Source organism: Faecalimonas nexilis, from assembly GCF_059731825.1.
The window spans coordinates 2,998,918-3,229,603 of the sequence record NZ_AP029189.1 but is presented as its reverse complement, the minus strand read 5'-3'; the positions used below and the strand labels follow the sequence as shown (position 1 = coordinate 3,229,603).

194 protein-coding genes, 1 tRNA gene, 8 pseudogenes, 1 CRISPR repeat array and 3 riboswitches (2 of these 207 running past the window's edge) are annotated in these 230,686 nt (G+C 41.0%); of the genes and pseudogenes, 175 read left to right on the top strand and 28 right to left on the bottom strand.

Annotation, left to right across the window (positions count from 1 at the left end; genetic code table 11):
• From AC6I5B_RS16070 to AC6I5B_RS16015, 12 genes and pseudogenes are all read left to right on the top strand, one after another.
• Positions 1-59, top strand: the end of a protein-coding gene (locus AC6I5B_RS16070) for a S1C family serine protease (protein WP_044987253.1). The gene continues 1,195 nt to the left of window position 1, outside the view; only the last 59 of its 1,254 coding nucleotides appear in the window; its start codon lies beyond the left edge, outside the window; the stop codon is at positions 57-59.
• A gap of 13 nt (positions 60-72) precedes the next feature.
• The gene (locus AC6I5B_RS16065) at positions 73-1,017 is read left to right on the top strand and encodes a 3'-5' exoribonuclease YhaM family protein (protein WP_004612808.1); all 945 of its coding nucleotides are present in this window, start codon (positions 73-75) and stop codon (positions 1,015-1,017) included.
• Positions 1,018-1,087: 70 nt separating this feature from the next.
• A complete protein-coding gene (rlmD, locus tag AC6I5B_RS16060; protein ID WP_497773454.1) occupies positions 1,088-2,482 on the top strand; it encodes a 23S rRNA (uracil(1939)-C(5))-methyltransferase RlmD in 1,395 nt (464 codons plus the stop codon).
• A 377-nt stretch (positions 2,483-2,859) separates the two neighbouring features.
• Positions 2,860-3,634: a CRISPR direct-repeat array (repeat unit 34 nt; unit sequence TGTCGCTCCCTTCACGGGGAGCGTGGATTGAAAT).
• A 54-nt stretch (positions 3,635-3,688) separates the two neighbouring features.
• Positions 3,689-4,174 (top strand): annotated as a pseudogene (locus AC6I5B_RS16055) (ISLre2 family transposase); the annotation flags it as partial.
• 406 nt (positions 4,175-4,580) lie between these two features.
• On the top strand, positions 4,581-5,534 hold the full coding sequence (locus AC6I5B_RS16050; RefSeq protein WP_004613400.1) for an Abi family protein: 954 nt from the start codon (positions 4,581-4,583) through the stop codon (positions 5,532-5,534).
• Positions 5,535-5,901: 367 nt separating this feature from the next.
• A complete protein-coding gene (gene cas6 / locus AC6I5B_RS16045) occupies positions 5,902-6,807 on the top strand; it encodes a CRISPR system precrRNA processing endoribonuclease RAMP protein Cas6 (protein ID WP_497773453.1) in 906 nt (301 codons plus the stop codon).
• 23 nt (positions 6,808-6,830) lie between these two features.
• Positions 6,831-7,703: a DUF6602 domain-containing protein gene (locus AC6I5B_RS16040; protein WP_022250244.1), complete on the top strand. Its 873-nt coding sequence runs from the start codon at positions 6,831-6,833 to the stop codon at positions 7,701-7,703.
• 1 nt (position 7,704) lies between these two features.
• Positions 7,705-9,612: a Cas10/Cmr2 second palm domain-containing protein gene (locus AC6I5B_RS16035; RefSeq protein ID WP_497773452.1), complete on the top strand. Its 1,908-nt coding sequence runs from the start codon at positions 7,705-7,707 to the stop codon at positions 9,610-9,612.
• Position 9,613: 1 nt separating this feature from the next.
• Positions 9,614-10,345: an RAMP superfamily CRISPR-associated protein gene (locus tag AC6I5B_RS16030; RefSeq protein WP_497773451.1), complete on the top strand. Its 732-nt coding sequence runs from the start codon at positions 9,614-9,616 to the stop codon at positions 10,343-10,345.
• Positions 10,332-11,291: a hypothetical protein gene (locus AC6I5B_RS16025; protein ID WP_497773450.1), complete on the top strand. Its 960-nt coding sequence runs from the start codon at positions 10,332-10,334 to the stop codon at positions 11,289-11,291. Before AC6I5B_RS16030 ends, AC6I5B_RS16025 begins: the two co-directional genes overlap by 14 nt.
• Positions 11,288-12,034: a hypothetical protein gene (locus AC6I5B_RS16020; protein WP_004613411.1), complete on the top strand. Its 747-nt coding sequence runs from the start codon at positions 11,288-11,290 to the stop codon at positions 12,032-12,034. The genes AC6I5B_RS16025 and AC6I5B_RS16020 overlap by 4 nt, the downstream gene beginning before the upstream one ends.
• Before the next feature lie 618 nt (positions 12,035-12,652).
• Positions 12,653-12,937 (top strand): annotated as a pseudogene (locus AC6I5B_RS16015) (hypothetical protein); the annotation flags it as partial.
• Positions 12,938-13,156: 219 nt separating this feature from the next.
• Here the strand turns inward: AC6I5B_RS16015 and AC6I5B_RS16010 are convergent.
• A complete protein-coding gene (locus AC6I5B_RS16010; protein WP_004613416.1) occupies positions 13,157-13,555 on the bottom strand; it encodes a MerR family transcriptional regulator in 399 nt (132 codons plus the stop codon).
• Between the two features lie 171 nt (positions 13,556-13,726).
• Between AC6I5B_RS16010 and AC6I5B_RS16005 the strand changes: the two genes are divergently transcribed.
• The 6 genes from AC6I5B_RS16005 (at position 13,727) to AC6I5B_RS15980 (ending at position 17,623) form a co-directional block, all read left to right on the top strand.
• A complete protein-coding gene (locus AC6I5B_RS16005) occupies positions 13,727-14,272 on the top strand; it encodes a flavodoxin family protein (RefSeq protein WP_044987532.1) in 546 nt (181 codons plus the stop codon).
• A 21-nt stretch (positions 14,273-14,293) separates the two neighbouring features.
• Positions 14,294-14,521, top strand: a complete 228-nt coding sequence (locus tag AC6I5B_RS16000; protein ID WP_147611271.1) for an iron-containing alcohol dehydrogenase — start codon at positions 14,294-14,296, stop codon at positions 14,519-14,521.
• Positions 14,522-14,525: 4 nt separating this feature from the next.
• Complete coding sequence (locus AC6I5B_RS15995; protein WP_147611270.1) at positions 14,526-14,945, top strand: iron-containing alcohol dehydrogenase; 420 nt, start codon at positions 14,526-14,528, stop codon at positions 14,943-14,945.
• A gap of 68 nt (positions 14,946-15,013) precedes the next feature.
• Positions 15,014-15,253 (top strand): hypothetical protein, encoded by a 240-nt coding sequence (locus AC6I5B_RS15990; protein ID WP_497773449.1) that lies wholly within the window; start codon positions 15,014-15,016, stop codon positions 15,251-15,253.
• An 8-nt stretch (positions 15,254-15,261) separates the two neighbouring features.
• Complete coding sequence (locus AC6I5B_RS15985) at positions 15,262-15,453, top strand: iron-containing alcohol dehydrogenase (protein ID WP_147611269.1); 192 nt, start codon at positions 15,262-15,264, stop codon at positions 15,451-15,453.
• 208 nt (positions 15,454-15,661) lie between these two features.
• Positions 15,662-17,623: a discoidin domain-containing protein gene (locus AC6I5B_RS15980; protein ID WP_497773448.1), complete on the top strand. Its 1,962-nt coding sequence runs from the start codon at positions 15,662-15,664 to the stop codon at positions 17,621-17,623.
• A 73-nt stretch (positions 17,624-17,696) separates the two neighbouring features.
• Here the strand turns inward: AC6I5B_RS15980 and AC6I5B_RS15975 are convergent, their stop codons facing one another.
• The 6 genes from AC6I5B_RS15975 to malQ all read right to left on the bottom strand — a co-directional run bounded on the left by AC6I5B_RS15975 (position 17,697) and on the right by malQ (position 24,901).
• Positions 17,697-18,503: a Cof-type HAD-IIB family hydrolase gene (locus tag AC6I5B_RS15975; RefSeq protein WP_022250235.1), complete on the bottom strand. Its 807-nt coding sequence runs from the start codon at positions 18,501-18,503 to the stop codon at positions 17,697-17,699.
• 27 nt (positions 18,504-18,530) lie between these two features.
• Positions 18,531-19,910 (bottom strand): UDP-N-acetylmuramoyl-tripeptide--D-alanyl-D-alanine ligase, encoded by a 1,380-nt coding sequence (locus AC6I5B_RS15970; RefSeq protein ID WP_004613423.1) that lies wholly within the window; start codon positions 19,908-19,910, stop codon positions 18,531-18,533.
• Positions 19,911-19,925: 15 nt separating this feature from the next.
• Positions 19,926-20,981: a D-alanine--D-alanine ligase family protein gene (locus tag AC6I5B_RS15965; RefSeq protein WP_004613424.1), complete on the bottom strand. Its 1,056-nt coding sequence runs from the start codon at positions 20,979-20,981 to the stop codon at positions 19,926-19,928.
• A 25-nt stretch (positions 20,982-21,006) separates the two neighbouring features.
• Positions 21,007-22,461 (bottom strand): nicotinate phosphoribosyltransferase, encoded by a 1,455-nt coding sequence (locus AC6I5B_RS15960; protein WP_022250234.1) that lies wholly within the window; start codon positions 22,459-22,461, stop codon positions 21,007-21,009.
• Between the two features lie 154 nt (positions 22,462-22,615).
• Positions 22,616-23,353, bottom strand: coding sequence for a lysophospholipid acyltransferase family protein (locus tag AC6I5B_RS15955; RefSeq protein ID WP_022250233.1), 738 nt, complete (start codon positions 23,351-23,353; stop codon positions 22,616-22,618).
• A 24-nt stretch (positions 23,354-23,377) separates the two neighbouring features.
• On the bottom strand, positions 23,378-24,901 hold the full coding sequence (malQ, locus tag AC6I5B_RS15950) for a 4-alpha-glucanotransferase (protein ID WP_022250232.1): 1,524 nt from the start codon (positions 24,899-24,901) through the stop codon (positions 23,378-23,380).
• A gap of 142 nt (positions 24,902-25,043) precedes the next feature.
• Between malQ and AC6I5B_RS15945 the strand changes: the two genes are divergently transcribed.
• The 9 genes from AC6I5B_RS15945 (at position 25,044) to AC6I5B_RS15905 (ending at position 32,389) form a co-directional block, all read left to right on the top strand.
• Complete coding sequence (locus tag AC6I5B_RS15945; RefSeq protein ID WP_022250231.1) at positions 25,044-25,451, top strand: protease complex subunit PrcB family protein; 408 nt, start codon at positions 25,044-25,046, stop codon at positions 25,449-25,451.
• 12 nt (positions 25,452-25,463) lie between these two features.
• On the top strand, positions 25,464-27,023 hold the full coding sequence (locus AC6I5B_RS15940) for a DUF3794 and LysM peptidoglycan-binding domain-containing protein (protein WP_004613429.1): 1,560 nt from the start codon (positions 25,464-25,466) through the stop codon (positions 27,021-27,023).
• A 76-nt stretch (positions 27,024-27,099) separates the two neighbouring features.
• Positions 27,100-27,978: a 4-(cytidine 5'-diphospho)-2-C-methyl-D-erythritol kinase gene (gene ispE, locus AC6I5B_RS15935; RefSeq protein WP_071144495.1), complete on the top strand. Its 879-nt coding sequence runs from the start codon at positions 27,100-27,102 to the stop codon at positions 27,976-27,978.
• A gap of 4 nt (positions 27,979-27,982) precedes the next feature.
• Positions 27,983-28,657, top strand: a complete 675-nt coding sequence (locus AC6I5B_RS15930; RefSeq protein ID WP_022250230.1) for a GntR family transcriptional regulator — start codon at positions 27,983-27,985, stop codon at positions 28,655-28,657.
• 64 nt (positions 28,658-28,721) lie between these two features.
• The gene (gene spoIIR / locus AC6I5B_RS15925) at positions 28,722-29,357 is read left to right on the top strand and encodes a stage II sporulation protein R (RefSeq protein WP_004613432.1); all 636 of its coding nucleotides are present in this window, start codon (positions 28,722-28,724) and stop codon (positions 29,355-29,357) included.
• Between the two features lie 27 nt (positions 29,358-29,384).
• Entirely contained in the window at positions 29,385-30,566 is a 1,182-nt protein-coding gene (locus tag AC6I5B_RS15920; protein WP_004613433.1) for a cation diffusion facilitator family transporter, read from the top strand.
• Positions 30,567-31,280, top strand: a complete 714-nt coding sequence (locus AC6I5B_RS15915; protein WP_071144494.1) for an acyl-[acyl-carrier-protein] thioesterase — start codon at positions 30,567-30,569, stop codon at positions 31,278-31,280.
• Between the two features lie 3 nt (positions 31,281-31,283).
• Positions 31,284-32,111 (top strand): CvfB family protein, encoded by an 828-nt coding sequence (locus tag AC6I5B_RS15910; protein ID WP_044987575.1) that lies wholly within the window; start codon positions 31,284-31,286, stop codon positions 32,109-32,111.
• A gap of 41 nt (positions 32,112-32,152) precedes the next feature.
• Positions 32,153-32,389, top strand: a complete 237-nt coding sequence (locus tag AC6I5B_RS15905) for a hypothetical protein (protein ID WP_004613436.1) — start codon at positions 32,153-32,155, stop codon at positions 32,387-32,389.
• Between the two features lie 38 nt (positions 32,390-32,427).
• Here AC6I5B_RS15905 and AC6I5B_RS15900 read toward each other — a convergent pair whose 3' ends face one another.
• From AC6I5B_RS15900 to AC6I5B_RS15890, 3 genes are all read right to left on the bottom strand, one after another.
• Complete coding sequence (locus tag AC6I5B_RS15900) at positions 32,428-33,288, bottom strand: AraC family transcriptional regulator (RefSeq protein WP_022250228.1); 861 nt, start codon at positions 33,286-33,288, stop codon at positions 32,428-32,430.
• A 120-nt stretch (positions 33,289-33,408) separates the two neighbouring features.
• Positions 33,409-36,642, bottom strand: coding sequence for a discoidin domain-containing protein (locus tag AC6I5B_RS15895; protein WP_497773447.1), 3,234 nt, complete (start codon positions 36,640-36,642; stop codon positions 33,409-33,411).
• Positions 36,643-36,671: 29 nt separating this feature from the next.
• A complete protein-coding gene (locus AC6I5B_RS15890) occupies positions 36,672-37,415 on the bottom strand; it encodes a hypothetical protein (protein WP_004613440.1) in 744 nt (247 codons plus the stop codon).
• Positions 37,416-37,676: 261 nt separating this feature from the next.
• On the opposite strand from AC6I5B_RS15890, the gene AC6I5B_RS15885 reads away from it, so the two are divergent.
• The 4 genes from AC6I5B_RS15885 to AC6I5B_RS15870 all read left to right on the top strand — a co-directional run bounded on the left by AC6I5B_RS15885 (position 37,677) and on the right by AC6I5B_RS15870 (position 43,622).
• Entirely contained in the window at positions 37,677-41,147 is a 3,471-nt protein-coding gene (locus AC6I5B_RS15885; RefSeq protein ID WP_004613441.1) for a DNA polymerase III subunit alpha, read from the top strand.
• Positions 41,148-41,219: 72 nt separating this feature from the next.
• Positions 41,220-42,194, top strand: coding sequence for a 6-phosphofructokinase (pfkA, locus tag AC6I5B_RS15880; RefSeq protein WP_022250226.1), 975 nt, complete (start codon positions 41,220-41,222; stop codon positions 42,192-42,194).
• A 118-nt stretch (positions 42,195-42,312) separates the two neighbouring features.
• On the top strand, positions 42,313-43,140 hold the full coding sequence (gene murI / locus AC6I5B_RS15875) for a glutamate racemase (RefSeq protein WP_004613443.1): 828 nt from the start codon (positions 42,313-42,315) through the stop codon (positions 43,138-43,140).
• 8 nt (positions 43,141-43,148) lie between these two features.
• Positions 43,149-43,622: a YwiB family protein gene (locus AC6I5B_RS15870; RefSeq protein ID WP_004613444.1), complete on the top strand. Its 474-nt coding sequence runs from the start codon at positions 43,149-43,151 to the stop codon at positions 43,620-43,622.
• A 31-nt stretch (positions 43,623-43,653) separates the two neighbouring features.
• Here AC6I5B_RS15870 and AC6I5B_RS15865 read toward each other — a convergent pair whose 3' ends face one another.
• On the bottom strand, positions 43,654-44,094 hold the full coding sequence (locus AC6I5B_RS15865) for a hypothetical protein (RefSeq protein ID WP_004613445.1): 441 nt from the start codon (positions 44,092-44,094) through the stop codon (positions 43,654-43,656).
• 245 nt (positions 44,095-44,339) lie between these two features.
• Here AC6I5B_RS15865 and tig point away from each other — a divergent pair, with 245 nt between their 5' ends.
• The 11 genes and pseudogenes from tig (at position 44,340) to AC6I5B_RS15810 (ending at position 50,760) form a co-directional block, all read left to right on the top strand.
• Positions 44,340-45,380: a trigger factor gene (tig, locus tag AC6I5B_RS15860; RefSeq protein WP_004613446.1), complete on the top strand. Its 1,041-nt coding sequence runs from the start codon at positions 44,340-44,342 to the stop codon at positions 45,378-45,380.
• A 222-nt stretch (positions 45,381-45,602) separates the two neighbouring features.
• A complete protein-coding gene (gene gloA2 / locus AC6I5B_RS15855) occupies positions 45,603-45,983 on the top strand; it encodes an SMU1112c/YaeR family gloxylase I-like metalloprotein (protein WP_044987542.1) in 381 nt (126 codons plus the stop codon).
• Between the two features lie 148 nt (positions 45,984-46,131).
• Positions 46,132-46,260, top strand: a pseudogene (locus AC6I5B_RS15850) (sporulation transcriptional regulator SpoIIID); the annotation flags it as partial.
• A 157-nt stretch (positions 46,261-46,417) separates the two neighbouring features.
• Positions 46,418-46,726, top strand: a complete 309-nt coding sequence (locus AC6I5B_RS15845) for a hypothetical protein (RefSeq protein ID WP_412364169.1) — start codon at positions 46,418-46,420, stop codon at positions 46,724-46,726.
• Between the two features lie 28 nt (positions 46,727-46,754).
• Complete coding sequence (locus AC6I5B_RS15840) at positions 46,755-47,123, top strand: hypothetical protein (RefSeq protein ID WP_412364168.1); 369 nt, start codon at positions 46,755-46,757, stop codon at positions 47,121-47,123.
• Positions 47,120-47,563 carry a DUF4869 domain-containing protein gene (locus AC6I5B_RS15835; protein WP_004613450.1) on the top strand — a complete coding sequence of 148 codons (444 nt, stop codon included), beginning with the start codon at positions 47,120-47,122 and terminating at the stop codon, positions 47,561-47,563. The genes AC6I5B_RS15840 and AC6I5B_RS15835 overlap by 4 nt, the downstream gene beginning before the upstream one ends.
• Positions 47,553-47,981 (top strand): hypothetical protein, encoded by a 429-nt coding sequence (locus AC6I5B_RS15830; RefSeq protein WP_022250213.1) that lies wholly within the window; start codon positions 47,553-47,555, stop codon positions 47,979-47,981. The genes AC6I5B_RS15835 and AC6I5B_RS15830 overlap by 11 nt, the downstream gene beginning before the upstream one ends.
• A gap of 42 nt (positions 47,982-48,023) precedes the next feature.
• Entirely contained in the window at positions 48,024-49,703 is a 1,680-nt protein-coding gene (locus tag AC6I5B_RS15825; protein ID WP_235837175.1) for an SWIM zinc finger family protein, read from the top strand.
• Between the two features lie 106 nt (positions 49,704-49,809).
• The gene (locus AC6I5B_RS15820; RefSeq protein ID WP_004221472.1) at positions 49,810-50,028 is read left to right on the top strand and encodes a DUF3791 domain-containing protein; all 219 of its coding nucleotides are present in this window, start codon (positions 49,810-49,812) and stop codon (positions 50,026-50,028) included.
• Positions 50,025-50,528, top strand: a complete 504-nt coding sequence (locus AC6I5B_RS15815) for a DUF3990 domain-containing protein (RefSeq protein WP_004613454.1) — start codon at positions 50,025-50,027, stop codon at positions 50,526-50,528. The genes AC6I5B_RS15820 and AC6I5B_RS15815 overlap by 4 nt, the downstream gene beginning before the upstream one ends.
• 1 nt (position 50,529) lies before the next feature.
• Positions 50,530-50,760, top strand: a complete 231-nt coding sequence (locus AC6I5B_RS15810; protein WP_004613455.1) for a hypothetical protein — start codon at positions 50,530-50,532, stop codon at positions 50,758-50,760.
• A 142-nt stretch (positions 50,761-50,902) separates the two neighbouring features.
• Here the strand turns inward: AC6I5B_RS15810 and mcrC are convergent, their stop codons facing one another.
• The 3 genes from mcrC to AC6I5B_RS15795 all read right to left on the bottom strand — a co-directional run bounded on the left by mcrC (position 50,903) and on the right by AC6I5B_RS15795 (position 54,044).
• Entirely contained in the window at positions 50,903-51,931 is a 1,029-nt protein-coding gene (gene mcrC, locus AC6I5B_RS15805; RefSeq protein ID WP_004613457.1) for a 5-methylcytosine-specific restriction endonuclease system specificity protein McrC, read from the bottom strand.
• Positions 51,928-53,523 carry an AAA family ATPase gene (locus AC6I5B_RS15800; RefSeq protein ID WP_412364165.1) on the bottom strand — a complete coding sequence of 532 codons (1,596 nt, stop codon included), beginning with the start codon at positions 53,521-53,523 and terminating at the stop codon, positions 51,928-51,930. The genes mcrC and AC6I5B_RS15800 overlap by 4 nt, the downstream gene beginning before the upstream one ends.
• Before the next feature lie 173 nt (positions 53,524-53,696).
• Positions 53,697-54,044 (bottom strand): hypothetical protein, encoded by a 348-nt coding sequence (locus AC6I5B_RS15795; RefSeq protein ID WP_412364163.1) that lies wholly within the window; start codon positions 54,042-54,044, stop codon positions 53,697-53,699.
• A 462-nt stretch (positions 54,045-54,506) separates the two neighbouring features.
• Here AC6I5B_RS15795 and AC6I5B_RS15790 point away from each other — a divergent pair, with 462 nt between their 5' ends.
• From AC6I5B_RS15790 to AC6I5B_RS15745, 10 genes are all read left to right on the top strand, one after another.
• On the top strand, positions 54,507-54,776 hold the full coding sequence (locus tag AC6I5B_RS15790; protein WP_004613460.1) for an AlbA family DNA-binding domain-containing protein: 270 nt from the start codon (positions 54,507-54,509) through the stop codon (positions 54,774-54,776).
• Complete coding sequence (locus tag AC6I5B_RS15785; RefSeq protein WP_235837174.1) at positions 54,731-54,931, top strand: ATP-binding protein; 201 nt, start codon at positions 54,731-54,733, stop codon at positions 54,929-54,931. The genes AC6I5B_RS15790 and AC6I5B_RS15785 overlap by 46 nt, the downstream gene beginning before the upstream one ends.
• A 77-nt stretch (positions 54,932-55,008) precedes the next feature.
• The gene (locus AC6I5B_RS15780; protein WP_270608203.1) at positions 55,009-55,134 is read left to right on the top strand and encodes a hypothetical protein; all 126 of its coding nucleotides are present in this window, start codon (positions 55,009-55,011) and stop codon (positions 55,132-55,134) included.
• Between the two features lie 144 nt (positions 55,135-55,278).
• Complete coding sequence (spoIIID, locus tag AC6I5B_RS15775; protein ID WP_022250990.1) at positions 55,279-55,530, top strand: sporulation transcriptional regulator SpoIIID; 252 nt, start codon at positions 55,279-55,281, stop codon at positions 55,528-55,530.
• Positions 55,531-55,583: 53 nt separating this feature from the next.
• Positions 55,584-57,008 carry a hypothetical protein gene (locus tag AC6I5B_RS15770; protein WP_022250991.1) on the top strand — a complete coding sequence of 475 codons (1,425 nt, stop codon included), beginning with the start codon at positions 55,584-55,586 and terminating at the stop codon, positions 57,006-57,008.
• A complete protein-coding gene (locus AC6I5B_RS15765; protein WP_004613465.1) occupies positions 56,992-57,657 on the top strand; it encodes an NUDIX hydrolase in 666 nt (221 codons plus the stop codon). Before AC6I5B_RS15770 ends, AC6I5B_RS15765 begins: the two co-directional genes overlap by 17 nt.
• A gap of 223 nt (positions 57,658-57,880) precedes the next feature.
• Positions 57,881-63,118 (top strand): glycoside hydrolase family 84 protein, encoded by a 5,238-nt coding sequence (locus AC6I5B_RS15760; protein ID WP_004613466.1) that lies wholly within the window; start codon positions 57,881-57,883, stop codon positions 63,116-63,118.
• Between the two features lie 100 nt (positions 63,119-63,218).
• Positions 63,219-64,082 (top strand): magnesium transporter CorA family protein, encoded by an 864-nt coding sequence (locus tag AC6I5B_RS15755; RefSeq protein ID WP_044987548.1) that lies wholly within the window; start codon positions 63,219-63,221, stop codon positions 64,080-64,082.
• A gap of 17 nt (positions 64,083-64,099) precedes the next feature.
• Entirely contained in the window at positions 64,100-64,654 is a 555-nt protein-coding gene (locus AC6I5B_RS15750; RefSeq protein WP_071144488.1) for a phosphatase PAP2 family protein, read from the top strand.
• A complete protein-coding gene (locus tag AC6I5B_RS15745) occupies positions 64,635-64,814 on the top strand; it encodes a DUF6472 family protein (RefSeq protein WP_022250995.1) in 180 nt (59 codons plus the stop codon). The genes AC6I5B_RS15750 and AC6I5B_RS15745 overlap by 20 nt, the downstream gene beginning before the upstream one ends.
• 41 nt (positions 64,815-64,855) lie before the next feature.
• On the opposite strand, the gene AC6I5B_RS15740 is transcribed toward AC6I5B_RS15745, so the two are convergent.
• Positions 64,856-65,416, bottom strand: a complete 561-nt coding sequence (locus AC6I5B_RS15740) for a CatA-like O-acetyltransferase (protein ID WP_497773446.1) — start codon at positions 65,414-65,416, stop codon at positions 64,856-64,858.
• Positions 65,417-65,629: 213 nt separating this feature from the next.
• Here AC6I5B_RS15740 and AC6I5B_RS15735 point away from each other — a divergent pair, with 213 nt between their 5' ends.
• The gene (locus tag AC6I5B_RS15735) at positions 65,630-71,023 is read left to right on the top strand and encodes a glycosyl hydrolase family 95 catalytic domain-containing protein (RefSeq protein ID WP_497773445.1); all 5,394 of its coding nucleotides are present in this window, start codon (positions 65,630-65,632) and stop codon (positions 71,021-71,023) included.
• A 47-nt stretch (positions 71,024-71,070) separates the two neighbouring features.
• Here the strand turns inward: AC6I5B_RS15735 and AC6I5B_RS15730 are convergent, their stop codons facing one another.
• From AC6I5B_RS15730 to AC6I5B_RS15710, 5 genes are all read right to left on the bottom strand, one after another.
• Positions 71,071-72,294, bottom strand: coding sequence for an NAD(P)/FAD-dependent oxidoreductase (locus AC6I5B_RS15730; RefSeq protein ID WP_004613472.1), 1,224 nt, complete (start codon positions 72,292-72,294; stop codon positions 71,071-71,073).
• Positions 72,291-72,743, bottom strand: coding sequence for a 4Fe-4S dicluster domain-containing protein (locus AC6I5B_RS15725; protein WP_022250998.1), 453 nt, complete (start codon positions 72,741-72,743; stop codon positions 72,291-72,293). The genes AC6I5B_RS15730 and AC6I5B_RS15725 overlap by 4 nt, the downstream gene beginning before the upstream one ends.
• 11 nt (positions 72,744-72,754) lie before the next feature.
• Positions 72,755-74,638, bottom strand: coding sequence for an anaerobic carbon-monoxide dehydrogenase catalytic subunit (cooS, locus tag AC6I5B_RS15720; RefSeq protein WP_004613474.1), 1,884 nt, complete (start codon positions 74,636-74,638; stop codon positions 72,755-72,757).
• Between the two features lie 84 nt (positions 74,639-74,722).
• Complete coding sequence (locus AC6I5B_RS15715; RefSeq protein ID WP_022251000.1) at positions 74,723-75,124, bottom strand: RrF2 family transcriptional regulator; 402 nt, start codon at positions 75,122-75,124, stop codon at positions 74,723-74,725.
• A gap of 191 nt (positions 75,125-75,315) precedes the next feature.
• The gene (locus AC6I5B_RS15710) at positions 75,316-76,740 is read right to left on the bottom strand and encodes a phospholipase D family protein (protein ID WP_117787077.1); all 1,425 of its coding nucleotides are present in this window, start codon (positions 76,738-76,740) and stop codon (positions 75,316-75,318) included.
• A gap of 318 nt (positions 76,741-77,058) precedes the next feature.
• On the opposite strand from AC6I5B_RS15710, the gene AC6I5B_RS15705 reads away from it, so the two are divergent.
• The 34 genes and pseudogenes from AC6I5B_RS15705 (at position 77,059) to AC6I5B_RS15540 (ending at position 117,105) form a co-directional block, all read left to right on the top strand.
• A complete protein-coding gene (locus tag AC6I5B_RS15705; protein ID WP_004613477.1) occupies positions 77,059-79,245 on the top strand; it encodes a PTS sugar transporter subunit IIABC in 2,187 nt (728 codons plus the stop codon).
• 108 nt (positions 79,246-79,353) lie between these two features.
• Complete coding sequence (locus AC6I5B_RS15700; RefSeq protein ID WP_022251003.1) at positions 79,354-80,187, top strand: PRD domain-containing protein; 834 nt, start codon at positions 79,354-79,356, stop codon at positions 80,185-80,187.
• Positions 80,188-80,213: 26 nt separating this feature from the next.
• Positions 80,214-80,888: a response regulator transcription factor gene (locus AC6I5B_RS15695; RefSeq protein WP_004613479.1), complete on the top strand. Its 675-nt coding sequence runs from the start codon at positions 80,214-80,216 to the stop codon at positions 80,886-80,888.
• Positions 80,885-82,249 (top strand): sensor histidine kinase, encoded by a 1,365-nt coding sequence (locus tag AC6I5B_RS15690; RefSeq protein ID WP_004613480.1) that lies wholly within the window; start codon positions 80,885-80,887, stop codon positions 82,247-82,249. The genes AC6I5B_RS15695 and AC6I5B_RS15690 overlap by 4 nt, the downstream gene beginning before the upstream one ends.
• A gap of 110 nt (positions 82,250-82,359) precedes the next feature.
• Positions 82,360-82,941 carry a PepSY domain-containing protein gene (locus AC6I5B_RS15685; protein ID WP_004613481.1) on the top strand — a complete coding sequence of 194 codons (582 nt, stop codon included), beginning with the start codon at positions 82,360-82,362 and terminating at the stop codon, positions 82,939-82,941.
• Positions 82,942-83,031: 90 nt separating this feature from the next.
• The gene (locus tag AC6I5B_RS15680; RefSeq protein ID WP_004613482.1) at positions 83,032-83,427 is read left to right on the top strand and encodes a YbaN family protein; all 396 of its coding nucleotides are present in this window, start codon (positions 83,032-83,034) and stop codon (positions 83,425-83,427) included.
• A gap of 4 nt (positions 83,428-83,431) precedes the next feature.
• Complete coding sequence (locus AC6I5B_RS15675; protein WP_004613483.1) at positions 83,432-84,202, top strand: MarR family transcriptional regulator; 771 nt, start codon at positions 83,432-83,434, stop codon at positions 84,200-84,202.
• Positions 84,203-84,424: 222 nt separating this feature from the next.
• Entirely contained in the window at positions 84,425-86,074 is a 1,650-nt protein-coding gene (locus tag AC6I5B_RS15670) for an NEAT domain-containing protein (RefSeq protein ID WP_497773444.1), read from the top strand.
• A 1-nt stretch (position 86,075) separates the two neighbouring features.
• Entirely contained in the window at positions 86,076-86,795 is a 720-nt protein-coding gene (locus AC6I5B_RS15665) for a heme-binding Shp domain-containing protein (RefSeq protein WP_497773443.1), read from the top strand.
• A gap of 3 nt (positions 86,796-86,798) precedes the next feature.
• A complete protein-coding gene (gene isdE, locus AC6I5B_RS15660; RefSeq protein WP_004613486.1) occupies positions 86,799-87,689 on the top strand; it encodes a heme ABC transporter substrate-binding protein IsdE in 891 nt (296 codons plus the stop codon).
• Positions 87,686-88,672: a FecCD family ABC transporter permease gene (locus AC6I5B_RS15655; protein ID WP_022251006.1), complete on the top strand. Its 987-nt coding sequence runs from the start codon at positions 87,686-87,688 to the stop codon at positions 88,670-88,672. The genes isdE and AC6I5B_RS15655 overlap by 4 nt, the downstream gene beginning before the upstream one ends.
• Positions 88,669-89,451: an ABC transporter ATP-binding protein gene (locus AC6I5B_RS15650; RefSeq protein ID WP_004613488.1), complete on the top strand. Its 783-nt coding sequence runs from the start codon at positions 88,669-88,671 to the stop codon at positions 89,449-89,451. The genes AC6I5B_RS15655 and AC6I5B_RS15650 overlap by 4 nt, the downstream gene beginning before the upstream one ends.
• 68 nt (positions 89,452-89,519) lie before the next feature.
• Positions 89,520-90,263 (top strand): glycerophosphodiester phosphodiesterase, encoded by a 744-nt coding sequence (locus AC6I5B_RS15645; RefSeq protein ID WP_044987585.1) that lies wholly within the window; start codon positions 89,520-89,522, stop codon positions 90,261-90,263.
• Between the two features lie 68 nt (positions 90,264-90,331).
• Positions 90,332-90,523: riboswitch (cobalamin riboswitch) on the top strand.
• 202 nt (positions 90,524-90,725) lie between these two features.
• Positions 90,726-94,208, top strand: coding sequence for a DUF4430 domain-containing protein (locus tag AC6I5B_RS15640; RefSeq protein ID WP_004613490.1), 3,483 nt, complete (start codon positions 90,726-90,728; stop codon positions 94,206-94,208).
• 2 nt (positions 94,209-94,210) lie between these two features.
• The gene (locus AC6I5B_RS15635) at positions 94,211-96,874 is read left to right on the top strand and encodes a prenyltransferase/squalene oxidase repeat-containing protein (protein ID WP_004613491.1); all 2,664 of its coding nucleotides are present in this window, start codon (positions 94,211-94,213) and stop codon (positions 96,872-96,874) included.
• Positions 96,858-97,700, top strand: coding sequence for a DUF4430 domain-containing protein (locus tag AC6I5B_RS15630; protein WP_004613492.1), 843 nt, complete (start codon positions 96,858-96,860; stop codon positions 97,698-97,700). Before AC6I5B_RS15635 ends, AC6I5B_RS15630 begins: the two co-directional genes overlap by 17 nt.
• A gap of 100 nt (positions 97,701-97,800) precedes the next feature.
• The gene (locus tag AC6I5B_RS15625) at positions 97,801-98,580 is read left to right on the top strand and encodes an energy-coupling factor transporter transmembrane component T (protein ID WP_497773442.1); all 780 of its coding nucleotides are present in this window, start codon (positions 97,801-97,803) and stop codon (positions 98,578-98,580) included.
• Entirely contained in the window at positions 98,553-100,232 is a 1,680-nt protein-coding gene (locus tag AC6I5B_RS15620; RefSeq protein ID WP_004613494.1) for an ABC transporter ATP-binding protein, read from the top strand. Before AC6I5B_RS15625 ends, AC6I5B_RS15620 begins: the two co-directional genes overlap by 28 nt.
• Positions 100,205-101,524: an ECF transporter S component gene (locus tag AC6I5B_RS15615; RefSeq protein WP_004613495.1), complete on the top strand. Its 1,320-nt coding sequence runs from the start codon at positions 100,205-100,207 to the stop codon at positions 101,522-101,524. The genes AC6I5B_RS15620 and AC6I5B_RS15615 overlap by 28 nt, the downstream gene beginning before the upstream one ends.
• Before the next feature lie 115 nt (positions 101,525-101,639).
• Positions 101,640-103,178 (top strand): asparagine synthase (glutamine-hydrolyzing), encoded by a 1,539-nt coding sequence (gene asnB, locus AC6I5B_RS15610; RefSeq protein ID WP_044987555.1) that lies wholly within the window; start codon positions 101,640-101,642, stop codon positions 103,176-103,178.
• 468 nt (positions 103,179-103,646) lie between these two features.
• Positions 103,647-103,766 (top strand): annotated as a pseudogene (locus tag AC6I5B_RS15605) (helix-turn-helix domain-containing protein); the annotation flags it as partial.
• Between the two features lie 127 nt (positions 103,767-103,893).
• A riboswitch (FMN riboswitch) is annotated at positions 103,894-104,008 on the top strand.
• Positions 104,009-104,144: 136 nt separating this feature from the next.
• Complete coding sequence (gene ribD, locus AC6I5B_RS15600) at positions 104,145-105,245, top strand: bifunctional diaminohydroxyphosphoribosylaminopyrimidine deaminase/5-amino-6-(5-phosphoribosylamino)uracil reductase RibD (protein ID WP_008690020.1); 1,101 nt, start codon at positions 104,145-104,147, stop codon at positions 105,243-105,245.
• The gene (gene ribE / locus AC6I5B_RS15595) at positions 105,230-105,865 is read left to right on the top strand and encodes a riboflavin synthase (RefSeq protein WP_008394622.1); all 636 of its coding nucleotides are present in this window, start codon (positions 105,230-105,232) and stop codon (positions 105,863-105,865) included. The genes ribD and ribE overlap by 16 nt, the downstream gene beginning before the upstream one ends.
• A gap of 19 nt (positions 105,866-105,884) precedes the next feature.
• Positions 105,885-107,090: a bifunctional 3,4-dihydroxy-2-butanone-4-phosphate synthase/GTP cyclohydrolase II gene (locus tag AC6I5B_RS15590; protein WP_008394621.1), complete on the top strand. Its 1,206-nt coding sequence runs from the start codon at positions 105,885-105,887 to the stop codon at positions 107,088-107,090.
• Positions 107,091-107,558 (top strand): 6,7-dimethyl-8-ribityllumazine synthase, encoded by a 468-nt coding sequence (ribH, locus tag AC6I5B_RS15585; RefSeq protein WP_008394619.1) that lies wholly within the window; start codon positions 107,091-107,093, stop codon positions 107,556-107,558.
• Positions 107,559-107,966: 408 nt separating this feature from the next.
• Entirely contained in the window at positions 107,967-109,181 is a 1,215-nt protein-coding gene (locus tag AC6I5B_RS15580; protein ID WP_008394618.1) for a replication initiation factor domain-containing protein, read from the top strand.
• 784 nt (positions 109,182-109,965) lie between these two features.
• Positions 109,966-110,175 (top strand): hypothetical protein, encoded by a 210-nt coding sequence (locus tag AC6I5B_RS15575; protein WP_008394616.1) that lies wholly within the window; start codon positions 109,966-109,968, stop codon positions 110,173-110,175.
• Between the two features lie 111 nt (positions 110,176-110,286).
• Positions 110,287-111,900, top strand: coding sequence for a recombinase family protein (locus tag AC6I5B_RS15570; RefSeq protein ID WP_008394611.1), 1,614 nt, complete (start codon positions 110,287-110,289; stop codon positions 111,898-111,900).
• Between the two features lie 55 nt (positions 111,901-111,955).
• The gene (locus AC6I5B_RS15565; protein WP_270608151.1) at positions 111,956-112,858 is read left to right on the top strand and encodes a hypothetical protein; all 903 of its coding nucleotides are present in this window, start codon (positions 111,956-111,958) and stop codon (positions 112,856-112,858) included.
• A gap of 103 nt (positions 112,859-112,961) precedes the next feature.
• Positions 112,962-114,281: a branched-chain amino acid transport system II carrier protein gene (gene brnQ / locus AC6I5B_RS15560; RefSeq protein ID WP_071144481.1), complete on the top strand. Its 1,320-nt coding sequence runs from the start codon at positions 112,962-112,964 to the stop codon at positions 114,279-114,281.
• The gene (locus AC6I5B_RS15555; protein ID WP_004613577.1) at positions 114,278-114,865 is read left to right on the top strand and encodes a Maf family protein; all 588 of its coding nucleotides are present in this window, start codon (positions 114,278-114,280) and stop codon (positions 114,863-114,865) included. The genes brnQ and AC6I5B_RS15555 overlap by 4 nt, the downstream gene beginning before the upstream one ends.
• Positions 114,862-116,211 (top strand): MATE family efflux transporter, encoded by a 1,350-nt coding sequence (locus tag AC6I5B_RS15550; protein WP_004613578.1) that lies wholly within the window; start codon positions 114,862-114,864, stop codon positions 116,209-116,211. The genes AC6I5B_RS15555 and AC6I5B_RS15550 overlap by 4 nt, the downstream gene beginning before the upstream one ends.
• Positions 116,212-116,267: 56 nt before the next feature.
• Positions 116,268-116,435, top strand: coding sequence for a hypothetical protein (locus AC6I5B_RS15545; RefSeq protein ID WP_022251013.1), 168 nt, complete (start codon positions 116,268-116,270; stop codon positions 116,433-116,435).
• 16 nt (positions 116,436-116,451) lie between these two features.
• On the top strand, positions 116,452-117,105 hold the full coding sequence (locus tag AC6I5B_RS15540) for an HAD family hydrolase (RefSeq protein WP_044987649.1): 654 nt from the start codon (positions 116,452-116,454) through the stop codon (positions 117,103-117,105).
• Between the two features lie 31 nt (positions 117,106-117,136).
• Here AC6I5B_RS15540 and AC6I5B_RS15535 read toward each other — a convergent pair whose 3' ends face one another.
• The gene (locus tag AC6I5B_RS15535) at positions 117,137-117,997 is read right to left on the bottom strand and encodes a class I SAM-dependent methyltransferase (protein WP_004613581.1); all 861 of its coding nucleotides are present in this window, start codon (positions 117,995-117,997) and stop codon (positions 117,137-117,139) included.
• Positions 117,998-118,271: 274 nt separating this feature from the next.
• Here AC6I5B_RS15535 and yedF point away from each other — a divergent pair, with 274 nt between their 5' ends.
• The 7 genes from yedF to AC6I5B_RS15500 are packed head-to-tail and all read left to right on the top strand — an operon-like array spanning position 118,272 to position 125,590.
• A complete protein-coding gene (yedF, locus tag AC6I5B_RS15530; protein ID WP_044987650.1) occupies positions 118,272-118,871 on the top strand; it encodes a sulfurtransferase-like selenium metabolism protein YedF in 600 nt (199 codons plus the stop codon).
• A gap of 30 nt (positions 118,872-118,901) precedes the next feature.
• A complete protein-coding gene (gene selD, locus AC6I5B_RS15525; protein WP_083382863.1) occupies positions 118,902-119,942 on the top strand; it encodes a selenide, water dikinase SelD in 1,041 nt (346 codons plus the stop codon).
• 13 nt (positions 119,943-119,955) lie between these two features.
• On the top strand, positions 119,956-121,359 hold the full coding sequence (gene selA, locus AC6I5B_RS15520) for an L-seryl-tRNA(Sec) selenium transferase (RefSeq protein ID WP_004613584.1): 1,404 nt from the start codon (positions 119,956-119,958) through the stop codon (positions 121,357-121,359).
• Between the two features lie 2 nt (positions 121,360-121,361).
• Positions 121,362-123,278 (top strand): selenocysteine-specific translation elongation factor, encoded by a 1,917-nt coding sequence (gene selB / locus AC6I5B_RS15515; RefSeq protein ID WP_071144479.1) that lies wholly within the window; start codon positions 121,362-121,364, stop codon positions 123,276-123,278.
• Entirely contained in the window at positions 123,275-124,207 is a 933-nt protein-coding gene (locus AC6I5B_RS15510) for a selenium metabolism-associated LysR family transcriptional regulator (protein WP_004613587.1), read from the top strand. The genes selB and AC6I5B_RS15510 overlap by 4 nt, the downstream gene beginning before the upstream one ends.
• Positions 124,208-124,209: 2 nt before the next feature.
• Complete coding sequence (locus tag AC6I5B_RS15505) at positions 124,210-125,349, top strand: aminotransferase class V-fold PLP-dependent enzyme (protein ID WP_044987652.1); 1,140 nt, start codon at positions 124,210-124,212, stop codon at positions 125,347-125,349.
• Positions 125,350-125,353: 4 nt separating this feature from the next.
• Complete coding sequence (locus AC6I5B_RS15500; protein ID WP_004613590.1) at positions 125,354-125,590, top strand: putative Se/S carrier protein; 237 nt, start codon at positions 125,354-125,356, stop codon at positions 125,588-125,590.
• 30 nt (positions 125,591-125,620) lie between these two features.
• Here AC6I5B_RS15500 and AC6I5B_RS15495 read toward each other — a convergent pair whose 3' ends face one another.
• Both AC6I5B_RS15495 and AC6I5B_RS15490 read right to left on the bottom strand, forming a co-directional pair.
• Positions 125,621-126,217 (bottom strand): TetR/AcrR family transcriptional regulator, encoded by a 597-nt coding sequence (locus tag AC6I5B_RS15495; protein ID WP_004613591.1) that lies wholly within the window; start codon positions 126,215-126,217, stop codon positions 125,621-125,623.
• 121 nt (positions 126,218-126,338) lie between these two features.
• The gene (locus AC6I5B_RS15490; RefSeq protein WP_004613592.1) at positions 126,339-127,373 is read right to left on the bottom strand and encodes a proline racemase family protein; all 1,035 of its coding nucleotides are present in this window, start codon (positions 127,371-127,373) and stop codon (positions 126,339-126,341) included.
• A gap of 385 nt (positions 127,374-127,758) precedes the next feature.
• On the opposite strand from AC6I5B_RS15490, the gene AC6I5B_RS15485 reads away from it, so the two are divergent.
• From AC6I5B_RS15485 to glmM, 18 genes are all read left to right on the top strand, one after another.
• Positions 127,759-127,856, top strand: a tRNA-Sec gene (locus AC6I5B_RS15485).
• Between the two features lie 126 nt (positions 127,857-127,982).
• The gene (gene prdC / locus AC6I5B_RS15480; RefSeq protein WP_318253558.1) at positions 127,983-129,305 is read left to right on the top strand and encodes a proline reductase-associated electron transfer protein PrdC; all 1,323 of its coding nucleotides are present in this window, start codon (positions 127,983-127,985) and stop codon (positions 129,303-129,305) included.
• A 149-nt stretch (positions 129,306-129,454) separates the two neighbouring features.
• Positions 129,455-131,305 carry a D-proline reductase (dithiol) proprotein PrdA gene (prdA, locus tag AC6I5B_RS15475; protein ID WP_022251020.1) on the top strand — a complete coding sequence of 617 codons (1,851 nt, stop codon included), beginning with the start codon at positions 129,455-129,457 and terminating at the stop codon, positions 131,303-131,305.
• A gap of 17 nt (positions 131,306-131,322) precedes the next feature.
• A complete protein-coding gene (locus AC6I5B_RS15470) occupies positions 131,323-131,610 on the top strand; it encodes a CBO2463/CBO2479 domain-containing protein (RefSeq protein WP_004615227.1) in 288 nt (95 codons plus the stop codon).
• 3 nt (positions 131,611-131,613) lie between these two features.
• On the top strand, positions 131,614-132,066 hold the full coding sequence (locus AC6I5B_RS15465; protein ID WP_022251021.1) for a glycine/sarcosine/betaine reductase selenoprotein B family protein: 453 nt from the start codon (positions 131,614-131,616) through the stop codon (positions 132,064-132,066).
• A 27-nt stretch (positions 132,067-132,093) separates the two neighbouring features.
• On the top strand, positions 132,094-132,339 hold the full coding sequence (locus AC6I5B_RS15460; protein WP_004613597.1) for a proline reductase: 246 nt from the start codon (positions 132,094-132,096) through the stop codon (positions 132,337-132,339).
• Between the two features lie 126 nt (positions 132,340-132,465).
• Complete coding sequence (gene prdD, locus AC6I5B_RS15455; protein ID WP_071144477.1) at positions 132,466-133,233, top strand: proline reductase cluster protein PrdD; 768 nt, start codon at positions 132,466-132,468, stop codon at positions 133,231-133,233.
• Between the two features lie 12 nt (positions 133,234-133,245).
• Positions 133,246-133,722 (top strand): glycine/sarcosine/betaine reductase component B subunit, encoded by a 477-nt coding sequence (locus AC6I5B_RS15450; protein WP_071144476.1) that lies wholly within the window; start codon positions 133,246-133,248, stop codon positions 133,720-133,722.
• Between the two features lie 7 nt (positions 133,723-133,729).
• Positions 133,730-134,380 carry a YcxB family protein gene (locus AC6I5B_RS15445; RefSeq protein ID WP_071144475.1) on the top strand — a complete coding sequence of 217 codons (651 nt, stop codon included), beginning with the start codon at positions 133,730-133,732 and terminating at the stop codon, positions 134,378-134,380.
• A 162-nt stretch (positions 134,381-134,542) separates the two neighbouring features.
• Positions 134,543-138,883: an alpha-L-fucosidase gene (locus AC6I5B_RS15440; RefSeq protein WP_118208271.1), complete on the top strand. Its 4,341-nt coding sequence runs from the start codon at positions 134,543-134,545 to the stop codon at positions 138,881-138,883.
• A gap of 253 nt (positions 138,884-139,136) precedes the next feature.
• Positions 139,137-142,892 carry an alpha-L-fucosidase gene (locus AC6I5B_RS15435; protein ID WP_004614906.1) on the top strand — a complete coding sequence of 1,252 codons (3,756 nt, stop codon included), beginning with the start codon at positions 139,137-139,139 and terminating at the stop codon, positions 142,890-142,892.
• Between the two features lie 80 nt (positions 142,893-142,972).
• Positions 142,973-144,256, top strand: coding sequence for an L-cysteine desulfidase family protein (locus AC6I5B_RS15430; RefSeq protein WP_044988322.1), 1,284 nt, complete (start codon positions 142,973-142,975; stop codon positions 144,254-144,256).
• 5 nt (positions 144,257-144,261) lie between these two features.
• Entirely contained in the window at positions 144,262-145,257 is a 996-nt protein-coding gene (locus AC6I5B_RS15425; RefSeq protein ID WP_044988346.1) for an aldo/keto reductase, read from the top strand.
• Position 145,258: 1 nt separating this feature from the next.
• Positions 145,259-147,040, top strand: coding sequence for a 1,4-alpha-glucan branching protein GlgB (gene glgB, locus AC6I5B_RS15420; protein WP_004614903.1), 1,782 nt, complete (start codon positions 145,259-145,261; stop codon positions 147,038-147,040).
• Between the two features lie 120 nt (positions 147,041-147,160).
• Positions 147,161-147,874: an IMP cyclohydrolase gene (locus tag AC6I5B_RS15415; RefSeq protein ID WP_044988320.1), complete on the top strand. Its 714-nt coding sequence runs from the start codon at positions 147,161-147,163 to the stop codon at positions 147,872-147,874.
• An 11-nt stretch (positions 147,875-147,885) separates the two neighbouring features.
• Positions 147,886-149,061, top strand: a complete 1,176-nt coding sequence (locus AC6I5B_RS15410) for a phosphoribosylaminoimidazolecarboxamide formyltransferase (protein ID WP_004614901.1) — start codon at positions 147,886-147,888, stop codon at positions 149,059-149,061.
• Between the two features lie 193 nt (positions 149,062-149,254).
• Complete coding sequence (locus AC6I5B_RS15405) at positions 149,255-157,075, top strand: glycoside hydrolase family 2 TIM barrel-domain containing protein (protein ID WP_497773441.1); 7,821 nt, start codon at positions 149,255-149,257, stop codon at positions 157,073-157,075.
• A 179-nt stretch (positions 157,076-157,254) separates the two neighbouring features.
• Complete coding sequence (glmM, locus tag AC6I5B_RS15400; RefSeq protein WP_022251031.1) at positions 157,255-158,601, top strand: phosphoglucosamine mutase; 1,347 nt, start codon at positions 157,255-157,257, stop codon at positions 158,599-158,601.
• Between the two features lie 424 nt (positions 158,602-159,025).
• On the opposite strand, the gene AC6I5B_RS15395 is transcribed toward glmM, so the two are convergent.
• A complete protein-coding gene (locus AC6I5B_RS15395) occupies positions 159,026-159,868 on the bottom strand; it encodes a YitT family protein (protein WP_004614896.1) in 843 nt (280 codons plus the stop codon).
• A gap of 121 nt (positions 159,869-159,989) precedes the next feature.
• Here AC6I5B_RS15395 and eno point away from each other — a divergent pair, with 121 nt between their 5' ends.
• From eno to AC6I5B_RS15365, 6 genes are all read left to right on the top strand, one after another.
• The gene (eno, locus tag AC6I5B_RS15390) at positions 159,990-161,294 is read left to right on the top strand and encodes a phosphopyruvate hydratase (protein ID WP_004614895.1); all 1,305 of its coding nucleotides are present in this window, start codon (positions 159,990-159,992) and stop codon (positions 161,292-161,294) included.
• Between the two features lie 114 nt (positions 161,295-161,408).
• On the top strand, positions 161,409-161,651 hold the full coding sequence (gene secG, locus AC6I5B_RS15385) for a preprotein translocase subunit SecG (RefSeq protein WP_022251032.1): 243 nt from the start codon (positions 161,409-161,411) through the stop codon (positions 161,649-161,651).
• Positions 161,652-161,763: 112 nt separating this feature from the next.
• Complete coding sequence (rnr, locus tag AC6I5B_RS15380; protein ID WP_497773440.1) at positions 161,764-163,932, top strand: ribonuclease R; 2,169 nt, start codon at positions 161,764-161,766, stop codon at positions 163,930-163,932.
• The gene (smpB, locus tag AC6I5B_RS15375) at positions 163,898-164,365 is read left to right on the top strand and encodes an SsrA-binding protein SmpB (RefSeq protein WP_004614892.1); all 468 of its coding nucleotides are present in this window, start codon (positions 163,898-163,900) and stop codon (positions 164,363-164,365) included. Before rnr ends, smpB begins: the two co-directional genes overlap by 35 nt.
• 12 nt (positions 164,366-164,377) lie before the next feature.
• Entirely contained in the window at positions 164,378-164,611 is a 234-nt protein-coding gene (locus AC6I5B_RS15370; RefSeq protein ID WP_004614891.1) for a hypothetical protein, read from the top strand.
• Positions 164,612-164,624: 13 nt separating this feature from the next.
• Positions 164,625-165,125 (top strand): zinc-ribbon domain-containing protein, encoded by a 501-nt coding sequence (locus AC6I5B_RS15365; RefSeq protein ID WP_022251033.1) that lies wholly within the window; start codon positions 164,625-164,627, stop codon positions 165,123-165,125.
• Positions 165,126-165,156: 31 nt separating this feature from the next.
• Here AC6I5B_RS15365 and AC6I5B_RS15360 read toward each other — a convergent pair whose 3' ends face one another.
• Positions 165,157-165,624 carry an NUDIX hydrolase gene (locus AC6I5B_RS15360; RefSeq protein ID WP_022251034.1) on the bottom strand — a complete coding sequence of 156 codons (468 nt, stop codon included), beginning with the start codon at positions 165,622-165,624 and terminating at the stop codon, positions 165,157-165,159.
• Positions 165,625-165,782: 158 nt separating this feature from the next.
• On the opposite strand from AC6I5B_RS15360, the gene AC6I5B_RS15355 reads away from it, so the two are divergent.
• Positions 165,783-166,688: a DMT family transporter gene (locus AC6I5B_RS15355; protein ID WP_004614888.1), complete on the top strand. Its 906-nt coding sequence runs from the start codon at positions 165,783-165,785 to the stop codon at positions 166,686-166,688.
• A 9-nt stretch (positions 166,689-166,697) separates the two neighbouring features.
• Here the strand turns inward: AC6I5B_RS15355 and AC6I5B_RS15350 are convergent, their stop codons facing one another.
• Positions 166,698-166,847, bottom strand: coding sequence for a hypothetical protein (locus tag AC6I5B_RS15350; RefSeq protein WP_459632946.1), 150 nt, complete (start codon positions 166,845-166,847; stop codon positions 166,698-166,700).
• 134 nt (positions 166,848-166,981) lie between these two features.
• Positions 166,982-167,080: riboswitch (glycine riboswitch) on the top strand.
• An 87-nt stretch (positions 167,081-167,167) separates the two neighbouring features.
• Here AC6I5B_RS15350 and AC6I5B_RS15345 point away from each other — a divergent pair.
• From AC6I5B_RS15345 to AC6I5B_RS15330, 4 genes are all read left to right on the top strand, one after another.
• A complete protein-coding gene (locus tag AC6I5B_RS15345; protein WP_004614886.1) occupies positions 167,168-168,529 on the top strand; it encodes an alanine/glycine:cation symporter family protein in 1,362 nt (453 codons plus the stop codon).
• 92 nt (positions 168,530-168,621) lie between these two features.
• Complete coding sequence (locus tag AC6I5B_RS15340) at positions 168,622-169,233, top strand: aryl-sulfate sulfotransferase N-terminal domain-containing protein (protein WP_004614885.1); 612 nt, start codon at positions 168,622-168,624, stop codon at positions 169,231-169,233.
• Positions 169,208-170,107, top strand: coding sequence for an ABC transporter ATP-binding protein (locus AC6I5B_RS15335; RefSeq protein ID WP_004614884.1), 900 nt, complete (start codon positions 169,208-169,210; stop codon positions 170,105-170,107). Before AC6I5B_RS15340 ends, AC6I5B_RS15335 begins: the two co-directional genes overlap by 26 nt.
• Positions 170,082-172,022: a DUF6449 domain-containing protein gene (locus AC6I5B_RS15330; RefSeq protein ID WP_071144467.1), complete on the top strand. Its 1,941-nt coding sequence runs from the start codon at positions 170,082-170,084 to the stop codon at positions 172,020-172,022. The genes AC6I5B_RS15335 and AC6I5B_RS15330 overlap by 26 nt, the downstream gene beginning before the upstream one ends.
• Positions 172,023-172,075: 53 nt before the next feature.
• Here AC6I5B_RS15330 and AC6I5B_RS15325 read toward each other — a convergent pair whose 3' ends face one another.
• Positions 172,076-172,594, bottom strand: a complete 519-nt coding sequence (locus AC6I5B_RS15325) for a peptidylprolyl isomerase (RefSeq protein ID WP_004614882.1) — start codon at positions 172,592-172,594, stop codon at positions 172,076-172,078.
• 94 nt (positions 172,595-172,688) lie between these two features.
• Positions 172,689-174,032: pseudogene (gene abc-f, locus AC6I5B_RS15320) on the bottom strand (ribosomal protection-like ABC-F family protein).
• A gap of 219 nt (positions 174,033-174,251) precedes the next feature.
• Between abc-f and AC6I5B_RS15315 the strand changes: the two are divergent.
• From AC6I5B_RS15315 to AC6I5B_RS15060, 52 genes and pseudogenes are all read left to right on the top strand, one after another.
• Positions 174,252-175,196, top strand: coding sequence for a DMT family transporter (locus tag AC6I5B_RS15315; protein WP_144167186.1), 945 nt, complete (start codon positions 174,252-174,254; stop codon positions 175,194-175,196).
• 38 nt (positions 175,197-175,234) lie between these two features.
• A complete protein-coding gene (locus AC6I5B_RS15310) occupies positions 175,235-177,001 on the top strand; it encodes an energy-coupling factor transporter ATPase (protein ID WP_044988309.1) in 1,767 nt (588 codons plus the stop codon).
• Positions 177,002-177,014: 13 nt separating this feature from the next.
• Positions 177,015-177,839, top strand: a complete 825-nt coding sequence (locus tag AC6I5B_RS15305; protein ID WP_144167185.1) for an energy-coupling factor transporter transmembrane component T family protein — start codon at positions 177,015-177,017, stop codon at positions 177,837-177,839.
• Positions 177,840-177,842: 3 nt separating this feature from the next.
• Positions 177,843-178,580, top strand: a complete 738-nt coding sequence (gene truA, locus AC6I5B_RS15300; protein ID WP_004614874.1) for a tRNA pseudouridine(38-40) synthase TruA — start codon at positions 177,843-177,845, stop codon at positions 178,578-178,580.
• A gap of 25 nt (positions 178,581-178,605) precedes the next feature.
• Positions 178,606-179,364 (top strand): acyl-CoA dehydratase activase, encoded by a 759-nt coding sequence (locus tag AC6I5B_RS15295; RefSeq protein WP_117787703.1) that lies wholly within the window; start codon positions 178,606-178,608, stop codon positions 179,362-179,364.
• A gap of 233 nt (positions 179,365-179,597) precedes the next feature.
• Positions 179,598-180,083 carry a DUF3990 domain-containing protein gene (locus AC6I5B_RS15290; protein ID WP_497773439.1) on the top strand — a complete coding sequence of 162 codons (486 nt, stop codon included), beginning with the start codon at positions 179,598-179,600 and terminating at the stop codon, positions 180,081-180,083.
• Positions 180,080-180,325 (top strand): hypothetical protein, encoded by a 246-nt coding sequence (locus AC6I5B_RS15285; protein ID WP_441658460.1) that lies wholly within the window; start codon positions 180,080-180,082, stop codon positions 180,323-180,325. Before AC6I5B_RS15290 ends, AC6I5B_RS15285 begins: the two co-directional genes overlap by 4 nt.
• Positions 180,326-180,327: 2 nt before the next feature.
• The gene (locus AC6I5B_RS15280; RefSeq protein ID WP_441658459.1) at positions 180,328-180,531 is read left to right on the top strand and encodes a DUF3791 domain-containing protein; all 204 of its coding nucleotides are present in this window, start codon (positions 180,328-180,330) and stop codon (positions 180,529-180,531) included.
• Positions 180,532-180,534: 3 nt separating this feature from the next.
• Entirely contained in the window at positions 180,535-181,536 is a 1,002-nt protein-coding gene (locus AC6I5B_RS15275; protein WP_497773438.1) for a reverse transcriptase family protein, read from the top strand.
• A gap of 46 nt (positions 181,537-181,582) precedes the next feature.
• A complete protein-coding gene (locus AC6I5B_RS15270) occupies positions 181,583-182,272 on the top strand; it encodes a response regulator transcription factor (protein ID WP_459632950.1) in 690 nt (229 codons plus the stop codon).
• On the top strand, positions 182,273-183,262 hold the full coding sequence (locus AC6I5B_RS15265; protein ID WP_497773437.1) for a sensor histidine kinase: 990 nt from the start codon (positions 182,273-182,275) through the stop codon (positions 183,260-183,262).
• A 55-nt stretch (positions 183,263-183,317) separates the two neighbouring features.
• Positions 183,318-183,455, top strand: a pseudogene (locus AC6I5B_RS15260) (ABC transporter ATP-binding protein); the annotation flags it as partial.
• Positions 183,456-183,780: 325 nt separating this feature from the next.
• A complete protein-coding gene (locus AC6I5B_RS15255) occupies positions 183,781-183,924 on the top strand; it encodes a hypothetical protein (protein WP_195956114.1) in 144 nt (47 codons plus the stop codon).
• Positions 183,921-185,036, top strand: a complete 1,116-nt coding sequence (locus AC6I5B_RS15250) for a DUF6017 domain-containing protein (protein ID WP_287643025.1) — start codon at positions 183,921-183,923, stop codon at positions 185,034-185,036. The genes AC6I5B_RS15255 and AC6I5B_RS15250 overlap by 4 nt, the downstream gene beginning before the upstream one ends.
• Positions 185,037-185,069: 33 nt before the next feature.
• Positions 185,070-185,249: pseudogene (locus AC6I5B_RS15245) on the top strand (helix-turn-helix transcriptional regulator); the annotation flags it as partial.
• A 4-nt stretch (positions 185,250-185,253) separates the two neighbouring features.
• Positions 185,254-186,228: a ParM/StbA family protein gene (locus AC6I5B_RS15240; RefSeq protein ID WP_349162100.1), complete on the top strand. Its 975-nt coding sequence runs from the start codon at positions 185,254-185,256 to the stop codon at positions 186,226-186,228.
• 16 nt (positions 186,229-186,244) lie between these two features.
• A complete protein-coding gene (locus tag AC6I5B_RS15235; RefSeq protein WP_287643026.1) occupies positions 186,245-186,661 on the top strand; it encodes a hypothetical protein in 417 nt (138 codons plus the stop codon).
• A gap of 15 nt (positions 186,662-186,676) precedes the next feature.
• Complete coding sequence (locus tag AC6I5B_RS15230) at positions 186,677-186,829, top strand: hypothetical protein (protein ID WP_287643027.1); 153 nt, start codon at positions 186,677-186,679, stop codon at positions 186,827-186,829.
• A 131-nt stretch (positions 186,830-186,960) separates the two neighbouring features.
• Entirely contained in the window at positions 186,961-192,405 is a 5,445-nt protein-coding gene (locus AC6I5B_RS15225) for a SpaA isopeptide-forming pilin-related protein (RefSeq protein WP_287643028.1), read from the top strand.
• A 153-nt stretch (positions 192,406-192,558) separates the two neighbouring features.
• A complete protein-coding gene (locus AC6I5B_RS15220) occupies positions 192,559-193,683 on the top strand; it encodes a radical SAM protein (protein ID WP_287643029.1) in 1,125 nt (374 codons plus the stop codon).
• On the top strand, positions 193,664-194,725 hold the full coding sequence (locus AC6I5B_RS15215) for a DUF3991 domain-containing protein (RefSeq protein ID WP_287643030.1): 1,062 nt from the start codon (positions 193,664-193,666) through the stop codon (positions 194,723-194,725). Before AC6I5B_RS15220 ends, AC6I5B_RS15215 begins: the two co-directional genes overlap by 20 nt.
• A gap of 12 nt (positions 194,726-194,737) precedes the next feature.
• The gene (locus tag AC6I5B_RS15210; protein WP_116441964.1) at positions 194,738-194,986 is read left to right on the top strand and encodes a hypothetical protein; all 249 of its coding nucleotides are present in this window, start codon (positions 194,738-194,740) and stop codon (positions 194,984-194,986) included.
• Positions 194,976-195,893 (top strand): DUF5688 family protein, encoded by a 918-nt coding sequence (locus AC6I5B_RS15205; RefSeq protein ID WP_287643031.1) that lies wholly within the window; start codon positions 194,976-194,978, stop codon positions 195,891-195,893. The genes AC6I5B_RS15210 and AC6I5B_RS15205 overlap by 11 nt, the downstream gene beginning before the upstream one ends.
• 232 nt (positions 195,894-196,125) lie before the next feature.
• On the top strand, positions 196,126-197,649 hold the full coding sequence (gene dcm / locus AC6I5B_RS15200) for a DNA (cytosine-5-)-methyltransferase (RefSeq protein ID WP_287643032.1): 1,524 nt from the start codon (positions 196,126-196,128) through the stop codon (positions 197,647-197,649).
• A 27-nt stretch (positions 197,650-197,676) separates the two neighbouring features.
• Positions 197,677-197,961 (top strand): hypothetical protein, encoded by a 285-nt coding sequence (locus AC6I5B_RS15195; RefSeq protein WP_497773436.1) that lies wholly within the window; start codon positions 197,677-197,679, stop codon positions 197,959-197,961.
• Between the two features lie 200 nt (positions 197,962-198,161).
• Positions 198,162-198,485 (top strand): plasmid mobilization protein, encoded by a 324-nt coding sequence (locus tag AC6I5B_RS15190; protein WP_025577448.1) that lies wholly within the window; start codon positions 198,162-198,164, stop codon positions 198,483-198,485.
• A gap of 3 nt (positions 198,486-198,488) precedes the next feature.
• The gene (locus AC6I5B_RS15185) at positions 198,489-199,904 is read left to right on the top strand and encodes a relaxase/mobilization nuclease domain-containing protein (RefSeq protein WP_287643033.1); all 1,416 of its coding nucleotides are present in this window, start codon (positions 198,489-198,491) and stop codon (positions 199,902-199,904) included.
• Positions 199,905-200,858: a hypothetical protein gene (locus tag AC6I5B_RS15180; RefSeq protein ID WP_116441969.1), complete on the top strand. Its 954-nt coding sequence runs from the start codon at positions 199,905-199,907 to the stop codon at positions 200,856-200,858.
• A complete protein-coding gene (locus AC6I5B_RS15175) occupies positions 200,859-201,278 on the top strand; it encodes a hypothetical protein (protein ID WP_117854510.1) in 420 nt (139 codons plus the stop codon).
• Between the two features lie 10 nt (positions 201,279-201,288).
• Positions 201,289-202,452 carry a PcfB family protein gene (locus AC6I5B_RS15170; RefSeq protein WP_195956100.1) on the top strand — a complete coding sequence of 388 codons (1,164 nt, stop codon included), beginning with the start codon at positions 201,289-201,291 and terminating at the stop codon, positions 202,450-202,452.
• Between the two features lie 93 nt (positions 202,453-202,545).
• Complete coding sequence (locus AC6I5B_RS15165; RefSeq protein ID WP_233435079.1) at positions 202,546-203,034, top strand: type IV secretory system conjugative DNA transfer family protein; 489 nt, start codon at positions 202,546-202,548, stop codon at positions 203,032-203,034.
• Positions 203,035-203,730: 696 nt separating this feature from the next.
• The gene (gene ltrA / locus AC6I5B_RS15160) at positions 203,731-205,578 is read left to right on the top strand and encodes a group II intron reverse transcriptase/maturase (protein WP_062807359.1); all 1,848 of its coding nucleotides are present in this window, start codon (positions 203,731-203,733) and stop codon (positions 205,576-205,578) included.
• A 112-nt stretch (positions 205,579-205,690) separates the two neighbouring features.
• A pseudogene (locus tag AC6I5B_RS15155) lies at positions 205,691-206,416 on the top strand (type IV secretory system conjugative DNA transfer family protein); the annotation flags it as partial.
• A gap of 814 nt (positions 206,417-207,230) precedes the next feature.
• Positions 207,231-207,956 (top strand): reverse transcriptase domain-containing protein, encoded by a 726-nt coding sequence (locus AC6I5B_RS15150; protein ID WP_201885414.1) that lies wholly within the window; start codon positions 207,231-207,233, stop codon positions 207,954-207,956.
• The gene (locus AC6I5B_RS15145) at positions 207,953-209,140 is read left to right on the top strand and encodes an RNA-dependent RNA polymerase family protein (RefSeq protein ID WP_243097876.1); all 1,188 of its coding nucleotides are present in this window, start codon (positions 207,953-207,955) and stop codon (positions 209,138-209,140) included. Before AC6I5B_RS15150 ends, AC6I5B_RS15145 begins: the two co-directional genes overlap by 4 nt.
• A gap of 24 nt (positions 209,141-209,164) precedes the next feature.
• Positions 209,165-210,115, top strand: a complete 951-nt coding sequence (locus AC6I5B_RS15140; RefSeq protein ID WP_330060501.1) for a type IV secretory system conjugative DNA transfer family protein — start codon at positions 209,165-209,167, stop codon at positions 210,113-210,115.
• A gap of 111 nt (positions 210,116-210,226) precedes the next feature.
• On the top strand, positions 210,227-210,565 hold the full coding sequence (locus tag AC6I5B_RS15135; protein ID WP_021651237.1) for a hypothetical protein: 339 nt from the start codon (positions 210,227-210,229) through the stop codon (positions 210,563-210,565).
• A gap of 47 nt (positions 210,566-210,612) precedes the next feature.
• Positions 210,613-211,449 (top strand): VirB6/TrbL-like conjugal transfer protein, CD1112 family, encoded by an 837-nt coding sequence (locus tag AC6I5B_RS15130; protein ID WP_025577460.1) that lies wholly within the window; start codon positions 210,613-210,615, stop codon positions 211,447-211,449.
• A gap of 12 nt (positions 211,450-211,461) precedes the next feature.
• Positions 211,462-212,406, top strand: a complete 945-nt coding sequence (locus AC6I5B_RS15125) for a DNA-methyltransferase (protein WP_287643034.1) — start codon at positions 211,462-211,464, stop codon at positions 212,404-212,406.
• A 17-nt stretch (positions 212,407-212,423) separates the two neighbouring features.
• Entirely contained in the window at positions 212,424-213,236 is an 813-nt protein-coding gene (locus AC6I5B_RS15120; RefSeq protein WP_195956098.1) for a DUF4313 domain-containing protein, read from the top strand.
• 23 nt (positions 213,237-213,259) lie between these two features.
• Entirely contained in the window at positions 213,260-213,760 is a 501-nt protein-coding gene (locus AC6I5B_RS15115) for a PrgI family protein (protein ID WP_055056111.1), read from the top strand.
• Positions 213,761-213,890: 130 nt separating this feature from the next.
• Positions 213,891-216,257: a VirB4-like conjugal transfer ATPase, CD1110 family gene (locus AC6I5B_RS15110; RefSeq protein ID WP_195956097.1), complete on the top strand. Its 2,367-nt coding sequence runs from the start codon at positions 213,891-213,893 to the stop codon at positions 216,255-216,257.
• A gap of 173 nt (positions 216,258-216,430) precedes the next feature.
• Positions 216,431-216,553, top strand: a complete 123-nt coding sequence (locus AC6I5B_RS15105; protein ID WP_255610470.1) for a hypothetical protein — start codon at positions 216,431-216,433, stop codon at positions 216,551-216,553.
• Positions 216,537-217,058: a JAB domain-containing protein gene (locus tag AC6I5B_RS15100; RefSeq protein WP_055173282.1), complete on the top strand. Its 522-nt coding sequence runs from the start codon at positions 216,537-216,539 to the stop codon at positions 217,056-217,058. The genes AC6I5B_RS15105 and AC6I5B_RS15100 overlap by 17 nt, the downstream gene beginning before the upstream one ends.
• A 168-nt stretch (positions 217,059-217,226) precedes the next feature.
• Positions 217,227-218,666, top strand: coding sequence for a ribonuclease H1 domain-containing protein (locus AC6I5B_RS15095; RefSeq protein WP_021650937.1), 1,440 nt, complete (start codon positions 217,227-217,229; stop codon positions 218,664-218,666).
• 25 nt (positions 218,667-218,691) lie between these two features.
• Positions 218,692-219,057, top strand: a complete 366-nt coding sequence (locus AC6I5B_RS15090) for a type II toxin-antitoxin system RnlB family antitoxin (protein WP_021650936.1) — start codon at positions 218,692-218,694, stop codon at positions 219,055-219,057.
• Between the two features lie 83 nt (positions 219,058-219,140).
• Positions 219,141-220,481 carry an LPD25 domain-containing protein gene (locus AC6I5B_RS15085; protein ID WP_117467690.1) on the top strand — a complete coding sequence of 447 codons (1,341 nt, stop codon included), beginning with the start codon at positions 219,141-219,143 and terminating at the stop codon, positions 220,479-220,481.
• A 107-nt stretch (positions 220,482-220,588) separates the two neighbouring features.
• Positions 220,589-221,446, top strand: a complete 858-nt coding sequence (locus tag AC6I5B_RS15080; RefSeq protein ID WP_173725036.1) for a phosphoadenosine phosphosulfate reductase family protein — start codon at positions 220,589-220,591, stop codon at positions 221,444-221,446.
• Between the two features lie 63 nt (positions 221,447-221,509).
• On the top strand, positions 221,510-221,971 hold the full coding sequence (locus AC6I5B_RS15075) for a hypothetical protein (protein ID WP_025577477.1): 462 nt from the start codon (positions 221,510-221,512) through the stop codon (positions 221,969-221,971).
• The gene (locus tag AC6I5B_RS15070; protein WP_118340002.1) at positions 221,961-224,057 is read left to right on the top strand and encodes a C40 family peptidase; all 2,097 of its coding nucleotides are present in this window, start codon (positions 221,961-221,963) and stop codon (positions 224,055-224,057) included. The genes AC6I5B_RS15075 and AC6I5B_RS15070 overlap by 11 nt, the downstream gene beginning before the upstream one ends.
• Positions 224,058-224,069: 12 nt before the next feature.
• Positions 224,070-224,276, top strand: coding sequence for a DpnD/PcfM family protein (locus AC6I5B_RS15065; protein ID WP_055056107.1), 207 nt, complete (start codon positions 224,070-224,072; stop codon positions 224,274-224,276).
• Positions 224,273-230,686: the 5' portion of a helicase-like domain-containing protein gene (locus tag AC6I5B_RS15060; protein WP_287643036.1), read on the top strand. It continues 474 nt past the right edge of the window; 6,414 of the gene's 6,888 nt are visible here — the first part of the coding sequence; the start codon lies at positions 224,273-224,275; the stop codon falls past the right edge of the window. Before AC6I5B_RS15065 ends, AC6I5B_RS15060 begins: the two co-directional genes overlap by 4 nt.

Sequence of the window (230,686 nt, the reverse complement as noted above, 5' to 3'; positions counted from 1 at the left end):
GAGGTGCTGAAGAATATGTGGAGATTCATTTTACTGTTACAATCGGAATAAAAGAATAGAAAGAGGAAAGATATGAGATTTATTAATACATTACATGAGGGAGAGACAATCAGAGGAATCTATTTGTGCAAGACAAAACGTACAGCGGAGACAAGAAATGGGAAACCATATGATAATCTGCTGCTTCAGGATAAGACAGGAACTTTAGATGGGAAGATTTGGGATCCGAATTCAGGTGGGATCGCTGACTATGATGAGATGGATTTTGTGGAAGTGCTCGGTGAGGTAATCAGTTATAACAATAATTTACAGTTGAACATCAAGCAGCTTCGTAAACCATATGAAGATGAGTACAATCCAGCAGACTATATGCCGACGACGGAAAAAAGCGTAGATGGCATGTATGAAGAACTGTTATCTTATATTGGGAAAGTAGAGAATACATACCTGCATCAATTGCTTGAATATTATTTTGTAAAAGATGAGGCGTTTATCAAACGTTTCAAAAATCACTCGGCAGCAAAGAGCGTGCATCATGGATTTGCAGGCGGACTTTTGGAGCATACGCTGAGCATCCTGAAAATGTGTGAGTATTATGTCAGCGCATACGAGATTTTGAATAAGGATTTATTATATACGGCAGCAATTTTTCACGATATTGGGAAGACAAAAGAGCTGTCAACATTTCCGGAGAATGATTATACAGACGACGGGCAGTTGCTGGGACACATTGTGATCGGTGTTGAGATGATCGGCGAAGGTGTGCGTACGATTGAGGGATTTCCGGAGAAACTTGCGAGCGAGTTGAAACATTGTGTAATTGCACATCATGGCGAACTGGAATACGGTTCTCCGAAAAAACCGGCGCTTGCCGAGGCGGTTGCATTGCACTATGCAGATGCGACAGATGCGAAATTGCAGACATTGACGGAGATCTTTAAAGAAAAAGAAGGAAATAAAGATTGGCTTGGATATAATCGGTTGTTTGAGTCAAATTTAAGACGGAGTAGTATTTAATTTATTTATTTGGGGACGTAGTAAAATTCAATTTTACTACGTCCCCAAATTGAAGTTGAAGGGAGAAAATATGAAGAAAAACGAGCTGATAACGTTGAAAATAGAGGATATTGGAGTAAATGGTGAGGGAATTGGAAAAGTAGATGGCTACACTTTATTTGTCAAAGATGCGTTGATTGGGGACAGGGCTGAACTGAAGATTACGAAAGCGAAAAAGAACTATGGTTATGCGAGGTTGATGCAGGTGTTGGAGCCGTCTTGTGACCGTGTGGAGGCGAAATGTCCGGTTGCAAGGCAGTGTGGTGGATGCCAGATTCAGGAACTTTCTTATGAAAAGCAATTGGAGTTCAAGGAAAAGAAGGTGCGTGGCAATCTGGAGCGAATTGGAGGATTTGCACCAGAAGAATTAGATGAGGTGATGGAGCCAATTTGCGGAATGGAAGAGCCGTTCTATTATCGTAACAAGGCGCAGTTTCCGTTTGGAACAGACAAACAAGGGCATATTGTGACAGGATTCTATGCAGGACGGACCCATCAGATTATTCCAAACACAGAGTGTGCTCTTGGCGTAAAACAGAACAGAGAAATTTTGGAAATGATTGTGGATTTCATGAACATACATCACATTACAACATATGACGAGACTACCGGAGAAGGACTTCTTCGCCATGTGCTGATCCGCTATGGATTTCGGACTGGGGAAATCATGGTCTGCCTCATCATAAATGGGGATAACTTCCCAAAATCAGAAAAATTGGTGGATAATTTGCGTGAGATTCCGGGCATGACAAGTATCACATTAAATGTGAACCGCGAGCGCACGAATGTGATTCTTGGGCGGGAGATAAAGGTGCTTTGGGGACAGGCGTATATTACCGATTACATCGGCAATGTAAAATACCAGATTTCGCCGCTTTCATTTTATCAGGTCAACCCGGTACAGACAGAAAATTTATATGGACAGGCTTTGGAGTACGCAGGACTTCACGGAAATGAGACTGTCTGGGATTTATATTGTGGAATCGGCACGATTTCCCTCTTCCTCGCACAGAAAGCAAAACAGGTGTATGGCGTGGAGATTATCCCGCAGGCAATAGAGGATGCAAAAAGAAATGCAGCGTTGAATGGTATTGAAAACGCGCAATTTTTTGTAGGGAAATCAGAAGAAGTGCTTCCGCAGTATTATGAAAACTATGCAAAAGAGCATGGTGGTGAGAAGGCTTATGCAGATGTGATTGTTGTGGATCCACCGCGAAAAGGATGCGACGAGACGCTGCTTGAGACGATGATACAGATGCAGCCTGAACGGATCGTGTATGTGAGCTGCGATTCAGCGACATTGGCAAGAGATCTGAAGTATCTGTGTGAGAATGGGTATGAGCTGAAGAGAGTCAGGGCGGTGGATATGTTTGCGAATACGGTACACGTCGAGACTTGTGTGTTGCTACAACGAAGAGCTATGTAGAAATCCTTAATTTTAGGCACTTTGCGAAGCATTTCCTGTTTTCACCAGAGGGGAAAAATAGTCGCGATAAACACCTCAAAAACTATTTTGATGTTTCGGTGGTTGTTGCTATAGGGTGTGGGAACACAACAAATTAAATACTAATTTCAGGGATACTTGTTAAATATCCTACAGAATTTAATTGTCGAAAATATAGAGAGAATATTAAGTGCGAATGTCTAGTAAACATAGATTTTCTATGGGATTCGCACCAAAAAATAGTTCATATTTAGGTTGAATATGAAATTGATAGTGTGATAGACTTGTAATTATAGAGAAAAATTAGTAGAATTAGCAGAAAGTTGAACGATTGTAACAGAAAAATTAGTCAACATTGCTGTCGCTCCCTTCACGGGGAGCGTGGATTGAAATCAGTATGGAACACACAATTTCCTCGCTTGTCTTGTCGCTCCCTTCACGGGGAGCGTGGATTGAAATTCCTTCTTCTCCGGCTCTAGTTTCTACCGTAGTGTCGCTCCCTTCACGGGGAGCGTGGATTGAAATATTTTAACAAACATAATATCCTCCTATCCTACCTGTCGCTCCCTTCACGGGGAGCGTGGATTGAAATCTGTAGGAGCAAAATGTATCGGTGCGCAGGAGTGGTCGCTCCCTTCACGGGGAGCGTGGATTGAAATATAGGATAGTCGTCTCCTTTACCGCCCCAATCTTGTCGCTCCCTTCACGGGGAGCGTGGATTGAAATACATAAGAATATATGTCAAGCAACTGTTGCATACTGTCGCTCCCTTCACGGGGAGCGTGGATTGAAATTTGGGTAGGCTTGTATGTATAGTCGTTATGCAGTGCGTCGCTCCCTTCACGGGGAGCGTGGATTGAAATCAATCTAAAACAATGAAACAGGCATATTTGGATTGGTCGCTCCCTTCACGGGGAGCGTGGATTGAAATTCGTCTTTATCCTTTATTTCCTCCAAATTTATCCCTGTCGCTCCCTTCACGGGGAGCGTGGATTGAAATTTCGGTAGCCTTATCTTTGTTATCGGTAGTTTGGTCGCTCCCTTCACGGGGAGCGTGGATTGAAATTAATACCAAAATATCAACCGTCTCCTCCAAATCGGGTCGCTCCCTTCACGGGGAGCGTGGATTGAAATGTAGGTGTCGCTCCACTTGTAAACCAAAACGGATGTCGCTCCCTTCACGGGGATGAGGTGTTTAAATATTTGAAGATATATAGAGACAGTCTGTCAGACGAAACGGAGATCAAAGACGTAGAAGAATTGTTAAAGTATTATATCAATAATAGAGAAGGTCTGATAGCGTATCAGTCACAAGGATTAAACTTACCGGAACATCCGGATGGATTGGAATACAGAAACATGGGAACTATGGAAAACCACATCTGGAGCGTGATTGCAAAACGAATGAAGCACAGTCATACCTGCTGGAGTAAACGGGAAAATCATCTGGCAAAGATTCTTGCAAAGAAATGCGGTGGAAAGTTATACGAAGTAACAGAAAAGTCAAAGCATGCCATATTCAAGGAAGAGACCGTGGAAGAAATTCTGATGGCAGAGGAAGTGGCTAAAAAAGTAGGAAAAGGATACGAATACCCTACCATAGGTCACATGGTAGGATTAGAGGGTAAAATAATAGGTGAACGCAAGAAACTGTTTGCAATGTCAGGATTTTAGTAAACAACTGTCAGAGAGAATGATAAGAATAAAGTGACAATTGCGAGGCTTTCGTAAGGCGGTTGGTGCTAATTTCTGCCACCAAGCGAAGTGTTTGATCTGAAGGTGAGATTTCGCGAATGGTGGATAAGAGATGTACGAACCGCGTATAAAACGTAGTGTGTCGCAAATGTTGTCATTCATGCTGACAGTGTAAAGAGAATCTGTATGAAAAAAAGTGCCAACGATTACTTGACAGTAACACTTATGTGTTAAAATTGTAAAAAGAATTGACTTTTTGTAGAGGAGATGCTAAAGTTTAAGTAGGCCGTAGGGAGGCAAGGGTAATGCCCTAATCCAAATATCCTATTAGCGGGATTAAGAATGGTATATCCATTCTTTTTTTTTACCGAAAAGAGGTGATTTGATGGCAAATATAGAACCGCCAATAACACTTGAAGAACAAGTAATGCAAATGAAAAAATATGTTTCGTTTAGACAGCGTAAGAAAATGAGAGAGTTTCTTGAGTATGTAGGTTATTTTCGTGCGAGTAGATATGGAAAGTTTTTGCTGTCAAGAGTTGGTGTGACAGGTGCCAAATCAAAAGAGGATGCATTATTTGCTTTGTATAAGTTCGATGTGGAGCTTAGAAGAATATTGAATTTTTATTGTAATAGGACAGAGGTACGCTTTAAAAGTGCATTATCTAATGCCTGTTCAATAAAACTGAATAGTGGAACTTTTTATTTGGATAAACAGTCATATACTCCTTCACAAGGTGAAAAGGATGCGAAGAAAAGAAAGCAAAATATAGCGTTTTTTAATAATTATTTCTATAAAGATATTCTTGATAAAGAGAAAAAACTGCGCAAGGATGTACGAAAATATCTTGAATTGAAAGAATATAGAAAAGGTGGAAATAGACAAAATAATAAATTGCCAGTGTGGGTTGCGTTTAGTTATTTTGAATTGGGAACAGTAACGATGATGTATAATTACTTGCGTGGTGATTTTCGAAAAGCAATTTTAGCATATTCTTTTGCTAAAACAGATTATGCAAAGAGAGATACAGAAGTTACGGATACATGGTTGGATGCCGTAAGAAATCTTAGAAATTACTGTGCTCATAATTCTATGTTAGTAGGTATGACTTCGTCGGTTGTATTATTAGACTCAAATGATGATACAACTTTATTACAGGCAGACAATGACTTATTTTCGAGAATCTATGCATTAAAGAAATTGGTTCCAACTGCTGATGTTGATAATATGAAGAATGATATTAAAAAATTGATTAAGGAAACTCCGGTAGATGTATATTTATTGGGAATTCTTCCGAGTAATTGGGAAGAAATTTATGACAAAATAGTTGAATTTTAAAATAGCATAAATCATATACTATTTATGGCCGTAGAGAGGCATGGGTAATGCCCGAAACCAAATATCTCATTAGCGGGTAGGCAGTCAGAGTGGTGGCTGCCTATTTTTGTAGGAATAATGTTGGAACAAGAGTATAATTATATTGGGACAATTATTGGATGAGTTGCTATAAAATTTAAAAAGAAGTTTGTTAGATATAAGGAATTAGGAAAAGAAGTAAATTAATAGGATTTTAAAAGAAACATGTTGTTGTGTCGGTGGCACTTGTACAATTAGTATTAGACAAGGAGAAAATTTGGCTTAGTGCTATTAATCATGTGGATTACGATATAGATGAAAAGAAAGGATTGGGGGCAAGAGGTATATTATGAAAGAACGAGAATTATTTGAAATTACGTATTTACCACTTCACATTTCTTTATTAGCGTTGGAAGATGCAAAGTTGCCGAAATACCTTGGTTCCACATTAAGAGGAATTTTAGGACAGGCATTATATAAAACAAATCGAGAAGTTTATAAATTTTTGTATAAGAACGGGAAGCAATGTAAGGATAAGCAGGATATTGTAAAGCCATATATCATAATTCCACCAGTAGTTTGTGGAACAGAGTTATTCGTGAAAAAAGGCGAAGAATTAAATTTTGAGATTTTGCTTTTAGGAGATGCGATACAATATGCTTCCGCATTGATAGCTGCATTACAGAAAGCAGAACAGTTCGGAATGGGAGCGCAGAGATACTCGTTTCGTTTATTTAGAATTATCAATATTTTGGAACAAAGGGTTCTCTGGCAGACGAAAATGTATTCTATGGCAGAAATAAATGCAAAGAAACTCTCATGTCTAAAGTTAGAAACTGTTACCGGAGTAGTTGTGAAATTGCAGACACCACTTCGAATTCGGCGAGGTGGGAAATTGTTAATGCATATTTCATTTGAGACGTTGATCCGAAATATTACGAAGCGAATTGTGATGATTGTAGAACGATATGGCGGATGGGTAGATTATGATGAAGTTAAAAATATTCAAATGCTCGCGGCAGAAGTGCAGACAGTAAGAGAAGAATTAGAGTTAGAGGTTCTGGAGCGCTATTCCAACCGGTTGCATGGGAAAATGGATTTTAGTGGTTTGATTGGAGAACTAGAATATGCGGGAGAACTAGAATATGCGGGAGAACTGACGCCGTTTGTTCCGTGGCTTGCGACGGCAGAAGTGTTGCATATTGGGCGTAATACGACATTTGGAATGGGAAATATTCAAGTGTATTTTATATGATAATGAGAAAAGGAGTAGATGTGATGGATTCGAAAACAATTGAAAAAATCAAAGAGAACTATAAGAAAATGGAAAAGAATTATGTAAACCAGTTGTTTTTTCAGACAACACATGGAAGTACGATTGGACGCTATAGGGAAAAGATTTGGGAAGAAATGTTCGAGTCAATTGTACCTAAAAAATTTGTGATTGAACAATCGGTTTTTATCATTGATTCCAAGGGAAATGTATCCAATGAGGTTGACTTAGCCATTTTTGATGAGATGTATACACCGTATGTTTTCCGATATGGAGAAATTAAGTTTATCCCGATTGAGGCAGTGGTGGCAGTAGTGGAATGCAAGAGCACTTCTATGGATGAAAAGTTGTTGGAAAATTGGATAAATAGTATAGAGCAATTAAAAACTTCCAATAGATCCGTTGTTCGGACTATTAATAGAATTGTGTGTGGAGAGAAGGAACCAGTATCGACACAAACTGCGACTCGGCCGTTACGTATTTTATGTTGCTTAAATCAAGAATATAAGAATTTACAAGAAATAGTTGATTTTGATGTGGTTATAAGGGCGGGAGAAGAAAAATTAGACATCGAATGGTCTTCAAAAGCAGAAAATCTGTATGAGTGGTATACAGAACTAAATCATGCACAAGAAGAGAAAACTCTTAAGGAAGAAGAAAAGCAAGAATCAGTTTCTTTGCAAAAGGCAAAAGACCAAAAGTTGGATGATTACGAAGTGAAGTTTGGAGAAGAAAAGTTATCTTTAATGACATTTAATTTCCAATTCAATCAAGTCTTGATGCTGATTAACAATCCAATGCTATTTCCACATATCGCATATGCCGAGATGTTTAACGGGAAAATTGGCGAGGAGGCTAAAAAGGAAGGGGAATCATAACATGAAAAAACAAGTTGTTGCGTTATCTGTAGAAAAGGTACAGACATTTTTGACGGAAGTAATCCGCTCGCATGTGCAGGAAAAGCAGACAGAAGACGCTACTTTAAAAGGAATTGTAAATTCTTCTAATCAGATTTCGAAAGATTTTTTTGAGTCGATTGAAAAGAAGTTTTTGAATGTTGAGAAAAAAATATTATTGAAATGTTCGGGCGTATACATTTTTAAATGTGATTTGCCGGAAAACGAGCTGGAAAACAGATTGAATGAGTTATTTCGAGAATATTACATAGTATCTCAGGGACAAAAATTACTTCGTTGGTATTATTTTCCTTCTGGAAATTGTAATAATCTTAAGTCAATTGAGAAATCGAAGGCAGCTTTGAAACAGACCCAAAACTGGGGATACATTATAGAAAAAAATCAGCATATTCTGTTTCAATGCAATCAAGTGCTGGAAGCAAAAGAAAAGGGCTATGAAAAGGAATTCTTAGACGTATTTTCAGAGGATATAAATGCACTGAAAACTGAAAAAAATACGGAAGGAAAAAGATTTCGGATTGCCGTTATCAAAGCGGATTTGGATGGAATGGGGGCAATGTTCAAGAACATTAAAGAGTATCATACATACCAAAAGGTTAGTGAAATTCTCAACGAACATGTTTCTTTAGAAGGACTTTATAAAGCGGCGAGTAACGATAAGCAAAAGCGGAAACAGAGATGGCTTTTTCCGTTTTATATTGCAGGAGATGATATTTTCTTTGCGGTAGCCGTAGAAGATTTGATTTCAGGTATTAACATATGCAAAAAATTGATGCAAACAATTAATGAAAAGCTGCAAACGAGTGGTATTTCGATACCATTGAGTCTAAGCATTGGAGTGACGATTACCTTTAATAAAGAGCCGATTCGTTATTACATGCAAATGGCAGAAAATCAGTTAAAGACTGCAAAATCAAAAGAGATCTCAGGGCACTTTAAAGGTTCTTCAGTAATGAAAATTTCTATTGGAGATCTGGTATTTATCAGTGTAGATAAGAAGAAAGAAGAATTTTCTCAAAAGCAGCCGTTTCCTAGTTGGGAGGAATTTTTAGAAGATTTGCGACTTTTGAATGAGATAAGAGATGATAAAGGTAAATGCAGTGAAATACTCGGAAAGACAAATTATTTTTATACGCTATTGGAGGATATTTCAAATGAAGCGGTGCGAGAGAATGATGTAACTTATATCAATCATGTTTTGTATCATTTACTGCCGGATTATTTGGAATGTTCTGACAAGAAACTCCGGGAAATGGAGACTCGGCTGAATTATAACTTGATAAAGCAATTGTATGATGGAAAGAAAGTATTGGATATTGCAGGAAGAAAACAACATTTTGAAAAATATTTGCGGTTGATGATTTTGTTTAGCGATGTACGTTTCAGTATTTTCAAGAAAAAAGCGAAGAAGGAATGGAAACCAAGGGAAGAAAGGTTATATAAATATTTATTTAAGAAACCGAGGACATATTTATATCAAAAATGTTTGAATGGGAAAAATCCTGAACTGACAGAGATTTTTGTAAGGGAAGTATCTCTAAAAAGGAGAAAAGGATATCAATACCTTGTGCTGGAAACGTCAATGTTTTATCGATTGAGAAATGTGGAATCCATACCAGTAGAAAAAGTAGCGAATATGATAGAATTGCGTAATTCATTCACAGAGAAGGAAATTCAGCAGGCAAATAATACAAGGATAGAAAAGAAAAAACTTCCAAGGCGCTTGTATTTTGATAAGGAGAAATTTAAGGATCTTGCGAATGAAGAGAATTGGACTCCTGAATTTGTGGATTCTTTGATGTTATTTTATCGATATAATGAATTGGTTATGGAAACGAGTAAAGTGGAACAAGAGAAGGAGGAACATTGACATGGGAAATGCGATAAAAATAAGAGTAAAGACACTGGCAAATCTGTTCGTAGGAGGAAATCTGAGACCGTTCGAAATCGGAGGAATTGATCAGTGGACGGCAGTGGATGAGGAAGGATTTCCATGTATTCCGGCATCTTCATGGAAAGGCGCAATTCGTGCAATTGTGCAGGCGGATGATAGTGATGTGGCAAAAGAGATTGCTCAGTGGTATGAAGAGATGTTGGAAGCAGAAAAACAGGAAGCCCAAAAGTGGATTGAAAAGTTATGTTCGGAAGAAAGACAAAGAGATTATCAAGAAGAGAAGGAACGGATTGAAAAGCGTTATACTGAGGCAATAGATGCGGCATCGGCATGTTATCTTTTTGGAATCAGAGAGTTTAATAATACACCGAAATTGCTATTTAATGATTTGAGATTGCGGGAAGAGTGCCGTGACTTGAAAAAATGTTTTTCAATTGATGCAAAAACATCTATTGATTGTAGTGGAACAGAACCGAAATCCAACCCTAGAATTTACAAAGCAGTCAGAAAAGGCATGGAATTTGAAGGGGAAATTGAATTCTATCATTTTGATGAAGAAATATGTCAAAAGTGTAAAAGATATTTGATTCAAAATTTGGAAAAGTTTAATGATGGTATTTATCGACTTGGCGGCTCCAAAAGCCGTGGTTATGGAAAAATTCATGTATCGATTTTAGAAGATGGGAGAGAGGACAGTGAAGAATTATAAAGTGACATTAAAATCTGTTGGACGGATTACGCAATTACCGGACTCTCAAAAGATTTTTGGAGCATTGATTACAGCGCTTTCAAGATTTTGTGGTGCGGAAGAAGCAACAACATTGGTAAACGCTGTTTTTGAGAAAAAGAGTCATATCGCAGTTTCTAATTTACTTCCGTTAGACTATTTTCCCGTTCCTCAAGATTATATTGTGGACAGACTGGCTGAACAAACATCAAAACAGGAATCTTTAAAAGAGAAACGGGCAGAAGTAAAAGCAAGGGATTTTGTAAAACTGAATGATTTAAATAGAATCTTGAAAAATCCGGAAAAGTGTAAAAAAATATTTCCGTATGTGAAAGTATTAGATAGTTATCAACAGAGAGCGTCTGTGGAAAGCACTTTCTATGGAATTGAGGGACTGGAAACGAAGCTATATACGGTTCCAGTTGTAACAATAGAAGAAGTTGTTAAACAAAATAAGGGAACGAATATCGTTTCGGAATTCTGCTTTTATTTGCAGGGAGATGAATCCGTGGTTTCTGTAAAAGAGGTCATAGAGAAATTTATACAGAGTGAAGAATCTATTATTTTAGGGAAAAGAGCATCCCAAGGATTAAATAAGTATAAGATTATTTCTATAGAGGAAATAGAGATTCAAGAATCGGACTACTATTTGAACTTGGGGATGTTACTGCCTGAGAAAATTGACTTTCGGAAATCTACATTGAGGTTATTTACTTCTGAGCGCCGACCATTTACAATGCCGGGAGGCTGGAAAAAAGACAGTAAATATTTTATTAGTTTTATTGACAGTGGAAGCATAATTGCATTGAAAGATAAAATGGAACAGGCTGGTAAGTGTGTGCGCTCACCATTTAACCAAGAAAGGGATATTATTTTTGGAAATGCTTTTTTGTATCCGGTTATATTAGGAAAAGGGGAAAGTAAATGAAAGAAATAAAATATGAAATGCAAACATTATCAAGTCTGATTTTGTCGCCAAGATCCGGACAGGCTTTATATAAAGATGTAGATGAGTTTGAAACAGCATCTGAGGTGTCGAATAACAAAGGAAAAGAGGTAAATTGCATCTATCCTTTTTACCAATATGGCGAATATAAAAAATATCATCCCAAGGACGCAGAGTATTATATTCCGGGGAGTTCTGTAAAAGGTGCATTACTGAAAGATAATAATCGAAATATTTTGATGGCAGATGATATACAAGTAAAGAATTCGGATATTGTGCTTCGCAATTTATATAAAGCACAGCATATTCAAGAAAAAGCTACGGCGGAATTTTCAGTTTTCTTTGAGAATGTTGGTGTGGAAATGATAAAAGCAGGGGCAAACTTGCAAGGGAGTTTATATTTGAAAGATGATGTGGAGTTTTCGACAATTTTAAAGTCAGCAAATGAAGATACCAGGAGAAAGATGAAACAGATGCAGGCATATCTTCAGGAAGTTTTAAAGAGACAATATAGTACAGAAGGATTTAAGGATATACTTAGAAAAATAAATACAGGATTATCTTGTGTGTTAAAGTGTGATAATGTGATTTTACTAGGTGGTTATAAAGGATTACTTCATTCGATATTATTGGATGCGAAGCAAGAAGAGTATTCTAACGGAATATACATAGACAATGAGAAAAATTTGCCACATGGGATTGTTTGCCTGACATATAAGAGATAATACGGAGGGTTCTGTAAGAATAGAAAAATGTAGTGAAAATATACACAGAAAATGTTGAGTGCGAATACCTGGTAAACAGAAATTTCCTAGGGGATTCGCACCGAAAAACATGTCGTATTTGGGTTAAATATGAAATTGATTGTGTGATAGTCTTGTAATGTTGGGAAAAAATTAGTATAATTAACAAAAGATTGACTGATTATAAAAGAAAAAATTAGTCAATGTTGCAGTCGCTCCCCTCGTGGGAGCGTGGATTGAAATCCACCCGTTTACAAACACATGGATAACAGGGATGTCGCTCCCCTCGTGGGAGCGTGGATTGAAATTGTCTACGCCTGCCGAAATAATCAATTCCCATTTGTCGCTCCCCTCGTGGGAGCGTGGATTGAAATCAAGATATTCCAGTTATTTCTAAGACAAAATTGTCTCCGTCGCTCCCCTCGTGGGAGCGTGGATTGAAATCACGAGAAACTTTGTGGGAATGAGTGGGGAGTGTGGTAACACAAACAATTAAATATTGAATTTGAGGGGGACTTGGAAAAAAGTATCCCTTTTCAACGTAAGGCGTTCAGAAATGAGCGTCTATTTTTTACCCAAAATGAAATGAGCATTAAATTTATGAAAAAGATATTGAAACGATTGTGTACGGGGGCTTTGCCTTTTGCGACTGTATTTACTGATTTGTCGGCTATACCCGTTTTTGTGGAACACAAGTAATACTGTACTGGACGAAGTCAGAAGAGCGTGTCGGTATCGTTGAAAAAGTGATGAATGACGGTTCAATTGGTTCTACCTTTAATGAGGGATACATAAGCCGAGGGTGAAACTGCCTGTTGTATTGACATGAATACCGCCTTTCAGAACGGCTGCAAGACCAAAGCCGACGCAAGCGCACGTAAGAGTGGCGCAAAGCAGCCGGCTAAAAATGTCAAGGTACTCTCTATTTTGCGTTCAAGAATATCTAGTGTGCTGTATCATTCATATTTCGCATAATGACTTGCCTGAATTCCACTCTACTGCGTTGTCGTCAATCGACGATGCCACTGCATCGCCTCACTCCGCCGCCTTGCAGACTGAAAATTCATTCTGTGTCATTATGCTGAAAGTGAATGAGACAGTACACTAGTCCCAGTTGATTGGATTGCAATCGTCTGGAATTTCACCAGAGAGAGCCCGTTTACATTGAATCACTTTTGACTGGATACATTTTGTACGTTTTTGAATCATCTCCAATTCTCGTTTTGACTGTTCTAATAATGCTTCTAAAATCTCATATCGCTCCGGCAAAGTTTTGCTGCCGGCAAGACAAAGTTCAAAATAATGTTTGATATCAGAAAGAGACATTCCACTTTCTCTTAAAAAACGAATGCAAATCAGCCAATTCAAGGATTCATCGTCAAATACACGATTCCCATGTTTGTCATGTTTCAGAGATGGGACGAGTTCTAAATTTGTATAGTAACGAATATTGTGAACTGACATTTGGATTTTCTTAGATGCTTCTTTAACGTTGTATGTCATAGTTTTCTCCTCTTCTTTATAAATGATTTATTTACTTTAGAGATTTTTAATATATTACTCGTTGACTTAGAGTTACTCTAATGCTGTGTGATCAGTTTATCATCTAACAGAAAAAGATGCAATGGCAATGTTGATGATAAAGAAAGTGTACGAGAAGAAAGGGGTTTAGCAATGAGCAAAAAAATATTGATTTTAGAAGGAAGCCCGAGAAAAAACGGCAACACAGATTTGATGGCACAAGAGTTTGCTGTCGGAGCAACTGAGGCAGGTCACAAAGTAGAAAAAATCTATATCAAAGATAAAACAATCAAAGGTTGTCTTGGCTGTGGTGCCTGTCAGAGAAATGGAGGAAGCTGCGTACAGAAAGATGATATGACAGAAATCTACGAAAAGATTGCTGCAGCAGATGCAGTTGTATTCGCATCCCCTGTGTATTTCTATTCATGGACATCTCAGATAAAAACGGTTATTGACCGCACTTTTGCAATAGAGCCAACGTTGACCGATACCAAATTTTATATGCTGAGTGCAGGTGCGGCGCCAGAACTAAAGTATATGGAAAATATGACAAAAACTTTTGAATTATATATTAGTTGTTTCCGTGCCGGAGGTGTTGAAAATGCAGGCGTTGTTTATGGACTTGGAGCAAATGCACCTGGAGATGTGAAAAACACAGAAGCAATGACAGCAGCATATGAATTAGGAAAAACGGTTTAAAAGGAAAAGAGGAAAAGAAAGATGGAATTTACATATTATAACCCTGTGAAATTATTTCATGGTGCAACAAAAATTGGAGAGGTAGCAGAAGAAGTAAAGAGCTTTGGAGACAAGGTACTACTTATCACAGGTGGTGAAAGCTTTCATAAAAACGGATACTTTGATAAGTTAAAAACGGAATTAGAAGAAAAAATGTACAGATATATGAAATCAGCGGAAACAGAAAACACTCCTTTCCACTGTTCGTAAGGGCATGGAGCTGGTAAAGGCAGAAAACATTTCATCAATTCTGGGAATTGGTGGAGGGGTCTGCATGGATTTGGCTAAGACAATCGCCTTTGGGGTAAAGCAGACAACAGATATTTGGGACATTTTATCCTATGCAAAGAGTCCGGATACAATGGAACACTTGCCTGTTGGTACAATCGTAACCTTCCCATCATCCGGTTCTGATATGAATGGCAGCACACAGATTACAAACGATGAGACAGAGGAAAATGCCGGGCTGGCAGAGGTATACCCTAATTTTTCATGGCAAAATCCAGAGTATATGCTTTCTATTGGAAATGAAGCTCTTATTTCCGCACAAATGACGGCTTATGTACAGTTAGCACTAGGGTATATTGGACTTGGAAAATCAGATATGCCGAAAATACATCTTTGGCACTTATGAATACCTTATTGGATAATCTGGATAAAGCCATTGCTGACTCAAATGATGTTGATGCAAGAAGTATTCTCATGGCAACAAGTGCATTAACTGTGAATGGTCTTACAACGCTTGGAAAAGCGGGAGACTGGGTACTTTATCCGTTAAATGCTATTGTTATGGATTACTGCAATGTTGCATACAAGCCATGTATTACTGTGATTTTTCCTTACTGGATTAAGATGATTTATGATGGTCAGGAAGAAATCAATTCCTATTTTAACAAGGCATTTGATGTTGTAATAGATGGCCGAGAAAAAAGGATATTTTAAAAGATGGCTTGAAAGCGATTTTTAAACTTTACAGAAAGTACAATCTTCCAATCAATTACAGCGAAATTCATGAGGTAAAAGAAAATAGCAAGGCATTACAAGAATCACTGGAAATGCTTGGTGGAATGCAGTCGATTTATACAGAATTGACAACAGAAAAGGTTATGCAGATGATAAATGAAGCAATTCATGGAATTTAAGAAGTCATAAATGAGCAAAAAGGATTTTATTAATTTTTGTATGTTTTCAGTTACTCAACACAAAATAAATCAAGTGTCTATATAATATAAAGATTGTAAAAAAATTGACAAAAGCAAGGAAAAAACTGTTGACAAAGCACAAAAATAGTCATACTATTTCCATATAAATACTGCATAGTGCACAATGCAAAAGACAAGGAGGGCTTCAATGAGGAGAAAAGTTGTAGCAGGGATGTTGACATTTGCAATGTTTGGAATGTCACTAAGTAGTTTTTCGCCGACACAGGTATGTGCGGCAGATGATTTGGGAAAAGTAGAAGTGCATGTATCTGCAAAAGAAGGAGGATATGATCAGACACTTCCTGATCTGCAGTTTGAGAAAGCAGATACAGCACAGAGCAGCGGATATGTAAAAGTATATCCGGACGAAAAAAGACAGACGTTTCTTGGTGTGGGAGGGGCGATGACGGAGTCGGCGGCCTATAATCTGCAGAAGTTAAGCAAGGAACAGCAAGAAGAGGTATATGAAGCATATTTTGGAGAGAGTGGTGCGAAGTATTCTGTTTTGCGTTCGACGATTGGCTCAGCCGATTTTTCGACCAGATCTTACAGTTATAATGACACGGAAGAACCGGATCCAGACCTTAAGAATTTCAGTATAGAAAAGGATTGGGATTACATTATTCCGGCAATTCAAAAAGCACAGTCATACAGACCGGACATCAAATTCTTTGCAGCACCTTGGGCGCCGCCGGCATGGATGAAAAACAGTGGAGTCAGAAGAGGGCAGACGGGGACAGCAGGACTTAATTTTGTTGATAACTCTGTGAAACCGGAATATTATAAGAGTTACGCCAATTATCTTGTGAAGTACATTCAGGAATATGAAAAAGTAGGAATTGATGTATATTCGTTGTCTATGCAGAATGAAGCGCAGAACAATCCGAAATGGGAGGCGGCTACCTGGTCTACCGATGCGGTGATTGATTTTGTTGGAAATTATCTTGGACCGGCGCTTGAGGAGAATCAATTAGATCCACAGCTTTTGATTTGGGATTGGGACAAAGGCAATGACCCGATGCACCATGACGGATTTGTTGATTTCAATACAAAGGTATTGAGTGATGCGAATGCAAGAAAGTATATTGATGGAATTGCTTTTCACTGGTATGCAGGGGATTTGTGGCATGAGATGCAGGGCGTTCCAATGTGGTCGGAAGATTTTTATAGTTTGGACGAAGTGAAAGCGAAGTTCCCGGATATTCATCTTTATGCAACAGAGGGATGTCAGGAGAAGGGACCTTGGTTTGGAAGTTATGATCCTGCGGATCGCTATATTTATGATATTTTAAATGATTTTGAACATGGAACGGAAGCATGGATTGACTGGAACCTTGTTCTTGACAGAGATGGAGGTCCTACACAGGGGGTTGTGAACCAGTGTCATGCACCGATCATGCTGGATGAGAACAACAATGTTTGCTATCAGCCATCTTACTATATTCTGAAGCAGATCAGCCGTACTGTACAGCCTGGAACAGTCGGCATCAAGAGTGCGACAGACATGGATATTGTCAAGACAGCAGTGTTGGATGAGGAAGGTATGATTTCGGTAATGCTTGGAAATGTTACGGACGAGGAGAAGACAGTTACGGTTGTAGATGCAGATAGAAGTGTAGATGTGACATTAAAGCCGCATTCACTGACAACAGTGAAATACGATAGTAACTATCAGCCGGATGACAGTATAGACAGTTCACTTCCAGATGTGTTGGTAAAACCAATTGCAGCAGAGGCAAGCAGTTACGAAAAAAATCCAATCTATAATTATCAGGCGGAGTCTGCTATTGATGATAGCATGAGAACGAGATGGGCAAGCGATTGGACAAATCAGGAGTATATAACATTTGAACTTTCATCGAGGGCAACGGTTTCCGGAATACAGTTGAAGTTTGAAAATGGATATGACGCACTGTATGATATTCAGGTATCGGATGATGGAAAGAATTTTAAGACAGTCAAAACGGTGATGATAGAAGAGATGAATGCACCGGAGGTTACTGTGAAGTTTGATCCTGTGAAAGCAAGATATGTCAGATTCCAAGGAATTCAACGTAATAATAGGTATGGATATTCGATTTATGATGCAAATATTTTAGTAAAACAGTAATGTTGTTATAATATTTCAGTACAAAGAAACACCTGAACTACAGTGACTTGTAATTCAGGTGTTTTCTCTTATATTATCTCATAAACTCATTTATGACATGCAGCACCCCATCTTCATCATTGGATTTCGTAATATAATCTGCTGTCTTTTTCAAGATAGGCTGTGCGTTTTCCATCGCAACGCCAAGACCTGCGTATTCAATCATAGTGAGGTCATTAAATCCGTCGCCACAGCAGATCATCTGATCAGCGGACATCCCAAGATAGTTCAGAAGTTTCTGGAGGGAGTGTGCCTTGTCAATATTTTGAGGCATCACTTCCAGGAAAAATGGCTCTGAGCGGTAAATGTTCAAGAGACTGTGGAATTTCTCTTTTAACAGCGTCTCAATTTTTTCTGTGAGTGCAGCTTCTCCGGTAATCAAAAATTTGTTGACCGGGAAGGTAACCGCTTCAGGGAAGTTCTCAACCCGCACGATTGGCATGTTGTTGATCTTGGATTCCAGCTCAGTATATTGATTCGGCTTGATACCTGAGAGTATTTCATGCTCTGTATAGGTGAGCAGATCCACATCGTATTGGCTTGCAATCTCATAGACGGCAGAAGTAACCTCAGACGGAAGTATTTTGTTGTAAATCGCCTCTCCTGTGGAGCAGTTGATGATTTTCCCGCCATTGAATGAGAGAATATAGCTTCCGTAGTCGCCGAGGTGAAGCTCCTTGGCAAGCGATACCACGCCGGGTGTAGGTCTGCCGGAGGCAAGAACTACCTTTTTCCCATTCTGCTGAATTTCGATAAGAGCCTCTCGTGTGGGAGGGGTAATTTTCTTTTCGGAGTTGGTCAGTGTTCCGTCCAAATCCAGTACAAGTATATCATAGGTCATGGTTTTGCCCTTTCTGTGTTCCGTGTATTATTTAAGCGTAAGCTCCTGAAGGCGTGTCACAATTTCAGGAAATTCCATTCCGTGTGAGGCTTTCACAAGGATCGTGTCGTCTTTGTGTAACAGTTCGTTCATCTTTGTAAAAAAGTCTGCTTTTGTATCAAAATGAACTACTTGATTTCCGGCGGAGAGTTCCTCTGCTCCGGCTGCGGTTGCTTTTGATAGTTCACCGATACAGATGACAAGATCGATCCCTTTTTCGGATGCATGTACACCGACTTGGCGGTGGAGCTCTTTTTCATCCTCGCCAAGCTCAAACATATCTCCGAGAATGGCAACTTTGCGGGTCTCGGCTCCGGAGAGCACGTCGATGGACGCCTTTGTGGACACCGGATTGGCATTGTAGCAGTCATCGATGATAAGAAGAGAATCCGTAAGAATCATATTGTTTCGTCCGGATACCGGAGTCAGACTTTCGATTCCTTTTTTGATCTCTTCAGCGGTAAGCCCGAGTTCACGTCCAACCAAAGCGCCAGCCAGCGCGTTGTACACCATATGGTTTCCCGGAATCGGAATCATTGTGTCGATGCAGTTATCCCCAAGGTGAAGTGTACAAGACACCCCTTTTAGGGAGTGTGTGTGGATATTATCGGCAAAAGCGTCAAGCTCTGTGGATAACCCAAAGAACATTGGCGTTTGTCCTTTTACATCTGTGACTGTGATCAGTTTGTCATCATCGCCGTTTAAGATGATCTTGGCGTCAGGCTGCATAAAGTCGAACATCTCTGTTTTTGCTTTCAAAATGCCGTCTCGGTCGATGAGATTTTCCAGATGGCAGAGTCCGATATTGGTGATGACGCAGATATCCGGGCGAGCCATTTTCGCAAGGCGGTGCATCTCACCGAAATGGTTGATACCCATCTCAAGCACTGCAATCTCGTGTTCATCTCGAATATTGAAGATTGTCAGCGGAAGCCCGATTTCGTTGTTAAAGTTTCCAGCCGTTTTAAGAACATGATATTTTTGCTCCAAAACCGAGGCGATCATCTCTTTTGTACTTGTCTTTCCGACACTTCCGGTGATACCGACCACTTTGATGTCAAGTGCCTTGCGGTAATGTTCTGCAATATCTTTGAGCGCCTGCTCACAGGAGTCAACAAGAATGTATGGGTGAGATACATTCTCTAAGACCACTTCGGAAAGTGTGCAGAGTGCACCTTTTTCCATCACCTGTGGGATAAAAGAGTGTCCGTCTACTCGTGCGCCTTTTATTGGAATAAACAACCAGTCTTTTTCGATTTTTCGGCTGTCGATGGCAACACCGGCCACTTCGATATGTGATACTGCTTCGCCCCCAAAATATTGTCCGTGGCATGCAGCAGTAATTTCCTGTAAAGACATATGTTTCATCGTCTGTTCCTCCGTCTATGCGTTGTAACGCGCGAGTGATTTTTGGATGATCAGTTCACAGAGGTCTCCGTATGTGATTCCGGCAGCGCGTGCCTCTTTCGGAAGAAGGCTGGCAGCGGTCATACCAGGGAGGCTGTTTACTTCGAGACAGTAAATGTCGTTGTTCTCATCTAATAAAAAGTCAGCGCGTGAGTAAATATCTAATTTCAGTGCTTTGAAAGCGAGCTCTGCAGCTCTTTGCATTCTTTCTGTCACTTCTTCATCGATATTTGCAGGACAGATTTCTTCTGTGCATCCATCCTGATATTTGTTGGCGTAATCAAAGAATCCGGTTTTTGGTATGATCTCAATTACCGGAAGCGCTTTTCCGTCGATGATGCCGACTGCGAATTCACGTCCTTTGATGTAAGGCTCGATTACAATCTCGTCCTCATAGCGGAAGGAATTCTCAACCGCTTCTTTGTATGCGTCCATCGTATCGACGATATATACGCCGATGCTGGAACCACCGGAACACGGTTTTACAACGACCGGAAGAGTAAGACCAAGATCAGAAAGAGCTGTATCTTTTCGGTCTTTTGTGAGATTGGTTCCAAGCGGTGTCGGAACGCCTGCCATCGTGAAAATCTGTTTTGTAACCCCTTTGTCCATGGCAAGCGCACTTCCGAGATAGTTTGGACCGGTGTATTTAATTCCGAGAATATCAAATGTTGCCTGTAATTTTCCATTTTCTCCGACATCACCATGAAGCCCCATAAATACAATATCTGCAAGGCGGCAGATATCGATGACATTCGGTCCCAAAAAGCAGTCGGACTGGTCTTCACGGGACGCTTTGATTGCCGCAAGATCCGGTTCTGTTGTTTTGATTCCGTCTGCAATCTCCAAGCCTGCGTTTGGAAGAGTGAATACTTCTTCTAATTTGTCGGAATCATATGGAAATCCTAAAAATACATCTAATAAAAAAGCCTGATGCCCGTTTTCTCTCAAAGTTCTGCAGATGCCGGCTCCGGAAGTGAGTGAAACGTCACGTTCTGTGCTGAGCCCTCCTGCCAATACTACAATTTTCATACTGTTTATACTCCTTTATCATCGTCTAATCGGCAATACTCATCTGGTTCAGTAATGCCTGTTTTTCATCATATAATTTGCGGGACAGATCCACATATACTTTGTGTGGATTGAAGAGACGTTTTGTCTCGTCCCAAAGTGTTTTCTTTTCTTCTGCACAGTAGGCAGCAATCTCCATGACAGACGGAGAATCATATACACATGCGCCGTTAATAAATACCGGTTTTAAAATCTCACGCATAGTGTAAGAGCCGCCGGCAAGTTTTGTCTTTTTCCAGGTGGCTGTCGGATCAAATAACAATAGATCTTCATCTGTGTCATAAGTCTCGTCTGCAAAGCAGATCAAATCTGCACGCATCTTTCCGGTCGCCTTGTCATAGATACGGTAAACGGTCTTATTGCCAGGGTTTGTAATCTTTTCTGTGTTCTCAGAAAGTTTAATCTTGGAATGAAATTTTCCATCTTCTTTTTGGATTGCAGCAAGTTTGTATACCCCTCCGAAGGAAGGACAGTCTTTGGACGTAATTAGATTTGTTCCGACTCCCCATGAGGTGATAGCTGCACCCTGGATCTTTAAGTCGTGGATCAAATATTCGTCAAGATCGTTGGAAGCGGAGATAAATGCATCTTCAAATCCGGCTTCGTCTAACATCTTACGTGCCTTTTTAGAAAGATATGCAAGGTCACCGCTGTCGAGGCGGATTCCGTAGTTGTGAAGTTCAATTCCGGATTCACGCATCTCGGTGAACACTTTGATCGCATTTGGCACACCGGATTTTAAGGTGTCGTATGTGTCAACCAACAGACAGCATGCGTCAGGATATAATTTTGCGTATGTCTTAAATGCAGTGTATTCATCTGCAAAACTCATAATCCAGCTGTGTGCATGAGTTCCTTTTACCGGGACGTCAAACATCTGTCCGGCAAGAACATTGGATGTGCCGATACATCCGCCGATCATAGCGGCCCTTGCACCGTAGAGCCCCGCGTCAGGACCTTGCGCCCGCCGCAGACCGAATTCCATCACACCGTCTCCTGCCGCGGCAAAGACAACTCTGGCTGTCTTTGTCGCAATGAGAGACTGATGGTTGATGATATTTAAGATGGCTGTCTCCACAAGCTGTGCTTCCATGATCGGTGCGACAACTTTCAAGAGCGGCTCTTTTGGAAAGACAACAGTTCCTTCCGGAATTGCATAGATATCGCCGCTAAAGTGAAAACCACTCAGATAATGAAGAAAATCTTCGCTGAACATGTTCAGATTTCGAAGATAATCGACGTCATCGTATGAGAAGTTCAAGTCTTTAATATAGTCAATTACCTGTTCCAGACCGGCTGCAATAGAATAGCCAGAACCACAAGGATTCGAACGGAAAAAGACATCGAATACAACGGTCTCATTTTCCTGACGCTCAAAGTAGCCTTGCATCATTGTAAGCTCGTACAAATCTGTTAACAGGGTAAGATTTCTGCTGTTCATCTTGTTTGCTCCTTTATTTTCTGCATACATGCATTTCTTTTTGTACACCTGATTTTTAGGATATACTTATTTCATTATATCACTAGCGTATGACAATGTAAAAAGAAAATTTATGATATGATCCATAAGATCTGACAGAACAGAAAAACGCAGCCTATGATAGCAAGGCTGCATTTTTTTGAATGGTCTCTTGGATGATATTCTGACAGTAAGCACCGAGATGCTTCTGTGTCTCTTTATCCAGTTCTTTTGGATAGACTGGTTCCCCATATTCAATGACCACGTGTGTTTTCTTGATACGTGGAAACTGGTTTTCAAAGATGGCTGCGGTATTGTTCATACTGATTGGAACAATCGGACATCCGGTCTTCGTGGAGATTTTTAAGGCGCCGTCCTTAAACGGCAGCATACTTAATTCTTCGCCCTTGTTTCGCGTGCCCTCCGGGAAGATGCAGATTGAGATTCCTTTTTTTACATACTCAATTGCCTGAAGAATCGTCTTCAATCCTTCCTTTGGATTTTCACGGTTCAAAAACAGGCAGTAAAGATATCGCATCCAGGTTGAGAGGAGCGGAATCTTTTCCATAGAGTCTTTTGCTACATAACCGGTCAGACGTTTGCAGCGGGAGTATGTCAGCAGAATATCGAAAAAACTTCTGTGATTTCCGATAAAAAGAACGGGTTCATCAGGAACATTCTCTTCCCCGATCACCGTCACTTTCACACCGGTAATCTTTAAAATTATTTTGAATCCCCATTGCACAATCCGAAGTGAGCTGTAATCTCTTGCATTTCGGTTACATTTTCCGATTAGCCACTCTATGAAAAAGACCGGAATGGACAAAATCAGATAAGTAATCAGAAAAATTACTACAAAAATAAAACGTATCATAAAATCTAAGTTCCCTTCTATTAATTATCGTCCATATAGACGAGTCACAGAACAAAGCGCTTCGGCGAGACTGTCCGACAACGCCTCTTTTTGGTAACGCCATGCCCAATTTCCATCTGCCACACCCGGACAGTTCATACGACCCTCTTTTCCAACGCCGAGAACATCTTGTAATGGAAAGACCGCATAAGCTGCAATCGAGCCAAGGCAGGTGCGGATAAAGTCAAAATGGATACTGCTTGCGTCCGTGTTCATATAGCGGCGGACTTTGTCTCTGGAATATTCGCTTGCAGTCTGATACCAGCCTGCGCTGGTGTCGTTGTCGTGTGTCCCTGTATAGCACACACAGTTTGTTGTAGTGAACTGATGAGGAAGAAATGTACTTTCCTCAGTCGATTCGAAGGCAAACTGTAGGACTTTCATACCAGGAAAATGGAATTGATCACGGAGTTTTTCGACTTCAGGTGTGATGACACCAAGATCTTCGGCAATGATCGGAAGATTTTTTCCAAGCGCCTTTTCTATGGCGAGGAAGAGATCTTCTTTCGGGCCGTGCTTCCAGGTACCGTTGATTGCGGTCTCCTCTCCGAAGGGAACTGCCCAATAAGCTTCAAACCCACGGAAATGATCGATTCTTAAGTAATCTAAAAGATCCAGTTGGTTGCGGATTCTGGAAATCCACCATTTGTAGCCCTCTTTTTTATGGGCATCCCAGTTGTAGAGCGGATTGCCCCAAAGCTGTCCGGTTGTCGAAAAATAATCCGGCGGGACACCGGCGACTGAAGTCGGATAACCTTTTGAATCCAGTTGGAACAAATGTTGATTTGCCCAGGCATCGGCGCTGTCCAAAGAGACAAAAATTGGGATGTCGCCGATGATCTGTATATCCTTTTCGTTTGCATATTTTTTTAGTGCATACCATTCTTTAAAAAATAGAAATTGAACAAAGTAATGGTATTGTATCTCGTTAGAAAGCTGCTTTTTCAGTTCTTTCTTCAGACTGTCGGTCGGTCTGCGGTATGCTTCTTCCCAGGAAAGCCAGTCCTTTCCGTCATGCATTGCTTTGCAAGCCATGAAAAGTGCATAGTCATCAAGCCAAAACTGGTTGGCATTATAAAACGCATCGTATTCTTCCAATAACATCTTGTCGGAGGTATGGAGAAAACGTGAAAATGCAGATGCTAAAATCTTGAATTTCCAAGGGATGATCGTCCCATAGTCAACATGGTGTCCGTCTCCGCGCGGGCAGTCGGAAAGTTCTGCTTCCTCTAAGAGTCCGAGTTCTTTTAAATGTGCAGGACTGATCAGCAACGGCTGTCCTGCAAATGCTGAAAAGCTTTGATACGGCGAATCCCCAAAACCGGTCGGCGTAAGTGGGAGGATCTGCCATAGGTGTTGTCCTGATTTTTCAAGAAAATCCACAAAATCATAGGCATCCTGTCCCAAATCTCCGATTCCATATGGAGATGGGCAAGATGTGGGATGAAGCAAAATCCCGGACAGACGATGTGGCTTTTCATAAGTCACTTCAGCAGTTTCAAAATTCATAGTGATGTCCCCTTTTTTATTGATTCCTGTTTTTCTCATTATACTAAAGTGCAGAAATAAAGGCAATATTTTTGAAAAAAACAGTCATTTTTGAAGACGTTCAGGTGTATGTATATAGGGAGAAGATAGACGAGGGATGCATGTGAGAAAATTAGCATCAGTTATGTTATGTGTCTGCCTGCTTATGTTATGTCAGGGCTGTTCTGTAAAGAAGATGAATACGGAAAAAATCAGAGATGTAGAGATCACTGTACTGGAAGAAGAAAAAATTCCGGAGGAGTTTCTGACACAGATTGAAGAAAAAAAGTCCGGACCGTTTAAGATTACGTATGCGGACAAAGATGCACTCTATATTGCACGGGGGTATGGAGAACAGAAGACGAGCGGTTACAGCATTGAGGTGAAAGAATGTTATGAGACAGAGAATGCCATTTATATACATACGAATCTGATCGGACCGTCAAAGGAAGAAAAAATTGTGGAGGCAAAGACATTTCCGTATGTGGCAGTGAAAATGCAATTTATCGACAAAAATGTGGTGTTTGAGTAAAGGAGAGAGGCAATGGAATTAGTAAAAAAACAAATTCATGCAAATCAGGTCGGCAAAAAAATGGTGGATCAATTTCTGGTAGACGATGATTTTAATGTGCCGGATACAAAAAATGATGTGCAGCGAGTCGTTGCGGGAGAGGGCACGGTGAAAATCGAGGATGTAAGACCGGTGGAAAATTACGTCAGAGTTACGGGAAAACTGTATTTTCAGATACTGTATGTGACAGAAGGAGCAGAACCGTCACTGACATCCATGGAAGGAAAAATTCCGTTTGAGGAGATGGTGTATGCGGATGAGGGGACAGACGGAGAATTTGTTGTTCAAAATACAAGGGTAGATTTTACTGCAACAATGATTCATTCGAGAAAATTGAATATCAAAGCAATGATTGAGCTTTTAATCAGTCCTCAAATGCAGGTTGATGAGGACATTACAGTCGATGTGGAAAGTGAAATGCCACTTTATAAAAAGAAAAAAGCAATGGAACTTTTAACTCTTCATACGTCAAAGAAAGATACATACCGGATTAAAGAAGAACTGACGCTTCCGGGAACGAAAGAGACGATTGGGACAGTGCTTTGGACAGATATTTCGAACCGAAAACTAGATACGAAACTTGGGGCGGACGAATTGCTGCTTTCCGGAGAACTGCTGGCATTTTGTTTCTATGAATCGCCGGATGGGAAAATAGACTGGATTGGGCAGACGATCCCGTATGAGGGAAGAGTGGAGTGCTATGGAGTCGATGAAGCGATGTATCATCATCTGAACGCGAATCTGGAAGATATCAACGTGGATATCCGGATGGATGAAGACGGAGAGATGCGCACGCTTGGAATTGAGGGGACGTTAGAGTTAAAAATTGCCATTTATCAGGAAGAAAACATAGATTTTTTGGAAGATGTATATTCTTTGGAGCAACATTGCAGACTAGAGACAAAAGAAGCTTCCTATGAAGAGCTGCTGATGCAGAATCACTCGAAATGTAAGATAGCAGAGCAGCTGTCTTTGCCGGAGTTAAAAGATGATATTCTACAGATTTGTCATAGCAGCGGAAGGGTGCAGATTGACCGCACAGAGGTGACTGAGGAAGGGGTTCAGATTGACGGTGTACTCCATGTCAGCTTTTTATTTGTGAAGCCAGACGACGAAGTTCCATTCGACACGTGGCAGGGAATGGTTCCGTTTTCTTATTTAGTTGAGAGCAATGAATCGGAAATGGATATGCACTGCGACATTACAAGTGCACTGGAGCAGCTGAGTGTTTCTCTTATGGGAGGCGACAGTGTGGAGGTGAAAGCAGTGCTTGCGTTTCACAGTTTTTTGCGAAAATCAGTGAAGGCTGATGTCATCACGGATTTGAAAATGGAAAAAATTTCGATGGAAGAGCTGGAAAAGAGACCGGGGATTGTTGGTTATATTGTAAAAGAAGGAGATGACCTTTGGACACTCGCAAAACGTTATAGCACGACAAAAGAAGGCATTATGGAAGTGAACGAGATGACCGATGAAATGATAAAACCGGGAGACCGGATATTGATTTTCAAAGAAAATATGAGTATACTATAGGTATTATGTATACAAAAAACACTGTCCCGGTGGAAACTCTGCCGGGATGGGAAGTGAGATGTGAAAGGAGAACGTGATGGGGAATATACAACAGCTAAAAGCTCTTGCAAAAATCAATCTGGGGCTGGATGTACTTGGAAGAAGAGAGAATGGGTATCATGATGTCCGCATGGTGATGCAGACAATTTATCTGTATGATAATATTACGATACAACGAACAGAGACACCGGGAATTACGCTGGAATCCAACTTGTATTTTCTGCCGAATGATGAGGGGAATATTGCATATAAAGCGGCAAAGATGCTGATGGACGAGTTTGAGATCCGGGATGGTGTCCATATTACATTGGACAAGCATATCCCGGTGGCAGCAGGACTTGCAGGGGGGAGCTCGAACGCGGCGGCGGTTCTTGTCGGAATGAACCGTATGTTTTCACTTGGACTCAGTGAAATGGATTTGATGGAACGAGGTGTAAAATTAGGGGCAGATGTTCCGTACTGTATTATGCGCGGAACGGTGCTTGCAGAAGGAATCGGAGAAGAACTCACACGACTTTCACCGCTGCCAAAGTGCTATATTTTGATCGCAAAGCCTGGAATCAGTGTGTCAACCCGCACGGTCTATGAGAAATTAGATGCACTTACGATCACAGATCATCCAGATATAGACGGTCTAATTACCGGACTTGAAAACCAGGATTTGAGAGCAGTCGCATCATCGATGGGGAATGTGCTCGAACAAGTTACGGTAGATGCCTATCCGGTGATCGACAGGATTAAAAACGTGATGAAGGAACAGGGGGCGCTTAACGCCATGATGAGCGGCAGCGGACCGACGGTGTTTGGAATTTTTGAAGACCGGCAGACAGCAAAGAAAGCGCAGAGGAAGATCAAAGAGCTGCAGATTGCAAAGCAGGTCTATTTGGCAAATGTACACAATACAAAAAGGAGATAAAAAGATGGATACAAATTTTGAAGTGAATATGAATGAATATTTACCGCTTCGCGATGTTGTATTTAATACACTGCGTCAGGCGATTTTGCGTGGAGAATTGAAACCGGGAGAGCGCCTGATGGAGATTCAGCTTGCAAACAAATTAGGGGTGAGCCGTACTCCGATTCGGGAGGCAATCCGAAAGCTGGAACTTGAGGGGCTTGTGCTGATGATTCCAAGAAAAGGGGCAGAGGTGGCGGATATTACCGAAAAGAGCCTGCGGGATGTTTTGGAAGTGAGAGAGGCGCTGGAAGAGCTGGCGGTAAGACTTGCGTGCGACAAGATCAAAGAAGAGGAGATTGAAGAATTAAAAAAAGCGGCGCAGGAATTTAAAGAGACATTGGACTGTGAGGATGTTACGAGATTTGCGGAAGCCGATGTGAAATTCCATGATATCATTTACCGGACAACAGACAACGAGAGACTGATTCAGCTTTTATATAATTTGAGAGAGCAGATGTACCGTTATCGTGTGGAATACTTAAAAAGAGAAGATGCGCATGAGACTCTTCTTGCAGAACATGAGAGAATTATCGAGACAATTGAAAAGCGTGACAAAGAAGAGGCGATGAAAGCGGTGAGCCGCCACATAGACAATCAAGTGGCAGCTGTGATTGATACGATTCGCACAAAAAAATAGAATATTTGTATAATCTCAGAAAAATATGTGAAAACTCCGATTATCAAACAGGAGGTACATATTTATGAGATGGATATATGAGAAAAAGAAGATGATTTGTGCAGCGGCAGCGATTGTGCTTGCAGTTCTTGTGACAGGAGTAACCGCAGAGAAGAAGGGAATGCTTGCACAGGCAAAGATTGCAAGTGTTCAAAAGAGGATGGCGAAAGAAGTATTTCGTTTCCATGTGCTTGCAAATAGCGACAGCGAGGAAGATCAAGAACTGAAGATGAAAGTAAAAGGAGAAATCATTGCATATATGAAAGAAGATCTGCCATATTCGGATGGTGTGGAGACGACGAAGGCGTGGGCGAGAACACATACGGATGAGATTGAAGAAGTGGCTGCACGGACCATTGAAGAAGCCGGATATGACTATCCGGTAAAGGCAAAGGTTACGACCTGCTATTTCCCGGATAAGACATACGGAGATGTGACATTCCCACAGGGGGAATATGAAGCACTCCGAATTGAGATCGGGGAGGCAAAAGGACAGAACTGGTGGTGTGTGCTTTACCCGAATCTCTGTTTTATCGATGCGGTAAATGCGGTTGTGCCGGAAGAGGGAAAAGAAGAATTGAAAGAAGTACTGGATGAAGAAGAATATGAGATGGTGACCGCCGGCACAAAATTCAAGATTAAATGGTTCTTCTTTCAATGATAGGCAAAGTTGTGATTGGAGGAATTCATGACTGAATTTTTAGTAAAACATTTTGTGAAGGATTATGAAAAGACAGAAAAGGTGTCTGTGCGTACTGGCTATGGAATTCTGGCGAGTATGGTAGGCATCTTTTGCAACGTTTTATTGTTTTTGATGAAGATAACAATTGGGATGATGATACATAGTATCTCTGTTATCGCAGATGCATTTAACAACTTATCTGATGCAGGTTCATCGATCATCAGCTTTATCGGAGTCAAGATTGCGAGTAAGCCGGCAGACAAGGAGCATCCGTTCGGACATGGAAGGATGGAGTATATTGCGGCTTTGGTTGTCGCGTTTTTGGTGTTGCAGGTTGGGTTTACTTTTTTTAAAGATGCAGTTGGAAAGATAAAACATCCACAGGAGATAGAATTTAATCTGGTATCTGTCATTGTTTTATTGTTGTCCATCGGGATTAAGCTTTGGCTTGGGATGTTCAATAAGAAGCTTGGAACGAGGATTCATTCAAATGTGATGCTTGCAACGGCAGCGGATGCGATGGGCGATGTGATCACAACATCTGCGACGGTTGTCTCATTGCTGGTATTTCAGTTTTCGGGCTGGAATATTGATGGGATTGTAGGAATCGGCGTGTCTCTTGTTGTTATGTGGGCAGGAGTAGGGATCGCAAAAGATACGTTGGAGCCATTGCTTGGTCAGGCAGTTCCAAAAGATGTGTATGAAGAGATAACAAAATTTGTGGAATCCCATGAAGGAATCCTTGGGACACATGATTTGATTGTACATAATTATGGTCCGGGAAGAAGTATGGCTTCGCTGCATGCCGAGGTGGCAAATGATGTGGATATCGAAGTCTCTCATGAGATCATCGACCGTATTGAGAGGGAAGCTACAAAAGAGCTTGGTGTGTTTTTGGTCATTCATATGGATCCGATTGAGATGAAAGACGAGCGTGTTTTATATGCAAAAAGGAAATTGGAAGAGGCGGTGAGAGCAATCGATCCGCAGGTGAGTATCCATGATTTTCGTATGGTGGATGGAGATGAGCAGGTGAATTTGATCTTTGATATGCTCGTTCCATTTCAGTATGATAAAGAAAAGCAAAAGGAAATCTGCAGGACACTTCGAAAAAAGGTAAGGGAGATTGACCAAAGATACCGTTGCGTCATTGTGACGGAGACAAGTTACATAGCGGAGGAAAAATAGATGTATAAGTTAGAAGGACAGATCAGATTCAGTGAGTGTGATACGAGCAAGAGAATAACGCTTCCGGGAATCATCAATTATTTTCAAGATTGCAGCAGCGCACAGTCTGAGCAGATCGGACATGGGATTGACTATCTGAAAGAGAAGAAGAAAGCCTGGATACTTTCCGCGTGGCAGATTATTGTGGAACGTTATCCGGAACTTGGAGAGGCGATTGAGGCTGGCACGTGGGCAACTGATTTTAAGGGACTGTATGCGACGAGGAATTTTTCGATGAAGACAAAATCAGGGGAAATGCTGGCATATGCCAATTCTATCTGGGTGTTCATGGACCTCGCTGCCGGAAGACCAACAAAACCGGGAAAGGAAGAGGTGGAAGCATATGGGATGGAATCGGCGCTTGAGATGGAATATGCTCCGAGAAAAATAAAACTGTCGGAAAAAGCGATTTTGGTTGACACGTTCCCGGTACGCAAGTATCATATTGATACAAACAATCATGTAAATAATTGCCAATATGTGCAGATGGCGATGGAAGTGCTGCGGGAAGACATGAGGATCAGACAGGTACGAGTAGAGTATAAAAAATCAGCGGTTTATGGAGATGTTATTTTGCCGAAGATTGCCGAAGAAACAAGCCGTACCGTGGTGGAACTTTGCGATATGGAGGAAAGACCATACGCTGTGGTAGAATTTGTAGGAGAGAAAAAATAAATGATGAGATTAGGGAAAAAACAAGTACTGACAATTGTAAAAAAAGTAGAGTTTGGAGTGTATCTGGGCAGTGACGAGGATCGTGTGCTTCTGCCAAAAAGACAGGTTCCGGAAGGGGTTGAGATAGGAGATCCTGTGGAAGTGTTTTTGTATAAGGATTCCGATGACAGACTGATAGCAACGACTCATGAGCCAAAGATAGAGTTAGGAGAACTGGCGGTGCTTGAAGTGGCAGATACAGGAAAATTTGGAGCATTTTTAGACTGGGGATTGGAAAAGGATCTGTTTTTGCCTTTCAAAGAGCAGACTGTAAAAGTGGCAAAGGGAGATCAATGTCTTGTGGCGCTTTATATTGATAAAAGTGAGCGTCTCTGCGCAACGATGAAAGTGTATGATATGTTGAAGAAAGATTCGCCGTATCAGAAGGATGATATGGTGGAAGGGATTATTTATGACACAAGTGATAACTTTGGATTGTTTGTCGCAGTCGATAATCAGTATTCCGCTTTGATTCCGAAAAAAGAGGTATATGGAAGACTTCGCATTGGACAGACAGTAAAAGCGAGAGTTACGGCGGTGAAGAAAGACGGAAAGCTGGATCTGAGTGTCAGAGATAAGATTCCGATGCAGATGGACAAAGATGCTGAGAGTGTTTTGAAAGAAATTGAACGGCGCGGTGGAAAACTGCCGTTTACAGATAAGGCAGACCCTGAAGTGATTAAGCAAGAATTTCAGATGAGTAAGAATGCATTTAAGCGTGCAGTAGGACGGCTTCTGAAAGAAGAGAAGATTGAGATTAAGGAACATGCAATTGTCATGTACAGAAAATAGGGGATAGCGTCTACGAAAGCTGGCGAAAGGAGTTGTGTATAATGAAGGTGCAAAATATTACGGACATAGATAAGTTTTTTGAAGTGGTGGACAGATGTTCCGGGAAAGTAGAATTGGTAACAGGTGAAGGAGATCGATTAAATTTGAAATCTAAGCTTTCACAGTACGTTTCAATCGCAAATATTTTCTCGAACAGTGAGATTCCGGAACTGGAGATTGTCGCTTATGAACCGGACGATATAGAACGATTGACAGAGTTTATGCTGAAAGGTGAATAAAAGATATTAAAAATGAGGATACGGCGAAGGCGGTATCCTTATTTGCGTTTTAAGATAAACTTTTTATATTGAGAGGGCGTTGTTCCAATGATGTTATAAAATAATTTTGAAAAGTGCTGTGAATCTTTCAGCCCAATCATTCCGGAAATTTCGGTAAAAGTAAGAGTAGTCGTATCCATCAACTCAATGGCACGGTTGATGCGGTATACATTGATATAATTTCCGAGAGAAATATTCATATATTGCGAAAATAACTTGCTGAGATATCGGGTAGAGATATTCAGCTCCTTTGCGATATCCGGAATTAGAATTTTATCCATATAATGATGTTCTATATAGTTCAGTGTAAATGAAATATAGTTCCCCTGTATTTTTTCTGGAAACTGCGCCTTTGATAATGTCTTATAGGACTGCATGATGAGCAGAACCAGCTGTAAAATATATAGATTGATGTTGGCAGATACCGTAGAATCCTGACTGGTGTTATATAATCGGATGATTGCGAGAATCAGCTCTTTTAGTTCTTTCGTTGTTTTTTGCTGATGAAATGGAGCGCAGCAAAAAATTAAGGAGTGCATCAAATTGACAGATGAGTCCTCTTCTAAGGTGATATGTGATAGAAATTCAGGGAAAAAGTGAATATGATAAAAGCTGCATTCATTTTCATCTGTTAAATAAAAAGAGTGCACGACATTTGGCGGAATCATAATAAAATCATCAGGTTTACATTCAATCGTGGTATTGCCAATTGTCATAACACAGGTACCGGATTTAATCAAATAGATTTCGACACTTGTATGAAGATGTTTTGAAAAGTGATAATGATTTTTCCGGTGTTGAATGGCAGCACCTGAAATTGAGTTTTTGCAAAGAGAAAAGTAAGTTGTGTCCCGATTCATATCTGTTGTCCTTTCAGAGGTCTGTAATTGAAATATTAAAATCGGCGGTCTAGATGACCGCCGAAAAAATTATATCCCTTTTTCACCTGAAAAATCAAGTGTTTTCAAAATATTTTGTGATTAGACCGTTTTGCGTTTTTTGAAAATTGCAACTGCTGCAATTCCGGAGAGGATGCATGCTACAGTTGTTGCACCAGCCATATCAGCATCGCCGGTTTTTACCGGTTTGTCTTTGCTGTTATTTTTATCTTTATCTTTATCTTTGTCTTTGTCTTTGTCAGGTGTTGTTGGTGTTACCGGTTTTGAAGTAAGTTTTGCAATTGTCTGTGTTTCGTGAGCATCACATGATTTACAAACTCTTTCTTTCAAACCTTCTGCATCTGTTGTTGGTTCTTTTGTTGTTTCCCAATCGCCCCAAGTATGTCCGGTAGCTTTGATTTCTCTTGTCTCTGTCTCGCCGCATTCGCAGGTTCTGCTTTCTTCACCAGGTGTTGTACAAGTAGGTTTTTTTGTTACCGTCCACTCACCCCATGTATGTGTGTGTTCTTCTGTTGCTTTTGTTGTGAATGTTACGTTTCCGGCATCTGATTTGTTGCCGGCTTCATCTAGTGCATATACAGAAAGTGTATATTCTGTTGCAGCTTTTAAATCAGCGACTGTGAAAGAAGTCTCTGTTGCATCAAATGTTGCAATTTCTTTGTCGCCATTCATCAACTGATATTCTACGATATCTTTATCAGCTTCAGCAGGTACCCAAGAGATTTTAGCAGTTGTATCTGTCACATCTGTTGCTGTCGCAGTTGGAGCGACAGGAGCAGTTGTATCGTTGTACACTCTTGTACCGGTTAAACGAATTTCAGCAGCTGTAGCGAAGTCTCTTACAGATTCTACAGCAAGAAGTTTGATGTATTTTGCTTTTACAGGTTCCTTAAATGTAACGGTTTTTACCTTTTTGTCTTGAGCCCATGAACCAGAAGCAGCTTCTTCCCATGTCTCATTATCGTTGCTTGTGTAGATGGTATATTTTGTAATTGTACCATTTGAAGCGCCGTCGCCACTTCCATCCTGACGTGGTGTGTACACATATCCGCTTACTTCATAGTCATTAGCAAGTTCGATTGTGACATAACGATCTTCAGGATTTGAACCATTCCAAGATGTATGCCAAATTGTTCCAAGATAATTGTCCAGAACATTTTTTACACCATTGTTATCCTGAGCAGTTTCTTCAGAACCAGCAGTTGCTGTCATGTCTGCTACCGGAATTTCATTTGTAACTTCACTTGTCACAGTAACTACTGTGTATGTTACAGATTCGCCGTTGCAAGATACTGTAAGTGTATCACCTTTTGCAAGTCTTACACCGCCTGTCAATGTGGAAGAACCACGTTTCAGTTCAACAGTAACACCGTCTTCTGTCATTAAGCTGTCTAATAAATCTTTTGCAGTCACTTTATCGACTGTGTCGATCGTGATTTCTTTCTTAGCCTGATCAATTGCAAATCTGTCAGATGATATTGTCAAGCTAACTGTTCCGGTCTCGTGAGCACCAATATCAGGAATACCGGATACTTTGTTGCCGAAGAAGTCTTTTTCTACTTTGTAGCCGTTGTTATCTACAATAATCTTACCTGCATTGATTGCCGGTGAGTTTTGAACTAATTTGTAACCGTCAAATACTGTCTCAGCAGATGGATCTTCGTGGCGTCTGGCCTGTTTATCATCTGCGACTGTGCTTGGACCTGAACCGGCATTTTCTGTAACCTTTGTTCCGGCATCTACTTTTACTGCGTTGGCATCCTCTGGATAAGTGCTTACATTATAGAATAAGTTGTTGCTGTATGTCTTGTTTCCGTTTGGATTCCAGTTTTCTACAGTTGCCGGAGTCTCACCTGCAAAGTAGAAGATATTGTTCTCAAGATTAATCGGTCCGGCATTGCCATGTGAAGTATGCCAAATATTGTTTAATCCTTCTTTGATATAGAATGTGTTGTTGTAAACCTGAGTATTTCCGGCATTTCCGGCAGGATCTAAAGGTCCCATATCTTCATTCTGGCTAATATTGTAGCGGAATGTGTTGTTTACTGACTGATAACCACAGAACATGATTGTACTTGCGGTGTTTCCGTGGCTGTAGTTGTACTGATAATTTGTGCCGTCGCCGTAGTCAGCATCCCAAGGTTGTCCGTCTCCGTTACCGTTTGAAGCGTTTAATGTACGGAAACATTCGTTGTATTGGAATACAGCATTTTTACATTTCCAAGGCCAGATACCGGCAGCAACGCGTCCTGCTCCAACACCCTGATATTGTCCGGTAGGTTCTCCGGTTACTTTATCTAAAACCGGCTGTGGTTTGGAGTAATCCGTTTTGTTGATCTGTTTGGAGCTATTTTCAGATACATTGTATTGAATCAACGGCTCATCAGCATACATAGTTGTGATTGCGTCACCACCTACATTATTTAAATAGTTGTTTTCAATAACGACGTTAGTAGCGCCGTATTTTTCCATCACTTCATCACTGAGTTCTGCTGTCTGGAATTTATCCCAGTTGTATGTATAACCAACAGCGATTCCCCAGCGGTTGACAGTGTCTAACTGACAATTTTTAATCTGTACATCATCGTATTTTGCGATACCTGTTTTGTTTTCATCGGTAGGCTTTTCCACGATAAAGTAGATACCACCGTTTGTCATGTGTTTGTTGTATACGTTTCCGTCAACATCGTGAATATATAAATCATCTAATACGATATGGTCTAATGTTCCTTTGTCTTTTGCGACTCCGGCAACACCGGTTCTGTCCATACAGTCCGCATCATTATAGGCTTTATCACCTTCAGGATCATTTTTTGTTCCACGATCATTTGTGATTTCAAGACCTTCGATCTCAATGTACTCAACATCTTTTAATAAGATAGAAGAGGACACCGTACCGTGCCATTTGTGGTTTGTGTTATCAAGGTGCTTTCCGTAATTTAACTCCCATAATCCTTGACCATTTGTGAGAATCTGTGGGCGGTTACCTTCTCCGTATGTAGAAACTTTAATAGGTGCTTCTGCACTTCCGCTTCCTTTTAGGTGAAGATACTGATCGTTAAAAACAGAACCTTTTTCCAAGAGAACCTGATCACCTGGCTTTAATGTAAGCTTGTTGATCTTCTCTAACGTTTTGAACGGTTTTGATTCAGAAGTTCCGTCGTTGCTGTCGTCTCCTTTGGAAGAACTTACATAATAAGTAGTTCCTTGAGTTGTCTCTTTTTCTGCATGCACTGTGTAGGCAGGCATCATCGTTGTGATAGTTGTGCTGGCAAGTGTGAGCGAAAGTGCTGCACTTATCCATTTCTTTTTCATAATAATATTACTCCTTCCTTACATGAAATTTATATATTCTTCAAGGTGAACTGGCTCATAGACTCCATATTCCCAGACACCTGTGAATTCTCAGCATTTTTTTCGATGATAGCGTCGTATTTTTCTTCGCGGAGTTCTCGTATGACTGCGACACGTGCAGTCTCCAAATCCGCTTTCTCGGCATTCTCACCAAAAATCCAATCCCGGCTATTATAGTGTTCAACAATTTCCTCCTCTGTCAGATCCATTCCTTCGCGTGTCTTATCATTACAATATTGTTCTTTGATGGAACTCATCTCATATTGAAGGTACAGATCATAAGAGTATTCTTTCAGACCATAGATAACATCATTTTTTGCAAGTTTCTCTTTACGGGTGTTGTTTTCCTGCTCCAACCGTTTTTTTAATCCTTCGTAGCTTCCGTCATCTACATACCCGTTTTCTACGGCGAGATCGTAGACGGCGTGGATATATTTTAAGGATTCTAAAGTGTTTTCAGCTAAAATCTCATATCCGTATTTTTTACCATACTTTTTCTTCCAAAAATCATCGTCGTAGTCTACATCATATTGTTGTTGAATTTGCATCTTTGTGTCATACATCACAGACTGCATACATGCAAGATATTCTTCAGAACTGATCTGATGAGTGCCAATTGTCAGCTGCAGTTGATTCTTTTTCTGAAATGCAATGACACAGAATGTGATCACGGCAATCAAAGAAACAATAGCAATTATTCCGATGAGAAAAAATATTTTTTTTCGTTTATTCATAAATTATGTCTCTCCTAAAATGATGAATCAAAATACTGTTAGTTGTTTTGTATAAATAGCAAAGCATGTTTTAAAGATATTATAACACTTTCACAAATAAAGTGCTTGTTAAAATGTATTCTCTTTTGTAGAAAATTTATATAATTCGGAACAAAATAAAATTTATGATTGATTTTAGAAAGATATTTGTCTCAATCTATAAAACTGTGTTATGATAAAAGACAGCTAAAGTGTAGAAAAAGAATCAAGAGGAAAAATAGTATGAGTTTTGCACATTTACACGTCCATACGGAATACAGTCTGTTGGACGGTTCCAATAAGATAAAAGAATATGTTGCCAGAGTCAAAGAACTTGGGATGAACAGTGCGGCGATCACAGACCACGGGGTGATGTTTGGCGTGATCGATTTCTATCGTGCTGCGAAAGCGGCCGGAATCAAGCCGATTTTGGGATGTGAGGTTTATGTGGCTCCGGGTTCCCGATTTGACAAAAGTTCGGGGGCAAGTGAAGACCGATATTATCATCTCGTGCTGCTTGCGGAGAATCAGAAAGGGTATGAGAATCTGACAAAAATTGTGTCGAGGGGATTTGTGGAAGGCTATTATTACAAGCCGCGTGTAGATATGGAACTTTTGGAAGAGTTCCATGAGGGAATTATCGCACTGAGCGCATGTCTTGCGGGAGAGGTGCAGAAGAATCTTCACAGAGGTATGTATGAGGAGGCGAAGGCGGCAGCGTTCCGCTACGAGAAGATTTTCGGGAAAGGGAATTTCTTTTTGGAACTTCAGGATCATGGTATGCAGGAACAGGCGAATGTTAATCAGCAGCTTTTGCGTCTGTCGCAGGACACAGGAATTGAACTGGTTGCGACAAACGACGTACATTATACCTATGCGGAAGATGAAAAGCCTCACGATATCCTGCTCTGTATTCAGACGGGAAAGAAACTTGCCGATGAAGACCGAATGCGCTATGAGGGCGGTCAGTATTATGTGAAATCAGAAGAGCAGATGAAAGCATTATTTCCATATGCTTTGCAGGCAATTGAGAACACGCAGAAGATTGCAGACCGCTGTCATGTGGAGATTGAATTTGGAGTGACAAAGCTTCCGAAATACGATGTACCGGATGGATACACGTCGTGGGAATATTTGAATAAGCTTTGTTATGAGGGATTAGAGAAAAACTATGAGAATCCAAAGAAGGAACTTCGAGAACGATTAGAGTATGAGCTGAATGTTATCAAGACGATGGGGTATGTAGATTATTTCCTGATCGTGTGGGATTTCATCAAATACGCAAGAGACCACGACATTATGGTGGGACCGGGGCGTGGTTCTGCGGCGGGAAGTATCGTATCTTACTGCCTTGGAATCACCAATATCGATCCGATCAAATATCAGCTTTTATTTGAGCGATTTCTGAATCCGGAGCGTGTGTCGATGCCTGATATCGATATTGACTTCTGTTTTGAGAGAAGGCAGGAGGTTATCGATTATGTTGTGCGCAAATACGGTTCTGACCGTGTGGTACAGATTGTCACATTCGGTACGATGGCGGCACGCGGTGTGATCCGTGACGTAGGACGAGTGATGAATCTGCCGTATGCGTTTGTGGACAGTATCTCGAAGATGATACCGACTGAGCTCAACATGACGCTGGATCGAGCTCTGACGATGAACAGCGAACTGCGCGATTTATATGAAAATGATGAGCAGGTAAAGAATCTGATCGATATGTCAAAGCGTCTGGAAGGACTGCCACGGCATACATCCATGCATGCCGCCGGTGTTGTGATCAGCCAGAAATCAGTGGATGAGTATGTCCCGCTGTCGCTTGGCTCAGACGGCTCTGTGACGACACAGTTTACGATGACCACGTTGGAAGAACTTGGACTTCTGAAGATGGATTTCCTTGGTCTGCGGACATTGACAGTTATTCAGAATGCAGTGCGTCTGGCAGAAAAAAGCACAGGTAAGACAATCGATATTGATCATATTGATTATGACGATAAGGCGGTACTGGATTCCATCGGAACAGGAAGGACAGATGGTATATTCCAGCTGGAAAGCGCAGGAATGAAAAGCTTTATGAAAGAATTAAAGCCGCAGAGTCTGGAGGATATTATTGCGGGAATTTCGTTGTATCGTCCGGGACCGATGGATTTTATCCCACAGTATATCAAAGGGAAAAATGATGTGAATGCGATCACCTATGATTGTCCACAACTGAAACCGATTCTGGAACCTACGTATGGATGTATTGTGTATCAGGAGCAGGTTATGCAGATTGTGCGGGATCTGGCTGGGTATACACTTGGACGAAGCGACTTGGTGCGCCGTGCGATGTCCAAGAAAAAGGGCGATGTGATGCAAAAAGAGCGCCAAAACTTTGTATATGGAAATGAGGCGGAAGGGGTTCCGGGATGTATTGCGAACGGAATCAGTGAACAGGTTGCAAATAAGATTTATGATGAGATGATTGATTTTGCAAAATATGCATTTAACAAGTCTCATGCGGCGGCCTATGCGGTTGTCGCTTATCAGACTGCATATCTGAAATATTACTATCCGGTAGAATTTATGGCGGCGCTTATGACGTCGGTTATTGACAATCCGGGAAAAGTGGCAGAATATATTTATTCCTGCCGGCAGATGGGAATAGAAATTCTTCCGCCGGACATCAATAAAGGAGAAGGAAAGTTCTCTGTGGACAATGGCAATATCCGCTATGGGCTTGCAGCAATCAAAAGTATTGGAAAGCCTGTGATCGAGGCAATCATCGCCGAGCGGGAGAAAAACGGTCTGTTTAAGAATCTGAAAGATTTTATTGAACGGCTCTCCGGCAAGGAAGTGAATAAGCGGACAATCGAAAGCTTTATCAAATCGGGGGCGTTTGACAGCCTTCATGGAACACGAAAGCAGTTCATGGTCATCTATGTGAAGATTTTAGATCAGGTGAATCAGGAGCGAAAATATTCGATGACCGGGCAGATGTCACTTTTTGATATTGTGGATGAGGAGCAGAAAAAAGAATTCGATATTCAACTTCCGAATGTGGGGGAATACGAAAAAGAGACGATGCTTGCATTCGAAAAAGAAGTGCTTGGAATCTATATCAGTGGACATCCGATGCAGGAATATGAAGAAAAATGGCGTAAAAATATCAGCGCCACGACAATGGATTTCCAGTATGATGAGGAGAGCGGGCATACCAAAGTACGTGAAGGCGCAAAAGAAATCATTGGAGGTATTATTACCAACAAGACGATCAAGCATACCAAGACGAATAAGACAATGGCATTTTTGACGATTGAGGACTTAGTCGGAACGGTGGAAGTGGTTGTATTTCCACGAGACTATGAGAAAAATCGGATGTATCTGGAGGAAGATTACAAAGTATTTGTAAAGGGAAGGGTGTCGGAGGAAGATGAAAGTGCAAGTAAACTGATCTGCGAGGCGATTATCCCGTTTGAAAATACGACATGTGAACTGTGGATTCAGTTTCCGGACAAGGAGACGTTTCTTGCGGAGGAAAAAAAGGTCTATGAGATGCTTCGGACATCAGAAGGAAATGACAGTGTTGTCATTTATTGCGCGAAAGAAAAAGCGATCAAAAGGCTTCCAGCAAACTGGAATATTCGTGTAGATAAAGAAATTCTCGGCAATATGACAAATTATTTTGGCGAAAAAAGAATAAAAGTAGTAGAAAAATACATTGAAAACATTTGAAAAATGGTATAGAATTGTATAAAAATGAAAACAATTCAAATAATACATACATGGAATGATGGAGGATTAACAATGAACGATACAATTCAGACAATCGGAATCTTAACAAGTGGCGGTGATGCACCGGGAATGAATGCTGCAATTCGTGCAGTTGTAAGAACAGCTTTAGGAAGAGGAATTCGTGTCAGAGGAATCAGACGTGGTTACCACGGATTATTACAGGAAGAGATCATCGATATGACAGCAAGAGACGTATCTGATATTATCCAAAGAGGTGGTACAATCCTGCAGACAGCAAGATGTAAAGAGATGCGCACAGAGGAAGGTCAGCAGAAAGCGGCAGCAATCTGTAAAAAATATGGAATTCAGGGTCTTGTTGTAATCGGTGGAGACGGTTCTTTCGCCGGAGCGCAGAAATTGTCAAATCTTGGAATCAACACAATCGGGATTCCGGGAACAATTGACTTGGATATTGCATGTACAGAATACACAATCGGTTTTGACACAGCTGTAAATACAGCGATGGAAGCAATCGATAAAGTACGTGACACATCAACTTCACATGAAAGATGCAGCGTGATCGAGGTTATGGGACGTGATGCAGGATATCTTGCATTATGGTGTGGTATTGCGAATGGAGCAGAACGCATCCTTATGCCGGAAGAACATGACTATGATGAAGAAAAGATTATCGCTGATATTATTGGAAACAGAAAACGTGGTAAACAACACTATATCATTATCAACGCAGAAGGTATTGGTGATTCCATGAATATGGCAAAGAGAATTGAAGAGGCAACAGGTATGGAGACAAGAGCGACAATTCTTGGACACATGCAGCGCGGAGGAAGCCCGACATGTAAAGACAGAGTATATGCATCTATCATGGGAGCAAAAGCTGTTGACTTATTGTTAGAAGGAAAGACAAACCGTGTCGTTGGTTATCAGCACGGCGAGTTTGTTGATTATGATATCAATGAAGCATTGCAGATGCACAAAGAGATTCCGGAATACGCATATCGAGTTTCTAAAGATCTTGCACTTTAATCAGAAAAATTTTCAAAAAGAACTTTTGGATTTCCAAAGGTTCTTTTTTTCCACTTGAAAAGAATGACAAGAGAGGGTAAAATGAAAAGATGATATAGTATAAAAGGAGAATATCGTTTTGAGTATAGATAATAAAAATGCAGCACCAGTAGGGGTATTTGATTCCGGAGTAGGTGGTCTTACTGTTGCAAGGGAAATCATGCGTCAGCTTCCGAATGAGAATCTGGTATATTTTGGGGATACCGCACGTGTGCCGTACGGAAGTAAATCGAGAGACAATATCATTCGCTATTCCAGACAGATTATCCATTTCCTGAAGACAAAAGGGGTGAAGGCGATCGTGATCGCATGCAATACGGCGAGTGCACTGGCTTTGGATGTCGTTCGAGAGGAAAGTGATATTCCAATTATCGGGGTGGTAGAGCCGGGAGCAAGAGCGGCGCTTCAGATTACACAGACGAAAAAGATCGGGGTGATCGGAACGGAAGCGACTGTGCAGAGTGCGATGTACGGAAAGATCATCAAAGGATTAGATCCGACTGTTTCCGTTATTGGGAAAGCCTGCCCATTGTTTGTACCTTTGGTGGAGGAAGGATTTGCAAAGCATAAGGTTACGGAAGAGATCATTGATTATTATCTCGCGTCGATGAAAGAGTCCGATATAGATTCTCTAATTCTTGGGTGCACCCATTATCCGCTCCTTCGTTCGAGAATCCGCGCGTATCTGGGAGATAAGATTCAGCTTGTGAATCCGGCCTATGAGACTGCGATGGATTTAAAATATATTTTGAAAGAAAGCGGTATGGAGAACGCCGGAAAAGAAGGGGAGCATGCGACATATTCCTTCTATGTAAGCGATGCTGCGGACAAGTTCAAACAATTTGCGAACTCAATTCTCCCATATGATATTGAGACGACACAACAGATTAATATAGAAGAATATTAGGTGATGAGATGACAAAAGATGTACTGATAAATATTTCAGGATTACAGGTAGACGTAAATGAGATGGAGAATAATGATGAACCAATTGAGACGATTAGTACTGGTAATTACTTCTTTAAAAATGGGAAACACTATCTCTTATTTGAGGAGGTATCAGAGGGTGTGCCGGGAGTTACGAAGACTCAGATCAAAATAAAAGGAGAAGATAGTCTTGAAGTGCTCAAACGAGGCGTTTCCAATGCACATATGATTTTTGATACAAAGCGAAAGAACCGCTCTTATTATGAGACACCGTATGGCCAGTTGAATCTTGGGATTTTTACAAGAAATATTAAGATTGATGAAAAGGAAGACAACATTAACATCAAGGTGGAGTATGCGTTGGATGTGAATTATGAACCACTTGCGGAATGCACGATACGAATCAATGTAAAACCGAAAGGGTCAAAAGAGTTTTCTATATACGAACAGATGAAATTTTAAAAGGAACTGCGCATGCAGTTCCTTTTAAATGCTATTTTTTAAATCTTGCAAAAAGTCCTTTTTTCTTTTTGACCGGAGTCTCAAGAGGACCTCTAAGTCCCTTTACACCTGTAATGTAGATTCCGCTTACAACGGCTCTTACTTCTTTTTTCACAGGGATAAGTGGAAATACTTTTTCGTCACACATTAAAGTCATTACTTTTGGACCGACCTTCGCTTTTACGACAGCAACTTTTGCTCTGCGAAGATACTTCGGTGTGTTATCGATTACAACAGCTGGAAAACCGGCTTCTTTTAGTTTCATACGCTTTTTGTCAATGACAAGCATAGTCACATTCTGTGCGGCTGCTTCGAGCTGCTGTTGCTGTTCTGCCTGTTTCTTCTCCGCTTTTTTTCCGAAGAAATACAATACGGCTAAAACAATAATCAGAACTACTAAAATAACGAGCAGTGTTATGGTAATTGGACTCACGACAAACCTCCCAATATGTAATTCTATGTAAATAATCCGCTTTTACACAAATAATATTGTATCATTGTTTGGAAAGAAGTGCAAGTGAAAGTGTAAAGAGCACAGGGAGAAAAACAGAGGATAATTACGATTTATAGTGAAAAATGTGTGAAAAATTTGTGAAATAGTAATAGAAAGTCTTTTCAACAAATGGCAAATGTGCTATCTTTAATAAGATACTGAAAACAAACAAATAGGAGAGAGTCATGAAAAAGAAAATTATAGCAGCATTGGTTGGAATATGCACAGTGGTAGTAATGACCGGATGTGGGAATAAAGGAATTTCTAACGACAAGATTACAATTAAACAATATAAAGGATTGGAAGTAGAAAAAGTGGATCCGGTAGAGGTTACGGACACAGATGTGGAAGACAGCATTAATTCTACGCTTCAGACAAAGAGTACACAGAATGATATTACAGACCGCCCGGCACAGGAGGGTGACGTGGTTACTATCGATTATGAAGGAAAGAAAGACGGCGTTGCATTCGATGGAGGAACAGCACAGGATCAACAGCTTGAGCTTGGTTCAGGATCATTTATTGACGGGTTTGAAGATGGCATTGTCGGACACAATATCGGAGAGACATTTGATCTGAATCTGACATTCCCAGAGGATTATAAAAGTGAAGACTTGGCTGGACAGGCAGTTGTATTTACCGTTACATTGGACAAGATTTCAGAAGTGATTGTTCCGGAGTTGACAGATGAATTGGTAGCAGAGCTTTCTGAATCCGCAAAGACAATTGAAGATTACAAAAAAGAAGTAAAAGAAGATTTGGAGACTTCCAATAAGCAGGCAGCAGAGTCTGAGCAACAGCAGAACGTATGGGATGCTTTGATGGAACAGTGTACAGTTGAAAAATATCCAAAAGACAAAAAGCAGGAGACAATCGATAATATTACAACACAGTACGGTTCGATTGCTTCTATGTATGGAATGGATGATGTTGATACATTCTTAGAGCAGGCATTTGGTGTTACTTCTGAGGTGATGGCAGAGAACATTATCAAACAGGAATATGCAGTGGATTTGATTGCAGAGAAAGAAAATTTAAAAGTTTCTGATGAAGAGTACAAAAAAGGTTTGGAAGAATACGCAACACAGTATGGTTATACAGATTCCGCAGAGCTTGAAGATGCTGTTGGAAAGAAAGAAGTGAAACGAGCACTGTTACAGGATAAAGTGACAGACTGGCTTGTAGACAATTGTAAATTAGTAGAAAAAGATTCAAAAGATTCTTAAAAAATGAAGGGATTGTGGAGACACAATTCCTTTTGATTTTCGCCATTTTCTTGAGTAACTGATGGATATCAGTTAAAATAAAGTTTAGAAAGTGACAACATAAATCCACTTGGCGAGGTAGACGTCTGGGATAACTTGATGCGTATCAAAAATCATCAGGTGGCAACAAAACTTTTTATGACAAAATGAGAAAACCTTGTAGATATGAAAGGGAGATTAAAAATGAATTTGAAAAAAATACATCATGTTGCAATTATTGTTTCGGATTATAAAAAATCAAGAGAATTTTATGTAGAAAAGTTAGGATTTCGAGTTATAAGAGAAAATTATCGACCGGAGCGGGAAGATTATAAATTGGATCTAGAGTTAGATGGATGTGAACTTGAGATTTTTTCAGGGAAAGGGAATCCGCCTCGTGTCAATTATCCGGAGGCATGTGGTCTTAGGCATCTTGCATTTTATGTGGAAGATATGGAAAAAGTCATTGAAGAACTTCACGAGAAAGGAATTGAAACAGAACCAATTCGAGAAGATCCTTTTACAGAAAAAAGAATGACATTTTTCCATGATCCAGACGGTTTGCCACTTGAATTACATGAATAATTAAAATGACTTTTAGTGAATCAAGAGTGTTCGGTTAAAAAATTTACTTGAACAAAGAGAGGTGCAGAAGCCGGAAGGCTGAAATATCAAGACATACCAAAAGAATCCTTTGCATACACTGTAACAACAGTAATTGCAGGGGAAGTATATGAAAGATTATATCGAGGAGCGAGCAGTAGAAATCGCATATTATATTATTGAGAACCAGGCGACAGTGCGGCAGACCGCAAAAAAATTTGGAGTAAGTAAGAGCACCATACATATAGATGTAACAAAATAGGCGGTTGTGTGAAGATTTTGTATGTGGTGAGGTGAAGATAGGAAAATAGGGGAGAGAAAGGTCGCAGAAATGCGGTCTTTTTCTTTTTGGTGATTTTATTGTGCTATGGGTGGAAATCGGTTAAAATAGACTATAGAAAGCAGGTGGAAGAATCATGGCTAAAACTTTTTTGTGGATAGAGGATCGGAAAGGAAAAGCAAGCTATACATTTTGGGAAAATCTCATGAAACAACTTTGTCCGGATGTAATAATTGAAAGTAAAAAGAATAATAGTGAGTTAGTGAAAGCAGTAAAGTCATTACAGGATGTAGAGAATAAATATATAATTGTTTTTGATAATTCTTTTGATAATCTACAGGTTGTAATGGAACAGAAGCGTTTGAAGAAATACGCGAAAGAATGTTTGGCTGTTAGATATCATTTGCTTCGAGTATATTCTCTTAGAATTTACAGAATTAATTGAATGGATTTATGCTTCGGAAGATGATTTTTTGAAAAAAAGAGCCGGGATGATTGAGGCAAGACATAAGCTGGTAGAAACCTTGCAGGATGATGATTTTGACTATAAAGGGATTCGTGAAATTGTGGAATATGATAAAAATATTGAAGAACATAACATTGAGCAATTATCAGCGAAGTTACTATTCGATTTGACAAGAAATACCGGGTTTGAAGTATCAAAAGGAACGCTTGGAGAACGTTGGATAAAGTCATGTTGTGAATGGGGAAATCGGCAGGAAGACGATATTTGCGGATTGGATCATAACAGACTGGCTGTGTTTGATAAAATGAAACGGATCTATGATGGAAGTTCATTGAAGTTACAGTTTCCGAAAGTTGGATTGGAGGTAGTGGCATGATAACGATTTTTAAAAACAAGAAGGATATACCCCTGAATAAAGAATATATAGAACTGAATGATATATTTTTTAATCAAAATACGGCAACGAGACTGGATGATAAGGCGGCAAAGTATATTCAACTGATAGATGCTTCGGAACTTATCAGCAAATATAAAATTCGATCACGTTTTGAAGATATTACGTTGAATACCGACCAGCTTTCGACAGGATGTAAAACTGTATTGAATGTATTGTATTTTCCGGACAAGGTGTTTTGTTTAAAAGAATGTGGAAATAATGCTTTGGAAATATTATATGGTTTCGAAGAGGGATATGTATATAGTGAATATGCAATGATTCCTTTTAATATGGAACGTGTGAAGGTTCGGACTGGTAGAGAATGTAAAGTGATCGAGGATTACGAAGAACTAAAGGAGTGGTGGGAAAATGAAGAGTAAACCGGTTGTAATGGAACATTTTTCAACAGTGCATACATCGTTTGTGGTGGACTTTACATTTACCAATAATATAACAATCTTAATGGGAGATTCAGGAACAGGAAAGACAGCAACATTTTCATTTATCAGAGAATGTATGGCAGTTAATCCTCAAATTTTGTGTTTGGATAATTATGATTATCAGAAAGATATAAAAGAAATAATCCGCCAGACAGAGGGGAAACTGGTTGTCATTGATAATGCAGATATTTTATTAGATGACGATACAAGGAAACATATTTCGTTAGATGATAAAAATCAGTATCTGATTATCGGAAGAAATCCTAAGAATCTGTTCGCAACGAAAGAAAATCTATTTGAATTGGCAAGTGAAAAGGTCGGAGAGCAGACGGTGTTTACGATAGAGCCGTATATATAACTCGAACAGCAGATAGGAAGGAATGACTGGAGGATAAAGCAAATGAAATCATGGAAAGATTTGTTTCGCACACATATATTGGAACGTGGACTAAATTATTATGAAGAAGGTTATGTTACTTCTTTGGAACAGAATTTGACAGGATATACAGCAGTAGTAGTAGGAACAGAAAATTATGATGTAGAGATAGAGATTCTGGATAATCGAGTTTATGATATGACATGTACATGCCCATATGCAGCAGAGGGAAATTATTGCAAACATATGGCGGCGGTTTTGTATGAGATAGAAGAAGGAGAACCAGATACAAAAATACCGGGAAATTATCTTCAAAAGGTTCAGGAACAAAATAAAGAATTGCAAGAGATTATTGCCGGAATTCCAATAGATGAATTACAGGAAATCGTATTTTCTCAGGCAAATTCGGATGAGTTTCTATATAATAGGATCATGACAAAGTATGCGCCGATAACACCGTGTCATATGATCAGATTGAAACAACAGGTAAATGATATCGGCTATCATTATTCTGACAGAGGCGGGTTTGTAGATTATTATCATGCAACGGATTATACAGATGCATTGAATACGCTTTTAGATGAAAATGTTCCGCTGTTATTGGAGAAAAATTATAGAATGGAAGCATTTGAATTAGTAAATTGTATCTTTTATGAGATTGGGAATCGAGATATAGATGATTCAGATGGAGGCACATCATTTGTAGCGGATAATTGTTACGAGTATTGGCAAACAATACTGCAAGAATGTAATGATAAAGAAAAAGAAAATATGTTTCAATGGTTTCAAGATCATCAGGAAAATTATGTAATTGATTATTTGGAAGATTATATTAGTGATTTTTTGCTGAATGAATTTCATGATGAAGAACTACTTCAGAAGAAACTTCATATGTTGGATGAAAAAATCGTTAAGTTTCAAAAAGAAAACTATAGTGGCGATTCGTATTCCGCATATTACGGTATGGTCAATAACATAATTACAAGGATATGTTTGATGGAAGAATTGAGTTATTCTAAGCAGGAAATAAAAGAATATCGGCAGAAATATAGGAATTTTTCTGAAATTCGGAAGATGGAAATACAGGAATATTTATCTGATAAAAAGTATGAAGAAGCCATTGCAGTATTGAAGGAAAGTAAAAAATTGGATGCGGACAAAGCCGGATTGGTAGCAGAATATAGTCAGCAATTAATTCAAATTTACGAAAAAAGAAATATGCAGAACGAATACGTGCAGGAACTGCAATATCAGGTGTTTGAATGTATGCAGCGTGATTTGGAATACATTGTCAAATTGAAAAAGCTGTGTAGTGAAACGGAATGGGAGGAGCAAAGAGAAAAATTTTTACAGGGGAAAACTTCTTATTGGATACGATATGAATTTTTAGTGGAAGAAGAATTATTTGAAAGATTGCTTCAGGAAATTCAAAAGAACCAGTCTGTTCATGTATTAGATCAATATGAAAAAGTATTGAAAAAGCATTTACCGAATGAAGTCAGGGATATGTATGTGCAATATGTGAAAAAGGAATCAACTCGAACATCAGATAGAAAGTCATATAAGTATTTAATATCCTACCTAAAAAAGATTACAAAATATCCGGATGGCAAAAAGATAGCACGTGATATTGCAGAGTGTTGGAAGCAAGATTACAAAAGAAGACCGGCTATGATGGATGAGCTTCGAAAAGCCGGATTTTGATGTGTGATAAATAAAGTGAAGGAAAATTGTTAAGGAAGATAGGTAGTATGGGGAATTGCAGAAGTGAGTGTATTTTCAGTAGTTGTAAAATAATAGGAGGGTTTGTATGAGCGAAAAGAAAAAGAAAATAGGTTTTACTGTTGCGTGTATAAATGAATTTGCACAACATTATAATCTCAGCATACAAGAAGCATTCCGTTACCTTTTTCAATTTAAAGGGATTGCGTTTATAAAAGAAAACTATGAAGTTGAACATACTTTAGATTTTGGAACAATAGTAGAAGACTTAGGAATATTGTGCCGAAAAAACGGAGGCGCGTTATGAGATTATATCACGGAAGTAATATTGTAATTGATAGTATAAATTTGGCAATGTGCAGACCATATAAGGATTTTGGAAAAGGGTTCTATTTGACAGACATAAAAGAGCAGGCAGAAAATATGGCTGTAAGGGTGTCAAAGATTTATGGTGGTTCTCCCGTTGTCAATACTTTTGAAATACAAGATGATTTCAGAAAAATAGAGGATATCAAGGTTAAGGATTTCGGTTTAGAAACAACGGAAGAATGGGCAAAATTTGTCATGAATAATAGAAATCGAACATTTACAAATGTGAAAGATATTTTGTGTAATAAGGACAATAAATATGACATTGTTATAGGACCTGTTGCGGATGATAATATGGCATTATTATTTCGTCAGTATGAAAATGAAATTATTGATTTTGAAACTTTATTGAGAGGAATGATATATAAGCAGACATCGTCGCAGTATTCTTTTCATACAGAAAAAAGTATAAAACTTTTGCGAAAGGTAGGAAACTAATATGGGTAAGCAAGAACAGTTGATTGAATATATAGTTCAGGATATTGTTGATATGTTCTCTTCAGATCAGGACATAGAATATGATGAGGCTATGAATAAGTTTTATAACTCAAAAGTCTTTGAAAAACTTCAGGATAAAGAAACTGGTTTATATATGGAAAGTTCAGAATATGTGTATGACCTTTTTAAAGATGAGATAAATTTTGGACGTATTGTTCAAGCAGAAATCTAAGGTTTTATAGATGTGACTTTATATTATCGTAATGAGAGATATAATATACAGGAGATAAAAAAGCGAAAGAACGAAACCAAGGAAAGAGAGAAAAGATTAGCTGTCACTTTGAGATTATATCAGAGTGACAGCTATTAAGATGCTAAAAATAATTTTTTACTATATCATCCAGTGATTCTGCAATTCTTGAAAAATCTTGATTTAAATTTAGTGTACGTACAGAAATCTGGTTTCCGCTCATTTGGTAGGTATTATTGGGAATAATATCTTCATCGGTCTGTGCATAAAGAAGCATTCCGGAGACAGTATGTTCACAGTTTTTCAATTCGAACTCCTTGTTTTTCACATATGTAAAAATTTGATAGAGATTATTGGAATGCAAGGTATTTGTTCCGTATTGTCGCTGAGTCATGTGTGAATAATATTTTGCATCGATAATAAGTATATTGTTCTCTTGAGACAGCATGATATCGGTTTGCATTTTAGGAAGCAATTGGTTTTCGGAATCATCAAGTTGCCATGTAATCTGTGATGCATTGGCAGATAGTTTTGGATGTTCTTTTCGATAATATTCAAGCAAAAATTTTTCATATAAACGGCACATACGTTGTTCGTCAAAAAAATCCATTATTTTCGTGGTACCGTCAGTTTGTGTTTGCAGAAGTCCGTTATAAACCAGATAACAGATTCCGATTAGCATTTGATAACTTTGGTTGGAACGATTATAATGCTGGTTCCAGTTTACAAAACGTAAATCAATTTCACTAACATCAGAAAAAAATAACAACAGATTCCGTAGACTCTTTTTGCGTGTATTTGTAATATTGGCTTTAAGTAGTAATAACATTGTAGATTTGATAATCTGGTTAAATTGTGTATTAGTTGAAAATTCATCGTATGTACAAATTATTTGTTTTTTCAGCAGAGCTTGAGTTTTAATGGATTCGGAAATATTAAGTTTTCCTTGGAGTGTAGAAAGCGATTCTGATTTTGGGACATAATCTCTTCCTAAGCCACGTTTTAATTGTATGCTAATGCCTTTATCAAGAATGGCTGCACATAATTCAGCGGTGTTATGCAATTTTTCTGTAGCAAGATTTTTGTAATTCTGTGCTTGTAATGATTGGAAAGCGTAGGATAGCATATAGTAAATATTTTGTACAGGAATCATTTAACAGCACTCCTTAACCGATCTGACCAATCTATGATTTTGGCTGGTTCATCAAACCAATATTCTTTTAAAAGCGGAATCAATTCGTATTCTACAATGGATGCCAGTGTTTGGGTGTTGATTGTTTCCGGAGTTAAACCACAAAAATAGCTATGACCAATACAGAATCCTTCACCTAGAGAAATGTCTTCTGCTATTTTTGAATTGAGTTGTTTAACACAAGAAATTAACTTGTTAAAAGCATCACTCTTTAAAGAATCCTGATAAGCTTGAAAACCAAGTGTGTTAAATCCTGGTTTCATAGTAAAAAATGAAAAACGTCGTCTTAAAGCATAGTCTAACATGGCAAGACTACGATCAGCAGTATTCATCATACCAATGATATACACATTTGCAGGTACAGAAAAATTTTCATCAGAATACAATAACTGTAGTTCGATACCACGCTTGTCTTTTTCGATTAACATAAATAATTCGCCGAATATTTTACTTAAATTACCACGATTGATTTCATCAATAATAAAAAAATAATCATTTTCATCATCTTCTTCAGCTAGTTTGCAGAATTTGTAAAAAGAGCCTTTTTTTATTGTAAATCCATTTTCGGTTGGTCGGTATCCTTCGATAAAATCTTCATATGAGTAGCTCTGGTGAAACTGAATCATTTGAACGCGGTCTGGATTTTTTGCACCGATAATGGAATAGGCAAGTCGCTTGGCAGTAAATGTTTTTCCAACTCCAGGTGCACCCTGTAAAATAATGTTTTTCTTCATTTTTAAGACATTTACCAGTGTTTTATAATCTTGTTCATTCATATACACATCTGTGAGGAAATCCGTAGAAGAATAAATAGGATAGTCGATTTCTGGTTGTGTATCTACATCATCCAATTCATCTAGAGCAAAGATGGCAGTAAGTTTTTCAATATAATCTGTGTATGGAGTGATATCAGTTAGGCGTTTGGCAACAGCATTACCAGGATGTTCCCATTCGCCAACTTGTAGCCACTTTACAGCGCGGATGCTTTTATATTCTTGACGAAGATCATCAAAGACATAATCTCCAGTGACAATACCTTTACCAACAAGGGTATTACTACGTTTCGCATAAATCACGTCATTAACTGATATGCTATTTGCAAAATTCCATGCCATCAAAGCCTGATTTTTTCGGGAAGTACTGCTGTCATACACATTTATCAGTTCTTGACGAAGAGCTTCTTTAGAAGCGTATTGGGAATAATCGCCGATGTCATCCATACCAAGAACCATGATTTCTTTTTGCTGACATTCAATCCAGCTATTATCGTCAAAAATTGTATACATCCAGTAGTGAATTTTATGCTTTTTATCGGAAAGAGTATTTGTGTCAGAATCATCAGAGTCATTGGTATATCCCACATTCTTTCCATAAATATGGGCAAAAACAACTCCGGGAGCATTGCATTTTCTTACATATAATGAAATTTGTCCCATGCGAATGAAAGGAATATCGCTTGGTTTTTGATTTAGAAAATGTAATACTCTCAGCTGAATATCTTGTCCGTAAAATGGTGCAAACAATGTGGGAAAGAGTATTTGATAATATTTCATTCGCCATACCATATTGATTCCTGAGATATGTCCCAGTTGCTTGTAAAGCTGTTCATAATCTTCTTCAGAATTTAAAGGGCCAAAAGAAGAGATTATTTCCGCACCTTCTATCAGGTCATTACGGATTTCTTCTGCTTTTTGTATTGCTTCTTCTTCAGTAAGATGTATAGGTCTTAATGGTGATCCGCAAGTCCAACTCTGATTTTTTTATGATAAAAGAGTCCAAATTTATATGCAGATCCACCAGAAATACCTCCGAATACTTCACGAATATCTTTGTCCATTTCAAGCATATAGCAGAGGTTGGTTTTATTTCCTTCGTCGTTATAGAATAAAGAAGTTAACAAATTCCTTCCGGAAAGAGATTTTAAGCGTTCTATTCCAAAGAGATTTATAAAATTTTCTCGTAGTTCATCAGCCTTGTGAGCAAATGCAATCCATTCGGGAGTCTGAGATTCGGTATAAAACCATTCGGGAGAATATTTCCCCGATTCATTTTCTGTTATCTGAATGTTAGACATAATATACCTCCAAAATTATAAGTTAAAATTAGTATATCATTTAATTGTAGTACTGTCATAGATTATTGGAAAATAGGGTTATATTTGGATTTAAAAGAGAAGAGCTGAATCTATAGGACTATTTATTCAGAAGAATTCATAAACATGGACAAAGAGTGCAGGAAGGGAGGTAGTTTGTTTATCGTGGCAAGAAAAAAAATAAACTATCGGTTTCATAATCCGAATACGGTAGAAACTACCGCCGATTACATATTGAAGGTTTTTATGGAAGTGAATGAAAAAAGGTGGAGCGGGCGATGCAGGAGGCGGCCGAGAATATTTTGGAAGAAAATTACTATGGCGAAAAACGAGAGATTTTGGACTAGAAGTCCACTTGTGCTGTTGGAAAAAACAAGGTAAAATTAGGTACAGATACTGATATGAAAGTCATGGTTACATTTTTAAATAGGATGGTGATTTATTGTGAGAAAAGAATTTGATATTTCACGGTTCGATAAATATAGAGAAGATAACAGAAGAGAAGTGAAGAAAGCGAATGGAGGATTACCGGTTTCATTATGGGACACATATTCTTCTTTTGCAAACTGTTATGGCGGTGTCATTATTTTAGGGATTAAAGAATCAGGAAAGAGACGGATAAAATTACTTTTGCAAATTCAGGCTATGTCCGAACCGGTAAAAAACAGATGCGTTTGGGCGGAGAATCTGATCCACGAAATAAATCTCTCATGAAAATGTTTAACTTGATTAATATAGGTGAACGTGCCGGAAGTGGAGTACCGAATATTTTCAATGTATGGAATGAAGAAGGATTTGTAGAGCCAGAGATTGAAGAAAGATTTGATCCGGACAGAACGATTTTGACGCTTTCTTTTATAAAAAAGTGACGAAAAAAAGACAAGAACAATATGAAAAAATTCTTACCTTTATGCAGCCTGATGTATGGTACAAAGCAAGTGATTTAATGAATGTGTTAGGAGTGAGAGAAACAAGAACGAAAGAATTGCTGCGAGCATTGATTACTGATGAAAAGCTTGTAGATGATGGGGCAACAAAAGGAAAGCGATATAAGAAAGCCGATGAACTATAATCGGAAAGATACAAAGTGGGTGAAAGTTTTGAATATAGAGGCATAAGGGAAAATTATCAATCGGAGCCGGAAGGCTGAAATATCAAGACATACCAAAAGAATCCTTTGCATACACTGTAACAACAGTAATTGCAGGGGAAGTATATGAAAGATTATATCGAGGAGCGAGCAGTAGAAATCGCATATTATATTATTGAGAACCAGGCGACAGTGCGGCAGACCGCAAAAAAATTTGGAGTAAGTAAGAGTACCATACATAAAGATGTAACGGAACGGCTTTTGCAGATTAATCCAGGGCTTGCCAATCAGGCACGAAAGATCTTAGATCAAAATAAGTCAGAAAGACATATCAGGGGAGGTATGGCAACAAGAGAAAAGTATTTGCATCAGCATTAGAAGAATACGAATAGTAAGAGAAAATGCGGTTTAGAACACAGGGGGAACAAAAGATGAGGCGTTTTGTATATTTATTTGAATTGGATTCAGTGCGAAATTCGAAGAAAGAGATCCAAAGAGGTCAGCAGGCACTTTTTGAGGAGATTGTCAAAAAGGGGAATACGGTTGTGCTTTCGTTTAACCAATTGACGGACTCAGAAGCTTTTTTGTGTGCGATTAGAGATGAAAAAGCATACGAACAGATGGTGCAGTTGTTTGCGCTTGGGGCAATTAAAATTTCAAGATATGGAGATGTCAGAACTCCGTCGCAATATATACAGAACGCAATTGACAAATGCAACGATTCGAGCAAGGAAGAGTTTTTGTTTTCGGGTCTGCCTGTGCGCTGTGCAGAGAAAGATTTACTTGAGAAGATGAAGCATGCGCTTCAGTATAGTGATACAACTGTTTTGGAAGAGTTAATGGAGAATGAAAAAGAGGAAGAGAAGAAGAAAGATCTTGAGTATGTAATTCGATTTGTGCGAATGATTCTGATGATGAGTCTGGAGAAAATTTCAGGGCAGCCGGCAAATACCGGAGAAAAGAGAAATTTTATGCAGTTTTATGAAGAAATTGTGGAGATACTTCGAAAGCCTAAGTCTTTGTTTTCAGGGGAGTCTGGCAGGGAATTGGAAGAAGGATTGCCGAAAGCGATAGAGATTCTGGAGCGAACAAAAAAAGAATTGTACCGTGAAGATAGAACAAAAAAATTGATGAACAATAGGACGAATTGGATAAAAAAACTTGTATCAGAGGAAAAAACAGCACTTGAGTCACAGCAGCTGCTTGCAAAGGCAGTGGTCGATCTTTGCTATAACTATACAGTAGAAGAAAGTATTTATCAGGTGTCGAAGCATTACGAGAAGGAAGGAGACACCTTTGAGAAGGATTTGACCCAAAGACTCATGTTATATTGGAAGGAATGTAAAGAGAGAGGACAACAGTCTGAGGAGATAGAGCTTCCTCCATGGGACACAGCCGTTCGTGTAGTAGAGGAGGAGCGAAAGCGTGACAGGGGTTTACAGACCAAAGAGTGCATAGGAAAACGCTATGAAGAAGATTGCGAGAAGGAGAAGAGGAGATGGAACCTGCGGATTGCATATCAGATGTTTGCAAGACTGCGTACAGCGCTTTTGTACATTGTGATTTTCTGTGGAGTAGATTACTTTATGGGATTTGTGGAAGACCAGGTGATGGGATTGTTTTTTGATGTGACAGGAAATGAGTGGATGCGTATGCTGTGGTCGATGGTTTGCTCTACCATTATGTTCGGAATAGTAGGCTCTGTTGTTGCAAATGTGTTTCAACTGCCGGATATTTTAGAAAGTGTACGAAGTATTGGTGTGGGGATGAAAGATTTGTATCGAATCGGAATGGCAAAGAGCGGCATTTCCTATCAGAATCCAGATAAGGAGAGAAACAATGAAAGAAAAATATAGTGATGGAATAGAATGGAACACATATGAAAAATTGCGGAAGGAACGTCCGGAGTTGTTTGCAGAGTCAACGCAGATTCCGATTGTGACGGATAAAGAGACGGTAGATACATTTGTGAGAGAGACCGGGCAAAAAGTAGGTGTGATGTATAGCAGTGAATACCATTATCTGCTTGTGGATCTGATTCGGAATCCAGATGGAAAGTTATATACATATGAAAGAATACTGCCGGTTGTGCCAAGTGGAGCAGCAGTGGCGGTGACGATTCAAAACGGATTGTTTGTGCTCCTGCGGCAATATCGGCACGCGATTCGAACGAGTCAGTATAGTTTTCCACGTGGATTTGGAGAAAAGGAACTCTCACCGTACGAAAATGTCAAAAAGGAAGTGCACGAAGAAATCGGTGCGACGGTTATCAAATGTGAATATTTGGGAGAGGTTGTCGCAGACAGTGGACTTTTAGCGAATAAAGTGGCGGTATTTGCGTGTCAGGTGGAAGGTGTTCAGAGGCGGTATGCCTACGAAGGAATTGAGGATGTGGTGTTTCTTTCAGCAGAAGAATTACGGAAATGGATTGCGGAGGGAAAGATTACGGATGGTTTTACACTGTCGGCATATAGCTTGTATTGTGCAAAGAATCCAAATGTGTGAACTGTGACTATGTAAAAATTTACTTTTGGAAAATATTGACAAAAAAACTTGCAATCTTGTAGAGAATATCATATGATAATAACGATTATATGGATTGTTACTATTAGATTAGGCGAGACCAGGGAAAGAGTTTTAGATAGCTCCTGTAAAGTGGGGGACTATTTAGAATGTCCTTGGTCTTTTCTTTTTTAACAGGACAGATTCAGGAAAGGATGAAAGAGGAATGAAAAAGATTGCAAAACAAATGTTGACAGGATTACTGGCGATTGCAATGGTTTTAACAATGGGAACGCCGGCAATTCCAAAGGTTTATGCACAGGACAACACTCAGGTGGAATACGAGATTTATCCGAATCCACATGACATGTCCTACCAAGAGGGAGAATATGTTATTCGCCCGGAAGTGAATGTAGTTTTTGAAGAGAAAATTGATGAAGCTACACAGAACAGAATGAATGAAGTTCTGGAAGCGAAAGACAAGAATATCACTGTGACAGCAGAAAAAGCAGAAGGTAAGACAAACATTTTAGTTGGTACCTACAATTCAAAAGGTTATGTAGACAACTATGTGAAGGAGAACTACAACGTAGATGCAAGCTTGTTTGAGCATTATGGTTCTTATTTTCTGGCATCCAACAATGATGAGATCGTCATTTTAGGTGTGGATACAGATGCAGCATTCTACGGAATTACATCATTAAAACATATCTTTAATCAGATGGACGGGTCTACAATCCGCAATTTCGAGATGAGAGATTATGCAGATGTAAATATTCGTGGATTTATCGAAGGCTATTATGGAATTCCATGGTCTAATGAAGACCGCATGTCTTTGATGAGATTTGGTGGAGACTTCAAGATGACTTCTTATATCTTTGCGCCGAAGGATGACCCATATCATTCTGCAAAATGGCGTGAGCCATACCCGGCAGATAAATTGGAAGAAATCAAAGAGATGACAGAAGTCGGAAATGCATCAAAATGTCGTTTTGTATGGACAATCCATCCATTTATGAACGGTGGTATCACAGAGGCAACATATGACGCAGATATCCAAAAGATTAAAGATAAATTTAATCAGTTGTACAATGTCGGAGTGCGTCAATTTGGTGTGCTGGGAGATGATGCAGGAAATCTTCCTAGAAAAGTTGTAATTAGAGTTATGAATGACTTGCAGAAATGGGCAGATGAAAAAGGCGATGTATATGATCTCGTATTTTGTCCGCAAGGCTACAACCATTCATGGCAGGGAAATTATTCTGAATTAAATGAATTAGATGAAGGTTTCCCGGAAGATGTTCGTATTTTTTGGACAGGTGAAGCAGTGTGTCAGCCAATCGAGCAGAAGACACTGGATCACTTTAGAAGGCATAATTTACCGGAGGGCAAGACAGAACGTCGTGCACCGTTATTCTGGTTAAACTGGCCTGTAAATGATATCAATCATGGACGTATGCTGATGGGAAAAGGTGTGCAGCTTCACACAGATATCAATGTAAATGATATTTACGGAGCAGTGACAAACCCAATGCAGGAGTCAGAGGCTTCTAAGGTTGCGATTTTTGCAGTTGCAGATTATGCATGGAATGTAAAAGGATTCGAGGTAGATAAGAGCTGGGAGGATTCTTTCAAATACATTGAAGCAGATGCGACAGAAGAATTACACACACTGGCAAAACATATGTCGAATCCACAGCCAAACGGACACGGTTTGGTGTTGCCGGAATCAGAAGAATTACAGCCGTTGTTGAACGAATTTAAGACAAAACTGGACAACAATGAATCTGTAAAAGAAGTTGGAGCAAGATTGATGCAGGAAATGGATGTCATCATCGACGCTTGTGATGGTTTTCATGCAAAAAGCAAAAATGAAGCGCTCAAAGCGGAGTTACTGCCATTTACAAATTCACTGAAAGAATTATGTAAATCAATCCGCTCATTTGTAGAAGCGCAGATTGCAATTGAAAATGATGATATGTATGCAGCGTTTAACAGCTACACAGCAGGAAGCTCAAGCTTTAAGACATCAAAGACATTTACAAAGCCAATGATCAATGGAAACCCACAGGTAGTATCACCAGGTTCTACACACTTGATTCCATTAGCAGAAAAATTAGAAAAGAAACTATCCGGCCCAATCAATGATTATGTATCCGGTGAGGGAGAAAATCCGCTGGTGATCACAGCAGAGTCAAGCTTTGATACATGGTATTCCGGAAATATTAACAATATTATCGATGGCGATGAAAATACACATGCATGGCACAATGGCGAAGAAGCGGCAGGACAGTACTACCAGGTAAATTTCAGTAAACCAAGTACAGTTTACGGTGTCCATATTTTAAATGGTGCAAATCAAAGCGGAAAAGCTCAGGATACATTTGGAAAGGCAAAAGTAAAATACAAAGTATCCGGAGAAGACACATGGAAAGACTTAACAGATAAAGAATACGGTCCATATGCAGAGCGTGTAGATGTATCCGGTATCGAGATTGAGAATGTTGTGGCAGTACGTTATGAATGTACACAAAAAGGCTCAGGCAATAAATGGCCATCTATGAGAGAATTCAAAGTATCCACAACACCGGAGACAGGAGTTGAGTTTACGAAAGAAGTCATCCGTACACAGGACGGATGGGCTCCATATCAAGGAGAAGAAAGTAACTTGATTGACGAAAATACACAGACATCAATCTGGTATAATGTAAGACAGAATGGAAATCCGGCAAATACTACAATCAAAGGTGACTATGTCGGAGTGAAATTATCACAGCCAATCACGTTAGGTAAAATTGATATTTTACAGGGTAAGAATGACAATGATGGTGATTACTTCAAGAATGTAAAATTGCAGTATTCAGTAAATGGAACAGACTGGAAGGATATTCCGGGTGTAGAGCCGTTTAAAAATACAAGACATATTCAGGTAGATCTTTCGGACAAAAACATCGAGGCACAGTATGTTCGTCTGGAAAATCAGGAAAATCAGGAGAGCTGGATTGCTTTCAGAGAATTTGATGTAGATGCAAAAGTATTTTACAATGCGAAAGCATATACAAACGTAGATGCATATAAAGATTTTGGGGCAAACGTATTTGCAGATTCAGCAGAGCTGGCTCCACAAAATGACATTGCGTTGGAGAAAGATCAATATATTGGTCTGAAATTAGATCGTGTACATGAGATTACAACGATTGAGAAGCAGTTAAAAGATGCAGACGGTATTACATTAGAAGTATCGAAAAACGGATACGAATGGACTGAGTATGCAGCTGGAAAGAATGTAGATGCACGTTATGTACGTCTCATCAACAAGACAGATGCGAAGAAAACATTCGATATTCAGAAGCTGTCATTGAAGACATTTGAGATTTATGAAAAATCACTTGTAGCTGATCAGACAACGTTTGCAATCGGTGAGGCGGCAAGCAATCCGGCGACAAACCTGTTTGACGGAGACCGCACGACACAGGTTATCTATCAGGGAAGCCAGAATCAGGGCGCAAAATTTGTCTATGATCTGGGACAGACAATTGACCTGAAGACATTGAAAGTAGTATGTAGAGACAGTGAGATTGATTTCCCACGTCACGCAAAGATTTCAGTATCAACAGATGGTCAAAAGTGGACAGATGTGATGACAATCGGTAATCAGGATAAAGAAAATGAAGGCGAAGCTTCAAACGAAGATAATATCAATGATGTACTTCCGTTACATGAGACTTCCTACAATGCAAAATTGGAAGAAAATATCAACCAGAAAGCTCGTTTTATCAAGTTTGAGATTACAAGAACAAAAGTAGGTTCAGATAAATGGGTGAGATTCCAGGAATTTGAGATCAATGGCGGTGAGTATATGCCGACAGTGAACGACCCGACATTTGAAAGTGACTGTCTGGATACAAGAAACGGAAAATATGCATACATGGTAGATGCTGATCTGTCTACAGCATTTGTTCCGGCAAAAGAAACAGGAACATTGAACTATACAGTTTCTGACAATAACAATGTCAATGTGATTAAGATCATTCAGGGAGCAGACGCAATTTCCAATGCGACTGTAAAAGCCCGTACATTGAAAAATCCGGATAAATGGATTACACTTGGAACGCTTGCACAGACAGTAAATGAGTTCGTATTAGAAAAAGATACCGTTCTCTTAGATGTGAAATTAGAGTGGAAAAATGTGACACCATCTATCACAGAATTAGTATTTGCAAAAACAGATACTGTGAATGTGGACAAAGCAGAACTGAAAAAGCTGTTAGACAACAAAGAAGATACTTCTTCTTGGACAACAGACAGTAAGCAGGCATATGATGCGGCAATTGCAGCAGGTCAGAAAGTATATGACAGCGAACATGCAAGCAAAGGAAGCGTTGACAGCGCAGTACTTGCAATTAAAAATGCAGTGGCAGACAAAGAGTTGAAAGGCGATATGTCAAAATTGCAGGCAGCATTGGACAAGGCGCTGAAAGATTCTGAGAACTACACAGCAAGAACATGGCGTGTATACAGCAACGCAGTAAGTGCGATTGAAACAGCAATGGAAAATGCGGATAATACATCAGTAGCAGATGTAGAAAAATTACTTGCAGATTTAGAGGCGGCAAAATCAGCGCTTGTATACAATCCGTCTGCAATGGAAGAATGTATGCTCGCAGTGCAGGCAGAAAATGACTTTATCAATGCAACAGATAAATCTATCTATACAGAAGAGTCTTGGAATAATTTTGTTGCGGCAAAAGAAGCAGTGGAACAGCTGATTGAAAAGAACAAGACAACACCGGTACACCCATCAGAATTTAAAGATGCATTGAAAGCGTTGAAAGATGCAAAAGAGGGATTGACTTTTGTACCGGTAGCACCTGTATCAAAAGAAGTGTTGTCTGGATTGATTAAAACAGCGGAAGGTTTAGATGCACAGCTTTATACAAAAGACAGCTATCAGGCATTGACAGAAGCACTTAACGCTGCAAAAGCAGAATTTGACAGAACAGACAGTACAGAGGAGTCTGTAAAAGCGGCTGTTGACAAATTAGATGCAGCGATCAAAGCGCTTGTGACAAGAGCAAATGGTGAGGAAGTGAAAGCTTATATCAATGGTATTGAGTTGAAAGATGCCTCAAAATACACAGAGGAATCTTACAAGGTATATAAAGATGCATATCAGAAACTTTGTGGAGTATTAGATCGTCTTGACAATGTTTCACAGGAAGAATATCTGAAACTGAGAAATGCATTTGAGACAGCGGAAGCAAATCTTGTGGAGAAAGATGCTGCTAAGCCAGAACAACCAAAACCAGATAAACCACAGCAGGATCAGAAACCAGATTCGGATGACAAGCATGAAGTTCACACAGGTGACACAACAGAAAGTAGTCTGCCAATGGCATGGTTGCTTGCAAGTGTTGTCGCAGTGGGCGGAATATTGATCAGCAAAAAGAAAAGAGTAAAATAGTGAATTCTAACGAGGGAGAGCGGTATGCTCTCCCTTTTCAGATGCTGAAATGTATGTTAGAATAGGGCAAAGCATTGACAGAAGACAGGAGTGTGTAGATATGGACCAAAAGTGGGATATGGAGATTTTGTCAGTTGAAAAGTTTGCGGAAAGATACGAGGAATTATTTCATAGAAGTTTTGAGTCAAGCAAACTGCATTACATTCGTTTCTGCAAGGCGGAAAATTGGAGTCAGGCAGTGGAGGGGACGTTTGCAATTCCGCAAAAAGAACATTTACGAGGAGAAAAAACAGCATTTGGATACTGTGTATTACCGAACCGATTTATTTTTATTGAGTACGAGACAAAGATAGAACCGATGCTGAGAGAGATGAAGGACTATCCGAATATAGATGCGGCATCTCCGTTGCAGTTTCTGTTCAAATTTATGGAATATCTGCTGGAAGATGATATGATTTTTTTGCAAGGATATGAAGATAATTTGGAGGATCTCGAGGATGAACTGTTAAATAACAATCTGGAAGATTTTAACCGCACGATTCTGGCTATCAGAAAAGAACTTTCTGTGCTGAGTTCCTATTATGAACAATTATCCGATATGGGAGAGACGCTAAAGCAGAATGCGGCCGAGCAGGGGGCTGAGAAAGAAGAGTTATTATTTTCTTTGTTATGTGAAAGGGCGGGACGGTTTTATTCGACTGTCCAGGAATTGAAGGAGTACTCCATGCAGCTTCGGGAGATGCATCAGACACAGGTGGATATCAGACAGAATGAGATTATGAAATTTCTCACGATCGTGACAACCATATTTATGCCACTGACACTCATTGCAGGATGGTATGGTATGAATTTTGTCCATATGCCGGAGCTTTCATTGCGGTATGGATATGTGGTTATTTGCGGCATCTGTCTGCTGATTGTGTTGATTGAGATATGGTTCTTTAAAAAGAAAAAATGGTTTTAGAAAATAAGGAGAAAAAGATGGGAATAGAAATACAATTTTTAGACTGGCTACAGACGTTACATAGTCCAATAGTTGATAAAATGATGCTTGGGATCACGCACCTTGGAGATGCGGGAATTTTTTGGGTCGTGTTGGCGGTCATTCTGCTTTTGATCCCGAAAACGAGAAAGAGCGGATTGATCGTGGCAGCGGCATTATGCATTGATGTCATTGTGTGCAATGGAATTTTAAAAAATCTGTTTGCCAGAACGAGACCGTTTGATGTCAATGAGGCAGTGCAGCTTTTGATTACAGCGCCAAAAGATTTTTCGTTTCCGTCAGGACATACGGCTGCATCTTTTGCGGCGGTTGCGGCGCTTTATTTTGCGGGGAAGAAAAAGCTTTGGAAGGTCTCGCTTGTGCTTGCTGTTTTGATTGCATTTTCACGAATGTATCTGTATGTGCACTATCCGACAGATATTTTAGGCGGAGTGCTTGTCGGGCTTGGAGCCGGAGCGGCGGGTTATTATCTTGTTATCACATTGCAAGAACGAATTGGAAGGAGGAAGAAAAATGGCTCAGACGAACTGTGAGAGTTGTATGAATTACGAGTATGATGAAGAATATGATTACTATGTATGTATGAAAAATCTGGATGAAGATGAGATGTATCGGTTTGTTCGGGGAGAATTTCGGGATTGCCCGTACTATCAGTTCGGAGACGAATATCAGATTGTGAGAAAACAGATGTAAAAAGGCTGTGTGCAGTGACACAGCCTGACACATTCTGAGACTTATAATTCATCAATCATTTTTTGAAGACCTTCATAGAATCTGCCAATATGAACGCCGTCGATTATGCGGTGATTGACTTCCACGGACATTCCGAGTGTCTCACGACCGTTTTGGGTCATGATCTTTCCCCAGGTGATTCTTGGAATCATATCATCGATATCCAGATTACGTTCATGGGTACATCCGGTAAGGTCAAGCCACGGAAGACAGGACATATAGATCAGCTCGTCGCCTTCTTCGGTCTGGTCAATAAACGTCGTCTGTGTATGACTTTTTTCTTTTGCAATACGGCAGAATTTTTCCATGGAATCCTGGCAGCGGACAGTGACAATATAGAACTGTTCACTGTCTTTTTTTATGTCTGTAAAACTTGGAATCCGCTCTTCTAAAAGTGCAACTTTTCCATCATGGATTGTATAGCGGAAATTTTCCACTTGATTTATCGCTTTTGTAACCAGGTAGGTCAGTGCATAATAGAAAGAAATACCATGGCTTTTGGTGTATTTGTGAAGCTGCGTGACATCCACACGGAAAGTTGTACTGTAAAATGGATGATCCACAGTAGAAAAAAGTCAAATAATTCTGCTCGTGACCAAATTGATTTGTCAATATATTTCATAACAACTCCTCCTGAAAATATTTATTATATTATAAAACAACAAAAAAGAATGTTCGATAAATAAATTTATTGTCAAAGTTGACAATGTATAATAGCGGTAGTATCATCGAAAGAGGAAAGAATAGAAAAAAGAAGCTAAGATGAAGGAGAGGTTATGGTGAAAAAAGGAATCAAACAGTTTCTTGCAGGGATGTGCGCAGTGTTGGTCATGCCGACCGGAACTGTACAGAATGTGCTTGCAAAAGAGTCGGAACAGGCATTGCCGGTATCCGCGGAAAAGTCGATCAATCAAGAATTGAAATTATGGTATACTTCGCCGGCTAAGATCGACACAGCAGAAACAAATGGCGGCGAGTGGATGCAGCAGTCCCTGCCTTTGGGCAATGGAAATCTGGGAAATCTGATTTTTGGAGGGATTGCAAAGGAAAGGATTCATTTTAATGAAAAGACGCTTTGGACAGGTGGACCTTCATCAAGTCGTCCAAATTATCAGTTCGGGAATAAGGCAACAGCGTATACCGATACGGAGATTGAGGAGTATCGAAAGCTTTTAGATGACAAATCTACAAATGTATTCAACGATGACAAAAGTCTTGGCGGTTACGGAATGGGGGCAAAGATTAAGTTCCCGGGAGAGAATAATCTGAACAAAGGAAGTTATCAGGATTTCGGAGATATCTGGCTTGATTTTTCCAAGATGGGAATCAATGATAACAATGTAAAGGGCTACCGCAGAGAGCTGGATATTCAGACCGGAATTGCGGCGACAGAGTTTTCTTGCAAAGACGTGACATATAAGCGGGAACATTTTGTGAGTAATCCGGATCAGGTGATGGTGACAGAGCTTTCTGCATCTGAAAAAGGAAAACTTGATTTGAATGTAAAAATGGAGCTTAATAATAGTGGTTTAGAAGGGAAGACCACTTTTGATGAAAAGAATCAGACATGTACGATCGAAGGAAAGGTAAAGGACAATGATCTGAAGTTTTGCACAACGATGAAGCTCGTTCTGACAGGTGGAAAACTGAGCGCAGATGAAAAGAATCAAGTCTATCAGATTCAGGATGCAGATTGCGTGATGATCGTGATGGCGGCAGAGACGGATTATAAGAATGATTATCCGACATATCGGGATAAGAACAAAGATTTGAAAAAAGTAGTCGCTGACCGTGTGAACAATGGAACGAAGAAATCCTATGATGAGTTGAAGGAAACACATATCGCAGACCATCAGGGATTATTTGACAGAGTAAGTCTGGATTTGGGAGAACAGCGCACATCAGTACCGACGAACCAGCTTGTGGATGAATATCGAAATGGAAATTATTCGCATTATCTGGAAGTGCTGGCATTTCAATATGGACGTTATCTGACAATCGCAGGTTCAAGAGGAACACTTCCAAGTAATTTAGTTGGATTGTGGACAGTTGGCAACTCTGCGTGGACAGGAGACTACCATTTCAATGTGAATGTACAAATGAATTACTGGCCGGTTTATGCAACGAATCTTGCAGAATGTGGGACAACGTTTGTAGATTATATGGATAAGTTAAGAGAGCCGGGACGCCTGACTGCGGAGAGAGTGCACGGAATTGAAGGAGCAGTGAAAAATCATACCGGATTTACCGTACATACAGAGAACAATCCGTTTGGTATGACAGCGCCGACAAATGCACAGGAATACGGATGGAATCCGACAGGGGCTGCATGGGCAATCCAAAATCTTTGGTGGCATTATGAGTTTACACAGGATGAGGCATATCTGAAGAATACGATTTATCCGATTATGAAAGAGGCAGCTCTGTTTTGGGATTCATATCTCTGGACATCGGAGTATCAGAAAATTAACGATGAGAACTCGCCATATAACGGCCAGAACAGACTTGTAGTTGCACCAAGTTTTTCAGAGGAACAGGGACCGACAGCAGTTGGAACAACTTATGACCAGTCGCTTGTGTGGGAGTTGTACAATGAATGTATCAAGGCAGGAAAAATTGTCGGAGAAGACGAAGCACTTTTGAAATCATGGGAAGAAAAGATGCAAAAACTGGATCCGATTGAGATCAATGATACAAATGGAATCAAGGAGTGGTATGAGGAGACACGTGTCGGACAGAAGAACGGTCATAACCAGTCTTATGCACAGGCAGGAGATCTTGCAGAAATCGAAGTTCCAAACAGCGGATGGAATATCGGACATCTGGGAGAACAAAGACATGCATCTCATTTGGTAGGTCTGTTCCCGGGAACATTGATCAACAAAGACAATGAAGAGTATATGAATGCGGCAATCCAGTCTTTAACAGAGCGTGGAGAATACTCTACCGGCTGGTCAAAGGCAAATAAGATTAACCTTTGGGCAAGGACAGAGAATGGAGAGAAAGCATATACACTTTTGAATCATCTGATTGGAGGAAATTCTTCCGGGCTTCAGTACAATCTATTTGATTCTCATGGTTCCGGCGGTGGAGACACTATGATGAATGGAACTCCGGTATGGCAGATTGACGGTAACTTTGGCCTGACATCCGGTGTGGCAGAGATGCTTGTACAGTCACAGTCCGGATATACACAGTTTCTTCCGGCAATTCCAAGCGCATGGGAAGAAGGAAGCGTACAGGGACTGAAAGCAAGAGGCAACTTTACAATTGGAGAAAAGTGGGCAAACGGCGTGGCGGAGACATTTACGGTATGCTATGACGGAGACAAAGAAAGCAGTACATTTACAGGATCTTATGAGGATATCACTTCTGCAAAAGTATATGCTGATGGAAAAGAAATTGAAGTGACAAAAGAAGAAGAAACAGGTCGTATTTCTTTTGAAGCGAAAGCAGGAAAGACGTATACAATTGATATGTCTGAGACGAATGTGGAGGAATTGAAAGAGAAGGCAACAGCATTTTTAAAACAACTCCATCCGGATCTGATCAAGATTAAAGAAGAACTGCAGTCGGCGATTGACCGTTCTTCAAAAGAACTGGGAAGTATTCTGACAAAAGCAAAACAGATGGATCAATTATACCGCACATATCTGCAAGAAGCAGAGAACGTATATTATCTGACTGATCAGGAAGGGCTTGCCTACAATGAGATTGATACTATTTACAATCAGTTGAGAGAATTGCGCAATACGTTGCTGGAAAACACAGGGGATATGGAATACTATCAGAAGGCAGAAAGTCAGCTTACTGATACCGCGGCACAATTAGAAAAACAGATGGAGAACCGGGTGATTTCATTTAGTAAAGATTCCGGAATCATTGGGGAGGACCGGACGCTTACTTTGAGTAAGAGTGAGAATGCTAAAAATTATGAGATCCGCTATACAACAGATGGAAGTGTTCCGAGAAAGACATCAGAAAACTACGAGAAACCACTTCAGTTGAGTAATCAGGAGGACACTGTTGTCAGAGCAGCATTGTTCTATAAAGAGCAGAGAGTCAGTCCGGTATATACAAAGAAATATATGACAGAAGGTATTTCCGTTAAAGATTTGGTAGTATCCCATGAAAACCATTGGGGAGATACTTATGCAAAAGAGAAGATGATTGACGGAAATCCGGCGACAAGATGGGCATCAAAAGGTGTAGATACTTCCAAACCGATGGAGCTCACATTGACATTTGCAAAAGCAGAGCTACTCAGCCAGATGAAATTTGACCTCTTTGTGTCAAGAAATAATGCGATTGGTGCATTTGAAATTCAAGCGCTTGTGGATGGAACCTACCAGACAGTGTACGAAGGTACAAAGATGGGGGATATCAATGACAAGGTGGGAGATGTAGATGGAAACAGCGAAGGGTATCATGCATATTACTTAGCGGAATTTCCGGAGATCAATACGGATTCTGTAAAAGTGATACTGAAAGCAGGATTCTTAGGCGAACCATCTCTGTATGAGGTGACACCACTTTGTGCAGGTGTTCCGGCAGATAAAGCTGGTGACGCAGCAGAATTGGAGAGCATGATTGGATTGGCAGAGGAAGCAGACCGTACATCAGACTATTATGTAAATGCACCGCAGGAACTAAAAGATGCATTTGAAGAAAGCATTTCAGATGGAAAAGAAATGTTGAAAGCATCACAGGATTTGATGGATTCCAGAACCGAATTTTTATCAAATAGATATGACCGTCTTGGCTTTGGGGAGACAGATAAATCGGCGCTGGAGACATTGATTGCACGGGCAGAAGAAGCGCTGAAAGGCGAGTATACAAATGAGTCGTTGTACCAGTTAAAGAAAGTGCTTGCGGAAGCAAAAGAAGTTTTGGCTGATGAGAGTGCAAAGCAGCCTACAGTCGATCAGACAGCGCAGAAACTGCAAAAAGCATTAGATAATTTGGAACAGGGAGGATTTGAAGAGATACAGGTTCCTTCAGGAGAGCTGCAAGGCTCTGATAAATGGATTCAGGCAGGTAAATTCAAGGCGACAGCAGATGACAATGCGGGACCGTTGACGTATGAATTTACCGGACATTTCATACAGGTTCCGACTGTAAAAGGAGATGACCACGGAGTCATTCGGGTGACGCTTCAGGATCAATCCGGAAAACAAATTTATCAGGAAGAGATTGATACATATGCGCAAAACCGAGTGGAAGGAACAGAGCTGATGCAGGAGGAATTTGCAGAAGGCTCGTATACGATTCAGTTTGAGCGAGTGGGAAAAAGCACACAGGCACAGGATAAAAGAGGCTGGGTTGAGGTTGGCGCACTGACGATTCGGAAAGAAAAGAAAGAAATGGTGGATAGATGCAAGCTTGAAGAAGAATTGAAGCTTTGTGAGGGTCTGAATGAAAAAGAGTATACAACAGAAAGCTGGACTGCGCTTCAAGAAGTTGTAAAAAGTGCAACAGAACTTTTGAAAAAACCAGATGAAGAGACCTGTACATCTGAGATGAACGATAAAGCAGCGGAAGTAGAAGCGGCAAGGGAAAATCTCCAGAAAGTGACGGTAGATATATCGGAACTGAAAGAGGTCATTAAGACAGCGAAAGCAATTTCTTCGGAGGGATACACAAAAGAAAGTTTTGAGGCACTGCAGCAGGGTATCAGAGAAGCAGAGGTATTGTTAAATGGCACATATACACAGGATGAGGTAAATGAAAAGACGGCCATTTTGAAACAGCGAATCAGCGGACTGCGTGCGGATAAGACTGCACTTCAAGAAAAGTATGATAAGATTAAAGATATGACACAAGGTCAGGCGACGGATGAGTCATGGAAAGAGTTTACAGGACTTAGAGAACAGGCGAAAAATGTATTGGACAATCCAAATGCAACACCGAATGAGGTATCTGAAATCTTAGAAAAGCTGAACAAATTTGAATTTACATACAAGGATAAAGAGAGCGGAGAAGAAGATAAAAAGGATCCGAATCCGGGCACTTCGGGAGATTCCGAACAACAGGGAACTTCTGATACATCTCACAAAAAGGAGAGTGTAAAAACGGGAGACACTACAGCCATTGCTGTTCCAGTCGCAGGAATTGTGGGAGTAGCAGTATTGTTGTATGTGATGAGAAAAAGACGAAAAATAGAATCATAATATGTAAAGCGGCTATGAGGCAAACTCACAGCCGCTTTCATTATACGTTATATCTGATAGCAATACGCTCCATTTTCTTTGACTCCATAAAAATCGGCAAAGGAAAGATGGAAAATATCTTGTTCTTTTCCGGATAAATCAATCTGATTTTTGATTAAATACTGATAAATACCGGAATAGTCAATTTTTCCCTGTAGTAAGATGCTGTCAAGCTTTCCATCTCTGATGATGGCACGTCTGTAATTGTGAGCATCTTCCTCCTCAAGCACGATATCGCCTTCCTCGGCAACACCGCGACCGAGGGAGAGTGTGACGAGCCCGTAGAAGTTCATTGTGTTTTTCATGGCGTAGCGGTCTGTGTATTCCGCCTGTATTCCGCACATATTGAGCGCAGCAATCTGTCCCTGCTTCATTGCATTTGGCCAGATTCCGGAAAGACCGGTTACATCTCCTGCCGCATAAATATTCGGGCAGTTTGTTTCCATGGTATCAGAAACCTGAATAAAGCGGTCTACATGAATTGGAGTATCAAGGGCACATTCCACGGCAGGGCGGACACCGGCTGCAACGATCACCAGGTCGCAGTCAATTTTCGTTCCATCATCAAGGAGAACAAAATCAATTGCGCCGGCTTCGTTCATATGTGTCTCTGATGCTTTTTTGCCGAGAAGAAATTTGCAGCCATGTGATTCGAATAAAGTTCTGTACGCATTGCCGGCGGTCTCATTCAGCTGGATCGGAAGAATGCGGTCTGCCATCTCTACAACGGTTACATCTTTCCCCCGCTCTAAAAATGCGTATGCAGCGTCCATGCCGACCAATCCGGAACCAACTACAAGGATACGGTTCGCCTGATCAGCAAGAGACCGGATTGCCTGCGCATCAGACAGGTGACGAAGGCCAAAGACATTATTAGCTTCCCGAAACTGTCCGACCGGAGGAATAAAGCTGTTTGCTCCGGTTGCAATCAGCAGACGGTCATAGGAACAGCAGGTGTTATCATTGAGAACAACGACCTGTTCTGCGGTGTCGATGGTGCGGACAGAGACACCGTTTCTCCATTGAATCCGATAAGTCTCAAAAAAGTCCGGCTCTACAAAGGACAACGTATCCTCATTACGCTCATGACTCAGATAGCGGTGGAGCATACAGCGGGAATGTACATGCTCATCCGTTGAAATCATTGTGATAGCAGCATCCGGGTCATTTTCACGGATTGTTTTTGCGGCGGTGATACCGGCAGCGCCGACTCCGATAATTACATGAATCATAAAGACACCTCCTCAACATAGATTGCTTTCTTTGGACAGGATTTCACGCAGTTTGGCTTTGCATCGTCCTTCATACAAAAATCACATTTGACGACTTTTGTATGGGTTGCGGTGTCTGCTTTTAAAACGCCGTAAGGACAGTTCATGACACACATAAAGCAAGAGCCGCATTTTTTTTCGTCGTAAGAGACAATTCCCGTTTCCGGATCTTTGGAGAGGGCGCCGCTCATGCAGGACATGACACACTCCGGTAGATCACAGTGTCTGCAGAAAATCGGGCGGTAACTGCCGTCCGGCATTTTTTCAATGTGATTGCGAGATTCATTGTGAATATCCGTAAGGTCTAAGTCATAGACGGTTCCAGGGGTATCCCTGTGTGCCTGCATACAGGCGACGGTGCAGTTTTTACAGCCGTCACAGAGAGAGGCATTGATCATAATTCTTCTCATAGCAGCACCTCCTATATCTGTAAGCCCTGACGTTTTTCTAAAATGATCTGTTCCAAAATATCGGCAGAGGCTTTTGCGTCATCGTTGATAATCACCTGTCCGCCGGTCAGTTCTTTCATATCCTCTGTCAGAACCTTCACGGCAGTCTTGCTTCCGGTTACAAATGGAGGAAGTCCAAGGTGAAGCGGAAGACCGAGAGCCAATCCGAAACATCCGTCAGCCAGTGCCTGCTCTTCCAGCCATTGAGCGGCAGACAGAACGAGCGGGAGCTGAGGAAGGTCAACACCAAGTTCTGCGGCAATCTCTGTCGCAACAATTTCAAGACGTCCGATTGCAAGGCAAGGACCAAAATTCAAAACAGGCGGAATATTCAGTTTCTGACAGACTGCACGCAGGCGAGGTCCGGCTAATTCGGCAGCCTCCGGTGTCATCAGGCCACAGTTTTCGATTCCTCCTGAAGAACATCCGGCTGTCAGAACAAGAATATCGCGCGAAATCAATTCTTTTGTAAGTTCCACGCTTAAGACATCGTGTCCGCCGGCTGTTAAGTTTGAGCAGCCTACGACACCGGCAATTCCCTTAATCTCACCTGCTGCGAGCAGTTCAATGAGAGGAGTCCATTTCCCACCGAGGAAGGATTTTAAGGAGCCTTCGCTTACACCGGTTAACGTATGGTCATTTCCATGCTCTTCCATCAGATTGAGCGGAACGCATCCTCGTCTTTCTTTGTAAGCTTCCACAATTTTATCGATGATGAGATCACTTTGTTCTGCGCGGTGTTCAAATTCAAATGGCATCAGTTCTGCATTTGCTTTTTTCGCTACATCATCCAGACAAATCTGTTTGATCTTCAGCTCGTCACAGATTGGCTCGATACCCGGAAGTGTACAGTTGAATTCGGACAAAACTGCATCAATTGCTCCGGTTGCGAGAATTGCTTCGCTTGTGTAGTTATTACCGGCATGTCCGTCGAATACTTCTGTATAATGAGCGCCACGGAGTTGTAGATCCTGTCCCACACAGGTACATCCAACCAACTTGAACCCTTTTGCGCCGGCTGCCAAAGCTTTCTTTTTTGCCTCTTCGGAGATGAGTTTTTCCTGCAGATCGACAAAAATCGTATGCTGATGTCCGGTGATCATGATATTGATGTAATCCGGATCAATGACACGAAGTCCGACCGGAGCAAGACGAAGTTCTGGCTGACCAAGAAGTACGTCATTGAGAAGGTTGGTCAGTGTCAGTCCGTATACGCCTGTTGAAATTCCAAGTTTTAGACAGTCAGTGAGCATATCGACAGGGTCAGAGTTTAAGTTTGTGGAACATTTAACCACACCTTTGAAAACTTCTGCTTTTGCACCGCCTGGCATGATACCGAGTTCTTTCCAGCGCTTGATGCGCGGAGCATATGCGATTTTTTCAATCAATTCAGCGGATACATATTCAGGCTTATATAAATCAGCAAGAACGGAGTCGGCGACTTTCTCAGCTTTCACATAGATATCCTCATCTGTGATACCGAATAATTCAGCAAGATGATCCAAAGATTTCAATCCTTTTAATTCACCGCGGATCTGAGCTGTTTTTTTCAAATTCAATGCGGTATTTTCAACAATATGTATATAACATCCGCTGCCGGAAGCGACTGCTCTTAAAAAGTTTCGGGTGACGATCGTGTCTGCGTTGGCGCCGCAGATACCTCTTGGAGCCTCCGGAGTGATACGGCAAGGCCCGTTAGAGCAGAGACGGCAACAGACACCTTGAAGACCAAAGCCACATTTGGTACTCTGACCCTCCACACGGTGATGAGAAGTTTCCACTGGGAGCGAACGGATAAATCCTTCTAAAGGTTTATCGGCGCTTTTGCAAGTTGTACATCCATAACATTGATTCATGATAAAATCCTCCTTTTAAACTTGACTAAAATAGTAAAGATTAGGCCTGAAAAATATGCCTGGCACATTTTTCGAGTATACAAATTATCCGAAAAATAATTCAGATAAAGATTTCTGACGCATCTCCTGCAAAAGCATGGATTGCAGGCGGCAGAATTCCCGATGTACCAGACATGGTTTTTGCTGATTGTTCATAGAACAGTGATAGCCGTCTTTCATACACTCTAAAAGCAGAATGTCAGGGTCTACGGCGGCACAGATGTCATAGAGAGAAATCTCAGATAATGTCCGGTTCAGACAATATCCGCCATTTGTGCCGCGGCAACTTTTTAAAAGACCCTGTTTTTCCAGTTTTCTGGTAATTTTGTATGTCATTGCAGAAGGAAGCTGCTCTGCTGCACAGATATTGGAGACACTGACAAGTTCTCCGTCTGAGAGCGCTCTCATAATTCGGATCGCATAATCACATTCTTTTGTAAACAGCATAAAATACATACCTCCTGAGTCATTTCGCCCAATCCTGTTCGGGTTGTATTTACTATATAATACTGGATAAAAATGGTCAAGTATATAGAGACTACTTGTAAAAAAACGGTAATATAGACAAAAACAGGAGGCATTTGTCTATGTTTTAACAAATAAAATTATACAACATTAACAAAACAAACCATTGTGTGTTACAAGAATCTTCGAAGTGGAATGGTTATCACACGCAGTATGGCATAGAAGATCTTTTTTCCAAAACTCAAATCTTTGGAGTGATAGTTTTCACCGTAATCATATTCTCCGTCATTTCCCATTGTTTTGCTGTATGTTTTGTCGCGTTCCATTTCAGTTTGGATGATGGAATTTAACTCCGGGCAGTCCACTGCAAGCATCAGTTCGGTGTCCTGATAGGTGCTTCGCATATCCATATTATAAGAGCCGACAATGCTCATGCGGTCATCAATCAAAACAGCTTTTGTGTGACAGGAATGAGCTCCCATAAATTCATAGACGCGGGCGCCGGTTTCCCAGATGTTTTTTTTCTGGTTCAGATAATCTGTGCATCCCCAAGGATTTGCACCGCTTGCCACATCATTTGTGATGATCTCCACCGGAATGTTCTTTTCGTGAAGTTCTGTCAGATCCTGATACATTTCTTTTCCGCAAATAATATAAGGAGTGTAGATACGCACCTGTTCGCCTTGCATCATGAGCTGATGAAGAGAATACCACATCCACGGCTCTTTGTTTTCGGACTTGATTGGATTGGAGAGCAAAGATACTTTATTTGTCTGCAGTGTGAGTGCTTCATAGTCCCATGTACTGTAAGCGTCCGGATATTTTTCTTTTAGAGAAGTGTACCGATTTTCTAGTTTTGCTTTACAGCTTTGAATCTTTTTGGTCATTTTTTTGCATGTATATTCTTTGCTGTCAGAAAGAGCCCAGACAGATTCAAAATAGTCAGTGAGCTGGCGAATGGAGGAAGAGTCGTTTTCTGCCGTCTCATAGACAAATAATTCACGATCAATATTTTTGGACCTGGAGTAGTCGCCGAGAAATAAATTTGTCGTATTTCTTCCGCCGAGCAGATACATTTTCTGGTCGACAATGACGTATTTGTCATGCATCCTTGCCTGTAAGTTCCAAGGTTTTAAAAGATTTATAGGATTGTAAATGCGAATGGATACGTTTTCGTGCGAGGCAAGTGCCTGAAACCAGGAATTTCGTTTTACATCTAAAAATCCGCTGATCCCGTCAACGAGAATGCGAACCGAGACGCCACGGTCAGCAGCGTGCAGCAGAGATGCCATCATATCCTGCCCTGATTTGTCCGCATTAAAATCAAAAGTAGAGAGGATGATTTCGTCTTTTGCCTCGTCAAGCATATGTAATCGGTACAATAAGGCATCTGTGTTGTCATTGATATATGCAACCCGTTCCGTACCGGCAGTATCACTGTAAAATGACTGTTTTGCGAACTTTTTCTGATAAGATACAGAGACATTCTTGTGTTGAATATATGGAATGGCAAGCAGCGCAATATAAATTAGCAAAAAGAGAAGTAAAATCTTTCCGATTGGTAAGCTTCTGAGTGAAAATAAGTGTTTCTTTTCCATAATAAAATCCCTCCTGTATGCTAGTATAAATCGAAATATACCTTTTGTGTTGGATTTGAAATATTAAATTTTTAGAAAGCGAGCTAACTTTTATAGGGCAGAGTGGGAACAGTGAGAAAAAATAAATTGACATTTCCCGATGAAGAACTTATAATGTAGGCATATTGGGTGTGTAACTGTACGGCAGGCATTAACCTTACATGAACGTTATTTTGGATGTTTTTGTAGGTTAATGCTTTTTTGTTGCATAAATACATGTAAAACTCCAAAGTATCTTCATAAGAGCCAAACGAGTCAACAAGAAAGGGGAAAAGAAAGGTGAAAGACAAGATTTTTGGTATTTTACAGAGAATCGGAAGATCTTTTATGCTTCCGATTGCAATTCTTCCGGTGGCGGGTCTGCTGCTTGGAATCGGAAGTTCGTTTACAAATGAGACAACAATTGCCACATACGGACTTCAGAAAATATTAGGAGACGGGACAGTGCTCCATGCACTGCTTACGATCATGAATAAGGTCGGAAGTGCGGTGTTTGATAATCTGCCATTGATTTTTGCGGTTGGTGTTGCAATTGGAATGGCAAAAAAAGAAAAAGAGGTTGCGGCATTATCTGCATTAATTGCATATTTTGTTATGAATGTGGCAATCAATGGTATGCTGGTAGTAACAGGGGAAATTACAGCGGATGGGCAGATTGCCAAAGATGTGCTGGAAGGAACAATCGCATCTGTATGTGGAATACAGTCTCTTCAGATGGGTGTATTTGGGGGTATCATTGTCGGACTTGGTGTTGCGGCGCTCCATAACCGTTTCCACAAAATCGCACTTCCGAATGCATTGTCATTTTTTGGAGGTTCCAGATTTGTTCCGATTATCTCTACAATTGTATATATGTTTGTTGGAATTGGTATGTATTTTGTGTGGCCGCCGGTTCAGAATGGCATCTATGCGCTTGGAGGGCTGGTTACAGGAAGCGGATATGCGGGAACTTTGATTTTTGGTATTATTAAGCGTGCCTTGATTCCGTTTGGACTGCATCATGTGTTTTATATGCCGTTTTGGCAGACAGGTGTCGGCGGAAGTATGGAAGTGGCTGGACAGGTTGTGCAGGGAGGTCAGAATATCTTCTTTGCCCAATTGGCGGATTCGGCGAATATCGCACACTTCAGTGCAGATGCAACCAGATATTTCTCAGGTGAATTTATATTTATGATCTTTGGACTTCCGGGCGCTGCGCTTGCGATGTACCGCTGTGCAAAACCGGAAAAAAGAAAAGCGGCAGGCGGATTACTGCTCTCAGCAGCATTGGCATGTATGCTGACGGGTATCACAGAGCCGTTGGAATTTTCATTCTTATTCGTGGCGCCGGCGTTGTTCGTTGTTCAGGTCATCCTGGCAGGTTCTGCGTATATGGTGGCGCATATGCTGAATATTGCGGTAGGACTTACATTTTCAGGAGGATTCCTTGATTTCTTCCTGTTTGGAATTTTACAGGGAAATGAAAAGACAAGCTGGATGAGAGTCATTCCGGTTGGAATTATTTACTTTATTTTATACTATGCGATTTTCACGTTTATGATCAAGAAGTTCAACTTTAAGACACCGGGACGTGAAGATGAGGATGCAGAGACAAAACTGTACACAAAAGCAGATGTAAATGCAAGAAAAGAAGGGAATCAGACGACATCAAATGAGGCACATATGGATCCGGTGAGTGCACTTATCACAAAGGGACTTGGTGGAAAGGCTAATATCAGTGATGTGGATTGCTGTGCGACAAGACTTCGTATTACAGTCGAAGATGCAGGAAAAGTAAATGAGGATATTTTAAAACAGAGTGGTTCCAGAGGAATCGTAAAAAAAGGTCAGGGAGTGCAGATCATTTATGGACCACAGGTGACTGTGATCAAGGCGAATCTGGAAGATTATCTGGAAACAGCGGATGATAGCTTGGAAGAGACAGAAGAGGTGATTGAGAGATCTTCTTCCGAGGAGAACGCTGTGACAGAGAAAACAGTCAAAGACGAAGGAAAAGTGACAGAGACAATCATCATATCAAGTCCGATTACCGGGAAAGCGGTGGAAGTAGCAGAGATACCGGACGAAGGATTTGCAGGAAAGATGATGGGAGACGGTGCAGGTGTGACCCCGACAGAGGCAGAAATCGTGGCGCCGGAAGATGGTGTGGTTGCATTTGTATTTGAAACAAAACATGCGCTTGGATTCCAGACGGACTCAGGTCTTGAGATGCTTTTGCATATCGGAATCGATACGGTTGCACTGAATGGACAGGGATTTGAAGTGTTTGTTGAAAATGGTCAGAGTGTGAAAAAAGGAGATCTGTTGATGAAAATAGATGTCTCATATCTGACAGAGCATGCACCGTCTCTTTGCTCGCCGGTTCTTTGCACAGATCTGAAAGAAAACCAGAAAGTGAGACTGCTTGCCGAGGGTGAGGTGAAAGCAGGAGAGCCATTGTTTGCAGTGGATTGTTACGAAAAATAGTGAACAGTAACGGAAATAAAAAGTTTCAAGCGGACCGGAAAGGTCCGCTTTACTTTTTTCGTGGATTTTGTTACCCTAGTATCAGAAGAAAAAATCTGGGGGAATATCATGTACAGAGTGAGCAAAGTCTTAAATAATAACGGTGTGATAGCGATTAATATGGAAGAAAATATAGAATATGTACTGTTGGGAAAAGGGATTGGCTTTGGAAAGAAAATCAGTGAGAGGTTCGAAGCGCCAGACGGATGTGCGAGGTATTCTCTGAGAGAGGATACAGAACGTGGCAGCGCGAAAGAGCTGGCAAAAAGTATCGCTCCAGAGTATTTGGAAATTGCCAATGCGATTCTTGTAGAAGCAGAAGAAAAATTCGGACGTATCGACAGAAGAATCTTGTTCCCGCTGGCAGACCATATTTCTTTTGCGGTAGAGCGAATCAGACATGGAGAGCAGATCAGCAATCCATTGACAGAAGATATCCGAGCGCTGTTTGGCAGCGAATATCAGGTTGCCTCCAAGTTAAAAGAGATTCTCAAGGAACGGCTTTCTGTGGAGATTGATAGTCATGAGATCGGTTACGTAGCGCTCCATATCCATTCGGCGATTGAAGATGAGAATGTGTCGATGGCAATGCAGATGGCAAGAGCAGTTCGGGAATGTGTCAAAATATTGGAGCAGGAGACCGGAAAGCAGATTGACGTGAGATCACTTTCTTATAACAGGCTGATGAATCATGTAAAATACATGATCATACGGGCAATCAAGAAAGAAAGCATCAAACTGGATCTGAACGATTATATGCAACAGAACCATCCGGAAGCATTTCGCTTAGGCAGGTTAGTCTGTCAGGATATTGAAAAAGAGTGCGCGATTCGACTGGAGAAGATGGAAGTAGGATATCTTGCGATGCATATCGAGAGAGTATACTCTGGGATATCTGAGTAAGATGTGAAGAAGGGAAGGTGGATTTTATGCGCATTTTAATCGCGGAAGATGAGAGAGATCTGAATCAAATTATCACAGAACGTCTGAAAAAAGAGCACTACAGTGTAGATTCGTGCTTTGACGGAGAGGAGGCGCTTGACTATCTTGCAGCAGCACCTTATGATGCAGTAATTTTGGATATTATGATGCCAAAGTTAGACGGACTGTCAGTCCTAAGAAAGATGCGAAACAAAAATGAAAATACACCGGTTTTGCTTTTGACGGCGAAAGACAGTGTGGAAGATCGGGTAAAAGGGTTAGATGCAGGGGCGAATGATTACCTTGTGAAACCATTTGCGTTTGAAGAATTATTGGCAAGAGTCCGTGTGCTTGTGCGAAAAACCGCTGCTGTGCAGAAGACCTGCTATGAAGTCGGCGGTCTGGAAGTGCATGTGGATACGCATCAGGTACTGCGAAACGGAAAAGAGATTGCACTTTCCAGTAAGGAATTTGCATTGCTTAGATATATGGTACAGAATGAAGGAATCGTGCTTTCCAGAGAAAAATTGGAGCAACATCTTTGGAATTATGATTATATGGGCAGCTCTAACGTGGTGGATGTATATATCCGGTATCTGCGCAAGAAGATTGATGAAGGATTTGAACCAAAACTGATCCATACCGTGCGGGGAGCAGGATATGTGCTGAGGGTGAATGGATGAAAAAAGTATCATTAAAAGTAAAATTAACACTTTTGTATACCGCTTGTATGGTTTTTGTCATTGGATTCATCTTTGCGGTTTTGTTTTCAATCAGTAACCGGGAGGTGTTGGCATCTACACAGATGAAACTGAAGAACCGGGTTCAGGAGAGTATGGATGAAGTCGAGTGGGAAGATGGACAATTGGAAGTGGATTCGGATTTTTATCAGATAGAGGATAATGTGTATTTGGCATTATACGATGAAAATGCGTATTTTTTATATGGAAAGCGGCCGTCAGGATTTACGGAGCAGATTGATTTCTCAAATGGAGAGGTGCAAAAAGTCAAAGATGGGAAGCGCGAGTGGTATGTCTATGATCTCAAGCTTCAAATGAAAGAAAACACTGTCTATATTCGTGGACTTACGTCAGTTACCGATGCGGAGGAAAGCTTTCTTATCACAATTCGGGTTGCGGTGATTCTGCTTCCGTTGACGGCTCTGCTGGTCGGAATTTTAGTATACCGGATGACGAGACGAACGTTGCTTCCGGTGAAAACGATCACAGAGACTGTGCAGGAAATCCGTCACGATGCAGATTTGTCAAGACGAGTTGGATTATATAAAGAAGATGGGAGAAAGAATCGGGATGAGATTGCATATTTGGCACAGACGTTTGATGAGATGTTGGAGGAACTGGAGAAGGTATTCCAAAGGGAAAAACAATTTACATCTGATGTGTCACATGAGCTGCGAACACCTGTCAGCGTTATTTTGGCACAGTGTGAGTCGTGTCTGGAAGAAGAAAGCTTTAACGAAAAACAGCGGGAACAGATTATGGTCATACAGAAAAAGGCGCGGACAATCGCAGAGCTGATCTCACATCTGCTGATGCTTTCAAGAGCAGATCAGGGAAGGCTAAAACTTCATTTGGAAGAAGTGAATGTAAGCGAACTTGTGGAGATGATTGCAGAGGAACAACAGATACTCGCAACAGAACGTGATATCACGATTCAGACGAAGATCGAACCGGAATTATATGCAAAGCTGGATGAGACACTTTATATCCGAATGATGGACAATTTACTCTCCAATGCGACGGCATATGGAAAAGAGGGAGGGACTATCGAAGTGACGCTGACACGAGGCGCAGAAGGCTTGTGTGGAACCGTGAAAGATGATGGAATCGGGATTGCAAAGGAGCATCTTTCACACATTTGGGAGCGGTTTTACCGCGTGGATGCAGCGCGCACAGGCGGGAACCATTCAGGACTTGGTCTTGCTATGGTGAAGTGGATCGTGGAAGTACATGGCGGAAACATACAGGTGGAAAGTGTGCCTGGAGAGGGAACAACATTTACGTATGTGTTCCCTGAAAGGTGAAAAATATAAATATTTTTGAATGAATTGCAGAAATTTTAATCTTTCTTTAATCTTTTGTGGGTATACTAACCATATCGAAGCAAGATGGAAAAAGAAAGGAGACATGACTTATGAAGAAAAGATATATTGGAATGATTGCAGGAGGAACGGCGGCAGTTTTGTTGATTGGAGGAATATCGGCATATGCAGTATGGAATCAAAAAGATATCGGAGCAGGTGAGGCCAAGAAAATTGCATATGAGGATGCGGGAATTTCGGAGAGTGATGTAGAACGGGTACATGTGTTAAAAGACAGGGACGATGGAAGACTTGTATATGAAATCGGTTTTGTGGAGGCGGATTATCAGTATAATTATGAGATTGCAGCCTCAAATGGAAAAATTCTGGACAAAGAGATTGAACAAAATAACAATGTTCAAAATACACAGTCCGCTGCAGTGCAGGATGATACGCAGACAGGTTCAGAAAAGACAACAGAGATCAGCATAGAGCAGGCAAAGCAGTTGGTGCTTGACCGTGTACAAGGGGCGACGGACAGCAATATTCGAATTGAGCAGGAGTATGATGACGGCGTTTATAAATATGAAGGAGAATTGAGCTATGAAGGAATGGAATATGATTTTGAAATAGATGCTAATTCGGGAACATTTTTGGAATGGACAGAAGAAAAACAGGATGGAATATTGGATTGACAAATAAGTGAAAATTTGTTATTCTCTAAACGGTTAGTTAAAACTAATTATTGGTAGAAAATAGAAACTGTGTAGAGAAAGGAATTTATCATGAGAAAGAATCCAATCAAAATTCTTTGGCTTGTAATCGGTTTTTTAGCAATGGGGATTGGAATGATCGGAGTGGCACTTCCGGTACTTCCGACAACCCCATTTCTTTTATTGGCATCTTTTTGTCTGGCAAAAGGTTCTGAACGATTTCACAAGTGGTTTACCGGAACAAAACTGTATCAGAAGCATTTAGACAGTTTTGTAAAAAATCGTGCCATGACTTTGAAAACAAAATTTTGTATTCTGCTTCCGGCATCAGCAATGCTGATTTTAGCAATGATTGCGATGAGCAATCTTTATGGAAGAATATTTATTGTGTTCCTTATTATTTTTAAATATGTCTACTTCTTTACGAAAATAGAGACAGTTCGTGATACAACATTGGTAGGGGAATAATTGCATGAACATATTAAAAGTAAAAACTTTGATCTGTTTTCAAAATCAAAAAGAACAGTGGAACGTGACGAACCTTGCGGTGACGCTTGGAGAGGAAAAGTATGCAGTCAGCCGTGTGCTGACTGTTTTGGAAAAGGAAGGTTTAATTGATAAAAGTAATCGGAGAAAACCGATACTTACGAAAAAGGGAAAGATGGCGGCGGAAGCGTACAGTCAGAAAGTAGAACTTGTTATCGGTCATCTGCTGAGTACCGGGGTTTCGCAGGAGGTGGCGAGGGAAGATGCTGTGACGATTGCGTCCTACTGCAAAGAGGAGACGTTGGAAGCTCTGAAAAAAGAAGAAATTGCAAAGCGGGTAAAATACGGATTTCGGGAAGGAATGGAATTTGACGGAGAGAGGCTCAGCAGACGATATCCGGATGGAAATTATCCGATTCCGTTTACCATTTTTCAGAAGGAGCTGCATCGGGAGCATGAAGTCTCAGTGTGGAATGAGCGGTTTGAAAATCCTTGTATTTTAAATATACAGAATAAAAATGGAAAATTGTATCTGCGGATGCTGGAGGAGTATCGGGAATATGAGTTTGCATATTGGGATGGACAAGCATGGTGTGAGATGGAAAGACAGGGGAAATTGCTGGCTTTTCGGGCAGACAAAATCCGGTTTCAGAGCATTGCAGGCGAAAAAGGAAGGATGCTTTCAGGAAGAATCTGGATTCAGATTTTTGATGGGGACGATGCGAAAGAGCTTTTGTTTGCCGTATATATTGCGTAAAAAAGTTGCGAGTTGCAACAAAAAAGAAATTATGATTTAAAGTAAAAAAAAGGAAGAAGAACGCGGTTTGTTGCGCAGTGCAACAAAAAAAGATTTTTCTTTCGAAAAGAAGTGTGATATAGTCAGTTCAGCAATTTAAGTTGCTTTTTTTAATGCCTACTGGTTAGTTTAATCTAACAAATGATAGTTGAAGGCAACATAATAAAAAGGAGGATATGAAAAATGAAGCATAAGATCATGAAATCAATGGTGAGAAGAATGGCCGCGCTTGCGATGGCTGCGGTGTGTACATTTAGTTTGACACAAGTAAATACGGTAAAAGCTGCTGAAAAACTAGAGGCAGGAGATTATGTGGTGCCGATTACATCGCTCAAGAGCAAAGCGCCGATTGCTGCGGTAAATGAGGCGTTCAACAAAGCGTTTGGAGAGAGTGCCAAGGTGACTGTAGACGGGGAAGGAAATATGACAGCAACTGTTGAAAACAATCACATGGTAATCAACATGATGGGAGAATATCATGCGAATGTTTTGACTGTAGAGGGTGCGGAATATCTCTCTTACAAGACAGAGCAGTCTTCTACAACATTTGGAAATCCGGCAGCAATTACAAACATAGAAGTGCCGGAAAAAATGCAATTTCCGATTACACCTTCTGACGATGGTGTGTGTGAATTGAAGATTACAGTAGATTTTATGAACAATTTGATGGGTGGAGGGAATCCATATCCGACGGTTGTGACACTGACATTGGATTTTGCGAATGCACAGGTGGATACAAGTGCACTGAGTGATCTCTTGAAATCTTATGAAGATCTTGTGAAAGAAGATTATACAGAAGATTCATGGAGCGCGTTTGAGGCGAAAATGAAGGAAGCAGAAGGATTGCTTGCAAATGGCGGAGCATCGGCAGCAGAAGTCAATGAGATGATTGCTTCTTTAAAAGATTTAAAAGGGAAATTGCAGTTGGTAAGTGATCTTCCGGAAGCAGATTACAGCAAAGTGGATGCAGCGATTGCGTCAATTCCGAAAGACTTGACAAAATATACAGACGGAACTGTGAAGGCGCTTCAAAATGCATTGCAGACAGTCGTGCGCGGTCTGAAACAAAATGAGCAGAATAAAGTAGATCAGATGGCAGCGGACATTGAGGTGGCAGTCAAAGGCTTGAAAGAAAAGACAACCTCAGACAATAACAGTGGTAATAACAATAACAACACAAACAATAACACGAATAATAATACAAACGATAACACAAGCAATAACACGAGTCAAAATGCAGGAAGCACAACGCTGGATAAAGACAATTTGAAAGATGGTATTTATGAAGTTCCTGTATGGCTGTGGCATGCGACAAAAGATCAGGCGTCTATGGCGGCGCAGTCTTTGAACAGCACCGCAAGAATCGTTGTGAAAAATGGCGTGAAGACAATGTATATTTACACAAAATCCATGACATATGGAAACATTGAAGCGAGCCTTCAGGAATTAAAAGTGGCTGATGCCAACGGAAATTATACGAGTGCTACTGTGGAGGAGAAAAATGCTTCTGGAAATCCGACTTGTTTCTCATTTGTACTTCCTCATACACAGGAATATCTGAATGTAAAAGTGAATCCGCATGTGGCGATCATGGGACACCAGGATATTGAAGCAAGACTTCGCATTGATTACTCAGCGCTGAAATTAGTTTCTGAAGATGCGAATGACACTACTGTTAAGGTGACAACTCCTGCATCTGGAAGCAGCTATGGAGCGTCAAGTGCACCAAAGACAGGAGACTATGATAATTATGCGGCAATTCCGGTTGTTATGCTTATAGCAGCAGCCGCCGGTGTGATGACAATGGTTTACAGAAAGAGACAGGCGAAATAAGATGAAACGATTAAAGCAAATTGTTTTGGGATTGGGAATGGCAGCTGCGATTGCGGCTGCCCCTGTTCCTGTTTATGCGATGGAAGATGGAGCTTATACGGTAGGGAGAACAACATCCTATGCAAATCCGGAGACGGGACAGACCGTAGATGGCGGGACGAACATTGCGCTTGGAGACAGTATGTGTGAGAGTGTTGTGGAGGACAGTGCGCTGGTAGAACAGTCTCAGGGGAAAACGTATGTTACGCTTGGAATTGGTCTGATGTCAAATGTGAGTGATGTACGTATGCAGATACAGGAAACAGACGGAACTTATCGAGATGTGGAAATTACACAGACCGGAAGTTGTGAAAGAGATGGAGATACGTGCAATCACTATCGGTTTGAGGTGGATTCGGCAGATAATTATATCAGTCCAATCTTGTATGTAGAACCGATGGGAAGAGACGTACAGTTCTTTGTGAAACTGGATATGGCATCTGCACAGGCAGGGACAGGAAAGTTTGTAAGTGAGATGATATCGGCAGAAGAGCCGCAGACTGAAGAAGAGCCACAGACTGAAGAAGAGCCGCAGGTGGCAGATGAAGAGCAGACTACAGATGAAGAACAGGTGACAGAAAAAACAAATACAAATAAAGTGCCGGTTGGACAGATTGCAGTCGGAGCTGTCATTGTGCTTGTGATAGGTTCTTTGGTTGTGTTCGTAAAGAAAAGGAAATAAGAAATGAAAAAGATAAAGTTGATTGCAGCCTTGTTATCCGCACTGTTTTTGACCGGATGTGTGGATCAGTCAGGAAATCAAAGTGCAGACAATGATACAAAAGAAAAGCGGATTGTGGCGACTTCGGTGGCGACTTGTGAGATTCTTGACAAACTGGAAGTAGAAGGCGTTGTCGGAGTTCCGAAAACGGACAGTTATTCTATTCCGAAACGCTATGAAAATGCAGAAAGCGTCGGTTCTCCGATGGCTCCCGATATGGAAATCATAAAGTCGTTAAAACCGGATATCGTTTTAAGTCCGAATTCTCTGGAAGGAGAATTAAAGTCCCAGTATGAAAATATAGGAGTTGAAAGTTATTTTTTGGATCTGAAAAGTACAGAAGGAATGTATGAATCGATTCTTGCATTAGGAAAGATGCTGGGAAAAGAAGAAGAGGCAGAGAAGCTTCATCAGGAATTCGAGGATTTTAAGAACGATTTCGCACAAAAGCATAATGAGCAGGAGGCTCCTACGGTGCTCATATTGATGGGGCTGCCGGGATCTTATGTGGTGGCAACAGAAAGCAGTTATGTCGGAAGTCTTGTAAAGCTTGCCGGAGGTGTCAATGTATACGGAGATGGCAACGGGCAGGATTTTCTGAATATCAATCCGGAAGATATGGTAGAGAAAGCACCTGATATCATCCTTCGGACTTCTCATGCGCTTCCGGAGCAGGTGAAAAAAATGTTTGCGGAAGAGTTTGCGACGAATGATATTTGGAAACATTTTGAGGCGGTGCAAAATGCGAGAGTATATGACCTGGATAATGAAAAGTTTGGGATGAGTGCAAATTTCCAATATGAGGAGGCGCTAAAAGAACTGGAAACATTTTTGTATCAGGAGGGAACAAATTGATTAGCATAAAAAGAAAAATAATTTCATTTCTGATTACGGGAGCAGCATTGATTGTGCTGTTCCTTGTTGCTGTTAATACGGGAAGCTTAAAAGCATCTCCGGAACAGATTTTGAGAGGATTGTTTGTAGCGTATGATGAGACAGTCGCTACGATATATTCACTGCGATTTCCGAGAATTTTGATTGCGATGCTCGCCGGCGCGTCGGTAGCTGTATCAGGTGTCATGCTTCAGGCGGTAATGAAAAATCCGCTGGCAGATCCGGGAATCATGGGAATTAGCTCCGGCGCAGGAATGGCGGCAGTGCTTGTGACGGCATTTGCGCCATCACTGTATCTGGCGGTTCCTGTATTTGCGTTTTTAGGAGGTGTCTTTGCGTGTGGACTTGTGTATCTGCTTTCCTGGAAGGGGGATTTGAGTCCTCTCAGGGTGATTTTGACCGGTGTGGCGGTGAATGCATTTTTTACTGGGCTGATGTCCGCCGGAGAAAGCATGATGGGAGCGAATTATAGTGGGGCAGCTAGTATCGTGAACGGGAATATTACGATGAAAACATGGGAGGATTTTCGGATGCTTTTCATCTATGCAGTGATTGGGCTTGTTTTGGCTGTCTTTTTAGCGTTAAAATGCGATATTCTTGGATTGGAAGATCAGACAATCCGCTCACTTGGAATTCGAGTCAATGCGGTGCGTCTTATAGTGTCTGCAGCAGCTGTACTTTTGGCATCAATCAGTACTGCGGTAGTTGGAAGCATCAGTTTTCTGGGACTTTTAGTGCCACATATTGCAAGGCTGCTGGTCGGAAACAGTCATAAGGTACTCATTCCTTACACGATGCTTCTCGGGGCATTTACGCTATTGCTCGCCGACACGATCGGGCGTACGATTGCGTATCCATACGAGATTAATGCGGCGGTAGTTATGGCAGTGATTGGAGGACCAAGTTTTATTTTATTATTAAGGAGGTCAAAGACAGAACTATGAATGAGCAGAAATTGATTTATGAAGTGCAGAATCTTTCTTTTTCTTATGGAGAGCATCAGGTACTTCAGGAAATGTCATTTTCACTGCAGAAGGGGAAGATCACAACTCTGATCGGTGCGAATGGCTGTGGAAAATCTACATTGTTCCAACTGCTGACAAGGAATTTAAAGCCTGATCAAGGGGAAATTTGTCTTTATGGTGAAAATCTTCGGAATATGAAACTTAAGGATCTGGCAAAAAAAGCTGCGATTGTGCACCAGTATCATACGGCACCGGCAGATTTGAGCGTGGAGAAGCTGATCGGCTACGGGAGAATTCCCCATCGAAGAACCGGAAGCTTTAAGATGAGCGAAAAAGACGTGGAAAGAGTAGAATGGGCGATGGAGGTGACACGCACAGAAAAATATCGAAACCGTCCGGTCTCAAAGCTGTCTGGGGGACAAAGGCAGCGGGTGTGGATTGCGATGGCACTCGCACAGGATACAGAGCTTCTGCTTTTAGATGAGCCGACGACCTATTTGGATGTGCGGTATCAGATACAGATATTACAATTGGTGCGCAGACTGAATGAGGAATATGGGCTTACCATTGTCATGGTGCTGCATGATATCAATCAGGCATTGTATTATAGCGATGAGATACTTGCGATGAAAGAAGGAAAAATGATTGGACAGGGAGTTCCGGAGGAAATTTTGACGGAAGAACTGTTAGAAGAAATCTATGGCGTCAGACTGCCGGTTTTTACGGTGGAAAAAAAGCCGTTTATATTGGCGGTGTAAGATTTGCATGAGTGAAAAAGATGGTGTATTCTAATGTTATCTGAAAAGTGAATTGGAGATGAAAAATGATGACAAAAATATTTGCACATAGAGGAGCCAGCGGATATGCGCCGGAGAATACATTGGAGGCATTTGCTCTTGCGATGGAGATGGGAGCAGATGGAATTGAGTTGGATGTACAGCTGACAAAAGACGGAGAAGTCGTTGTAATCCACGATGAGGTGATTGATCGTGTAAGTAATGGGAAGGGCCTGGTAAAAGATTACACACTGGTTCAATTGAGGAAGTTTTCGTTCGATAATCATATGGAGGGATATGAGAATATTTCAATCCCTACACTGAAAGAAGTGCTGGAATTGGTAAAAGCAAGCAAAATGGAAGTGAATATTGAATTGAAAACGGGAATCTATTGGTATTTAGGCTTAGAAGAAAAGGTACTTGAGATTGTGAAAAACCGCGAGATGCACAAGCGGGTAATTTATTCTTCGTTTAACCATTATAGTGTACAGAAAATAAAGGAATTGGATCAAAAGGCAGAAACTGCATATTTGTACAGCGATGTAATTCTGAATGTGGAAAATTACGCAAAAGGAACTGGGGTTTGTGGATTACATCCGGCGGTGTATCATTTGAAAATGGCTGATTTTATGGAAAGGTATAAAGAAAGTGGGTGTAAGATCCGTGTGTGGACAGTAAACGATGCGCAAGATATGCGTTTTTTTATTCAGAATGAACTGGAGGCAGTCATTACGAATTATCCAGATGAGGCTTTGAAAATCCGTGATGACATGCAAAAGAAAGAACGTAAATAAAAAAATTTCAAAAATCCAAAAAAATAACTAGAAGTATCAGAAAGAGTCGTATACAATAAAAATGAAAAAAGAGTGAAAATGTATGCGGTTGCTTTTGAATGATACAAAAGCATGAAAAGGGAATCCGGTGAAAAACCGGAGCAGTCACCTCTACTGTAACGCGGACGATGAGACAATAGGCCATTGACAGAATAATGTTGAGAAGGTGTTTTCAAAGAAAGATGCGAAGCCAGGAGACCTGCCGTATATAGGAAAGAATGTTTTTAGGTTGGAAAGAATGTTTCTTTTGGTGATTGCATAGGCATAATTATGTGCAGATTTGGAATCACTGTATGTGAGTAAAAAGCAGTCTTTCAGAACAGAAAGGCTGCTTTTATGTACAAAGAAGGGACGAGACAAAAAGAAAAGGAGGGCAGAAAGAAGAAAACATTCATCTGAAAAAAAGAGATAGGAGAATGGAAAATGATAAGAAACAGAAAAAAATGGCACAATAAAGTTGTGAGCATTATGCTTGCGATGTTGATGGTTGTCTCTGTAGTTGTTCAATATCCGTTGAACAGTATTGCAGAGAATGTGCAGACAGGCAGTGAAGAATATTTAGGTGTTCAGACAGAGGCAAAGGTCTATGATGATTTTGAGAATGACATCTGGCTGCAATATCAGCAAAAAGAAATGCAGGTTGGGGATACCACAAATTTACGGCCTTGGAGAGTAGAACAGATTATCTCCAATGCAGTTGCAAATGACGTTCAGAGACCGGTATTTCATTTTGAGATCATCAAAGGCGACAGCATTTCGCTGGATACAGAAAGTTCCACTGAAAAAGCAGTTGTGACAGCGGAAAAACCAGGGACGTCAGTAGTGAAGGTAACCTATGATGCAGTTGAATATGGTGGAAAAACATGGGGAGCAATCTCGCCTGTGAACACAGCATATGCGGTATTTACAGTGGGAGAGACAGGGACAGCTACGATTAACTGCAGTGAAAAGCTGCAGAATTGGCGTCATTATGATACCATTTATTATAATGAAGGCGATACGGTTCCGTTTACTTTTGAGGTATCGGCAGACGGCGCTGAATCTTTAAAAGTGACATTGAATGGTTTGGAAATCCAAGGAGATGGAAATACATATACTGCAAACTTAGAAAACCGGAGTAATATCATCGGGATTGAAGCGACAGATGCGGATGGTAATGTAAAATCGCTGTATCGTGTCGTTGATGCAAGATTTATTGAGATCAATGTAGAGAATAAGACGAATCCAGATGCGGCATTAGAGCCTGGTGACACAGCAAATATCAGTTTCCGCGGTGTGACAATGCCAGTGTATAAGCTGGCTACGATTTATAATCCGGTCTGGACATCGAACAGTGCATGGGGAAAATCCGATGCAACATATCTTTCTTACAGCAATGAGACATTAGGCGAGTTTAAAGGTCAGTGTCAACAGTGGGATCTTGCGACGAACAATGATTTTGATGTAACCTTCGAGGAAGCAGGAGAGTATACATTCACAAGTCAAAACGGAATTTTTTCTGAATGGTGGGGAAGTCCTCTCGGAGCAGATATTACTGCAAATGGCTCAGGGGAACCAAACTTAAATGCACCTGTATTGAAAGACTGGTTTTCGACACTGCCAAGCTTTACTGTGTCGGTTAAAAAAGATGTTCCGGTTGAAAACATTACGTTAGATCAGGAAACATTAGAGCTACAGGTTGGAGATGTATCATCTCTGCAGGCTACTGTGACACCGGCGGATGCAACAAATCAGACAGTGGAGTGGAGCAGTGATCATACAGATGTTGTCATAGTAGATCAAGATGGCGTGCTAAATGCAGTGAGCGCAGGAAAAGCTGTTATCACAGCAAAAGCGGGGGAAAAGACAGCAACTTGTGAAGTGACAGTGAAAGAAAAGAGTGAACAGCCGGAAAAAACACCGGTTGGAACAGTGACAGTAAGCATTCAGGATATGATTCCGACACCGGATGGGGAAGACTGGCCGGAAGCAAAAGGTGTGATTTTGAAAAATACGAATGTGTCTATCTATGAAGATGATTCGATGATGGATGCGATCGTGCGTGCGTGCGAAGAAAATGGAATCAAGATTTCTTTGAATGCGTCAAAGACATACATTACGGCTGTGGATGGCCTGGAGGAGTTTGACCGCGGAGCGGCAAGCGGTTGGATGGGAACTTTAAACGGTTGGTTTACAGACAAAGGGTTTGCATCATTTACAGTGGCAGACGGGACATTTGCAGATGGAGATGTCATTACGTTGGAATATACAACGAACTATGGAAGTGATTTGACAGATACAACAGATGTAACAGGAGAACTAAAATCACTTGGAAACAACACAGGGGATTTATCGCCGGAATATAAGCGGGATGTATACAAATATACTTTGACAGTTCCGAAGGATACAACGGAGGTCTCGTTCCGACCGGAGAGCTTTAACAGATATAATAACGTTGCGATTCGTGTGGGGGACAAATCATACCGCTATGGAGACGCCATTCCGGTATCAGAGGGAACTGAAATTAAAATCACATCAACACCGACGAGCTTTATGAGCTTGTTGGGGCTAAAAGATGGAGTTACATATACAATTACGGTAAAATCTTTAGAAGAGCCGGAAAAAACACCGGTTGGGACTGTGACAGTAAGTGTTCAGGACATGGTTTCGACTCCGGAAGGAAAAGACTGGCCGGAAGCAAAAGGTGTGATTTTAGACAATGTAAAAGTGTCTATTTATGAAGACGATACAATGCTTGATGCGATCGAGCGTGCATGTGTGGAAAATAATATCGAAATTTCATTTGATTCGAACAAAACATATGTGACCGGAATTGATGGCTTGGAACAGCTTGAGCGTGGTGAAAAAAGTGGTTGGATGGGAACTTTAAACGGATGGTTCACAGATGAAGGGGCAGGTAACTTTACGGTTGCAAACGGAAAATTTGCAGATGGGGATATCGTTACAATGGAATATTCCCTCGACTATGGAAACGATTTGACAGACACAACGGATGTTACAGGAGAATTAAAATCACTTGGAATTAATACAGGTGAACTTGCTCCACAATACAGCAGAGATGTATATGAATATACATTGACAATTCCGAAAGATACAAAGCAAGTGTCATTTGCACCGGAAAGCTTTAACCGCTATGACAAAATCACAATCCAGTCAAATGGAAACGAATACCGTTATGGAGCAGCGATTCCGGTAGAAGAAGGAACTATTGTAAACATCACTTCGGTTCCGGTAAGCTACACGACACCAGTGGAACCGGATGCAAAAGTGACATATCAGGTGACTGTAAAGAACGAGGACGATTCACAGAATCCAGATCCGGAAAAACCAGACCCACAAGAGCCTGAAAAAGAAGAAATTACACTCACAGATACACAGTATGGAGTGAGTCTTACAGGAAAAGAATTGACAAAAGACATGCAGCTTGTTGTCTCCAAATTGACAAAAGACGATGCGGCGGTAGATGAGATTCGAAAAGCCATTCCGTCAAGCAAAGGAGTATTTGCACTGTATCATGTAGAACTTCGTCAGGATGGAAAAGAAGTTGCGTTATCGGATACAGCGAAGCTGAGTCTTCCGGTCGGTAAAAAATATAATGGAAATACAATGGATGTATTACTATATACCGGCGGAGAAGTGAAGAAACTTAGCGGAACTGTTACAGATGGTTATATTACTGTGAAAGTGACACAATTAGGTGATTTTGGTGTTGTGACGGATATGGCAGGAGACGGAGCAAGTACAACAGACAAATTAAGTTCAGCAGATGGCTCCGGCAACAGCCAGACAGGAACTGTAAAAACCGGTGACAGTGTAAAGATAGAGTACCTGGTATACCTGATTGCAGCATGCGCGGTTGTGATTACTGCAGTTGTTGTAGTCAAAAAGAAAAGACAAGGAAAATAAAAATGAAAAAAAGAAATGTTAGAATAATAGCATTGATGCTTGCTGCGGTGATTGCAGCAGGCAGCCCAATGCCTGTTCGTGCAGCGGATTTTGAAATCGAAGAAGAAGTTATTCTAGGAGGAACCGGGGGAGAATCAACGGCGCTGTATGAAAAAGAGTCGGAGGAGACTCTTTTTCAGGGGACAGTGGAAGTTTCAGAAAATGAAATTGCAGACCAAGATATGCAAGCAAGTCTTGACAAAGCAGCAAATTATCTGAAGACTCATGTGACGAACCCGGTCGTTAACACTTTGGGCGGAGAATGGTCTGTGCTTGCAATGGCAAGGTATGGGAATCTGCCGGAGGAGACAAAAAAGAATTATCTGGCAAATTTGTATCGGACATTGGAGGAAAACCAAGGTGTTCTGGACAAACGAAAATATACAGAATATTCGAGAGTAGTGCTGGCGCTTACGGCAATCGGGGTGGATCCTTCGGATGTCAACGGATATAACATGCTGTATCCGCTTGCAAACTTCAAACAGGTAAACTGGCAGGGAGTCAACGGTACGATTTATGCGTTGCTTGCGCTGGATTCGAAGAACTATGAGATTCCAAAGCTTACAGAAGAAGATTTGGGAAAAGGGCTGGAGCAGACGACAAGGGAAAAGCTGATTCAACAGATACTGGATAAACAGTTGAGTGATGGAGGATGGGCGTTAAGTGGAACGAAGTCTGATCCGGATATGACTGCGATGGCAATTCAGGCGCTTGCTCCATATTATGAGAAAAACAGCGGGGTTGAAACCGCGGTTGAAAAAGCGCTTCAGACATTGAGTACGATGCAGGACGAAAATGGCGGATTTGCAAGTTTTGGAACTGAGAATCTGGAAAGTGCAGCCCAAACTGTAATCGCACTTTCAACATTGAATGTAGAACTTTTATCGGATGAAGCATTTATAAAAAATGGTAAATCTGTATTAGATTATCTCCTGAGCTATCAGTTAAGTGACGGTGCGTTCAAGCATACTCCACAGGAGAATACAGCAGATGCGATGTCTACAGATCAGGGCACGATGGCACTTGTCGCATATAACCGGGCTGTAAACGGAAAAAATACATTATATGATATGACTGATGTGCAAAACGGCGGCGACGAGGAGGAAGAGACTGCGGAAAATATTGCACGTTTTCGGGCAAAACTTGAGGTGCTTCCGGCACAAATCAGAATCAAAGATCAGCAGACAGTGTATGCATTGATCAGCGAATTGGATCAGATGAAAAAGTTTGCAGAAAAAGAGGAATTTCGCGGCCGATTGCAAGAGAAACTAGAGGAAATCTCGGAGCAGATAAAGGTAGTAGAGAGTCTCGATGAACAGATATGGAATGAAATCAATCCACTGGCAGTTACCTTAAAAGATGCTGAAAAAATTGCAGAACTACTGAAAATATACGAGAGTATCCCAAAAGAGAATCTTGAATATGTAGAACACAGAGCGGATTTGCTGCAGGCAGATACAATCGTAAAAAAATTGCAGAATGGAATTTTGGCAAAAGAGATTTTTACAAATGTGAAAGACTCTAGTATCGATTATGTATATGAGACCTGGAATTATACACTCACACTGAGAGGTGCGAACAATTATGAACCTGCGGATATGAAAGCCGGAGTGACAAGCGAAAAGAAAGATGGGAAATACTTTTTTACAACTGAGGAGAGCGGAACACTTCCGGGAAATATCGACCTAAGTATCAAGTGCAGCGGATTTACGAGCAAAGATTATGTGCTTTATAAACAGGAGAATGGAAAGTCTGTTAAAGCAGGAACCGCAACTGTCTTGGGAGGCTATCTCACCTGCAGTATTTCAGAGGGCGGGACTTATTATATTCAAAGTGAGCCGGAGAATGCAGGAACAATCGAGCCTGTGTTTACAGGAACCAAAAATCTTCAGGAAATAGCAGAGCAGGTAAAGGAGACGTCGAATAAAAAGACGACTGCAAAAGCACAGGCGACATCCAAGAAAGATGACAGTAAAACTGTAAAAGCAGAAGTGAAAGACAATGTTGTTGCAAAGTCAGAACTTGCCCGTGTCAAAGATCAGGATAAGAACCTTCAGATGGAAGGAAAAATGACCGATGGAACGACGTACACATTCACATTGAATGGAAAAGATATCAAGGAAGAGAAAGAGATCAATATTGAACTGAAACGTACAAGTCCATATGATGATGAGATCAAACAGCTCTCGGAACATCCGGCTGTGCTGTATTTTGAACAATCAGGAACATTTCCTGGAGTTATACAGGTGGAAGTGCCGGTAGAAAAAGAAGACGGAGAGTATTTACTTTTGTATTATAATCCAAAGGAACAGAAGGCGGAGTATGTGCAGAAGGTGGAAGTAAAAGATGGACAGACAAAATTTCTGATTGAAAAAGGCGGAGCGTATTTCATCGATAAGAGGGCGAGTACAAAGTCACTGAAGGATGATACAAAAGAAAAAGACAATTTTATTGATGCCGATACAGATGAGATTATTCTTCAGGGGACAAAAGAAGAGACGAAATCCTTGTCTGTGCCATATATTGTCGGGGCGCTCATTGCATGCGCAGTGGTTGTATCGGGACTTGGATATTCGTTCACTCTAAAAAAGAGACGTAGAAGGGACAGAGATGGTGATGAAGCATAAAGTGAAAAGGGTCATAGGGCTGCTTTTGATCGCTGTGTTGATGAGCAGTGTAGCGACAGGCTGTGGAAAGACAACGCTTACTAATACAGTGCAGAATGAAAATAAGCAGAAGGATTCAGATGCATGGATGGAGGATGATGCCTCCGGTCAAAAGGATACGGATAAAAGTGAGACTTCTAAGGAAGAAGAATACTATGACGTAGACAAGATACAAGGCGGGGAAGTTGACTATTCCAAATATGAGGAGAAAAAATCATCCAGAGCAGCAAGCGGAAATAGCAACAGCAATGTTACATACAGCGATGGGACCGGAAGTGGACAGGATCAATATCAGACAAATCCTGTTCCGGAAGGAATGCAAAATCCGGTGGAACCAGGAGAAATCACAATTGACAAAAGCAAGAAACAGACCTGCTATCTCACCATTTCCTGTGCAACGATTCTTGACAATATGGAAAATCTGACAGAAGGGAAAGAAAAACTGATCCCTTCTGACGGAGTGATCTATGCGACAAGAAAAGTGACGTTTTATGAAGGAGAGAGTGTCTTTGATGTCCTTCTCCGTGAAACGAAAAATAACCGTGTGCATATGGAATATTCCTTCAATCCGCTGTTCAACAGTAATTATATAGAAGCGATCAATAATCTGTATGAGTTTGACTGCGGCCAGAATTCCGGCTGGATGTACAATGTCAATGGGTGGTATCCAAACTATGGCTGCAGCAGATATATAGTTCAGGAAGGAGATGAAATCCAGTGGAATTATACCTGTGATTTGGGAAGAGATCTGGGGACAAGCTGGATGGATCAAAATGGGGAAAGATAACTTTGGTACGTATCATCCGATAATTAATTTTGTTTATTTTGTATTTGTGATAGGGTGCTCCATGTTTTTGAGGCACCCTGTTTTTCTAGGGATTTCCTGTGTGAGTGGTTTTATTTACTATATTTATCTTAAAGGAAAGAAAGCATTCAAAACAGCTCTATGGCTCATGATTCCTGTATTCTTGATCTCAGCACTTGTAAATCCTCTTTTTAATCATGAGGGAGTGACACTTTTGTTCTACTTTCGAACGGGCAATCCCCTGACGTTAGAATCCATTGTATATGGACTGGCGTCCGGTGTGATGCTTGTGTCGGTATTAAACTGGTTTTCCTGCTATCAGGTCATTATGACCTCGGATAAATTCATTTATCTGTTTGGGAAACTAATTCCGGCGATGTCATTGATTTTATCTATGGTGCTTCGCTTTGTTCCGAAGTTTAAAAATCAGATTGAAAAAGTGTCCGATGCGCAGAAGTGTATTGGGAGAGATGTGACAAATGGAAATACACTTGCAAAGGCAAAATACGGCATGAAAATTCTTTCAATCATGACGACGTGGGCATTGGAAAATTCAGTGGAGACAGCAGATTCCATGAAGTCGAGAGGATATGGACTGCGTGGCAGAACTAATTTTTCCATCTATCGTTTTGATACGAGAGACAAAAGGATATTTTCGGTGATGGCTGTAGCAGGCCTGATTGTGCTTGGCGGAATTGTAACAAAAAAAGTATATTTTTTATATTTCCCGATGATGGAGGGAAATCCGTTAAACTGGGAAACACTTTTGATCTATGTCATTTATGGGGGAATGTGTATGCTTCCTATGGTGATTAATATTGTGGAGGATATAAAATGGCACTATTTGAAATCAGAAATCTGACATTTACTTACCCAGAGGCAAAGACACCGGCTTTGCAGGAGGTGAATGTTGCAATTGAACAGGGAGAATTTATTGTCATCTGTGGAAAATCTGGCTGCGGAAAGACGACATTGCTTCGGCATTTTAAAACTGCACTGACACCATATGGGACAAGAAGTGGAGAAATTCGATTTTTGGGGGACGCTTTGGAGCAGGTATCTGTCAGAACACAGGCAAGTGAGATCGGATATGTTCTTCAGAGTCCGGACAATCAGATTGTGACAGATAAAGTGTGGCATGAAATGGCATTTGGACTTGAGAATCTCGGATATGATCAACAGACGATTCGGCTTCGAGTAGCTGAGATGGCGAGCTTTTTTGGCATTCAGAACTGGTTTGCGAAAAATGTGGAGGAACTGTCGGGAGGACAGAAACAACTTTTAAATCTGGCTTCTGTGATGGCAATGCAGCCGAAGGTGCTTGTGCTTGATGAGCCGACTTCACAGCTTGACCCGATTGCGGCGAGTGAATTCCTTGCAACGATACGGAAAATTAATCTGGAACTTGGGACGACGGTGATCATCATCGAGCACCGTTTGGAAGAAGTGTTTCCGATGGCAGATAAAGTGCTTGTTCTGGAGGAGGGACGACAAATCTTGTATGATGAGCCAAGGCAGGTAGGAAAGGCGCTTGCCGGAAATGATCTGTTTCTTGCAATGCCAAGTCCGGTACAGATTTATGATGGAACGGGACAGGTCGGAACATGCCCTTTGACGGTCTGCGAGGGGAGAAACTGGCTGAAGGCACATTTTGAAAAAGAGCAATCTGGATTCTGTGAGACAGAGAACGAAAAGAGTACAAAAGGAAAAGATGAGGTTGTCATCGAGGCAAAGGAAGTGTGGTTCCGATACGAAAAAGAGATGCCGGATGTCGTGAAAGATCTGTCCCTGCAGGTAAAAAAGGGCGAACTTTTCTGCATGTTAGGCGGAAATGGAACTGGGAAAAGTACGACATTATCACTTTTATCCGGAATTCGAAGACCTTATCGAGGGAAAATCCTGCTGAAAGGAAAGGATATTCGCAAGCGAAAGGAAAAAGAATTGTTTCATGGTTTGATAGGGGTGCTTCCGCAGAACCCGCAAAGTCTTTTTGTGGGAAACACAGTCCGTGAGGACTTGTGGGAAATGTTTTCTGGATTTCATATCCAGCGAAAAAAGGAATATGAAAAGCAAATGGAGCGTGTGATTGAAGATACACAAATCGGTCATCTGCTTGATATGCATCCGTACGACCTAAGCGGCGGCGAGCAGCAAAGGGCGGCTCTGGCAAAGGTGCTTCTCCTGGAACCTGAGATTTTGCTTTTGGATGAGCCGACAAAAGGTCTTGATGGTTTTTACAAACAAAAACTTGCGGATATTTTTGAGCGTCTGAAAAAGAGAGGTGTCACAATTCTGATGGTGTCGCATGACATTGAATTTTGTGCTTCTTATGGAGATACGTGTGCAATGTTTTTTGATGGAAGTGTTATAACTTCGCAAAGTGCAAAAGCATTTTTTGTCGGAAATAGTTTTTATACAACAGCGGCAAACCGGATGGCGAGACAGTTATATCCGGATGCAGTAACAGTAAAGGAAGTGATAGAAGCATGCAGCAAAAACAGGCGACAGGAGTAGATACAAAGGCGATGCTGCCGATTTTTTCTTGTGGATTTATGGTTGTTGCTGAACTGTTTCTGCCGTGGTTTTCCATGCCGGTCTTGAAATACTCAAAACTTCAGACTTCATATACGTTGTGGAATGTGTCAGAATGTGTGGATAATATACAGAAAAGTATCCGTGGAGGAGGAAAACTTTCCATGGAACTGTTGACGGCGGAGGAAATAAAAACGATTGGGCAGTGGAGTATTGCCTTGCAGGTCTTTGCAATTATTTTGACAGTTCTCCTGATTGGTGCTGCGATTGCAGCATATAGGTGGAAGAAAAAAAGTGTAGTATATATTCGTCTCACCTTTTTGGTAGCGGCAATTTTGCCGGCACTGGCATTTGCGGCAAACATGCAGGGAAACCTGTTTCTAAATGAAAAGATTGGACGAGAGAGTCATTTTATCAATTTGACGATACACAGCTATCTTCAGCTGACAGCATTTCCATATGCACAGTTGATTCTTGCTTTAGTGATGATTGCAGCGGTCGGAAAGCTTTTGGATACGCAGTTTGAGTATGAGGCGATCATGTATATACAGAGAAGTGTGCGTGAGGATAAAAAAATCGGAAAGCGAACCAAAGTCTCCATTTTTTTGATTTTGTTTGCGATTCCGTGTTTGATTTTTTTCGGAATCTTTTTCCTGAATGACAGAAGCGCATCTTTCATTGCTTTGTGTATTATTGGGCTTGCAATGATACCGTTTTGCATGATTTTTGAAGATCGGAAACCACAGGCAAGGGAAGTGCTTTTGATTGCGGTTATGGCTGCGATTGCAGTTGTTGGGCGTATGGCATTTTTTATGCTGCCACAGTTTAAGCCGGTGACAGCCATAGTGATCATAACCGGAATCAGTCTCGGCGCAGAAGCAGGTTTTTTGACAGGTGCGGTTGCGGGATTTGTCTCTAATTTCTTTTTCGGTCAGGGACCGTGGACACCTTGGCAAATGTTTGCGTTTGGCATTATTGGGTTTCTTGCAGGCTTATTGTTCCGTGGAAAACGGGAAAAATATAAGAAAAGCAAGTTGATTTTATGCCTGTATGGGGGAATTGCGACACTTGTAATCTATGGCTTTTTGATGGATACGTCTTCCATTACTATGTTTGGCACCGGATTTTCGTGGAAGGCGCTTGCGGCAATGTATGCAAGTGGTCTGCCGTTTAATATCGTGCATGGGATTTCCACAATGGTGTTCCTGTTCTTTCTGGCGGGACCGATGGATCGAAAATTAGAGCGCATCAAGAAAAAATATGGAATTTTATAAGGAAATAGTTCAGAACCTTCCGTTTTGAGAAACAAACACTTGGCGGTTTTTTTGATTTGCGTTATAATCGTACTATCAAAGTAGGATGAAATCACATTTACAGGAGATGATACAGATGATAAAAGTACAGGAATACAGAGGACATATCCGCAATTGGGAAGAGCTCTGTGAGCGGCTTGGGATTTCTCTTTTGCTGCCGCGCAAAGAACGGGAAGAAGAGATTTTGGTGAAAGCATATGAGACATGGGGATATGAGATGGCAGATCACATGCACGGCATGTTTGCATTTGCCTTGTGGGATGAGGAGAACAATCAGTTGTTCTGTCTGAGAGACCCGTTTGGAACAAAACCGTTTTACTATTATGAGACAGAAGATGGGACACTTCTTTATGGCACAACAATCCGAAAGATCATGGAGCAGCCGGGATTCAAAAAAGAATTGAATGAGGAGATGCTTCAACTATATTTGAGCCTGACATATGTTGCGGGTGAGAATACGTTTTTCCGCGGATTAAAAAAATTGATGCCGGGACGGTACTTGATCTGGAAAGATGGAGTATTGAAGATTGAGCGCTACTGGAGTCCGCAGTTTCATCCAGATGAAAGTAAATCATTGGAAGACTGGGCAGATGAGATCCATACGACACTTCAGGAAATCATGCCGGAAGTGAAGGCAAAGGATGAGACAGTAGAATCGTTCTTATCCGGCGGCGTGGATTCTTCCTACGTGCTTGCAATGTCTGAGGCGAAAGTAGCAGATTGCTGTGGATATGAGGAAGAGAGATTTGACGAATCAAGGATGGCAGAAGAGACAGCAAACCTTCTTGGACGAACATTTTCCAGACGCGTTATCACGCCGGAGGAGTATTTTGAGACAGTACCTTATGTCATGTACAATATGGAGCAGCCACTTGGGGATGCGTCAGCAATTGTTTTTGCAATCGGATGTAAAGCGACAGCAGAGCATACGAAGATCTGCTACTCAGGTGAAGGAGCAGATGAGTTCTTTGGAGGATATAATATGTATCGCAATGCAGAGCGATACGGTGAGAATCTGAAGGATTTTTATGTTGGAAACACGAACATCATGAAAGAAGATGAGAAACAAAAGATTTTGAAGCATTATGATCCAGATGTGCTGCCGATTGAAGTTGCGGCTCCGATTTATGAAGAGATGGAAGGGTTAGACCCACTTTCGAAAATGTCCAATGTCGATATTCAGATTTGGCTGGAAGGAGATATTTACCTTAATGTCGATAAGATGAGCGAGGCGGCGGGATTGGAGATCCGTATGCCACTGACAGACCGGAGAATTTTTGATATTGCATCGAGAATGCCGTCTAAATATAAAGTCAATGATGAACAGAACAAGGTGGCATTTCGTACTGCAGCCGCGAAGGTTCTTCCTGAGGAGATTGCTTTCCGTAAGAAACTTGGATTTATTGTGCCGATTCGAATTTGGATGGCAGATGATCGTTACAATCAAGATGTGCGTGCGAAGTTCCAAAGTGAGATGGCAGAGAAATTCTTCAATGTGGACGAGATTAACGCAATTTTTGATGAGTATGTAAATGGAAACTCTGACAATTGGAGAAAAGTGTGGACAATTTATACCTTCCTTGTATGGTATGAGGAATATTTTGTGAAACGCTGATAAAGCGTTAATTTTCAGGGAGATAAGTAATTATCTCTCTGTTTTTGTGTATTTAAGAATGCGTACTACACATTTTTGTATAGAAGAAGTTAAATATCCGTAAATGGGTGTAAGAATACATAAAAAAAGACCGGCACCAATGTGCCAGCCTGAGAAAGGAGAAAAATATATGTAAACGTTTTAAAACGTAATTGTTAGGCGAAGTCCAACAGCCATAAATAAGGTTTTAAATACAACCGTTGTCTTCTTTTATTTGATAAGTTTATTATAAAGGATATTTGTGAGTAAAATATGTCGAAAGAAGAAAAGAATTATGAAATTTCTAAAGAAAATCCTAAGGGATTCTTTCTCACTGGTTAATAAATATTCCGATAAGTTAACCGACCTTCAATTGTGCATAGCGATTCTGTTTGCTATGATATAAATAAGCAAAGGCCCTTGCAAATAAAAAATGGAGGATGAGGATTTATGCAAATTGGAACGGTAATCAGAAAGTATCGAAAAGAAAAGAATATGACACAGGAAGAGATGGCATCTTATCTCGGCGTGACAGCACCTGCGGTGAATAAGTGGGAGAATGGAGTTTCCCAAACAAAAGGATATTAAGAAATAACCTGTGTTTACCTGCTTGCAAATTATTGTATTTGGATAAACGAGAAAAAAACTTTTTATTGACAGATATAATATCAGATATTATAATTGTCCGTAATTGAATAACTATCTTCAGGGCAGGGTGTAATTCCCTACCGGTGGTATAGCCCACGAGCCGAAAGGCATGATTTGGTGAAATTCCAAAGCCGACAGTATAGTCTGGATGAAAGAAGATGAAAGTAAGTTTATGCTTTTTTTGCGTGCTCTGGAATGATTTTATATTGTTTCAGAGCATTTTCTTTAATCGCATAAATCCTCTTTTGCATGTCTTGGATAGATTTTATTCAAGGCATGTATTTTTTTGGAGGTGTAAAAATGAGCGATACAGAATACATGAAATTAGCAATAAAACTGGCAAAAAAAGGTGCTGGCTATGTCAATCCTAATCCTATGGTTGGGGCAGTAATTGTAAAAGATAATCGAATTATAGGACAGGGATACCATGAAATCTTTGGTGGATTGCATGCAGAGAGAAATGCATTAAAAAATTGTAGGGAGTCACCTGTAGGAGCAACACTTTATGTAACACTTGAACCATGCTGTCACTATGGTAAGACACCACCTTGCACAGAAGCAATTATTAAAAGTGGCATTACAAGAGTAGTCGTCGGAACTTTAGACTGTAATCCTATTGTGTCTGGAAAAGGTGTAAAGGTACTTGAGGAAAACAACATTCAAGTTGTGATAGGAATTTTAGAAATGGAGTGTCAACAGTTAATCAAAGTTTTTAGAAAATATGTTACAAGGCATATTCCTTATGTTTTTATGAAATATGCAATGACAATGGACGGGAAAATAGCAACTTATACAAATCAATCAAAATGGATAAGTGGCGAAAAAGCGAGAAAACAAGTACATCAATTCAGGCATAAGGTTACTGCGATCATGGTAGGAGTGAATACAGTTATTCAAGATGACCCTTTACTGACATGCCGATTAGAAAACGGGGAAAATCCTATTCGTATCGTATGTGATACAGATTTAAGAACACCCATTACATCAAAAATTATCAAAACAGCGAATGACATTAAAACATATATCGCTACTTCTTCTATTGATGAAAGTAAGATTGCTCTTTACAGAAAATGTGGTTGTGAAATTATTTATACGAAGAAAAAAGGTAATCATATTGACTTAATGAATTTAATGCAATGTTTAGGAAATATGCAGATAGACAGTCTACTTTTAGAGGGTGGAAGTGCAATGAATTGGAGTGCTCTTGAGCAACAGATTGTTGATGAGGTGCAAATTTATATAGCACCTAAAATATTTGGTGGGAGTGCAAAAAGCCCTGTAAGTGGTCAAGGTGTTGCTTTTCCTAATGACGCCATTATGCTTAAACCATATGCTTTTTCTCAAGTGGGAAATGATTATTTCATAGAAAGCGAAGTGATTTATCCATGTTTACAGGAATAATAGAAGAAATCGGTAAAGTAGAAAGAATACAGAAAGATACTTGTAACTGTAAACTATCCATTAAAGCTTCAAAAATATTAGAGGATATACATTTAGGCGACAGCATAGCAGTCAATGGTATCTGCCTTACAGTTACTTGTTTCACTCGACAATCTTTTACAGTTGATGTGATGAATGAAACATGGAACAGAACGGCTCTTAGCCTGTTAAGACATGGAAGCCTTGTGAATTTAGAAAGAGCTATGCCTATGAATGGCAGGTTGGGCGGTCACATTGTTACGGGGCATATTGATGGGACAGGCAGAATATCGTCTGTGCGTAGAGACAAAAATGCGGTGTGGTATCAAATCAATACGCAAAGAGAAATCTTAAATCTAATTGTTGAAAAAGGTTCGATTGCTATTGACGGTATTAGTCTTACTGTCGCAAAAGTATCGAAAGCAGATTTTTCGGTATCCGTTATCCCTCATACTTTGGAGCAAACAATTCTCAAGAATAAACAAGTCGGGGATATGGTAAACCTTGAAAATGATATATTAGGGAAATATGTGCAGAAACTCATAGACAACAGCAATGAAACAGAGTTGTCGAAAGAGTTGTTATGCCGATACGGATTTTAGCAGAAAGGATAAAGGAATTATGAAATATCAAAAAATAAAAGAGGCATTGCAGGCGTTACAAGAGGGAAAACTTGTTTTGGTTATGGACGATAAAGAGAGAGAAAATGAGGGGGATTTAATTTGTTCGGCACAATTTGCGACAACAGAAAATGTTAATTTTATGGCGACTTATGCAAAAGGCTTAATCTGTATGCCTATGAGTGAAAGTCTGGCTAACAGGCTCATGCTTTCCCCTATGGTTGAAGATAATACAGATAACCATGAAACTGCCTTTACAGTTTCTATTGATTATAAGGATACTACAACAGGTATTTCTGCCGAAGAAAGAGGATTAACGGCTCGTATGTGTGTGACTGAGAATGTAAATCCCTTTGACTTTCGTAGACCGGGGCACATGTTTCCTCTGATTGCAAAGAACGGAGGTGCTTTGGAAAGAAATGGACATACAGAAGCAACGGTTGACCTATTGAGGTTGGCTGGCTTAAAAGAATGTGGCTTATGTTGCGAAATTATGAATGAAAACGGGAAAATGATGAGAACACCTGATTTAATTCAGTTTTCTCAAACACACCATATACCTACCCTCACAATTAAAGAATTACAGGAATACAGAAAAGTATATGATTTGCTTGTAGAATGTGTTTCGGTTGTAGAAATGCCTACAAAATATGGGAATTTCAAAGCACATTGTTATATCAATAAATTGAATGGAGAACATCATGTTGCATTGGTTATGGGAGATTTGAATAATGGAAACGATGTGCTATGTCGTGTCCACTCAGAGTGCTTAACAGGAGATGCCTTTGGCTCTTTACGCTGTGATTGTGGACAGCAGTTAGATAAAGCAATGAAAATGATTGCAGAAAATGGTTCTGGTGTATTGCTTTATATGCGACAAGAGGGACGAGGTATCGGGCTTGTCAATAAACTAAAAGCCTATCATTTACAGGATAACGGTATGGATACACTTGACGCCAACCTTGCATTAGGATTTCAAGGCGATTTAAGAGAATATTATATCGGTGCACAGATTTTAAGAGATTTGGGAATAAAATCATTGCATTTACTTACAAATAATCCTGATAAAGTTTATCAGTTAGAAGATTATGGAATGAAAATTTCAAGCAGAGTACCGATTGAAATAGAAGCAAATCCTTATGATAGTTTTTATCTAAAGACAAAGAAAGACCGAATGGGACACATTTTGAATATGGAGGAAAAATAAATGAACACTTTTGAAGGAAATTTAGTAGCAGAAAATATAAAAATCGGTATTGTTGTAGCAAGATTTAATGAGTTTATAACTTCTAAGCTATTAGCAGGTGCATTAGATAATTTGAAAAGAGAAAATGTTGGTGAAAAGGACATAGAGGTAGCTTGGGTTCCGGGAGCATTTGAAATACCTTTGATAGCGTCTAAAATGGCAAAAAGTAAAAAATATGATGCGATTATTTGTTTGGGAGCAGTTATTCGAGGTAGTACAAGCCATTATGATTATGTGTGTAGTGAGGTATCAAAAGGAATTGCTCAAATCAGTTTAAATACCGAAACACCAGTTATGTTTGGTGTTCTTACGACAGATACGATTGAACAGGCGATAGAACGAGCTGGTAGCAAAGCAGGAAATAAAGGCTCTGAATGTGCACAGGGAGCTATTGAAATGGTAAATCTAATTCGTGCATTAGAGGTATAATATGATTGGGGATTAAAAGGTAAAGCGAAAAAGCATAATAGGCGGAGTGATCCAGACACGGCGGTGGGAAAATCTCTTAGATTTTTCCACCGTTTTTAGTGGCTGGTTCACTCCGGCAGTTGAGCGAGCTTGCGAGCGAACAGTAAGCCCCCGTTATCTAACAAGGGGGGCACAAAAAACAAGAAACAATATACACTACTAAGCGGAAAACGCTGTATTTACAAGGTAAAATCGCTTTTAATAGGGTGTTAACTAAAAAGCACTCATTTAATACATAAAAATTGAATAAGACATAGGAAAGACAGTTGATTTCAAACGAGAAATTGATTGTCTTTTCTTTTGCGGAAATTTAAGTATAGGCAATTATCAAATATGGTAGTTGCCTTTTTTGATTGGAGGAATTGAAGAATGAATGATAAAAACTTTATAGAAGAATTAAGACAAAAGCGTGAAGAATATGGAGTAACACAAAGAAAACTTGCTGTTGCCTGTGGTATCAGTCGTACATATTTTAACCAGATAGAGAATGGGACTGTTGTTCCCTCTGCTGAACTAAAACAAACGATAGAAAAACAGATTGAGCGTTTCAATCCGCAAGAACCACTATTTCTGTTGATTGATTACTTCCGTGTCCGCTTTCCTACGACAGACGCATTAAAGATTATTCGTGAAGTATTACAACTAAAAGCCGATTATATGCTTTATGAAGATTTTGGAAAATACGGATATGAAAGCAAATATGTTTTAGGCGACATCAACATCATGTGTTCCATGCAAGAGCATTTAGGTGTTTTATTAGAACTAAAAGGCAGAGGGTGTCGGCAAATGGAAAGTTATCTATTGGCACAGGAACGCTCATGGTATGACTTTATGCTGGATTGTTTAACGGCAGGTGGTAAGATGAAACGACTTGACTTGGCAATCAATGATAAAGCAGGAATATTAGATATTCCAAAGTTAAAGGAAAAATACAAGGCTGGCGAATGTATCTCCTACTTTCGTATGCAGAAAGATTACAGCGGTACGGAAAAATGTGGTAGCGATTTACCAAAGAATACAGGAGAAACCTTATATCTCGGTTCAACCAGTAGTGAGTTATATATGTGTGCCTATCAGAAAAATTACGAGCAGTATGTCAAAAATGGCATAGAAGTTGAAGATACAGAAATCAAGAACCGTTTTGAAATACGCATGAAGAATGAACGAGCCTATTATGCGGTTGTAGATTTACTGACCTATCGGGACGCTGAACGCACCGCTTTTTCTATCATCAATCATTATGTCCGCTTTGTTGATAGAGAAGATGATAAACCGAAAAGTCAATGGAAAACAAATGATGATTGGGCATGGTTTATAGGGGAAAATAGAGAGCCGATACGATTAACGACTAAACCAGAACCTTATACTTTACAAAAGGCATTACATTGGTTACAAAGACAGGTTGCACCAACCATAAAAATGGTACAAGCATTAGACAGAGAAAATCATACAACGATACTGAAAGATATGATTGAGCAGGCAGAACTCAAAGATAAGCATAAACACTTATTACAATTAGAAAAATCAACCATAGAAGAACGCATAGATACCGCTGTCCCACAAGAGAATGACGGTATTTTTTAATTTCTTCAAAATATCTGCAACAAAACATCAACTTGTGTACAGATATGGTACGAGAAAAGGAAATCTAACTTTTTTTGAAAATAGGTCATCAAATCAAGGTTTCCATTCCCTATATGGAGTGAAAGAAGAAAAGTTTTGAAAAAATGTCGGAAATTCAAGATGAGTGGACAGTGTTATGTGAAAGAAGACAAAGTATCTTCAATTTGTATTCAAACAGGTATTAGCAGTTGAGTGTTGATGTGAAAAGAAGAAAATATTTTCATTCTCAACTTAACATTTGGTAGTTGTCGTTCCCTATATGGAGCAAACAAAATCTTTCATTTCATAGTTGGCAGTAACGGTATTGCATAGGTAGTTAGGGTGTGAAAAGAAATCTTTTCATCATCAACTTAGCAGAATGACAATTTCTTTCCCTATATGGTACAAGAAAAGAAAAAAGTTTTGAATATTGGTTACGCTTTTACTCTTTTCCAACGCGATATATAGGAAAGATGATTTTCTTCTTTCAATCGCTCTTTGACAACTGAATAAAGCAATTCAATACCTTTGACAGACAGCGAGCCGTTGAAACAGATACGCCATGACCTTTCTCCTGCAAAAGTGAGCGACAACCTATCTGTGTTCTTGTAAAAGATTTGTCCTCTTTTATCGCCATGACCTGTGCTGTCAGATAATGATACTCCCGTACAGCCACAGCTTGAGCGTTAAAAGCGTCGCACGCAATGGGTACGGCTACATAAGAACTATGCAGAGGTGGAAGTCCTGTGGGCTATGACAAAAGCCGTTGAATTGCTTAGAAAGATTTTACAGAAAGGGGGTATGTGTTATTGATAATGCTGTAAAAACAATTCAAAAGAAAAATAACAAGTGTGGCATTGGCAACAGAGGAAAGACAAAGATTGTTGTAAAAGAGCATTTCTCCGAAAAGGGAAAGACAATGGAAGAACTTCTAACTGATGTCATGTTGGAAAAAGCAAAGCAGACAATCGCATAAAATCGGTGCAGTTGTAAGAAGTAGATTGAATGACAAAAAGTACCCGTGTTATACTTTACTTGCAAGCAGGTATTGTAAACACGGGTTAGTTATAAAGGAGGATAACTGACAATGAAACAACAGATTTACAATACTGCACTTTATCTTAGGTTAAGCCGAGATGATGAATTACAGGGCGAAAGTTCCAGCATTACCACACAAAGAAGTATGTTGCGTCTATATGCAAAAGAACATCATTTGAATGTGATTGATGAATATATTGATGACGGCTGGTCGGGAACAAATTTTGACAGACCGAGTTTTCAAAGAATGATTGAGGATATAGAGGCAGGAAAAATCAACTGTGTTGTAACAAAAGACTTATCACGACTTGGTAGAAATTATATTATGACAGGACAATATACAGAATTGTATTTTCCCAGCCATAATGTCCGTTACATAGCGATTGACGACGGTGTGGACAGCGAAAAAGGCGAAAGTGAGATTGCACCATTTAAGAACATCATCAATGAATGGGTGGCAAGAGATACGAGCCGTAAAGTGAAATCAGCCTTTAAGACGAAATTTGCAGAGGGTGCGTATTATGGGGCTTATGCTCCGTTAGGATATAAGAAACACCCCGACATCAAAGGGAAACTGTTGGTTGATGAGGAAACAAAATGGATTGTTGAAAAAATCTTCTCTCTAGCCTATCAAGGTTACGGTAGTGCCAAAATCACAAAAATACTGCGAGAAGAAAAAGTCCCGACAGCGTCTTGGTTGAATTTTACAAGGTACGGTACTTTTGCTCATATCTTTGAGGGAAAGCCCGAAAGCAAGCGTTATGAGTGGACGATTGCTCATGTAAAGGCGATATTGAAAAGTGAAGTCTATATCGGAAACAGCGTTCATAATCGACAATCAACCGTTTCTTTCAAAAGCAAGAAGAAAGTACGAAAGCCCGAAAGCGAATGGTTTCGAGTAGAAAACACGCACGAACCGATTATTGACAAGGAAGTGTTCTATCGTGTGCAGGAGCAGATAAAATCAAGGCGTAGACAGACAAAGGAAAAGGCAACGCCGATATTTGCAGGGCTTGTCAAGTGTGCGGATTGTGGCTGGTCTATGAGGTTTGCGACAAATAAGGCAAATAAAACACCGTATAGTTATTATTCTTGTAGTTTCTACGGACAGTTTGGCAAAGGTTATTGTTCTATGCACTATATCCGCTATGATGTGCTGTATCAAGCTGTATTGGAACGATTGCAGTATTGGGCTAAGGCAGTACAGCAGGACGAAGAAAAGGTATTGAACAAAATACAGAAAGTCGGCAATGCAGAGCGAATACGGGAAAAGAAGAAAAAGGCAAGTGCCTTGAAGAAAGCCGAGAACCGACAAAATGAGATTGACCGTTTATTTGCAAAAATGTATGAAGATAGAGCCTGTGAGAAGATAACGGAACGAAACTTCATCATGCTGTCGGGGAAATATCAAAAAGAGCAGATAGAACTTGAACAGCAGATAACCAACCTAAGAGAAGAATTAAGTAAAATGGAACAGGATATGATAGGTGCTGAAAAGTGGATTGAGTTAATCAAGGAGTATTCCGTACCAAAGGAACTGACAGCACCGTTATTAAATGCAATGATAGAAAAAATCCTTATTCACGAAGCAACAACGAATGAGGAGAACGAAAGAATACAGGAAATAGAGATATACTACCGATTTATTGGAAAAGTAGACTGATAAAGAGGGTTCATATCTTTAACTAAGGGAAACTGGAAATGCATGCCCGGATATTATGCTTTTAGCTCCAATTGCAAGACTTTTGGGAATTAGCACGGATACATTGTTATCGTATCGCGAAGAATTGACAAAGCAGGAGATCGCCAATATTTCAAATGAAATCGGGAAGCGTCTGATGAAAGAGCCTTACGAGGATGTATTTCGAAGTGCGATGCAGAAAATACAGGAGTATCCGAACTGTGGAAAGTTGGCGTTTGTCTTGGCGCAGATTTTGGATAGTTATTTCGGGATAGAGGATGTGCGTGGAAAAGAGCAGTATAAGAAAGAGATTCTCGCTATTTATGACAGGGCTTTGGAGAGTGAGGAGGAAGAAATCAGGCAGGGAGCAATTATTGCATTGTATAATGAATGTTTGCGAACTGGGCAGTATGAGTTGGCACAAAGTTATCTTGATAGAATACCGAAGAAATGGATAAATTTGGATAGGCTTCAGGCAATGCTTTATAGAAAGGCCGGAAAGCGACAGGAAGCATATGAACTTTTGGAGCGGATTCTCTTTCAGAGCTGTTCGGAAATCAATGTTTGCTTTCAAGGACTTTATTTATTGGAGATGGAGAAAAATGATGTTGCAAGAGCAGAAAAACTGATGGAAAAGGCGGAGGAAATTTCACGTATTTTAGAGATGAGCGACTATATGATTCTTTCTCCGAGATTCAATATGGCATTGGATAGAAAGGATAAAGAGGAGTGTCTTATACTTTTAGAGCAACAGATTGCCAGCATAGAAACGATAGATTCTTTCAAAAAAGCGGATTTGTACAGACATATGCAATTTGCGGAGACGAGTGACAGGTCTATGGTAAAAGCAATGCTGAGAAAAGCATTGGAAAACGATGAGGAGATAGAATTTTTACGGGGGGATGAACGATTTCGGAAATTGATAAAAAGGCTTAGTTGAAAAGAGAGAAAATGAAAGCACAATTCAAATAAAAAAACAGTAGAACATAGAGTCCCAAAATGCTATAATAGCGGATATGTGAAAAAAAGAAAAGAGGGAAGAAATGAATCAATTGACAAAAAAGAATACAATATTAGTGGGACTTACATTGTTCTCCATGTTTTTTGGAGCGGGAAATTTGATTTTCCCGCCGTTTTTAGGAAATCAAGCAGGCGTAAATGTATGGATAGCCATGGCGGGATTTGCCGTTACAGCGATAGGTTTTCCGATTTTTGGTGTGGCAGCAGTCGCAAAATCAGGAGGGTTGGATGTGCTGGCAAAAAGAGTTCATCCTGTTTTTGCATCTATATTTACCCTTTTAATCTATGTGTCGATTGGGCCGGGACTTGCAATTCCGAGAACGGCAAGCACTTCTTTTGAGATGGCAGTGCTGCCTTTTATTCCGACGGGTATCGATGCAGGGAAAGTACAGCTGATCTATTCAGCGGCGTTCTTTTTCGTGGCATTTTTGATTGCTTTGAAACCGGAAAAATTGACAGAATGTTTGGGAAAATTTTTGACTCCATGTCTGCTTGCGTTGATTTTTATCGTATTTGTGCGGGCGCTGTTTTTTAAATCAGGAAGCTTTGGGGCGTCGACAGAGGCATATCAGGCAGGAAGCTTTGTAAAAGGATTTCTAGAAGGTTATCAGACGATGGACACGATTGCAGCATTGAACTTTGGAATCGTAATCGCACTCGGAATTCGTGCCAAAGGAGTGACTGAGGAGCGGGCAGTTGTCAAGGAGACGATGAAGGCAGGTCTGATTGCAGGTGGACTCCTGCTTGCAATATACAGCGCGCTTTGCTATATCGGAGCGATGGTGAGTGGAACGTATCAGAACGGGGAAAATGGTGCGCAGGTTCTGACATATGTTGTGCAGAAAATATTTGGACAGGCAGGACTTGTTCTGCTCGGAGTTATTTTTCTGATTGCATGTCTAAATACATGTGTCGGTTTATTGTGCTGCTGCAGTGAATATTTCAAAGAACTGATTCCAAAGGTTCCGTATATTGTATGGAGCGCTGTCTTTGCCGGAATAAGTTTTCTGGTATCCAATCTTGGACTGAGTAATATTTTGAAAGTATCAGTTCCGATTTTGCAGACGATTTATCCGATGGCAATCGTATTGATTGTATTGGCATTTTTGCATCCGTGGATCGCAAAATGGAGATTTGTCTATCCGGTTACGATTCTGATGACAGGACTGACAAGCGTTTTCTATATATTAGGAACGCTTGGGGTAAAAATGGGCGTGATTACAACTGTTTTAAAGAGTCTGCCGTTATATAAAGAACAGTTAGTGTGGATCATACCTGCAATTTTCGGCTTGGCTGTGGGAATTTTGAGTTCGATTCTATTGCCAAAAAGGGGGAGAAAATGAGAAAAAAAAGAATTGTGCTTGCTTCAGCATCACCAAGAAGAAGTGAGTTGATGAAACAGGCTGGATTTACATTTGAAATTCAGGTGAGCAAAAAGGAAGAGGTTTATCAAAGTGAGCGACCGGATGAGATTGTAGAAGAACTGTCTCTTTTGAAGGCTGAGGATGTCGCGCAAAGTTTGGAACAAGAAAATGTGATCGTGATCGGAGCCGATACGGTTGTAGCTTTGGATGGAAAGATTTTGGGCAAACCAAAGTCAAAAGAAGATGCATTTGCGATGATTCAGAGTCTGCAAGGAAGAGCACATCAGGTTTATACCGGGACTGCGATTTTGATTTTTGATGAGTTCGGAAACTGCCGGACAGTCAATCATGCAGTGTGCACGGAAGTATTTGTAAATCCGATGAGTGAAGAAGAAATCACAGACTATATCGAACATGAAAATGTCATGGACAAAGCGGGGGCGTATGGAATCCAAGGGAGGTTTGCAATCCATATAGATAAGATAGAAGGAGACTATTATAACGTTGTCGGATTGCCGATTTCTTATATTTATGAAGTGCTCAAAGAGGAGGTAGAACGATGAAAAACCCAATGGAATCCAAACCGGTATTTCCGCTTTTGATGTCTATGGCAGTACCGCCGATGGTGTCGATGCTGATCCAGTCTATGTACAATATAGTGGACAGCATATTTGTTGCGCGATTGGGTGAAGAAGCGCTGACGGCAGTTTCCCTTGCATATCCCTTGCAGAATCTTGTCTTGGCGGTTGCGGTAGGACTTGGAGTGGGGGCAAATGCAGGCATTGCAAGAAATTTGGGAGCCAAAAATCAAGACCGGGTAGACCGCATTGCTGCTCATACAATTTTCTTTACGGCGATTCATGCGATTATTTTTATACTGGTTGGAATTTTTTTGACGAAGCCGTTCTTGCAGATGTTTACACAGAATGAAAACGTGCTGAGGTGGGGATGTGAATATTCATATATCGTCATCTGCCTTTCCTCCGGAAGTTTGTTCCATATTGCGATCGAAAAGATGTTTCAGTCCTGTGGAAATATGGTGATTCCGATGGCGATGCAGGCACTCGGTGCGATTATCAATATTATTTTAGATCCGATCATGATATTCGGCTATTTCGGATTCCCGGCACTCGGGGTAAAAGGAGCGGCGATCGCAACGGTGATCGGGCAATTTGCAGCATGTATCTGTTCTGTGATTTTGTTTGTGGCCAGATGTAAAGAAATCAAGATCCGGTTTAAAGGATTTCGTTTGGATAAGACAATTGTAAGCCAGCTTTATGTCGTAGCGATTCCGTCCACGATTATGATGTCACTGCCATCTGTTTTGATTGGAATTTTAAATGGAATCCTTGCGGCGATCTCTCAGGTGGGAGTGGCAGTGCTTGGAATTTATTTCAAACTGCAGTCGTTTGTATATATGCCTGGAAACGGAGTGATTCAGGGAATGCGTCCGATGATCAGCTACAGCTATGGAGCAAAACAATACGACCGTCTGAAGGAGACGATCAAAGTGAGTGTGCTGGTGTCGGGAGTCATTATGATTTTAGGGACGATGTTGTTTGTGCTGCTGCCTAGACCGATTCTGGAACTATTCAAGGCGGGAGATGAGATGATGACAATGGGAGAAACGGCGCTTCGCGTCATTGGAACCGGGTTTATTTTTTCGGCGGTCAGCACGGTGTTTGCGGGTGTGTTTGAGGCGCTTGGAAGAGGTGTGGAATCACTTGTGGTGTCTTTGCTGCGTCAATTGGTCATCATAGTGCCGGTATCACTTATGTTAGTGAGATTTCTCGGTGTGACAGGAGTTTGGATATCGTTCCCGGTCGCAGAGATTATTGCGATGGTAATTTCGATTATTTTGTTGAGACGAACCTTGCATCGCCTTGTTGAAAGAAGTACAAATTCGTAGTAAAATAGTGGTATGAAGTTACGGGAGTGTTTATCGAAGCGAAGGGAGGCATCGATATGAACGAAAACTTAATTCACAATTTGAAACATGTAAAAGAATGTCTTGTAAACAAGGAGATGGTCGGTGAAGACTGGGAGGAGCGACAGGAAGTCCTCGCAAAATTAGAAGATGTAGTGACTTATCTGAATGATGCAACGGAGGAAAGTATTAATTTTGAAGAATAAAGGTGTTAGCGGCAGCATGGAGATGAAAGCATTCATATTTGATATGGATGGACTTATTTTTGATTCGGAGCGAGTAGTACAGCGCTCCTGGAATATTGTAGGGTGCGAGATGGGATATGGAAATATCGGAGAACATATCTATAATACGCTCGGAATGAATGTGGTCAGCAGGAAAAATTATTTTTTGAAACATATCGACCCGAAGTTTCCACATGAGGAATTTACGGCAAGGACGAGAGTGGTGTTCCGTGAGATTGTAGACAGCGAAGGTCTTGCAGTGAAGCCGGGAGCGAAAGAGCTGATTATGCTTGGAAAAGAAAAGGGATATCGTCTTGCTGTGGCGACATCCTCCAGAAGAGATTATGCTTCCAGACTTTTAAAAGAAGCAAAGGTGTATGACTATTTTGACGGATTTGTGTTTGGCGATATGGTGAGCCATTCTAAACCGGATCCAGAGATTTATGAGAAAGCTTGTGAGGCGATTGGAGTGTTGCCGCAGGAGAGCGTTGCATTTGAGGATGCGCCGGCGGGAATTCGTTCAGCGGTGGCAGCGGGACTTCGAGTTGTAGCGGTTCCAGACCTTGTGCAGCCGCCAAAAGAGTTGGAAGAGATAATCTGGATGAAGCTTGATACACTGGAAGAGATGGTGAAATATATAAAAGAGGATTAAAAAAAGATTGCGTGTGCAATCTTTTTTTATATTACTTCGATTCCCATCTCCCGGAGGCACCGCAAGGAAGTATAAGTCCGGTCTCAGTTACCGGAAGTCCGATTTCCTGTGAATCAACTGTCCCATTGAAGCGTTTCAATTCCGTTGCAAGCATATAAGTCAATACGGCAGGAGCGAGCCCTGTTGTGTAAGAGTTGATCAAGAAAAACAGCGGGTTGTCCGATAAAATCTGTGTACACAATTTAATTAGTGGATGAATTGCATCCTCAATCTTCCAGATCTCTCCTTTTGGTCCGCGTCCGTAGGAAGGAGGATCCATAATAATTGCATCATAATGGTTACCGCGGCGGATTTCACGCTCCACGAACTTGACACAGTCATCTACAAGCCAGCGGATCGGAGCGTCTTTCAGTCCTGATGAGACTGCATTTTCTTTTGCCCATGTAACCATTCCCTTTGATGCGTCCACATGTGTGACTTGTGCACCTGCAGCAGCTGCCGCAAGAGTGGCTCCTCCCGTGTAAGCGAAGAGGTTCAGTACCTTGATTGGGCGCCCGGCTTTTTTTATCTTCTCTGAGAACCAGTCCCAGTTCGTCGCCTGTTCCGGGAAAAGTCCGGTGTGCTTGAAACTAAATGGTTTTAAATTGAAAGTAAGGCTCTTATAATGAATCTGCCACTGCTGTGGTAAATCAAAAAATTCCCACTCGCCGCCTCCTTTTTTGCTGCGGTGATAATGACCATTCATAGTTCTCCAGCCTTTGTGAGCTTTGTTTGTGTCCCAAATTACCTGAGGATCCGGTCTTACCAAAAGATAATCGCCCCAGCGCTCCAGCTTTTCTCCGTTGGAAGTGTCAATCACTTCATAATCTTTCCATCCATCTGCTATCCACATAATATTGTAATCCTTTCTATTAACAAAGAAATTTTTGTCTTAAAACTATCATCTCATATAATTTTCAATATTGCAATTGCTGAATATAGACTACGGTCTACAGTACTCCCAATTATACCAATAATTTCAAGGCTTGTATAGATTTATTAAATTAAAAAAATAAACAAAATTTTAACAAAATCAGTTTACCTTCTGTCGGTTTAGTGATAGAATATTTCTATAAGTGAAGAATGTAGGAAAGTTGACAAGAAAAAAAGAAAAGGTGGAGAGAATGATGTTAAAAGTAAATGCAATTGGAGACAACTGTCCGATTCCGGTAATTAAAACAAAAAAAGCAATGCAGGAAGTGAACGGTAAAGAGACGATAGAAGTGTTGGTTGACAATGAAATCGCAGTTCAGAATGTGACAAAGATGGCATCGAGTGCGGGAGCTAAAGTTACTTCTGAAAAAACAGCAGAAAAAGAATTTAAGATTACGATTCTTATGAATGGAGCAAAGGAAAGTGAAGAAGAGACGGTCTGTGTGCCGGATCAGAGAGAAAATACGGTGATCGTAATCAATTCTGACCGTATGGGAAATGGAAATGACGAACTTGGAAAGGTGCTGATCAAAGGTTTCCTTTTTGCTGTCACACAGCTTGAAAAACTGCCAAAGACAATGCTGTTTTACAACGGTGGAGCCACACTCACTGCGGAAGGCTCAGATTCACTCGAAGATTTAAAGAGTCTTGAGGCACAGGGAGTAGAGATCTTAACTTGCGGAACCTGCCTGAACTATTATGGTCTCACTGAGAAGATTCAGGTCGGAAGTGTGACAAATATGTACACGATCGTGGAAAAGATGGCAGAGGCAGACAAGATTGTAAAGCCTTAACAAAAGAGGAAGAGAAGGAGAATACGATATATGAGGTATGATGTGAAACTGACACAGATGACAAAGACGGCGGGGTGAGCAGCAAAGATAGGTCCTGAGACCCTTGCCCAGGTTCTGGGTAAGTTGCCAAAATTCCAAGACGATAATTTGATCGTGGGAATCGAAACATCAGACGATGCTGCGATTTATAAAGTGACAGATGAGATTGCAATGATCCAGACGGTTGACTTCTTCACTCCGATTGTCGATGATCCGTATACGTTTGGTCAGATTGCAGCAGCAAATTCATTAAGTGATGTATATGCGATGGGAGGGGAACCGAAGATTGCATTGAACATTGTGGGATTCCCGAATTGTCTCGACCCTGAGATACTGGGGGAGATTCTCGCAGGAGGCGCGGATAAAGTAAAAGAAGCCGGTGCTGTTCTTGTGGGGGGACATTCGGTGCAGGATGATGAACCGAAATACGGATTGTGCGTATCTGGGTTTGTGCATCCAGATAAGATTTTTAAGAATTATGGAAGCAGACCGGGAGATGTACTGATCCTGACAAAGCAGATTGGAAGTGGTATTGTCAACACTGCAATCAAGGCAGAGATGGCATCTGAAGCAGCGATCAAAGAGGCGATTACAGTTATGTCATCTCTCAATAAGAAAGGGAAAGAAGTCGTTGAGCATTATCCGGTGACAGCGTGTACGGATATTACAGGCTTTGGTTTGCTTGGACATTGTGTGGAGATGGCATCTGCAAGTGATGTGACATTTGAACTTCAGGTAAAAGATATTGCATATTTGGAGGAAGCTGTTTCCTATGCAAAGATGGGACTGGTTCCTGCAGGGGCATATAAGAATCGGGAATATTCCGCAGAGATGGTCGATATGGAACATGTAGAAGAACACTATATTGATCTTCTGTATGATCCGCAGACCTCGGGAGGACTTCTGATCAGTGTGTCACCGGAATATGTAGATGATATTATGAAAGCGTTTGAAGAAAAAAATATGGACACAAAGGTGTCGATTATAGGGAAAGTAGTAGAAAAAGGCGATAAATTGATTCGCTTATATTAGGAGAACAAGTGAGATGGATAAGAATCTTTTATACCGCAGCATACCAAAAGTGGACGTGTTGCTCGAAGATGAGAAAATAAAGCAAATGATAGAAGTTTACGGAAGGGATATTGTGATAGATGCCATTCGAGTGGAGATGGACAGACTCCGTAAGTTTATTGAAAAATGTGATTCAGAAGAGGAAGCACGAGAACAGGTTCAAAATTTGATAGAGCAGATCAGGCTGCAGGCAGAGAAAATTTTTAATCCAAATATGAAAAAAATCATCAATGCGACAGGAACGATTCTGCACACGAATTTGGGACGTGCACCGATCAGTTTAAAGCATATGAAACATATTTCTGATATTGCGACAGGATACTCAAATCTCGAATATAATCTGGAAGCGGGAAGACGTGGAGAGCGGTATTCACATTTTGAAGAGCTGCTATGCAAGGTAACCGGTGCGGAGGCGGCGATTGCGGTCAATAATAATGCCGCTGCAGTGATGCTTATTTTAAGTACGATGGCAAAAGGCGGAGAGGTGATTGTCTCAAGAGGAGAGCTTGTTGAAATCGGTGGAAAATTCCGGGTTCCGGATGTGATGGAGCAAAGCGGTGCGACACTTGTAGAAGTTGGAACAACTAATAAGACCCATTTCGCTGATTATGAAAATGCGATTACGGAGGAGACGACAGCACTTTTGAAAGTACACACAAGTAATTACCGAATCGTGGGATTTACCGAGTCGGTTGGAATTGATGAACTGGTTCCACTGGGGGAAAAGCATGACCTTCCGGTGATTGAAGATCTTGGAAGCGGTGTTCTGATTGATTTGAGTAAATACGGCATCACCTACGAACCGACCGTTCAGGATTCTATTCGAAATGGCGCCGATGTCGTGTGCTTCAGTGGAGACAAGCTTTTAGGCGGACCACAGGCAGGCATCATTGTCGGAAAGAAAAAATATATTGACAGGATGAAACAAAATCAATTGATGCGTGCGCTGCGAATTGACAAATTTACGGCATCTGCGTTGGAAGTCGTTTTGAAAGAATATTTGTCCGAAGAAAGAGCGGTACAAAATATACCGGTTCTTCAGATGATGACGAAACCATTTGAAGAGGTGAAAAAAGAGGCGCAGCGTCTGAGACGTCTGCTGAATACTCTTTCTTTACATGCGGAGATTGAACTGGAGGAGTGTCATTCACAAATCGGAGGAGGATCCCTGCCGCTTGAACGAATTCCGAGCATGGCAGTGACGATCAAGCCGCTTGGAATGTCGACAGTGGAGTTGGAAGAATACATGCGTTTTCTTCCTGTGCCGATTATCCCGAGAACGATGAATGACAAAATTTTCTTAGATGTCAGAACAATTGGGATCCAGAATTTTGCATATTTTAAACAGTTACAGAAAATAGAAAGGCTTACGACCTGATTATGAAAAATATTATTATTGGAACAGCCGGTCATATTGACCACGGTAAAACAACTTTGATAAAAGCGCTCACCGGTCGAAATACAGACCGGTGGGAAGAGGAACAAAGAAGAGGGATCACGATCGATTTGGGATTCACATATTTTGATTTGAAAAACGGAGATCGTGTCGGAATTATCGATGTTCCTGGACATGAGCGGTTTATCAACAACATGGTTGCGGGAGTTGTCGGTATGGATCTTGTCATGCTTGTTGTTGCTGCAGATGAGGGAATCATGCCACAGACACGTGAACACATGGACATTTTAGGAGAGCTTGGAATCGAAAAGAGTATTCTTGTGTTGAATAAGTGTGATCTGGTCGAAGAAGATTGGCTGGAGCTTGTCAAAGAAGAGATTAAAGAAGAATTGGAAGGCACATTCCTTGAACAGGCGCCGATCGTGGAAGTGTCGGCAGCGACCGGACAGGGGATACCAGAGCTTATAGAGGTTATCGAGCGACTGACTGCGGAAGAAGTGGTAGAAAAAGATGTGAATACGATTCCGCGTCTGCCGATTGACCGTGTATTCAGCCTGTCAGGATTTGGAACGATCATTACCGGGACATTGCTTGCGGGAACGATTTCAAAAGAGGATAATCTGCAGGTATATCCGATTGGAAAAGAATGTAAGATACGAAATATTCAAGTGCATGGGCAGGATGTAGAGAAATGCTATGCGGGACAGCGTGTTGCAATCAATCTGTCGAATGTGAAAAAAAGTGAACTTCGGAGAGGGTGTGTACTTGCGCCGCCAAACAACATGAAAAATACGATGCTTTTAGACGTGAAACTAAATGTGCTGCCGTCATCTATGCGTGTGTTGACGAACCATACAAGACTGCATTTGTTTACCGGTACAAGCGAGATTCTCTGCCGAGCGGTGCTGCTTGACAAAGAAGAGATTGGACCGGGAGAGAGTGGATTTGTACAGCTTCGACTGGAAGAGGAGATTGCACTTCGCAGAGGGGACAAGTTTGTAGTGCGTTTTTATTCTCCGATGGAGACCATCGGGGGCGGAATTGTTTTAGAACCAAATCCGAAGAAAAAGAAACGATTTGACAAAGATGCGATTGAGGAATTGCAGAGAAAAGAATCCGGATCTTCGGAAGATGTCATTGAACTGCACGTAAAGTCACATGAGGAGACGATGATTACTGTGACAGAGCTTGCGAAACTGACGGCGCTTTCGATGGAAGAGGTGACGGAAGATGTACAGTCTTTGGAACAGCAGGGCATTGTGAAAGTATTTCGTATGAAGAAGGATACATATGTGTGGCATACGATACATGAACAGAATATGCGTCACCGGCTGACGGAAGCGCTTTGCGGTTATCATGAAAAATATCCGTATCGGTATGGAATGAAAAAAGCAGAGATCCATATGACTTATATGAAAAAGGTAAAATTAAACGTATTTGATTTGTATGTGGAGATGCTGTCAGAGGAAGGTGCTTTAAAACGTCATCAGGAATTTTTGCAGCTCCCGGAATTTGAAGTGCGAAAAGATGCGGTTTATGAAAAGGTATTGAAGACGGTTCAGAAACAATTTGAAAAGGTACAGTTTGATTTTCAAAGATTTTCAGAGATTTCTTTTGGGAATATAAAACGGGAAGAAGTAGAAGATATCATGCTGTTACTGATTGATGAGGATATTGTGGTGAAGATCACGGAGGATATTTACACCTTGAAAAGCATTATTGAGAAAGCGAAAGAAGTCATTCAGAACCGACTGAAAGAGAATCCGTTGATTACGATTGCAGAGGTTCGGGATCTCCTTGGGACAAGCAGAAAAAGTGCAAAACCAATCTTGGAATATATGGATAGTATCAAAGTGACAAAGAAGAATGGAACAGAGAGTGAAAGGGTAGCTTACGTATGAATTTAAAACAATTGGAGGCTTTTGTACATGTTGCGGAGGGGGAAAGCTTCTCAAAAGCGGCAAAGGAGCTGTTCTTGACACAGCCAACTGTCAGCGCTCACATAGCCGGTCTGGAGAAAGAATTGAATGCCAGATTGTTTGTAAGAAATACAAAAGAAGTAAAATTATCAGAAGAGGGAAAACTATTGTATGATTCTGCAAAACAGATTGTTGCGCTGCAGAAAAAAATTGAAAAGACATTTTTGGAGAATGAAAAGAAAGAAGAACACTGTATTACGATTGCGGCGTCTACGATACCGGCACAATATCTGCTTCCGGAGATTCTTGTGAAATTCAATGAGAAATATCCGAATGAGCAGTTCAAGGTCATTGAGACAGACAGCGCCAAAGTGGTGGAGGAAGTACTGAATCATACAGTGGATATCGGCTTTACAGGGACGGTCATAGATAAGAAACATTGCAAATATGTTCCGTTTTATCAGGATGAGTTGATCATCATCGCTCCGAACAATGAGAAATTCCGGAAATTGCAGGAGACGTCCAGTGATACTAGATGGATTTTGCAGGAGCCGCTGATTATGAGAGAAGAGGGTTCTGGCACGCGAAAAGAAGCGGAAAAGCAATTGAAGAAAAGTGGAGTTGAGATTGGCAGACTCAACATTGTGGCGAGCATGGAGAATCAGGAAGCGATCAAAAAATCAGTGAGTAATGGAATGGGAGTGTCGATCATTTCCAGACTTGCGGCGGAAGAAGAAATTGCAGAAGGAGCAATTTTGGGATTTCCACTTACAAAAGAAGATGGAAAGAGAGATATCAACGTTGTGTATAACAGGAGTTTTCAGTTGTCTCATTTGTCGGAAAAATTTGTAAAGACCGTAAAAGAGATTTACAGGCAGAAGGCACAGTGTTTGCAGAAAGTGGGGGAATGAGAATGATCTATATGGATAACGCCGCAACGACAATGCGAAAACCAAAAGAAGTTGCTGAGGCAGTCATGCATGCAATGAATTCAATGGGGAATGCAGGGAGAGGTGCGAATGAAGCGTCTTTGAGCGCTGCGAGAGTAATCTATGATACAAGAGAATTACTCGCAGATTTCTTTGACGCGGAAAATCCAAAACAGATTGTGTTTACAAGTAATTCTACAGAATCACTCAATATTGCGATCAAAGGGATTTTGAATCCGAAGGATCATGCGATCACGACAATGCTGGAACATAATTCCGTCTTGCGTCCGTTGTATGAGATGGAAGAGCGTGGAGTCGAATTGAGCATTGTGAAAAGCGACCGTAAAGGAAATATTTCTTATGAAGAGATAGAACACGAGATCCGTCAGAACACGAAAGCTATTATCTGTACACATGGATCGAATCTTACAGGAAATATGATAGATATCAAGAGAGTCGGAGAGATTGCGAAAAAGCATGGGCTTCTTTTTGTTGTGGACGCTTCTCAGACAGCGGGAGTATACCCGATCGATGTGCAGGAGATGCATATTGATATCTTGTGCTTTACCGGGCATAAAAGTCTTCTTGGACCGCAGGGAACCGGAGGGATGTATGTAAGAGAAGGCGTGAAAGTACGACCTTTGAAAACCGGCGGAAGCGGTGTGCAGACGTATAATAAAAAGCATCCGGCTGAGATGCCGACAGCGTTGGAAGCAGGAACGTTGAACGGACATGGAATTGCAGGTCTGCATGCATCACTTTCTTATCTGAAAACAGAAGGGATTGAAAAGATTCGTAAGCGGGAACTGGAACATATGTGGAAGTTTTATCGTGGCGTGAAAAATATTCCTGGAGTGAAGGTGTACGGTGATTTTGATACAGAAAATCGTTGTCCGATTGTGACGCTGAATATTGGAGAATATGATTCTTCGGAAGTGAGTGACGAACTGCTTGTGACGTATGGAATCAGCACAAGACCTGGGGCGCATTGTGCGCCACTGATGCATGAGGCGTTAGGAACGGTAGAACAAGGTGCAGTCAGATTCAGTTTTTCCCATTATAATACAGAGGAAGAAGTGGAAACTGCAATCAGGGCGATAGAAGAATTGGCAGAGGAAGAATAGATTTATGAGAAAAAAAGAGTTAAAATTAATCGTGACATTTCATACAACCGCAGATGCGATGGCAATGGAAAAATGCTGTAAAGAGCATCAGGTTCCGGGAAGATTGATTCCGGTTCCGCGGGAAATCTCAGCTGGGTGCGGACTTTCCTGGTGCGCGGATCTAAAAGAGCGCGAAAAGGTGCAGGAGATAATGAAAAGAGTTGGAATTGAAGAAGAAGAGATACACGAATGTATGGTGTAAAAGAAAGAATAGATTGTGCTTGTGCACAATCTATTCTTGTTCAAACCCGATTTTAAAGCGTTCTAAAACTGGCTGGAGCAGTTTCTGGCTGTATTCGGACAGTGAATACTTTCCTTTGCAAAGAACCCAGTCATAAATCAATGCCCGCTCAAACATAGCGTAAATCTTTACCAGTTCGCTTGTAGTGCTTGTAGAGGCAAACTCTCCTTTTTGAATCCCATCTTCTATAATCTCTGTAATCCATGTGTAATAGAATCGTTTTTTATCGAGCAGCGATTTTTTGTCTTTGGTGACCAGCTGCGAGGAGTAGAGTGATGCCAACAAATGGATATCTACACTCGTCTCTATCATATAAAATAATTCTTGATTTAAAAACATCAGTTTATCATAAGAGGGAAGATTGGGGTCTATTACTCCGGCTAATTCTTCATATTTAGAATCAAATAGATTAGACAAAGAACTTAAAAGAGCATCTTTTCCTTTGAAATAGTGATAGAAAGTTCCCTTTGAAGTCTTGGATGCAGCAATGATGTCATCTACAGTAGTGGCATCGTATCCGTTTTTGTAAAATAGATTCCATGCGGCTTTGACGATGCGGCTTTTTGTAGATTGGCGTTTTCTTGGCATGTAATTTCACTTCCTTCTTAAAAATTAATATTGTTTCAAAATGACAAAATAAAAGCGGATTGAGATAATCCGCTTTTATCATTCTTATAAATTATAACAGAATTATTTTGTGCTGTCTAGACTAGCCTACCTGAAAACCATATTTCAATGGGTCTGTTCCGTCAATGAGATATGTTCCAACACCTGTCAAGTAGCAGCTTCCTGTAATCATTGGGATGACAGCATCAAAATCTGCAACTTTTGTAGTCTCTTTGATCACACCTTTGAAAGTTGTTCCGATAAAGCTTTCGTAGATAAATTCTTCGCCTACTTTGATCTCTCCCCAGTGATGAAGTGTAGCAAGTTTTGCACTTGTACCTGTTCCGCATGGAGAACGGTCAGCCATAGCATCTCCGAATACAACAACGTTTCTCATAGTTGCTTTGTCAGGATTTGGAGTTGGTCCGTAGAATTCTACAAGATCAACTGTATCAATGTCAAGCAATGGATGTTTTACCGGAATCTCTTTGTTAATGATTTCCATCATCTTCATTCCTAATTTGGTGTACTCAGGAACTGTCTTTGGATTGATCTCTCCGATGTTTAATTTTGTTGTGTCGACTAATGCAAAGAAGCTTCCACCGAAAGAAATTGTAAATGGAATTTCCTGTCCGTCAACTGTAACAGAAAGGTTTTCTTTGTAAACAAATGCAGGAACGTTTGTTAATGTGACATTTTCTACCTTACCGTCTTTTACGATTGCTGTTGTGCGGATAAGTCCTGCAGGAGCATCCAATACAACAGAGTTCTCTCCTTCGTGAGATTCTACTAAACCAGCTTCGATGGCTACAGTGACAGCACCGATTGTACAGTGTCCGCACATGTTTAAGTATCCGCCTGTATCCATGAACATTACACCGAAGTCTGCTTCTTTGTTCACTGGCTCGCAAAGGAAAGCACCGAACATATCATGATGTCCTCTTGGCTCGAACATCAATGCTGTACGAACGTGATCGTAGTTGTGTTCCATCCATTTTTTCTTTTCGATCATTGTGTTTCCTTCAGGTTCCGGGAAGCCGCCGATTACGACTCTACAAAATTCTCCCACAGTATGAGCGTCTACTACTTGAAGTTGTGCTTCAAAACGATCAAAATTTACGTTGGCTTGTAATTTCATAATATACAACCTTCTTTCTTTTTATTTTTGTTTAATGCTTGCTCTGAATACACATACTAGTCATATCTCTAATTGGTCTCCGATTGAGCAGTCTGTGACTGTGCTTACATTCAATTATAGAAAATAACTATAAATTGTCATCTGGCAAAGAGTGCCTGATCGGATTTTTTGAATCATAACATCTCTAAAACAAGGTAAGAAATGATAAAAAACTAACGATTAGACTATATTCTAGTATATAGTTCAGTTTATATACACTATTATGTCCCAAAAGGCTTGAAAAGTCAATGAAATTTTGCTAAAATAAATTTAATAAAAAATGTCTAAAAAGTGTTGAAAACTGCGGAAAATTGTGATAAAGTTAGTGAGCAACGAAATATGATATGGGGGTAGTTGGGTGACTGGTGTGCCTCCTGGTCTTCAAAACCAGTGTGGGGCGTTAAGAGCGTCCCGGGTGGGTTCGATTCCCACATGCCTCCGCCAAAAAAGTGTTAAAAAAAAGACCAACAGAAAAAGAGGTCTGATATATAGAAAAAACCTATAACAATAAATAAGTGAGCAGAGGGTACTCGGCTTTTACTTATATAAAAATAAAATATAAAGGAGAAGATTGTCATGGGAAATTTACAGATTCTACTAAGACAACATGTAGGTGCACCTTGTGAAGCGATTGTAAAAGCCGGCGACAGAGTGGAAAAAGGAACTCTGATTGCAACACCAACAGGGCTTGGCGCTAATATTTTTTCCAGTGCATACGGTGAAGTTGTTGAAGTGACGGAAGACAGAATCATTATTAAACCGGACGAGGAACAGAAAGATGAATTCGTACCAATTGAAGAAGGAAGCAAGCTTGATATGGTGAAAGCTGCCGGAGTAGTTGGTATGGGTGGTGCCGGATTCCCAACAGGAGTAAAACTTGGCACAGACCTTGAAGGTGGATATATTTTGATTAATGCAGCAGAGTGTGAACCGGGACTTCGTCACAACATTCAGCAGATTGAAGAAGAATGTGACAAAGTAATCCGCGGTGTGAAATACAGTATGGAGATTTCGAATGCTGCGAAAGCAATTTTTGCAATTAAAAAGAAAAATACAAAAGCAGTTCAGACATTGAAAGAAGCTTTGAAGGATGAACCTGCAATTTCTATTCATTTACTGCCGGACATTTATCCGATGGGCGAAGAAAGAGCAGTTGTAAGAGAGTGTCTTGGAATCGAACTTGATCCGACACAGCTTCCTTCAGCAGCAAAATCTATCGTTATCAATGTGGAAACACTCGCAAGAGTTGCAGAAGCAATTGATGAAAGAAAGCCTTGCTTCAGTAAGAATCTTACAGTAATCGGTAAGCTTAACGGTGGAAATCAGCCACATGTATTTATGGACGTTCCGGTAGGAACATCTGTGGAAGAGCTTATTGAAAGAGCCGGCGGTATTGATGGAGTATATGGTGAGATCATCATGGGCGGACCGTTTACAGGAAAAGCAACTACATTTGATGCGCCGATTACAAAGACAACAGGTGGAATTATCGTGACAATGGAATTCCCTGATCTTCACGGAGCAACAATCGGACTTCTTGTCTGTGCGTGCGGTGGAGACGAAGCGCGTATGCGTGATATCGCAGAAAAGATGAATGCAAAAGTTGTTTCTGTGGCAAGATGCAAACAGGCGGCAGAGATGAAGAACGGCGCTTTGAAATGTGAAAGACCGGGAAATTGTCCTGGACAAGTTAAAAACAGCATGCAGTTTAAGAAAGATAAATGTGAATATATAGTAATTGGTAACTGCTCTGACTGTTCCAATACAGTTATGGGATCTGCGCCGAAGATGGGCTTGAAAGTATTCCATCAGACAGATCACGTGATGAGAACAATTGGACATCCGCTTTACAGATACTTAAGAGTGTCTAAAAAAGTAGAACAAGATATTTAGATAACGGTATAACTATCACCAGCCGAATCACGTGGAAAACCCCCGATTTTCCAGAACTTAGATGAATCATCTTTGCGGAGACGGAAGAGTGATTGGGATATATACACTGGGGAAACCCGAGGACAAACAAAATAAGGAGGTAAGAAATTATGTCAATTACAGCCGAAACATGTAAAGAACATGCAAAGGATCCTGCAGTATTATGCTGTAGAGCAGAAGCAGGTATTACAATTGGCCCAGAAAACTTAGAAGATCCAACAATTTTTGATGATTTGGTGGATTCAGGGCTATTAAATTTAGATGGTTGCTTAACTATCGAACAGATCTTAGGTGCAAAACTTACAAAAACTTGTGATTCTCTTACACCGGTTACAGCTGATGTTATCGATGCTGTGCAGGTAGAGGCAGCACCAGCAGAGGAAGTTGTGGAAGAAACAGCAGCTCCAGTAGCAGCAGTTCCAGCAACAGCTACAACAACAGTATCAGGTGGAACATTAAAGATTCATATTGGAGAAGGTAAAGATATCGATATCGAGTTACCAATGGGAATCGGTACAGGTGCAGCTCAGGCAGTAGAAGTACCAGCAGAAGCTGTAGCAGCAGTTGAAGCAGCTCCGGCAGCAGCAAACAATGAAGAAGTAAAAGTTGTTAGAACACTTACAAGAAAACACTTCAACATCACAGAAGTTAAGAGAGGACCAGAGACAAAGATCGAGGGAACAACTCTTTACATCCGTGAAGGAATTGAAGAAGAAGCAGTAGCTTCACAGGAACTTGTTAACAGCTTAAAGATTGATATTATTACACCAGAACAGTACCACACATATTCAGAAACAATCATGGATGTTCAGCCAATCGCTACAAAAGACGGCGATGATGAAATCGGTTCAGGTGCTACAAGAGTGCTTGACGGCGTTGTTATGATGGTAACAGGTACAGATGCAAATGGTGTTCAGATTGGTGAGTTTGGTTCTTCAGAAGGATACTTAGACGAAAACATTATGTGGGGACGTCCGGGTGCACCTGAAAAAGGTGAAATCTTCATTAAAACTGAAGTGGTTATCAAAGAAGGAACAAACATGGAAAGACCAGGTCCGTTAGCTGCTCATACAGCAACAGATGTGATCACTCAGGAAATCAGAGAAGCATTGAAGAAACTTGATGAATCTCTTATCGTAGATACAGAAGAATTCCAGCAAGTAAGAAGACCAGGAAAGAAAAAAGTTGTTATCGTAAAAGAAATCATGGGACAAGGTGCTATGCACGACAACTTAATCCTGCCGGTTGAGCCAGTTGGTATTCTTGGCGGAAAACCAAACGTTGACTTAGGAAACGTTCCGGTTATGGTATCTCCATTGGAAGTATTAGACGGATGTATCCATGCATTAACATGTATCGGACCAGCTTCTAAAGAAATGTCAAGACATTACTGGAGAGAGCCACTTGTTCTTGAAGTACTTCATGATGAAGAAGTTGACCTTTGTGGAGTTATCTTTGTTGGTTCTCCTCAGATCAATGCAGAAAAATTCTATGTATCAAAACGTGTTGGTATGATGGTAGAAGCATTAGACGTAGATGGAGCTTTCGTTACAACAGAAGGTTTCGGAAACAACCACATTGACTTTGCAAGCCACCATGAACAAATCGGTATGAGAGGCGTTCCTGTAGTTGGTATGTCATTCTGTGCAGTTCAGGGAGCACTTGTTGTTGGTAACAAATACATGACTCACATGGTAGATAACAACAAATCTGAATCAGGTATCGAAAACGAAGTTCTTGCATGTAACACACTTTGCCATGAAGATGCTATCAGAGCTCTTGCAATGTTAAAAGATGCTATGGCTGGAACAGAAGTTAAGAAAGCTGAAAAGAAATGGAATCCAAACGTAAAATCTACAAACGTAGAATTAATCTCTAACGTAACTGGAAAACCAATCGAGTTAGTTGCTAATGAACAGTCATTACCAATGAGTGAAAAGAGAAAAGAAAAATACGACTAAAAGCTAGGTGACGAATTATGAAATATGGCGATAAGATAATTAAGATGGAAGGCGTAATTGTGGAAGTTCATGACGGCTGTGTTGCAATAGACTTAAAAGGTCGTCTTGGATACTTGAAGATTCCGATGAGAATGCTGATTACGGACTATCCGCTTGTGGTAGGACAGGAAGTTGCATGGAACATGAGTTTTATAGAGCAGCTTGGTCCGGAAGCCAATGATAAATATGTCAGTAACCTAGATGTCTACAATAGGCGCCAGGAAGAAATGCGTGCCAAAAATGAAGAGAATAACAAGGAGGTATAAGAAATGAGTTTAACAACTGTTAAAGGAATGCAATCAGAAATTTTCGTTCCGATTACTCCGCCGATGGTATGGACTCCTGTAACAAAAGAGTTAAAAGACATGACAATTGCTCTTGCTACAGCAGCTGGTGTACACCACAAAGAAGACAAGAGATTTAACCTTGCAGGTGACTTTACTTGGAGAAAAATTACTGACCAGATGAAATCAAGTGAATTAATGGTTTCTCATGGTGGATATGACAATGGTGATGTTAATAAAGACATCAACTGTATGTTCCCAATTGATAGAATTCACGAATTAGCAAAAGAAGGATTTATCAAAGCTTGTGCACCTGTACACGCAGGTTTCATGGGTGGTGGTGGAAACCAGGAGAAATTTAAACATGAGACTGGTCCGGCTATTGCTCAGATGTTCAAAGAAGAGGGCGTAGATGCAGTTGTCCTCACCGCTGGCTGAGGTACTTGCCACCGCTCTGCAGTATTGGTGCAGAGAGCGATTGAAGAAGCTGGAATTCCTACAATTATTATTGCAGCTCTTCCACCAGTTGTACGTCAAACTGGTACACCACGTGCGGTAGCTCCGTTGGTACCTATGGGTGCTAATGCTGGTGCTCCTAACAATGTGGAACAACAGACAGCTATTGTAAAAGCAACATTAGAACAATTAGTAGAAATCCAGACACCTGGAAAGATTGTTCCATTGCCATTTGAATATGTAGCCAAAGTTTAATTTATTAGTAGATGAAGGGCGGATGTTTTTACATCTGTCCTTTTTCTAAACAGAGAGTAAAACAGTTGGAAAAAGAAAGATAGTACGGTATAATGGTACTAGATAACTGACTGGGAGGTGTGAAAGATGGCAGAGAAAGAAAAGGATTTACGTCGTTTGGTAATTAAAGCATACCACATGAATGAAGTGGATTGGGGAGAGCATAATCATATTACAACAGATGGTAAAATGACTGTCAGCAAAGAGATGATAGAAGAGCTAGTTGGGTCAGAGCCATTGATTGAAAAAATTGATATCCAGATTATTAAACCGGGAGAACATGATCGTTGGACGAATACGATGATGGATATTATACCGATTTCTACAAAAGTGCTTGGAAAGATTGGCGAAGGAATTACCCATACGATTACAGGAGTTTATGTCATTTTAACTGGTGTGGATGTTAACGGGAAACAGACACATGAATTTGGTTCTTCTGAAGGTAATCTGAAAGATATGTTGTATTTGAATCGAGCGGGGACACCTGGAGATGAGGATGTGATTATATCGTTTGATGTAACGCTGGCTGCGGGAATGGGGCAGGAAAGACCAGGACCGACAGCTGCACATAGAGCATGTGACAAATTTATTCAGAGTTATCGGGATCAACTAAAAAAATTTAAGGGGAATTTGTGTACGGAACGTCATGAATATCATGATATCGTAAGACCTGGTAAAAAACGAGTGCTTATTATTAAGCAGGTGGCCGGACAAGGCGCAATGTATGATACACATTTATTTGCAAAAGAGCCTTCAGGTGTAGAAGGTGGTAAATCAATTATAGATATGGGTAATATGCCGGTGATTTTGACACCGAATGAATATCGAGATGGTATTATCCGATCTATGCAGTAGGAGGTGTGCACTATGGGAATTGGTCCTTCGACAAAAGAAACATCATTGCATCATTTTAGAGATCCGTTGTTAGATGTTGTTTCAAAAGATACAGATGTAGATTTAATGGGAGTAATGTTGGTTGGTTCGCCAGATGGAAATGAAGATAAAATGCTTGTCGGAACGAGAGCAGCTGTATGGGCAGAGTGTATGAGAGCTGACGGTGTAATTCTTTCCTGTGATGGTTGGGGAAACAGTCATGTAGATTATACAAATACAATGGAACAGATTGGGTCAAGAGGAATTCCAGTTACAGGGATTACATTTAATGGTACAGTAGCACAATTTGTAGTTGTAAATGATTATTTAGATGGAGTTGTTGATATGAATAAAAGTGCGAGTGGTGAGGAGACGAATGTTGTAGGTGAGAATAATATGACAGAACGTGATTGTAAACTAGCACTTGCAAAATTAAAATTAAAGATACGTCAAAAAGAGCAGAAAGAATAGATAAGAGATGTCAATAAGATATAGAGTAAAAACGAAACATACAAAAGAACTTTTAAAAGATTTTGTAAAATTTTCTTTTCGTGTAAATCATCCAAAGGCTACGGCGCGTCTGGGAATCATCGGAGTAGGGTTTTTGATTATTGGAACTGGTATGAAACAAGGTTCATTGGCAATGTGGCTGTGTTTGGTGTTTGGAGCTGTGTTCTGTGTGCTTGCTTGTACAAGGGATCGCATCGGTGTTATGCAATTAAAGAAAAATGATAAAATTTATCAAAATGACTGGGAAGTAGATACTAGTTTTTTTGATGGAGAGATCAGAATCAAAAATAGTGGAGATTCAAAAGGGTTTTCGAAAAGTTATAAAGAAGTTGCTGCTTTGTATATGGATGAGAAAAATTATTATATTGGAATAGAGGGGGATGATTTGTATCCGCTTCCAAGAAAAAGTTTTGTGGAAGGCAAGCAAGAAGAATTTGAGAAATTTATCAAAGAAAAAACAGGAAAGAAAATGATGTATGTTCCGTTTAAAATGAAAAATAAATTTGCAATCATAAGAGAAAATATGAAGGCAAAAGAAAAGGAACACGATTTAAAACTAGAGAAAAAGAAAAAAGGGAGCATCGGCTCTGTGGATGAAAATTCATCTACGGAGCGATAGCTCCTTTTTATTTTATGAAAAATGCTGAAAAAATGAGAGGAAAACAGTGCATAAAGCATAAAAAAATATTTAAAAATTCCAAAAGGTTGTTTGTTGTATACAAATGTGTTATGATATAGAAATGTTATATACAATTTTCTAAAAAGGAAAAGGAGAAAGATTATGAAAAGGAAAAAAATACTTAGTTTTTTACTTGCTGGTGCAATGCTTGGACAGACATTTCCGCTTGGAACAATGATTGTTTCGGCAGAAGAAAAAACAATGGTAGGAGAGGAGCAATTAACGGATAAAAAAACAGCGGCTCCGGAAAAAGACAAAGCGGTTCCGAATAAAAATCAATATAAGTATCAAAAGGATGAATTGGCAGCGTTTTGTCATTTTGGTCCAAACACTTTCACAGGAAAAGAGTGGGGAGATAATTATGGGAATACAGATCCAAATCAACTTTTTACTCTGAAAGAAAATTTTGATGCGGAGACATTAGTTAAAACAATTAAAGATGCGGGCTTTAAAAAGTTAATTATTACAGCAAAACATCATGATGGTTTCTGTCTATGGAACAGTGATTATACTACATATGATGTAGGATCGACAGACTATGCTAAGAAAAATTATGATGGCATGGGAGGTGATATTCTTGCTGAAATTTCCAAAGCCTGCTCTGATGCGGATTTAGATATGGGACTTTATCTTTCGCCGTGGGATATTCATGAACCATCTTATGGAAACAATTCTCCTGGAGATTACAATGAATTTTATAACAACCAGTTGAAAGAAATTTTGAGTAATGATAAGTACGGAAATAAAGGAAAATTTGTAGAAATTTGGATGGATGGAGCAAAAGGTGGAGGAGCAGACCCGCAGGATTATAATATTAAACAGTGGTATGATACAATTCAAGAATATGAAGGGCAAGATGGGGAATGTATGATTTTTGGTGCAGGTCCATATGCAACAGTTCGTTGGATTGGAAATGAAGATGGTGCGGCGGCAGATGAGACATGGTCAAAATCTATATTGACAGAGGATAATAAGATTAAAAATGATCCTAGCCAAAAAGCGGATGATTTTAAAGGTGACCCGACAGACCATTATTCCAATGGATATGCGGAAGGAAACAAATGGACTGTTCCGGAAGTAGATGCTCGTATTACATCTGGTTGGTTCTGGGGCAATGGAAAACATTTGCCGAAGAGCATGGAGCAGTTGTCGAATATGTACTTTAATTCTGTTGGTCATAATGCACCGCTTCTTTTGAATATTCCACCGAACAATAAGGGAACGGTAGATGATGCAATTCTTAATCGAGTGAAAGAATTTGGAAGTGCAGTAAAAGAAACATTTTCTACAAATCTTGCAAAAGGAGAAAAAGTAACCTGCACAGCAAGCGAAGTGCGTGGAAATGATAAAGCATATTCGCCAAATAAAGTTTTGGATGGCAATCAAGAGACATATTGGACGACAGATGATAAAACGGCAGCAACAGAGGCAACGTTAGAAGTGAATTTAGGCGAAACAAAGCAGTTTGATGTTGTATCAATTGAAGAGGCGATTCAATTTGGCCAAAGAATTAGTGAATTTAAAGTGGAGTATAAAAATGGGTCAGAAGGATGGAAGCTCTTTGACAAAGGAAAGACGGTTGGAGCTAAAAGACTTTGTAGAAAGAACCCAGTAAAAGCAGATAAGATTCGGATTACAGTTAAGACTTCTGAAAAAGCAGAGCATAAAGCGCCAATCATCAGCGAAGTTGGTGTATACCGTGCGGCGGCAGATTTTGCACTTGGAAATGGAATCCCGGAAGGTCTTGGTGTTATAGAGGATACAGATAGCAAATTTGAATTTAAAGGAAGTTGGGGCAATGATTCTGGAGATGCATACACAGGAGGAACAGGACGCTGGGCAAATCCTGGATCGGGAGTGGAAGCAACCGTTAAATTCAAGGGAACAAAAATATGGCTTCTTGGAACAATAGATCCAAATCATGGTACAGCGGATGTCTATATCGATAATCAATTGGTGAAAACTATTGATACTCACGGTGATACAAGAAAGTTACAGCAAAGAATTTTTGAATCAGACACGCTGTCAGATGGGGAGCATACATTGAGAATTGTTCCGAAAAATAAGGCAACAGGACTTGATGCAGCTCTTGTATTAGACAATGAAGGAAAAGGAATGTTTGATTTGTCAGCAACTTCGTTTGAAGTGAATGAAGAGTCTATGGCAGAATTCACGGTGAAGCGTCTTGGTGGCTCTAAAGGAACAGCAACTGTAAATTATGCAGTGAATCCAGGAAGTGCAATTCAAGATCACTTTAATGCAGATGCAAAGGGAACGCTTACTTTTGCGGAGGGTGAGACAGAAAAGAAATTTGAAGTTCAGATTAAGACGGTAAATGTAGATAATTTGGCGTTTACAGTAGAATTAAACAGTCCATCTCAAGGATGTATTACAGGATTTAATACACCGGCAAGAGTAGTGATTCGTGATGGGAAAACAGAAGATAAAGGCAATTATGACGAGAATAACAGATTCCAGTTCCCAAGTAAGAAAGATGCATCAGCAACTTTAGAAGCAGAATTGATGCAGCTCACAAACAATACTGAGGGAGATAATAATTGGCCGTTGCAAGTAACAGAAGAACAGACAGCTAGCAATGGTAAGTTCTTGAATTGTTTGAATTCTAACGATCAGGCTAAATTATACTATAACGCACCAAAAGCTGGAACTTATACAGTGACAGTACGTTATAGAAGTGGTGATGAACAGAATGGATTCAAATGGACAGAAGAAAATGGTAAAGTGGAAGCTGGGAATGTTACTGCAGGTGCAAGCGATCAGGCGGCTGCTTATCATGAGAAGGCATTTGAAATGAAAGTGCTTACACCTGGAGAAGGTGTGTTGACTTTCGTAGGGGCAGAAGGACATAATGCACCACAGCTTGACAAGTTTGACATTGTAGCAAAAGAAGTACAGACAGTTGAGTATAATGTGACAAAAACAGCAGGAACAAATGGTTCTATCACAGGACCAGATAAAGTAGAAGCTGGAATGGATGCAACATTTACAATTACGCCAAATGAAGGCTATCGTGTTGCGGATGTAAAAGTGAATGGAGTTTCAGTGGGAGCTGTTACAACTTATACAGTGAAAAATGTAGCGGCAGATGTGAAGATTGAAGCTACATTTGTGGCAGAAGACTTCAAATATACAGAAAAGAATCCGTTTGAGTTCCCGACAAAGAAAGATGAAGTGAAGACGTTAGAGGCGGAGCATGCGACAGAATTAGTGAATAGTACGGATGCAGATTCAGATCCTAGTTGGCCACTTGAAATTGCAAAAGAAACTTGGGCAAGCAATGGTAAATATGTAAATTGTCTAGCTTATAAAGACTATATTAAATATGCTTACACAGCAAAAGCAGGTAAGTATGAAGTGAAATTAACTTATAGAAGTGGTTCGGATACAAATAAACTTGCGTGGGCAGAAAAAGATGGAAATGTTGTAGCAGGACAAACAGCTGTAGCTAATACAAACGTAAATGATTCATTGCAAGTAAAAACAACAACGTTTGAACTGGATGTGAAAAAAGATGGAGCGGGAATGCTTTCTTTCACAGCACCAGATACAGGGAAAGGACCACAGATTGATAAATTTGAGATTAAACGAATCAGTGAAACAGAGCCAGCGCCAGAAAAAGTAGATAAGTCACAGTTAAATGCGGTTATTAAAGATGCAGAAGGAAAAGACTTAGGAAACTATGAGGATGGAGCAGAAAAAGAAGCATTTAAGAAAGCATTAGAATCTGCAAAAGCAGTTGCAGGAAATGAAAAAGCAACACAGCAGGAAGTAAATGATGCAAAGGCGACACTTCAGACAGCGATGGACAAACTGGTAGAAAAGAAACCGGTAGAACCAGAAAAAGTAGATAAGTCACAATTAAATGCAGTTATTAAAGATGCAGAAGGAAAAGACTTAGGAAACTATGAGGATGGAGCAGAAAAAGAAGCATTTAAGAAAGCATTAGAATCTGCAAAAGCAGTTGCGGGAAATGAAAAAGCAACACAGCAGGAAGTAAATGATGCAAAGGCAGCACTTCAGACAGCGATGGATAAACTGGTAGAAAAGAAACCGGTAGAACCAGAAAAAGTAGATAAATCTGCCTTGCAAACATACTATGATAAGTGTGTGGAATCTTATAAAGAAGCTAAATATACAAAAGACAGTTGGAAAGAATATGCAGAAGCTTTAAACACTGCCAAAGCTGTATTGGCAAAAGAAGATGCAACACAGAAAGAAATACAACAAGCAAAAGCAGATTTGGAAAAGGCAGTCCAGAATTTGAAGAAGGTGGTAGTGGATAAGAAACCAGTTACACAAAATGGAACAACAACACAAAGTAAAGTTCCGACAACTGGAGATCCGGCATCAATCATGCTCTGGTTGGCAACAGCGGCATCTTCATTAGCTGTTTTAGGAAAAAGGAAAAATAAAGAAGATTAAAATACTTCTGTGAAAGAAGAGTGATATAGGCGGAGAGAAGAGCTTGTATCGCTCTTCTTTTTTTGGAAGAGCGGAGAAAAAATTGTGCAAAACAAACAAAAATATTGTTTAAAAACATATAAAGAAACGATTTTATAATACAAAACGATGAAAAAGTATATAAAAATCAAAGATATTGCAACAAATATTGTATTAGTGATAAAATAAGAAGCATATTGATATTAAAATTTCTGAAAAAAGAAAGGGGAACGTTATGAAAAAGAAAAAAATAGTTAGTCTTTTGATGGCAGCGCTTATGATAGGACAATTTTTACCATCGGAAACAATGACGGCGTTTGCGGGAGAAAGTGCGTTAGTGGGAAAAGAACAGTTAGCAGATCGTCATACAGTGGCGCCGAAAAAAGATAGTGTAGTGCCGAATGCAAATCAGTATGAGTATCAGAAACAAGAATTGGCGGCATTTTGCCATTTTGGTCCGAATACCTTCAATGAAATTGAGTGGGGGGAAAAATATGGAGACAAAAAGCCGGATGAGATTTTTAAATTAGAAGAAGATTTTGATGCAGATACGTTTGTAGAAGCAATCAAAGAAGCAGGATTTGAAAAATTGATTGTTACAGCAAAACATCACGATGGTTTCTGTATTTGGAATAGTAAACATACAGAGTATGATGTGGAGTCCACAAGTTATGCATCAAAGAATTATAATGGCTTAGGTGGAGATGTGTTGGCTGAGATTTCAGCGGCATGTACGAAGTATGATGTCGATATGGGACTGTATTTATCGCCTTGGGATATTCATGATGACAGTTACGGCTATAAAGATAAAGATGGAAAAGCGTTAGTTCGTCTTGTAAATGGAAAAAGTGAACCGATTGAAGGGTTAACTTGGGCTGATGTAAAAGAACGGGATGCAAAAGATTATAATGAATATTATAACAATCAGCTGGAAGAAATCTTGGGCAATCAAAAATATGGAAATAATGGACATTTTAAAGAAGTGTGGATGGACGGTGCAAAAGGAAGCGGAGCCGGATATCAGGAGTATGAATTTCAAAAATGGTTCGCTACCATTCAGAAACATGAAGGAAAAGAAGCAGGATTTGATTCAGACTGTATGCTGTTTGGGGCGGAAGCTTACACAACAGTAAGATGGATTGGAAATGAGCTCGGATATGCGAACGAAGAGACATGGTCAAAATCAAAAGTAAATTATGATAATAATACAATTGACAGTAAAAAAGTAGGCGCCTACACAGTTGGTTACGAAGACGGAAACCAGTGGACGGTTCCGGAAAGTGATGCGCGTATTACTTCCGGCTGGTTCTGGGGAACAACGAAGAATACGCCAAAGAGTGTGGAGGATCTTGCGGGAATGTATTTCAATTCTGTTGGACATAACTCGCCGCTGCTTTTGAATATTCCTCCAAATACACAGGGAAAGATTGATGAGGCAATCTTACAGAGAGTGAAAGAATTTGGACAGAACATCAAAGAAACGTTCAAATCTAACTTAGCAGCACATGGAACTGCAAAAGCAACAGAAGTGCGTGGTAATGATGTGGCTTATTCACCGGAAAATGTATTAGATGGAAAAGATGATACATATTGGACTGTGAACGATAATACGACAACAGGTCAGCTAGTAGTAGATCTTGGCGGAACGAAATCATTTGATGTTGTATCGATTGAAGAGGCGATTCAGTTCGGCCAGCGTATTAAACAGTTCAAAGTAGAGTATAGTAATGAAGGAAGTGACTGGAAAGTATTTGATCAGGGAACAACAATCGGTGCAAAGAGACTTTGCAGAGAAGGCGTTGTAAAAGCAGATAAAATTCGTATTACAGTTACAACGAGTAAAGAAGTGCCGATGATTTCGGAAGTAGGAGTATACAAAGCGACTTCTGATTTTGAGTCACCATCAGCAGCTCCGGAAGGAATGCAGGTCATTGATGAAAGAGATGAAGCATTTACATTCAGTAATGGGTGGACAAAGGAAGATGGAAGTCAATATTTGAATGGCACAAATGTGTGGGCAAAAAAAGGTGCTTCTTTTGAAATGAAATTTAAAGGATCAAAAGTATATCTTATCGGTACATTAGATTCCGGACATGGAAAGGCAACTGTGACAGTAGACGGAAAAGCAGTGGAGATTAATACGAATGCATCTAAGAGAGCGGTTGGTCAGATTATTTTCACGTCTGATGATTTGGAGGACGGAGAACATACATTGAAACTGGAAGTTACCAACAATGACAACAAAGCAATTGGTATAGAAGGTGCATATGTAATTAATAATGGCGGTCTTGGAATGGTAGGAATCGAGAAAGCAGAGTACACGATGAAAGAAGATTCTGAGATGAAGATGAAATTAGTTCGTGTCGGCGGAAGCAAGGGAGAGGCAACTGTGACAGTAGCGCCTAATCCGGGAACTGCAATTCAAGATGATTTTGATACAGAAGGAACAGCAACGGTAACATTTGCAGATGGAGAGAAAGAAAAAGACGTTGTTGTGATTACGAGACGGAATACAAAAGATACCGGAGACCAGTACTTTACAGAAGAATTATCTACAAAGAATGAAGGTCTGATTCTTGGATTTACATCGAAAGCAAAGATTACGATTTTAGATCAGGAAAGACAGCCGGAAGATGTGACAGCAGAAAAACTTCCAAAAGATGTATACAAGACAGTGACGGCGACATCGGAAGAAAAAACAGCAGAGCATAAACAGGGCATTGAGAATGCGTTTGATGAAAATCTTGACACATTTTGGCATGCACAGTGGGGGGATGCTGGAAAACTGAAAAATCATCCAAACGGAATCAGTGTTGAGATGACGCTGAAAGAAGCAAAAGAGATTGCAAAATTGACATATATTCCAAAAGCGGGAGATACTGGTACAGTTGGAAATTATATTATTGAGGCGGCAACAGGAACAGATGACGCCGGAAAGACTGTTTGGAAAGAGGTCTGCAGTGGAACATTTAAAAACCAAGGCAATTCAACAGCGGCTCAGGATGCTGTGTTCAAAGAAGTGATTAAGACAGATAAGATTCGTTTGACTGCAAAGACAATGGCAGGAGGAGAACATCCTACGGCGAGAGAGATTGCACTTTATGAAAAAGCAGAGCCGATTATGATTACAGTGACAACAAAAGCTGGAGAAAACGGTATGATTACACCGGTAACGGGCAAACTAGATGAAAATGGCACGATGAAAGTGCAGGCAGGGAAATTGAAAACATTTGCGATAAAAGCAAATGCAGGTTATTCTATCAAAGATGTGCTTGTAAACGGAAAATCAGTTGGCGCGGTAAGTCGTTATACAGTAGAATCTGATACAGATGTTACAATTGAAGCAGTATTCAAAGCATGCGAACATGAGAAAACAGAAATTCAAGGTGCAAAAGAACCAACTTGTACGGAAGATGGAGCTACAGGGAAAGTAGTATGCTTACAGTGTGGTGTAACAGTGAAAGAAAGCACAGTGATTCCGGCTTTGGGACATAAGTTTGGTCAGTGGGAAGTAGTGAAAGAGGCGACAGACAAAGAAGAAGGTTTAGAAAGAAGAGCTTGTGTTGCCTGTGGTTTTGAGGAAGAAAGAACAGTTGCCAAATTACCGACAGCAGTTGATAAATCGAAACTGCAAAAATACTACGATGAATGTATTGGATATTACAAACAGGAAGGTTATACAAAGGAGAGTTGGACGGTTTACGAAGGAGCACTTAAAAATGCAAAAGCAATGCTGGATAAAGAAAGTGCAACTCAAGAAGAAGTAGATGCTGCAATTCATCAATTGGCAGATGCGGCGGATAAACTTGTTGAGAAAACAAGTGTGACACAAAAACCTGAAAATAATAATACCAGTGGTGGTAATAACAGCAATACAAGCAGTGGAAACAAACCGGTTACGGGAGATTCCGCAACTCCGATTGTGTTACTTGCAGCAGTATTGGCATCTGTATTTGCAGTTATTCGTCAAATGAAAAAGAAAATAAGATAATTCAAAAAAAGGGAGGTGCAAACCTCCCTTTTGTAGTATGATAAGAGAAAGCATATATGTATATTTAAGGAGGGAGTCTTGTGGAAGAACTTACAAGGCTGATTCGGTCAGATATGAGACCCGCACTCGGAGTGACAGAACCGGGGGCGATTGCATTTGCAGCTGCGAAGGCGAGAAGTTATACAAGCGGCGAAGTTATATCTGTCACGGTGAAGTTGAATAGCGGCATGTATAAGAATGCATTTACATGTGGAATTCCAAACAGTAGAGAAGTTGGGAGCGAGTTTGCAGCGGCACTCGGAGCAATTGCTGGAAATGAAGAATTGGGATTGGAATCGCTTTCAGATGTAAAGCAAAAGGACGCAGAAAGAGCAGAAAAACTTGTGAAACAGGGAAAAGTGCAGGTTATACTTCAGGATATTTCTAGTAGAATATTTATAGAAGTGGAAGTAAAGACAAAGCTTGATCAGGCAGTTGTGACAATTGAAGATACACACACGAATATTACTGGAATTGTAGTAAATGGAGAAGTGCGTTTTGCTAACTCAAAAGAGAAAACAAAAGGTGGAGAGGCAGAAGAAAAACCGCAAATTCACAGGTATACATTTCGGCAGCTATGCGAGTATGCAGATATTGCAGATGTGTCGGAACTGGAATTTATATGGGAGGCATATCGTGTGAATTTGGAGCTGTTTGAAGCGGGGATGACCAGTGAAAGAACGACATTTGCAAAATCTTTGTTAAGAAAAAATGGAGGAATGGTTTTTTCTGGAGAGGAACAAAAGACAGCGTCACTTCTTTGTAATGCGGCGATTGAGGCGAGAGTGATTGGTTTGGATAAACCGGCGATGAGTATTACAGGGTCGGGAGCGCATGGAATTATTGCGACGATGCCGCTGTATGCAGCCTATAAAGTAAATGGATATTCAAAAGAACAGCTTCTGCGGGCGACCGCATTGAGTTATTTGATCTGTATGTATATCAAAGAATATTCCGGAAAACTGTCTGCATTTTGTGGCTGTGCCATTGCGGCGGGGACCGGAATGGCTTGCGCACTTGTGTATCTGCGTGGAGGAACCGTAGAGATGATGGAACATACGATTAATAATATGGCAGGAAGTATTACGGGAATGATCTGCGATGGCGGAAATCAAGGGTGCACGATGAAAGGGATTGCGGCTGTAGATGCGGCATATCAATCGGCGGAGCTTGCGATGGACGGCGTCTATATTGACGATGTGCATGGAATTATCGGAAATACACCAGAGGAGACAATGCGGAATATGGGAGAGATTGCCTCGCCGGGAATGATAGGAACTGAGAAAACAATTTTGGACATTTTACAGAGAAAGGGAAACAGGTGATTCAGATGTATCAGGCAGAGAAAAACAGATATGAAACGATGAATTATAATCGATGTGGTAAGAGTGGGTTGAAACTTCCAGAGGTTTCGCTCGGTCTGTGGCATAATTTTGGAGATACCGGAAATTTTGAAACGATGAAACAGATGTGTTTTACGGCATTTGACAACGGAATCACACATTTTGATCTGGCAAACAATTACGGACCGGAACCGGGAAGTGCAGAGAAAAATTTCGGGCGTATTTTGAAGAAGGAGATGAAAGCGCATCGAGATGAAATGATCATCAGCACGAAGGCAGGGTATTTGATGTGGGACGGGCCTTATGGCGACTTTGGAAGCCGCAAATATATGCTGGCAAGTCTGGATCAGAGCCTAAAGAGAATGGGGCTTGAGTATGTCGATATTTTTTACCATCACCGTATGGATCCTGAGACGCCGCTTGAAGAGTCGATGGGAGCGCTTGACACCGCTGTTAAGAGTGGAAAAGCTTTGTATGCGGGAATATCTAATTACGATGGGGAGACGATGAAAAAGGCATGTGCGATTTTGAAAGATTTGAATTGTCCGTTTGTAATTAATCAAAACAGATACTCTATTTTTGACCGTACGATTGAGGAAAATGGATTGAAAGCGGCAGCGCGAGAAGAGGGAAAAGGAATCATCGCATTTAGCCCGCTGGCACAGGGAATGCTGACAGACCGCTATCTGAATGGGATTCCACAGGACAGCAGAATCCGTACCGATGGAAGATTTTTACAGGAGAAGACAGTGCAAGCGAAGATGCAGAAAATTCAGCAATTGAATGAAATTGCAAAAGAGCGCGGAGAAAGTCTTGCACAGATGGCGCTGAAATGGGTGCGAAAAGATGAGGATGTGACAAGTGTTCTGATTGGTGCATCGAAACCAGAACAGATTTTGGAGAATTTAAAAGTGCTTGAAAGTGCAGCGTTTACGAAGGAAGAGTTAGAAAAAATAGATGAGATTGTATTGAAGGAGAATTAGTATGAAACTTCAGGAATTTTATGAGGGTCAGGCATTTGACGCATATGAATATTTTGGAGCACATGAAGAAAAAGACGGAGTGATGTTTCGGACTTACGCACCGGGGGCGTCTAAAGTTACGGTGTTTGGAGAATTTAATCAATGGACGGAAGAGGAAATGATTCCGCTTGAAAAAAGCGGAGTTTATGAACTGAAATGTGAGTGGGCAAAAGTCGGGATGATGTATAAATATGTGATTTATACGAAAGAAGGGTGGAGAGTAGAACATTGTGATCCGTATGGTTTCGGTATGGAACTTCGACCGAACAGCGCTTCTTATATTGTGGATTTGTCGGAATACAGATTTCACGATGAAGTGTGGATGAAAAACAGAGACAAAAATTATAACAGACCGCTTAATATTTATGAAGTGCATCTCGGTTCATGGAGAACAAATGAGAAAGATGAAAATGGCTGGTATCGCTATCATGAGATTGCAGATAAATTGATTGCACATGCGAAAGAGAATGGGTATACACATCTGGAATTTCTTCCGCTCAGCGAACATCCGGCAGACTGTTCATGGGGGTATCAGAATACAGGATATTTCAGTCCTACATCACGTTATGGAACTGCAAGAGATTTGATGGAGCTGGTGGATAAATGTCATCAGGCGGGAATCGGCGTGATTATGGATTTTGTTCCGATTCATTTTGCGACGGATTATTATGGACTGGCAAAATATGATGGAACAGAGTTGTATGAGTATGTGCAAAGTGATGTGACAGACAGTGAGTGGGGAACAAGAAATTTTGATTATTCCAGACGGGAAGTCTGCTGCTTTTTGCAGTCTGCCGCAAATTACTGGCTGAAAGAGTATCATTTTGACGGAATACGAATGGATGCAATCAGCCGTGCGATTTACTGGCAGGGAGAGCCGGATCGGGGCGTGAATCCTTGTGCGCTTACATTTATGAAAAATATGAATGCAGGATTGCAAAAACTGCATCCGACTGCGATGCTCATTGCAGAAGATTCGACAACGTTTTTGAAAGTGACGGCTCCTGTAGAATACGATGGACTGGGATTCGATTATAAATGGGATCTTGGCTGGATGAACGATACGTTGAATTATTTTAAAACTCCGCCAAAAGAACGACCGGAGCATTATTACAAATTAAAATTTTCAATGGATTATTTTTACAATGAACTTTATCTTCTTGCACTGTCGCACGATGAAGTTGTCCATGGAAAAGCGACAATTATACAGAAGATGTGGGGAGATTATGAAGATAAATTCAGCCAGTGCCGTGCATTTTATTTGTATATGATGACCCATCCGGGGAAAAAGTTGAATTTCATGGGAAATGAGATTGCACAGTTCCGAGAGTGGGATGAAAAGCGGCAGCAGGATTGGGAGTTACTGAAATTTCCGATGCACGATGGATTTTATCACTATATTCGGAAGTTGAATGAGTTGTATTGTCAGGAGGAACAGCTTTATAAAGATGAGTATGACAGAGAGATGTTTCGTTGGCTTGTGGATGATGCGACGGAGCAGTCTGTGTATGCTTACGAGCGGGGAAAAGGAGAGAAGACGCTTGTGGCAGTGTTTAATTTTTCAGATGAAGAGCAGGAATGTGTCATAGAAGAGGCGGAAAACCGAATACTTGAGGAATGCATGAACAGTGACTGGCATATTTACGGCGGAAGTACAGAGAAGAAAATAGAAGTGATTCGGGACGGAGAGATTGTATTGGCACCATTTAGTGGAAGACTTTTTTGGAGTGAAAAAGAGGTTTGATATTAATAAACATTATAAGAACTTATTAGTAAATTGTAATACAATAAGAAGAAGTTATAAGTTATAATGAAAAGGAAGAAGTTAAGAAACGATTATCACAGAAATCAAAGGAGAATATTCATGGAAATGTTATCAATCGAAAAAGAATTACAGGGAAACGCTTATCCGGGACGTGGAATTATCATTGGAAAAACTCCAGACGGAACAAAAGCAGTGACTGCGTACTTCATCATGGGAAGAAGTGAGAACAGTAGAAATCGTGTATTCGTAGAGGAGGGAGAAGGAATCCGCACACAGGCATTTGACCCTTCAAAATTAACAGATCCAAGTTTAATTATTTATGCACCAGTAAGAGTTTTGGGAAACAAAACAATTGTAACAAATGGTGATCAAACAGATACAATTTATGAGGGAATGGATAAACAGCTGACTTTTGAGCAGTCTTTAAGAAGCAGAGAATTTGAGCCGGATGCACCGAACTATACACCTCGTATTTCCGGAATTATGCACATTGAAAATGGAACATACAATTATGCAATGTCCATTTTGAAAAGCAATAATGGGAATCCGGATGCATGCAACCGTTATACATTTGCATATGAGAATCCGGTAGCAGGAGAAGGACATTTTATTCATACATATAAATGCGATGGCAATCCGCTTCCAAGTTTTGAAGGTGAGCCAAAATTAGTTGGGATTTTAGACGATATGGAGGCATTTACGGAGATGCTTTGGAACAGTCTGAATGAAGACAACAAAGTTTCGTTATTTGTGCGTTATATTGATATTGCAACAGGAAACTATGAGACAAAGATTGTAAACAAGAATAAGTAGGAGCGAGACAGATGAAAGAATTAGAATTAAAATACGGATGTAACCCAAATCAGAAACCATCTAAGATCTATATGGAAAACGGAGAACTTCCAATCAAAGTATTGTGCGGAAAACCGGGATACATCAACTTTTTAGATGCATTTAACGGCTGGCAGTTAGTGAGAGAATTGAAGAGGGCAACCGGACTTCCGGCAGCAACTTCTTTCAAACACGTATCACCTGCAGGAGCAGCCGTTGGACTTCCATTAGATGAGACATTGGCAAAAATCTATTGGGTAGACGACATGGGAGAACTTTCACCACTTGCGTGTGCATACGCAAGAGCAAGAGGTGCGGACAGAATGTCTTCTTTCGGAGATTTTATTTCTCTGTCAGATGTGTGTGATGTTGCAACCGCAAAATTAATTAAACGCGAGGTATCAGACGGTGTCATCGCACCGGGGTATGAACCGGAAGCGTTAGAACTTTTAAAACAGAAGAAAAAAGGAAATTATGCGATCATTGAGATCGATCCAAATTACGAGCCGGCTCCAATCGAACATAAAGAAGTGTTCGGAATTACATTTGAGCAGGGAAGAAATGAGCTTGTGATTGATGATGAATTATTATCGAATGTCGTGACAGAGAATAAAGAAATTACAGAACAGGCAAAAATTGACCTTGCCATTGCTTTAATTACATTAAAATATACACAGTCAAATTCTGTATGCTATGCAAAAGATGGCCAGGCAATTGGTATCGGTGCCGGACAGCAGTCACGTATCCACTGTACACGTCTTGCTGGACAAAAAGCAGATAACTGGTGGCTTCGTCAGTCTCCACAGGTACTGGGACTTCAGTTCGTAGACAGCATCGGAAGAGCAGACAGAGACAATTCAATTGACTTATATATCGGAGATGAATATGAAGATGTACTTGCAGAAGGAACATGGCAGAATATCTTCAAAGTAAAACCGCCGGTATTTACAAGAGAAGAAAAACGTGCATGGTTAGATAAGCTGGAAGATGTAGCATTAGGCTCAGATGCGTTCTTCCCGTTTGGAGATAATATCGAACGTGCTCACAAAAGCGGTGTGAAATATATTGCGCAGCCGGGAGGATCCGTTCGTGACGACAATGTAATCAGCACATGTGACAAATATAATATGGCGATGGCGTTTACAGGAATCAGACTGTTCCATCACTAAATCGAAACAAAAGCTGCAGTAGAACGTGTTTCCACTGCGGTTTTTTATTTGTTCTTTTATGTGATTAGAAAAAAATATTTGTGCAAAAAGAACAAAAAAACAAAATATTATTTGAAATAATATACAAAAGCGATATAATAAAACTTGAAGCAAAATAATTGTTGGTTGAATTGCTGAAAAGGAGGAGAAGGGAATGCAAAAGAGACGAAGAATTATTGCAATTGTGTTAACGGCAGCCTTGAGCGGAACGATGCTCCCGGCAAACAGTCTGACCATGTATGCAGCCGACAAACTATCGCCGGCAAAATCTATTAGGGCAGATGTGGATAAGACGAAGTTCACACACAAAGAGTGGACAGGAACGGACTACACAGATGTAGAGGGCAAAAAAGTAACTGGAGAGGACGTATTTGGAATTAATCGTGAGGATGCAACGACAACATTGATTCCATATCAGGATATTGCCTCTGCATCGGCGGCGGTTTGGGATTATAATGCCAGAGAAGGATCGGAATATTTTAAACTTCTCACAGGAGACAGAGAAGACTGGGATTTAACTGTCGTGCAAAATCAGGAACAGGCTCAGAAATTTATGGGAGCAAACGGATTCATGACGAAAGAATTCCAGAAAGACGAGGCAGACGGATGGAAGACTGTTCAATTGCCTAAGAGCTGGACAAGGGACGATTTTGACTTTTCTATCTATACGAACGTACAGATGCCATGGCAGTCAAAATATGATCAGAATGTGTCTGTGCCAAATGCGCCGACAAATTACAATCCGGTTGGTCTGTATCGGAAAACATTTAATGTAGATGATAAAATGTTGGAAGATAACCGGAGAGTATATGTGAACTTCCAGGGGGTGGAATCTGCATATTATGTGTACGTAAATGGAAAAGAAGTCGGATACAGCGAGGACAGTTACAGTCCACATCGCTTTGATATTACGGACTATCTTCAGGAGGGGGAAAACCTTCTTGCCGTGAAAGTGCATAAGTTCTGTGACGGAACATGGTTTGAAGATCAGGATATGATTTATGACGGCGGTATTTTTCGTGATGTCTATCTGACAAGTGCACCGCTTGTTCAGATTCACGATTACACAGTTCGGACAGATTTGAATTCAGACTATACTGCTGCAAATTTGAAATTATCAGTGGATGTGCGAAATTTATCATCAGCGGCTCAAGACGGATACAGCATTGATGTAAAAGCGCTTGATCAAGCCGGAAATGATATTTTAGGCGGAGTCAATGTTCCGGTTTCTGAGGTCGCATCGACGGAGACAGGAACGGTAGAGATAAATCAAAAAGTGAAGAATCCCAAATTGTGGTCAGCTGAGAATCCAAATCTGTATGCGTTAATTCTCACGTTAAAAGACCCTTCTGGAAAGGAAGTGGAGACACTTTCAGCTCAGCTTGGTTTCCGTGAAATTGAATTCACATCTACAGAGGTGGATAGCAATTACAGAGTGACGACAAAAGAATGGGAGCCAGTTAAGATTAATGGCGAGAGACTGCTTTTAAAAGGTGCAAACCGTCACGACACTGACCCATTCTATGGAAAAGCGGTTCCACAGGATACAATACTTGAAGATGTCACATTGATGAAGCAGAATAACTTAAATGCAATTCGTACGTCTCACTACAGCAATGATGATTATCTTTACTGGCTGTGTAACTCATACGGCTTGTATATGATGGGCGAGACAAACATGGAAAGTCATGCGATCATGGGAAACAGCAATGCGATGGGATTATTCTATGAGCTTGGCATGGATCGAACAGAGACAGCGTATGAGCGGTTAAAAAATAATCCGGCGATCGTAATCTGGTCTATCGGAAATGAGATGGTTTATACTTCAGATGCGAACCATTCAAACGGTTTGTTCCGTGATATGATCTGGTACTTCAAAGACAATGACCCTACAAGACCGGTACACAGTGAAGGTCAGACGGACAGTATGGGTGTAGACATGGGAAGTAACATGTATCCAAGTGTAGGTACCGTTCAGGGAAGAGCAGGAGAAGGGAAAATTCCATATGTAATGTGTGAGTATGTTCATGGTATGGGAAACTCAATTGGAAACTTGAAAGAGTACTGGGATGCAGTGAGAAGTTCTGAGAATATGCTCGGCGGATTTATCTGGGACTGGGTAGATCAGGCGAGAGCGGTCGATTTGAATGATCTTGGTTCTACTTATAAGATGACAGACAAAACAGGTGTGAGCGGAGAGGCAGTTGGATACGAAGAAGACTGGAAGAACGATGCAGGAGAAGAAAGTCTGAATGGCGGTAAATCATTCTCAGGCTACACTGTTATGGAAGACAATGAGAAATATAATGCGGCGCTTTCAGGAACTGGAAAAGAATTTACGTTTGAGGTAATGGTAAAACCGGCATCTACATCACAGAACAGTGTACTTCTTTCCAAAGGAGATACACAGGTTGCATTGAAGACACAGAGCAGTGGAAGTGGATTGGAATTCTTCGTGTATAACAACGGAAGCTGGAAGAGTACATCCTGTGGATTCCCAGAGGATTGGACAGGTAAATGGCATCAAGTAGTCGGTGTATATGACAAAGGTAATTTAAAGATTTATGTAGATGGAGAAAAACTTTCAGAAAATACGGTGCAAGATAGTATTGCTTCAAGCAGCAGACCGGTTGGTATCGGATATGATGCGGAAAAAGGACGAAAAGTGGACGGAGAAATTTCAATTGCACGTATTTACAATAAAGCGTTAAGTGCAGAGGAAATTAACGGACAGAGAAAAGCAGTTCCAGATATCGCAACGGATGACAGCAGTGTACTGCTTTGGATGGATTATGCGGATGAGCATGAGACAGCACAGGTTACAGGATGGGATTATTACGCAACAGAAGAGGCTCATACAAACCTGTATTCAGAGGAAATCAAAGGAAAATTCTATGGATACGGCGGTGACTGGGGAGACTCTCCAAACGATGACAGTTTCTGTCAGAATGGTATTGTAAGTCCTGACCGTACACCACAACCGGAACTGGCAGAAGTAAAATACCAATATCAGAATTTCTGGTTCAGTGCAGATGTTGCAGATTTAGATGTACGCCAGGTAAATGTGTATAATGAAAATAATTTTAAGAATCTGAATGAGTATGATGTATCATGGTCATTGTTAGAAAATGGTCTTGTTATTCAGGAAGGCAAAGTGGAAGATGTTGATGTTGCTCCGCAGTCTACAGGAAAAATATCAGTACCATTTACAATGCCTGAGACAATTGATGCAGGAAATGAATATCATTTGAACATTTCTGTAACTTTAAAAGAAGATACAGAATGGGCGAAGGCAGGAGCTGAAATGTCCTGGTCACAGATTTCTGTTCCGGTGACAGTAGAGCAGGCTGCCCCTGTGATCAGTGAAGAAAAAGTGACAGTTGCAGAGGATGATGCAGCTTGGAATGTGACAGGAAATAATTTTAGTTTTGCAATTGAAAAAGCAACAGGTACATTGAAAAACTATACATATAACGGTGATATGCTTGTGGAGGAAGGACCGGCTCCGAACTTCTGGAGAGGCACGGTAGAAAACGATAAGACTGCGTTTGACTGGAATTGGGCAAATGCGGCAAAAACAATAAACGTTGAAGAGATTACAGTAGTTGAGAATGAAGCAGGTCAGCAGGTGATTACAGCGAATTTAGTATTCCCTACAGCAGGAAATACGAAAGAGACCATCGTTTACACAGTAAACGGAAACGGAGAAGTAACTGTGAAGATGTCTGTGGATGCAACAAAGAGCGGAATGGGCAATTTCCTTCGTGTTGGTTCTATGATGACACTTCCGGAAGGCTACGAGAATGTAACATGGTACGGAAACGGACCTGTTGAAACATTCAACGACAGAAAGACAAATGGAAGACAAGGTGTTTGGGAAAATACGGTATCTGAATTCTTCTTCCCATATTTGAAAGTAGATGATTCTGGAAACTTAACATATGTAAAATGGATCTCTGTAGATAATGGGGAAAATGCACTTTTAGTTTCTGCGAAAGATACAGTAGAAGCAAGTGCGCTTCACTTTACACCGGATGACATCAATGCGGTAGATCATGTATATGGATTAACGCCAAGAAAAGAGACGATCTTGAGTGTGAACTATGGTTCACTCGGAACAGGTGGAGCTACATGTGGTCCTGGACCTCTTACTCAGTATCAGCTGCCATCCAGCCGAGTTTACGAGTGGGAATTCACAATGATTCCGGCAAAAGCAGATGCAGATGCGCAGGCATTGACAGAGATGGCAAAACCTTATCATCAGGTTTCTTCATTTAACCGTGAAGACTATGACAAAGAGTATGCAGCAGAATTGATTGAAAAAATTGATTCCTTCGTTGCATACAGCTATGACCAGTTAGAGGAAGTAGAGGAATTACAGGCTGATGTGAATGCGATGACAGAAGCGCAGGCTGCAATCGTAAACAAAGATAAAGACAGAAGCAAATTAGTAAAGGAATATGTGGAGGCAGTCAAAGCCTTAGAAAACAAAGAAACTTATATTCAGGATGAGAGCAACAATGCTCTGGAAGTTCCATATGAGTCTTCAGCGAAATTCAAAAAGAATGGAGAGACCGTCGTTATGAATGGAAAACTCGCAGTTCCATTTAACGATGTTCTGGATCCTGTTTTTGAGGGAGATGCATCATTCTCCGTAGAAGTGAATGTGACACCTACAGGAAGCCGCGACTACAATATGTTCACAGGTAAAGGCGATAATGCATTTGCACTTCGTATCCGCGGAACAGAGAGCTTAGATTTCCATATTTATGCAGGCGGAAGCTGGAGAAGTATTGAATACGCAATTCCGGAAAATGAAAGAGCAGACTGGCTCGGAAAAGAACATCAGGTAATCGGTGTATATGACCATGAAGCACATAAAATTCAGTTCTATGCTGATGGAGAATTAAAGAAAGAAACAGCAACTAACACAAATGAGGGTGTGGCACATTCTGATTACAATCTTACAATCGGTGCATGTCCGTCGACAGGAAGATCTTCAGCTGCTGACTTTACATCTCTTCATGTTTACAACAGAGCGCTTTCAGCAGAGGAAGTGAAAGCTCAAAACAGCGAGCAGTTAGCAGTTCAACCGACAGATGAGGCAGTGGCATTGTGGCTTGACATGGAAAACATTCAATTCCACGATAAAGAAAATATTTATCAGGTAGAAATTGATCCGGCAAAAGCAGCAATTGAAGTTGGAAATGAAAAAGAATTTACACTTGTACCGGACAATGCAGATGCAAAAGTGACAAGCGTAAGATGGTCTGTTTTAGATGCAGACGGATTTGATGCAGATGGGGTTAAAGTACAATACAGTGCGAAAGATTACACGAAGGCAACAGTAGTAGTTTCAGAAGAAGCACAGGCAGGCGAATATGTACTGAAGGCAGAAAATGTAAATGGAGAAGAAGAATTGATGGCAGAGGCTCAGATTACTGTCACAGCAAAACCTGAGCAGGAAGACCAGATAATCTTTGATTCAAGCAAGAATAAACTGGACACAGTTCTTCCGGACACAGCACAGTTTACAGAAGGTGAATCGGGAGAAGTGGGTGCTTTGAAGGGATACTTCTCTGTAGATGATGAAAATAAAGTGGTAAACGATGCTATCTCAGGCAAAAATGCGTTTACTGTATCATCGAGAGTTTATGTTCCAGCATCCGTAAAATCTACTGACACAGGTGTATGGGACAAAGATAACCCGCACGAAAAACATAATATGATTGCAAGTATGGGTGACAACAGTTTTGCTTACCGTATCTACTACGATAAGAACAGAAAAGATATTCATATTGATGCATTTATCAGTGATGGAAGTTCATGGCTGCAGGCAACGACAGGACAGCTTCCGAGTGATTTCTTTGATAAATGGCACACATTATCCGTATCTTATGATGGTAAAACATTGAAAGTATATGTAGATGATGCAGTGACGGAAAAAGCAGGAGAAAAATCTGTTCAGAAGAGTGAGAATACATTCTCTGTAGGTTACGAGCCACAGAAAGAGGGAAGAAAATCTGAACTCACATTTGAGCAGGTACGGGTATTTAATCAGGCATTGACAGCAGAACAGTTGAATGAAGCAACTGATCCGAATGCAGAAAATGTTGTACTCTGGCTTGACTTTGATGTCAAAGAAGACGATTCGGCAACAGAAGCAGATAAGCTGAATTTACAGAATCTGATCAATGAATGTAAAGACATGAAAGAAGCAGATTACTTTGGAAAAGGCTGGACAGAAATGCAGACAGCACTAGGTGCAGCAGAGGACGTATTACAGAAAGATGCGCCTACAAAAGAGGAAGTAAAGAACGCTTATGATGCATTGAGAGATGCGAAAGGTCAGCTTGTATTCATTGGTGATTTGAAAGCAGTCGTTGATGGCGCAAAAGAAATCGTTGAAAACAAAGATTCTTACACGAAGGACTCTTACGAAGTATTCGAGACAGCATTAAATGCAGCAAAAGCAGTTCTTGAAAAGGAAGAATCTACTCAGGAAGAAGTCAACAATGCGAAGATCGCACTGTTAGATGCACAAAATAAACTTGTGAAAAAAGCAGATATCACTACTTTGAAAGAGGCGATTGCGAAAGCAGCAGAGATCAAAGAAGAAGAGGTTACTCCATCTTCATGGGAGAGAGTTCAGGCAGCGAAAGCAGCAGCAGAAAAGGTAGTTGCAGATTTTGAAAAAGATGAGACAAGTGTAACACAGAGTCAGATTGACGCAGCTGCAAAAGCGCTTCAGGATGCACTGGATTCTGTGCAGAAACGTGCAGACTTCACAGCACTTCAAGAAGCTGTGGACCGCATCAGCAAATTGCAGCTGGACGGCTACACAGAGGAAAGCGTAAAAGTGTTGAAAGATGCATTAAAAGAAGCAGAGGCTGTTTTGGAAGAACAGGAAGCAACTCAGAATACAGTAGATGAGATGTTGACAAAATTACTTGCGGCAGAGGAAGCTCTGACAAAAGAGGAAACAATTGAGAAAGCAGATTTGGAAGATTTGATCAACTATGCAAAAGCACAGCAGAGCAAAGAGGAATACAAATATTTGGTTCCGGTAGTGAAGGAAAGATTTGAGAAGGCTTTGGCAGAGGCAGAGACAATCTACGGAAAAGCAGATGCAACTCAGGAAGAAGTGAATGTAGCTTATGACAAACTGCTTCAGATGGTTCACTATCTTGACTTCACCGGAAACAGTGAGTCATTAAAAGTGTTGGTGGACGCAGCAAAAGGCTTGAATGAGAAACTTTACACAGAAAAATCATGGGCAGTGTTTGAAGATGCATTGACAAAAGCAGAAGCTGTACTTGCAGATACAAATGCATTGCAGGAGGAAATCGATGCAGCGAGAGAGGCATTGCATAAGGCGATGGATCAGCTTGTCAAGGTTCCGGTAGATAAGTCAAAACTTCAGACACTGGTAGAAAAATCTAAGAAGTATGAAGACAAATTGAAAGAATACACTCCTGAGACAGGAGAAATATTCAAGGGCGCATTGGATTATGCAAGAGAGATTCTCGCAAATAAAGATGCAACTCAGGAAGAAGTCGATGCAGCATACAATGCATTGCAGAATGCAATCTTTGGATTAAGACTAATTCCGGATAAAGATAAGTTAGATGATTTGATCAAAGAAGCAGAAAAGACAGATTTTGAAAAATATACAGAAGAATCCGGGACAGTCTTAAGAACAGCAATCGCAAATGCGAAAGCAGTGTTTGCAGACGAGAATGCAACAGAGACTGATGTAAAAAATGCAGAAAAAGAACTGAAGACAGCAATGAAGGGCTTGAAAGTTGCTTCGAATGATGAAAAAGACAATCAAGGAAACAGTAATGGCGGAACATCTGCAAGTAAAGCAGATGAGAATTCACCGAAGACAAGAGATGCCGCTCCTGTAGCAGCCACAGGTGCCGTAATGCTAGCTGCATTCGCACTGGTAGTTGCAATGAGAAAGAGACGGTAGTTGACTGATTGGGGACGTAGTAAAATTGAATTTTACTACGTCCCCAATTGACATTAGCCCTGTCCCTTTTTGAAAAAAGTAGTTGTATATTTTATGGCATGAGTATATAATAAAAAAGGTTGGAAAACTGATTGTGCAAAAAAAGTGGCGAATAAGCCAAATTTATGGAGGGAATTAATATGGGAAAATATTTTGGAACAGACGGATTTCGCGGAGAAGCAAATGTGGTTCTGACAGTAGAGCATGCTTTTAAAGTAGGTAGATTTCTAGGATGGTATTATGGTCAGGAACATAAAGCGAGAGTTGTCATCGGAAAAGATACAAGAAGAAGCAGTTATATGTTTGAGGACGCTCTGTCGGCAGGGCTTACTGCATCCGGTGCAGATGTGTATCTTTTGCATGTAACGACAACACCGAGTGTTTCGTATGTGACACGTACAGAAGATTTCGATTGTGGAATTATGATTTCCGCAAGCCACAATATTTTCTATGATAATGGAATTAAAGTCATCAATGCAAAAGGACATAAACTGGAAGCAGAAGTAGAAGAAAAAATTGAGTCATATATTGATGGAACATGGGGAGAGATTCCATACGCAACACGCGATGCAATTGGGCGCACGGTAGACTATTCGGCTGGAAGAAATCGCTATATTGGACATTTGATCGCGATGGCAACTCGTTCTTTCAAAGATAAACGTGTGGGGCTTGATTGTTCAAACGGAAGTGCATCTTCGATTGCGAAAAGTGTATTTGATGCGTTGGGAGCAAAGACATACGTGATCAACAGTGAGCCGGATGGAACGAACATCAATAGAAACTGTGGATCTACACATATTCATGTATTGCAGGAGTTTGTGAAAGAAAAGAAATTAGATGTAGGTTTTGCTTACGATGGAGATGCGGACAGATGTCTTGCGGTAGATGAAAATGGTAATGAAGTTGATGGGGATCTTATTCTCTATGTATGCGGAAAATATTTGAAAGAACAGGGAAGACTGAACAATGATACAATTGTAACGACAATCATGTCAAACCTGGGATTATATAAAGCATGTGATAAAGCTGGAATCAAATATGAAAAGACTGCAGTTGGAGATAAATATGTATATGAGAACATGGTGCAGAACAACCATTGTCTCGGAGGAGAGCAGTCAGGGCATATTATTTTCAGCAAATATGCGACAACAGGTGATGGTATCTTAACTTCGTTATTGTTGATGGAAGTTATGCTGGAAAAGAAACAGACACTTGCAAAGCTAACAGAAGAAGTGAAGATTTATCCACAGCTTTTGAAAAATGTAAGAGTATCTGATAAAAAGACAGCAAGAGAAAATGCAGAAGTCATAAAGGCGGTGGAAGCAGTGACGGAGGCACTTGGAAATGATGGACGTATTTTGGTACGTGAAAGTGGAACAGAGCCGGTAATTCGTGTGATGGTGGAAGCATCTACAGATGAACTGTGTGAAAAATATGTAAATCAGGTTGTTGAGGTAATGCATCAGCAAGGACTGATTGTAGGATAAGTCAGAAGAGGGAAAGTAGCGATTCATAGAAGTAGCTGCTTTCCCTAAAATTATCTCTACATAATAACAAATTAATATATTGATATATTGTTTGTTGGGTGATAATATAAAAAATAAAAACAGATTTAGAAAACCATTGCTTAAAGGAGAGGATAACTATGAAAAAGCAAGAGTTACAACATGTTTTTGGAAAGATTTAAAATTCCATTTATATTTTGTGGGTAGTTTTACTCTTTGAGCCTGTTTTTGTTTCATATTTGGAAAGTAGAGATCAAGATCCCTTTGTTACTGGCAAAACAGAGCGGCTAGGGTGGTAAATAGTTTTACTACCCCAGCTGTTGCAATACAAAGGAACTTCTATGATAATGATGGGCGAAAGACTTGAGAAAAACAAGCTTTTCGCCCTTGCTTTATTTATATAGCCCTATACGTTATGAAATCCTTTTCCGATAATCTCGCTTGTGTTAGAAATCAAAATGAATGCTCCAGGCTCTTGCTGCTTAATAAAATTACGAAGCTTAATAGCCTGCTGGCGGTTCAGTGCAGTAAAAATAATATAGCGGTGTTCACCGGAAAATGCGCCCTGAGCATCCACAATCGTTGCACTTCTCATCAAATCATGTGTGATGAAGTCACAAATGGGTTCGGGATGGCTGCATACAACATTGAAATATTTTGAAAGATTAAAACTTTCGATAAAGTTATCAATCATAAAAGAGCGAATAGACAATCCAAGCAAAGAATATAGACCGGTTTTAATGTCAAAAATAAAGAAACCGGCAATGGTAAATGCCAAATCTGTCAAAAGCAATGCTCGTCCGATGTTGATGCTCGTATATTTTTTAAAAATCGCAGCAATGACATCTGTACCACCACTGGAAGAACCAATGTTAAAAAGTACAGCAGAGCTGAATGCGGGAAGTGCGATTGCAAAGGCAAGTTCCAGCATCGGCTGATCTGTCAGCGGATGGGACATAGGAAAAATACGCTCCAGTAATGATAAAAGCACTGAGAGTAAAATACTACAGTAAGCAGTAGTCAGTGCAAATGTTTTACCGAGAACGATAAGTCCAATCAGTAAAAGGAGCATGTTCATAATAAAGGTAAAATCACTGGCGGACATCACGCCTGTTTTGGCAACTAAAACAGCAAGACCTGTAATGCCTCCGAATGTGAAATTGTTGGCAAATTTGAAAAAGTAAATTCCGATTGCCATCACCAATATACTTCCAGTCAACAGGAAAAAGGATTTTGATTTTTCTTTCATTTGATGTTTTCTCCGTATTCTATTTCTATTCATACGAATTGTAACGCTAGAAACATAAAAAGTCAACGCATTAGAGTGCATAATATGGTAACAATAGAAATAGAAGAGGAGGGATATAAAAATGAACAGATATTTGGCGATTACAGACGTATACGCAAGAGAAATATTAGATTCCAGAGGGAATCCTACAATAGAAGTAGAAGTTTTGGCGGGAGATGAGTTCCTGGGGAGGGCAGCAGTGCCGTCAGGAGCATCTACCGGACAATACGAAGCTGTGGAACTGCGAGATAGAGAGGAGAGGTATGGCGGACTCGGAGTACAACGGGCGGTGGATCATGTCAACACAAAGCTTGCACAGGCGGTCATTGGTCTGAATGTATTCGATCAAGCGCATTTGGATCAAGTGCTTTTAAAAACGGATGGGACACAAAACAAGAGTAATATGGGGGCGAATGCGTTGCTTGGGGTTTCGATGGCTGCTGCGAGAACAGCGGCAAAAGCGTTGCGTATTCCGCTTTATGCCTATCTTGGAGGAGTCAATGCGAAAAAAATGCCGGTTCCGATGATGAATATTTTAAATGGAGGACGGCACGCAGATAATACGATTGATTTTCAAGAATTTATGATCATGCCGGTCGGTGCGTGTTGCTTTCGAGAGGCACTTCGGATGTGCTCAGAAATTTATCACGCGCTAAAGGCATTGCTAAAAGAGCAGGGTTACAGTACAGCGGTGGGGGATGAAGGTGGATTTGCACCTGATTTTAAAGATGCAAAAGAAGCATTACAGTTTATTGTAGATGCGGTAAGAAAGGCAGGATATGAGCCGAGAAAAGATATTGTGATCGCATTGGATGCGGCCGCGACAGAGTTCTACAACAAAGATTTTAAAAAATATGTATTTGAAGGAGAAGGAAAAATGCGGGGCGGTCAGGTAATTCGTTCCGTGGAGGAGATGATTGATTATTATGAGGAACTGATTATGGAATTTCCAATCATGTCTATTGAAGATCCGCTTGATGAAGAAGACTGGGAAGGATGGGAACTTTTGACGACAAGACTTGGAAGAGACGTGCAGCTTGTTGGAGATGATCTGTTTGTCACTAACACAAAGCGTCTTTCGCGTGGGATTGAACAGAAGGTAGCAAATGCGATTCTTGTAAAAGTGAACCAGATTGGGACACTGACAGAGGCATTTGAGGCAATTGAAATGGCGAAAAATGCGGGATATAAGACAATCATTTCCCACCGGTCGGGAGAGACAGAGGACAGCATCATAGCGGATATTGCTGTTGCATTTCAGTCGGGGCAGATTAAGACAGGGGCACCTTGCCGGTCGGAGCGTGTGGCAAAATATAATCAGCTGCTTAGAATAGAAGAACATCTTGGCAATGTGTCATGTTACGAAGATCCATTTAAGCGCTTTTAAGGTGACAGAACAGTAACCTTTTAATAAAAAATATACGAAATCCAATCGAAACGCTTGCAGAATGAACAAACATATGGTAAAATAAGTATGTTATTTATTCAGGAGGTGTGTAAAATGGATATTTTAAAAACAGTATTGATGATTTTATTTGCAATAGATTGTATCGTATTGACTGCGATCGTATTACTTCAAGAGGGAAAGTCAGCAGGACTGGGAACAATCAGCGGTGCTGCAGAAAGCTACTGGGGACAGAATAAAGGACGTTCTATGGAAGGCGCTCTTGTAAAATCTACGAAGTTTGCAGCTGTATTATTTATCGTATTGGCAGCAGTATTGAATTTGAAAGTATTTGCTTAATCATATACGGGCGAATGAGATTTGCGAAACACTCTTATTGATATAAGAGTGTTTTTTTTACACTGTGCAGAAGGAAGCACTTGTTTTAGACTAGAAAGACAAAGGAGAGAGAATGGATCAGACATTTGAAAGACGAAAAAAATTAATTTATGATTTTATTTGTGATGAATTTTATGTGCCGATGAAGCTGAAAGAACTTGCAATCTTACTGCAAGTACCGAAGGATCAGAGAAAAGAACTGAAAGCGATTATGGATTCGTTGGAAGCGGAAGGCAAGGTACATGTATCTAAAAAAGGGAAGTATACCAAGGGAGAGGCAAAGCGTATCGTAGGGACTTATCAGGCTCATGCGAGAGGGTTTGGCTTTGTTACGGTAGAAGGGGAAGACGATGATATTTTTATATCAGAAGATGATACAAATGGAGCTTTTCATGGGGATCAGGTTGAAGTGACGATCAAATCGGCACCAGATGGAAAGAGACGGGAAGGAAAGGTTGTGCGGATTTTATCACATGGTACGACAAGGCTTGTTGGATATTTTCAGAAGAATAAAAATTTTGGCTTTGTCGTTCCGGACAATCAGAGGTTTATCAAGGACGTATTCGTGCCGTTAGAGCGCTCGAAAGGAGCAGTCACCGGACACAAAGTAGTTGTGGAACTTACGAAATATGGGGGAGACAATAAAAAGCCGGAAGGAAAGATTGTGGAGATTATCGGGCATGTCAATGATCCGGGGACAGATATTATGTCCATTGTAAAAGGGTACGATCTTCCAATTGAATTTCCGGAAAAGGTGTTGAATCAGGCAGAGCGTGTGGCAAAAGATGTCAGTACGGCAGACATGGCAGGGAGAATGGATATCCGTGACTGGCAGATGGTGACGATTGACGGAGAAGATGCAAAAGATTTGGACGATGCAATCTCCCTGACGAAAGAGGGAGAGAACTATAAACTGGGAGTGCATATCGCGGATGTGACAAACTATGTACAGGAAAAAAGCGCGCTGGATCGCGAGGCTTACAAAAGAGGTACAAGTGTGTATCTTGTGGACAGAGTGATTCCGATGCTCCCCCATATACTTTCTAATGGAATCTGTTCTTTGAATGAAGGAGAAGATCGTTTGGCATTGAGCTGTATTATGACTATCAATGACAAGGGAAATGTAGTAGACTATAAGATAGCGGAGACAGTTATTTGTGTCGACCGCCGAATGACATATACGAGCGTGAAAAAGATTCTGGAAGAACAGGATGAGGAAGAAAGCAAAAAGTATGAAGAATTTGTACCAATGTTTCAGATGATGGAGAAAGTAGCGGGAATTTTACGCGAAAAGCGAAAAAAAAGAGGCTCTATTGATTTTGATTTTCCGGAGACGAAGATGGTTCTGGATGAGCAGGGAAAACCGATTGAGCTGAAACCATATGACAGGAACGTGGCGACAAAGATTATTGAAGACTTTATGCTGCTTGCCAATGAGACGGTGGCAGAACATTATTTTTGGCAGGAGATTCCGTTTGTTTACCGGACACATGAACAGCCGGATGAAGAAAAGATTCAAAAGTTGGCGATTTTTATTAATAATTTTGGGCACTCTATGCACATTGCAAACAATGCAGTTCGTCCAAAAGAGATTCAAAAGCTGCTTGCAAAAGTAGAGGGGACGAACGAGGAGGCATTGATCAGCCGACTGGCGCTTCGATCTATGAAGCAGGCAAAATATACACCGGAAAACACTGGACATTTTGGTTTGGCTACAACGTATTACTGTCACTTTACGTCGCCGATCAGGCGGTATCCGGATCTGCAGATCCATCGCATCATCAAGGAAGATTTGCGAGGCAGAATGAATGACAATCGACGTGAGCATTACGAGAAGATTCTTCCGGAAGTGACGAAACAGTGCAGCGAGAGAGAACGTCTGGCAGAAGAGGCAGAAAGAGAGACGATCAAGTTAAAGAAAGTTGAGTATATGGAGGAGCATATCGGCGAAGTATTCGAGGGTGTGATTTCAAGCATTACCAAATGGGGAATCTATGTGGAACTGCCAAACACGATTGAAGGTCTTGTCCATGTAACTAATATGCATGATGATCATTATGATTATATAGAAGAACGATTTGAGATGGTCGGAGAGCATACACGGAAAGTCTACAAACTTGGACAGACTGTATATATTGTGGCAACAGGGACAGATCGGCTTCAACGGACGATTGATTTTGAATTCGTAGAAAAAGAAGAGGTGGATTATGGCAAAAGAACAGGGGAAACTAATTGCGAATAACAAAAAAGCATATCATGATTATTTTATACTGGACACATACGAGGCGGGGATTTCTCTGCATGGGACTGAAGTAAAGTCCCTTCGCATGGGAAAATGCAGCATCAAAGAAGCATTTATCCGTATTGAAAACGAGGAAGTGTTTGTCTATGGAATGCATATCAGTCCTTATGAAAAAGGAAATATTTTCAATAAAGATCCACTGCGGGTGAGAAAGCTATTGCTTCACAGATCAGAGATTAATAAAATTACAGGAAAGATCAAGGAAAAGGGAATGGCGCTTGTCCCGCTGAAGGTGTACTTTAAAGGAAGTCTTGTAAAAGTCGAGATCGGTCTTGCAAAAGGAAAGAAACTTTATGATAAACGGAACGATATTGCAAAGAAAGATCAGCAAAGAGAAGCACAGAGAGACTTTAAGATCAGAAATCTGGATTAGGAGGATATAGATATGGTACCAAGAACAAAAGAAGAACTCAGTAAACTGGTGACGGAGGCGACTGTTGAGACATACGAGGAACTGACGCCGCAATTGATACAGCTGATTGATCAGACAAAGCACAACGAGAATCTGACGGAAGCACAGAAGCAGGATGAGATTTCGCTTCATATGTTGGGATATGTGAAATCTTGTACGAACGAGATCATCATTGATGTTCTGGCAGAAATATTAGGACTTGACTAAGGAGGAAGATGCTATGAGATATTGTGTGAAATGCGGAAGACAGGTAGAGGACAGTATGAATTTTTGTCCGTCATGTGGTGCACAGATTCCAAAAGAAGAGACACATCATACATATGAGTACGGTAATGGTCAATATACGCAGAATCAGACAGAGCAGCGCAATTTCAGAGAACAAACCGTTAAGGAGGAGGGGACAGACAGAGTGCTGGCAGTGCTTGCATATTTGGGACTGCTGGTGTTTGTGCCGATTTTGTCGGGAAGTAAATCAGAATTTGTCAGATTCCATGCGAACCAGGGACTTGTGCTTTTTATCTGTAGTGTATTGTGGAATGCATTGGACTGGATTTTATCGCGTTTTGTATGGTTCATGGATGTTGGGATTATCTCTTTGGGAGATCTCTTAGGTATTGTAAATTTGGCACTTGTTGTACTTGCAATAATCGGAATTGTGAATGCATGTAAGAGCAAAAAAGAAGAATTACCGTTTATCGGGAACATTGTTTTGTTCCAATAAAAGAAAAAGGGTAAGAGGAGCCGGACAGCCGTTATACAGGCTGTCCGCTTAATTTTGCCTCAACTAAAACGTCGCCTTCATAGCGAAGTTTCAGTGAAAAAAATGGAGCATTTTCAGCGATCAGGCGGTGAAAGATCCGATCTCCTTCCCAGAGATTCAACTGATAGATATCCTTTTTGGGAACCCATTCTAAAGTGCCCTCATCACAGGAAATCATCTCACCTTCGTAGCCGTCGGCAGTATAGAGACACATATATTCAGCGTGTCCGACTTTGTCTGAAATGAATGTGACAATTCCCCGGAACTGATAAGAAGTCAGAGTAAGACCTGTCTCTTCTTTTACCTCTCGTAAAAGGCATTCCTCGGGTGTTTCGTCTTTCTCAAAATGCCCTCCTACACCAATCCATTTGTCTTTATTGACATCATTTTTCTTGGAAACACGGTGCAGCATCAGATAGCAGTCATCTTTTTCTATGTAGCATAAAGTTGTCATTTCCATAATTAGTTTTACCTCCTTGAGATAGTTTGTCAGGATTACTTTACCATGAATTTTTAAACCCAACAATTATATATTGAAAAAATTTTCCGCGCAATGCAGTTGTGAGCGAACAAAAATTTTGATAGAATTGTAGCGGAAAAGAATGGGGGAAGAGAAAAATGAATCATATGCAAAGAAGAGAGCAGTTAAGAGGAATTGCATTGACAATTATTGGAGGAATATTTTGGGGACTTGCAGGTGTTTGCGGACAGTATTTGTTTGAAGAGCGGGGATTGACTGCAAAGTGGCTTGTAAGTGTGCGGCTTGTGCTGGCCGGATTGATATTGCTTCTGACGGTTTGGGCAAAACAAAAAAAGCAGATGTTTGAAATATGGCGCGAAAAAAGAGATGTATTTCAGCTTATAATGTTTGGAATATTTGGGATGGCATTCTGTCAATTGAGTTATTATGTGGCGGTGGAGACATCAAATGCCGGAACCGCAACAGTTCTGCAGTATACGGCGCCGATCATTATTATGCTGTACGTTTCTGTTCGCAATAAAAAAGTACCGCAGAGAATTGAGATGCTGGCGCTGGTTCTGGCTGTCGGGGGAACATTCCTGCTTGCAACACATGGAAATATCACGAATCTTGCCATCTCTACGGAGACTTTAGTATGGGGACTTGCCTCAGCGGTGGCAATGGCGCTTTATAATCTGATTCCGGGAGAATTGATGAAAAAGTTTGGAACATTCAATGTAATTGGATGGGGAATGCTGATTGGAGGAATCTTTTTATGTGTATTTATAAAGCCTTGGCATGTGATCGGCATGTGGGATATCTATACAGTGCTGGCGATGGCGGCGGTAATTTTGGTTGGAACAATTTTGTCCTTTACAACATATATGGAAGGTGTTCGACTAATTGGGGCATCTAAGGCAAGTCTGTTTGCGTCTGTGGAGCCTGTGACAGCCACATTTATGACTGTGGTGTTTATGGGAGCAGCGTTTCAATTTGTAGACTTTATTGGTCTGGCAGGCATATTGGGGGCAGTTCTTATGTTGTCCTTATTGAAAAAAGAATAGCTGGAAAATTTAATCTGATTTGTTTGTAAAAGCAGTACGGAATTCTTTTTTATCGCTGTGCTGCATGGCAGACAGACGTTGTTTGGCAATTTTGCCTGTTTTTCCGGAAAAATGAGAGCAGCTATAATTTGTTGTAGTTGCTGTTTTTTTTGTATTCATGATGAGGTAATCCTTTCTTAAAATTTATATATAGTGTTACCGAAAAATACAAATTTATAACAAAAGATGTCTTTCTAAGAAAAACAGTTGTATTTTTGACGAGGATGTGTTAAAGTCTTAGTTGTATAAAAAATTAAAAAAACTCTGGAGAGTCTCAAATATTAGAGCGCCGAAGGTGTACGGCAGACAGAAATGTCTGTTAATCTCTCAGGCAAAAGGACAGGGCAAATGTATGAATTTCAAAGGCCGGTCAAATGACTGGTCTTTCGCTTTGTTTAGGACATATCCGAGTGAGTATGGAATGAGCAGGAGGTTTTTAAATGGAAGCAGTAACAGAAGTAGTGAGTAAGGCGAGTGATTATTTGTGGAATGTCATTTTGATTATTTTGCTTTGCGGAACCGGAATTTATTTTACAATCCGATTGAAGTTTATCCAGATCAGGAAATTTGGTGAAGGGTTTAAACTGGTATTTGGAAATATTTCTCTGAAAGGAGAAAAAGGGAAAAACGGCGAAATGACAACATTTCAATCGCTGGCAACGGCAATTGCGGCTCAGGTCGGGACAGGTAATCTCGCGGGGGCGGCGACAGCGCTGATCGGAGGCGGCCCTGGCGCTATTTTCTGGATGTGGGTAAGCGCCTTCTTTGGAATGTCCACAATCTATGCCGAGGCGACTTTGGCACAACAGTACAAAGTCAAAAAAGACGGAGAGGTGACAGGCGGACCGGTTTACTACATACGGGCGGCATTTAAAGGGACATTTGGAAAAGCGCTGGCGGCAATTTTTGCAATTCTGATCGTACTGGCGCTTGGATTTACTGGAAATATGGTACAGTCCAACTCCATCGGAGCAGCGTTTTCGGAAGTGTTTTCAGCGAGAAATATTGAGATTCCGTCAATTGTGTTTGGACTGATTCTGGCAGCGGTCATTGGATTTATCTTTCTTGGAGGAGTCAATCGTCTCGCGTCAGTGGTGGAAAAGATTGTTCCGATCATGGCGGGAATTTATATTGTGGGAAGTTTAGTCCTGATTCTCATGAACATTACGGCGCTTCCGGGAGCAATTAAGATGATTTTTGTCGGAGCATTTAATCCGGAGGCGGTAGTCGGCGCAGGTGCAGGTATTGCAGTGCGGGAAGCAATCCGTTTTGGTGTTGCAAGAGGATTGTTCTCGAATGAGGCAGGTATGGGATCTACCCCTCATGCACATGCGAGAGCAAAAGTGGAGAATCCGCATAAACAGGGACTTGCGGCGATGATCAGTGTATTCATTGACACATTTATCATTTTGAACTTAACGGTATTTTCTATTTTGACAACCGGTGTGCTGGACAGCGGAAAAGAAGGAACAGCCCTGACACAGGCAGCGTTCACAAAAGGGTTCGGAAATTTTGGAGATATTTTTGTGGCAGTGTGTTTGCTGTTTTTCGCATTCTCCACGATTCTTGGATGGCATTTTTTTGGAGAGGTCAATGTCAAGTATCTGTTTGGAGAGAAGGCAGCAAAATTTTATTCGATTCTTGTAATCGGGTTCGTAATCGTCGGTTCTACTTTAAAGGTACAGCTTGTATGGTCTCTTTCAGACTTCTTTAACGGTTTGATGGTTATTCCGAATGCGATTGCCCTGTGGGCTCTGAGTGGAGTTGTTGTAAAGATATGTAAACAATACGGTAAAAAATAGAAATTCACAAAAGAAACATAAAAAACATAAAAAACACAAAGATACCTCACATTTTTTCTATAAACTATCGATAGAAGAAAGTGAGGTATTTTATGTCCGGAAAAGTAAAAGGTATATTGGCGGTAATTGTTTTGATGGGGATTGGTCTTGGGGCAAGATGGATGATATATGATGACTCTGCGGTGCAAGAAAGCAGTCTGTCGGAAGAAGAGGCAGAGAAAAAGAAAAAAATAAATGCAGTTTACAATACAGAGAATCAAGCAGAAATCAAGGAAGATTTGGAGCGATTAAAACAGGAGCAGACCTATACGCAAGATAATATGCTTATAAAATATAATCCGTTTGGAACCAATACACAGTCTTTGTATGTGTACTTTGAGACTGAGAATCCAGCGCAGATATCGTATACGATTCATGTGGCGGATAGTTCAATCGAAGATTTCAAAAGAACATGCTATCAGGAGTCGGAGATGCAGACACAGCATGAACTTCAAGTGATTGGACTGATACCTGATTTGGAAAATGAGATTACATTTACGATTGCCTATGAAGATGGAACTGTGGAAGAAAAAACAGTTTCTTATGATTTACTTAGGAATTCCTTAAAGGCTGTCGGAGTGGTTGAGAAAAATATTTTGTTATTTTATAATGGTGGAAAATGCAAAGGAGGGGAAGAAAATGATACAGTTGAGCAACATCAGTAAGAAATTCGGTGAGACACAGGCGGTTGAGGGGATATCGCTTATGATTCCGGATGGGAGTGTGTTTGGACTGCTTGGAAGTAACGGCGCCGGAAAGAGCACACTGCTTCGTATGATGGCTGGGATTCTAAAAGAAGATGCTGGAGAAATTTTAGTGGATGGAGATGCTGTCTTTGACAATCCACAGGTAAAACAGAATTTGTTTTATCTGTCAGATGCCCCGTATTACTTTTCGAATGCCACGCTGCAGACAATGAAAGAATTTTATCAGAATCTATATCCGCAGTTTGATCAGGATGGGTTTGAGATGTTGATCAGGCAGTTTAACCTGAATGAGAACAAACGGATTCGAACTTTTTCCAAAGGAATGAAGCGTCAGGCATTTATTATTCTGGCGATCTGTTCCAATACAAAATATATTTTGTGCGATGAGGTATTTGACGGACTGGATCCGATTGTCTCAAAAGTGGTAAAAGATTTATTTCGACAGGAACGAAAGATGCGGAAAATGACTTTGGTCATGGCGTCTCATGACTTAAAGGAGCTGGAAGATTTTTGCGATTCCATCGGAATTATACATAAAGGAGACTTGCTGCATTCGAGTGAGATTCGAAAAGAAACAAGCGATATGCACAAGATACAGTGTGTGTTTGAACAAGATGAGGAAGCATTTTTGCGAGAACATCTTCATATTGTCCGATATGGGAGAACAGGAAATTTTGTGACAATGGTAGTGAAGGGAGAAAAAGAAGCGATCATGCAAAAGATTCAGGAAAAGACTCCGGTTTGGTGTGAGACGATTCCATTGTCTATTGAGGAGATTTTTCTGTGTAATATGGAGGGGGTAGATTATGACATCAGCAAAGTTATTTTCTAAGTTTTGCAAAGAGAACCGGAGACAAAAAGGGTGGCTTTGGATATTGAGCGGACTTATTTTTACGGTGTTTACTTTTACGTTTTTTATGCAGGATGTTCTGATGGACAGCGATGAGATGTATTTTGGGCTGTATAATACGAAGATGATGTGGATTACACTCGCCGTGGCGGTTATGATCGCATTTCAGGGATATGGATTTTTGCTGCAGGCAAAGACGGTTGATTTTTACTATAGTCTTCCGGTCAAGCGAAGTCATCTATTTTGGGGAAATTATCTGAATGGGATTTGGGTGTATCTGATTCCAATGCTGATCAGTCAGCATATCTGCTTTTTTATGGTATGTGGGTTAGGAAAAGAGGGATGGAACGAGCTGACAGGATATTTACTTTGGGGAATTTTCGTCCATGTGCTTGCGCTCTTTTTCTTCTATCATCTTGCAATTATGGCGATTTACCTGGCTGGGAATATGTTTGGAGCAGTGGGGATTTTTCTGGTGCTTCTATATTGTGTTCGGATTGTGATAGATGATCTTCTGTTACCGCTGTGTGGAAAGTGCTTCGAGACATTTTATCAGATCGATATGATTAATCGGATACGAACATATGGGATTCCATGGGAACTGTACAGTGGTCTGAATGGATTATACCGCAAGATGTCAGTCAATAAATATGCCTATGCGGTAGAATGGTCAGAAATTGTGACGATTGTGTTGTGGAATATATTGATTTTGGCAGTATGTGTTATCTTACAGAAAAAGAGAACCGCCGAGAGTGCGGGAGCGCCGGTGGCATTTTTTAGAATCGAGAGAGTGCTCCATGTAGTGATTGATATTTCGGTCGGACTGTTAGTGGGGAATCTTTTGATTACGTTTGCATCAGGAACATATCAGCTCATCGCAGGTGCTGCAGGGTGCGTAGCCGGAAGTATATGTTCTTATCTTCTGTTGGAAATGGCATTTCGTATGCGGTTAAAGGTCAGATTCAGGCAGAAGGGCTTGATTGCGGCTGAGGGAATTGTAGCGGCGGCAATTGTGCTTGGATTTTTTGCAGGAAAGAATTCGTATGATACATATTTGCCGGAGACAGAGAAAATTGCGTCCGTGGGAATCAGCCTGAGAGGCGTGGATGAAAAAGAAGACTACTCTTTTACGGAGGAGCGTCTTCGGAACGTGCGTTTGACAAAAAAGGATGATATTGAGAAAATGCATACATGGATTGAAGAGCAATTACTTGCTCAGAAAAATGATGGGCAGTTGACAGATGTGACAATCGCATATCATTTGGAGAATGGAAAAGTAGTATATCGAAATTATCCGATTGCCAATGTGAGTCAGATTGAAGCATTTGATCCAATTTATACGACGAAGGACTATAAAAACGGAATCTACAGCGTGCTTTCCTATACAGATTATGAAAATCTTGAACTTACGTGGACCAATCAGGTAGAGAATATGACATTGAACATTTCTCCTGATGAGACGAAAAAACTGATGGAGACATATAGCCAGGAATTGACGGTTTTGGATATTAGGACTTTGGAGAAAGAACTTCCGGTAGGGAAACTTTTGGTGACGGACGGAGAGTTTGGCAATGAGACGAGTGCGTATTTATATCCAAGCTTCGAAAAGACACTTACGCTTCTTGAAAAGTATCAGATTCCCGCAAAGAAGAAGATTAGTGAATATGAGATTGCAAAAATCGAAGTGACAGAGCTGCGGGAAGGAACAAAAGTGACACAGAAGCGAGACACATATACCGAACCGGAGGAAATCAAACAGATTGCAGAAAAACTTGTGTATCAGGGATATGCAATTCAGCCGGTATTGAATCCGGTGGATACAGAAACAAAAGTGGAAGTGAAATTTCAAAATAATAGTAGGGAGACAGTTTATACCGTAGATTACTATATCAAATAAAGTCAATTGGGGACGTAGTAAAATTCAATTTTACTACGTCCCCAATTTGCAAATTATAATTTTTCTGGTGCAGCGTATTCTACTCCGTCTGTATCCACAGTTACAGATTTGATTACCTGTTTTTCAAGTGGTCTGTCGCTGTAGTCAGTTGCTGTCTCAGCGATTTTATTTACGATATCCATGCCTTCAATGACTTTTCCGAAAGCGGCATAGGATCCGTCTAAGTGCGGAGAATTTTTGTGCATAATAAAGAACTGTGATCCGGCAGAGTCTGGATGCATTGCGCGCGCCATGGAAAGGACACCCGGCTCATGTTTCAAATTGTTTGTGAAACCGTTCTGTGAGAATTCACCTTTGATTGAGTATCCAGGACCGCCCATACCGGTTCCGTCAGGGCACCCTCCCTGAATCATAAAGTCACGGATGACACGGTGAAAAATAAGTCCGTTGTAAAATCCGTCTTGCACTAATGTGATAAAGTTGTTTACTGTGTTTGGAGCAATTTCAGGATATAATTCAGCTTTGATTACATCACCGTTCTCCATTTCAAATGTTACGATTGGATTTGCCATAATCGATACTTCCCTTCTAAAATATAGTTATTTTGTAAACAACATTTTATAAGTCACGAATAGGTTTGTCAACCTGAGATGGAAAAACAATGTATTATAGACGTATTACCTGTGTCGCGATTGCTTCCCGGAATGCGTTGTCGTGTTCCACTAAAAGCATAGTTGGTGAAAATGTTTCTATGAGCTGTTCAATCTGCATGCGGGAATACACATCAATAAAATTCAATGGTTCGTCCCATACATATAAATGAGCCTGCTCACAGAGACTTTTTGCGATGAGCACTTTTTTCTTCTGTCCTCCGGAAAAATCAGAGATATCTTTTTCGAACTGCACGCGTTCGAAATCCATTTTCCGCAAAATTGCTTTGAATAAACTTTCGTCCAAATGATGTTTTTCGGCAAATTGAGACAGTGTTCCTCCCAAATGTGAGGTGTCTTGCGGTACGTAGGAAATGACAAGGCCGGAGCCGATTGTCACAGTACCTGTATGTTCCGGGGCGTATTCTGACAGCAGTTTTAATAAACTGCTCTTCCCACAGCCGTTTTTTCCATCCAAAAAGATGCGTTCTCTGCGCCGGATTTCGAATGACATCGGTTGAAAGACCGGGCGATCGTCGTAGATTACGGATACATCAGAAAATGAGGCGAGTACGTCTGTGCGGTATGTAAGTGGCTGAATCTTCAAGAAGTCTGCAGTTTCCACATTTTTCAGTAATGCGGATTTTTGTTCGATTGCCTGTTGCTGCCTCGCTTCAGTCGATTTAGAGCGTTTCATCATTTTAGCTGCTTTGTGACCGACAAAGCCTTTGTCTGCGCACCGATTTTTGATGCTTCCACCCGGTCGGACCAGACAGCAGTGCGTTGCGCAGATTGCTGTAAGCGATGGATATCTTTTTTGAGCCGTTCGTTTTGGGATAACTCAAATTGCTGCTGCTGTTCAAAATTTCTCATAAAAGACGAAAAATTTCCGCTTTGTACTTCGATGTTGTTCCGGTTGAGTGATAAAATGTGATCGACACATCCGTCTAAGAAACATCGGTCATGCGACACCAAAATAAATCCTTTTTTCTTTTGTAAATAGGCAGATACCTTTTCACGGGCAGCGGTATCCAAATGATTTGTCGGCTCGTCAATCAGCAGAAAATGTCCTTCATTTAGAAAGAGAGCTGCGAGCAGTACCTTCGTCTATTCTCCGTTGGAAAGTGTTTCAAAAGGACGCCATAGTACATCTGCATCCACATCTAGATAGGACAGTTCACGCATCAATTCCCAGCTTTCGGCATTCGGGCAGACTTCCTGTAAAATATTTTCCGTCAATTGCTTTTTGTCAGAAACCTAGTTTCCAGTCTGTATCAATTTGGAAACTGGTATGATCAAAAATGGCATCATAGCTTGACGGGTATGAAAAAGTAAGATTTTCAATTCGTATCATGGACATTGTAAAATACCCCCTGCTTAAAATTTTAGAAAATAAAAAGAGCTGCAAGAAAGCGACGCTTGCAACTCAAAAATATACCACTTCATATTGTGGTAATAGAATGATATAATGAGTGAATAGATGGCTGACTTTCCATCTCTTTCTTTTTAATCAGAACTGTTTAAAACATATCACAAGTCAAAAAGGAAAGTCAAGTGTAAATGGAAAAGGAGAAACAAAATGGAGAAATTATTCAAAAAACCGATTGTAATATGTGTGATGGCGCTGATCTGCTGTGCCCTTTGGGGAAGCGCGTTCCCATGTGTGAAGATCGGGTATGAGCTGTTACAAATAAAAACGACAGGAAGCCAGATTTTGTTTGCAGGATACCGATTTTTCGGAGCAGGAATACTTACGTTTTTGATGGGATGTATTATTGAAAAAAGGGTTTTGACCTTAAAAAAATCAGCAATACCATATGTGGCGGGAATCGGAATTTTTCAGACGACTCTGCAGTATATCTTTTTTTATATCGGAATGGCTAATACAACCGGAGTGAAAGGCTCTGTCATCAATGCGTCGAATGCGTTTGTGTCCATTATCGTGGCGCATTTCCTTGTGAAAGGAGAACGGATGACGTGGAAGAAAGGCGTCGGATGTATTCTCGGATTTGCGGGAGTTGTCATCATCAACCTGTCACCGGGAGCGTGGGGAAGTGGATTTTCACTGAAAGGGGAAGGGATGGTTGCAATCTGCACAATCATCTATGGAACCAGTTCGGTGTTGATGAAATTTGTATCAAAAAAGGGGAGTGCAATGGCAATCACAGCGTACCAGTTGATGGTGGGAGGCGCTGCTCTGATTGGCTTTGGATTTTTACTTGATGGAAATATTAGTGGATTTACCGTGAAGTCAACTTTGCTTCTATTTTATATGGCGATGCTGTCGGCGGTTGCGTTCAGTCTGTGGACGACATTATTAAAGTATAATCCGGTCGGAAAGGTTACGATTTATGGATTTTCCATTCCGATTTTTGGAGCGGGATTGTCGGCGGTATTTTTGGGAGAGGATATTTTTTCGCTGAAGAATTTGGTGGCTTTACTCTGTGTAAGCGCCGGAATCATTCTTGTAAATAAAATGTCGGCAGGGGAAAGAATTGTTGCAAATGAGAAAGAGATGAAGTAAAATAAAACCCAGTGAATAACATGGAAAGAGGAAAGTCTATGAGCATGATCAAAACAGACAATTTAATATTTGAATATGAGAAACGTGACGAAGAGGGCAATGTAATCGGAACACATTGTGCCATTGACGAAGTGAATCTTGACATAGAGCCTGGGCAGTTTATTGCGATTTTAGGACATAATGGATCAGGAAAATCCACACTTGCAAAGCACATGAATGCAATTTTAGTGCCAAGCGGAGGCACAATGTGGGTGGATGGAAAGGACACGAAGGAAGAGGAGAATCTATGGGATGTCAGACAGACAGCCGGAATGGTGTTTCAGAATCCGGACAACCAGATTATCGGAACAGTTGTGGAGGAAGATGTCGGGTTCGGACCGGAGAATCTTGGTGTTCCGACAGAAGAGATCTGGCAGCGGGTCGAGAAGAGCCTGTCTGCGGTCGGAATGATTGAGTACCGTCATCATTCCCCGAATAAATTATCCGGCGGACAGAAACAGCGCGTAGCTATCGCTGGTGTTGTTGCGATGTGTCCGAAATGTATTGTCTTGGATGAACCTACGGCGATGCTTGATCCGAACGGCAGAAAAGAAGTGCTGCGCACAGTGGAGGAACTTAGAAAAAGAGAACATGTGACGGTTATCTTGATCACGCATTATATGGAGGAAGTGATTGGAGCAGACCGAGTCATTGTCATGGATCAGGGACATGTTGTCATGGACGGAACGACGAGAGAGATTTTCAGCCAAGTAGAACTGTTGAAAAAATATAGATTAGATGTACCGCAGGTGACAATGCTGGCACATGGATTAAAACAGAGAGGATTAGATATTAAAGAAGGAATTTTGACGACAAACGAGCTGATTGAGGCATTGGAGAAAGCAGGAGACTGGCGGCAGAATCAAAAGAAGACATATGTTGGTCATGCAGAAACGGTTGTCAAAAAAGAGAAAAAAGAGAATCCAATATTAAAACTTGAGCATATCGAGTATGTATACAGTTCTGGGACTGCATATGAAAAGCGAGCGCTGAAGGATATCAATCTTGACATTTATGAGGGTGAATTTGTCGGGGTAATCGGGCATACCGGCTCTGGAAAATCGACGATGATCCAGCATTTGAATGGACTGATGAAAGCGACAAGCGGAGCGCTTTACTATAATGGCGAGAACATTTATGATGAGAAGTATAATCTGCGGCAACTTCGGAATAATGTAGGACTTGTGTTCCAGTATCCGGAACATCAGTTATTTGAGATCGATGTCCTGACAGATGTTTGTTTTGGACCGAAGAATCAGGGGCTTACGGAGGAAGAATGCAAAAAGCGTGCGATTGAGGCACTGGAACTTGTAGGACTTTCTGAAAAATATTATGACACTTCTCCGTTTGATTTATCGGGAGGACAGAAACGCCGTGTGGCTATTGCAGGAGTGCTTGCTATGCGACCAAAGGTGCTTGTCTTAGATGAGCCGACAGCAGGACTTGATCCGAAAGGACGCGATGAGATATTGGATCAGATTGCGTATCTTCAAAAAGAACGGAATCTGACAGTTATTCTTGTGTCGCACAGTATGGAGGACATTGCGAAATATGTGGACCGTATTGTCGTGATGAACAAAGGCAGAAAAATGTATGACGGGGAGCCGAAAGAAGTGTTCGCACATTACAAAGAACTGGAAAAAGTAGGGCTTGCAGCACCGCAGGTGACTTATATTATGCACGCGCTTTCTGAGAAAGGAATGCATGTGAACACGGAGGTAACGACGATTGAAGAAGCAGTAGATGAGATTATGAAAGAGATATAAGATTGGAGAAACAATGATTAGAGATATTACAATTGGGCAATATTACCCGGCGAATAGTAAATTGCACCGCTTAGACCCGCGGGTCAAAATAATGTGTACTTTATTCTATTTGATTTCTTTGTTTTTATTTAAAAGTGTTTTGGGGTATGCGATTGCAACCGTGTTTTTGGCAGCAGTTATCCGTACTTCCAAGGTACCGCTGAAATTTATCCTGAAAGGTTTGAAACCGATCATCATGCTTTTGATGATCACGGTTGTGTTCAACCTGTTTTTGACAAAAGGTGGAGATGTTTTGTTTGAAGCCTGGATTTTTCAAGTGACGGAAGAAGGGCTTCGGACGGCTGTTTATATGGCGGTGCGTCTGATTTACCTGATTATTGGTTCGTCGCTTATGACATTTACAACAACACCGAATGCACTGACTGATGGAATTGAAAAACTGCTTTGGCCATTCAATAAAATCAAGATGCCGGTACACGAGATTGCGATGATGATGTCAATTGCGCTTCGTTTCATTCCGATTCTTTTGGAAGAGACAGATAAGATCATGAAAGCGCAGATTGCAAGAGGGGCGGATTTGGAAAGCGGAAATATTATTCAAAAAGCAAAAAGCATGATTCCGATTTTGGTGCCTTTGTTTGTGTCAGCATTTCGACGGGCAAATGATTTGGCGATGGCAATGGAAGCAAGATGTTATCGCGGCGGTGAGGGACGTACAAAGATGAAACCGCTTGTATATCAAAGCAGAGACTATATCGCATATGCCATTACTATTGTGTATATGGTGGCTGTGATCGTAATAGGGAGGTTAGTTCCATTTAAAGTGTGGATATTTTAAAGTATGAAGCGAATAAAGTTGACAATTGCCTATGACGGCACAAATTATTGTGGTTGGCAGGTACAGCCGAACGGAATTACGGTAGAAGAAGTAGTAAACAAGGCATTAAAAAAGTTGACTGGTGAGGATATTCAGGTGATTGGGGCAAGTCGGACTGATTCAGGAGTGCATGCCCTTGGAAATGTTGCAGTGTTTGACACGCATACGACGATTCCGCCGGAGCGGATTTCCTATGCATTGAATCAGAGATTGCCGGAGGATATCGTTATTGTAAAGTCAGAAGAGGTGGCAGAAGATTTTCATCCCAGGTACTGTGACTGCAGTAAGACTTACGAGTACCATATTTTAAATATGAGGATTCCGATTCCGACAAAACGGCTTACAAATTATTTTGTATCCTATGATCTGGATGTTGAAAAGATGCGAAAGGCAGCAGGATATCTGATTGGAGAACATGATTTTGTCAGTTTCTGCAATGTGCGGACAGATGTGGAAGACACGGTGCGGACAGTTACTGAGCTTGAGATTTTGAAAGATGGAGAGGAGATTACGATCCGAATCAGCGGAAATGGTTTTCTCTACAACATGGTTCGCATTATCGTGGGAACACTGATCCGTGTCGGACGTGGATTTTATGAGCCGGAAAAGGTGAAAGAGATTTTAGAGGCGAAAGACCGAAAGGCTGCCGGAGTGACGGCACCTCCACATGGTCTGATACTGGCAGAGATTCGATATGAATAGAAAGTATGCTTGAGGAGGAAAGAGTATGAACTATGTAGGAATCGACATTGGATCTACTGCATCCAAGGTCGTAGTGCGTGGAGACAATGAGATGTATTTTGTACTGCCGACGGGATGGAGCAGTAAGGAGACGACAAACATCATACGAGAACGTCTGAAAAATGCAGGGGTTGATGTGACAGCACAGGAGACTAAAGTGGTAGCAACCGGTTACGGAAGAGTTGCGGTTGATTTTGCAGACAAAGTCATAACAGAAATTACCTGCCATGCAAGAGGCGGGCGGGAGCTTGCCAGTGGAGACTGTACGATCATCGATGTGGGGGGACAGGATACAAAAGTTATCCAGGTAAGTAACGGTGTGGTGATGGATTTCCTTATGAATGATAAATGTTCTGCGGGAACTGGAAAATTTTTAGAGATCATGGCAAACAGACTGGGTATTACGCTGGATGAGCTGTTTGACTTGGCAAAACAAGGAAAGAGTATCCCTATTAGTTCTTTGTGCACCGTGTTTGCGGAATCAGAAGTAATCAGTTATATCGGAGAAGGACGGGCAAAAGAGGATATTGCGGCCGGTGTGATTGAATCCGTTGTGGTAAAGGTGGCGCAGCTTGCGCAGAGACAGGCGTTGGCAGATACAATCATATTGACAGGGGGCCTAAGCCACAGCACTTACTTTACGGCACGTTTGTCAGAAAGATTGGGAAAACATGTGATGCCGGAAGAATTTGGAAGATTTGCGGGGGCACTTGGTGCGGCATATCTTGCGGAAGAGAAGAAATAGTATTATAATTGAATAACAGCAGGAACGATAGCATATCCAAGACAGATGTTTTGGCAGGGGAGCGAGTCGCTGCCCGGTACAGGAGATGAAACGATGAAACGATAAGCTGCTTCGAGGTACTTCTGCACACTTCGTGTGCATGGACCTTGCGGTCCGAGTACATCTACGCATCTTACGGAATCACTTTATTGTATTGTTCCTGCTTTTTTTATTTAGAGTAATATGCGGGAGGTATGAATTTGAGATTATATCATGGAAGCAATCAGGGGATAGAGAAACCGAAATTATTTCCTGCTGCAAGGGCGTTAGACTTTGGAAATGGATTTTATCTTACTTCGGATTTTGAACAAGCAAAAAAATGGTCAATTTTAACCGTGAAACGAAGAGGAGAGGGGAGTCCGATTGTATCAGTGTTTAAAGTGGATGAAGAAAAATTAAATCAGTTAAATATATTGAGATTTGATGGTCCGAATGTAGAATGGTTGAGATATGTCAGCTCAAATAGAAAAAGTATGAATTTTAATGATCGTAGAGATATTGTTGTAGGACCCGTGGCAAATGATAATACAATTCCTGTGTTAAATCTTTATTTGAAAGGTGCTTATAATGAAGATGAAGCAATTAAAAGGCTGATGCCACAGAAATTGAAAGATCAATATGTTTTTAAAACAGAAGAAGCTGTGTCTATCTTGAAGTTGATTGAGGTGATAAAAATATGAGAAAAACGTCAGCAGAAATATTAGATTATTATGATGAAGAAGTAGTAAAAATGATTTCTGAAAAATATAATTTAGAACAAATGAAAGCGTTGCGAGAGTATCTACAGTCAGAAACATACTCTATGATGACAGATTCAGAATTGGAGATGTGGGAGTTTGGAGCAAGTGCAATATTTGAAATGTGGGAGAATGAGAAAATTACAGGAAATCCAAGAAATTCTATATATTTAAGGAGAGAATAGAATTGAGCAAAGAGCTAAAATTTTTTATTTATCTGCTTGAACGGTATGCAGAGCAAAAAGGAACAGATGCACAGAAGATAATTGCTGAATGGGATGAATTGGGGGTAACAGATTATATTTATGAAATGTATGAAATTTACCATATCGAACATCTTCAAAATGCTTTTGACGATATTGACAGATTACTTTTAGAGAGAAAAGGATAGATTATGGATAATCAAAGATTATGGCAGCATCGCTCGAAAGAGGAAGACAAAGAGGCAATTCTTTCTTTGAACTTACTGGAAAGGGCAAATGTTCCGAAAGAAAAAACGTTGAAATGTATCTATGCGGTCAGTAATCACATAGAAGAACACTATCGTGAAGTTTTTATTCTGAAAAACAAAGGTGGCAGGCGCAAACTGCTTGTTCCAGATTATCTTTTGCATACGATGCAGAAAAATATTCTGCGAACAATATTAAGTGAAGAGAAAGTTTCAAAGTACGCAAAAGCCTATTGTCCGGGGAGAAGGGTTCGTGACAATGCGTTTGCACATGTCGGTGCAGAAACAATTTTGGAGTTGGATATCAAAGATTTTTTTGAAAATATTACATATATTATGGTCTACCAGTGTGTTTTTTCGGGAGAATACTATCCGCCGGCAGTGCGTACACTGCTGACCCAACTTTGCTGTTACAGGGACTATCTTCCGCAAGGAGCGCCGACATCACCGATGATATCAAATCTGGTGATGTTTTCCTTTGACCAATATATGGGAAAATGGTGTGAAGAGCGGGAAATTTGTTATACAAGATATTGTGATGACATGACGTTTTCCGGGAAATTTGATGTGCGGGAAGTAAAACAAAAAGTAAGAAGTTACCTTCAGGTACTTGGATTTGAATTGAATTTGAAAAAGACGAAAGTGCTGAAACAATATAACAGACAATCTGTGACCGGAATCGTTGTCAATGAAAAAGCGCAGGTGTCTAAAACATATCGGAGAGATGTCAGACAGGCTGTCTATTACTGTGGAAAATATGGAGTACAGGAGCATTTACAGAGAACTGGGGCGCAAATGTGGCTGCAAAAAGGAGAAGAGCGGTACCTTCAGCATCTGATGGGAAAGGTGAATTACATTTTGCAGGTAAATCCGGAGGATAATATGTTTCAGGAAGTTCGGAAGAACTTGTTGAGAATACAAAGGCAGTGCAAAGGAGGAAAACTATGATTACGATTTTTAACAGAAAAGAATTGATTGTCACAGCAAGTAAGATATGAAAGAAAAGATTATGATCATCGAGGATAATAGGACAATCCGAGGAGAACTTTGTGTGTTTTTTGAGAAAAATGAGTTTACGCCAGTGGAGACGGGAGACTTTACAACAGTTGAACAAGTTGTTGCAGCAGTCAGAAAAGTAGAGCCAAAGTTGATTTTGCTTGATATCAATTTGGAAGAGATCAGTGGATTTGATGTGTGTAGGGAAATCCGAAAATGGTCGGGTACGCCGATTTTGTTCGTGACAGCAAGAGAGCGTGATGTGGATGAACTGTGTGCGATGGAATGTGGAGGCGACGATTATATAAGAAAACCGTACAGCCTTGCAATTCTTCTTGCCAAAGTCAAACGTATGTTACAAAGAGCAGACAGTATGGCAGAAGAAATTGTGGTGGGAGAAGTGCATCTGCATATTGTGCAGGCACAGATCTGCTATCGGGAACAGGTGCTGGAATTATCCAAAAATGAGTTGAAAATCTTGTATTTTCTTTTTCGTAGCAGAGGAGAGGCTGTTGCAAAAGATGCGCTGATTGAATATTTGTGGGAGAATAAATTTTTTGTGGATGAAAATATTTTGAATGTGAATCTGTCAAGACTTAGAAAACGCCTTGGAGATATCGGCTTAAAAACACTGATTCAGACGGTGCCAAAATACGGATACCGAATTGAGACAGAAAGTGAGAGATAGATGAATTTTTGGGAATTTTTGTTTGAAAAACTCAATATGGTTCTAGTAAATCTGTTTGCAGCGACTGCGTTGATTGTATTTCTAAAATTAGTCGGAATACAAGGTGGAGCGCTAGGCCTGATTTTGATTGTTTGGGGCATTATACTGATTGCTGTTGGGGGACGTGAATATTGGAGCCAAAAGAGAAAATATGATGAGATAGAATCACAGCTTGAGGAACTGGACAAAAAATATTTAATCTGTGAGCTACTTGGAAAACCGGAGACGCAGATGGAAAAATTATACACAAATATGCTGCTGGCGGGAAGTAAATCCATGGTTGAGGAAGTGAATGAGAAAAGGAATGCTCTTAGTTCCTACAAAGAATATATCGAAGAATGGATTCACGAGGTGAAGACACCGATTACAGCAATTGATCTCATATGTAAAAATCATCCCACAGAGGAGATTCTGCAAATTCAAAAAGAACTGCAGGAGATTGAGCGCTTCGTCGAACAGGCATTGTATTATGCGCGAAGTGAAGTGGTGGAGAAAGATTATTTTATAAAAGAAATCAGTTTGTCGGAGATTGTGTATCCGGTTATTTTAGAGTACCGGACAATGCTTTTGGAACACCGTGTACAGATTGTAGCAGATGATCTGGAGCTTTGTGTTTACACAGATGAAAAGTGGATACAGTTTATTTTAAAACAGCTTTTGTCAAATGCGGTCAAATACGCCAGAAAAGATAATGCAAAGATTCATATCTATAGCCAGGTAGTGGATGGGAAGAAATATCTGACTGTGGAAGATAATGGTATCGGAATCGCACAAAGTGACATTGGACGTGTGTGTGAAAAAGGATTTACAGGAAGGAACAGGGCAAAGAAAAAATCAACTGGAATGGGACTGTATCTGGCAAAAAGACTGTGCGAACGCCTTGGAATCGGACTGTCGGTCACATCAAAGGAAGGTGTCGGCACAAAAGTATCCTTACAGTTTTGTAAGTAAAAAAACTCCTTTTAAAATGGTATAGTGAATTTAGAAAAAGAAAAGGAGTGGTTCTATGGAAACATTATTAAGGATACAGGATATTGAGAAATATTATGGTTCAAAGTCGTATATTACAAAGGCGGTAGACCATATTTCGTTTGAGGTGCAAAAAGGGGAATTTCTCGGAATCATGGGAGCATCCGGCAGTGGTGGTCATGTTAAAATAAGACTAAGTTAGCAGATTCCTTATAAATTAAGGGTTCACGCCAATTTAGTCTTTTTTCTATTATACCATAAATGGTAGAAATATCATAGACCGGGAATGAATTTCGCATAATGGAAATTAGGTGGCAGGGACTTTTAATGATAGAAACCCTTTGCTACTGGTCCTGTTAAAAGTATATCCATTCTCACAGGCGGTCAAGTTTGTGAAAGACCATTCGGTTGCAACATATTGTAAAAAAAGATATGGACTAGGTTAGTTAAAAGTGATTCTGTTAGCTGGCTTAGTCCTTTTTTCATGGGAGGATGGAGCAATGATAAAAGTAATCATAATAATTGGTTTACTTATTTTTCTGTTTCCTTTGTATGCGTGCTTAGTTGTTGCCAAAAAAGCAGATGAAAAAATGAGAGTTTTATATAAGTACAAAGAAAAATGGGAAAGTGAGGATAACATATGAATGGAGGTATATACAGCACAGGAAATGAAATTGTAGACGAAAATGCAAAACTGAATATATCTGGAAATATCATTCCTCAGGTATGGTATCGGACGATTATCAGAGAAAGCGGAAAGCCAAATCTGACGGCTATTATCATACTGGCAGATATTGTGTATTGGTATAAGCCTACAGAAATCAGGGATGAAGGAACCGGGCAGGTAATCGGGGTAAGAAAAAAATTTAAGTCTGACCTTCTTCAGCGAAGTTATCAGCAGATCAGTGAGCAGTTCGGAATTTCCAAAAAAGAAGCAACAAATGCAGTGGTATTTTTGGAAAAACTGGGTGTGGTAAGGAGAGTATTTAGAACTATATCCATGAATGGGATTGTGGTCAATAATGTCCTGTATCTGGAATTGATTGTAGACAGGCTAAAAGAATTGACTTATCCAGAAGAAACAGGTGCAGTTTCGTCTTCCTTTGAAAACGGCAGAAGGAAATCGAAAATGGAAGAACAAAGTCCCTCTATAAACATAGACGAGGAGGTTCATTTCGTAGGAGAGAGGGCTGTCCCTTTTCAAAGTGAGAGGGTAACCCCATTCAAAGAGGGAGCATACCCTCTTAGGAAAACAGAGCCTTGGACACCAAAAGAGATACCTGAAACCTATTGTGGGCAGACAAATACAGAGATTACTACAAAGACTACAGTAGAGAATACTCCAAAGAATACAACAGAGATTATGAATGAATATGAAGATAATCCTATCTTATCCTATCAGATAGCAGAAAAACAGTTCAAAGATCAGATTGATTATGATGCGATATGGATAGACAGACCTTATGACAGAAAGCTGCTCAATGAGATTGTAGGGCTTGCTGTAGATGTTTTGACCTCCAACGCAAAGACGATACGGGTAAATCAGGAAGAACGCCCTCTTAGTGTTGTGCAGGGAATGTATAAAAAACTGGATAAATTCTCTGTGGAGTATGTGATGGATTCTATTAAACAGTGTACAAAAAAAGCAAATAATATCAGGGCAGTGTTACTGACTGCTTTATATAATGCCACATTGACGGCAAACAGCTATATATCTAATCTGTTTGCTTATCATGAAGCTATCCCTCAGACATAAGGAGTGTGATAGGAAGTTACAAAATTAAAGAAATTCAGGACAGCCCATGGATATACGCAGATAGAACTTGCATCTGTCCTGGGTATCAGTCTTCGGACATATCAGAGGATTGAATATGGACAGCAAAAACCAAATGTCCATGTGGTTGTCCGGCTGCAGAGGTTATTCCAAAAAGAAATCAGTGAGATGCTGGAGCCATTTGCAGAAGAGTGAACAGATGAAAAAGTGGAAAGATACAAAATATAAAATTCAGGAGGATAAGAAAGTGGAAAATAAAATGATTATTGGAATAGACCATGGAAACCGTAACATGAAAACAGCAAATACCGTATTTTCAGCAGCAATCCAGCCCTTGCAGGCAAAGCCAGACAGTCTGGAACATATTCTGGAATATCAGAACCAGTTTTATTATGTGGGTGGGAAAGTACCGGAAAAAGAGTGTGTGGATAAAACAGAAAATGAAAACTATTATCTTCTTACCATGGCTGCCCTGGCACAGGAGATGCGGTATCGGGGATTGACAGATGCTTCTGTGAAAATGGGAGCTGCCCTGCCGCCCAGAAGGTTTCAGCAGCAGAAGGAAAGTTTCAAGAAATATCTGTTAAAGACAAAGGAACTGCATTTCCGCTATGAAGGGGTTCACTATCATGTGTCCTTGGAAAATGTGTTTGTCTTTATGCAGGGGCATGTGGTGATCCATACGCTTTTAGAAGCTGTTCCTGGTTATTGCCTTTTAGTGGATATTGGCGGAGGTACTACCGATCTGGTAGAGTTTGTTGACGGAATGCCGGACGGGAAGTATTCGATTTCGGATAAGGCGGCATTGTACTGTATCGGAAAAGTGAATGAGGAAGCCATTGCAAAAACAGGGGCAGGGGTACCGGCATACATTACAGAAGCATTTATGAGGACAGGAAGCTATGACTGCCCGAAGCAGTATCAGGAAGTGATTATAAACTGTTTGAAATCCTATGCAGAGGAAATTTATGGTATCATACAGGCAAATCATTATAATCTGGATCTGACCAAAATGGTATTCATGGGAGGTGGTTCTTCCATTGTGGAGCATTTTGGAGCTAATGAGGGAAAAGATGTACAGTTTGTGACGGATATACATGCCAATGCAAGGGGCTGTGAAGAAGCAGTGAAAAGCATTATCCGGGCAAAACAGAGGAAAATGCGGACGGCATGATAGGAAGTGAAGGCTTATGGATACGGAAAAAGTATATACTACTTCACTGCGGCTGTATAAAAACAGGCCAGTACATCATCAGGCATACCGATATCTGAAGGAGTATAACAAAGATATTTTCAAGACGAAAGACGATTTCATAGCAGAAGCAATCGTTTATTTTGCAAAATACCTGCAGCAGGAAGAAGATGTACAGCAGATGAAACTATTAAATACCCTTCTGGAGAACCAGAAAGAACAATTTTGTAAAATCGTAAAAGATGCCGTTTCCCAGGCACAAAAAGAAGCCTTTGCTAACAAGAACGTATTAGCAGAAACATTTCAGGGGGAACTGGCTGACAGCGGACAGATAGCAGGAAACAGTGAAAAGGAAGAAGCCTGTATGGAAAAAGATTTACGATTTGCGGAATTTTATGGGGCATTTGAAGAGTAAGAGGAGGAAGAAGGTATGGCAGTAGGAAGAACCGTATGGGAAGTTGTAAAAGGGATTTTGATCGCAGTGGGGAAACTGCTGTATCTGACAGGAAAATTAGTATTATGCTTGTTTCTGCTGGTTCTGCAGCTTATTTTGGCAGTGTTCCATGCAGGAAACAGGGAATAGAAAGGGGAATGGCGGTTGCATTGGATACGGGACAGACCGTACACAAAAGATGCAAAAAAGAAGATAGAAAATGGAAAGCAGGCTTGTGTGGCCTGCTTTTTTTGTCGAAAAAAATGAAAAGGAGCAAAGTTATGATGAAAGGAAAAAAGAAAAGGCTGCTGGCTGGGACACTGGCACTTCTTCTTAGCTGTTCGACATTACTCAATACAGGGATAACGGCACTGGCTTCCGGGCAGTCTGGGGAAAATAGCCGGATACAGAAAGCAGAAGCAAAACAGGAGAAAACTGCTTTGGATACATTACCGGAACTGGAAGAGATAAAGAATCAACTGACAGAAGAAGAACTGGTGTATGCAGAGGATCTTACCATAAAAACAGGAGAATCATTTAACCCGGAATCCGATGATACTGGTTTCCAGAAAAATGATGAAAAAGTAGAGGTAACGTTCCTGAAAGCCGAAGGGGAATCCGGCAATCCCTTTGACTTTAACGCCCCAGGGGCTTACCAGGCATTTTATCGTGTTGATCCGTTAAGCGGAAACCCCTCTTATCAGATTATGAGAAGGATTGTGGTAGAAGCAAGGGAAAACAGCTCACAGCAATCCCAGGGGGAAAGCAGCCAGCATACAGAAAGCGGCTCCGATGAGGACGGTGAGGCGGACCCTGAGCCAGAGATACCGGAGGTACTGGCCGAAGAACCGGAAATGCCAGATGCAGGAACAGAGTTAATTGACCTTACACCAGAAGAGGATAAGGGAATGTACTTATCCGTTGTTCCGGCAGCAATGGAAAGGGAAAAAGGAAGCAATGTACATCTGGTACAGGGGGAGAAAATCCCTTACCCGTCAAGTGTAGGGAATTATTCCACTTCCTATTTTACGGTAAATGGACATGTGGCGTACTGCCTGGAATCCATGAAAGCTTCTCCACCAACTTCGGATTATGTGGCCAATGAGTTTGAAAGCAACCCGGAATTACAGAAAGTCCTCTATTATGGATATGGCGGTCCTGGGGACATTACCGGGGAGTATATGCCGTCTTTTGACTGGAAAACAAAGTATATTTTTACGCATTTAGCTGCTGCATATTCGTATTGTGGCATGGACGGATTTTATGGCTGTACTTTTGAAGATATCAAGGCAAGCGGTGTATGGGGATATATCCAGCATATTTACAGCCTGGAAGCACCTCCGACAGCAGCAATCACATTATCCCCAAAGGAAGCAAAGGCTTATGAAAGCGGTAATGAGCAGCGTACCGGGGAATTTAGCTTAAAAGGCGACCATAGAAACTATATTACTTTAAAAATGCCAGGCAATGTGACCTACCACAGTGGAAGTACAAAACAGACAGGGACTGTAAAGATCAAAGGGGACACCACATTTTATTTCAGTGCCCCAAAAACAGTAACCGGTACTTGGAACAGCGGCAAGCTGAAAGGACAGATAGGAGCGCAGTGGAAGACTTTGGTATTATCTACCGGCTCTGGCTCACAGGATATTGGATATGGGGCATTTTTTGAAGAGGAAAGTGCTTCTGTGGAATTTACAGTGAAGTGGTTAGATCTGGCAAGGGTAAAGGTGACAAAAAAGGATAACAACAGTAAGGTAAACCTTTCCGGTGCTGTTTTTGGTATTTATCTGGACAGTGCATGTAAAAACCTTCTTATAGAAATGCCGGCAACAGACAGCAATGGTACTTCCGAGGTTGAATTTCCAAAAACCCAGGATACGGTATATTTAAAAGAAATTTCTGTTCCAGAAGGTTATAAGCTGAATACAGAGTCTTTTCATGTGAAGCTGGAAACAGGAAAAACAACTTCTGTTGCAGTGACGAATGAGGAACAGAAAGGAAAAATCACAATCCGTAAAAAAGGTGAGGTTCTGACCGGAGTAACCGGAGAAGAGGGAAACCTGACTTTTGTATATGGAAATGCGGACTTTGCAGGGGCAGAATATAACATTTATGCGGCAGAGGATATTTACAGCCAGGATAAAGTGACGAAGGTGCATAAAGCAGGGGATCTGGTAGAAAGTCTGACAACCGGGGAAGATGGAAGTGCTGTTTCCAAAGAGTTGTATCTTGGAAAATATAAGGTTGTAGAACAGAAAGCACCGGAAAATCTGGTGATTGGGAAAACAGAACAGGAACGTACCCAGTTTGTAACCTTGTCCTATGCAGGGCAGAATATAGATTTATCCCAGGGGGAAACCGTCTTTACCAATGCAAGACCAGAGATTTCCGTAAACGTGGTGAAAAAATCAAAAAATGATGGAGTTACCCTGGAGGGTGCGGTTTTTGGACTGTATGCGGAAGAAGATATTACAGCGGTAGACGGAAAGATTCTTGTAGAAAAAGGAAAACTGGTAGAGCGTGCTGTTTCTAACAGAGAAGGAACTGCTGCTTTCCATGCAGACATTCCTTTGAATTTCCATTACAGTGTAAAGGAGATCCAGGCACCGGATAAGTATTACATGACAGATGAAGTGTACCGCTTCTTCTATGAATATAAGGATGGCAGCACGTACACCTATACCTTCTCCCATGATTTTAAAAATGAGGAAGTGTGGGGAGAAGTTCATGTAAGCAAGATCGATCAAGATTCCCAGGGATTTATTTCCCAGGGTGATGCAACTTTGGTAGGTGCAAAATACGGTTTATATGCGACAAAAGACATAGAGCATCCAAATAAAAAAGATGGCATTGTCCATAAAAAAGGAGAATTGGTAGCACAGGGTACGATTTCCAGTGAAGGAACGGTGGACTTCAAAAACCTGTATCTTGGAAACTATTTCGTAAAAGAAATGGAGCCAGCAGAAGGGTATCTGCTAGATGAAACAGAGTATCCCGTAGAGGTAGCGTATGAAGGGCAGGAGATACAGATTGTACACCGGGATATTACGGTAAAGGAAACTGTAAAGAAACAGGCGTTTCAGCTTATCAAGATTTCAGAAGATGGGGAACAGACAGAAACAGAACTGGTGGAAGGGGCAGGATTCAAGGTATTCCTCATCAGTGAATTGTCTGGCGTAAAGGATGGCAGCCTGAAGCCTGGAAATGGCTCTTATTATACACCGGAGGACTTTATCACATATGATTACAGCAAAGATGAAACCGCTTCTTATTGGGAAAATGGTAAAAAAATCACAGTACCAGAGCTGTTTACCGACAAGAAAGGATATTTGAAGAGCCCAGAGCTTCCTTATGGAAGGTATGTGGTGTTTGAATCTACTGTTCCGGAAAATTTAAAAGGAATCCGCCCATTTATCGTACAGATTTCAGAAGACAGCAGGGAACCTCAGGTATGGCGTGTGTTTGATGACCGACCTTTGCAGTATTACTTCAAGATTGTGAAAAAAGATGCCCAGACACAGAAGCCAGTACTGGATAACAGTGCAGCTTATAAAATTTTTGATGTGGAAGCAGAAAAATATGTGGAAATGATCGTAAGATACCCGAAAAAAGAAGTGGTATCTGTGTTCAGGACAAACGAAGAGGGATACCTGATCACACCGGAACAGTTAAAGTGCGGTACTTACCGAATCGAAGAGATAGAAGCACCTAAAAACTATGTACAGATAGGATTTGAAAATGCTCTCTTAAAAGATGGAAAGGAAGTTCCGTTGAATGAAACAGCAGACGGGGGAACTTACCAGGAAGTAAAGAAAGTACCGATCACGATTACTGTAGATGCGGATACCGTACACCAGGTAGAAGAGGAAACCGGTAAATTTATTGTTGTCATTGAACAGTATAATGATGAAGCCGTAGGAAGCCTTACAATCCACAAAAAAGGAGAAAAACTTTCTGGTGCTTCCAAAGTAGAAGGAAAGTTCCTAACAAAGATGAAAAACGGTGTGGCCGGTTTCGTAAACCAGGTAAGCAGCTTCTTCACCGGGGAAGAAGTCATGGAAAAAGAGAAAGGCTATGAATTTGACTACGAAGTGGGGAACATGGAAGCTGCAGAATTTGCCATTTATGCAAGAGAAACCATTTATACCCCTGACGGACAGAAGGATGAAGCTGGAAACCGTATTGTGAAATATGAAAAAGATACTTTGGTAGCCCGTATGGTGACAGATAAAGAAGGGAAAGCCGTTCTTAATAACCTTCCTATCGGAAAATATTATGTGGTGGAAGAAAAAGCAGGACAGAACTGTGTTCTTGATCCAGAAGCAAAAGAATTTGAAATTGCATATAAGGGTCAGGAAGTAGCAGTGGATTATGTAACGATGGAACTTACCAATCAGCGACAGAAAATTTCCCTGAGCCTTCTGAAAAAAGACGCAAAAACCGGAAAACCGCTGGAAGGAGTAGGATTCGGGCTGTATGCACAGGAGGCTATCCAAAATGCGGTAGGGGAAGTGATTGTAGAAAAAGATGCCTTGATCGAGCTGGGAACAACCGACAAAGAGGGCAAGCTGGTATTTCACTCTGATCTTCCCCATGGAAAATATTACATCAAGGAAGTAGAGCATAAGCCTGGATACCTGCCAAATGATGAAATGTATTCTTTTGATGCGTCTTATACAGACCAGACCCTTGAACTTCTCGCTTTTTCAGAAGAAATTTCCAATCAGCCGACCATTACAGAATTTACGAAAGTAGATTTAACCGGTGGACAGGAGATTGAAGGGGCCCAAATGCAGATCCTGGATCAGGAAGGAAAAGTGGTAGAAGAGTGGGTGTCAAAAAAAGAAGCTCATGTAGTCTACGCACTGGCACCAGGGGAATATATACTGCATGAAGAACAGGCGCCTACAGAACAGGGATATGTCCGGGCGGAAGATGTAAAATTTGTTGTGGAAGAAACTGGGGAAGTACAAAAAGTGAAAATGAAGGACGACCATACAAAGGTTTCTATCTCTAAAACAGATATTACAGATGGTAAGGAGATTGAAGGGGCTAAGCTGCAGATCCTGGATCAGGAAGGGGAAGTTGTAGAGTCCTGGACCACAGGAGAAGAACATCTGATTGAGTACCTTCCGGTAGGAACTTATACCCTGCATGAAGAGGCGGCAGTTGGTGGATATATTGTAGCCAATGATGTGGAGTTTACAGTGGAAGAAACTGGAGAAATCCAGAAAGTAAAGATGGAAGATGAGCGTGCTATGGGACAACTGGTTATCGTAAAAACGGATGCAGACAGCAAAGCGGCTCTGGAAGGAGTAGAATTTGTTCTGCTGGAAAAGGAAACCGGTAAAGAAGTGGAACGCCTGAAGACCGGGAAAGATGGAAAAGCAGTTTCCAGCCTGCTTCCGATTGGAACTTATGAAAATGGTGTTTTCAAAGAACCGATTACCTATGTGCTGAAAGAAACAGCGGCCTTAGAAGGGTATGAAAAGACAGAAGAAGAGTGGGAGATTGTATTCAGTTACCAGAATGATAAAACACCAGTCATTGAAGTGGTAAAAGAAATCCAGAATAAAAAAATACCGGAAACACCAGGTACCGTCAAACCGGGACCAAAAACCGGTGATGATACCAACTGGTTCCTGCCTTTGCTGGCTCTTGGTGTAAGTGCAGGCATGGTAGCAGGCTTACTTTATTACAGAAAAAAACAGAAAAAGGCATAGGAAATAAAAATTAGTTTTTAAACTTGGGAAAGGGCGGCTGCGGCTGTCCTTTCTTTGGCAATATGAGGTGAGAAGCATGGAAGAGAAAAAAAGAAAAGAAGTAAGTAAGCAGAGGCAGAAAACCGGAACTACCCGTATGGAAAGGAGCAGGCGTTGAGGATAGGGATTATAGATGCAGATCTTTTATACCGGAAAAGACACCGGTTTCCTAACTTGGCATGTATGAAACTTTCCGCTTATTGGAAGGAGCAGGGATTTGAAACAGAACTTCTTTTGGATTATAGCCAGGCAGGGGAATATGACCGGCTCTATGTATCAAAAGTGTTTACGGATACCTTTGTGCCGGAACATATTTTGGCGAAGGAAACAACCGTTTATGGAGGAACCGGGTTTTTTTACGATAAAGCACCGGTACTTCCCAAAGAAATGGAACATCATACACCGGACTATCATTTGTATGACCAGATGGTAAAAGAACATAGCGAAGGAGAGAAAAAGAAGAAGGAGTTCCAATTTTATACGAATTATTCCATTGGTTTCCTCACCAGGGGGTGTTTTCGGAAGTGCAGTTTCTGTGTAAACAAAAACAGCACCGGTGCAGTAGCTGCAAGCCCATTGGAAGAATTTTATGATCCGTCCAGAAAGAAGTTATGCTTTTTGGACGATAACTTTTTTGCCTGTGCAGAGTGGGAAAAAATCTTTTCCAGTATCCTGGAAACAGGCAGGCGGTTTCAGTTCCGGCAAGGGCTGGATCTGCGGATTATGCAGAAAAGGCAGATGGAACTTCTGGCATCTGGAAAATTGGATAATGGTATGATTTTTGCCTTTGACCATATCAAAGATCAGGAACTTATTGTAAGAAAATTGGAACTTTTGCGGGAAGTGATCCCAGTTCCTTATCAGAAAGTTAAGCTGTATGTACTGTGCGGCTATGACTGGGAAGGAACCTGGAAAGCAGATTTTTGGGCAAAGGATATTCGGGACGTTTTCATACGGATTGAGATTTTGATGCGGTATAAGTGTCTGGCTTATTTGATGCGCTATGCTGCATGGGAACGGGCACCGGAGATTTATAAGGGGATGTATATCAACCTAAGTCGTTGGTGCAACCAGCCCGCTCAGTATTCAAAAAAGAGCCTGAGGGAATTTTGTATCGGACAGGGGGAGCATAGTTCCTCTTTCCGCTACCTGACTGCTTTTGAAGCTCTGCACCCGGAAATGGCACATTATCTGGATATGAAATATGAAGAGGTACAGTATGGGAAAATTTACGGCTGAAGAAATTCAGATTGCAAAGGCAGTGGACTTAGTGGATTTGGCGGAGCAGATAGGGATTCCATTGAAAAGGAAGGGCAGGTTCTATCAGGCAGTGGGTATGGATTCTGTGATGATCTTCAACCGGTCTTCCTGGTGCCGGTTTAGCCAGGGGGTAGGTGGCAGTACCATTGACTTTCTGGAATATTTCAGAAACATGGATTTTGTGGAGGCAGTCAAATATCTGCTGGAGTTTGCCGGATATATCCGTACTGAAACCATGCAAAAATTTCAACCGGAAAGACAGATTGGAAAGATAGAAGAAACAAAACAGAAAAAAGACATACCGAAAGAACCTTTTGTACTTCCCTCAAAATCAGAAACCAGCCGTCGGTTATATGGCTATCTGATAAAACAGCGGAAGTTGTCAAAGCAGATGATTGATTTTTGGGTAAAAAAGGGGATTTTGTATGAGAGCGGAACGTATCATAACCTGGTTTTTGTGGGAAAAGATCCGGAGGGTATCCCACGTTTTGCCAGCCAGAGGGGAACTATGGATAAATACGGAAAACCCTTTAAAGGAGATGTTACGGGGAATGACAAAACTTATGGGGTTAATCTGGTAGACCGAAACAGTGATACGATCTATGTATATGAGGCGGCCATTGATGCCATGTCCGATATGGAACTGCGTGGAGATTATCAGAACAATATCCTGGTACTTGGAATGCTTTCCGATGGTCCTTTGGAAAAGTTCTTAAAAGATTATCCTCATATCAGGAAGATACAGTTCTGTTTGGATAATGACCTGCGGGGAAGACAAGCGGCAAAAAAATTGGCAAAAAAATATACCCTTATGGAGTATGAAGTTTTTGTACGTCTTCCACCTATGGGAAAAGATTATAATGCTTTTTTGCAGTATAAAAAGGAGAACCAGGAGCTTTCCAGCCTGGTAGAAAAGGAAAGGCCGCTTCTTACCGAAACAAAAGGGACACAAATACAAAAGATAAAGAAAACGGTAGGACACAGGAACATAGTACCATACCAGATAGCACAGGCAAGATAGGAGGGTATTCTTTTGGAAAATAGCTATGATGAGGAATGTTTCAAAAAATGGGAGATCGACGAATGCGAAGCGGAGATGGAAAAAGTAGTGCAGTGGATAGGAAAGAGGAAATTGCATGGACGTGTACGGGTTGCGTTTATCGAAGAGAGCTATGAGCGGCAGGGATACCGCATGGGGATACCCAAGCAGGTGTATGTGTCCAGAGTGCTGGCAAATATCAGAAAAAGAGATGTTAGGAAGGGTGGAAAACATGGATTTTGATATGTTTTATGAAGAGTTGAAAAAGCAGATTTTGGAATTTGTCACAGAGGAAGTAAAGGGAACCATAGATTTTCGTATGGTATATAAAAATGGACAACAGAATCATGGCATTGTATTTCGTCCAGAAGGAAGTAATGTAGGAATTACCACTTATGCAGAAGATTTCTATCGTATGTACAAAGAGGGAATAAGCTTTCCCTCCATTATAGAAAGCTATGCAGGGACACTTCATGAGGCAAAAGACGAAATACAGTTTACAAAAAATATCCAGATATTGAAAGCGAAAAAAGAAAATATTATACCTGCTTTTATTCCAAAAGAAAGCCTGGAGTTTAGACCGAAGCTGGCGCATGTTCCGTTTGAAAATCTGGAGATTATCTTCCAATGGAATGTCCCTGGTACGGAGTATAGTGTAAAATTGCCGGAAGAATATTTCAACTACCATCAGATAGAACCGAAACAATTTTTAGCGGAACTTATTGATGATCCTTCTTTTAAAAATCAAACGGAAGTATTTTCAATTAGTAGACTTTTTGGACCTGGGGATATAGAGATACCGAAGGAACAAGAGATGTATTGTGTTACAAACCAAAATAAAAATTGGGGAGCTGCTTCTATTCTGAATAAAGATATCATGGATGAAATTGCGGATTTTTTTGGAGGGGAAACCTATATTCTTCCTGCTAGTATTCATGAGTGTTTGGCAGTAGATACACATGCGCATACGATTGAAGAACTCAAAACAATGGTTCGGGATATAAACAGTAAACCAGATTTGGTAGGGGCAGATTTTTTATCAAATGAGGTATATGTTTATGATAGTTATACCAGAGAACTAAAACTGGCAGGAGAACAAAGAACAAAGGAAATACAAAATCCTGAAAAGCAGGAGCCTATTAAGAGATAAGAAAACGGAAAGATGTAGAAAGGAGGTGGTGCAGACCAACAGAATTTTTGACAGAAGGGTAAACTCTGGATACGGGAAGGGGTGATTCTATGATTGTAAGGTAATGCCAGATGGATATTTCGTTTGTAGCTGTGGATTTCTCATGAAGACTATAAAAAAATTTAGGAGACAGGAGGAAATAAGTGAGTAATCCTAGGTAAAATGTGTAGCTACACCTCATGAAATATGAGGAATGAAATATAGTTTGGTAAATTTTTGTGAGTTTGATAAATATGCAGCAAAGAGTTATTGTGCGATTCATGGTACAAGTGAAACATTGAATCTGGGAGATATTACAAAAGTGGACGAAAGGGAGATTGAACCGTTTAACATGATTTGTGGCGGAAGCCCCTGTCAGGATTTTTCCCTGGCAGGCAAGCAGGCAGGCGCGGTTTGGAAATGCCGAAGCTGCGGGTATGAGTATAACCCTCTGCAGGTACATTATTCCAAAAGGGACGCCTGCGGCATGTGTGGTTCCCATGATATTGATAAAACACGTTCTTCCCTTCTGGTGGAGTGGCTCCGTATGATACGGGGTGTCAAACCAGTATGGGGAATTTATGAAAATGTAAAAAATATTGTAGGAAAAAAATTCCGGGATACCACATTCCGGTTGTTTGAAGAAGAACTGCATGAATACGGATACCACACCTATTGGAGTGTTCTTAATGCAAAGCATTATGGAATACCCCAGAACAGGGAACGGGTATATCTGATTTTGATACAGAAGGAAATGGATAATGGAAAATTCCAGTTTCCGGAACCGCTGGAGTCCTTCCAGTGCCTTATGGATATTCTGGAGGATACGGTAGAGGAAAGATACTACTTATCCCAGGAAAAAGTACGCCGCTTGATTGAAGATATGGAAGAGAGAAAAGCCCTTTTGTTTGAGCCGGACGAAAAAATCCTGAAGGCTTTTCGGGAAAACCGGGTAAAGAGGGCCGGAAATATCAAAGGGGTGTTTGAACAGACTGGACGGGTTTATCTGCCAGACGGGTGCTGCCCTACGGTAACTGCCTGTGGTGGTGGCGGACAGCAGCCCAAAATTCTTCAAGTGGGAGATATTCATACCGGCTATGGTTCAAGCGGGGTTATTTATTCCCCTTTAGGAAGCAGCGGTGCAGTTTTGGCAGGACATGACCAGCCAAAGATTGTAGAAAAATGTCCAGGAGCAATCCGGGGCAGGTATGACCCGGAAGGCAGGATTGTGCAGACTTTGGAACTGGGAGAAAAAGAAGTCTGCCATACCCTTACTTCTGTACAAAAAGATAATATCATTCTGGTACGTCAAAAGACACAGAAAGGTTATGAGGAATGTTTGGAAAATGGTGTTGTAAATCTTAGTTATCCGTCTGTGGAAAAACGGGGAAGGGTACAGGAGCATGGGGAACTCTGCCCTACGCTTACGACATCAAATGGAATACACCGTTTAGAGTCTTTAATCCGTATCCGGAGGCTGACACCTTTAGAATGCTTCCGGCTTATGGGATTTTCCGATACGGATTTTCGGAAAGCAAAAGAAGCAGGCATAAGCAACAGCCAGCTTTACAAACAGGCAGGAAATTCCATTGTTGTTGATGTGCTGTACTATATTTTTCTGGAGCTATACAAAGCCATGCCATATCTGTTTGAGGATATTCGGCTTTCTTCCTTTTTCAGTGGGATTGGAGCTTTTGAAAAGGCATTGGAGCGTTTGGAAGAACAGGTAAACCAATAATTTCATAAGAGAAACCCAAAGCGGCAAATGGTCCATAGAGAGTCTTCCCATACTTGCTGGAAAGAGAAAAATTGCGGAAGAAGAAGCAGCCTGCATGGGAGTCTGTGCAAAAGCGTTGATAGCAGAATGGAAGAACTGCTGTCACATCAGACACAGGAGGCTGGCAGATTTGCTAACAGAACTGGGGTTTTGTTAGCAGAAATAGAAGTAGGAAGTGGAAAAACCGATAGCAGATGTTTGGAACTGCTATCGGTTTTTACCTATATGGAACGCAGGTCTGCTATCAGTATCTGCGTTTTGCTATCTATTTGATCCGGGGTATTAGGGGTGTCCCCCTAACAAGATGGGATTTTGTACGGTAAAATCCGTATCTTGCAGAGGACTGGCATAGCCAGTCTGGACACTGGGAAGTTATACGGTGACCGATAGCAGGTCTTAGGAGTTGACAGCAGATAGCGTTGGAGTAGAAATCGGTAGATGAAATATGTGATAAAGATAAGGAAAGGGGGAGCATGAAAAAAGAAACAATGAAATGCAGAAAAGAAATCCGGCTGTACTCATGGGAGTTGGAAGAGTTACAAAAACAGGCAGAAAAGATGGGGCTTTCCGATTCCCAGTACCTTCGTATGCTGATTACCAACCGTCCCAGGGATTACCCGGAAATCCGTCAGGAACTGGAACGCATGAACCAGGAAATCAACCGGATTGGTGTAAACATTAACCAGATTACCCATAACAATAACAGCGCCCTTTATTCCAGGGAAGATAAACACCGTCTGTATGTGTTTTTGAAGCAGATAAAAACACTGGTAAGCCAGGTGCAGGAAAGGCTGTAGGTTATGGCAATTACAAAGTGCCTGCACATGAAACAGGCAAAAACGGGCTATCCGGCAAAACATCTGGCAAACGGTCTTCGCTATATTATGAACCCGGAGAAAACAGAACATGGCCGCTATGTCTGTGGACATAACTGTATTCCTGAACAGGCATTATCCCAGATGGTAGATACCAAACGTCATTTTGGAAAGCTGGATAAAAGGCAGGGCTACCATTTCATTCTTTCGTTTGAGGAAGATGAGGTTTCGGAAGAAGAAGCCTTCCAAGTGGTAGGAGAGTTTGTGACAGAATTTCTTGGGAAGGATTTTGAAGCGGTTTATGCAGTCCATAATGATACGGACCATATTCATGGGCACATTATTTTTAATTCAGTACGCTGTACTACGGGATATAAATACGATTATAAAAACGGGGATTGGGAAAACATCATTCAGCCTCTGAGCAACCGGATATGCAGGGAGCATGGTTTATCTGTGCTGGATCTGGAAGAAGCAAAGGAAAAACGCAAACAAAAAGGACAGGAAGAAAAATCTCTTTCTGAACGGGACAGGCGGATCAGAAGAGATGTGGACCAGGCATTACAGGACGCAGGTTCTTATGAGGAATTTCTTGAAAATCTTTCCAGCATGGGATATGAGTTGCGGGGGAGAAAGCGCCTTTCTGTTCGGGAACCCGGAGCAGGAAGGGCAAGGCGGCTTGACCAGATAGGGGAAGAATATACAGAGGAAAGGCTTCGGCAGCGTTTTGGACGCCTTCCAATCCCGGAAATGACCGGAGAGGAGATACCGGTAGAATGGACGTATGTGTTTATCCCATACAGGGAGCGGCATTTGACCAGATACCAGAAGGAACGTTTTCTTCGCAGGTACCGGCAGGGGAAACCAATGGCAGACTCTAAAACCTGGAAATACAGGGCAGCAATCCATGAATTGAAAAAATTGCAGGAGGAATTTGATTTTCTGGCAGCTTATCGCATACAGGATAAGGCGCAGTTGAAAGCCATTTCTGATGCAACAAAGGAACAGCTTTGGGAAAACAGCAGGGCAAGAAAGCAGCTACGAAAAGAAATGGTTCCTTATGAGGAAATGCTTCTGTTTCTCAATAAGCTGCAGGAAAAACAGATGGAAGCAAAACTTTATCAGGAAGGGTATCAGGAATTTTTTCAAGACCACCAGACATACCAAAACCTTCTTGGGCAGTTAAAAGAAATGGGATATTCCTTGTCTGAGGCAGAACAGACAGACGCTTATTTCTTTGAGAAAGAGGAGCGTTTGCGGATTGAACGGAAAAAAATCTTAAAAGAAAAAAGGATTGCAGAGCGTCTGCATGAAAAAGCAGAAGAAAAAGAAAAGTTGGAAGCACAGCAGAAGGAAAAGAATAGGAAACCGTCTGCGAGGGGCAGAGGAAAAGGAGGGTAAATGACAGTAGAAGGACAACGGTATCTGGAAGAATGCCGGAAAGTTTTAAAAGAAGAACAGATGGACGCAGTTTCTATGGGGCTGGATTTTGGTCTTCCTGTTTCGGATATCCAGAAGGTAGTTAAGAGTAACCAGGAAGCCCCGGTGATGAAAGCAATCATCATAGGGCTTATGGAAGGGATTGGGGAAATCGACTTTTTATGTGAAGGAAATTATAACCAGTTCCAGGTACGGGAAATCGTAGAGGGCTTAAAAAACGGGCTGGATCTGGAAGAGGTGAAAACCTATGCTGGAAATGAACTGCCGGCCAGCCGTATGCGGACCATGCGGATACAACTGGAAGAGTCAAAGGCAAAAAAAGAAGTTCCGAAAGATGAAGAAATGCGTTCTTATATGAAAAATCTTATGGGGATCATGGAACAATCCATTCAGCAGTTTCGGGAAAGCAATGACCGTTTTACAGCCTTGTCCTCTCTGGTAAAGGAGCATGTTGTTGAAGAGAAAAACCAGGAGATTAAAGACCTGTATGAGAACCTGCAATATAAAGATAAAAACATACAGGAATTAAAAGAAAAGCTGGCAAAGAAAGAGCAGGAAATTCAGGATCTGAAAAAAGAAGCAGAAAAATACAGGGAAAAAACAGAAGCTGCTTCCAGGGAAACAAAAGTGGTATTGGAAGAAAAAAGCATACAAACAGCGGAAGGGCTACAAAAAAGTAAGCACCGGCTGCTTGGGATTGCCATGCTTGGGAAAAAAGTACCCAAAAGTGTTGTGGAGAAAATTCTGGAATATAACCTGTCCGCAGAACAGTTGGAAGAAATCCGCCAGTGCGTAGAAAGTGGGCTGGCAGATGCAGAAATTCTTCAGGTGATGGAGAACAGCCCTTCACCAGAGAGAATGAAAAAAATGCGGGAAATTATCCTTTTGATGCGGAAACGGAAGGCGGGTGTGTAAATGGCAGAACTTGAACATGTGGTAAAAACATTTTCCCTTTTGGAAACTGCCGAAAAGGAACAGCCCTTTCTTACCAGGGAGCAGAAACAGGATTTGTACCGTATTGCTTTTCATAAGGAGTCTATGGAAGAGGTAGAAAAAATTATTTTGCAGTTACAGGCGCCTCATGCAGGAAAGGAAGAAAAAGAGCGTATTCTTTATCATTACCTTGAACCGTTTTTTCAGGTTCCGGAAAATATTTTGCAGATTGAGAATTATATTTTTCAGCTTCAGTATATGACCTATGAAAAGGAAAAAGCAAACCACATGCTGGAGGCTCTCTTAAAACAGGAAAATATCCAGTATGACCTGGAAGCCATGCTTACAGAAGGAAAAATAAAGGCGGCTGTTCCAGTAAAAAAGGACAGGGCAATGGGATAGGAGGGAGCGCATGAGTGAAATACAAGATGCGGCGCAGATTATTAAAGTTTCCTTTGAAGGCGCAGAAATCATTCTGAAAATGGGAAATACAGGCTGGCAGTTTGTAAAAGATATTTGTGCGGTATTTAAAAAAGTTCTGGATCAGGAAAAACTGTCAGGGAAAACTTCTGTACAAAAGCTCCTGAAAATGGGAGGCGATTTACAGGTTTTCCGTTTTGAAACAAAAGACCTGGAGCGGGTAAAAGCCCTGGCAAATAAGTATGGGATTTTATATTCCATTTTGCCGGATTTAAATGAGAAGGACGGTATGAGTGAAATTTTGTTCCATTCCCAGGCAGCGCCCCGTATTCAGTCCATGATGGCAAAAATTGAACATTCCAATATTGGGACGTTAGATGAATACTATGAAAATGCAGAGCCGGATAAGGTAGAGCAGTTGGTAGAAGAAGTAAAAAAGCCTGCCCTGCCGGAGCCGAAGGAGTGTGAACTGGTTGCGCGGGAGCTGGCGAAAAACCAGGTGGAGAAGATCAGTAATGTCCGTTCCCGTCTGAATATGACCTGGCTTCAGATCTGGCCGATTATCTGCTACATGGAAGAACAGGGGATTTTGGAAAAAGGGAAGGAAGGTACGGTGACACTGACCAGGACACCGGAACAGGTTGAAGAATTGGTAGATTCCCAGCAGTGGAAACAGTTGTTTGGGGAAGAGGAAGCCAAAAGACGCAGCACTGGAAGCAGCCAGGAAACAGAAGAAAAGATGCAGGTCATTCGGCGTATCCAAAAGGAGAAACGGAACAATCCAGGTGTGAATGCCATTACCATAGACCAGAAGCTGGTATATGAAGAAACAGAGCATCATATCAAAACCAGGATTCCGTACCGTAAGAATGAATTTATCTGGCTGGATAAATCGGAAATTAGCTGGATTAATGACCATAAGACGATTTTTGCAGGATTGGAAAAGAAGAAGGAGTATGCAATTTTAGACCTGGAGGACCGTTTTCTTAGAAAAACTTCGGGGGAAGATTTATATAGGGAAAGCTATGACCCGGTACACAGGGAACGTGCCAGACAGGAGCAGGAAAAGATACGCAGAAGAAGGGAGCAGAATTACAGGAAGGCACAACAGAACCTGGAAGCAGGGAGAAGAACCATACAGGGGCAAAGGAGGTAGAGAACCGGAGCAATTCAGAAAAAGAAGAAACAGTCCTGGGGCATGTATCTTATTGGTGGCATAGCTTCCGGCTATGGAGGTTATCTCTTGAACGTGTGTTATCAGCCCGGAAAGGATATCAATTATTTTTTAAACCGTCTGGATCAGGTGATGGCAGCCCCGTTTGCCAATTATTGGAACGAAACTTCCTTAAAAGCAATCATTCTGGGGATTTTTGTATATGTGATCGGTATGGTCATGTATGTAACCAGCCGGAAAAACTATATGCCGGGACAGGAATTTGGTACCGCTGTTTTTGCAGATCCGAAAAAGGTGGCAAAGCAGTTTGCGGATAAAGATGAACACAATAATCTGATCTTATCCCAGAATGTCAGGCTGTCCATGAATACCAGAAAGACCAGGAGAAACCTAAATGTCCTGGTAATCGGAGGAAGCGGCGCTGGAAAAACCTTGTTCATGGTGAAACCCAATCTCCTTCAGTTAAGCAGGGCTTCCCAGATCATTACAGATCCCAAAGGGGGTGCGAGACGTTCCAGTCTGAAAAGGACTGGCACATCTCAACTGAATCATTGTTTATTGTAATGAAATTAGTTCGAGTTGGAGAACTGAATGCGTGAATAGTCGAATGAAGGGGTAACGCCCTGAAAGGCTACTCTAATACTCCGGCTGGCATGGAAATGAGTAAACATTGAAATGTCAGAAGCCCGGTGAAGTCGGCAGAGAGATACCGTAACAATAGTAGTTGACGAAAGCTGTCCAGAGGTGGATGGTGTATCCTATATGCCGGGAGTCTATAAAATACCTATGGTTAGAATGGTGGATGTTACATAATCCACTGACGAACCCTCGAATGTACGGGTCTATATCGGGACTAAGTATAAATGCTTAGTAACACAACTAGTGTTGCTACTGCGGGTGAGTAAGACTTCTGCCTTTATGAAAATCCGTGCAATGTTACAGGCATTGATGTGGTAGCAGGCTCAGAGATGGGAACCTACGGGTATATAGGAACAGATAACGCATTCGGAACGTCGTAAGCTGACAGCGTGGAGATTTTACTGTCTATGAAACGTATCGAACGGGAAAGTCATCGTGAGATTAGCGATGATATAAGGGAGATAATGTCAGTGAAAGCGGTGGCATAGTACCGATGAAACCGTGATAACAAGCGGTGGAGGGATAGCCACTAGTCATATATTAGAGTAAATAAGTTACAAATGGTATGGGTTCGAGTAAGACTAAGAGATGTAATAACTCCCAGATAGGAGGTTACAGACCATACAAAAGAAAGCTAAGCTCCGGTACAACGAATATTACGATATGCAGAAAGCATTCGATGAGTTGTATCAGCAGAGCAAAAATGGTAACAACTTTTATAAGTTATTAGAAATTATCGGTTCAGAGCAGAATATTTGCCTGGCATACCGAAACCTAAAAACCAATAGCGGAAGTAAAACCGCTGGTACAGATGGTAAAACAATCGAGGATATCAAAGGTCTATCGGACAGGGAAGTAATTGAAACTGTCAGAAAACAATTAGCAGATTATCATCCGCAATCAGTCAGGAGGGTCTTTATTCCTAAGCCCGGAAGCGATAAAAAGCGTCCGTTAGGGATTCCATGTATCTGGGATAGATTGATACAACAGTGTATCCTACAGGTGTTAGAGCCGATTTGTGAACCTAAGTTTCATAATCACTCATATGGATTCCGGCAAAATAGAGATGCCCACCATGCGGTCAGCAGAGTTGTCAGCATGGTAAATATGTATAAACATTATTATTGTGTGGATGTGGACATCAAGGGCTTCTTTGATAATGTAAACCACGGAAAGCTGCTAAAACAGATATGGACATTAGGTATACGAGATAAACGATTGCTATGTATCATTAGCAAAATATTAAAATCAGAAATTGAAGGAGAAGGAATACCGGACAAGGGTACACCGCAAGGTGGGCTGATTAGTCCGCTACTTTCGCTCATTGTGCTGAATGAACTTGATTGGTGGGTAAGTAGCCAGTGGGAGACTTTTACACCAAATGGAGTGAAGAAAGGCAACATGAAAGGAAGTAAGGGCTGGTTGAGTTATGCACGAAAATATACAAATCTAAAAGATGGGTATGTGGTGCGTTACGCTGATGATTTTAAAATTATGTGCAGAAGTTATACTGATGCACAAAGATATTATCATGCGACAATAGACTTTTTAAAGTCAAGATTAAAACTCGACATTAGTCCGGAGAAGTCCAAAGTTGTTAATCTCCGAAAGAACTCTTCTGATTTTCTGGGATTCAAAATTAAAGTCCTGCCAAAAGGCAAGACCAGATATGGATACATTGCTAAAACTGATATGAGCGATAAAGCCATCAAAAAGATTACTGCTGAATTAAAGGCAAAAGTGATTAATATAAGGAAACACACAACTGTTGGTAGAATCAATGCCTATAACATGGCAGTGATAGGGATACAGAATTATTACTGTATTGCTACCAACATATATAACAATCTAACGGATGTTAATTACGCTCTCTTACCAACCTTTAGAACCAGATTATCATGTATTGGAAGTACAATTCCGTTTGCGGAAACGCCCTATGAATTTCAACAGAAAACTGTAGGAATCAAGAAAGAAACCAAAATTATAACAGTAGGCAAAATGCCACTACTGCCACTTACAGGAGTTCATCACAAACATCCTATAAATTTCTCACAAGATATTACCAGCTATACAGCAAAAGGAAGAGAAAAGATTCATAAATCTGTCCAATGTGTAGAAACACAGGAATTACGAAATGTGATGAAGTATAGGAATCCTAATGAAAGCATTGAATTTAATGATAATAGTATTTCTGCATACCTCGTGCAACAGGGGAACTGCTATGTCATGGGAAATAGGCTGAATGTACATCAAATGAAATGTATAAGGAAAATTCCAGTAGGTGAAGGTGGTACAGACAAGCATACTAATATCGCATTTATTTCAGAGGAAATATGGCGAGCTGTTATGACAGAGGATATTTCAGAAACTATCAGAATAATGAAGAGATTCAATATGGACGACAAGCAAAGACGGAGATTCAACCGATTGCGTGAAAATTATGGATTACTACCAATTAAGAAAAGATAACTTATAAATTTACTTGAGTATGATGGCACGCCGTATGATGCGAAAGCATCATGTACGGTGTAGAGCGGGGGAAAAGGTGGAGATTACTTCAAAGCCTTACCTATCGCTATAGATTTTAAGATGCTGCGGAGGTATGCTGAAAGCGCATGGATACCGGATACGGGTGCTGAACCTGGTGGAAATGGAGCAGTCTAACGGATATAACCCATTCCGCTATATCCGCTCTGAAACAGATATTGTAAAACTGGTTACTAACCTGATCAATAATACCACTCCGAAAAACGCACAGCCCAGTGATCCATTCTGGGAGAAAGCCGAGTCTTTGTACTTGCAGGCCATTTTTCTTTATGTGTGGCAGGAGTGTGAAATGGAGAAAAGGAATTTCCGTATGGTTTTGCAGCTCTTGAATGAGGCAGAAGTCCATGCAGACGGTTCCCCTTCTGATTTAGACCGGCGTTTCCGCAGACTGGAGAGAAAAAAGGGAAGCAACCACCCTGCTTTAATCCAGTATAATAAAGTGGTACGGGGTGCCGGAGATACGGTAAGGAGTATCATCATTTCCGCAAATGCAAGGCTGGGATTGTTACAGAACCCACAAATTTTGCGGATTCTGGATCATGATGAAATGGAGATTGAGGAGATTGGGATTGGTGTTGACGGGGACAGAAACCGGAAGACTGCACTTTTTTGTGTAACGCCGGATTCGGATAAGAGTTATGCCTTTTTAATTGGTATGCTTTATTCCCAGATTTTCCAGGAATTGTATTACCAGGCAGACTTCCATTATAATGGAAAACTTCCCATTAACGTGAATTTCATGCTGGACGAATTTGCCAACGGTGTGACACGTTCTACGCCTAAAACGGTGGGAATAACCGACAAAAGCGTAGCCTAAAGTCACAAACAATTAAATAAATGTGGTTTTAGAGAACTGCATAACTGAAATCTCAAATGACGGGGTAACGCCCTGAAGGGGATTCACTAATACTCCGAATAGCGTCAGCCGAATACAGACGGTTGGGGTTATAAGCTCGGGGAAGTCGTGCGAAGCACACCCTAACGCTTAATGGCGAGGAAAGATTCGTAGAGGTACGGGTTGTGTGTGACGGTGCGGGTGGGGTTGCCATATGGTTAGAATGACCAAAAAGGCGGTCTGACAAAGATTCCGAATGTACGGCTCTAAACGAATGGCTTGCAGAAATGCAAGTGTACCAATGGGTACGCAAGCGGGGCAAAGTAAAAGTTGTTAGTATGAAATGCCCTCTGTGTTTACAGGACACAGGTATCTTGAGGGATTCGCTCGAAGATAATGCTTGCAGGGCTAAAGGAACGACCTAAGTGGCAACAATCCTAAGTTATGCGGAACGTGGAAAGCAGCCAATACGGGAGCTGACTGTATCAGCGGAAAAAGTACCGTAGTTGTATCGAAAAGGAAAGGGATTGAAAGAGCCTTTCTATAATAAGTGCATTAGTGGCTGTGAGAGTAGAGGCACAGTACCTGTGAAGCCGTAACAATAAGCGGTGGAGGGATAGCCTCAAGCCGATACTAAGATTTTCTTTCATGCCTATATAGTAATCACCAAAATGGAGATTTTCATAGCTGTCGTGGTGCGACTAAGAAAAAATCATTCTCTGATAAGGAGCTGGTTACTATGGCAAAACGAATTGTAAACAAAGCAGAGCGAAATGCAGAAAGGTATGACGCTAAAGAAACAGGCTACCGATTATTTGAGGACAGCCAGAATGGAAAGACATTTGACAGGCTCATGCCGTTGATTGTGTCAGAGCAGAATATCATACTTGCATATCGAAATATCTGTAAAAATAGTGGGAGCAAAACTCCCGGCACAGATGGGAAAACGATTGTAGCGATACAGTCACTGCCCATCGAATCGGTCATTAAAACCGTCAGAAATAAGTTGAACTATTATCAGCCAAAAAAGGTTAGACGAGTTGAAATCCCGAAAGACAACGGAAAAACCCGCCCATTAGGGATTCCGAGTATTTGGGACAGACTGATACAACAGTGTATCTTACAGATACTGGAGCCGATTTGTGAAGCGAAATTTCATGAGCGGAACAATGGTTTCAGACCATATCGGTCAACTCAGAATGCAATCGCACAATGCTATAAAATGGCACAGTTGCAGAATCTGCACTTTGTAGTAGATGTAGACATTGTTGGCTTCTTTGATAATATCGACCACAGTAAGTTGATTCGGCAGTTGTGGGGAATCGGCATACAGGACAGAAAGCTGATTATGATAATCAAGCAGATGCTGAAAGCGGAAATCCTGTTCAATGACATTATAATCACTCCCGAAACGGGTACACCACAGGGGGGATTCTATCCCCACTTCTTGCAAATGTTGTATTGAATGAACTGGACTGGTGGATTGCCAGTCAGTGGGAAATGTTCAAAATCAAAGAGGGTAAAACAGGTTTAGAGTTTAACAAGACTGATAAAGAGGGAAACGTCCTCACAGTAGACAGAACGCAGAAATGGAATAAGCTGAGAGCAAAAACCGATTTGAAAGAAATGTATATCGTAAGGTATGCAGATGATTTTAAGCTATTCTGTCGGGATTATGCAACGGCGAAAAAGGTAATGTGTGCCACAAAACTCTGGTTGGCAGAAAATCTGCATTTACAGACCAGTGGAGAAAAGTCGGGTATCACAAACTTGCGGAAGAATTACACTACTTTCCTCGGTATCAAATTTAAGGTTGTACCAAAAGGCAGTAAGTGGGTAATACGTTCCCACATGGCAGACAAGAGTAAAGCAAAGGTCATTAAAAAGCTAAGTGACGTTTGGAAAGACATAAAGAATCCGAGCAAACAAAGCGAGATAGACCGAAATATAAGTCTTTATAATGCAATGGTTATGGGAATGCACAACTATTACTGTATGGCAACTATGGTATCAGCAGACTTTGCGGAAATCGCCTTTAAAGTAACGGGAAAAAGTAACGGCATGAATCATAATAACCGCTGTTACCCCATAGAACGTCAAGGCGAGATAACCAGCAAGTTTATTCAGGAAAAGTATGGAAAGTCTAAGCAGTTCCGATGGATAAAGGGAAGAATGATTATCCCTGTTGGATATGTGGCTTATGAATACCCCAAATATAAAAGGCGTGAAGTCAATAAATATGTGAGGAAGTATTCAGACATCGAAAACTGTATCAGCTACGATGTTATGAAATACATGATGGAAAATGCACATCTCTACCCTACGTTGGAGATGGCAGACAACGCTCTTTCGAGATATATCGCACAAAAAGGCAAATGTGCGGTAACGCACAATGCCCTGTCAATATCAGATATGGTATGTGTGCATATCAAACCATGTAAGGGAGAGCGAAACGACACTTACAGGAATTTGATTATCCTGTCAAAAGAGGTGTCAGAACTGGTTGGAGCAACGAATCCTGTAAAAATTGGAAAGTTGCTTAAAGACTTACAGTTGACCGAAGAAATGAAAGATAAAATCAATAAACTCCGAAAACACAGAGAGTTGGAGGAAATACAATTCGAGGACTATATAGGCACTAAAAAGTAATCTTAGTCGGTGGAACGCCGTGTGATGGGAAACTATCACGCACGGTGTGGAGCGGGGGAAAAGCCCGAGGTGGAAACGCCAGAGGCTTACCTATCGCTATTGCCATTGCCAGATGACTACTGCAGCCTCCTTAGTACCATGCGTTCCAGGAATATTTCATGTACCATTTTTATCCAAAACCTTGCCCAGATCAAGGCTTTGTTTGAGAAAACCTGGGAAACCATACCGGGTAATTGTGATTCTCTGGTATATCTTGGTGGGAATGAACAGTCCACGCATAAGTATATCAGTGAGTCCCTGGGAAAAGGAACCATTGATAAAAAAAGCAGTGGGGAAACCAAAGGCCGGCAAGGGAGCAGTTCCCGGAATTATGATGTGCTGGGGCGTGAGCTTTTGACACCGGACGAAACCCGAAAGCTGGATAACTCAGAGTGTATTTTGTTAATCAGGGGTTGTGATCCTATTATTGATAAGAAATACAATACTTTTGCACACTCCAGATTTTCGGAAACAGAAGATGGCGGGGCTGCGCCTTATATCCATGACAGAATGGCTGCCCAAAAACAGGCGGTACAGATTTTAAGTGAAGAATCCCTGGATTATTATAAGAAGAAAAAGGAACAGGGAGAAGATGTTCAGATTGTGGAACTGTCTTTTGATGAAATTTTTTCTTATGAGCCTATTCCTAAGAAGATTTTTTCGGAGGAAGAGCTGAAAGAGAACCAGAAGAAGAGAACGGTAGAGGAGGTGAGGCCGCCGAAGAAAACGGAAAAACCGGTACAGACAGAGGAAGAAAAACTTTCTGAATTATTAGAAAGCCATGTTTATAATGAGGAACAGTTGGGAGAAATCATGCTTGCCATTGGTGCTGGAATTTCGTATGATAAAATCCTTCAAATGGCAGATACAAAAAACAGTGCTGAAAAGATGAAGGAAATCCGTAAAAAATTTACAAAAGAAACAGCCTCGGATTAAAGAAGGCAGATTTTTGGAAACCTGTAGTTTTTGCATTACGCAGGGCAGGTTTTCAAAAATCTGTCTTTTTGCGTAATGCGGTATCAATCACATGAAAAGGAGTAAAAAGATATGAAGATCAAAGAGGTTATCAGAAAGAAACAGAACCGCTTGAAAAAATCTCTACTGGGAGTCCTGGCAGTAAGCGCTGCCACTGTTTCCCTGTTCCCCCAGACTGTCATGGCTTCCGGGGTAAGTGACGTAACACAGCCGCTTATGAATTTAAAGACACTGGTGATCAGTATTATCGGTGCGGTGGGTGTGATTATCCTGGCAAAAAACGTGATGGAATTTGCACAGGCTTACCAACAGCAGGACAGTTCTTCTATGAACAGTGCCATTAAAGGAATTGTTGCAGGGCTTATTATGGCAGCCATTTCCTCCGTTCTTACTTTCCTGGGAATTAGCTAAAACCATTCTTCTTTTTGAGATAAGCAGATAAGAAGAGAGGTGAAGTGATGTTTAATTTAGGAGAGGCGATCCTTGCACTTTTGGAAATCGTGTTTGGATTTTGGAATAACCAGGTCAGCCTCGTATTTGAACTTTTAGGACAGTCCCCTACCGGGTTCAAAGGAGGCGGGCCCTGGGGGATCATTGAAGGGATTGAACCCCTTTTTGTTGGGATAGGCTCTGCCCTGGTAGTCCTTTTTTTCGTCATTGGGTTTTGTGCAGAGTCGGTAGATATCCGGGAAGAAATTCGGTTTGAAGCAATCCTCCGTATGTTTATCCGGGTTGCCATTGCACAGTGGCTGGTATCTTATAACATTACCATTATGAAAGCCCTGTTTACTTCCTGTGGAAACCTGGTGGGGCATTTGGGGCAAAACCAGAGTGTGGAGTTATCCATTGACCCGGCGCAGGCAGAAGTGATCAAAGATTTGGGATTTGGAACCAGTATCGTGTTCCTGATACTTGCTGTTTTCCTGTCTTTAATCGTTATTATCTGTGGTTTCTTCCTGCTGTACAATGTTTATTTCCGCTTTTTGAAAATTATGGTAATTGTACCTTTTGGGGCGATTGCCAGCAGTACCCTGGCTGGAAACCGGGGGCTTAGCAATACCTTTGTAGCCTATATGAAATATTTTATCAGTGTCGTTTTTGAGGCAGTCACAATGGCGCTGGCAATCCTTTTGTGTAACCAGTTTATTTCCTCCGGACTTCCGACCTTTACCGGAGATTATGAGGACTGGGCCAAAACCCTGATTTATTTGGGGGAAATGACCTTTACGGTTGCGCTGACGGTAGGCACTGTAAAAGGAGCGCAGAACCTGACTTCCAGGGCACTGGGATTGTAGGAGGAAAGGATTGTGCAGGAAAAAGGGATACAGATGACACTATTTGAATATTTTCAGGACGCAGAATGCTTCAGCCTTAAAGAAGCAGTGGCTTGTGTAGAACAGGTAAAAGAGGTAAAAGAACCCAGTATCCGGGCAAGAATTTATGAGGGAATAGAAAAGGGGCTTTTTTCCAGGATAGCCAAAGGAGTCTATACGGTTACCAAAGAACAGGACGGAGAAGAGGTAACTTGTATGCTGGTTCAGGGAAATGGAAGGGATTTGAGCTTTTTAAAAGATAACAGTATAGATGCCATTATTACAGACCATGCTTATGACCTGAAAAAAAGCCTGAAAGGGGGAAACCGGGATTTTGCCGCCTATGAATGTTTTCAATATACGCAGGAAGACTTTGATGAAAAATACCGGGTGTTGAAAAAAGGGTGTTTTCTGGTAGAGTTCATGCCGGAAGAAAATGGGGAAAATTATGAACACCTCTATCAGATGAAAAAAATGGCGAAAGAAGCAGGACTTGAATATTATGCAAAAGTCGCCTGGAAAAAAGGAAATTTCGTTGCCAATACGGGAAGAAAATCTAAAAATACGGAAGAGATTGCATTTTTTACGAAAGGAAAAGCCAGGAATTTACGCCCAGATGCGAAAAAGGATAAGGCGGAGCCAGGAATATCCCACTATATGTCAGGCGCCAGGGGAATGCTTCCAACGGTCTTTGACATTGAACCGCCAGGGAAAAACTCCCGTATTCATCAGGCAGAAAAACCAGTGCAACTTTTGCAGCAGATCCTTGGATTTGTAACAGAAGAAAAGGAGTGGGTACTGGATCAGTTTGCAGGTTCGTTTTCCCTGGGGGAAGCAGCACTTTTAAATGAACGGAATGCAATCTGCATTGAAATTAATGAAGAATATTTTGAAAAGGGAAAAGAAAGGCTTCTGTCTGCAAAGAGCAGGAGCCGGTAAGAAGGGAGGATATGTAAATGGAACAGGAAGAAAAACTCAGCCTGGATTTTGGCAATGGGGAGATCTATGAGGTCTGGCTGGAAGTTGCAACTTATCCGGCTGATAAAAACATCAAAGTTTGTGTGTTTACGGAAAAAGAGGAAGAGATATGGAAACTTTTTGAATTGACCACAGATATGGGAATTCCGCTGGAAAAGAACCAGACCTTTTTGCTCCCAGGCTATGATCTGGAGCAGATCGTAGAATTTGTCAAAAAAAACGGGCTTGGACAGTTAAAAGAAGAAATTTGCTGTTCTGGTTGTATGGAATATCCACTGTTTGAATTTCAGGAAGAAACTTTAAAGAAATTAGACCCGGAGGGATATGCAGCCTATGAGCAGGCATACCAGGAACGGGGAGAAGTAAAAAATCCAGAATTTCAAAAGGAAATCAAAACAGCAGATTTTCAATGGGCGTATGGAACCGAAGAACTGGCATTGCGGGTAGATTATTACGCAATGAACCAGAACCTTTATGTGGAACTGTATAGTAAGGAAGATGGGGCGTGGGAACCGTTTTCAGATTTGACCGTAAACCTTCCCGGATATTGCCTGGAACCTGGAACTGCCTGTATCAGCGGTGATTTTAGTAAGGAAAATATCCAATTTATTCAGGAGCATGGACTGGGAACTTTGCTTCCCTGGAAGGCACAATCCGGTATGGGGCAGTACGCGGTGGTGAAATTTCATCTGGAGGAGCTGCGTAAGTTTGACCAGGCTGGGGTTGCCGCCTTTTGCAATCAACATGGATTACAGAAAACCATGCAGGAAGAGCGAAGACAGAGCAGATAAAAAACAGATACAGGAGGTTATGTATGGAGATTGAATTAAGTGAGGACCTACAGCATTATAAAGAATCCCTGGTTCTAGGACTTACAGCAAAACAGTTTTTGTTTTCGGCATTGGCATTGGGCGTAGGAACTGGGATTGTCCTGCTTTTGTATGAAAAAATCGGGATTACTTTGAGCTGTTATGTGGCAACCCCTTTTGTTGTACCTCTGGCACTGACTGGGTTTTATAACTATCATGGGCTGACATTCTGGCAGTTTGCAGGGAAGATGATTTATTTTTCCTTTTTTAACCGCCCTTTGGTGTATGGCTCTACGGAATCGGTGCAGGAACTGAAACAGATTTATATGGAAACCCGTCAGGAAGAAGAACGGGAAGTACAGCAAAGGAAAAAGGAACAGAAAAAAGAGAAGAAAGGTGGTGATGTCAACGTGGTGAAAAAGAAGGCAATCCGTATGGGAATCGTAACGGTAGTGATGATTGTACTTGGTGCGGCAGCAGCGGTGTGGTATAAGATGTACCGTTGACCAGAATATTCAATCAAGGCGTGAAATAGCGCCTGCTCTCCATTTCAGGAGAGGGATACACAGACATGTAGCGGCAGATGGAAGCTGCTGTGTTTGTGGTCCCATCTGCCTGAAAGGAGGAAATTAGAGATTGTCAATTTTTTCAGATAAGTTTGACCAGTTAAAAAAAGCAGATAAAGCAGTAAAATCCCCGAAATATCTTCAGGAAGTCATGGGGATTGGGAGAATTGCAGAAAATGGCATTTTTGAAGTAGGGAAGGGGATATATTCCAAGACATATCGTTTTTTGGATATTAACTATGTAACCGCAGGTGCAGAAGAACAGATGCGGATTTTAAAGCAGTATTGTAAGACGGTAAATGCCATTGATGTATATTTTCTTATTACCATTTTTAATCGGAATAAAAATATGCAGGATTTCCGGGAGCATGTACTTTTCCAGGAAAAAGGAGATGGTTTTAACTGGCTGCGTGGAAGTTATAACCAGATTATTGAAAAGCGCATTGTAGATGGAAGGCAGGGGATTGAGCAGGAAAAACTGCTGACTGTATGTGTAGAACGGAAATCCTACGAACAGGCAAAAGCATTTTTTGCCACTTTTGAAGCTACCTTAAAACAGAACTTTGGAGAACTTGGTTCCTGCATTGAAGAATTAAATGCAGAAGAGCGGCTGCGGGTACTTTTCAATTTTTACCGTATAGGGGAAGAAGAACAATTCTCCTTTGATTTCAGACAGGCGTTAAAAAAGGGCGGTGATCCTAAAAATGATATTTCACCAGGGTATATGCAGTTTTACCCAGGTTATTTTGAAACGGAACGGAAAAAATGCAGGGCATTATTCATTAAAAAATATCCGTCTTCTTTATCGGATACCTTTTTAAATGAGATTACCAGTCTTCCGGTTCATAGCATCACTACAATCTGCATTGTACCAGTACCAAAAGAACTGGCAAATAAGGTTCTTCAGAAGAAATATCTGGGCATTGAAAATGATATTTTAAAGCAGCAGAGAGTCCGTAATAAAAATAACGACTTTTCCAGTGACATTTCTCATATCAAGAAAGTCCAGAAGGAGAAGATTGTAAATCTTATGGACGACGTGCGGGAAAATGACCAGAACCTGTTTTATACAGGGGTTAATTTCCTGATCATGGCAGAGGACAAGAAGGAGCTAGACAGTGTAACCGAAACCATTAAAAATATCGGCAATGGACGCATGTGCCAGATTGAAACCCACTATTATCAGCAGAGGGAAGCTATGAATACCATACTTCCAGTGGGAAACCGGCAGATCAGCACAATGCGGACCATGCTCACAAGGGATATTGCAGCCCTTCTTCCCTTTAATGTACAGGAATTAAACGAAAAGTCCGGCGTCTGCTATGGCATTAACCAGGTTTCTCATAACCTTTGCATTGGAAACCGGAAAAAACTGGCAAATGGAAATGGAATGGTATTCGGTGTCCCCGGCTCCGGAAAATCCTATTTCAGTAAGTCGGAAATGCTGCAGGTGTTCTTAGGAACAGATGATGATATTATCTGTATCGATCCGACACTGGAATATTTTGATATTGCAGAAGCCCTGGGAAACCAGGCGGCAATCATTAACCTGTCTACCTATACAAAGAATTACATCAATCCTTTGGAGATGGATGTCTGGGCGCTGGATTTAAACGATTCCCAGGGATATATCCGAGATAAAGGAGAATTTATGCTGGGGCTGTGTGAACAATGTTACGGGGATAATCTAAACAGCCGCCATAAATCCATTATAGACCGTTGTGTACGAAAGCTGTATATCGACATTGCAAAGGCAAGGGAAAAGCATATCCCTACCATGTCAGAATTTTATGAGTTATTGTTGGAGCAGCCAGAAGAAGAGGCAAAGGACATTGCTTTATCGTTGGAGCTGTTTGTAAATGGCTCTTTAAATATTTTCAATAACCATACCAATGTGAATGTACAGGCAAGGTTCATTGTCTATGGTACCAGGGACCTGGGGAAAGAGCTGGGAGCCATTTCCACTCTGGTCATGCTGGAAAATATCAGTGCCAGGATTGCAGAAAACGCAAAGAAAGGAAGGGCAACCTGGCTTTATATAGATGAGTTCCATACGGTTCTTGACCGGGAGTATAGTGCGAAATTTTTGTTCAGCCTCTGGAAAAAAGTGAGGAAGCAAGGGGGACTATGCACAGGAATCACCCAAAATTTGGTTGATATGCTGCAGAACTATACAGCCATGACCATGCTGGGGAACAGTGAGTTTATTGCCCTGTTAAAGCAGTCCAATGTAGACAGTCAGGAATTATCCACTGCAGCAGGAATTCCAGAAGCACAATTAAAATATGTAGATAATTCTCCTTCCGGTACGGGGATCATTAAGTATGGAAATACCTGTATTCCATTTGATAACCGTATGGAAAAAGAAGCCAATCCGCTGTATGCGCTTTTCAATACCAACCTTCACGAAAAGGCGTTGCAGACAAAGCAGGAGTAATGTAATCTGAAAGGAACTTTTTCTTTTATCTGTAAAGGAAAAGGTATGACAGACGAGAAAAAATTAGGCAACAGCAAAAATTATAAGTCGGTAAAGTAGAAAAAGGATAGGACAAAAAGAGTGCAGTTCTTTTATCAGGCACTCTTTTTGTATATCATGGGAAAGGTGGCAGAATGGCTGAAACATATCAAATAGAAATGAATTTAGAACAGTTGGAAAGACTTTTAAAAAATCTGCCGGAGGGAATTATGCTGGAGATTTGTTTTGGAAAGGAAGAACATGGAGAAGACACATAAAATAGATGTGGTAAGTATACGCCTGGTGGAAGAACCTCCTCTATACAGTAGTAAAGAATTAAAAAATCCCTGTGATGTGGCAGAACTCTTTCAGGATTTTTTAAAAGATTGTGACCGGGAAATGTTCTGTATTTTAAACCTTCGGACAAAAAACCAGGTTATTAATGTCAACGTAGTAGGTATGGGAACGTTAAATAGTGTACTGGTTCACCCAAGAGAAGTATTCAAATCTGCGATTTTATCCAATGCCAGCAGTATCATTTTGGCACATAACCACCCTTCCGGTGATCCAGAACCAAGCAGGCATGATATAGAAGTGACAAAGCGATTGGCAGAAGCCGGCAATCTTATGGGGATTGAGGTGTTGGATCATATCGTGGTGGCTGAGAACCGGTATTTTAGTTTCAGGGAAGAAAACATACTACCAGAATACTTTCAAATGGAAGAAGTAGCAGCAGAGCAATCTCTTCCTTATGTAAAGAGTGAGAAAGAGAAGGTACATTAATTATTGCAACAGTGAAATACATTGACTGGTTTTGACAGAACATGTATAATAAAATAAGAAACAGAAAATAAAAGTAGCTAAATAGACAAATATCGTCAAAGTGTAAACATAAAATTCTTGACGAACAGGTTGTATTATGCTATAATCCCAAATCTTGAAGGAGTATACATGGCAAAGAAAAAAGTTTATGCTGTAAAAAAGGGTAAGCAAACCGGTTTGTTTTATTCATGGAATGAGTGTAAAGAGTCGGTAAGTGGATATCCGGGAGCAGAGTATAAAGGTTTTGAAACAGAAGAGGAAGCGAAAAACTATTTAGAGAATAGGATACAAGAAATTAAAAAAGTAGATATAGAAGAGAACACAACAAACCAGTTAGTTGTATATGTAGATGGTAGTTTTGATGAGAAAATAGGAAAATATGCTTTTGGGTGTATTATTCTTACACCAAGAGGAGAAACTATTAGAGAATCAGGAAATGGAAATGAACCGGACTCTTTAGCAATTAGAAATGTTGCTGGTGAAATGCTTGGTGCTATGTATGCAGTACAATGGGCAATTAAGAATGGTTATCATAACTTAGAACTTCGTTATGATTATGAAGGAATTGAAAAGTGGGCTCAAGGAGAATGGAAGGCAAAGAATACACTTACTCAGAAATATGCAAATTTTATGAAGAGTAAATCAGATATTCTAAAAATTTCTTATCAAAAGGTAAAAGCTCATTCTGGAGATCATTATAATGAAGAAGCAGATAAATTAGCCAAAGCTGCTTTAACAGAAGGTAATGGGATTCCTAAAGTTAAAAGAGGCGATTTTTGGTTTACAGTTGAGGGAATTTCAGATGAAGATTTGTCAACAGTTATAGCACTTGCTGTTGATGAAATTGGAAAAGACAATCTAATTATAGATGAAAAAAAGATTGCTCATGGAAAAGCAGTTTCTTTAAAATGTAACAAAAGTAAAGATAGAGTAGTTGTGACACATTATCAAAAGCATAATAAAGTAGTAATGCAAGGAAGACCAGAAGTGTTATTTTCTACTATTATTGGATATATTACTGAATTAATAGAAGTAGAAGAAATTCCTAAAATTTTTAATGACACATATAATCTTAACATAGATAAAGACGAGGTTCGCTCTGAATTTCAGTTTTATATGCCAAATGCTTATGATAAGCTACCGTCTAAGAAAATGGAAAGATCTCTTCATCAGGCTGTGTATAATTTAAAGGTCACAGATGATATGTTTGATGGAACATATTTGGCTCAGCCGGCAATTCGTGTTGTAGAAGCACAATTAAAAATAGCATTAATAGAATGTGGTATTATACCAAATGCGCAGTACATCAAAGAAAATCATTTTGATATGTTTGATAAAATAGGTGTAAAATATAAGCTGAAACCAGAGAGATATGGAAATGCAAAGCCTGAGCAGGTAAAGTATATTGGAAATATTTATACGTTTTATAACAGCAATCGCCATCCAATAGAACATTGGGATGACCCTACAGCACCAATTGATACTACAAAGATGCTGGATATAAAAGGTGCTCATGATTTGATTAAAAGAGCATTGGCGATTATTGATGAATATTATGAAGTGATTTAGAAATTAGGAGAAAGGAGTAAGTTAGATGAATAACTTTGATATGATTGTGATAAGTGAAGAAAAAGAAAATATTCTTGTGGTTATGAAGACTAGCGAGCCTCCTTTTGATTACCTTGCAGAGATTGAGGCTTCGCTAAGGGAAAAACACTATATCGGTGTAGTAATGATTGATGAATTGCTACATAGTGGGAATACGGAAGAACGGTTCATTCAGGGATACTTTGATGGTGCCCGGTTTGACAGTGGGCAATTTGCCTTTGAGCTTGTTCCGAAAAAGAGCAAATTAAGGGAACCTGTTTGTTTTTACTTGCATCAAGACAGGGAAAGCCTTGAATATTCTATTTTAACGACCAGACAGCAGAAGCTGATTGAGCATGGCTGTATCATTTAAAAAGAAAATAAGAAGTAACACAAAGAGCATTATCGCTAAAAACGGTAGTGCTTTTTTTGTGCATAAAAAGGAGGTATTGCTACGTGGAAAAAGGTGAGATGGGCGAGAATGCCACCGGACGTTTGACAACGTATTATGTGGCAGAATGTATGGAATTTAACCGCTATGGAGAATACAGGGAGGATATCCACAGTGCAGAAGAGGCAGTAAAGATCTATCAGAGTATTCCTTCTGAAAGGTTGAATGCAGGAAAAGGAATTGGGCTTCATGTGGAGGAAGAAGATGGTATTCCATTGGAATTTTCCCTGGTTTATAACGGGGAGTTGGATGTGGATCTTTTGAGAGATATCTATGATCAAAACCAATACCCAGAGGTTTTTATAGCTGCCAGGGAACTGAGTGCTTATCTTCCGGAAACAAAAGTCATTGATACCAAAGGGCTTTTAACAGAGAAAACCTTGGAGGCTACTGTTTTTGCAGATGAAATGATAAAACTGGAAAAAAATCTTGACCCTGATTTTTACCATACCTTTTATCCGAAAGAAGCAGAACATAAGGAAGCTATTATATGGAAAGCCTTATGTCAAGACGGAAAAGAGGAATACAGCAGGTGGCTGGGAAGCAAGATATTTGAGCAGAAATCAGAGTTGAAAGAACAGGCAGACAAGCTAAAGACAACACTGGAACAGGTAAAACTTATTCCGCCGGTGGACTTGAAACCCTTTGTGTATGTGCGGATCAGTGAACACCCGGACATTCCATTGGAAGAAGCCATGCCATTAAATCAAGCGGTAGAATTGTTCGGAAAGCTGGATCGGCAGGCAGTGGAAGAGAAAGATATGGCAGGTTATTACAAAACACATTTTGAAATCTGTTTTCTCTCAGAGGGGGAAGTCATGTCTTATACCGGGCGCCAGGATTTTGGTGACGGGGAAGGAAATCTGCTGGATCATGTAAAAGCATTTGCAGATTATTATCTCCATACAGAAGAAGGGCAGCAGCTTATGAAACAGACCGCCAGGACAACAGAAGAATGGGAACATGAACAACAGCAAATGAGATGGGTACTGGAGGAGATGCTTCCTACCCTTCAGTATTTCTGCAACCTGGAAAAACTGGAAACAGCGGTTCTGGAAGAACAGGAAATAGAAAAGAAAGTCCCTTTACTGACGCAGGGGGACGCATCACGAAAAGCATATCAGGAAGCCATGCTTGCCTATATCCGGGAAAGCAGGATTGCATTAAATACAGGGAAGGAGCTGCCTTGTATGCCGGATATCCGGGATTTTGCAACTGCCTGTCCGGATAAATCATACAAAGAACAGGTTATGGAAGAGATACGACAGGAAGCAGAGTCATACGGTATGACCGTAGAAGCGTATGCAGCAAATGGATATGAGCCGCCAAAAAGGGGCGGCAGATAAAATTAGGAAAGGAGGCGGAGTTTTGGCCATGTAAAAGATATCTTCCCTCCTGAAAAAAATTGGATTTAGAAAAAACAGCAATAGAACGTATCCGCACTGCCAGCCAGATGTCCCTGCAACATTATGGGCTTCCTTTGGTAGTGACGGACAGTGGAGGAAAAGACAGCGCCGTATGCAGGGAACTGGTACGGCGTTCCGGCGTGCCATTTGAACTGATGCACAACCTGACTACTGCAGATGCCCCACAGACTATTTATTATGTGAGGGAACAGTTTCAGAAGGCAGAACAGGCCGGTATAACTTGTAGTATCAATAAACCTTACTATAAAGGGCAGCGGATAACTATGTGGAGCCTGATCCCCATGAAAATGATCCCTCCTACCAGGACTATCCGGTATTGTTGTGAGGTTCTAAAAGAAAATGGTGGGGCTGGGCGTTTTATCACCACAGGTGTCCGGTGGGCAGAAAGCCGAAAGCGGAGGAAAAACAGGGGGATTTATGAAAACTTTGTCCCAAATGGAAAAAAACGTGCCATTATTTTAAATAATGATAATGATGATACCAGGCGACTCTTTGAATCATGCCTGTCAAGGGGCAAACACGTATGCAATCCCATTGTTGACTGGAGTGACCAGCAGGTCTGGGAGTATATCCAGGCAGAGAAAATACCCATGAACCCTCTTTACGAAATGGGATTTCACCGGGTTGGCTGTGTAGGCTGTCCTATGGCAGGAAAACAAAGATACCGGGAGTTCCGCATCTTCCCGACCTATGAGAGGGCTTACCGGCGGGCTTTTGCTAAAATGCTGGAGTTAAGGAAAGCTGCAGGAAGGCAGTGCAATTCCCGCTTATGGTCAGATGTAGATGCTTTTTTCCGTTGGTGGATGGAAGATCCTGGTATCCCCGGACAGTATGAATTGTCCTTTCATGAAGATACCAATGAGATTTATTATGACTATTTGTAGTGGAAGGGAGGAGGAATTATCGCAAAATATCAATTATCTTTTGGACTGCAGTATGAAGCCTGGATGCTGGAAATCCGTATTCCGGACTGGCTGGAGTTTCCTTCTAAGGAGCAGGCACTAAAATATGGTGAGCAAGCTGAGGTTTCCGTTTTCTTAAAAGCGGAAGCTATTTTTTTGCTCTTTGATGGCAGTAAGGAGAAGATTTTACCGCAGCAGACGGAACTTTATCAGTTTTCCTACCTGAAAGAAAAGACTTATGACAGACTGGGACCGCCACTTTCCCCGGAAGACATAGACCATTTGGTAGAAGTGGGGGAATTGGAGCAGGTGCTGTTCAGTGAAAAATATATCCTGACAGAAGATGATTACCAGGAATTTTCCGGAAACCTTATGGAAGCCTTTCAGGAATTGGAAAAGGAGTACGGTCCACCACCCAGAGAAAAGGAACAGGGGTATCTGTTTCAGGCGCTCTGGTATCAGGCAGAAGAATTAAACCCCGGAGAGGGGGACTGCTTTGGAGATTAAGGTAAAAAAAGAAAAAGAGCCGGAGCTGAAATTAAAAAAAGAAGCCCAGGTGACGGTGCATAAGAAAAATCCTATTTTATCTGCAAAGGAAAAGAAAGCTGCTTTTACCTCTAAGCCGGTGGCCGATCTTTTAGGGCAGAGAAAGAAAAAAGAAGGGGCAGAAAAAGGGAAACAGCCGGAGCAGGGCAGAGAAGCGCTGTTTGAAAAACAAAAGGAAAAGAAAAAGCAAGCCGGGAAAGAGGCAGCAATCCGGGGAGCAGCAGAAGATAGAAAACAAAATGGAAAGGCCAAAAGCACCGTATCTGTACCGGGAACCTTACAGCCGGATCAGATGAAACAGGGGGTAGCACCAAACAGTCAGCCCTCTGCTGGTTTCCAGGCGAAGGAACAGTATCGGAGGGAACAGGCTGCAAAGCTGGCGGAAACAAAAAAATCTTCCCTGGCGAAGCAGACTGCCATAAAAGGGGTACGCCGGGGAGAGGCTGCTATATTGACCCAGTTAGAGGGCGGGGAGGAAGTCAATGATTCCCTTTATGTCATGGGGACAGCAACAAAACCGGCAGAAAAGATGTGGAAGGATCGGAATTATAGAAAGGCAGAGCAGGAATTAAAGGTAAAACAGGCAGATGGGAAGATCACCAATAAGCAGTTTTACAGACAAACAAAAGCAGTGAAAAAGAAACAGATGGAGAAACAGAAAAAACAGGCAGTCCGGCAGAGAAAAATCCAGTATATGATCAATAAGCTCACCGGAAATGGGCAGCAGGACAGTTTGGCACAGGTGGCAAAAGATATTGTAAAGATGAAAGCCTCTGTGTTTATGCTGAAGGTGGTCCAGTTTGCCGGGGCGCTTTTGGCTCCGCTGTTCAGTATTCTTCTTGTGGTGGCAATCCCTGTAGTGATTATCTTTTTCCTCTTATACTGTTCGCCACTTGGTGCGTTCATGCCAAATCCGTCTGAGGAGAACCCTACCGTCCGAGAAGTTTTAAGCGGTTACTACATGGACTTTAATACAAAACTTGGACAAAATGGGGAAGATGGGGCAGTTACCTATCTCCATGAGAAAAACGGGAATTATGTGAGTAATTACTATGATACTTTAATGGTTTATATGGTGAAGTATGGAACCGGGGATATAGGTGTGGATATGGATCAGCGGCATAAGGACAAGCTGAAGGAAATCTTTGATGAAATGAACAGTTTTGAAAACACGACCATAACCACTACCATAAAGGCAGGGGAAAGCCTGGGAAATGTTGTCACCAGCGGTTATTGCCAGTGCAGTATCTGTTGTGGACAGTGGGCAGGAGGACCTACAGCCTCCGGTGTCATGCCAAAACCGGACCATACCATTGCAGTAGATGCACAAAACCCCTTTGTCCCTATGGGAACCAGGATCATTATGAACGGGATTGAATATACCGTAGAAGATACCGGAGCATTTGACCGGTATGGGGTACAATTTGATGTTTTCTGTGCAGATCATGCAACTGCGTCTGCCTGGGGACATCAGACTTTTGAAGCGTTTCTGGCAGATGGGGACGAAAATGAGATTACGGTAACAAAGAAGGGCTGCTACGTCAAGAACCTGAATTATGAGGACTATATTGCACTTGGAAAGCTGACCGAAAAAGAAGAAGAACTTTTAAGGGAAGTCATGAGTGAGGAATTCCGAAATGAGATCCCTTCCTTTGGCGTAGGAAGTGACGTTGCAAATCTGGCACTGACGAAGGTAGGCTGCAAATACAGTCAGGAACACCGGTATGAGGAAGGATATTATGATTGCAGTTCCCTGGTACAGCGGTTGTATCAGGAGGTAGGCATTTCCCTTCCGGCGATTGCCTCTACCCAGGGAGAATTTATGGTAACACATGGGTTGGAAGTTACAGAAGGCGAACTGGAGCCGGGAGATCTGATTTTTTACTCTTATGAGCAGAATGGGCAGTTCCGCAATATTTCCCATGTGGCAATTTATGTTGGTAATGGCAGAATGGTACATGCAGCCAACAGCAGACGTGGAGTAGTGAATGACCCGTTCAATCCGTCGAACATTGGGCTGTATGGAAGACCCAGCCGCTTGCAGTAAGAAAGGAGAAGCATGGACGAAAAAGAATATGAAGTGACCATAACAGAAGTCCTGGAGAAAAAAGTAAGATACCGGGGCAGGAATGAACTGGAGGCAACTGCAAAAGCAGAAGCAGATTATTATGCAGAAAAAATCGTGCTGGGGGCAGATGATTTTTCCTATCGTGATATTTCTGCAAAAGAACTGGTACCTGTAAAAGAAAGAAGGAACAGCAGATGAAGCATATCACAAAAGTACGGGAACTGTATGAGGAAACCATACACTGGATTTCAGAGTCGGAGGATTCCTGGAAAAATTTCCTTTCCTGCATGGGGCGTTTGTATCAGTTGGACTTCTTAAATACCTGTATGGTATATGCCCAGCGCCCAGATGCGTCCGTTCTTGCAGGATATGATGCCTGGCTGGAAATGGATTTGCCGGTTGCCAGAGGAAGTAAAGGAATTGCAGTATTTCCTTCCAAAATTTTCGGGGAAGGAGTTACCCATGTTTATGATATTCAAGATGTAAAGGGACAGGGAATCCGGCCCTGGAACTGGCAGGTGAATGGGACAAACCGCAGACTGCTGGCAAGGGAGCTGTTCCCGGAAATCTACGAACAGGAAAAAAAGTTTAAAAATTCTTTAGACGCCTTTACAAGAACAAATGTTTGGTTTATGATAGAAGAGGAAGATGAAATTTTAAAATCCTTGCAGAAGCTGGCTGTCCTTATCGGAGAGGGACAGGAGGTAAAAGAAAACCAGATTACAGAGTTTCTTGTAAACAGTGTCTGTTATGCGGTGAAAAGCCGCTGCGGTATCCGAGATGACACCCTGGATTTTTCTTTTATCTGCGGTTTTTCAGAGAATGAGGAGGTTCTGTACCGGACAGGACGGTTAGTATCCCATTTATCTGGGCGGATTGTGTTACAGATTGCAAGGACCATGAAGAACATAGACCTTGAAAGGAGGCAGTATTATGGAAGGAATCGCAGGAATCCAGTACAGGGAAATGAATGGCGTACAGATACCAGTCTTAGAGGGCGTGATGAGCGAGGAGAAGATGCTGGCGTCCCTGAACCGTTACGGCAGGATCGCAGCACAGGAAATGAAGAGAACGGACCAGGCACAATACGAAATGATGCTCCTGTCCGGGAAACTGATGGAGCGGCTTATGAAAATCCAGACAGAAGCGGAGGAATACCACGAGAAACTGGCAGAAAGTTTTCTGAAGACCTGGACCAGGGAGGACAGGATAGACCCTTACAACACGTTGGAAATGACCAACCTTCGGATACAGGCGGATATGGAAGCACAGAAACAGGTTATGGAGGAGATCATTCAGCTCAGGATCGGATAAAACAGGAAAAAACAGAAGAGGATACAGAGAAAGGAACTGCTTCGGCGGTTCCTTTTCTGTCTGGGGAGATAGAACCTGCACAGCCGGAAAACTGGCAGAAAGAGAAAATTCTTCTGGAAATGACGGAGCAGGAGATACCATATAAAATTTATGAGTTTTACCGGAACAATCCAGAGGAAACAGACCGGGAAGCTTATCTTTATGAATTGTATGGAGATGTAAAAAGAGAAGCCCATACAAAAGACGGTATCCTGACCGCAGAAAGCGGTTCCAGTGGTTTTTATATCCTTTGGAGTGAGGGAACTTCCATGAAGGAGGCGTTCTGGTACTGGGACGAAGTTTCTTTGGAAATTGGGAAACGGATTGAAAAAGGGACCTATCTTCCTTTGTTATCTGTATCGGAGGAAGCCTTAGAAAATGGGGAAGAAACAGAGGAAGAAACCTTACAGCCAGAGAAAGTGCAGGAAGTGATTGAGGAAAAGGAACCAATCCCATTAGAAGAGATTGGCATAGCCTTTTATAAACAGAATATCCAGGCGGATATTTTAAAGAAAATGCTCTGTCTGGTCTATACGACCAATCAGCTACCGGAAGAAAAAGACCATTTTTTGAAGATGCTTTTGCTTCGGGAAGTACCGGAAGGCCAGCCTTATTATCTGGTGCGGACAGAACATGGAAGCTATGAGCTTTGTATTCAGGAAAATGGGATTAAGATCACCCTGCCGGAAAGCCAAGATTTTCTGCAGGAACTTTCCTGGGATCAGTTTGGCGGGCTTACTGCACATCTGGCAGAGGAGGACCAGATTGCCTATACCGAAGATTCAGAAACCTTAGAGCAGCAGGAGAATATGTACCGTCTGCTTCCCTGGTTTCCGGCATTATGGGAAGAATATAGCGAAATTCTTAAAAAGGAAGAGCTTTGGCAGGAAGGAAGAACCTCTGTCCAGACAGAAGGCAAGGAAGAAGCCGGAGATTATTATTACCCAGAAGGGTGGTTGCAGTTTACCGGTGGGGATAAAAGCCGGTATCAGAAAAATATCCGGGCAATCCGTATCTTAAAAACACTGGAGCAGGAAGAGAGAAATGCCACAAAAGAAGAACAGGAAATTCTTGCGGGGTATGTAGGGTGGGGCGGGCTGCCAAATGCTTTTAACAGTAAACGCCCGGAGTGGAAAAAAGAATATCAGGAATTGAAGGAACTGTTGACCGCAGAAGAATACGCCCAGGCAAGGGCCAGTGTCAACAGTTCTTTTTATACGCCGCCGGAAGTCGTGCGGGGTGTTTATAAAGCCCTGGAGCAGTTTGGATTCCAGAAGGGAAAAATTCTGGAACCGGCTATGGGGATTGGAAACTTTTTTCATGGTCTTCCGGAAAGTATGCAAAAATCCCAGCTTTATGGCGTGGAGATTGATGCCATAAGCGGAAGGATTGCACAAAAGCTCCACCCTTCAGCCAGTATCCAGATTAAAGGATTTGAAAAAACGGAATTTGAGGATAACAGCTTTGATGTAATTGTAGGAAACGTGCCTTTTGGGGATTTCCGTTTGTATGATCCCCGATATAAAAAGATGAAGTTGAAAGTCCATGATTATTTTATCCGGAAAAGCATGGACCTCCTTCGGCCAGGAGGCATTTTGGCAGTGGTAACTTCAAAAGGGACGTTGGATAAAAATGACAGCGCTGTGAGAAAAAATTTGGCAGAACAGGCAGACCTTTTAGGGGCAGTCCGGCTTCCGGCAGATTCTTTTGGAAAGAGCGCCAATACCGCAGTTACCAGTGACCTTTTGTTTTTTCAGAAAAAAGCAGAGCCTTCGATTGGGGAGCCAATCTGGACTTATACAGGGCTTACGGAAGACATGGTACCGGTAAATGAGTATTATCTGGAACACCCGGAAATGATGCTTGGGAAAATGGTCTGGTTTGAACAGTTTTTCGGGAAAGATTCCAAATATACAGCCCTGGTCAATGAAGCGGAAGACTTTGACCTGGAAAAAAGAATTTTGGACGCAGTTGGAGAGCTTCCTAAAAACTGTTATGAAGAAAGCATAGCAGAAAAAAAGAAGGAAGAGCAGGACGTCTTAGCTGCTTCCCCAAAGATACCTAATTATACGTTTACGGTGATACAGGACGAAGTATATTACCGGGAAGGGGAGTCTTTATACCGGAGTCAGGCAAAGGAAAGTGTGAAGCGCCGGATACGTGCCATGCATAAAATCCGCCTTCTGGTGCGTGAAATTTTACAGATACAGCAGGAAAATTGTTCTGACCAGGAACTGAAAAAGGCACAGGAACAGTTAAACCGTTTGTATGATGCCTTTGTGAAAACGCATGGATATTTCTGTGACCGGACAAATAAAATGGCGTTCCGGCAGGACAATGATTACCCCCTGCTATCTTCCCTGGAAGTGGTTGATGAGGACAAAAACGTAACCAAAGCCGATATTTTTTACAAAAGGACCATACGCCCCAGAGATGTGATAGACAAAGTGGAAAATGCCCAGGAAGCATTGCATATCAGTCTGTCAGAATATAACCGGGTGGATATTCCCTATATGCTCTCTCTTTATCTGGGAAACAGGAAAGAAATGCTCCAGGAATTAAAAGGGTTAATCTACCAGAACCCGGTACTGGCAAAAGAAGAAGATCCCAATGCAGGGTGGGAAACCGCAGATGAGTATTTAAGCGGAAATGTGCGGCAGAAGCTCCGTACTGCTAGGATTTATGCGCAGAACAATCCCTTGTTTGTAGACAACGTGGAAGCACTGGAAAAGGTACAGCCAAAAGAACTGACAGCGCCTGAGATCAGTGTAAAACTGGGAACAACCTGGATTGAAAATGAGGATTACGAACAGTTTATATATGAGCTTTTGGAAATCCCGGAGAGCAACCAGAGAAACTATTGCGCTCATAGTGGCCATGCCCTCAAGATTGAGCGCTTAGATGCAGATATGTCTTACCATATTGACAGGGGAAATTTTTTTGGAGGAACCATTCGTACCAGGGAAACCTATGGCACAAGATTTATGGATGCGATCAGCATTATAGAGGAACTGTTAAACAGCCGGATTGTGACCATACGGGACCGGGTGCAGGAAGGGGAAAAGGTGCGTTATGTGATTAATCGGAAGGAAACCATGCTTGCCAGGGATAAGGCGGAGCAGATAAAAGAAGCCTTCCGGGACTGGATTTTTAAGGAACCAGAGCGCAGAAAAAAATATGTGGATTTTTACAATGAAACCTTTAACTGCGACAGACAACGAAGCTATGATGGCTCTTATTTAAAACTGCCGGGACTGAACCCTTTGTTAAAACTGCGTCCTTATCAGAAAAATGCTGTAGCAAGGGCATTGCTGTGTGGAGGGAACACCTTGCTTGCCCATACGGTAGGCACTGGTAAATCTCTGGAAATGATCTGTATCTGTATGGAGATGAGGAGGCTGGGGCTGGCAACGAAACCCCTTCTTACGGTTCCCAACCACCTGACCTTCCAGATGGGGGCAGAATTTTTGCGGGCCTACCCAGATGCGAAGATCCTGATTACCAGAAAAGAAGATTTTCAGAAGGAAAACCGCAGGCGCATGATTGCCAGAATGGCAACAGGGGATTATGACTGTATTATTATCGGACATACGCAGTTCCAGAGAATTGCCATTTCCCCTGACCGGCAAAGAGCCATGATAGAAGAACAGGCAGAGCAACTGGTAGAAGCCATTAACCAGGCAAGGGAAGAAGCAGGAAAGAACTGGTCCATAAAGCAGATGGAAAGCAGAAAGAAAAAACTGTTGCAGAAAATCGAAGAACTGAACAATGAAGAAATCAAAGATGATGTGATGTACTTTGAAGAAACAGGCGTAGATGCCTTATTTGTAGACGAAGCGCACCTGTTCAAGAACTTGGAAATTTTTACGAAAATGAACAATGTTGCGGGTCTGGGTTCCAGCGGTTCCCAGAGGGCTATGGATATGCGTATGAAAATCCAGTATATCAACGAAAAAAATCAGGGAAGGGGCGTCATTATGGCAACGGGAACCCCTCTGTCAAACTCAATGGTGGAACTTTATGTGATGCAGTTATATCTGCAGGAAAGGCGGCTTCACGAAAAGGGGATTTACCATTTTGATGCATGGGCTTCTGTGTTTGGGGAAGTTACCAGCTCTTTGGAACTGGCACCGGAAGGTACTGGTTACCGGATGCGGACCAGGTTTAATAAGTTTATCAATCTGCCGGAACTGATACACCTGTTTAAAGAAATAGCAGACATTATTCTGCCTGATATGCTAGATATTAAGCGGCCAGAATTAAAGGACGGAAAATATAAGGTTGTAGTATCGGAAGCCTCTGATTATGTCAAAGAACGTATGCAGGAAATGGTGGAAAGGGCAGAAGCAATCCATAGAGGTGTGGTAGATCCAAAGGACGACAATATGCTCCGGATTACCGGGGAAGCAAGGCTTTTGGGTACAGATCCCCGGCTTTTGGACAGTTATGCTCCGGTAGATTCGGATTCCAAACTGAATAAAGCAGTAGAAAACATTTACCAGGAATATGTACAGTCCCAGGAACAGAAAGGAACCCAGATTGTTTTTTCGGATATTGGGACACCCGGACCTGGGAAAGCGTTTACCGTCTATGATTATTTAAAACAGGAACTGATTACCAGAGGTGTTCCAGAGGAAGAAATCTGTTTTATCCATGATGCAAAAACAGATGAACAGAGGGACCGTATGTTTTCCGATGTCAGAGCCGGAAGGAAACGGATTATTATAGGAAGTACCGAAAAACTGGGAGTAGGAACCAATATCCAGACCAGAATGGTGGCGGCACATCATATCGACTGCCCCTGGAAACCCTCTGATATTGAACAGCGGGAAGGGCGTATTATCCGCCAGGGGAATGAAAATGAGGAAGTCAATATTTACCGCTATGTAACAAAGGGTTCTTTTGATGCTTATTTATGGGGCATTGTAGAAACAAAACAGCGGTTTATCAGCCAGGTATTTACCAGCCGGGAACTGGCAAGGATCTGTGAGGATATAGATGAAACCGTACTAAACTTTGCAGAGATTAAAGCGGTAGCTTCTGAAAATCCCCTGATTATGGAAAAAATACAAGTAGATAATGAAGTGGCACGTCTGAGAATTTTAAAAGCTGCACATGAAGGGAAACGGTTTGCTTTGCAGGATGCGGTTACGTTCCAGTACCCGAAAAGGATACAAAGTCTGGAGAAAGAACTGCAATCGCTTCAAATGGATTTGGACCGTAGGAACCAGGCTATGGAAGTACAGCCGGGGTTT

Excerpts from the sequence above, each read along its gene's own strand:
- AC6I5B_RS15265 (WP_497773437.1), top strand. The coding sequence starts at position 182,273 with ATGAATTTTTGGGAATTTTTGTTTGAAAAACTCAATATGGTTCTAGTA.
- AC6I5B_RS15900 (WP_022250228.1), bottom strand. The coding sequence starts at position 33,288 with ATGAATCGGGACACAACTTACTTTTCTCTTTGCAAAAACTCAATTTCA.
- AC6I5B_RS15495 (WP_004613591.1), bottom strand. The coding sequence starts at position 126,217 with ATGCCAAGAAAACGCCAATCTACAAAAAGCCGCATCGTCAAAGCCGCA.
- mcrC (WP_004613457.1), bottom strand. The coding sequence starts at position 51,931 with ATGATTCCTGTACAAAATATTTACTATATGCTATCCTACGCTTTCCAA.
- tig (WP_004613446.1), top strand. The coding sequence starts at position 44,340 with ATGAAAAAGAAAATTATAGCAGCATTGGTTGGAATATGCACAGTGGTA.
- AC6I5B_RS16010 (WP_004613416.1), bottom strand. The coding sequence starts at position 13,555 with ATGACATACAACGTTAAAGAAGCATCTAAGAAAATCCAAATGTCAGTT.
- AC6I5B_RS15650 (WP_004613488.1), top strand. The coding sequence starts at position 88,669 with ATGAATGAGCAGAAATTGATTTATGAAGTGCAGAATCTTTCTTTTTCT.
- AC6I5B_RS15335 (WP_004614884.1), top strand. The coding sequence starts at position 169,208 with ATGATACAGTTGAGCAACATCAGTAAGAAATTCGGTGAGACACAGGCG.
- yedF (WP_044987650.1), top strand. The coding sequence starts at position 118,272 with ATGTTAAAAGTAAATGCAATTGGAGACAACTGTCCGATTCCGGTAATT.
- selA (WP_004613584.1), top strand. The coding sequence starts at position 119,956 with ATGGATAAGAATCTTTTATACCGCAGCATACCAAAAGTGGACGTGTTG.
- AC6I5B_RS16020 (WP_004613411.1), top strand. The coding sequence starts at position 11,288 with ATGAAAGAAATAAAATATGAAATGCAAACATTATCAAGTCTGATTTTG.
- AC6I5B_RS15490 (WP_004613592.1), bottom strand. The coding sequence starts at position 127,373 with ATGAAATTACAAGCCAACGTAAATTTTGATCGTTTTGAAGCACAACTT.
- AC6I5B_RS15930 (WP_022250230.1), top strand. The coding sequence starts at position 27,983 with ATGGATACAAATTTTGAAGTGAATATGAATGAATATTTACCGCTTCGC.
- AC6I5B_RS15730 (WP_004613472.1), bottom strand. The coding sequence starts at position 72,294 with ATGATTCATGTAATTATCGGAGTCGGCGCTGCCGGTATCACCGCCGCA.
- AC6I5B_RS15370 (WP_004614891.1), top strand. The coding sequence starts at position 164,378 with ATGGTACCAAGAACAAAAGAAGAACTCAGTAAACTGGTGACGGAGGCG.
- AC6I5B_RS15975 (WP_022250235.1), bottom strand. The coding sequence starts at position 18,503 with ATGACCTATGATATACTTGTACTGGATTTGGACGGAACACTGACCAAC.
- AC6I5B_RS15870 (WP_004613444.1), top strand. The coding sequence starts at position 43,149 with ATGACAAAAGATGTACTGATAAATATTTCAGGATTACAGGTAGACGTA.
- AC6I5B_RS15555 (WP_004613577.1), top strand. The coding sequence starts at position 114,278 with ATGAGAAAAAAAAGAATTGTGCTTGCTTCAGCATCACCAAGAAGAAGT.
- asnB (WP_044987555.1), top strand. The coding sequence starts at position 101,640 with ATGATAAAAGTACAGGAATACAGAGGACATATCCGCAATTGGGAAGAG.
- pfkA (WP_022250226.1), top strand. The coding sequence starts at position 41,220 with ATGAACGATACAATTCAGACAATCGGAATCTTAACAAGTGGCGGTGAT.
- AC6I5B_RS15795 (WP_412364163.1), bottom strand. The coding sequence starts at position 54,044 with ATGTCTAACATTCAGATAACAGAAAATGAATCGGGGAAATATTCTCCC.
- AC6I5B_RS15150 (WP_201885414.1), top strand. The coding sequence starts at position 207,231 with ATGGCAAAACGAATTGTAAACAAAGCAGAGCGAAATGCAGAAAGGTAT.
- AC6I5B_RS15405 (WP_497773441.1), top strand. The coding sequence starts at position 149,255 with ATGCAAAAGAGACGAAGAATTATTGCAATTGTGTTAACGGCAGCCTTG.
- AC6I5B_RS15445 (WP_071144475.1), top strand. The coding sequence starts at position 133,730 with ATGTCAATAAGATATAGAGTAAAAACGAAACATACAAAAGAACTTTTA.
- AC6I5B_RS15845 (WP_412364169.1), top strand. The coding sequence starts at position 46,418 with ATGGCTAAAACTTTTTTGTGGATAGAGGATCGGAAAGGAAAAGCAAGC.
- AC6I5B_RS15540 (WP_044987649.1), top strand. The coding sequence starts at position 116,452 with ATGGAGATGAAAGCATTCATATTTGATATGGATGGACTTATTTTTGAT.
- AC6I5B_RS15940 (WP_004613429.1), top strand. The coding sequence starts at position 25,464 with ATGGAATTAGTAAAAAAACAAATTCATGCAAATCAGGTCGGCAAAAAA.
- AC6I5B_RS16035 (WP_497773452.1), top strand. The coding sequence starts at position 7,705 with ATGAAAAAACAAGTTGTTGCGTTATCTGTAGAAAAGGTACAGACATTT.
- AC6I5B_RS15890 (WP_004613440.1), bottom strand. The coding sequence starts at position 37,415 with ATGAATAAACGAAAAAAAATATTTTTTCTCATCGGAATAATTGCTATT.
- AC6I5B_RS15465 (WP_022251021.1), top strand. The coding sequence starts at position 131,614 with ATGAGTTTAACAACTGTTAAAGGAATGCAATCAGAAATTTTCGTTCCG.
- AC6I5B_RS15205 (WP_287643031.1), top strand. The coding sequence starts at position 194,976 with ATGGATTTTGATATGTTTTATGAAGAGTTGAAAAAGCAGATTTTGGAA.
- AC6I5B_RS15180 (WP_116441969.1), top strand. The coding sequence starts at position 199,905 with ATGACAGTAGAAGGACAACGGTATCTGGAAGAATGCCGGAAAGTTTTA.
- AC6I5B_RS15440 (WP_118208271.1), top strand. The coding sequence starts at position 134,543 with ATGAAAAGGAAAAAAATACTTAGTTTTTTACTTGCTGGTGCAATGCTT.
- AC6I5B_RS15295 (WP_117787703.1), top strand. The coding sequence starts at position 178,606 with ATGAACTATGTAGGAATCGACATTGGATCTACTGCATCCAAGGTCGTA.
- glgB (WP_004614903.1), top strand. The coding sequence starts at position 145,259 with ATGAAACTTCAGGAATTTTATGAGGGTCAGGCATTTGACGCATATGAA.
- AC6I5B_RS15285 (WP_441658460.1), top strand. The coding sequence starts at position 180,080 with ATGAGAAAAACGTCAGCAGAAATATTAGATTATTATGATGAAGAAGTA.
- AC6I5B_RS15565 (WP_270608151.1), top strand. The coding sequence starts at position 111,956 with ATGCTTTTAGCTCCAATTGCAAGACTTTTGGGAATTAGCACGGATACA.
- AC6I5B_RS15820 (WP_004221472.1), top strand. The coding sequence starts at position 49,810 with ATGAGCGAAAAGAAAAAGAAAATAGGTTTTACTGTTGCGTGTATAAAT.
- AC6I5B_RS15315 (WP_144167186.1), top strand. The coding sequence starts at position 174,252 with ATGGAGAAATTATTCAAAAAACCGATTGTAATATGTGTGATGGCGCTG.
- AC6I5B_RS15785 (WP_235837174.1), top strand. The coding sequence starts at position 54,731 with ATGCGTTTGGGCGGAGAATCTGATCCACGAAATAAATCTCTCATGAAA.
- AC6I5B_RS15760 (WP_004613466.1), top strand. The coding sequence starts at position 57,881 with ATGAAAAAGATTGCAAAACAAATGTTGACAGGATTACTGGCGATTGCA.
- AC6I5B_RS15960 (WP_022250234.1), bottom strand. The coding sequence starts at position 22,461 with ATGAACAGCAGAAATCTTACCCTGTTAACAGATTTGTACGAGCTTACA.
- AC6I5B_RS16040 (WP_022250244.1), top strand. The coding sequence starts at position 6,831 with ATGGATTCGAAAACAATTGAAAAAATCAAAGAGAACTATAAGAAAATG.
- AC6I5B_RS15725 (WP_022250998.1), bottom strand. The coding sequence starts at position 72,743 with ATGAGAAGAATTATGATCAATGCCTCTCTCTGTGACGGCTGTAAAAAC.
- AC6I5B_RS15955 (WP_022250233.1), bottom strand. The coding sequence starts at position 23,353 with ATGATACGTTTTATTTTTGTAGTAATTTTTCTGATTACTTATCTGATT.
- AC6I5B_RS15685 (WP_004613481.1), top strand. The coding sequence starts at position 82,360 with ATGAAGAAAAGATATATTGGAATGATTGCAGGAGGAACGGCGGCAGTT.
- AC6I5B_RS15550 (WP_004613578.1), top strand. The coding sequence starts at position 114,862 with ATGAAAAACCCAATGGAATCCAAACCGGTATTTCCGCTTTTGATGTCT.
- AC6I5B_RS15700 (WP_022251003.1), top strand. The coding sequence starts at position 79,354 with ATGTACAGAGTGAGCAAAGTCTTAAATAATAACGGTGTGATAGCGATT.
- AC6I5B_RS15665 (WP_497773443.1), top strand. The coding sequence starts at position 86,076 with ATGAAACGATTAAAGCAAATTGTTTTGGGATTGGGAATGGCAGCTGCG.
- ribH (WP_008394619.1), top strand. The coding sequence starts at position 107,091 with ATGAACACTTTTGAAGGAAATTTAGTAGCAGAAAATATAAAAATCGGT.
- AC6I5B_RS15710 (WP_117787077.1), bottom strand. The coding sequence starts at position 76,740 with ATGGAAAAGAAACACTTATTTTCACTCAGAAGCTTACCAATCGGAAAG.
- smpB (WP_004614892.1), top strand. The coding sequence starts at position 163,898 with ATGGCAAAAGAACAGGGGAAACTAATTGCGAATAACAAAAAAGCATAT.
- AC6I5B_RS15980 (WP_497773448.1), top strand. The coding sequence starts at position 15,662 with ATGAGGAGAAAAGTTGTAGCAGGGATGTTGACATTTGCAATGTTTGGA.
- AC6I5B_RS15075 (WP_025577477.1), top strand. The coding sequence starts at position 221,510 with ATGCTGGAAATCCGTATTCCGGACTGGCTGGAGTTTCCTTCTAAGGAG.
- AC6I5B_RS15090 (WP_021650936.1), top strand. The coding sequence starts at position 218,692 with ATGAATAACTTTGATATGATTGTGATAAGTGAAGAAAAAGAAAATATT.
- AC6I5B_RS15920 (WP_004613433.1), top strand. The coding sequence starts at position 29,385 with ATGACTGAATTTTTAGTAAAACATTTTGTGAAGGATTATGAAAAGACA.
- glmM (WP_022251031.1), top strand. The coding sequence starts at position 157,255 with ATGGGAAAATATTTTGGAACAGACGGATTTCGCGGAGAAGCAAATGTG.
- AC6I5B_RS15115 (WP_055056111.1), top strand. The coding sequence starts at position 213,260 with ATGGAGATTGAATTAAGTGAGGACCTACAGCATTATAAAGAATCCCTG.
- AC6I5B_RS15255 (WP_195956114.1), top strand. The coding sequence starts at position 183,781 with ATGATAAAAGTAATCATAATAATTGGTTTACTTATTTTTCTGTTTCCT.
- isdE (WP_004613486.1), top strand. The coding sequence starts at position 86,799 with ATGAAAAAGATAAAGTTGATTGCAGCCTTGTTATCCGCACTGTTTTTG.
- AC6I5B_RS15680 (WP_004613482.1), top strand. The coding sequence starts at position 83,032 with ATGAGAAAGAATCCAATCAAAATTCTTTGGCTTGTAATCGGTTTTTTA.
- AC6I5B_RS15305 (WP_144167185.1), top strand. The coding sequence starts at position 177,015 with ATGATTAGAGATATTACAATTGGGCAATATTACCCGGCGAATAGTAAA.
- AC6I5B_RS15100 (WP_055173282.1), top strand. The coding sequence starts at position 216,537 with ATGGAGAAGACACATAAAATAGATGTGGTAAGTATACGCCTGGTGGAA.
- AC6I5B_RS15470 (WP_004615227.1), top strand. The coding sequence starts at position 131,323 with ATGAAATATGGCGATAAGATAATTAAGATGGAAGGCGTAATTGTGGAA.
- rlmD (WP_497773454.1), top strand. The coding sequence starts at position 1,088 with ATGAAGAAAAACGAGCTGATAACGTTGAAAATAGAGGATATTGGAGTA.
- prdD (WP_071144477.1), top strand. The coding sequence starts at position 132,466 with ATGGCAGAGAAAGAAAAGGATTTACGTCGTTTGGTAATTAAAGCATAC.
- AC6I5B_RS15750 (WP_071144488.1), top strand. The coding sequence starts at position 64,100 with ATGGGAATAGAAATACAATTTTTAGACTGGCTACAGACGTTACATAGT.
- AC6I5B_RS15225 (WP_287643028.1), top strand. The coding sequence starts at position 186,961 with ATGATGAAAGGAAAAAAGAAAAGGCTGCTGGCTGGGACACTGGCACTT.
- truA (WP_004614874.1), top strand. The coding sequence starts at position 177,843 with ATGAAGCGAATAAAGTTGACAATTGCCTATGACGGCACAAATTATTGT.
- AC6I5B_RS15410 (WP_004614901.1), top strand. The coding sequence starts at position 147,886 with ATGAAAGAATTAGAATTAAAATACGGATGTAACCCAAATCAGAAACCA.
- AC6I5B_RS15130 (WP_025577460.1), top strand. The coding sequence starts at position 210,613 with ATGTTTAATTTAGGAGAGGCGATCCTTGCACTTTTGGAAATCGTGTTT.
- AC6I5B_RS16050 (WP_004613400.1), top strand. The coding sequence starts at position 4,581 with ATGGCAAATATAGAACCGCCAATAACACTTGAAGAACAAGTAATGCAA.
- AC6I5B_RS15340 (WP_004614885.1), top strand. The coding sequence starts at position 168,622 with ATGTCCGGAAAAGTAAAAGGTATATTGGCGGTAATTGTTTTGATGGGG.
- cas6 (WP_497773453.1), top strand. The coding sequence starts at position 5,902 with ATGAAAGAACGAGAATTATTTGAAATTACGTATTTACCACTTCACATT.
- AC6I5B_RS15425 (WP_044988346.1), top strand. The coding sequence starts at position 144,262 with ATGTATCAGGCAGAGAAAAACAGATATGAAACGATGAATTATAATCGA.
- AC6I5B_RS15195 (WP_497773436.1), top strand. The coding sequence starts at position 197,677 with ATGGTCCATAGAGAGTCTTCCCATACTTGCTGGAAAGAGAAAAATTGC.
- dcm (WP_287643032.1), top strand. The coding sequence starts at position 196,126 with ATGAAATATAGTTTGGTAAATTTTTGTGAGTTTGATAAATATGCAGCA.
- spoIIR (WP_004613432.1), top strand. The coding sequence starts at position 28,722 with ATGAGATGGATATATGAGAAAAAGAAGATGATTTGTGCAGCGGCAGCG.
- brnQ (WP_071144481.1), top strand. The coding sequence starts at position 112,962 with ATGAATCAATTGACAAAAAAGAATACAATATTAGTGGGACTTACATTG.
- AC6I5B_RS15910 (WP_044987575.1), top strand. The coding sequence starts at position 31,284 with ATGAGATTAGGGAAAAAACAAGTACTGACAATTGTAAAAAAAGTAGAG.
- AC6I5B_RS15290 (WP_497773439.1), top strand. The coding sequence starts at position 179,598 with ATGAATTTGAGATTATATCATGGAAGCAATCAGGGGATAGAGAAACCG.
- AC6I5B_RS15325 (WP_004614882.1), bottom strand. The coding sequence starts at position 172,594 with ATGGCAAATCCAATCGTAACATTTGAAATGGAGAACGGTGATGTAATC.
- ribD (WP_008690020.1), top strand. The coding sequence starts at position 104,145 with ATGAGCGATACAGAATACATGAAATTAGCAATAAAACTGGCAAAAAAA.
- AC6I5B_RS15825 (WP_235837175.1), top strand. The coding sequence starts at position 48,024 with ATGAAATCATGGAAAGATTTGTTTCGCACACATATATTGGAACGTGGA.
- AC6I5B_RS15615 (WP_004613495.1), top strand. The coding sequence starts at position 100,205 with ATGCAGCAAAAACAGGCGACAGGAGTAGATACAAAGGCGATGCTGCCG.
- AC6I5B_RS15765 (WP_004613465.1), top strand. The coding sequence starts at position 56,992 with ATGAAAGAAAAATATAGTGATGGAATAGAATGGAACACATATGAAAAA.
- AC6I5B_RS15670 (WP_497773444.1), top strand. The coding sequence starts at position 84,425 with ATGAAGCATAAGATCATGAAATCAATGGTGAGAAGAATGGCCGCGCTT.
- rnr (WP_497773440.1), top strand. The coding sequence starts at position 161,764 with ATGGATCAGACATTTGAAAGACGAAAAAAATTAATTTATGATTTTATT.
- AC6I5B_RS15745 (WP_022250995.1), top strand. The coding sequence starts at position 64,635 with ATGGCTCAGACGAACTGTGAGAGTTGTATGAATTACGAGTATGATGAA.
- AC6I5B_RS15350 (WP_459632946.1), bottom strand. The coding sequence starts at position 166,847 with ATGAATACAAAAAAAACAGCAACTACAACAAATTATAGCTGCTCTCAT.
- AC6I5B_RS15345 (WP_004614886.1), top strand. The coding sequence starts at position 167,168 with ATGGAAGCAGTAACAGAAGTAGTGAGTAAGGCGAGTGATTATTTGTGG.
- AC6I5B_RS15170 (WP_195956100.1), top strand. The coding sequence starts at position 201,289 with ATGAGTGAAATACAAGATGCGGCGCAGATTATTAAAGTTTCCTTTGAA.
- AC6I5B_RS15105 (WP_255610470.1), top strand. The coding sequence starts at position 216,431 with ATGGCTGAAACATATCAAATAGAAATGAATTTAGAACAGTTGGAAAGA.
- AC6I5B_RS15275 (WP_497773438.1), top strand. The coding sequence starts at position 180,535 with ATGGATAATCAAAGATTATGGCAGCATCGCTCGAAAGAGGAAGACAAA.
- AC6I5B_RS15835 (WP_004613450.1), top strand. The coding sequence starts at position 47,120 with ATGATAACGATTTTTAAAAACAAGAAGGATATACCCCTGAATAAAGAA.
- AC6I5B_RS16000 (WP_147611271.1), top strand. The coding sequence starts at position 14,294 with ATGGAATTTACATATTATAACCCTGTGAAATTATTTCATGGTGCAACA.
- AC6I5B_RS15905 (WP_004613436.1), top strand. The coding sequence starts at position 32,153 with ATGAAGGTGCAAAATATTACGGACATAGATAAGTTTTTTGAAGTGGTG.
- AC6I5B_RS15095 (WP_021650937.1), top strand. The coding sequence starts at position 217,227 with ATGGCAAAGAAAAAAGTTTATGCTGTAAAAAAGGGTAAGCAAACCGGT.
- AC6I5B_RS15450 (WP_071144476.1), top strand. The coding sequence starts at position 133,246 with ATGGGAATTGGTCCTTCGACAAAAGAAACATCATTGCATCATTTTAGA.
- AC6I5B_RS15620 (WP_004613494.1), top strand. The coding sequence starts at position 98,553 with ATGGCACTATTTGAAATCAGAAATCTGACATTTACTTACCCAGAGGCA.
- AC6I5B_RS15330 (WP_071144467.1), top strand. The coding sequence starts at position 170,082 with ATGACATCAGCAAAGTTATTTTCTAAGTTTTGCAAAGAGAACCGGAGA.
- AC6I5B_RS15230 (WP_287643027.1), top strand. The coding sequence starts at position 186,677 with ATGGCAGTAGGAAGAACCGTATGGGAAGTTGTAAAAGGGATTTTGATC.
- AC6I5B_RS15185 (WP_287643033.1), top strand. The coding sequence starts at position 198,489 with ATGGCAATTACAAAGTGCCTGCACATGAAACAGGCAAAAACGGGCTAT.
- AC6I5B_RS15770 (WP_022250991.1), top strand. The coding sequence starts at position 55,584 with ATGAGGCGTTTTGTATATTTATTTGAATTGGATTCAGTGCGAAATTCG.
- AC6I5B_RS15675 (WP_004613483.1), top strand. The coding sequence starts at position 83,432 with ATGAACATATTAAAAGTAAAAACTTTGATCTGTTTTCAAAATCAAAAA.
- selB (WP_071144479.1), top strand. The coding sequence starts at position 121,362 with ATGAAAAATATTATTATTGGAACAGCCGGTCATATTGACCACGGTAAA.
- AC6I5B_RS15120 (WP_195956098.1), top strand. The coding sequence starts at position 212,424 with ATGGAACAGGAAGAAAAACTCAGCCTGGATTTTGGCAATGGGGAGATC.
- AC6I5B_RS15545 (WP_022251013.1), top strand. The coding sequence starts at position 116,268 with ATGAACGAAAACTTAATTCACAATTTGAAACATGTAAAAGAATGTCTT.
- AC6I5B_RS15965 (WP_004613424.1), bottom strand. The coding sequence starts at position 20,981 with ATGAAAATTGTAGTATTGGCAGGAGGGCTCAGCACAGAACGTGACGTT.
- malQ (WP_022250232.1), bottom strand. The coding sequence starts at position 24,901 with ATGAATTTTGAAACTGCTGAAGTGACTTATGAAAAGCCACATCGTCTG.
- AC6I5B_RS15395 (WP_004614896.1), bottom strand. The coding sequence starts at position 159,868 with ATGAAAGAAAAATCAAAATCCTTTTTCCTGTTGACTGGAAGTATATTG.
- AC6I5B_RS15240 (WP_349162100.1), top strand. The coding sequence starts at position 185,254 with ATGAAAAAGTGGAAAGATACAAAATATAAAATTCAGGAGGATAAGAAA.
- spoIIID (WP_022250990.1), top strand. The coding sequence starts at position 55,279 with ATGAAAGATTATATCGAGGAGCGAGCAGTAGAAATCGCATATTATATT.
- AC6I5B_RS15135 (WP_021651237.1), top strand. The coding sequence starts at position 210,227 with ATGAAGATCAAAGAGGTTATCAGAAAGAAACAGAACCGCTTGAAAAAA.
- AC6I5B_RS15415 (WP_044988320.1), top strand. The coding sequence starts at position 147,161 with ATGGAAATGTTATCAATCGAAAAAGAATTACAGGGAAACGCTTATCCG.
- secG (WP_022251032.1), top strand. The coding sequence starts at position 161,409 with ATGGATATTTTAAAAACAGTATTGATGATTTTATTTGCAATAGATTGT.
- prdA (WP_022251020.1), top strand. The coding sequence starts at position 129,455 with ATGTCAATTACAGCCGAAACATGTAAAGAACATGCAAAGGATCCTGCA.
- AC6I5B_RS16065 (WP_004612808.1), top strand. The coding sequence starts at position 73 with ATGAGATTTATTAATACATTACATGAGGGAGAGACAATCAGAGGAATC.
- AC6I5B_RS15365 (WP_022251033.1), top strand. The coding sequence starts at position 164,625 with ATGAGATATTGTGTGAAATGCGGAAGACAGGTAGAGGACAGTATGAAT.
- ispE (WP_071144495.1), top strand. The coding sequence starts at position 27,100 with ATGGGGAATATACAACAGCTAAAAGCTCTTGCAAAAATCAATCTGGGG.
- AC6I5B_RS15175 (WP_117854510.1), top strand. The coding sequence starts at position 200,859 with ATGGCAGAACTTGAACATGTGGTAAAAACATTTTCCCTTTTGGAAACT.
- AC6I5B_RS15830 (WP_022250213.1), top strand. The coding sequence starts at position 47,553 with ATGAAGAGTAAACCGGTTGTAATGGAACATTTTTCAACAGTGCATACA.
- AC6I5B_RS15695 (WP_004613479.1), top strand. The coding sequence starts at position 80,214 with ATGCGCATTTTAATCGCGGAAGATGAGAGAGATCTGAATCAAATTATC.
- AC6I5B_RS15140 (WP_330060501.1), top strand. The coding sequence starts at position 209,165 with ATGGGAAACTATCACGCACGGTGTGGAGCGGGGGAAAAGCCCGAGGTG.
- AC6I5B_RS15970 (WP_004613423.1), bottom strand. The coding sequence starts at position 19,910 with ATGAAACATATGTCTTTACAGGAAATTACTGCTGCATGCCACGGACAA.
- AC6I5B_RS15735 (WP_497773445.1), top strand. The coding sequence starts at position 65,630 with ATGGTGAAAAAAGGAATCAAACAGTTTCTTGCAGGGATGTGCGCAGTG.
- AC6I5B_RS15630 (WP_004613492.1), top strand. The coding sequence starts at position 96,858 with ATGGTGATGAAGCATAAAGTGAAAAGGGTCATAGGGCTGCTTTTGATC.
- AC6I5B_RS15570 (WP_008394611.1), top strand. The coding sequence starts at position 110,287 with ATGAAACAACAGATTTACAATACTGCACTTTATCTTAGGTTAAGCCGA.
- AC6I5B_RS15310 (WP_044988309.1), top strand. The coding sequence starts at position 175,235 with ATGAGCATGATCAAAACAGACAATTTAATATTTGAATATGAGAAACGT.
- AC6I5B_RS15590 (WP_008394621.1), top strand. The coding sequence starts at position 105,885 with ATGAAATATCAAAAAATAAAAGAGGCATTGCAGGCGTTACAAGAGGGA.
- AC6I5B_RS15435 (WP_004614906.1), top strand. The coding sequence starts at position 139,137 with ATGAAAAAGAAAAAAATAGTTAGTCTTTTGATGGCAGCGCTTATGATA.
- AC6I5B_RS15360 (WP_022251034.1), bottom strand. The coding sequence starts at position 165,624 with ATGGAAATGACAACTTTATGCTACATAGAAAAAGATGACTGCTATCTG.
- AC6I5B_RS15635 (WP_004613491.1), top strand. The coding sequence starts at position 94,211 with ATGAAAAAAAGAAATGTTAGAATAATAGCATTGATGCTTGCTGCGGTG.
- AC6I5B_RS15640 (WP_004613490.1), top strand. The coding sequence starts at position 90,726 with ATGATAAGAAACAGAAAAAAATGGCACAATAAAGTTGTGAGCATTATG.
- eno (WP_004614895.1), top strand. The coding sequence starts at position 159,990 with ATGAACAGATATTTGGCGATTACAGACGTATACGCAAGAGAAATATTA.
- AC6I5B_RS15995 (WP_147611270.1), top strand. The coding sequence starts at position 14,526 with ATGGAGCTGGTAAAGGCAGAAAACATTTCATCAATTCTGGGAATTGGT.
- AC6I5B_RS16005 (WP_044987532.1), top strand. The coding sequence starts at position 13,727 with ATGAGCAAAAAAATATTGATTTTAGAAGGAAGCCCGAGAAAAAACGGC.
- AC6I5B_RS15715 (WP_022251000.1), bottom strand. The coding sequence starts at position 75,124 with ATGCTGTTTACAAAAGAATGTGATTATGCGATCCGAATTATGAGAGCG.
- AC6I5B_RS15915 (WP_071144494.1), top strand. The coding sequence starts at position 30,567 with ATGTATAAGTTAGAAGGACAGATCAGATTCAGTGAGTGTGATACGAGC.
- cooS (WP_004613474.1), bottom strand. The coding sequence starts at position 74,638 with ATGAATCAATGTTATGGATGTACAACTTGCAAAAGCGCCGATAAACCT.
- AC6I5B_RS15810 (WP_004613455.1), top strand. The coding sequence starts at position 50,530 with ATGGGTAAGCAAGAACAGTTGATTGAATATATAGTTCAGGATATTGTT.
- AC6I5B_RS15065 (WP_055056107.1), top strand. The coding sequence starts at position 224,070 with ATGGACGAAAAAGAATATGAAGTGACCATAACAGAAGTCCTGGAGAAA.
- AC6I5B_RS15190 (WP_025577448.1), top strand. The coding sequence starts at position 198,162 with ATGAAAAAAGAAACAATGAAATGCAGAAAAGAAATCCGGCTGTACTCA.
- gloA2 (WP_044987542.1), top strand. The coding sequence starts at position 45,603 with ATGAATTTGAAAAAAATACATCATGTTGCAATTATTGTTTCGGATTAT.
- AC6I5B_RS15215 (WP_287643030.1), top strand. The coding sequence starts at position 193,664 with ATGGGAAAATTTACGGCTGAAGAAATTCAGATTGCAAAGGCAGTGGAC.
- AC6I5B_RS15235 (WP_287643026.1), top strand. The coding sequence starts at position 186,245 with ATGGATACGGAAAAAGTATATACTACTTCACTGCGGCTGTATAAAAAC.
- AC6I5B_RS15510 (WP_004613587.1), top strand. The coding sequence starts at position 123,275 with ATGAATTTAAAACAATTGGAGGCTTTTGTACATGTTGCGGAGGGGGAA.
- AC6I5B_RS15535 (WP_004613581.1), bottom strand. The coding sequence starts at position 117,997 with ATGTGGATAGCAGATGGATGGAAAGATTATGAAGTGATTGACACTTCC.
- AC6I5B_RS15580 (WP_008394618.1), top strand. The coding sequence starts at position 107,967 with ATGAATGATAAAAACTTTATAGAAGAATTAAGACAAAAGCGTGAAGAA.
- AC6I5B_RS15505 (WP_044987652.1), top strand. The coding sequence starts at position 124,210 with ATGATCTATATGGATAACGCCGCAACGACAATGCGAAAACCAAAAGAA.
- AC6I5B_RS15755 (WP_044987548.1), top strand. The coding sequence starts at position 63,219 with ATGGACCAAAAGTGGGATATGGAGATTTTGTCAGTTGAAAAGTTTGCG.
- AC6I5B_RS15250 (WP_287643025.1), top strand. The coding sequence starts at position 183,921 with ATGAATGGAGGTATATACAGCACAGGAAATGAAATTGTAGACGAAAAT.
- AC6I5B_RS16030 (WP_497773451.1), top strand. The coding sequence starts at position 9,614 with ATGGGAAATGCGATAAAAATAAGAGTAAAGACACTGGCAAATCTGTTC.
- AC6I5B_RS15990 (WP_497773449.1), top strand. The coding sequence starts at position 15,014 with ATGGCAACAAGTGCATTAACTGTGAATGGTCTTACAACGCTTGGAAAA.
- AC6I5B_RS15885 (WP_004613441.1), top strand. The coding sequence starts at position 37,677 with ATGAGTTTTGCACATTTACACGTCCATACGGAATACAGTCTGTTGGAC.
- AC6I5B_RS15645 (WP_044987585.1), top strand. The coding sequence starts at position 89,520 with ATGACAAAAATATTTGCACATAGAGGAGCCAGCGGATATGCGCCGGAG.
- AC6I5B_RS15355 (WP_004614888.1), top strand. The coding sequence starts at position 165,783 with ATGAATCATATGCAAAGAAGAGAGCAGTTAAGAGGAATTGCATTGACA.
- AC6I5B_RS15780 (WP_270608203.1), top strand. The coding sequence starts at position 55,009 with ATGAATGTGTTAGGAGTGAGAGAAACAAGAACGAAAGAATTGCTGCGA.
- AC6I5B_RS15270 (WP_459632950.1), top strand. The coding sequence starts at position 181,583 with ATGAAAGAAAAGATTATGATCATCGAGGATAATAGGACAATCCGAGGA.
- AC6I5B_RS15690 (WP_004613480.1), top strand. The coding sequence starts at position 80,885 with ATGAAAAAAGTATCATTAAAAGTAAAATTAACACTTTTGTATACCGCT.
- AC6I5B_RS15815 (WP_004613454.1), top strand. The coding sequence starts at position 50,025 with ATGAGATTATATCACGGAAGTAATATTGTAATTGATAGTATAAATTTG.
- AC6I5B_RS15080 (WP_173725036.1), top strand. The coding sequence starts at position 220,589 with ATGTCCCTGCAACATTATGGGCTTCCTTTGGTAGTGACGGACAGTGGA.
- AC6I5B_RS15800 (WP_412364165.1), bottom strand. The coding sequence starts at position 53,523 with ATGAAATATTATCAAATACTCTTTCCCACATTGTTTGCACCATTTTAC.
- AC6I5B_RS15500 (WP_004613590.1), top strand. The coding sequence starts at position 125,354 with ATGAGAAAAAAAGAGTTAAAATTAATCGTGACATTTCATACAACCGCA.
- ribE (WP_008394622.1), top strand. The coding sequence starts at position 105,230 with ATGTTTACAGGAATAATAGAAGAAATCGGTAAAGTAGAAAGAATACAG.
- AC6I5B_RS15895 (WP_497773447.1), bottom strand. The coding sequence starts at position 36,642 with ATGAAAAAGAAATGGATAAGTGCAGCACTTTCGCTCACACTTGCCAGC.